This window comes from Actinokineospora xionganensis (assembly GCF_014323725.1).
In the GTDB taxonomy this organism is placed as follows: Bacteria; Actinomycetota; Actinomycetes; order Mycobacteriales; family Pseudonocardiaceae; genus Actinokineospora; species Actinokineospora xionganensis.
This window is the reverse complement of sequence record NZ_JABVED010000015.1, coordinates 1-183,909: the sequence shown is the minus strand read 5'-3', so window position 1 is coordinate 183,909 and position 183,909 is coordinate 1. Positions and strand designations below refer to the sequence as shown.

The following is a 183,909-nucleotide window of genomic DNA, read 5'->3' as shown; positions in this document are numbered from 1 at the left end:
ACTCGTTGTTTTGAACGTTGGACTCGCGACCGTGCCGGGAAGACGGGTTAGCGGACTATGCGTTCGAGTAGGGGGCGGACGCGGGTGGGGACTGGGGTGGACAGGGCTATCGAGGTCGAGGTGCGTTGCACCCACTCGACGTTGACCACCCGGTCGATGACGCGCTGCAGGTCGGCGTTGTCCCTGGCCACCATCCGCACCAGCAGGTCGCCCTGACCGGTGGTGGCGTGCACCTCGCACACCTCGTGGATCGCCCGCAGCCGTTCCGCCACCTCGATCCGCCTGCCCTGCGCGATCTCCAGCACCGCGAACGCGGTCAGCCCGTAGCCCATGGCCGCCAGGTCCAGTTCCGGCGGAAACCCGCCGAGCACGCCGCGCCGCTCCAGGCGGTCCATCCGCGCCTGCACCGTGCCCCGCGCGACGCCGAGCCTGCGCGAGCATTCGAGCACGCCCAGCCGCGGTTCGTCGGTCAACAGCAAGAGCAATCTGGCGTCAAGGACGTCCAGCACATCCCCGTGATCATCCGACACCCCAGTCACCTCCTGGTCACAGTGCCCACTTTGCCAGCTTAGCCCCTTCTTTCACTGCGCAGATTGCACTGTGAACAAAGGGACTGTTGCGCAGGATGTCTTGTCGAATGATGCTCAGGAATACCGCACTGAAGAAGACGCAGGAGGACGCGATGACTGGGACCCTCGGCCGCAGCGAACTGGGCATGGACGAGGTGAGCTACGACCAGCTCCGCCAGCTCGTCGGCCTCGTCGACTATGACGAGAGCCGGGACCCGTTCCCAGTGAACGCGATGGACGCCGTCGTGTTCGTCGTCGGCAACGCCACGCAGACCGCGCTGTTCTATCAGGCCGCGTTCGGCATGGAGCTTGTCGCCTACTCGGGCCCGGAGACCGGCAACACCGACCACAAGTCGTTCGTGCTGAAGTCCGGCTCGGCCCGCTTCGTCATCAAGGGCGGTGTGCGCCCCGGCAGCCCGCTGCTCGACCACCACCGCGAGCACGGCGACGGCGTCGTCGACCTCGCCCTGGCCGTGCCGGACGTCGACAAGTGCGTCGAGCACGCCCGGGCCGAGGGCGCGATCATCCTCGAAGAGCCCAACGACGTCACCGACGAGCACGGCACCATCCGCACCGCCGCCATCGCCACCTACGGCCGGACCCGCCACACCCTGGTGGACCGGTCCCGCTACACCGGGCCCTACCTGCCCGGCTACGTCGCGAAGACGGGCTCCTACCAGAAGCCCGCGGACGCGCCGAAGCGGCTGTTCCAGGCCATCGACCACTGTGTCGGCAACGTCGAACTCGGCAAGATGGACTACTGGGTCGACTGGTACAACCGCGTCATGGGCTTCGTGAACATGGCGGAGTTCGTCGGCGACGACATCGCCACGGAGTACTCGGCGCTGATGAGCAAGGTCGTCTCCAACGGCAACCACCGGGTGAAGTTCCCGCTCAACGAGCCGGCGATCGCGAAGAAGAAGTCGCAGATCGACGAGTACCTGGAATTCTACGGCGGCCCCGGCTGCCAGCACATCGCGCTGGCCACCAACGACATCATCGCCACGGTCACCGCGATGCGGGCCGCGGGCGTCGAGTTTCTCGACATCCCGGACTCCTACTACGAGGACCCCGAGCTGCGCGCCCGCATCGGCGCGGTCCGGGTCCCGATCGAGCTGCTCAAGGAGAACGCGATCCTGGTCGACCGCGACGAGGATGGCTACCTCCTGCAGATCTTCACCAAGCCGATCGGCGACCGGCCGACGGTCTTCTACGAGATGATCGAGCGGCACGGTTCGCTCGGCTTCGGCAAGGGCAACTTCAAGGCCCTGTTCGAGGCCATCGAGCGCGAGCAGGAGCGCCGGGGCAACCTGTAGATCCGCTGAGCTGACTGTGGCCCCCGGACCGACAACGGCGTCGGACGGGGGCCACACTCAGCTGCTCCTCAGGTATCACCCGCTTGGGGCAGGTACCCTCGGGGCGCGGAGTATGAGTGGGGAGACAGCGCTATGGCCTTCGGAACCCGGCTGACGGGTGTCGCGTCGCTCGCGGCCGCCATGGGCGCCGCCGCGGCACTGGCCGGGGTGGCCGTGTTCACGGTGAGCACCGCGGCCTGCGCTGAGCCCGGCCACTTCGTCTCCACGGGCGACCAGGTCGAACTCGTCGGCGGCTGCCTCAACCCCGCCGACCTCCCCGCGGCCCCCGCGCCCGCCCCCGAGAACACTCCGGCCACCGAGGTCGACCCCTTCCGTCAAGCTCCTTAACGCTNCCGCGGCCCCCGCGCCCGCCCCCGAGAACACTCCGGCCACCGAGGTCGACCCCTTCCGTCAAGCTCCTTAACGCTTCGCGAGTCCAACGTTCAAAACAATGAGTCCAACGTTCAGGAACCCCTGAACGTTGGACTCATTGTTTTGAACGTTGGACTCGCGAGGGGTTAGAGGGCGGAGACCAGGTCTTGGATTAGGTCGGCGCTGTCCTCGATGCCTACGGAGAGGCGGACGAGGTCGGCGGGGACCTGCAAGGGGGAGCCTGCGGTGCTGGCGTGGGTCATCCGGCCCGGGTGCTCGATCAGCGACTCGATGCCGCCGAGGGACTCGCCGAGGGTGAACAGCTTGGTGCGCGAGACCAGGTCCAGCGCGGCCTGTTCGCCCGCCGCCACCGAGAACGAGATCATCCCGCCGAAGCGGCGCATCTGCTTCGCGGCGATCTCGTGGCCCGGGTGGTCGCTCAGGCCCGGGTAGTAGACCTTGCTGATCTTGTCGCTGCGCAGCAGCGTCTCCACGATCCGCTCGGCGTTGTCGCTGTGCCGCTCCATCCGCAGCGCCAGCGTCTTCGCCCCGCGCAGGGTCAGCCACGAGTCGAACGGGCCGGGGACCGCGCCCGCGGCGTTGCGCAGGAATGCGAACTGGTCGTTGAGGTCGGAGTCCGAGGTGACCAGGGCGCCGCCGACGACGTCGGAGTGGCCGCCGAGGTACTTGGTCGTCGAGTGCAGGACCACGTCGGCGCCCAGGCTCAGCGGGGCCTGCAGGTACGGGGTGGCGAAGGTGTTGTCGATGACCAGCTTCGCGCCGCCCTCGGTGGCGATCGCGGCCAGCGCGGCGATGTCGGCGATGCCGAGCAGCGGGTTGGTCGGGGTCTCCGACCAGATGACCTTCGTGGTCGGCCGCAGCGCCGCCCGGGTCGCGTCCAGGTCGGACAGGTCGACCGCGGTGTACTCCACGCCCCACAGGGTCATGACCTTGTCGATCAGCCGGAACGTGCCGCCGTAGGCGTCGTTGCCGAGGATCACGTGGTCCCCGGGCCGCGTCATGCTGCGCAGCGCGACGTCGGAGGCGGCCATGCCGGAGGCGAACGCGAGCGCGTGCGTCCCGCCTTCCAGGGCGGCCAGCGCCACCTCCAGGGCGGTGCGCGTCGGGTTCGCCGTGCGCGAGTACTCGTAGCCTTCCCGCAGACCGCCGACGCCGTCCTGGGCGAAGGTCGAGGTCTGGTAGATGGGCACGATCACCGCGCCGGTGCGCGGGTCGGGGTCCTGCCCCGCGTGGATAGCGCGGGTTTCGAAGCCCCAGCGGGCAGAGTCGTCAGCCATGGGTCCAGGCTACGACCCCTCACCGCCCGCGGCGCGGCCCACCACCCCGGACCCAGCGCGACGTCGACGGCAGCAGCGTGAGCAGCACCGCCACGGGAGCCGATATCAGCGAGAAGGCGAGCAGGCCCGGGTCGAGCAGTTCGAAGCTGAACAGCACCCCGAGGTACAGGTCGAGCGGCACCTCGATGATCAGCGGTTCGAGCAGCACCGACGCCACACCCCAGGGCGCGCCGATGATCGCCAGCACCGGCCCGGCGTCCTTGCGGGCGAAGATGAGGCCCGCGCCGACGACCAGGAACAGCCCGGCCAGGAACCGGCCGACCAGAATGCCCAGCACGTTGACCGGGATGTCGCGGAACCCGATCTCGGCGAACGTCGAGGTGACATGGACGGTCTCCAGCAACAACGCGCCCGCGGTGGCCAGGGCGCACGCGCCCGCCAGCACCGCCGTCACCGGCGTGGCGGGCCGCTCAGGCGGATATCCCATGGCGGGTTCGCTCGAATATCCCTGCGGGTAGTCCATCGCCTTGGGCTGCCGTCCGGCCTCGCCGTTCACCATCCTGGGTGGTGTCCGCCCGGGAGATACCCGGCGGGAGCCGGTGGCGTGACACGGACCCACTGCCGCGTCGCGGGCATGAGCGCGAACACCAGCGCGGACGCGGCCTCGACCAACGCCACGACGACCAGGATCGACCGCAGGTGGCCGAAGTTGAAGATCGAGTCGAAGAAGCGTCCGAAGTCGAGCCGCAGGATGAGGGGCTCCGCCAACACCGCGCTGAGGGCGCCGACCGCCCCGATCACGGCGAGCACCGGTCCGGAACTCTTGCGCGCGATGGTAAGGACGCCGCCGAGGACGAGGAACAGGCCCGCGAGCAGCTGCCAGCCCAGGATGACGTAGAGCTCGGCGGGCAGATGACCGAAGCCCAAGTCGCCGAACATGATCAGGGCGTCCACGACCAGGTACAGCAGGATGTTCCCGCTGACGAGAGCGCTGATCGCGGCACCCACCGCCACGCCGGGCGGAGTGGCTCGCTGCGGCGGATACCCGGGTGCTTGCGGATATCCCGGCGGATAGGTCATGCGCACTCCCCAACGGTCGGTTGGGGCGAGACCTTATCGGAAACGGCGATGAGCCTGGCCGAAAACGGCCGGCCCCGTGCCCTGAAGGTCTGGATCAGCCACGGCGCTCGACCCGGATGTCCGCGTTCGACGCGGAGACACAGTCGGTCAGCGCCTTTAGCATCCATTTAGCGACGACTCGCCGCGAGTGCATAACCTGGTCCCTCAAGATCATTCGACTGGGGAGAGCATGCGTAAATTCGTTGTGGGAATGATAGTGGCGCTCGGCGCGATCACCGGCGGCGCCGGTGTGGCGACCGCCGCCCCGGCAGGGGCGCTGACCTGGCAGTACGAGGGCAGCTACGACGACTACTCGTCCTGTGTGCTCATCGGCAAGAACGGCGTCCGGCTCGGGACGTGGTGGAACTACGAGTGCCGTCTCGTGGACCAGGACTGGCCTCGCCCTGATTTCTGGATTCTGCTCGTCGACCGCTGACCTGACTGGTTTCACGCGCAGCAAAACGGCGGTGGTTTCGAGTGAATCGAAACCACCGCCGTTGCTAGTTCACCACTGCTGTGGGGGCTGCTGCTGTCCACCGGGAGGCGGCTGCTGGCCGTACCCCTGCTGCTGCGGCGGCGGACCGCCGAAGCCACCGGGCTGCTGGTGCGGCGGCGGGAATCCGGGCGGCGGAGTCTGCGGCGGCTGGCCGTAGCCACCCGGCTGCTGCTGCCCGAAACCCTGCTGCGGCTGCTGGCCAAAGCCCTGCTGCGGCTGACCAAAGCCCTGCGGCTGCCCGAAACCCTGCTGCGGCTGGCCGAATCCGCCCTGCGGCGGACCGCCGAAGCCGCCCGTCGGACCACCCAGCGGCGCGCTGCCGTAGAGGTAGCCCTTGGTCTGCGGGAAGAACGCCAACGCACCCGCGCCCGCGATCGCGAGACCGAAGAGCAGGAGCGTGACGACCCGACCCGGCATGGCGCCCTCGATAGCGAAGATGATCGAGGTGAGGACCAGCAGGCCACCACCGCCGAGCACCACGAAGTGCGCGATGTTGAGGTTCTTCTTGAGGAACAGCAGCGCCGCACCACCGATGGCGGCGAGCGAGCCCGCCAAGAACATGATCATGTAGAGGTACAGGCGGAACGGGATCGCGTCCCCGACCGAGGCTTCACAGCGCTCGCGCAACTCGGGGCCGAGCCCGTCACAAGCGGAGGACACGGCGCCGAAGTCGGACCAGAGCGTGATCGTGATGATCGCGCCGATGAGACCGAACACCGCGACGACGCCGAGCACGATCATCGAGATCATCGCCGTGTTGGCACCCGGACCGCCGAAGTTCGGCTGGCCGCCGAGTCCGCCCTGCTGGGCGAATCCGGGCGGCGGGTAGCCGCCGGGCTGGAAGCCCTGCTGCTGCCCCGGGAACCCACCGTGCTGCTGCTGCGGCGGCGGGAAGCCTTGCGGCTGCCCGAACTGGCCCGGCTGACCGGGCTGTCCGAAGCCTCCGGGAGGCGACTGCTGGGCGCCGGGCTGGGCGTAGGGCGGAGACTGCGGGACGGAACCGGGCGGCACCATCTGGGTCGCCTCGGCCTGGTTGGGGTTGCCCGACGGGCCACCCTGCCCGGGCCGCACGACCTGTGTGCGGTCGCTGCTGTCGTCTTCGCCGCCCGCGCTGGGGAGCGGCTGGCCAGGACGGATGGCCTGGGTCCGCTCGACACCGTCGGCACCGGTGTTGTCACCTGGTGGCGCCGAGTACTGTTCGGCGGGCTCCGGCGGGGGCGGAAAGCCCTGCCCGGGCTGCTGTGCCTGGCCTTGATCCGGGCCTGGCTGCCCAGGCCACTGCTGGCCCTGCCAAGGCTCGTTCGGCGGCTGGGGAGCACTCATCGGGTTTCCCACCCCTTTTGACCTGGAATGTCAGATTGCATCGCCGGTAACGCTATCGGATACGCCGGGCATGCGTCGGTTACGTCCACAATCGGCTAACGGCCAGCCAGGAATCCGAGCAGGTCCTGCCTGGTCACGACGCCCGCGGGCTTGCCGTCGACGAGCACCAGCGCGCCGTCGGCCGAGGACAGCGCGCCCATCGCGGCGCTGACCTGCTCGCCCGCGCCGATGGTCGGCAGCGGCGGGGACATGTGCTGCTCGACCCGGTCGGCCAGCGCGGCCTTGCCTGCGAACAGGGCGTCGAGCAGGTCGCGCTCATTGACCGCGCCCACGACCTCCGCGGCCATGACCGGCGGCTCCGCGTTGACCACGGGCATCTGGCTGACGCCGAACTCGCGCAGCACGGCCACCGCGTCGGCCACGGTCTCGCCCGGGTGGGCGTGGATGAACTCGGGAACCGAGTGGCCAGACGCGCTCTTGCGGCGGAGCACGTCGCCGACGGTGGCGCCGGAGTGCTCGGGCGGCAGGAAGCCGTACTGCGCCATCCACGAGTCGTTGAAGACCTTGGACAGGTAGCCGCGGCCGCCGTCGGGAAGCAGGACGACGACCACGTCGTCCGGGCCGAGGCGGGCGGCCAGGCGCAGCGCGGCCGCGGCGGCCATGCCGCACGAGCCGCCGACCAGCAGGCCTTCCTCGCGGGCGAGCCTGCGGGTGATGTTGAAGGACTCCGCGTCGGACACGGCGATGATCTCGTCGGCCACGTCGCGGTCGTACGCGGTCGGCCAGAAGTCCTCACCGACGCCCTCGACGAGGTACGGCCTGCCGGTGCCGCCGGAGTACACCGAGCCCTCGGGGTCCGCGCCGATGACCTGGACCCGGCCGTCGCTGACCTCCTTGAGGTAGCGGCCGGTGCCGGAGATGGTGCCGCCGGTGCCGACGCCCGCGACGAAGTGAGTGATCTTGCCCTCGGTCTGCGTCCACAGCTCGGGGCCGGTCGAGTAGTAGTGGCTGAGCGGGTTCTCCGGGTTGGAGTACTGGTCGGGCTTCCAGGCGCCGTCGATCTCGCGGACCAGCCGGTCGGAGACGTTGTAGTAGGAGTCCGGGTGCTCGGGGGCGACGGCCGTGGGACAGACCACGACCTCAGCGCCGTAGGCCTTGAGGACGTTTCGCTTGTCCTCGCTGACCTTGTCCGGGCAGACGAACACGCACTTGTAGCCGCGGCGCTGGGCGACCAGGGCCAGGCCGATGCCGGTGTTGCCGGAGGTGGGCTCGACGATGGTGCCGCCGGGCTTGAGCGCGCCGGACTTCTCGGCCGCGTCGATCATCCGCACCGCGATGCGGTCTTTGACGCTGCCGCCCGGGTTGAAGTACTCGACCTTGGCCAACACCGTGGGAGCCAGGCCCTCGGCCAGCGAGTTCAGCTTGACCAGCGGCGTGTCGCCGACGAGGTCGATGATGTGGTCGACGTACTGCACCGGAGCTCCTTTGTGGGGTCTCACTCAAACTACGTATGCCAGCCTATCCGCCCGCGTGCATGTGTCCGCGAGGTTGCGGTGTCCTCTTGCGTAAGGAACCACCCGGTTATGCGATACGTCTCTTAAGGACCGGGAGGAGGCAGCGATGGTGGGACTTCGGGCTTTGCGCCTGGCCGCGATGACGGCCGGGTCGGTCGGCGGGTTGTCCGGCGTGGCGTACACGTTGCTCAACACCCAGTCACGGCAGGCCAGGACGATCATCGGTGTTCCGCGCGACCTGCCGTTCAACGCCGACGGCGTCTACCACCCGGACGGCACCGGCCCGGTGGCGCTGTCGTCCACCGTGGTCCTCAGGTTCGCGATGTTCGGCGACTCCAGCGCGGCGGGTCTCGGGGCGGAGTCACCCGAGCGGCTGCCGGGCGTGGTGCTGGCCAAGGCGCTCGCCGAGGAGTCCGGCAGGCCTGTGCGCCTCGTCACCCATGCGGTGAGCGGGTCGCGGACCACCGGGCTCATCCCGCAGATCGACGCCGCGCTGGTCGACCCGCCGGACGTCGCGGTGGTGATGATCGGCGGCAACGACGTCACCGCCCGGATGCGGATCGGAACGTCGGCCGCGCTGCTCGCCGAGCAGGTGCGCAGGCTGACCGACGCGGGCACGGGGGTCGTCGTGGGCACCTGCCCCGACCTCGGCACCATCCGGCCGATCCCGCAGCCGCTGCGCACGCTGGCGCAGCACTGGAGCCGGGCACTGGCCCGCGCGCAGACCCGTGAGCTCAACCGCACCGAGGCGACGTCGGTGCCGATGGCGGCGATCCTGGGGCCGTGGTTCCGCGACCGGCCCGACGAGTTCTTCAGCCCGGACCGCTTCCACCCCAACGGCGACGGCTACGCGCTCGCCGCCGACGTGATGCTCGCCCCGCTGTGCGCGGCGGGCGGTGTGTGGAAAAGTTCGCGATAAGCGGCTGAGCGCGGGCGCTCCGCCTCGCGCATCGGCCTGCGACACCGCGGTTACCCAGGAGTAACCTCCGGTGTGGAACCGGCTATCGCGAAGGAGTCCCGCCATGCCAGAGGCAGTCATCGTCTCAGCGGTCCGATCCCCGATCGGGCGCGCCGGAAAAGGGTCGCTCGTCGACATCCGCCCGGACGACCTCACCGCGCAGATGGTGCGCGCCGCCCTGGACAAGGTGCCCGCGCTCGACCCGACCGAGATCGACGACCTGATGCTCGGCTGCGGTCTGCCCGGCGGCGAGCAGGGCAACAACCTGGGCCGCATCGTCTCGGTCCTGCTCGGCTACGACCATCTGCCCGGCTGCACCGTCACCCGCTACTGCGCCTCGTCGCTGCAGACCACGCGGATGGCGCTGCACGCCATCAAGGCGGGCGAGGGCGACGTGTTCATCTCCGCCGGCGTCGAGACCGTGTCGCGGTTCGCCAAGGGCAGCTCCGACTCGTGGCCCGACACCCGCAACCCGATCTTCGACGAGGCCGTCGAGCGCACCAAGACGACCGCTGAGAACGGCGCCGGCGAGTGGCACGACCCGCGCCAGGACGGCATCGTCCCGGACGCGTACATCGCGATGGGCCAGACCGCGGAGAACCTCGCCCTGCTCAAGGGCGTCACCCGCGAGGACATGGACCACTTCGGCGTGCGGTCGCAGAACCTGGCCGAGAAGGCGATCAAGGAGGGCTTCTGGGCCCGCGAGATCACCCCGGTCACCCTGCCCGACGGCCGCGTGGTCGACACCGACGACGGCCCCCGCCCGGGCATCACCTACGAGAAGACCGCGACCCTCAAGCCGGTCTTCCGCCCCGACGGCCGGGTCACCGCGGGCAACTGCTGCCCGCTCAACGACGGCGCCGCCGCCCTGGTGATCATGTCCGACACCAAGGCGAAGCAGCTGGGCCTGACCCCGCTCGCGCGGATCGTGTCCACCGGCGTGTCCGGCCTGTCGCCGGAGATCATGGGCCTGGGCCCGGTCGAGGCCTCCAAGCGAGCGCTGGCGCTGGCGGGTCTGACGGTGAACGACATCGACCTGTTCGAGATCAACGAGGCGTTCGCCGCGCAGGTCCTGCCCTCGGCCCGCGACCTCGGCATCCCCGAGGACAAGCTGAACGTCAACGGTGGCGCCATCGCGATCGGCCACCCGTTCGGCATGACCGGCGCCCGCATCGCCACCACGCTGATCAACTCCCTGCAGTGGCACGACAAGCAGTTCGGCCTGGAGACGATGTGCGTAGGCGGTGGCCAGGGCATGGCCATGGTCTTGGAGCGCCTGAGCTAAGACACGAAAAGGGGCGCCCCGGCTTTTGGCCGGGGCGCCCCTTTCGTCTGTCTGGATCAGTCGCTTGAGTTGAGCATGTACAACAGGCGCAGGATCTCCAGGTACAGCCAGACCAGCGTGGTCATCAGGCCGAACGCGACGTACCAGGCCCACTTCGACGGGGTGCCGCTGCGGATCATCTGGTCCGCCATGTCGAAGTCGAGCAGGAAGTTGAACGCCGCGATACCGATGAACAGCAGGCTGATGCCGATGCCCAGCGGACCCGCGTCGCGGATGCCGAGGTTGATGCCCATGAACCCGAGAAGCAGGTTGATCAGCATCAGACCGGCGGCGGCACAGGTGGCGCCGATGATCCACTTGGTGAGCTTCGGAGTGACCTTGACCGCACCGGTCTTGTAGACGACCAGCATCGTGATGAACACCAGCGCTGTGCCCAGGATCGCTTGGAGCGCGATGCCCTCGACGAAAGTCTCGAACACACCGGTGATCGCGCCGAGGAACACGCCCTCAGCGGCCGAGTAGGCCAGGATCAGCGCCGGATTCGGGGTCTTCTTGAAGATGACGACCAGCGAAAGGATAAGACCGACGATCAGACCGCCGATCATCGGCGGCCACGGGCTGATCGCACCGCCGAGAACAGCGATGGCGGTGATGATGCCGGTGGCCATCGCGACCGCGATGGTCGTCGCGGTCTTGGTGACGACGTCGTCGACCGTCATCGGGCGGTCGCCGGTGGTCGGCGGCGCCTGGTAGCCGCCGTACGGGGGCTGCTGGCCCGGGTAGCCCTGGGCCTGTGGCTGGAAGCCCGCTTGCGGCCCGTACCCGCCCACGGGCAGGTTACGGAACGCGGGGTTGCTCGTAGAACGCACCTTGATCCTCCTGGGCCTGAATGGCGCCTTCACGGGGTTCAACGATCGACCTGGCCGACCGGTTCCCGGCTGGGTAAAACCTACTTTACCCACCGGCGCCTGCTCGGGGACCTGAACCCGCACGCCCGTGGCGACCTCCGCCGCGGGCGGGCCCAGGGTAACCACGCCGCCACCCGGTCGTGGGCGGAAACCACTTCTGAGGGAGCCGAGTCGGCCGAATCGAGACTCTCCGGTGATCAAGCGTCCATTTAAGATCGCCCTGAGGGCGGATTGCGTCTCCCGCGTGCAGCAACCAGGCTGCGTGTCGCTCAAGAAAAAAGGCAGCCCGGAAAATTACCGTGGGGCAACCGCATTTGTGCGTGCGCGTCTTCAGGTACGGGAGGAACAAGCCGCCGCGAGCCCTTGGGGAGTCCGATGAAAACGCGTGGACGCTGGGAAGTCGCCGGGCTCGGCATCGCCCTGATGATCACTTTTGTGATCTTGGTGGTGATCGGGACCGCTCGACCCCAGGGCTCGGCGAAGACGCTGAACGGCACTCCAGTGCCGCAGACCAGCCCGTCGGAGGCCGCGCCGCCGCAGTGGCAGCGCAAACTCAAGCCGGGTGAGAAGCCGCCGCAATTCGTCATCTTCTCGTTCGACGGCGCCGGGTCGCATGACCATTGGCAGAAGATGATGAAGATCGCCGACGGCGTCGACGCGCATTTCTCCGGATTCCTCTCCGGCATTTACCTGCTCAACGACGGGCGCCGCACCGAATACACCGGCCCCGGACACAAGCCGGGCAAGGCATCGATCGGATTCGGCGGCAGCGAGCAGGACGTCAAGACGCTTATCGGCGACCTCAACGAGGCCGTCGACCGGGGCCACGAGATCGGCACGCACTACAACGGGCACTTCTGCCGCGGCGCCGAGCCCAGCGGCGGCCGGTGGAGCGCCGCGCAGTGGAATGACGAACTCGCCCAGTTCTTCAAGTTCGTCGACGACGCCCGCGCCAAGGGCCTCAAGGTCGACCCGGACACGATCAACGGCGGCCGCACCCCGTGCCTGGAGGGCAAGTTCGACGAACTCATGCCGACCCTCGCCGCCCTCGGTATGACGTACGACTCCAGCCAGGTCAGCGACGGCCTCGCGTGGCCGAGGATGCAGGACGGTGTCTGGGAGTTCGCGATGCCGACGGTGAAGGTGCCGGGCGTCGGGTACCGCAAGACGATCCTCATGGACTACAACCTCTGGTACATCCTCAACCGCGCGAAGGACGAGCCCGCGCGCGCCGCGGAGTTCAGCAAGATCGCTTTCGACACGTACATGGGCGCCTACGAAGCCGCCTACGACGGCAACCGCGCGCCGCTTGTCGTCGGCAACCACTTCAACTCGTGGTCGGGCGGCGGGTTCATGACCGCGGTCGAGCAGTTCATGGGCGAGGTGTGCGCGAAGCCGGAGACGGTCTGCGCGACGTACACCGAGGTCATCGACTGGATGAAGCTGCAGGACCCGGCCGTGCTCGACAAGTACCGGGCGATGCCGAACGCGCAGATCGCCGAGCCGAACTGAGCCCGCGGGCACACGAAACGGTGATGGGAAAGTCCCCGACTTGCCAGGGATAATGAAAACCGATATCACTTGGTAGGTATCCCCCATGCCTGGAGACCTCCCGTGAAGATCGCGTTCGTCGGCAAGGGCGGCAGCGGCAAGACCACGCTCGCCTCGCTGTTCCTGCGCCACCTCGCCGCCGAGCGGCCAGCACCCGCGGTGCTCGCGCTCGACGCCGACATCAACCAGCACCTCGCCGCCGCGCTGGGCGCCACCGACGAGCAGGCCAGGGCCATCCCGACCCTCGGCGAACACCTGGCGCAGATCAAGGACTACCTGCGCGGCGACAACCCGCGCATCCTCTCCGCCGAGGACATGGTCAAGACGACCCCGCCGGGCCGCGGCTCGCGGCTGGTGCGCGTCGAGGAGGACAACCCGCTCTACCGCGACTACGTCCGCGAGGTCGAGGGCATCCGCGTCGGCGTCGCGGGCCCGTTCGACGCCGACGACCTGGGAGTCGCCTGCTACCACTCGAAGGTCGGCGCGGTCGAGTTGCTGCTCAACCACATGGTCGACGGCGCCGACGAGTACGCGGTGGTCGACATGACCGCGGGCGCCGACTCGTTCGCCTCCGGCCTGTTCACCCGGTTCGACGTCACCTTCCTGGTGTGCGAGCCGACCGTGCGCAGCGTGGGCGTGTACCGCCAGTACCTCGGCTACGCGCGCGACTTCGGCGTGAAGGTCGCCGTGGTCGGCAACAAGGTCTCCGACGCCGACGACCTCGCCTTCCTGCGCGAGCAGGTCGGCGCGGACCTGCTCACCTGGGTCGGCCGCTCCGCGCACGTGCGCGCGGCCGAGCGCGGCGAGGTCCGTCCGATCGACGCCCTGGAGCCGGAGAACCGCGCCGCGCTGCGGGCGATGCGCGAACTCGTCGACGGCGTCGAGAAGGACTGGCCGACCTACCAGCGCCAGGCCGTCGAGTTCCACGTGCGCAACGCGCGCGCCTGGGGCGACTCCCGCTCGGGCCGTGATCTCGCCGACCAGGTCGACCCCGAGTTCGTCCCCGGACCGGTCGCACTCTTCGCCTGAGTCCTCAGCACTGAGTCCGTTCCCACAGTGGGCCCGCCGTATCGCAGGCGGGCCCACTGTCGTTTGCATCCACGACGGACAGTGACATGCTCGGAGCCGAGGACCACGGAGAGGACGATCATGGCGACCTATCTGGTGACCGGCGCGACGGGGCTCATCGGCAGGCACTTCGTGCGCGAACTGCTCACCCGCGACGACGTCGATCAGGTTTGGTTGTTGGTCCGTGAACAATCCCGGGAGCGGCTGGAGCGCGCGTCGCGGACATGGACCGCGGCCGACCGCGTTCGCACGGTCGTGGGCGACGTGTCCCAACCCCGCCTCGGGATCACCGACAGTGACATCCCCGCGCTCACCGGCGTCGACCACGTCGTACACCTCGCGGCCCTCTACGACGTGACCGCGGACGACGAGACCAGCGTGATCGCCAACGTCGACGGCACCCGGCACGTGATCGAACTGGCGGCCGAGCTGAACGCGGGCTGCCTGCACCATGTCTCCTCCGTGGCGGTCGCGGGCGACTACCGCGGGCGCTTCACCGAGGACATGTTCGACGCGGGCCAGCGGCTGGTCACCGCCTACCACCGGACGAAGTTCGAGTCCGAGCGCCTGGTGCGCACGCAGACCCTGGTGCCGTGGCGGGTGTACCGGCCGGCGATCGTGGTGGGCGACTCGACCACCGGCGAGATGGACAAGATCGACGGCCCGTACTACTTCTTCTCCGCACTGTCCCGGTTGGACTCCGTGCCGCATGTGCCGGTGGTGCTCCCCGACATCGGCGACACCAACATCGTCCCGGTCGACTACGTGGCGAAAGCCATGGCGTACCTGGTGAACCAGGCCGGCCTCGACGGCCGCACGTTCCACCTGGTCTCCCCGCAACCGCAGTCGGTGAAGGAGGTCTACAACGCCTTCGCCAAGGCCGCGGGCGCTCCGCAGGCGGCGGCCACGCTCAACCGGCGGCTCAGCACCCCCCTGCTGGGGTTGGTCAAGTTCGCCGAGAACGTGCCCGGCGTGTCCCTCGCCCGCGACGCGGTCCTCGACCGGCTGGGCATCCCGCCGGTGCTGCTCACGACACTGACCTTCGAACCGCGCTTCGAGGCCAAGAAGACCCGGGCCGCGCTCGCGGGCAGCGGCATCGAGGTGCCGAAGCTGGCCACGTACGCCGACGTGTTGTGGCGCTACTGGCGTGAGCACCTGGACCCGTTGCGCGCCCGGCGCGAAGGCCACGGCGGCAGGCTCGACGGACGCCGCGTGGTGATCACCGGCGCGTCGTCGGGCATCGGCCGGGCGACCGCGCTGAAGGTCGCGGCAGCGGGCGGGGTGCCGCTGCTGGTGGCCCGGCGCGAGGCGGAACTGGAGGAGGTCCGCGCGGAGATCGCGGCCGCGGGCGGGCATTCCCACGTCTACCCGTGCGACCTCACCGACGACGAGTCGGTCGCGAAGACAGTGTCGCGGATGCTGGCCGAGCAGCCGGGCGTGGACATGCTGGTGAACAACGCGGGCCGCTCGATCCGCCGCGCGGTGCGGTTGTCTTATGACCGCATCCACGACTACGAGCGCGCCATGGCCATCAACTACTTCGGTGCGGTGCGGTTGATCCTGGCCCTGCTGCCGCACATGACCGAGCGGCGCTACGGGCACATCGTGAACGTGTCGTCGATCGGCGTGCAGGGCATCGCGCCCCGGTTCTCGGCGTACGTGGCGTCGAAGGCGGCGCTGGACTACTTCAGCAAGATCGTCGCCACGGAGACGCACGGCGCGGGCATCACCTTCACCACCGTGCACATGCCGCTGGTGCGCACGCCGATGATCCGCCCGACGAAGATCTACGACGCGTTCCCCACGAAGTCGCCGGAACAGGCCGCGGACATGGTGATGGACGCGCTGCTCAACCGGCCCAAGCACATCGGGACACCCGCCGGGTTCATGATTCAGACCGCTTACGCGATCGCGCCCGGGTTCGTCGATGCGGTGGCGTACCAGGGTTACCGCATCTTTCCGGACTCCGCGGCGGCGGGCGGGTCCGGTGGGATCAAGATCGGCAAGGGCGAGCGGAACCTGACCGCGGCCGCGACGGCGCTGGCGCGGCTCACCAAGGGGTTCCACTGGTGATCACCATTCGATCTTCCGGTGTGGACCGCTGTTCGGACACGGTTGGGTGAGGATTCATCCCATCGCGTGGCCGTCGTGTTGCCGTTTGGGTGAGCAACGGTACCGTCGCGGGTATGGCTTCTCTCCAGGATGGTGACCCCGCCGGCTTCACCGTGGCGCGGCATGGCTTCGACCGGAACCAGGTCAAGCAGTTCGTGGAGAAGTCGGAATCGGAGTCGCTGCGGCTCGCCGCCGAGCGCGACGACGCCCGGGCGAAGGCCGCCGACCTCGCCGCCCAGCTCGAGGCCGCGCGTCGCGACATCGCCGCGCTGACCGAGCGCCTCGACAAGATCGGCACCGCCGCCGCGGCCGCTTCGGCCCCGAACGCGACCGAGCGGTCGGCCCGCGCGCTGCACCTGGCGAAGACGCAGGCCTCGGAGATCACCACCCGGGCGCAGGCCGCCGCCGACACCGCGTGGTCCGCCGCCGAGGAGGCGTCCTCCGCGCTGCAGGAGCGCTACCGCAACCTGCTCGCCGACCTGGACCGCCAGCACGCCGAGATCCACGCCGAACACGAGTCGATCATGGCCAAGGCGCGCGCCAAGGTCGAGGCGATGACCACGGCCGCCCAGGCGCGCACCCAGGAGATCGACGAGCAGACCGAACGCGAACGCCAGCGCGTCGAGCAGCAGTTCGAGCAGGAGATGTCCACCAAGCGCGAAGAGCTCCGCCGCGAGCTCGAGGCCGCCCGCAAGGCCAGCACGGACGAAGCCCGCAAGCGCGTCCAGGACGCCACCGACGAGGCCGCCAAGCGCATCGCCACGGCGACCAGCCAGGTGGAGCGCCTCACCGCCCTGCGCGACCAGGTCGCGGGCAAGCTGCGCGGCACCCACGACCTGCTGACGCAGAGCTCGAAGCTGCTGGAGCCACTGGAGGCGGAGGTCGAGCTGATACCGGACACCCCGCCCAGCGCGGCCACCACGCACCCGATGCAGCGCCCGACCCCGGTCCAGCGCAACCACTCCCCCGCCCGCTGACCCCGGCCGGCACCCGCACCTCCTGACTCCGCACGTCGCACAACGAAGCTGAGCGACGAGCAACAAGATGGCATCCGGGGGTGGGCAGGCGGACGACAACTGAGCGGTCTCAAGGCAAACGGCCAACAAGGACTGCCGATAAAGGGCGGGCCACAAGGACGAGGGATTGTTCTCTTGTCCCCGCACCTCCCTTGCCGCTCGTCCTGGCCGTCTTCACTTGCGGCCAGAGGGGCTCCGCCTTGTACCCCCGCAAAGGATCCGGGAAATGCCGTCATCTCGGCGAAATCCCGGTTGAACCCGACGGACCCATGTGGACATACGGCGGCGACCTCCACGTGACCTCCACCGCAGGCCTCGAAGTCTGAGATTGCGTCGACGACACCGGAATCGGACTGTTGGGAACATTCCGTCCTATCGCACAATGTCGTCGACGGACGGCCGGAGACATGTGAACGAAGCGGCCCGAGCAGTCGATCTTCGTAACGTCACCCCCGGTGTCGAGTCGGCTTTTTTGTTATGACTCACAAATTCATGCGCGGCCGACTGTCGCATTTCTGCGCACGACCCTCCCGTTGTCGAAACCGTTATGTACCAAGCGTTTCGATGACTGAGAACACCTTGCGCTTCGGGCCGGGTAACGAGATTCTGGCAGCCCCCTCAAGAAATCCTCATCTTGCGCAATACCACTCTGGAGCCATCCGTGCGTCGTACTCGTATGCTCGCTTTCGCCTGCGGCCTGGCAGGCACCGCCACGCTGGCCGCCGCGCTCGCCGCCCCCGCGGCGTTCGCCGCGGAGAGCCAGACCGGCAGCGCCTTCGCGGTCTCCGTCAACGCCAAGCTGCTCAACTCGCTCGCCGTCAACGTCGGCCCGCTGCCGAAGGCCACTTACCCGGCCGGGCAGGACAAGTCGGTCGTCAAGATCGATGGCAACAAGATCCTTCCCGGCGCCGGGCACGCCAAACTGCTCAACGCGGCGTCCGAGCTCAAGGCCGGTGTCCTCACCAGCTCCGCGAGCATCGCCGATGTCGACATCCTCGGCCTGGTCAAGGCCAAGCTCGTCACCTCCACCTGTGTCTCCGACGGCAAGACCGTCACCGGCGACTCGAAGCTCGTCGACGTGTGGGTGCACGGCCAGAAGATCGACGTGGCGCTGACCGGCAAGATCTCGGTGACCGACGCGATCACCGTCCACATCAACGAGAAAGTCGCCGCCGGCAACACCCTCACCGTGAACGCGCTGCGGGTCAGCGTCGGCGGCGATGTCGCGGGCATCAAGCTTGGCGACGTCGCTCAGGCCGAGGTGATCCTGTCGCAGGCCAAGTGCACCGGTCCCGGCACGGTCGTGACCGAGCCCGGCACCGGCGGCCCCGGCACCGAGCCCAGCACGCCGCCGTCGTCCACCCCGGGCGGCAGCAGCACCGCGACGCCGAACCCGACCTCCTCGTCGGCCGCGTGGCCGCCCGCCTCCACCACGCCCACCTCGGCCTCGGCCGTCCCGGGCGACGGCAACGGTGTCACGCCGGTCGCCAACACCGACAACCTCGCGCAGACCGGCGTGAACGCCGTGATCCCGCTGGCGATCGGCGGATTCGTCCTCGTCGCCGGTGGCGCGGGCGCCGTGTGGATGGTCCGCCGCAAGCGCGGCATGCAGGTCTGATAGACCGCTGAACACGAGGGGCCCCAGGCGCGAACGCCTGGGGCCCCTCGTGTCGCGCGATCAGGCGGCGGCGTCCACCGCGGCCGCGCGGCAGGTCTCCAGGATGAGTTGGGCGACCCGGTGGGGGTCATCGCTCATCGGTACATGGCCGCAGCCCACCAACGACACGTGCTGCGCCGCGGGCAGCAGTTCGGCGGCGCGCTTGGCCTGGCGTGGCCACAGGACGCGGTCACGCGATCCCCACGCCACCGTGACCGGGACGGCGGGCGGGGGCGAGTTGAAGACGTAGTCCGAGGCACCGCTGTTGATCACCGCGTCGAAGCCCTCACACGCCACCATCGCGGCCATGTCGGCGAGCATCACCTCCGCGGTGATCGCCGACGGACGGCCGAACAGGATGCTGCCGCCGAGGATGCGCACGGCCTTGCGCTGGAACAGCTTGTCCCGCAGCGATTGCGGCGCGCGGCCGGAGGCACGCAGCGCGCTGAGGACGCGGACGGCCCATGCCCGGTCCCGCGGTGTCCAGAAGCCCGCGGGGGCGAACGCGGTCACCGAGCGGGCGAGGCCGCGGGAGGCGATCTCCAGCGACAGCATGCCGCCGAGGGAGTTGCCCGCCAGGTGCGGCTTGGGCACGCCGAGGTCATTGAACACCTCGGTGAGCATGTCGATGGCGCCGTCGACGTTGTAGAACACGCCCGACGGCAGCGGGGATGCCCCGAAGCCGGGCAGGTCGAGCGCGATCACGTCGTGCCGCTCGGCGAGCCGGTCGAGGACGGGTTCCCAAGCCTGCCAACGATGTCCGATGCCGTGCAGGAGGACCACCGGGTCGCCTTGGCCGCGCCGCTCGTAACTGACCTCGATCTTCGGAGCCATCACGCTTCCTCTCACACGTCCAGGACGAGGCGGTCGCCCGCCGCCCGGGAGACACACACCAGCATCGAGCCGTCGGCCACCGCACCGCCGTGGTGCTCGACCTCGCCGTCGATCACGCGGACCCGACATGTTCCACAAAAGCCTTGCCTGCACGAATAAGCCGCCCCCGGCCGGACGCGGCGCAGCGCCTCCAGCGCGGACTCGTCGGCGGCGACCGGCACCACCGGACCCTCCGCGCCGAGTTGCAGCTCGAACGGCTTCCCGCCGACGACGGGCGGCGGGGAGAACCGCTCGAAGTGCAACGGGCCAGTCCACTCGCGACGGACGGCGTCGATCATCGACGTCGGGCCGCAGCAGTACAGCGACGCCCCGCTCGGCGCGTCGGCGAGCAGCTCGGCGATGTCGGGAACACCATCGTCGGGCACCACGCGCACCCGGTCCGTCGTGGGGAGTGCGGAAAGCTCGTCCAGGAACGGCATCGATTCCAGTGTCCGTCCGGTGTAGACCAGCCGCCAGTCGACGCCGCGGCGCGCGCACATGCGCACCATGGGCAGGATCGGCGTGATCCCGATGCCACCCGCGACGAACAGGTACGGACCGCGGTCGACGAACGGGAAGGCGTTGCGCGGCCCGCGAACCGTGAGCGTGCTGCCTTCGGCGACCGCGTGCATCTCCGCCGATCCGGCGCCCACGAGCCGGACCGCGATCCGGTACACCGTCGGGTCGGCGGGGTCGCCGCACAGCGAGTACTGCCTGCGGGTGCCCGACGGCAGCGTCACGTCGAGATGGCTGCCCGGCCGCCAGCGCGGCAACAGGTTGCCGGTCGGATCGGTGAGCCACAGCGACACCACGCCGTCGGCTTCGGCCACTACCGACCGCACGACCAGCGTCAGGTCACGGTCGACCGGCCGGACGTCGGGCTGGCGGCGCGCGCTGCGCTCACTGAGCCGCTGGTACCCGGCGACCACCGGCGCGAGCGCGCTGAACAGGCGGTCGGCTCGGGGACGGCCGTAGAGATCGGGAGGCGGCTGCATCAGCTGGCCGCCTTCGCCGCCGGGGACTGTGCCAGGTATGCGACGGCCTGGTCGGTCGATCCCTCATCGCGCGGGTGGTAGCCGCGCGGCAGGTAGCGCCAGATCGCGGGCAGCAGTTCGCTCAGGCGGGGCAACAGGCCGATACGGGCGGCACGGAAGTAGTCGCGCCAGCGGGCGCGGCCCGGCTTGAGCGGGTCGTTGGCCATGAGCCAGCGCGCCGAGCGCACGAACAGCCAGCCCAGCACCGGTGCGACGACGATCATCGTGCGGATGCGGCGCAGGTAGCGGCCGTCGAGGTGCATGTACAGGTCGAAGGCGACGGCGCGGTGCTCGACTTCCTCGGCGCCATGCCAGCGCAGCAGGTCGAGCATGGTCGGGTCGGCGCCCGCCTTGTCCAGCGGCGCGGAGTTCAGGATCCACTGGCCCAGTACGGCGGTGAAGTGCTCGATCGCGGCGATCACGGAAAGCCGCTCCAGCAGCCACTGGTGTTTGGCCGCACCGGTCAGGTCGCGGTCGCCCAGCAGTTTGCGGAACAGCCACTCGATCTGGGCGACGAACGGTGTCGGATCGAGGCCTTGGGCGGCGAGGTGGTCCGCCGCGCCCTGGTGGGCCTCGGCGTGCATGGCCTCCTGGCCGATGAAGCCGGTGACCTGCTCGCGCAGCTCGTCGTCGGTGATCAGCGGCAGCGCCTCGCGGAACACCTCGACGAACCAGCGCTCGCCCTCGGGCAGCACGATGTGCAGGGTGTTGATGGTGTGGCTGGTCAGCGGTTCGCCTGGCACCCAGTGCAGCGGGACCGACGCCCAGTCGAAGCGCACGTTCCTGGGGTGCAGGACCAGGTTCTCGTCCATCAGCGCGTCACATCCCATCGGGCGGCGGCCCGCATGAGGCCGGGGGTGAACCGGGAGCCGAACCGGGCGATCTTGGCTTCGGGGGTCACCGGGACCACCGCGGCGCCGCGGCGGACGGCGTCGACGATGTCGTCGGCGACCTTCTCGGGGCCGAACCCGCGGCGGGCGTAGGCCTTGGTGGCCTTCTGCCGCAGCCGCTGCTGCTCGATGTCGTCGGCGCCGGTGAACTTGGTCGTGTTGGTGATGTCCGTCGCCACGATGCCGGGACAGATCGCGCTGACTCCGATGCCGTTGTCGGCCAGTTCGGCGCGCACGCAGTCGGAAAGCATCAGCACGGCGGCCTTGCTCGTCGCGTACGCGGACATGGTGCGGCTGGGCGTGTAGGCGGCGGCCGACGCGAGGTTGACGATGTGCCCGCCCTCTCCGTGTTCGGCCATCATCGCGCCGAAAATCTGGCAGCCGTGGACCACGCCGAGCAGGTTGACGTCGAGGACTCGCCGCCAGTCTGCGGTGGTGGTGTCGAGGAACGCCCCGGCCATTCCGATGCCCGCGTTGTTGACCACGATGTCGGGCACGCCGTGCTCGGCGGCCACGTCGTCGGCGAAGCGGCGCATCGCGTCCTCGTCGGCTACGTCGACCTGGTACGGGTACGCGGCGGGGCCGATCGACGCGGCGGTCTGGCGGGCGGCGTCGAGGTCGAGGTCGGCGACGACCACTTCGGCGCCGAGGTGGGCGAACGCCCGGGCGGTGGCCTGCCCGATGCCGCGGCCCGCGCCGGTGACCACGACGAGCTGGTTGGTGAACTCCTGGTCGGCCGAGCCGCCCTTGGCCCGCTGCAGGCTCCGGGTCATCGGCAGGCCCTGAACGTGGTCGACGAACTCCTCGACCATCCGGGCGACCGCCTCGGGATGCGACACCGGCGCCCAGTGCCCGGCGACGAGCTCACGACGCCACAGCTTGTCGATCCACTGCTCGACGCCCTGGGCCAGTCCCGCCGACACGTAGTTGTCGCGGGTGGGGATGATGATCTGCACCGGCATGTCGGCGGTGCGCCTGCGCGGCGAGCGGAGCCGGTTGAAGATGTTGAGCCGGTAGAGCTGGACCCCGCGGGCCGCGTCGGCGCCGATGGTCGGGACCGGGTGGCCAGGCACGTGCCGGATGCCTTCGACCTTCTCCAGCAGCTTGGCCCAGTTCGGTCCGATGACCGTGCGCCACATGAGCTCGGGCAGCACCGGGATCTGGTGCAGGTACACGTACCAGGAGTGGGTCAGCTGGGCGGCGAGCTCACGCAGGTGCGCGGGCGTGGGCTTGCGCAGGCGCTGCCGGATCCAGTGCCCGACGTGGTCCATGCTCGGCCCGGAGATCGAGGTGTAGGACTTGATCCGGTGCGACACGGCATGGTCGGTCACCGGCTCCCAGCACTGGATGGAGCCCCAGTCGTGGGCGACGAGGTGCACCGGCTCGCGGGGGCTGACCGCGTCGGCGACGGCGATGACGTCGTCGGAGAGCAGCTCGGCGCGGTAGCCGGAGCGGTCGCGCGGGGCGGTCGAGTCACCCGCGCCGCGCACGTCGTAGCGCACGACGTGGAAGTTCTCGGCCAGCAGGTCGGCGACGCCGTCCCAGAGCCGGTGGGTGTCGGGGAAGCCGTGGACCAGCAGGATCGTCGGATCCGTGGGATCGCCCTGCTCGAAGACGGCCAGGTCGACCTCACCGGTGCGGACGGTTCGACGACGGACCACGAGCTGCGAGGCTTCCTCCGGGAACCGGAGCGGAACGCTGGTCATGGGCGACTCCCGGCGTCTTCACCGCCTAAGGCAACGCCTCAAGCCGGTTTCTGGGACATTAAGTAACAATGACGAACGTTACAACCGCCATTGGTAGCTTGCAAGAGCAAGCAGCCCCTTACTCCCCGCGTTCGGTCCGTACCCGTTCCGCCATCGCGATCAATCGATCCCCCATGACCTGCGGAATCATCCGTCTAGCAGACCGATCGACGGCCGCGGACAGGGCCGACATGACCAGTGGATGCAGGCGGGAAATGACGTCGGCGAAGTGCGGCAGCTCGTCGCCACTGGGCAGCCAGTCGTCGCCCTTGGGGTCGAGAACGTACTTCCGCACGAGTCCGACGAGCATCGCCGTGACCCGGTCGGTCTCCTGCTGCAGCTCCGCGGCCAGTGTCAGCGCCTCGGACAGCGGGACGTCCAGTTTGACCAGCTCATGACCGGCGTCGAGGAGCTTGGGACTCGGGGCGACGAAGTGCGCTCCGCGCCGTTCGAGCACACCCAGGTCGAGCGCGCGGCGGATGTTCGCCGGAGTCAACTGGGTGCCGAACATCCGCACCAGCTCGTTCATCGGGATCACTGCGGGCTGCTCCTGCGACCACGCCGCGCCCGTCGCCTGCTCGAGTCCGAGCACGTCAGCCAGGCTGTGCCCGGACTGCCAGGCGTCGAGCATCTCCTTGATCTGGGCGAACGCGTAGCCGCGGTCGAGCATGTTGAGGATCAGCCGGAGCCGGGAGAGGTGGGCGTCGCCATAGATCGCCGTGCGCCCCCGCCGGATCGGCGGTGCCAGCAGCTCCCGGTCCTGGTAGACGCGCACGTTGCGAACCGAGGTGCCTGCCGCCCTCGCCAGGTCATCGATCCGATACTCGGCCACACGAAGAGCTTAGTCGCCCGATGATCGATCCACTGTGGACGTGTCGGGTGTCCGCCAAACGGTCGATCTTGTTCGAAAAGGACCAACAGCTCAGGACGGCTGAAGATCCACGCCAGTGACGCGCACAGTCCATAAACGACAGTCACCCGACGCCCATAGTGGTCGCCGGGTGACTGAACGTACTTGGTGCCCCCGACCGGATTCGAACCGGCACTACACCCCTTTTAAGGGGGCTGCCTCTGCCTGTTGGGCTACGGGGGCAGCCGCAGCCTAAGGCGCGATAACACAGCTCGGGAACGGTTTCTCTGAGTTCCGCCCGGCTGGCCCAGTCTCTTTGGGCCGTTTGCCGGTCAGCCGCGGGAAACCCTTGCGAACTCGGCCTTCGGATCGTTGATTTGACCCATCGAGATGACCTCGCGCCGGAAGAGTCCGCCAGTTAACCAGTCCAAAGTGATCCGGACTTTCCGGTTGAACGTCGGCATCGCCTTGACGTGGTAGAGCCGGTGCATCGCCCAGGCGACGAAACCCTTGGCCTTGATGTTGAACACGTCGCCGACGCCCTTGTGCAGGCCGAGGCTGGCGACCGAGCCGATGTTCTTGTGGAAGTACTCCTTCGGCTCACCGCCGCGCAGCGCCTTGATGATGTTCTTGGCCAGCAGACGGGCCTGGCGGACCGCGTGCTGGGCGTTCGGCGGGCAGATCGCGGTCGGGTCTTCCTGGGTGCGCGACAGGTCCGGGATGGCGGCGTTGTCGCCCGCCGTCCAGGCGTCGGCCAGCCCCTCGACGCGCATCGCGGCCGTGGCGCGGAGCCTGCCCTGCTTGGTCAGCGGCAGGTCGGAGGAGGCCAGGACCGGGTTCGACTTGACGCCCGCGGTCCACACGATGGTGTCGCTCTCGAACTCGGTGCCGTCCGACAGCACGACCCGGCCGCCCTCGAAGGACTTGGCCAGCGTCGAGAGGTAGACCTCGATGCCGCGCTTCTCCAGCTGCATGACGGTGTAGACGCCGAGGCTCTCACGAACCTCCGGCAGCACCCGGCCCGACGCCTCGACCAGCACGAACCGCAGGTCGTCCGGCTCGATGTTGCGGTAGTACTGGGTGGCGAAGCGGGCCATGTCCTCGAGTTCGCCGAGCGCCTCGATGCCCGCGAAGCCGCCGCCGACGAAGGTGAAGGTCAGCAGGCGCTTGCGCAGCTCGGGGTCGAGCGTGCTGTCGGCCTCGTCGAGCTTGGTCATGACGTGGTTGCGCAGGTAGATGGCCTCACCGATGGTCTTGAACGAGATGCCGTGCTCCACCAGGCCCGGGATCGGCAGCAGCCGGGCCACCGAGCCCAGCGCGACGACGAGGACGTCGTAGCCGAGTTCCTCGATGTGGCCGTCGGCGGCCTCGATCGTCACGGCCTTGCGGGCGTGCTCGATCTTGGTGGCGCGGGCGGTGATGACGTGGCAGCGCTTGAGTGCGCGGCGCAGCGGCACGACGACGTGGCGCGGCTCGATAGCGCCGGCCGCCGCCTCGGGGAGGAACGGCTGGTAGGTCATGTGCGGCTGCGGGTCGATCACCGTCACGGACGCCTCACCGGAACGGAGCCGCCGCTGCAGCCCCAGCGCGGTGTACAACCCGACATATCCGCCACCCAGGATGAGGATTCGGGTCGGCTCCGATTTTCCGTTCGCCATGGCTCAATAGTCGCACTGGAATCCGTCCTGCGCGCGCCGCCCCCGCGGTGATGTGACCGGGGTCGCTAGGCCATTTCCGCAGGGTGTGACTCATCTCGCGATGGCGGACGGGACCGGTCCAGAACAATCACGGCGAGTGCCATGCCCGCAATCGAGAGTAATGCGGCGACTTCCAAGATCGGCGGAGTCCGACCCGCGGGAACAATCATCGCAATGAGAACGATCATCGTTACGGATAGCTGGGTGACGGCGAAACGGCGTAACGGCGAACGGAATGCCGCCGGCGCAATCCGCGCGCCCTTCGGAAGCACCGCGGTGATCGCGCAGCACAGGTGGAGCAGGTGCACGAGCGGGATCAGGACCAGCACCCCGAGACCGAACGCGCCCGTGCCCGAGCTGGTCAGCACCGCCGCGGCGAGGCCGATCAGCAGCAGCGGCGCGGGCGAGGCCGGGACGAGTACACAAGCGACGCTCAGCAGACCCGCCACCGCGACGGTGAAGGTCCCGGCGCCGTGCAGGGCGAGGTCCACACCGATGGCGAGACAGACCAGCGCGGTGACCGTGCGGAGCCTGCTCGCGGGGACGCCGCCGTCGATGATCACCGCCGCCGCCTGACCCGACGCAGCGTGGCGGCCACGGCACCGCACGGCACCACGGCGACACCGCGCGCCTTCAGCGCGGCGAGCCGGGCCCGGTGCTCGCCGACCAGCACCTGGCGCACGACCTCGCCCCAAGGCGACTCCGGGTCGGCGACCAGCCGCGGAGGAAGCATGTCGACGGCGATCACCAGCTCCCCGCGCCGCGCCGCGAGCGCAACGCAGTCGGCGATGGCGTCGTCCAGAAACGGCGACAGGACGAGCACGACGGCCCCCGAGGGCATTTGCCGGGCCCGTAACACCGGTTTGGGCGCCCAGCCCGCCGCACGCGAGCACGCGACGAGCTGGTGGCGGATGCGCAGCAGCTGGCGATGGCCCGCTGCGGGCGCGATGCCGAGCTGCGGCCTGCCCAGGTCGATCAGGCCGACCCGGTCGCCCTGGCGCAGGTAGCCCGCGGCGAGCGCGGTGACCGCCCGGACGGAGGCGTCGAGGGTGCCGCCCGCGCGCACCGCGTTGTCCTCGCTGTCGGACCAGCGGGCAAGTTCCGGCACCACGTCCACCCGGGAGTCGATGGCGAGCATCAGCTCCGCGTCGGCCTCGGCGTGCCGCTCCCGCACGTGCAGCGTCCCCGGGCCGAGCACGTCACCGGTCGCCGCGCCCGCGCGCAGCGTGACCCGCCAGTCGACCCGGCGGACCCGGTCGCCGGGCTGGAACGGGCGCACGGCGCGCAGTTCGGTGCCGTCGCCCGGCCTGGCCGACCGGTGTGCGCCGACGAGCCCGGCGACGCGCGGCGGCAGCGGACCCGGCGGCAGCGGGACGACCGGGGGCAGCACGGTGCGCCTGCTCTCCCGGCCGGTGACCGGGCCGGAGATCAGCAGCGCGTCACGGCCAGCGACCAGGTGGTCCGGTCGCAGGTCGACGCCCTCACCCCAGGCGTTCCAACGCAGTCGGACGCGAACGGACCCGGCCGAGCCGGGCACGAGGTGGACCGGCCCGATGCCCTCGCCGTCAGGGAGCGGCAACCGCACGGCGAGGAACTCCACGGCGGGATCGGCGGGAAAGGCGATGGTCTGCAGGCCGTCGTCGCCCGCCTCGACCGTCCTCGGCAGTCTGGCGACCGTCGGGACCGGAACCGCCCCCACCGGAACCGTCAGCGCCAGGACCGTGCTGACCAGCAGCGGCGCGCCGAGGAAGACCAGCTCGACCCGGTGCAGGACGACCCCGCAGGCGACCAGGCCCAGCCCGCCGACCGTGCCGCGCACCAGCGCGTCGGTGCCGCGCCAGCCCCGACTGCCCGCGGCCCGCCTAGCCCGCGACCAGCCGAGCACCCGCTCACTCACCGGGTGCTCGCCGGACCGGGGACGGCGCCGAGCAGTTCGGTCACGACGGCGATCCCGGTGACCCCGCTGCTCCAGGTCTCGGGCCGCAGCGTGAGCCGGTGCGCGAGTGCGGCGACGGCGCAGTCCTTGACGTCCTCGGGCACCACGTAGTCGCGGCCGTCGATCACCGCCAACGCGCGGGCAACCAGCAGCAGCGCCTGTGACCCCCGCGGCGAGGCGCCCACCTCGACGGCGGAATGCGCGCGGGTCGCGCGGGCGAGGTCGACGCAGTAGCCGATGACGTCGTCGTCCACGTCGACCCGCTCGACCCCGGCCTGCACGTCGAGCAGCGTGGCGGCGTCGATCACCTGCGCGGTCTCGATGTCCTCGGTGCGCCGGTTCAGCCTGCGGCGCAACACTTCCACCTCCTCCTCCGGCGGCGGGTAGCCGACGTCGAGACGGAGCAGGAACCGGTCGAGCTGGGCCTCGGGCAGCGGATAGGTGCCTTCGTACTCGATGGGGTTCGCGGTGGCGATCACGTGGAACGGCCGGGTCAGCGGGAAAGTGCGGCCCTCGACGGTGACCTGGCGTTCCTGCATGGCTTCCAGGAGGGCGGACTGGGTCTTGGGCGGGGTCCGGTTGATCTCGTCGGCGAGGAGCAGGCCGGTGAACACCGGGCCGGCGCGGAAGGCGAACTCGCGCTCGGCGGGGTCGAAGAGGAAGGACCCGGTGACGTCGGCGGGCTGCAGGTCCGGGGTGCACTGCAGACGGGCGAAGTCGAGGCCGAGCGCGCGGGCGAGACCGCGGGCGAGCAGCGTCTTGCCCAGCCCCGGAACGTCCTCGATCAGGACGTGTCCGCCTGCGAGCACGGCGGCGAGGGCGAGCCGGACCGTGCGCTCGCGGCCGACGACGACCTCGGCCAGGGCGGCCGTGACAGCGGCGGCAACGGACTCCACAGTGGACTGTTTCACGGCTTCTCCAGTCGGGCGAGCAACTCGGCGGCCCGGTGCGGGGGCGGCAGTTCGGCGTGCGGGGAGGAGATCAGCTCCGCCAGGTCGGGGCCGAGGAAGTCCGCGGCCTCGGTGCCGGACAGCCCGCGCTCCCGCACCGCGGCCTCCGCCAGGGCCCGCAGCCTTGGCTGGACCCGGGAGACGAACCGGACCTGGTCGACGGCGGCTTCCGCGAGCCTGCCCGCCAGGTTCGCCGCCTGCAGGTCGGTGGCCGAGCCCGCCGGATCGGGCACCGCCCTCCACAGTGGATCGAGCGGGCCCGCGTAGCGGGTGGCCAGCAAGGTGACGGCCCCGCCCGCGACGCCCAGACAGGCGGACCAGAAGAGGGGGATGTTGCCGGGCCAGACCCCCAGGGCGGAGACGAGAACGGTCACGAGGACGGCGAGAGACCAACTCCGGACGGGACTCACGACCGCACCTCAGTCTCACTCGGCGGCCGATTCCCGCCCACCACCCGCCCGCACACGATCTTCCGCGAAGCCACGAACCCACAGCGGGACTCACGACCGCATCCACGCCGACGCGCACGACTCATGAGCGCACCCCGCTCTCGATCCGCCGCAGCGCCTCGGAAGCGGCGGCGGCGTCGGCCTCGGTGACCAGTCCGGGCGGGCCGAACCGCGCCCGGTGGTACAGCCGACGCAGATCGATGACCGCGGTCGCGTCGAGGTCCTGCTCGGCGACCACCCGGGCGGTGAACTCAGTCGGCGTCTCGTGCGCCGCGCGGCGACGTGCGGCGGCGTTCTCCAACACCAGCCAGGCCGCCACGATCGCGTCGGCGGGCGGCCCACCGGCCCGCCTGCTCAGCTCGACCCGGGCCGCGCGGGCGGCTTCCACCAGGTCGGACGGAGTTCCACCCGAGGGCAGTTCCGCCCGCCGCGGCTCGTCCGGTTCGAACCGGGCGAACCGGGCGCGGCGACGTCGCAGGCCTGCCAGCATGGCCAGCGCGCCCGCGACGAAGACCAGCAGCATCACGGCCGCGAGCAGCAGGAACACACCCGCGGTGATCCCGCCGAGCAGGTCGAGGAGGAAGTTGCGCTCCCCCGGTTCCGTCCGCGGCGCCACAGCGCTGTCGGGTGGCTCGATCACCGTCCCCAACGGCGCACCGCGCGGAACCGCCGACTCCCCGCGCGCGGCGGCGACCGCGAGCAGAAGCATCGCGGCCACCACCAGCAAGACCGGGAGGCGGTCCCTCATGAACCGAGCATGCCGCACGCGGACTATGGGCGCGATCACATTCGGGTAATGCTGACCTCCACCTCCAGCACGCGCACCCGGATGTCACGCCCGGGCAGCAGTTTGCACAGGACGTAGGGATGCCAAAGGATCAGGAGAAGAACGATAAGCGCCGTCGACACAGGACTTCCTCAGCCCGCCTGGGAACACCGACCCCCCGCGCGGCGGGATAGCGCACCAGCGAGAGTACCGGTGTCGATCACTCGGGCGTACCGACATTCGAGTGCCCGTCAAGCCACGCCTCGACCGCGGCCAAGTCCCCCATGGTCAGCCCGACGCGAGGATCGATTCGCCACAACTCGGTCGGCACCCCCACCCGCCTGCCGAGGAACTCGTCCCGCACGGCGGGGTAGAGATCGAAGTCGTCGTCCAGCCACACCAGCGGCCTACCCGCCGCGAACCGCTCCACGGCGGGGAACTTCCACCGCCCACCGGCGTCGTCGAGTTCGACCACGCGGAGCACGGGAAGCCCGATGACCGGCCCGATGACGGTGTTGGCCCGATGCCCCCACGTCGTCGCCCAGGCGAGCTGCGCACCAGTGCGCTCGGCCAGCCCCAGCAAAGCCGGACCAAGCGCCGGGTTGAGCCAGAGCCGAAGCACCTTGCGCTTATTCCACCGCGACAACCGGATCTGATGCTCGACGAACCCGGCCCGCGTCTCCGCGGTCCCGGCGAACGGATTCAGCGGCCCGTCGACGTCAAGCAGGATCAGCGGTCTCGCACCCGTGATCACGACACCAGTTCGACGCGACAGAACGTTGTGGCAGTGCGCGCGAGGCGACCGTCGGAGGTCACCAAGGTGAGACCACGCGCCTCGGCGAGCGCGACATAGGCGGCGTCATAACCGCTGACGCCTGCCCGGAGCTGCCACATCCGCGGCAGAAGGTCGTCGAGCGGCACGGTGTCGATGCCGAGCTGCGGAAGCCGCTCGACGACCCGGAGGCCTTGTGCCTCAGTGATTTTGCGCCCCAACGTGAGTCCTCGGATCACCGAGAAGACCTCGGCCTTCCAGTGCTCGGGCGCGGACCATTCGGTATCCCGGGCCAGCACCGCCCGCGCCTTGCGACCGCGGTCGTCCGCGTACACCAACATGTTCGCCAAGACGGAGGCGTCCACCACGATCACGCGGCGCCGCCGGTCTTACGCACATCGGAACCCGGCCTGTCGTCGCGGTCTGCCCGTGCACGCTCCACGAGGTCCGCGGCATCGGGCGCGTCCTCGCCCGCACCGCCGTCCGTCGCGAGGTCGCGTTCGATCTCGGCGAGGAGCTGCCGGTTGCGACTGAAGTCCGCCTGCCGCTTGAGCATGCTCAACAGGAAAGACTGCAGCGACTGCCCGCGTTCCCGCGCGTCCTGAGCCAAGGCGTTCTTCACGTCGTCTGGAACATCTCGAATCGTCAGCACCGCCATGCCTGCATTTTGCAGTCACAACGCCTCTGATGTCAATGCACGCCCTTTGCCTCGGCCAGGACGGCCTCCACCATCGCCGGTGTCAGCCTGCCGGTGAACGTGTTCTGCTGGCTCACGTGGTAGCAGCCGAACAGCTGCAAGTCCGGACCTCCGTCCAGCGCCGCCAGCGAGTACCGCGCGCCGTGCCCGAACACCGGTCGAGGCACCGGCACCATCCAGTACCGGCTCAGCACCGGCAGCACCGCCTGCCAACCGAACGCGCCCAGCACCACCACGGCGCGCAGGGTCGGCCGCAGCAAAACCAGCTCCTGCTCCAGCCACGGCCTGCAGTTATCCCGCTCCTGCGGGGTCGGCTTGTTGGCGGGCGGCGCGCACTTCACCGGAGCCGTGATGCGAACCCCGAACAGTTCCAGCCCGTCGCCGATATGGGTGGAGGTGGGCTGCGACGCCAACCCCACCGCGTGCATGGCGGCGTACAGGACGTCGCCGGAGCGGTCGCCGGTGAACATTCGGCCCGTTCGGTTCGCGCCATGGGCGGCGGGGGCCAGGCCGACGATGGCGATCGACGCGTCCGGGGGGCCGAAGCCGGGAACCGGGCGGCCCCAATACTCCTGGTCGCGGAAGGCGGCTCGTTTGACGTGGGCGACCTCCTCGCGCCACGCGACCAGGCGGGGGCAGGCGCGGCAGCCGGTGACGGCGCGGTCGAGTTCCTCCAGAGTCACCGGATACCCCCAAGTGAATAACCGGTAAGCCGTAGGGTCGGCCCATGGCATCCCAGGACGCACCCGTCGACAGGCCGGACCCGGAGCCCGTCGACGATCTGGTCACGACGTCGCACACGCTGACAGTACGCAAGCGCGAGCTGGCCTACACCGCCACGACCGGCAGACTGGTGCTGCGCCAGGAGGTGATGACCGACGGAACCTTCGACGGCCACCTCCCCAAGGCCGAGGTCTTCGTGACCGCCTACACCCTCGACGGCGCCGACCCGGCCACCCGCCCGGTCACCTTCGCCTTCAACGGCGGCCCCGGCTCGTCGAGCATCTGGCTGCACCTGGGTGTGCTCGGCCCGCGGCGGGTCGTCGCGGGCGACGCGGGCGCGCTGGCCGCGCCGCCGTATGGGCTGGTCGACAACCCGGAAACCCTGTTGGCGCACAGCGATCTCGTCTTCATCGACCCCGTGTCCACCGGCTACTCGCGCGCGATCAAGGGCGAGAAGCCGGGCGACCACCACGGCTTCCAGGGCGACCTGGAGTCCGTCGGCGAGGTCATCCGGCTCTGGACGACCCGCAACGGCCGGTGGACTTCGCCGAAGTTCCTCGCGGGCGAGTCCTACGGCACCACCCGCGCGGGCGGCCTCGCGCACCACCTGCACACCCGCCACGGCATGTACCTCAACGGCCTGATCCTGATCTCGTCGGTGCTCGACTTCTCCACCCTGATCTTCGCCGAGGGCAACGACCTTCCTTACCCGCTCTACCTGCCGACCTACGCCGCCATCGCGCACCACCACGGCCTACATGGCGACCGCGCCCTGGACGAGGTGCTCGCCGAGGCCGAGGAGTTCGCCTCCCGCGACTACCCCTGGGCGCTCAGCCAAGGCTCCCGTCTGTCCACTGAGGACCGCGCGACCATCGTGGCGACGGTGGCCCGGCTGTCGGGGCTGTCCGAGGAGTACGTCGACCGCGTCGACCTGCGCATCGAGCACACCCGCTTCTTCGCCGAACTCCTGCGCCACCGCAAGCAGACCGTCGGCAGGCTCGACGGCCGCTTCACCGGCTGGGACGGCGACTACGGCCGCGAGAAGCTCAGCGAGGACCCGTCGATGTCGGCGATCATGGGCGCCTACACCGCGGGCATCAACCACTACCTGCACGCCGAATTGGGCTACCACAAGGACTTGCCGTACGAGGTGCTGAGCCTGCCGGTCAACCGCGACTGGTCGTTCAAGGAGTTCGAGAACGCCCACGTCACCGTCACCGACAAACTCTCCGCGGTGATGCGCGCCAACCCACACCTCAAACTCCACGTCGCCTCCGGCTACACCGACGGCGCCACACCGTATTTCGCGACCGACCACACGCTGGCGCACTTGGCCCTGCCCGACGAACTGCGCGACAACATCGAAGTCGTCTACTACCCGGCCGGACACATGATGTACATCCACGAACCATCCAGGCTTGAGCAGTCGAAAGACCTGGCGAAGTTCGTGAAGCGGGCCTCGAATCGCTAGTTGGCGGGTCGCCTGCGTCAGCGACCCGCGCGGCGCAGCAGGGCGCGGGCCGCGTCGCCACTGAGGGCGGATCGCCAGAGGGCGGCGGTGATTCGTTCGTACAGGGCGACGTCGTGCGGGTCGGTGATGGTGACCTCGGTGTGGTTGACGTCCACGACCACCTGGTCGTCGAACATGCTGTAGCCGTGCTCGGTGATCGTCGGCAACTCGGCGTTCAGCGGGATGATTCCCAACCGGACCCGGCGCAGGCAGAGCAGCGCGGTGAGGCGGGCGGACTGCGCGCGCCTGATCCGCGGCGGGCACGGCGGATAGCGCAGCGCGGACTCGCCGAGGAGGATCTCGACCGTCTTCGCCGGGTCGTAGAGGACGGCTTGGCGGCGGATCCGGTCGGTGAGGACCGACTCCGGGTCGGCCCACCCGCCGTCGGTCAGACCCGCCAGGTGCCGCGAGTAGTCCGCGGCCCGGGCGAGGACGGGGACCAGCGAGAAGTCGACCACCACGATCCGGGCGGCCGCACGCTCCAGATCGGCGTTGTGCCGCTGCCACTGCGGCCGGGATTCGTCGGCCAGGCGTTCGCGGACCGCCGCCGAGCGGCCCGGGCGGACCGGGGCGGCGCAGAATCGATCGCGCCAGGATCGGCGGACCCGGGGCGGCGGGGTGGCCTCGTGCTGTCCGGTCATCACGCCACCTCATTCGGGCCGCCCGATGATGCAGGTGATCCCATTTAGCGCGCTTGATCAAGCAAGCGCAACTCAGACGCAGGCGAAGGCGTCCCGGATGCTCGCCAGGCTCGCGCCGCGGGAGAGCAGATGGCGCAGGAGAATGCGGGCCTTCAGCGGGTCGAGGAACCCGGCCGGGATCAGGCCCCGCCCCAGCAGGTCGGACTCCGACCCGGGGAACGCGTAGGTCTCGGTGAGCACCGGGCCCGAGCCCGTGCGGGACGCGAGCACGACCGGGATCCGCGCGGCCACCAGGCCAAGCCGGTCGACGACCCCGCTGGGCACATGCCCCACCCCGAACGCCGCGACCACCAGCCCGTCCGCCCGGTCAGCGACGGCGTCGAGCACCGTGCCGTCGTCGCCGAGGGTCATGGTCACGAGGGCGACGGTCGGCTGCCCCGCCGGACCGTCCACCTGGGCCGGTAGCCACCGGACCGGGCGGTTCAGGATCCGGGCGTCGCCCTCGACCACGTAGCCGAGCGCGCCGCCGTTGGGCGACTGGAAAGTGCCGCCGCTGGTCGAGTGCGTCTTGCGGACCCGACAGGCGGCATGGATCTCGTCGGCGAACACGACCAGCGCGCCGAGGTCGCGGGCCGGTGGACTGGCCGCCGTCCGGATCGCGGCGAGCAGGTTCGCGGGACCGTCCGCGCCCGCCAGGGTCGGGTTGCGCATCGCCCCGGTGACCACGACCGGCTCCGCCCGGGTGTGCACGAGGTCGAGGAAGTACGCCGTCTCCTCGATCGTGTCGGTGCCCTGGCTGATCACCACCCCGTCCGCGCCACCGTCGAGCCGCCGCTCGACCTCGGCGGCGAGCGCGTCGAGGTCGTCGAACGACAGGGACGCGCCCGGAACCCGCCGGAAGTCCTCCACCTCGACGTCGATCCCGGACTCCGCGAGCCCCGGCACCGCCGCGACGAGTTGCTCGACCGAGAGCGTGGGCACCACCCCGCCGCCCGAGTCCGCCGTCATGGCGATGGTGCCGCCCAGGCCGAATACGACCACCTTCGGCGCGTGGTTTGAGTCAGGCACGATAGCCCTTCCTCAGCATCGCGCGTGCCTCGTCGCCTTCGAGCGCTATCCGCCACAGATCTGCGGTGATCCGTTCGTAGAGTTCGACATCATCGACATCGGTGATCCTGAGCTCCGTGTGATTGATCTCGACGGTGACCTCATCGTCGAGGATGGCATAGCCGTGCATGGTGATGGTCGGAAGCTCGGTATCCAGCGGAACGATGCCAAGACGGACATGCCGAAGGTCGAGGAGCCCGAGCAGTCGATCCACCTGGGCGCGCATGATCGGCGCCGGGCAGATCGGATATCGCAGGGCTGATTCGCCGACGAGGATCTCGACGGTCTTTGTCGAGTCGTAGAGCACGGCTTGCCGTCGAATCCGCTCAGCCACCGCCGCTTCGGTATCACTCGGTGTCTCGTGCAAGCGGGCTGCCATTACGAACAGGTGGCGGGCGTAGTCGGCAGCTTGCGCGAGACCCGGGACAACGAAGAACTCGACCGACACCAGACGAGTCGCCTCTTGTTCCGCCTCAGCCTCACGGCGCTGGCGGTCGGCGTGGCCCTCGCGAAGTTGTCGGCGCCAGCGGTCCCGGGCAAGCCTGATCTCACGCAGCTCGTCGCGCACCGAGTCGGCCTCGGACTCGGACACTTTCACGGCGCGAAGCCATTCGGCGACATCCGCGTCCGAAGGAAGAGTCCGACCGTTCTCGATCCGGCTCACCTTCGACGCCTGCCAGCCGATGTGTTCGGCGAAGTCCTTGCCAGTGCCGAAACCCGAGCTTGATCGGAACTGTCGAAGGCGGTCAGCGAATTCGAGCTGCCGCTTCTCAGCACTCACCATGCGCTGGATCGTAGAGGTGGTGGCTGGTGGCGACCGCCCAGGCGCGATCACGATAGGTCCGATAGAGCGCGAGAGTGTCCGAGTCGTCAGCGACATCAATCGCCACCATCTCGCCGAGCCTGTCGAATCGCAGGACCGCGACGCGCTGGTCGTCAATGAGATAGAAGTCGTCAGCCGGCATCTCCAGCCGCCTGCAGTCCGATTCACTCAGCCACCGCACGTCCTCGCCGATACGAACGTTCCTGGCCGTAGTCGTATAGATCCACCGTTGGTATTCGGTGGGCGGCTCGTGCACCATGCGAACCCGCTCGAACGCGATATCCGCGGCCCGCAAGCCCCTGATGTACGCCTCCCAGGCTTGGTCCGCTTGGGACTCCGGGAGGGTGCGACCATCCCGCCACGCCCGTAACTCGGATTCGTCCACGGCGTAGCGTCGCTGACACTCCCAACGCCAACACGAGCGACGGACCGCGGCGAACAGCTGTCCCAGCTCACCTGGCGCGAGGTGTTGTCCAGTCACACGCCACTCTTCGGCGCGAAGTTCAACAGTGCCACCGGGGTCTCTACGGCGGTCTCATGATCTGGCATGCCTCTCGCCCTGAGAGTCGCCAGGGCTTCCGGGTCAGTGACCTTGGTTCCCTGGACGACGTAGGTCCCTCGGTCCGTGGCGTAGAGCTCCGGACAGCCGCCGTTCTTGGAGGTCGACCCCAGATGGGACGGTTTCACGGCCACTCCTTCGTGCAATCTGCAGAATTCGCGCTTTCGACGCTACCAACATCCTGCTGGTAGCGACCATAGCCACCTCTGACATTAGATCGAACGGGTGATCGGTAGTGAGATTCTATGGATTCTACGTCAGGCTCGTGTCGAGGAGGTGCCCATGCGTCCATACCAATGGCAGGGGGCAGCCGGAGAACTTCACGCCATCCCCAACGCGGGCGACGCCCTGCTTCCGCCACTCCCTGGAGCGACGTACCAGACGGTGTGCGGGCTTACCGTAGAGCTGCCCACAGAAGACTTTCGCCGTGATGTTCGCCGTGGGATGTGCCGCGCATGCAACTCCGGATGGATCGCGCAGGAGAGTGCGACTCGTGCCTCGTCCGGCAGGAGTCGCAGATGATCACGACTCCCGAACAGGCCGACTTGGCCGCCAATCTGGTCGCGCCGGCGCGCAAGATGGACCCCATTCCGGCACGCCTGCGTCATCATGCGAGTGGACTCGTGGTCGGTTGGGCATCAGCCGACCAAGCCGACGCGTTGGCTGAGGTGCTCGAAGAGACAGCACGTCAGGTGCGCCTACATCGGCCAACGCCTGTTCTGCATGCCCGATAAGACAACGATGGCCCCCTCCAACCGGAGGGGGCCATCGTCGGTCAAACGGTTACTTCAGGAACTTCGCGCCCTTGGTGACGGCGGTGTACGCGTCGACACCACCATGGCCGTAGAAGTTGTTGTACGCCGCGTCGCCCTCGCAGGTGGCGTTGAACTCGGCGGACCGGCCGACCAGCGTGTAGTCCACCGTCCGCGGGGACGGGCACGCGATGTCGTGTGCCGTGCCCTCGAGGACGCGCTGGGTCTTCGCCGGATCCAGGTTCACCCCACCCGCCGAGTACTTGCCGTACTGCGCCACGATCAGCGCCGCCACACCGGAAGCGTGCGGCGAGGCCATCGAGGTGCCCTGCAGGAACTGGTAGTAGCCACAGGAACCGTCCGGCCTGCACGCCTTCTGCACGCCGAGCGCCTCGCCGTCGGGAGTGAGGTTGCCGTCCGCGTCGATCGCGCCCTCGGTGAGGGCGACGTTCTTCGGGTAGGCCGACAGGATCAGGTTCCCGTTGGTCCGGTACGTCGGAGTCCCGAGCCCGTCGCGGAAGTAGCCGCCGGGGGCGGAGACCGAGATGCGCTCGAAGCCGTAGTTCGAGTAGTCAGCCTTCGCCTGCGACGGACCGAACGAGCTGACACCGACCGCGTGCGGGCCCTCGACCGGCAGCGAGAAGCAGTCCGCGTTGTCGATCACGCGGTCGTGCTCGTTGCCCGCCGGGAAGTTCGGGCTCGACGAGTCGGGCAGCGGCTTGCCCAGGTCCTGGTGCTGGTTGCCCAGCGACACGACCTGGGTGACGCCCTTGCGGTAGGCGTAGTTCATCGCGCGCGTGATCGAGATGATCGCGATGCGCTGCTGCACCTGCTCTTCGGTGCTGTCGGCCGCGTTGCTCTTGCAGTTGTAGAGCCACGGGTCGACGTAGAACGACATGTTGACCACGTCGAGGCCGACGTCGCCGGAGTAGGTCATCGCGTCGACGACCGGCTGCAGGAAGAAGTAGCCGGAGTCCTGTCCACCGCGGATGTTCACAATGGACACACCAGGCGCGACACCGGAGATGCCGTGGCCGTCGGCCGCGGCGGCGATGGTGCCGGCCACGTGCGTGCCGTGGCCGCCGTTGTCGACGTCCGCCGGGTCCACACAGCCCGCGTACTCACAGGGGCCGTCGACTTCCTGGCCGAGGTCGTCGACCGGGATGTCGCGGGTGAAGTTGCGCGACAGCTGACGGTCGAAGTTCGGCGCGATGTCCGGGTGGCTGCCGTCGACACCGGTGTCCAGGACACCGACCTTGACGCGCTTGTCCCCGGCCTGGACCTCGCGGGCCAGGTCGGAGCGGACCGACTTCAGACCCCAGAGCTGGGAGTCGAGCGGGTCCATGCCCGCCGTGACCGCGCCCTGCGCGCCCTTGCCGCCCGCCGCCCGGTTCTCCTTCTCGATGTCCTTCGCCTTGTCCTTGGGCGCCCTGGCGTCCGGGGACTGGCCGATGGACCTCGATCGGGCCACCGCGGCGACCGACTTCTCAGCCGAGAGCCGCTGGGTGAAACCGTTCTCCGGCGCGGTCGCCGTCAGCAACCCGACAGTGCGGTTACTGGCGACCACGGTGCCGCCTGCCTTGCGCACGGCGGCCTCAAGGGCCTCCGTAGCGGTGCCGTCGGCGGCGAGAACGTTGAACTCGACGGACTTGCCGGACAGTTCCTGACCCGCGGTCGCCGATGGTGTGGCGACCCAGGCGAGGGACACGACCAGCGGGGCCGCGAGCGCTGCCACCAGCGTCTTGCGTCGCTTCACGCGTACTCCTGTTCGACTCTCTCCAGTGTTCCCGGACATCAGGGCACAACCGACTTCTCTTCAGCGAAGTGACAGGCGCTGGGATGCGCCGCCACCCTGGTGATCAGCGCGGGCTCCTCTTCGGCGCAGATGTCCTGCGCCTTCCAGCAGCGCGTGCGGAAGCGGCAGCCCGACGGCGGGTCGACCGGGCTGGGGACGTCACCCTCGAGCCGGATGATCTGGCGCTGGCCCCGCAGTTCCGGGTCCGGCACCGGCACCGCGGAGAGCAGCGCCTGGGTGTAGGGGTGCGTCGGGTGCTCGTAGATCTCCTGCTCGGTGCCGATCTCGACGACCTTGCCCAGGTACATCACCGCGACCCGGTCCGACAGGTGGCGGACCACCGACAGGTCGTGCGCGATGAAGACGTAGGACAACCCGAACTCGGACTGCAGGTCGCCCAGCAGGTTCATGACCTGCGCCTGGATCGAGACGTCCAAAGCGGACACCGGCTCGTCGCAGACGATCACCTTGGGGCGCAACGCGAGCGCGCGGGCGATGCCGATGCGCTGGCGCTGGCCGCCGGAGAACTGGTGCGGGTAGCGGTTGATGTGCTCGGGGTTGAGCCCGACCACGTCGAGCAGCTCGCGCACCTTCTTCGCCCGCGAACCCTTCGGCGCCACCTCGGGGTGGATCTCGAACGGCTCGCCGATGATGTCGCCGACCGTCATCCGCGGGTTGAGCGACGTGTACGGGTCCTGCAGCACGATCTGGATGTCCCGGCGCAGCTTGCGCAGCTCCGGGCCCTTCATCGCGAACATGTCCCGGCCCTCGAACTTCGCGCTGCCGCCGGTGGGCGGCTCCAGGCGCATCAGCACCTGGGCGAGGGTCGACTTGCCGCAGCCGGACTCGCCGACCACGCCGAGGGTCTCGCCGCGCCGCAGGTCGAAGGACACGCCGTCGACCGCGCGGACGTGGCCGACCGTGCGCTTGAACAGCACGCCCACCTTGACCGGGAAGTGCTTGACGAGGTCGCGCACCTCAAGGATGTTGTCGGTCACTCGGAGATCAGCTCCTCAGCGAAGTGGCAGGCGCTCATCCGGCCGGGCATCAGGCGGTGCTGCGGCGGGACGTCGGTCTTGCAGACGTCCTGGACCATCGGGCAGCGGGGATGGAAGGGGCAGCCCGTCGGGATCTTGAGCAGACTCGGCGGCAGGCCCTTGATCGTCATCAGCTCTTGGCCCCGCTGGTCGAGCCGCGGCAGGGATTCGAGCAGACCCTTGGTGTAGGGGTGCCCCGGCTTGCGGTACAGCGACAGCGCGTCGGACTGCTCCACGATCCGGCCCGCGTACATGACCGCGATCCGGTCCGCGACCTCGGCGACGACGCCGAGGTCGTGGGTGATCAGGATCATGCCCATGTTCCGCTCGACCTGGAGTTCCTTGAGCAGGTCCATGATCTGGGCCTGCACGGTGACGTCCAGGGCGGTGGTCGGCTCGTCGGCGATGAGCATCTCCGGGTCGAGCGCCAGCGACATCGCGATCATCGCGCGCTGCCGCATACCGCCGGAGAACTCGTGCGGGTACTGCCGCACGCGTCGCTTGGCGCCGGGGATCTTCACCAGGTCGAGCAGTTCGATGGCGCGGGCACGAGCGTCCTTTCGGGACATACCCTTGCGCAGTCGCAGCTGCTCCTCGATCTGGAAGCCCACGGTGAAAACCGGGTTGAGCGCGGAAAGGGCGTCCTGGAAGATCATGGCGATGCCCGAACCACGCACCTCCCGCCGCCGCTTGTCGCTGGCCTTGAGCAGTTCCTCGCCGTGGAACTTGATCGAGCCGCCCATGATGTGGCCGGGCGGCATGTCGAGGATGCCCATGATGGTCTGGGCGGTGACGCTCTTGCCCGAACCGGACTCGCCGAGGACCGCGAGGGTTTCCCCGGCCTCGACGTGGTAGCTGACGCCGTTGAGCACCTTGGAGACGCCGTCACGGGTGCGGAACTCGACGAAGAGGTCCTTCACCTCGAGCAGCGGCGCGCCGGGAACCGGCTCGGCCCCTTCGGAGTCCATAATGGACTGTTCAGTGTTAGCGGACATTCCGCCTTACCTCATCTTCGGGTCCAGCGCTTCGCGCACGGCGTCGCCGAGCATCACGAAGGCCAGCACGGTGGTGGTCAAGAACGCCGCCGGGAACAGAAGCGTGTGCGGTGCGACCCGGATGATGTCGCGCGAGTCCGCGATCATCACGCCCCAGGACACGACCGGCGCCCGCAGGCCGAGGCCCAGGAACGACAGTGTCGCCTCCGCGCCGATGAAGGCGCCGAGGGCGATGGTCGCGTACACGAGGACGGGGGCCGCGGCGTTGGGCAGCATGTGCCGCAGGATGATCCGCGACGAGTTCGCGCCAAGTGCCCGCGCGGCCCGCACGTAGTCCTGCTGCTTCGCCGTGATCGCCGCGGACCGCATGATCCGCATGCAGACCGGCCATGACAGCAGCGAGATCGACACCACGACCAGGAACATGATCTGGGCGATGTTCGAGCTTCCGGTGGCGCCGAAGCTCGAGAGGATCACGATCGCGCCGAGCACGAACGGCAGGCCGAAGAACACGTCGGCGACCCGGGACATGAGCCCGTCGAGCCAGCCGCCGTAGTAGCCGGCCAGCAGGCCGAGCGTGCCGCCGATGAGGACGGTCAGGATCGTCGCGCACAGACCGACGATGATCGACGCGCGAGCGCCGTAGATCGTCCGCGCGAAGATGTCGGCGCCCTGGTTGTCGTAGCCGAACCACGCGTCCGACGACGGACCGTTGCGACTTCTGCCGAGGTCGGCGTAGGTCGGGTCCACCGAGGTGAACAGCCCGGGGAACGCCGCCATCACGAGGATGACCAGGATCAACGAGCCGGAGATGATGAACAGCGGACGCCTGCGCAGATCGTGCCAGGCGTCCGAGGCGAGACTGCGGGGCTTGTTGGCGCCCGCGCTCTCGACGTGCTCGGCGGCGGTGACGGAGTCGGACGCCGTGCTCGTGACCGCGGCTCCGGTCGCCGCGTTGCTCGGGTCAGTCATAGCGAATCCTTGGGTCTAGGACTGCGTAGAGCATGTCAACGATCAGGTTGGACAGCAGGTAGACCATCACCAGCAGGGTGACCACCCCGGTGACGATGACGCCTTCCTTGCTCAGGATTCCCCGGTACACGAGGTTTCCGATGCCCTTGATGTTGAAGATGCCCTCGGTGATGATCGCGCCGCCCATGAGGGAACCGAGGTCGGTGCCGAGGAACGTGATCACGGGGATCGCGGAGTTGCGCAGAAGGTGCACACCGACGACTCGGCTCTGCGGCAGGCCCTTGGCCACTGCCGTTCGCACGTAGTCGGAGCGCCTGTTCTCCGCGATCGAACTGCGCGTCAGCCGCGTGACGTAGGCCATCGACAGGCTTCCCAGCACGAAGCCTGGAACGATGAGCTGACCCCACGGGGCGGGTGATTCGGAAACCGTCGTCTTGATCCAGCCGAGCTCGAAGCCGAGCACGATCTGGAGCACGAAGCCGGTCACGAAGACGGGGAGGGAGATAAGGAACAGGGTGGTGACGAGCACCAGGTTGTCGAGGAAGCCTCGGCCGCGAAGGCCGGTCAGGATCCCCGCCGAGATTCCGATCACCGCTTCGATCGCCAGCGCGACGAGCGCGAGGCGGATCGTGTTCGGGTAGGCGGTGGCGATGCGATCGCCGACCGAGATACCGCTGAACGTGATGCCGAAGTCACCCTGGAGCAGGTTCATCATGTACTTGCCGTACTGGACGACAACCGGGTCGCCGAGGTTGAACTTCGCCGTCATGGCGGCGACGAAGGCCTCGGGACACGGGCGGTCGCCGCACTTCCCGGCGAACGGATCGCCGGGCAGGCTCCAGACCAGCCAGTAGATCAAGAAGGTCGTCCCGATGAAGACCGGGATCAGTTGTAGTAGCCGACGCAGGACATAACGCCCCATGGGTTTGTCTCCTAACCTGACTCCGGGCTGGGGTGCGGGATCACCGCACCCCAGCCCGGAGTGAACTACTGGCTACTTCTTGACCGTCACCGTGGTGAGGTCCAGTTCACGCAGCGAGCTCAGGCGGACATTGTCGATCTTCTCCGACCAGGCGTACTGCGCGGTCTGGTTCCACAGCGGGATGACCGGCATGTCTTCGGCCAGCACGCGCTCGGCCTCCTGGTAGAGCTTGTTGGCCTCTTCCACGCTGGGCGCGGCGTCGGCCTTGACCAGCAGGTCGTCGACCTTCTTGCTCGAGTATCCAGAGTCGTTCGCGGACGCGTCGGTCCGGTAGATCTGGTTGAGGAAGTTTTCGATCGACGGGTAGTCGGCGATCCAGCCCGCGCGGAAGATGCTCTTCATCGCCTTGGCGTTGATCTGCTGACGGGTCTCAGCGAACGTCGGGATCGGGGAGTAGGTGCACTCGATGCCCAGCGCGTTCTTGATGCTGTTGCACGTCGCGGTCATCCACTCCTTGTGCCCACCGTCAGCGTTGGTGACCAGGTCGATCGAGCCCGTGAAGCCGGACTTGGCCAGGTATTCCTTGGCCTTCTCCGGGTTGAACGTGCAGAGCTCGCCACACTGGCCCTTGGCGTAGCCGGGGACCGCCGGGTTGACCCAGCCATCGGCCGGAAGGCGGGTGCCTTCGAAGATCTTGTCGACGATCTCCTGGCGGTTGATGGCCAGCGAGATGGCCTTGCGCAGGTCCGGGCTCGCGTACTTCGGGTCGTACAGGGGGAACGTCAGGGTCTGGTTGCCCATGTACGGCGTCGAACCGTTGCGGTCCGGCATGTCCGTCTTGTACTTGCCGCCGGCGAGGCCCGAAGACGGGACGGTGTCGAGGAAGTCGAGCTCACCGGACACGGTCGCGGTGTAGGCGGCCTCGTTGGACTCGAAGATCTTGAAGACGAGGTCCTTGAACTTGGCCTTGCCCGCGCCCTGGTACTCGTCGTAGCGAGTCAGGGTGATGTCGGCGTTCGGCGTCCGCGAGACGAACTTGAACGGGCCGTTGCCGACCGGCTTGGCCTCGAACGCCTTCGGGTCGGCGAAGAACGAGTCCGGCATCGGGTAGAACGGGTTGTAGCCGAGCTTCAGCGGGAAGACCGAGAACGGCGCGCTGAGGGTGATCTCGAAGGTCGTGTCGTCAATGACCTTGAGACCCTTCATCTCCTTCGTGGTGGGCGTCGGCGCCGTCTGCGGGCCAGTGCCATCCGGGTCGGAGGTGTGGACGTCCTTGTAGCCGTCGACCTGCTCGAAGAAGCTGGCGCCCTGGGTGCCGTTGGGGCTGTAAGCGGTCCAGTTCCAGGCGTCGACGTAGTTCTTCGCCTTGACGTCGGTGCCGTCGTGGAACTTCCAGCCGGGCTTCAACGTGACCTTGTAGACCTTGGAGTCCGTGGTCTCGATCTTGTCGGCGTGCGCGTTCTTCGACTCGCCCGTGACCGCGTCGTACTCGGTCAGACCGGTCCAGAGAGCGCGGACGACCTTGCTGCCGCCGCTCTCGTTCGTGTTGCCGGGGACCAGCGGGTTCTCAGGCTCGGTCGCGAACGCGGACAGCTTGCCGTCCGGGTTGCTGTTGCCACCGGCTCCAGTGTCGCCGCCGCCTCCGTTGTCACTGCCGCCGCCGCAACCCGCGATCGTGAGCGCGAGTGCAAGGGGCATCACCGACGCTGCTATCCAGCGTGGTTTGCGCATGGGTCTCCTCCCAAGCTCGGGTCCGACGTGCTTTCGGGCTGTGCGCCATCGGGCTCCGTCGTCACGAAGCGGTACCGCCCGCTCCGAAAGTGAGTGGAAGTTAACCCGAGGGGCGAATCGACCGGCGTTCGAGGGCGTCACAAACGAGTCACAATCGAACCATGTTCATCCATTTGGGGGATATCTGGATCCGGAAGTGACCGGTAGCCGAACATTTCCATTGTCCAATCACTGCCAGGTCATCGTTGAGACGCGGGTCACCTCGTCACTCAGGGTCAGGCGGTTCAATGATCGACAAGGCGATCCCATCCAGGATGTCGTGTTCACTGGCCAGTAATTTTGTGATACCCGTCTCAGAAAATAGCCGCTCAGCGATACTTTGCACGATCAAAGCGCCGCCCCCGATCACATCCACCCGACCGGGGTGCAGGACGGGCATCGCGGCCCGCTCGTCGTGACCCACCGTGAGCAATCGGCGCGCCGTGTCACGAATGCCGGAAGCGGTCAGTTGGGACAGGTGGATTTCGTCCGAGTCGTACGCCGGCAGATTTAGGACAAGCGCGGAGAGTGTCGTGACCGTGCCCGCGACGCCGACCCACGTCCGCGCTTGGCCCACCGGGACCGCCTCGAAGGCGTCGGCCAACACGTCGTCGGCGATCTTGCGGGCTTCGGCGATCTGCGGCTCGGTGGGCGGGTCGTCGGGCAGGGCGCGCTCGGTGAGCCGCACGCAGCCGATGTCGACGGATTTGGCGGCCTGGATGGTCGCCTTCACCCCGTCCCAGCTTCCGACGACGAATTCGGTCGAGCCGCCGCCGATGTCGGTCACCAGGAAGGGACCGTCCTCGGGCGCGAGGTCGCCGACGGCGCCGATGAAGGACAGGCGGGCCTCCTCGTCCCCGGTGATCACCTCGGCCTCCACGCCGAGGACCTCGCGGGTCATCGTGAAGAACTCGTCGCGATTGGCCGCGTCGCGGGTGGCGGAGGTGGCGACCATGCGGACCCGCTCGGCCCCCTTGCGGCGCATGATCGCGACGTAGTCGGTCAGCGCGGCCCGGGTGCGCTCGATGGCCTCGGGCGCCAACCTGCCGGTGGCGTCCACCCCCTGCCCCAGCCGCACGATCCGCATTTCCCGGTGAACGTCGCGCAACCAGACGGACCCGTCACCGCGGTGCGTCAGATCGGCGACGAGCAGGCGGATGGAGTTCGTTCCACAGTCGATCGCGGCAACCCTCGTCATGCTCGGAAGCCTAGACACCCCAAGGTGTCGCAGACCGCTTGTGTGGGACGGGTTTCACCACATCGCGCACGCGCAACCCGGCCGCTCCACGCCGGACCTCGGCGGCCGGTTGGTCTATTCGGACAGTGGGCAGGCCCGACCGATTACCGCCGGCAGCTCGGGCAGGCGCCGCTGCGGCATCCGCGATCACCCGCGACGGCCACCTATTCGGCAATCCGCCCGGGGCCACGACCAGCCACTCGCCCCACAAAGGCCACGCCGACCCACCGACCCTTGACCGGCTCTTCGCACCTCACGCCGGAACGCCTGACGCTGGAACACCCCGCACCTCACGCCCGAGCGCCTCATGCCGGGAAACATCGCCACGGAGCACGGCAAAACCCCCACCCACCCTGGGGGGACGTCCCTTGGCCAGTCTATCGGCGGAGGGTGACGGAACCCAGATTGTGGGTGGGGGCTGTGGATAAGCCGTGCCCTTGTGGATAAAGGTCAGGGAGTGGGGCTCGTGGGGATCGCCGAGCCCGCTTCACCGCTGGGGGTCGTCGTCGTGGTCGGCGGCGGGGTGGTCGTGGGAGTGGCGCACGGGTCCGTGGGCTCCTCCCCGGCCGGGGGTGTCGTCGGCGGCGGGGTCGTCGACGGCGGGGTCGTCGGCGTCGCCGTGGGCTCGCACGGCGGGGTGGTCGTGGGCGGCGGGGTCGTCGTGCTCGGCGGCGTGGACGACGGCGGCGGGGTCGTCGTGGTCGGCTTGGGCGAGGAGGACGGCGACGACGACGGGGCCGACGTGGTCGTCGGCTGCGTGGTCGCGGGCGGCGGGGTGCCCGGCGCCGTGGTCGACGACGGCGGGGTGATCACGCCACCGGCTGGCGGGTTCGGACCCGGCGCGGGCGCGCCGAGGTGCTCGATCTCGTTGACCGGGGTCGTCGGCACCGGGGTGACGCCCTTGGCGTACGCGACGGCCCACTCCATCACGGTGCGCACGTAGCTGTCGGAGTGGTTGTAGCGCCAGATCGCCGCGGCCCGGTTGCGCGGGTCGGCCATGTTCATGCCGCCGGAGCACAGGTACTTCGCCGAGCCGACCGTGGCGTCGTAGATGTTGTTCGGGTTGGTCTCGCCGTCACCGTTTCCGTCGGAGGCGTAGCCCTTCCAGGTCGACGGGATGAACTGCATCGGCCCGACCGCGCGGTCCCAACGGTTGTCGCCGTCGTAGCGGCCGCCGTCGGTGTCGCTGATCGCGGCGAAGCCGCCGCCGTTGAGGACCGGGCCGAGGATCGGGGACGCGGTGTTGCCGTGCGCGTCGACCCGGCCGCCGCGGGCGTGGTTGGACTCGATGCGGCCGATGCTGGCCAGCAGAGACCACTCCATGTTGCAGCCCGGAGTCGTGGTGTTGATCGTCTGCGTCGCGCGCATGTACGCGTCGAGCATGGTGCCCGGGATACCAAGCGGCCCGCTCGGGAGCGGGCCGTGGCCGAACGCGAGGACACCGGGGTCCCCAGCGGCGGCGAGCACCTCCGAGCCGAGTTCGCCGTTCTCCGGGCGCGAGCCGTCGGCGCTGACCTCGGACGGGTCCGTGAGACCCACCAGGCCGCCGCCCGCACTGCTGGCGAGCGCCACGTCGGTGACGTCCTCACCCGAGATGTACACCGGTTCACCGGCCGCGACCGCGGGAACGATCATCAACGCCCCCGCCGCGGCGACCGCACTGCGTCGCTTGCCAGTGCGCTTACCCCTGCCGGAGTCTCCGGACTTCGTCGCACTCACTGAAAATCAGCCCCTCGCTTGTCTGGCCGCCGGCGTGTAACCGACCTGGGTGACGCTCCTCCGGCTGTCTACCCTGCCTCATTCATCGCCATGAGTCACCGTCCTCGTAACATCTCGCGACAAATAGGGCCGGAAGTCTGTACACAACTGCACTTCTGGGTACCTGTTGTTAACCGGCGACACAATGTGTCACTGGTCCGTGACGGAATGGCCGGTCCTTCAGGTTGCACGACAACGCGGATTACTCTCAAGTAATGAGCGCGCCGCAGCCCTTCGACGCAACCCACAAGGTCACCAACCAAGCCCCTCCTCTGCACGGTTTCGACCCCCTGGCCTGCGATCCGGCACTGGTCGGGGCGTTGCGGGCGTTCGGATCGGACGACGTCGTCGGGTCACTGTCGGCGCTGGCCGTCGAAGCGGGCTCCGAGGTCGCCCGCGAGCACGGCAGGCTCGCCAACGAGAACCCGCCGACCCTGCGCACCCACGACCGCTACGGCAACCGGGTCGACGAGGTCGAGTTCCACCCGTCGTGGCACTGGCTGATGAGCCGCGCCGTGGCCCACGGGCTACACGGCGCCCCGTGGGCGGGCGGCGGCCACGCGCACCTGCGGCGGGCCGCGGCGTTCATGGTGTGGTCGCAGGTCGAGGCGGGCCACGGCTGCCCGATCTCGATGACCTACGCGGCCGTGCCCGCGCTGCGGCACAGCCCTGAGGTGGCCGCGCGGTTCGAGCCGGGACTCGTCTCACCGGTCTACGACCCGGGCCTGCGGGAGCCGAGCGCCAAGGCGGGGCTCCTCGCCGGGATGTCGATGACCGAGAAACAGGGTGGTTCCGACGTCCGGGCGAACACGACCGTCGCCACCCCGCTCGCGGACGGGACCTACACCCTGGTCGGGCACAAGTGGTTCACGTCCGCGCCGATGAACGACCTGTTCCTCACCCTCGCCCAGGCCCCCGGCGGGCTCACCTGCTTCGTGCTTCCCCGAGTGCTGCCCGACGGCACGCGCAACGCGCTGCGGCTGCAGCGGCTCAAGGACAAGCTCGGCAACAAGTCGAACGCCTCCTCGGAGATCGAGTACGCGAACGCGGTCGGCTGGCGGCTCGGCGAGGAGGGCCGCGGGGTCCGCACGATCATCGAGATGGTCACCATGACCCGGCTGGACTGCGTGCTCGGGTCGTCGGCGGGCATCCGGATCGCCCTGTCGGAGGCGGCTCACCACGTGGCCCACCGCTCGGCATTCGGCGCCGTGCTGCGCGAGCAGCCCGCCATGGCGGCGGTGATCGCCGACCTGGCGCTGGAGTCCGAGGCGGCGACCGTACTCGCGCTGCGCCTGGCCTCCGAAGTGGACAGTGGCGGCGAGCTGCTGCGACTCGCGCTGCCAGCGGCGAAGTTCTTCGTCTGCAAGCGCGCGCCGATGGTCGTGGCGGAAGCGCTGGAATGTCTGGGCGGCAATGGTTACGTCGAGGAATCCGGTATGCCACGGCTCTACCGGGAGGCACCGCTGATGTCCATCTGGGAGGGCTCGGGGAATGTCACCGCGCTCGACGTGCTGCGGGCGATGTCGCGTGAGCCGTCCAGTGTGGACGCCCTGTTCGAGGAACTCGCCACGACCATGGGCGCCGATTCCCGGTTGGACGCGGCGGTCTCAAACCTGGAATCGGAGATCGAGGTGGCCACACCCGCGCGGGCCCGACGCGTCGCCGAGCTGATCACGCTGTGCCTGCAGGGAAGTCTCCTGGTCCGGCACGCCCCCGAGGTCGCCGACGCCTTCCTGGCCTCGCGCCTCGGCGAGCGCAGCGGAGTGCTCGGGGTGCTGCCCGCCGAGGTCGACACCGCCGCTCTGGTCGACCGGGTCACGCCCGGCCTGGCGGTGCCGTCCGCTTAGGCCGGGGCGGCGCAGTCGCCGGTCGGGTAGGTCTCCGACAGCAGGGCCAGGGCCTCGTCGCCGAACGGGTTGACGCCGGGCCCCTTGGCCAAGGCGTGGGCGACGTGCACGTGCAAGCACTTGACCCGGGTGGGCATGCCGCCCGCGCTGACGTCGGTGCCCAGCGACTCGATGGCGTCACGTTCGGCCAGGTAGTCGTTGTGCGCGGCAAGGTACTGCGCGGCCAGCGCCTCGTCCTCGGCGAGCCGGTCGGTCATCTCCTTCATGAGACCGGTGGTCTCCAGGGTGGAGATCTGCGACGCGAGCTTGTTGCAGGTCAAGTAGTACAGCGTGGGGAACGGCGTGCCGTCCTCCAGCCGCGGGCTAGTCTGGATCACCGACGGGTGACCGCTGGGACAGCGGGCCGCGACAGCCCGGGTGCCGCGCGGCACCCGACCGAGCTGCTGGGCGACCATGGCGATGTCGGCCTCGGTGACGGGCTCGAGGGTCACTGGCCCGCTCCGTGCACCGAGTCCCACAGCGCCTGGTACCAGGCCTGCTGCGAGATCGGGTGGGTCGGCTTCTGACCCGCGCCGGGGCCACCCGCCTCGGCGGGCAACTCGACCATGTAGGGCGTCTCCCCTGGCATCACGTACCGCAATCTCCTCTTGGCTTCGGCCTGGATCTGCGCCGGATCGGCCAGCTGCGCCCTGCGCCGCTCCAGTTCCTCGACCTCGGCCCGTAACTCGGCCTGCCGCCGCTCCTGTATCTGCACGTCGGACCGCTGCGACAGGTAGGTCCGCAACGGCACCGCCACGCTCAGGGCCAGCGCGCCGACGACGGTCGCGATCACCGCGGCGCGGCGCGTCGTGGACAGCCCGAGCGGGCCGAGCCGCGTGGCGCGCTTGGCGGGTTGCCGCTTGGGCGGCTCCTTCACGGGAGCCGCCGCGGCCGGGCGCGTGCGGCGGACACTCTCGGGTCGGCGCGCGGCGGATGCCCCGCCGCGCCTGCCGCCCCGATCGCCTCCGCGCCCGGCCATCGGACTCAGGACTCCGGCGTGAAGCGCGGGAACGCGAGGTCACCCGCGTACCGCGCGGCGTCGCCGAGGGTCTCCTCGATGCGCAGCAGCTGGTTGTACTTCGCGGTGCGCTCACCGCGGGCGGGCGCGCCGGTCTTGATCTGGCCCACACCGGTCGCGACGGCGAGGTCGGCGATCGTGGTGTCCTCGGTCTCGCCGGAGCGGTGGCTCATCATGCTGCGGTAGCCGTAGGACGTGGCCAGGGTGACCGCGTCGAGCGTCTCCGACAGGGTGCCGATCTGGTTGACCTTCACCAGCAGCGCGTTCGCGGCGCGGCGGGCGATGCCCTCCTCGAGCCGGTCGGGGTTGGTGACGAACAGGTCGTCGCCGACGATCTGCACGCGCTCGCCGATCTCGGCGGTCAGGCGCACCCAGCCGTCCCAGTCGTCCTCGGACAGCGGGTCCTCGATGGAGACCATCGGGTAGTCGTTGATCAGCTGCGTGTAGTACGCGATGAGCTGCTCGGCGCTCTTCTTGGCGCCCTCGAAGCTGTACGCGCCGTCGGAGTAGAACTCCGTGGCGGCGACGTCGAGCGCGAGCGCGATGTCGCGGCCCGGGCGGTAGCCCGCCTTCTCGATGGCGACCAGGATCAGGTCGAGCGCCTCGCGGTTGTTGCCCAGGCTCGGGGCGAAGCCGCCCTCGTCGCCGAGGCCGGTGCCCAGGCCCTTGGCCTTCAGCACGGACTTGAGCGAGTGGTAGACCTCGGTGCCCCAGCGCAGACCCTCGCGGAAGCTCTCCGCGCCGATCGGCGCGATCATGAACTCCTGGATGTCCACGTCGGTGTCGGCGTGCGCGCCGCCGTTGAGGATGTTGAGCATCGGCACCGGAAGCACGTGCGCGTTCGGGCCGCCGAGGTAGCGGAACAGCTCCAGGCCGCTGGACTCGGCCGCCGCCTTCGCCACGGCCAGGGAGACGCCGAGGATGGCGTTGGCGCCCAGGCGCGACTTGTCCGGCGTGCCGTCGAGGTCGACCAGCTTCTGGTCGACGATGCGCTGGTCGACCGCGTCGATACCTGCCAGCTCGGGACCGATCTCGTCGAGGACCGCGGTGACGGCCTTCTCCACGCCCTTGCCGCCGTAGCGCTTCGGGTCGCCGTCGCGAAGCTCGACGGCCTCGTGCTCGCCCGTCGACGCCCCGGACGGGACCGCCGCTCGCGCCAGGGTCCCGTCGTCCAGCGCGACCTCCACCTCAATGGTGGGATTGCCGCGCGAGTCCAGGATCTCGCGTGCGCCGACCTGCTCGATGACCGCCACGTGGTGCTCCTCACAAAGCGTGCTACGTACTCCGAGACGAGCCTAGCGGGGCGGGTGGGCGGCTTGCCGAAGGCACGTCGGGCGGGCGCTGATCAACCCCCGTACGGAGGTCGAGGAACATCAATCTCCCCCGTATTGTGAGCGGATTATGAGCGAGGACGGCAGCGGTACCTTCGAGGCGTTTCGGCGGGCGGAGTCCCTGGTCGCGCACCACAGACCCCTGGACGCCCTCGCCGCGCTGGGCCCGGTCCTGGAGGCCGCGCCGGACACGCCGAGCGTGCAGTCGCTGGCGGGCCGGGCGTATCTGAACTCGGCGCAGTTCCGGCGCGCCGAGGCGGCGTTCCGCCGGGTCCTGGAACTCGATCCCACTGATCACTACGCGATGTTCGCGCTCGGTCGCACACTGCAACGGCAGAGCCGGTTCGCCGAGGCGCTGACCCAACTGCGGCTCGCGGTGGCGATGAACCCGCTGCCGGAGTACCAGGAGGCGCTGGGCGAGGTGAACGCGCGGATCGCGTTGCAGCGCGACCGCTAGGGCCCAGGTCCTAGCCGAGTTCGGCGACCTTGCGGGCGTAGGCGTCGGCGCCGCTGTAGACGTCGCGGCCGTACTCCAGCGACTTGTTGTAGGTGAACACGGCCTTCCACCAGCCTTCGCCGGTGGCGAGGTCGCCGCCGCTCGCGCACAGGTAGCGGGCCGCGGTGAGCGCGGCGTCGTCGACGTTCTGCGGGTTGGGCGGGGCGCCGTCGCCGTTGGCGCGCTGCGCCCACCTGCCCCAGGTGGTCGGGAGGAACTGCATCGAGCCGACCGCGCGGTCCCACTCGCGGTCCCCGTCGAGCGCGCCGCCATCGGTGTCGCGGATGGCCTGCACACCGGGCGACCCGTCGAGCGGCACGCCGATGATCGGTTTGGTGAGGTTGCCCTCGTCGGTGACGCGGGTGCCGCGGAAATGGCCGTGGTGGGACTCGACGCGGCCGATGCCCGCGAGCGTCGCCCACGTGAGGTTGCAGCCGGGGTTGTCGGCGCGGGTGGCGAGATCGGCGTTGACGTAGGCGATCAGGGTGCGGACCGGGATGTCGGTCGCCGGGCCGACCCGCTCCGCCCACAGGCGCACGTCCGAGCCGCTCGGCAGGGACCTGGCCTGCGGAAGCGCGGTGCCGGGCACGACATTCAGGTCGGGCACGCGGAACCGTTCCACGGTCTCGCGTTCGGCGGGTTGGTCGGCCTTGACGACCAGCGTCGCCGCTCCGGCGACCGTCGCCAGGAGGACCGCGGCGACCAGCAGCCGGGCGACCAGCCCGCGCCTGCCGGGTCGCGAAGGACTCGGGGGCAGCGGTGCCGGCGGCACGGGAGTGGAGGTCGGCGTCACCCGACCAGGTTACGTTGCCGCAAGCGCCGCATTGTCCGAAACGAGCCGATCACGGCTCCTTGACGGCCTTGACAGCGAACATCAGCGGGATGCGTGGAGCGCTGTCCGGCAGCCGGTGCCACACCCCTGCGGTGCTGGTCATCGCCGTCCAGCGGGACCATGGGATCTCCTCGGACTCGCGCAGCAGGGTGATCCGCAGCCTGGCGCGGACGAGGGCGGTGACGATCTCGCCGAGGCCGTGGCGCCACTCGTAGTACGCCAGGTCGTCGGGCAGGCCGGGACCGTCGGTGTAGGTGCGTGACCCGTCCATCCGGAGGTGGCCGCGGCCCGCGAGGTAGTCGTGGCGCAGCAGCAGGTCCTCGCTCCCGTCGGCGGCCGGGATCGGCCCGAGCGCGTCGAGCAGCGGGTGGAACTCGACGAGGTAGAACTGGCCCCCGGGGCGCAGCAGGGCGCTGACCTGCGCGGCCCACGCGGTGAGGTCGGGCAGGTAGCAGAGCGCGCCCTTGCCGGTGTAGACGAGGTCGAACCTGTTGCGCCCCAACGCCTCGGCCGCCGCGTAGACGTCCGACCGGACGTACTGTGCGGCCAGCCCGGCCGCCTCGGCGATCCGTCGGGCGGCGGCAACCGACTCGCCACTGATGTCGAGCCCCACCACCCGCGCGCCGCGGCGGGCGAACGCGAGGGTCTCCGCGCCGATGTGGCACTGCAGGTGGGCCACATCCTTGCCCTCGACGTCGCCGAGGTCGGACCACTCGTAGTCGGCGAACCAGTCGCCGGGGTCGCGGGTGGCCACGCTGTAGAAGTCGCTGGCCACGTGGATCGGAGTGCGCGCGTCCCAGTTGGCCTCGTTCGCCCGGATCATTCGCTCGGTGTCGCCGTCGAATCCCATGGTGTCCATGGTGCCGGTCCGGCGGGTGCTCGTCGGCCGCTCGCCGCGACTTGTCCGTTTCGGGATAACGGCTGCCGCGATGAGGCAGAATCGGCGCTCGTGAGCGAAGTGGCCGCGGCCGACCCCGACCTGGTGCTCGCCCGCGCCGGGGACGACGAGGCCTTCGGCCGCCTTGTGCGCCCGCTGCGCCGGGAACTGCACGCCCACTGCTACCGCATGCTCGGCTCCACCCACGACGCCGACGACGCTCTGCAGGACGCGTTGTTGCGCGCCTGGCGCGGTCTCGCGGGCTTCGAGGGCCGCGCGTCGCTGCGCTCCTGGCTGTACACCGTGGCGACCCGGACGTGCCTGGACGCCGTCGGCACGCGCGGCAGACGGGCCATGCCCGTCGACCTCGGCCCGTCGAGCACCCGCGCGGTGGCGGAGACAGCCCCGCTGACCGACGTCGCGTGGCTAGGCCCATACCCGGACGGCGACTTCGGCCCGAACGCGCCGGGCGCCCGCTACGAGCAGCGCGAAGCCGTCGAACTCGCCTTCGTCGCCGCCCTGCAACACCTCCCGGGCAACCAGCGCGCGGCACTGCTGCTCTTCGAGGTCCTCGGCTTCTCCGCGGCGGAGATCGCCGCCACGATGAACACGTCGACCGCGTCGGTGAACTCGGCTTTGGCCCGGGCACGCAAGATCGTCGCGGAGAAGGTCCCCGCCCGCACCCAGCAGCAGACCCTGCGCAAACTCGACGACACCCACCTGCGCGAAATCGTCTCCGACTACGCCACCGCCCTGGAACGCGGCGACGCCGCCGCACTCGTCGCCCTGCTGACCGAGGACGTCACCTGGTCGATGCCGCCGCTGCCGCACTGGTACGAGGGCTTGGCCGCCGTCGCCGACTTCGCCACCCAGGTCCCCATGGGCACCTGCGGAAGCTGGCGACACGTCACCATCGCCGCCAACGGCCAACCCGCCGTGGCTTCCTACCTGTGCGCCACCGGCGTGGGCGACCACACCGCGTGGTCGATCAACGTCCTCACCTTCCGCGACAACCGAATCGCCGAGATCACCTCCTTCATCGGCGCGGAACACTTCCCCGCCTTCGACCTGCCCGCTTCCCTGCCCTGACCCGGAAGCATCGGTGCGTTCCCAGCCCACGACGGCTCGGTGGGCGCACCGTCGCGCGCCAGCCAGCCCAGGCACCGCCGACGCCCGCCAGTGTTCGGGCAACTCCCGAACACTGAGCATGCGCACGACATGCTCAACGGATCCGCCCGCCCCGAGCCGAGCCGGCGGGAGCTGGCGGCGGCCCGACGGCGCGGCACCTGGTGCTGAGCCATGGCGCACCCATGCGGTGTTGAGCCATAGCGCAGCCGTGCGATGTCCAGCCATGCTCGCCCAGCGTTTCGCCGTACCTGTCGAGCATCTCTCGCACCCGGTCGCGGGCCTCGTCCAGCGCGTAGGACGCGTCCTCTGTGCGCCCCTCGCCCAGTTCCCCCTGGGCCTCCCTCAGGATTTCCAAGATCGTGGACAGCGTGTCGCGGTCAGTCCAGTGCGGGCAGGTCGGGTGGCGTGGCTGCCGGGTTCGCGGATAAGCCCTCCAACGCCAGGCGGATGGCGGTGTCGAGTTGGGGGTCGCGGACCGCGGCGTGGTCTTGGGGGGTGACCACGACCTCGACGTCCGGGGCGACGCCGTGGTTCTCGACGCCCCAGCCGGGGCCGCGCATCCAGGTGGCGTAGCGGGGCTGGGTGATCAGGGTGCCGTCGACGAGGTGGTACCTGTTGTCGATCCCGATGACGCCGCCCCACGTCCTGGTGCCGACCACCGGGCCGATGCCGAGGGCTTGGATGGCGGCGTTGACGATGTCGCCGTCGGAGCCGGAGAACTCGTCGGCGACGGCGACGATCGGGCCGCGCGGGGCGTCGAGGGGGTAGGTCTCGTCGTAGTAGCCGTCGCGGGCGCGGGACCAGCCGACGATCTTGCGGCTGAGCTTCTCGATGACCAGCTGCGACAGGTGCCCGCCGCGGTTCTCCCGGAGGTCGACGACCACCGCGTCGCGGCGCATCTCCAGGCGAAGGTCGCGGTGGAGTTGGGCCCAGCCGCTGGCGACCATGTCGGGAACGTGCAGGTAGCCGACCTTCCCGCCGGTCGCGGCGTGGACGTGGTCGCGCCTGCCCGCGACCCAGGCCTGGTAGCGCAGCGGCATGTCGTCAAGCAGGGGGACAACCACGACCCGCCGGTTCTCGCCGCCGCCCTTGGGGGCGATCGTCAGCTCGACCGGATTGCCCGCGGTCCCGACCAGCAGCGGCGCGGGGCCCTGGGCGGGCTGGACCGGCCTGCCGTCGACCTCGACGATCGCGTCGCCGACGCGCGCGGCCACGCCCGGAGCACGCAGCGGTGAGCGGGCGCGCGGATCGGAGCTCTCACCCGGCACGATCCTCTTGATCCGCCAGCGACCGTCATCGTCGCAAGCAAAATCCGCGCCGAGGAGGCCAAGCCTGCGCTTGTTGTCGGTGCCGGTGCCAGGCGGGAAGAGGTAGGCGTGGGACGTGCCCAGTTCGCCCTGCACCTCCCACAGCAGGTCGACCAGTTCGTCGTGGGAGCCAAGGGTTTCCACGAGCGGGCGGTACCGGTCGAGCACGCCCGGCCAGTCGACGCCGCCCATGTCCGCGCGCCAGAAGTGGTCGCGCATGAGCCTGCCCGCCTCGTCGAACGACTGGCGCCACTCGGCGGCCGGGTCGATCTCGACGCGGATCCGGCTCAGGTCGACGGTGATGTTGTCCTCGGAGCCGTCGTCGGAATCCGGCCTGCGGTCGGCGGGCAGGACCCGCAGTGTCGTGCCGTCGCGGACGACGACGCGGTGCCCGTCGCCGCTGGTCCAGAACTCGTCGAGACCGTCGACGAGCGTGTCGGCCTTGAGCTTGGCCAGGTCGAACCGCTCCAGCGCGGCCCGCGGCGCGTCTTCGCCGAGGTCGTCGAGGTCGTCGCCCAACGAGCCGACAAGGGGATCGCACAGCCAGAGCACGCCACCCTTCGCCGCGCGCAACTGCGAATAGCGCGCCGCGGCGACCGGGAAGGCGACTACCCGGTCGGCGATGCCTTCGATGTCGACGCCCGTGCGCGGCACGTCGCCGTCGGACTTGTCGCCGTCGGACTTGTCCTTGTCGTCGGCGTCGCCGAACGGCCTGCCCTCGCGCAGCGGCGCGAACGGCGACGGCGTGGTGGCGGCGAGCGGCACCAGGTAGGGCCTGCTGCCGTTGGCGAAGGACAGGTCGAACACGTGCACGTCGTAGATCGGGTCGAAGCTGCGGGTGGACAGGAACGCGATGTGCTTGCCGTCCTGGGTGAACGCCGGATCGGAATCGACGAACCGCAGCGGCGTGACATCCACAATGGACAGATCGGTGGTGTTGACCATTCTGATGTGCCGCAACGGGTCCGGGCCGGGATGCGACCACGCGAGCCAACCCGAGTCGGGCGAGAAGGTCAGCCCGGTCGGGTCCATCTCCTGGGCCTTGACCACCTCGCGGATCTCGGCGCTGTCCGCGTCGACGAGCAGCAGCCTGCCGTCGTGCGTCACGACGCCGACGCGCCTGCCGTCCGGCGAGGCCGCCAGTTCCAGCACGCGCCCGAGCTCTCCCGCACCCACCCGGCGCGGGCTGACCCCTGCCGCGCGCCCCTCGACCGGGGCGAACTCCAGGGCGTCCTCGCCCTGCGCGTCGGTCACCCACACAACCTGGCCGCTGTCGCCGAGGACCTGCGGCAACCGTGCCCGCACACCAGGTTCCACCGACAGCACCCGCGCGGGTCCGTCGCGGTGGGTGAGCCAGTGCACGGTCCCGCGCACCTCGACCGCGCTGGCCCGGCCCGTGGAATCCGGCCCGACGTCGCCGAGGAAGCGCGCGGGTGAAAGCCGGTAGGGCTGGCGGGATCCCCGCGAGCCGCCGAGCCGGACGTCGAGTTCGCGGGGTTCGGCGTCGAGGCTGTCGAGCAGCCAGAGTGATCCCGCGCTGTGGTAGATCACCCGCGTGCCGTCGGTACTGGGGTTGCGGGCGTAGAACTTGTGGTCGCTGTGCGCGCGGAGGTCGCCGCCGTCCGGGTCGCACGAGTAGATGTTCCCGATGCCCTCGTGGTCGGACAGGAACGCGACGCGGCCGCCGACCCACATCGGCGACACGATATGTCCGTCCACTTCGGACAGAATACGCCGGAACTCGCCTCGGCCCTCGCGATCGAGCCACACCTTGCCCGCCGTGCCGCCGCGATAACGCTTCCACCACGCGGGTTCGACCGAGATCACCGAACCGACAAGCACACCGTCCGGCCCGATCGACAGGGCGTCCAGCGGGCCGTACGGGAGCACCCGGCTCGGCCCGCCCGACAGCGGGACCGCGTGCGCCCAGCGGTGCCGGATGGACGACCGCCCGGTCGTGGTGTTCGCGATGACCTCACCCTCGGGTGTCCACCCGAGCACGGAGGTGTTGACGTCGCCCCAGTACGTCAGCCGGTCGCTCGGCCCGCCGTCGACCGGCGCGGCGTGCACCTCCGGCTCGACGTCACGGGTGCTCGCCCAGGCCAGAGTGCTTCCGTCAGGCGAGAATCGCGGGTTTCGCACGGGCACCTTGTCGGCGGACACCCGCCAGGCGCGGCCGCCGTCGACCGGGGCCAGCCACACATCATCCTCGGCGACGAAGGTGATCAGGTCCTGGTGTAGATGGGGAAATCGGAGGTAGGCGTCGGTCACTCCCCCAAGTTACTGAGAACCGCCGACATCCGCCCGAAGTTGTCCACAGGTGGTCAGTGCGGCCAGTGCTTTCGCCAGATTTCGTGGGTCATCTCGGGCTCGCCGCTCGCCTTGGCGGAGCGCTCCGCCTCGCGGACCTGACTCGCGAAACGGCGAGCCACGGCGCGCAGTTCGGCCTCCGGGTCCTGCCCGGCGAGCTTCGCCAGCGCGGCGAGGTCGAACAGGCGGGAGCCGACGTCTGTGTGCTTGGGCAGCAGGTCGCCGGGCAGTGCCGCGCGAGCCGTGCGCTGCGCCAGCTTGGCCGCGAGGGCGAGCGCGGGCTGGCCCATCGCCACCCCGTCCACACTGGACTCGCGGCGCTTCTCCTGCTGCTTGAGCTCTTCCCAGCGGGTTTCCTGAGTCGCCGCGTCGCGGACCGCGGGGTCACCGCCCGCGAACACGTGCGGATGCCTGCCGACGAGCTTCGCGACCAGCTCGGCCGCTACGTCGTCGATGGTGAACGGGTCCTCGCCGTCCTCCTCGGCCACGCGCGAGTGGAAGAGAACCTGGAGCAGGACGTCGCCCAGTTCCTCGCGCAGGGCCGGACGGTCGCCTTCCTCGATCGCCTCGAGCAGCTCGAAGCACTCCTCGACGAGGTACTGCCGCAGCGAGTCGTGCGTCTGCTCGGCGTCCCAGGGGCAACCCCCGGGCGAGCGCAGCCGGTCCATGACCTGGGCGGCGGCCACGAGGCCCGCACCCGCTGTGACGTGCACCGGCGAGCCGGCCGCGACCAACTCGGCGACCGCGTCCAACGACGACGTCAGCACCACGACCTCGCCCGCCTCTGCGGCGACATCAGCGGGCATCGGCGCATCGCCCAGAGCCGGGTCGACCTCACCCGCGACGTACACCTTCACCGCCGCGCGAAGCAGTGGCACCGCCTCCGCCGGAATCGTGTTCCCGCGAACCAGCACCACCGCGACGGTCATTGACCGGCGTTCTTGATCGGGATGACGACGCCCTTGGTCTCGCCCTCGCTCGGCGCGATCTCCATGCCCGCGAGGTCCCACACGCCGTAGCGCGGGCTGATCTCCACGCCCACCCGCTGGGAGGTGTCCTGCAGCATGCGTGGGCCGAGGGTCGTGGCCAGCCGGGCGTCGGCGGGCTTGTCGTCGGGGCCCGGGGTGGCGTTGGTCTCGCGCTTGCGGATCACGGCGACCACCCAGCCCGCGTTCTGCGGGTTGGGCTGGAAGGCGATCACGCTGTTGAGCGGGGCGCCGAACAGGACGCTTCCCGCGATGTCCGGTGCGAGCGACGGCGTGATGGTCTCGCCGCGGGCCGCCTGCAGACCGCCCGCCATGTCGGCGTCGATGATCTTGCCCGCCTCGTCGAGGCCCACCGCGAGCTGGTTGGCCTTGGCGATGGCCTTCTCGCGCAGCGAGCCCGGCTTGTCGTCCGGGCCGCCCGGGGCGACGAGGGTGAAGTCGAACGTGACCGACAGCCCTGGAGCCTGCTTGCGGCCGATCTCGGCCAGCGCGAGGTAGTCCCGGGCGATCTCGGTGGGCTCGAAGGCCCGGTTGACCGCCTGGTCGACGATCTGCTCCGGCGAGGCGGACCCGTCGGTCGGCAGCGGCTGCAGCGAGCTGGTCAGCTGACCGGCCAGCTCGGTGACCGTGGCCTCGTTGATCGCCAGGGTCTCCTTGGCGGTGTGCGCCGCGATGAGCTCGTGCAGGACCAACTGGCGCAGCACGGCCCGCGAGAGCAGGTCGAGCTTGCGCTGGTCGGCGAGCTGCTGGACGGCGGGCTCGGCCTGTCGGGCCTTGTCCACCAGCTCCTGCACCCGGTCGACCCCGATGGTCTTGCCATTGACTATGGCGGCGGCGTTGGCCTGGCCCGGCCCCGTCGAACAGGCGCTGAGCAGCAGCCCGAACACGGCGAGCAGGACGACGAGCGGGCGTCGACGACGAATGACGGTGGTCACAGTGCCGTAGCCTCTCACAGCGCTCGCCGCGGCTTCACTATCGGGTTACGGCTGGGCGAGGTCAGGAGACCACCGCCGGCGTCTGCGCGAGGGACTCCAGGAACTTCGCGCACCAGTCGAGCAGGTCACGGTCCCGCAGCACCGGAGCGCCCATCCGACCTCCCGCCGCGCCCTCCGTGGGCCGCGGGATGGTGATCGTGTCGGTGACCGCCTTGTGCACGGCCTTCGGGTAGAGCCGCTTGAGCCGCACCATCTGAGAGTCACGCAGCGGCATCGGCGCGAAGCGGATGTTGCTCCCCTGCGCGATCACCTCGGTGACCCCGTGCGCACGGCAGGTCTGCCGGAACGCGGCGACCGCGAGCAGGTTCACCACCGGGGTGGGCGGCTCGCCGTAGCGGTCGACCAGTTCCTCGCGGACCGCGTCGAGACCGGCGACGTCCGGGGCCGCGGCGAGCTTGCGGTAGGCCTCCAGGCGCAGCCGCTCGCCGGGGACGTAGTCGTGCGGGATGTGCGCGTCGACCGGGAGATCGATGCGGACGTCGGCAAGCTCCTCCTCGTCCTCCGCACCGGGAGCGCCCGCGTGCTTGCGGAACGCCTCGACGGCCTCGCCGACCAGACGCACGTAGAGGTCGAAGCCGACGCCCGCGATGTGACCTGACTGCTCGGCGCCGAGGATGTTGCCCGCGCCGCGGATCTCCAGGTCCTTCATCGCCACTGCCATGCCCGCGCCGAGTTCGGTGTTCTGCGCGATGGTCGCGAGCCGGTCGTGCGCGTGCTCGGTGAGCGGGGACTCGGGCGGGTAGAGGAAGTAGGCGTAGCCGCGTTCCCGGCCGCGGCCGACCCGGCCACGCAGCTGGTGCAGCTGGGCCAGGCCGAGCATGTCGCCGCGCTCGACGATCAGCGTGTTGGCGTTGGAGATGTCCAGGCCGGTCTCGACGATCGTGGTGCAGACGAGCACGTCGTACTCGCGTTCCCAGAAGCCCTGGATGAGGTGCTCGAGCTTGTCCTCGTTCATCTGGCCGTGCCCGGTGACGATCCGCGCCTCCGGGACCAGTTCACGCAGCCTGCGCGCGGCCTTCTCGATCGACGACACGCGGTTGTGCACGTAGAAGACCTGGCCGTCGCGCAGCAGTTCACGGCGGATGGCGGCGGCGACCTGCTTGTCGTCGTACGCGCCGACGTAGGTGAGGATCGGGTGCCGGTCTTCTGGCGGGGTCAGGATCGTCGACATCTCGCGGATGCCCGCCAACGACATCTCCAGCGTTCGCGGGATCGGCGTGGCGGACATGGTCAGCACGTCGACGTGCGTGCGCAGGGCCTTGATGTGCTCCTTGTGCTCGACGCCGAAGCGCTGCTCCTCGTCGACGATCACCAGGCCCAAATCCTTGTACCGCAAGCCTGTCTGCAGTAGACGGTGAGTACCGATGACGATGTCGACCGACCCGTCGGCGAGCCCCTGGATGGTCTCCTCGGACTCCTGGCCGTGGGTGAACCGCGACAATCCCTTGACCGTCACCGGGAACGAGTGCATCCGGCCGGCGAAGGTGTTGAGGTGCTGCTGGGCGAGCAGCGTCGTGGGCACCAGCACGGCGACCTGCTTGCCGTCCTGCACGGCCTTGAACGCCGCGCGGACCGCGATCTCGGTCTTGCCGTAGCCGACGTCGCCGCAGATGACCCGGTCCATCGGGACGCCGCGCATCATGTCGGCCTTGACCTCGTCGATCGCGGCGAGCTGGTCCATCGTCTCGGTGAACGGGAAGGCGTCCTCGAGTTCACGCTGCCACGGGGTGTCCGGGCCGAAGGCGTGGCCGGGGGCGGCCTGCCGGGCGGCGTAGAGCTGGACGAGCTGTGCGGCGATCTGCTTGACCGCCTTCTTGGCCTTCGCCTTGGTGTTCTTCCAGTCCGACCCGCCGAGCTTGTTCAGCGTGGGCATCTCGCCGCCGACATAGCGGGAGATCTCGTCGAGCTGGTCGGTCGGCACGAACAGCCGGTCGCCGGGTTGGCCGCGCTTGGAGCTGCCGTATTCGAGCACCAGGTATTCGCGGGTCGCGCCCGCGACCGTGCGCTGCACCATCTCGATGTAGCGCCCGATGCCGTGCTGCTCGTGGACCACGAAGTCGCCGGTCCGCAGGGCCAGCGGGTCGACCGCGTTGCGCCGCCGCGACGGCATCTTGGTCGACATGTCCTTGGTGGAGGTGCCATGCCTGCCGCCGGTCAGGTCGGACTCGGTCAGCACGACCAAGTCGCCCGCGATGAAGCCGTCCTCGATGGCGCCGCGGACCACGGTGACGATGCCTGGGGCGGGCGGCTCGGTCAGCTCGCCCTCGATCAGTTTCGCCGGGACGTCGGCTTCCGCGAGCTGTTCGACAGCGCGCTTCGCGGTACCGAGACCGGGGACGACGAGGACGCCGGTGCCGCCCGCGGCGGTGTGCGCGCGCAGGTCGGCGAAGGCGCGGGCGATCTCGCCGCGATAGGCCTCGACCGGCCGGAACGCGACCTGGATCGCGTCGCCGCCGGTGAGCTGGGACAGCGTCCACCACGGGTGGTCGCCGTCGCGGGCGTGCGCGGCCACGTCGCCGAGGTCTCGATAAGCGGAAGCGCCGAGGTCGATGGGTGCCTTGCCGCCGGTGGCCGCGGCCATCCACGACGCCTCTAGGAACTCCTGGCCGGTGCGCACCAGGTCGTGCGCGCGCGTGCGGATCTTCTCCGGGTCATTGAGCAGGACGTGGGTGCCCGCGGGGACCACGTCGGTGAGCATCTGCATCTCGCCCTGGCACAGCGCCGGGATCAACGCCTCCATGCCCTCGGACGGGATGCCGTTGGCGAGCTTGTCGAGCATCTCGTGCAGGTGCGCGTCGGCCTGGTGGAGCTCGGCCAAGGCGGCGGCGCGCTCGCGGACACCCTTGGTGAGCAACAGTTCCCGGCACGGCGGCGCGGTGATCTCCGTGAGCTCGCCGGGCAGGGACCGCTGGTCGGCCACCGCGAACGAGCGGATCTCGGAGACCTCGTCGCCCCAGAACTCCACCCGGACCGGGTGCTCCGCCGTCGGCGGGAACAGGTCGACGATGCCGCCGCGCACCGCGAACTCGCCGCGCTTCTCGACCATGTCCACGCGCAGGTACGCGAGGTCGGAGAGCCGGACCAGGACCGCTTCGAAGTCCTGCTCCTCCCCGACCTTCAGCCGCACGGGGGCGAGTTCGCCCAAGCCGGGCGCCATCGGCTGGATCAGGCTGCGGACGGTGGCGACGACGACCTTGATCGGGCCGCCCTCCTCGGGGTGCGCGAGCCTGCGCAGCACCGCGAGCCTGCGCCCGACGGTATCGGCGCGGGGCGAGAGGCGCTCGTGGGGCAGCGTCTCCCATGACGGGAAGTCGGCGACGACGTCGTGGCCGATCAGATCGCCCAGGACGGCCACCAGGTCGTCTGCCTCGCGGCCGGTGGCGGTGACGGCCAGGACGGGCCGGTCGGCGCCCTCGGCGAGCGCGGCCACGACCAGGGGGCGGGCGGCGACGGGACCGGCGAGGTCGAGCGTCGGGGCGCCCGCGGCTTCGACGATGTCGGCCGCGACGGGCAGCAGGGATTCGAGAAGGGGGTGGAGCGGGGCCTTCGACACGAGTGTCCTTCGCCGGTGGGAGACGCGAAACAGACCCCTGCCCGGGACCTTGGAGCACAAGCGGAGCCTCGGAGGGGTTCTCGCCACCACCCTACGGCGTAGCACCGACAGTCCGCTCGCGGATAACGTCGGGCGCGTGCTGGATCAATGGGACGCGCTGCTGGGTCGGCTCGGTGTAGCCGGGCACGACATCGGTCGGGAACTGCTCGCGCGATGGGGTGAGCCGCACCGCAGGTATCACGACCTCGCGCACCTGCGGGCGGTGCTCGGGCACGTGGACGAGTTGGCCGAACACGCCGCCGACCCGGACCTTGTCCGCCTCGCGGCTTGGTACCACGACGCCGTCTACAAGGGCACTGGAACGGATGAGGAAGACAGCGCCCAGTTGGCGTCGGCGGAGCTGACCGGGCTGGGCTTGGACGCGGCGGCGGTCGCCGAGGTCGCGCGGCTGGTCCGGCTGACCGCGGGTCACGTGACCGACCCCGGGGACACCAACGGCGAAGTGCTCTGCGACGCCGACCTGGCAATCCTGGCCTCCCCGGCGTACTCGGACTACGCCGCGGCCGTCCGCGCCGAATACGCGCACGTCCCGGATGACGCGTTCCGCGCCGGCCGCGCCGCCGTCTTGCGCCACCTGCTCGACCTACCCGCGCTCTACCGCACCCCGCAAGCGCTTGCGCACTGGGAGACGAGTGCCAGGACGAACCTGGCCACCGAGCTCGTGACCCTCCAAGTCTGAACTCACTGTCCCGAACGTAGAACTCACTGTCCCAAACGTAGAACTCATCGTCTCCAGCGTTGAACTCATTGTCCTGAACAGGCGACTCGCGGGTGTCCACCAACGGGCGCGAGTCGCCCGTTCAGGACAGTGAGTTCAACGTTCAGGACAGTGAGTTCAACGTTCAGGACAGTGAGTTCGGCTCTCGCGGGGTCAGAACTTCGGGGTGCGCTTGTCCAGGAAGGCGCGGACACCCTCGGCGTAGTCGGCGCTCTCCGCTGATCCCGCGTAGAGGGCGTGCACGGCTTCGTCCTCTTCGAACCGGCCTGCGGTGATCCGACCGATGATCTCCTTGGCGCCGCGGATGGTCACCTGGGAGCGGGCGGCCATGGTGTGGGCCAGCTCGGTGGCGCGCTTGATGACGTCGCCGGGCGCGTGCAGCTCGTTGACCAGCCCGATGCGCAGGGCGGTGGCGGCGTCGATGATGTCGGCGCTGAAGAGGATCTGCTTGGCCCACGCGGGGCCGACCGCGTCGACCAGCTGCTTGGTCGACGGGAGCATGTAGACGATGCCGAGCTTGGCCGGGGTGATGCCGAACTGGGCGTTGTCCGCGGCGACGCGCAGGTCGCAGGCCAGGGCGATCTCGCAGCCCCCGCCGATGCAGAACCCGTTGATCGCCGCGATCGTCGGCTTGGCCAGCCCGGTCAACGCGTCGGTGGCGGTGTGGATGCCTTCGGCGTAGCGGCGGGCGCCCGCGGCGTCGGCACGCAGTTCGGCGAACTCGCTGATGTCGGCGCCCGCGGAGAAGTGCTCGCCGCCGGTCAGCAGCAGCACGCGCACGGAGTCGTCGGCGGCCACCTCGGCGACCAGCTTGGGGATGCCCGCCCACATGTCGAAACTGAGCGCGTTGCGCTTCGCGGGACGGTCTATGACCAGCGTCGCGACGGAATCGACGATGTCCAGCCTCAGGTACTCGCTCACCGTCCAACCCTAACCGCCGGTAGGTGCCGCGCCACCGAGATGCCGGTCACCGGGATATCGCCAGGATGTTCCGGCGTTCACACTGGGGAGGAATCGGGAGCGGGAGAGCGACTGGTCCGCGCGGGTGCCGGCCGGCAGGGTCTCCTGTTTTGGGTGCGGTTTCGCTGGTCGCGGGCGGTCGCCTACGGTGTGAAGTCTTATCGGGTCACCCCATGACCGGGTGGGGCGTTGGCATGTGGCGTTCGCCGCTCCATCTGCACCCATCGCCGCGCCGGACACGGGTGCGATGATCGGAGTGGATCGCGGTGTCACGGTCTCGGCGGCGCTGTCCACCGGGGAGCTCTTGTCAGTGCCCGCCTTGCGCGGAACTGAGAAGGCCCGACTTTTGCGGCTGCAGCCCTGCAACGCGGATGTGAACGCGGCGCTGAATATTCGATTCGCGGCAGGGCATGCCGTGACCGCACGGGGAGGCCCGCCGTTGGGCGAGACTGCGAACCGTGAACTTCAACGCGACCTCCTCCTCTTGGGGTAGTCGCTGTTGGAATACCCTGTTATCAGGTGGGGAGGATGCCAACACACGGCGGTCAGACGCGTCGAGGCGCATCCTGATCAGCATGCGTACTGCTGTGTTGCTCGCCGCCACCTTCGTCGCCGGATGCACGTCTTCCGCAGGCACCGGCGAGATCCCCGAGTCGTCCCCGCCGCCCAGCGCCGTCACCCCTGGCCTGCGGGTGGAGACGGTGGCGAGCGGCCTGACCCACGGGTGGGACATCGGGTTCCTGCCGGACGGCAAGGTGCTGGTCACACAGCGGACGGGCGACATGGCGCTGCTGTCGTCAGCCGCCCCCGGAGCGACGGTCACCACGCTGAAGGCGGACACTTCCACGGTCGCCGTCCGCGGTGAAGGCGGGCTCATGGGGCTGGTGGTGCACCCGGACTTCGCGACGAGCCGGGAGTTCACGACTTGTCAGACGCACCAGGAGAACGGCGAACCCAGGGACATCCGCCTGGTCACCTGGCGGCTGACCGAGGACGAGAAGGTCGCCACCCGGGTTCGTGAACTGGTCACCGGTCTTCCCCTCGCGGCGAGTGGCCGACACTCCGGCTGCCGCCCGACCCTCGCCGCCGACGGGGCGCTGCTCGTGGGCACTGGCGACACGGCGCGGGGCAACGTCTCGCAGGACATGTCATCGCTCGGCGGGAAGGTGCTGCGGGTCGACCTGAAGACCGGGGAACCGTTGCCGGACAACCCGATCCCCGGATCGCGGGTGTACACCTTCGGCCACCGCAACGTCCAGGGCGTCGCACTGCGCGAGGGCGGACAGGTCGTGGTCGCCGAACACGGCCCGGACAAGAACGACGAGCTGAACGTGCTGAGGGCGGGCGCGAACTATGGCTGGGACCCGTCGCAGGGCGGCACCGTCAGCGGTTACGACGAGTCCGTCCCGATGACCGACCTGAAGCGGTTCCCGGACGCGGTCCCCGCGATCTGGCAGTCCGGCGAGACCACGGAAGCCATCTGCGCGGCCACTTTCCTCCGCGGATCCCAGTGGGGCACCCTCGACGGAGCGTTGGTGGTGACCGCCCTGAAAGGCGCGAAGCTGATGTTGTTCACCCTGGACCCGGCGGGCAAGGTCACCTCGGTATCGATCCCCCCGGAATTCAACGACGCCTTCGGCAGGATCCGCGCCGCCCGCACCGGGCCGGACGGCGCCCTGTACGTCACCACTTCAAACGGCGACAACGACAAACTCCTGCGAGTGGTTCCGTCCTAGGGATCCCGCCAGCGGCCACTAGCCCCGTTCGCGCAGGGTGGGCTTTCCCTCCAAGTGGGACAGTCCGTTCCACGCCAGGTTCACCAGGTGCGCGGCGACCTCGTTCTTCTTCGGCTTGCGCACCTCCAGCCACCACTGCCCGGTCAGCGCGACCATGCCGACCAGCGCCTGGGCGTACAGCGCCGCGAGCTTCGGTTCGTAGCCGGTCTTGCTGAATTGGATGCCCAGGATGTGCTCGACCTGGCTGGCGATGTCGTTCAGCAAACTCGAGAAGGTGCCGGTCGACGACGCGACCGGGGAGTCGCGGACCAGGATGCGGAAGCCGTCCGTCGAGCCCTCGATGTAGTTGAGCAGGGCACCGGCGGCTCGTTCCAACAACAGCCGCGGGTGGGCGTCTTCGGAGAGGGCTTCGGTCATGCCGTCCATCAGGGAGTGCATCTCGCGGTCCACCACTACCGCGTAGATGCCTTCCTTACCGCCGAAGTGTTCGTAGACCACCGGCTTGCTGACGTTGGCCCGGTGGGCGATCTCCTCGATGGAGGTGCCGTCGAAGCCCTTCTCCGCGAAGAGCGCCCGTGCGACGTCGAGGAGCTGCTGTCTGCGCTCCTTGCCCGTCATGCGGACGCGGGCCACCGCGGGTTCCGGGTCGGTCTTGGATTGACGCCTAGCCACCGCACCCACAGTAGAGGCCCCGGCCTGAGCGCGAGGTGAGATGGGATTACTTGGCGGCGATCTTCGCCAGGCGCGCCTCGGTGGGCCAGCGGACGTCGGTCGCCCAGCCGAGCTTCTCGAAGATCCAGATCAGCCTCGCCGACGTGTCGATCTGGCCCCGCTGGACACCGTGGCGGGCGCAGGTCGGGTCCGCGTGGTGCAGGTTGTGCCAGGACTCGCCGAAGCTGAGGATGGCCAGGGGCCAGAAGTTGGACGCCTTGTCCCGGCTGGTGAACGGGCGGTCGCCGATCATGTGGCAGATCGAGTTCGTCGACCACGTGACGTGGTGCAGGATCGCGATCCGCACCAGGCCCGCCCAGAAGAACGCGGTCAGCGCGCCAGACCAGGACCAGGTGATCAACCCGCCCAGCACCGCGGGCATGACCAAGGTCAGGCCGGTGAACAGCACGAAGAGCCGGTTGACCGCCACGATGTCCTTGTCGGCCATGAGGTCGGGCGCGAAGCGCTCCTTGTTGGTGACGTCGTGGTCGAAGATCCAGCCCATGTGCGCGTGCCAGAAGCCTCGGGCCAGGGCCATCGGTGACGTGCCGAACAGCCACGGGGAGTGCGGGTCGCCCTCGCGGTCGGAGAAGGCGTGGTGGCGCCGGTGGTCGGCGACCCAGGTGATCGGCGGGCTCTGCACGGCCATGCTGCCCATGACCGCGAGGGTGATCTTCAGTGGCCGGTTCGCCTTGAAGGAGCCGTGGGTGAACAGGCGGTGGTAACCGACAGTCACGCCCAGACCCGAAAGGTAGAAGAAGAAAACCGCGAGGATGAGGTCCACCCACCCCAGCCCCCAGCCCCACGCGAGGGGCACCGCCGCGATCAGCGCGGCGAAGGGCACGAGGATGAAGATGTACACCGCGATCCGGGTCGCGAGGTTGCGCCTGCCCTCGATGATGGGCTTGGGACCGCCGCCGACTTTCGGGTCCGCCGTGGTCGTCATGGGTGTTCGCTCCTTCCGCCGCCCGCAGGTGAGGCACCCCTCGCCTACGGAGCCGTAACTTACGTCAGCGTAAGGACGGGCTACCCGGAGAAGCCAGTGCCGAGACCTCCAATTTCGACGCATGACCTGTTGTCGACACCGATGATGTTGATCCGACAAGAAACGCTCAGCATCCGTTCGGTCACTGGTTATAAGACTTGTGACGGTGCTAACACCCGATCGGACGCGACCGGGGACCAATCCAGCGGGTACTGCTGCCTGCCAGCGGACACCCGTGCCACGATGTCCCCATCGAGCGGCGGGCCCGCTCGCGATCCGCCGTGGTGTAAAGGCAGCACCTTGGATTTTGGTTCCAATGGTTCAGGTTCGAATCCTGGCGGCGGAGCAGTGGCGACAGTGGTGAAGCAAGCGATAGGTGGACGTATTACCGGACCTCGAAAAGGGGTGCACCAGCCTTCGTGGACGACGAGCAGCGGGTCGAGCCGGATCTGCCCGCGTTGGAGGAGCGCTCCGACGCCTGGCTGGTCGGTCGCGCTCGCGAGTTGCTCGCCATCATCCAGACCACCTCGGTCCCCGAACGGCTGAAGTACACCGACGAGGTCGACCGACTCCTCGCCGAGGCCCAGCACCGCGGCGAGCCGCGGATGGTCGCCCAACTCCTGCGTTCCGCGGTCGCGGTGCGTGTGGTCAACAACGAGTTGGCCGACTCCGCCGAGCCCCTCCTCGACGAACTGCTCGCGCACACGCGTAGACACGGACTCCTCGTCCTGCAGGCCGACGCGCACGCGCTGCGCGGACGCAGGCTGCTGCTGGCGGGGGCCGAGGACGCCGCGCTGACCGAGGCCGCCGTGGCCCTGGCCATGCTCGACGAGGACATCACCCCGGACGTCATGCTCGGTGGCCGCACCTGGGACATGATCATGGCGTCCACCCTGATGGACATCGGCACCGTGCTCACCCAGCTCGGCGTCTACGAGGTCGCCGACCAGGTCATGACCCGGGCGCACAAGTGCATCCGCGCGAGTGCCGGGCCGCACCTGATCGCCGTGCACCTGATGAACCGGGCTCGCCTGCTGCTGGGCTGGGGCCTGCGGCTGGAGCGCATCGGCGAGGACGAGCGCGCCGCCGAGCGGTTCGCCACGGCCGCCGCCATCGCCGTGGCCATCGAGGCGCCGTTCCGCGAGTCTCTGTTCCCGCGCGACCCGAGCCGCTCGGCCGCCGACCAGGACCCGATCGTCGGCGCCGCGCTCGCGCTGGCGCAGCCGTCGGCCGCGCACATCGGCAGGCTCCGGCACCTGCTCGACTCCGGCAGCTACCCGCGCGAACTGGTGATCGTGGCGATCGCGTTGGCCCGCTGCCTGGAGCACGAGGGCCGCGAGGAAGAGGCCGTCGCGGTGCTCGCCGACGCGCGGTCCCGGATGTACCAGGAGGCCGCCGAGCCGACCCTGCGACTGTGCCTGATCCGTGAGTACGCGCGCCTGTCCGGTCCCGAGGGCGGCGAGCGGACCACGGGCGCGCTGGAGCACTACGCGACCGAGTTGGAAGCTCAGCTCTGGGACATGCGTGAGTCGCGGATCGCCACCCTCAACACCCGTCGCGAGCACGAGCGGCTCTCCCGGATGCACGGCGCGATCGCCCGCCAGGCACTGCAGGACCCGCTTACCGGCCTGCCGAACCGGCGCGCTCTTGATGAGCGTCTAGAGACGCTGTCGACCTCCCCCAACAACCACCCGCTGGCGATCGCGCTGGTCGACTTGGACGGCTTCAAGGGCGTCAACGACCGGATGTCGCACGCCGAGGGCGACGACGTCCTGCGGGTTGTCGCGAGCACTTTGCGGGACGCGCTTCGCGGGAGCGACATGGTCGCCCGCTACGGCGGCGACGAGTTCATCGTCCTGCTCCCCGGCGCCCCGCTCTACGCCGCGGAGGCCGCGCTGCGCCGCGCGGTCAACGCCGTGGCGAACCTGCCGAATGATTTGTCCCACGGTGTGACGCTGTCGATCGGCGTCGTGTCCCTGCGTCCGCAGGAGACCGCCGTGCGGGCGCTGGCGAGGGCCGACGCGGCCATGTACCAGGCAAAGCGTGGCGGCGGCAACGACATCGTGGCGATCACCGCGGGCGAGGGCGAGCCGGAGCGGCCCCGGCCAGAACTGGTCGCCCCTGTGGATGACCGTTCGTGGGTCGTCCCGGAGACCACGTAGGATCGACTCCCGGCCGGAGTCGATCCGTTTACCAGCCGGAGCCGACCCGCGCCTGTCGTTTAGCCAAACGAGGGAGAGCGATGTCCGCGACCACCCCGGACCGAGCGCGTCTCGGTCAGGTCAGCACAGTGATCCTGGCCGCGGGCGAGGGAACCCGGATGCGCTCGGCGACACCGAAGGTGCTGCACCGGATCGCGGGCCGCCCGCTGGTCGAGCACGCCGTGCGAGCCGCCGCGGGCCTCAAGCCGGAGCACTTGGTCGTGGTCCTCGGCCACGGCCGCGACGCCGTCGGCGCGCACCTGGAGTCGCTCGGCAAGGACCTCGGTCGCGAGGTCACCGTCGCCGTCCAGGAGACCCAGGACGGCACCGGCCACGCCGTCTCCTGCGGACTGGCCCCGCTGCCCGCGAAGCTGACCGGCACGGTCCTGGTCACCTACGGCGACGTGCCGCTGCTCGACACCGCCACCCTCACCGCCCTGCTCGACGAGCACGCGGCGCGCGGCAACGCGGTCACCGTCCTCACCGCGAACATCCCGGATCCGACCGGCTACGGCCGGATCGTGCGCGCGGGCGACGAGTCGGTGAGCGGGATCGTGGAGCACAAGGACGCGAGCGCCGAACAGCTCAAGATCACCGAGGTCAACTCCGGGGTCTACGCGTTCGACGCCGAGGTCCTCGTCGACGGCCTGTCCCGACTCTCGACCGACAACGCCCAGGGCGAGCTCTACCTGACCGATGTGCTCGGGATCGCCCGCGGCGACGGCCGCCGGGTCGGCGCGCTGGTGTGCGACGACCCGTGGCTGGTCGAGGGCGTCAACGACCGGGTCCAGCTCGCCCGTCTGGGCGCCGAGCTGAACCGCCGCGTGGTCGAGAACTGGATGCGCGCGGGCGTGACGGTCACCGACCCGGCCACCACCTGGATCGAGTCGGGTGTCGAGCTGGCCCGCGATGTCGTGCTCGAGCCGAACACCCAGCTCAAGGGCGTCACCGCGGTCGGCGAGGGCGCCACGGTCGGCCCCGACACCACGCTCACCGACGTCGTCATCGGCGCGGGCGCGAGCGTCGTGCGCACGCATGGCAGCAGCTCCGAGATCGGGGACGGCGCGAGCGTCGGCCCGTTCGCCTACCTGCGCCCCGGGACCAAGCTCGGCGCCAAGGGCAAGATCGGCACCTTCGTCGAGGTCAAGAACTCCGATATCGGCGCGGGGTCAAAGGTCCCGCATCTGTCCTATGTGGGCGATGCCACGATCGGCGAGCACAGCAACATCGGGGCCGCCAGCGTATTCGTCAACTACGACGGCGTGGCCAAGCACCGCTCCGTCGTCGGGTCCCACGTGCGCACGGGGTCGGACAACATGTTCGTCGCCCCGGTGACGGTGGGCGACGGCGCCTACACCGGCGCGGGCACCGTGATCCGGCGCAACGTGCCGCCCGGCGCGCTGGCCGTCTCCGGCGGACCGCAGCGCAACTTCGACGACTGGGTGGTCAATCGCCGCCCGGGCACCGCGGCCGCTGAGGCCGCGGAACGGGCGAAGGCCCGCATGCAAGACGAGCAGAACAGCGAGGGTCGTTCATGAGCATCACATCCGGGGTCCCGAAGAAGAACCTCATGCTGTTCTCCGGCCGAGCCCACCCCGAGCTCGCCGAAGAGGTGGCCAAGCACCTCAACACGACGATCACCCCGCAGTCGGCCTACGACTTCGCCAACGGCGAGATCTTCGTCCGGTTCGAGGAGTCGGTCCGCGGCTGCGACGCCTTCGTGATGCAGAGCGCCTGCGCGCCGATCAACCAGTGGATCATGGAACAGCTGATCATGGTCGACGCCCTCAAGCGGGCGAGCGCCAAGCGCATCACCGTGATCATGCCGTTCTACCCGTACGCCCGGCAGGACAAGAAGCACAAGGGCCGCGAGCCGATCTCCGCGCGCCTGATCGCCGACCTGTTCAAGACCGCGGGCGCCGACCGGATCATGACGGTCGACCTGCACACCGCGCAGATCCAGGGCTTCTTCGACGGACCGGTAGACCACCTCTTCGGGCAGACTCTCCTTTCGCGCTACATCAAGGAGAACTACCCGGCGTCGAACATCACCGTGGTCTCGCCGGACGCCGGCCGCACCAAGCTGGCCGAGAAGTGGGCCGACGACTTGGGCGGCACGCCGATCGCGTTCATCCACAAGACCCGCGACCCGCTGCGGCCCAACGAGGTCGTGGCGAACCGCGTGGTCGGTGAGGTCGAGGGCAGGCTGTGCGTGGTGATCGACGACATGGTCGACACCGGCGGCACGATCGCCAAGGCGGTCAGCCAGCTCCTCGACGAGGGCGCGGCCGACGTCGTCATCGCCGCCACCCACGGCGTGCTGTCGGGCCCGGCCCGCGAGCGCCTGTCCGAGTGCGGGGCGAAGGAGATCATCTTCACCAACACGCTGCCGATACCGGACGAGAAGCGCTACCCGCAGATGACCGTGCTGTCCATCGCCCCGCTGCTCGCGCGGGCCATCCAGCAGGTCTTCGAGGACGGCTCGGTCACGTCCCTGTTCGACGGCGACGCCTGACCCGCGTGCGGGCGGGCTACGGCCCGCCCGCACGACAGGCGGTTTCGACCTCCGGCGGTTAAGTTACGCCCCGTGACGGATCCTCAGCTCTCCGCGATCCTCGCCTTCCTCGGCGGGACGGTCCTGGCGTTCCTGCTGACGCTGCCTTACGTCGCGTGGAGCTACCGCAGGCGCGGCGAGTTCGGTCTCGGACACGCGGTCCTCGCCTTCGGTCTGCTGGTCTACGCGCTCGCCTTGTGGACCTACACGCTGCTGCCCGTCCCGGACACCACGCCCGCCTGGTGCGCCGAGAACGCCGTCAGCCACCCGCAGCTGCGACCGTTGCAGTTCCTCCGCGACATCCGCGCCGACCAGGTCGGCAGAGGTATCCGCGCCACCCTGCACAACCCGGCCGTGCAGCAGTTCGTCTTCAACGTCGCCCTGTTCGTCCCGCTGGGCATGTTCGGCAGGCAGCTGTTCCGGCGCGGCCCGGTCGCCGTGATCGGCATCGCCGCCGTCGTGTCGCTCTTCATCGAGTTCACCCAGCTGACCGCCGTCTGGGGCCTCTTCGGATGCCCGTACCGGCTCTTCGACGTCGACGACCTCTTCGCGAACACCGCGGGCGGAGCGATCGGCTACCTTCTCGCCCCGGTGTTGCGGGTCGTGCCCGGCAGGCGGGTCAGGCAGGCCCCGGACGTGCCGCGTCCGGTCACTACCCGCCGCAGACTCTTCGGGATGCTGCTCGACCTGCTCGCGGTCGTCACCCTCGGCGGGCTGCTGCAGGTCGCCACCGTGGTGTCCCTGGAGCTGCTGGAGCGCCCGACGCCGCCCTCCTGGGTGCTCGGCACAGCGGTGCCCGTCGCGATCGTGCTGCTGCTGGTCCCACTGCTCGGCGACGGCGCCACCCTCGGGCAGCGGGCGGTGCTGCTGCGACCGGTCGGACCGGACGGCGGGAAGCCCTCCGTGGGCCGCATGCTGGTGCGCTTCCTGGTCGGCTCGGGCGGGTACTTCATCCTCTCCGCGACCGCCTGGAGCGGCCTGGGCACGCTGCTGCTGCTCGTCAACGGGGTCATGGCGTGGCGGCCGCGGGACCACCGCGGGCTCTCCGGGGTGATCGCCGGGCTGCGGGTGGTCGACACCCGGGCAGGCGCCGAAACCGGCGCGAAAGTGGACCACCAGGACGCCACCCTGGAGAGCGGCCGATAGGCGGTTTTGGCCCCCGGTTCGCCAGGTGTCCACGTCGTGCGTAAACTATCCGGGTTGCCTCGGCGAGGCGGGCTTTCGCGCCTGGCGTGATCGACGTGGCGGTTTCCAACCGTACGTGTATTCACGCTCTCCGCACCCGCTGCCGCAGGCTGCCGCCCCGACTGAGAAGTCGCGCCCCCGCCGCATGATCAGCAAGGAGAGCACCACCGTGTCCGAGGTACGTCTGGCTGCCGAGCAGCGCACGGAATTCGGCAAAGGCGCAGCGCGCCGCACCCGCCGCGCCGGCAAGATCCCCGCCGTGCTCTATGGACACGGTTCCGACCCCAAGCACCTGGCGCTGCCCGCGCTGGAGTTCGCCCGCGTCGTGCGTGAGCACGGCAGCAACGCGGTGCTGACCCTCAACATCGGCAACGGCATCGAGCTGGCGCTGACCAAGACCGTCACCACGCACCCGCTCAAGAACTACATCGAGCACGTCGACCTGCTGCTCGTGAAGAGCGGCGAGAAGGTCACCGTCGACGTCCCGCTGACGCTGACCGGCGACGCCGAGATCGGCTCGCTGCTGACCCACGACCTGTCGACTCTGCAGATCGAGGTCGAGGCCCTGCACATCCCCGATGGCATCGAGTTCTCCATCGCGGGCGCGAAGATCGGCACCCAGATCCAGGCCGGTCAGATCCCGCTGCCCGCGGGCGCGACCCTGGTCACCGACCCGGAGGCGCTCGTCGTCGCGGTGAACGCCGCTCCGACCGCCGAGCAGATGGACTCCGAGGGTGGCGAGACCCCGGCGGCCGAGTCCACCGAGGGCGAGAACGGCTCCGAGGGCTGAGTCCCCGCATCACCTTCCGATGCCCCGGCCCAGTCGTTCGCTGGTCCGGGGCATCGGTGATTTACAGGAGCTGAGATGACCGACGCACCGATGATCGTCGTGGGGTTGGGCAACCCAGGTCCGCAGTACGCGGGCAACCGACACAACATCGGGTTCCTCGTCGCCGACGAGCTGGCGGCGCGGGTGGGCGGCAAGTTCAAGGCACACAAATCCGGCGCCGACGTGCTGGAGGGGCGGCTCGCGGGCACCCGCGTGGTGCTCGCCAAGCCACGGTCGTACATGAACCTCTCCGGTGGCGCGGTCGTCGGCACGGCGAAGTTCTACAAGGCGCCACAAGAGAACCTGATCGTCATCCACGACGAGCTCGACCTGCCCTTCGGGACGGTCCGACTCAAGCTCGGCGGTGGCGAGAACGGCCACAATGGACTTCGGTCGATCACCAAGTCCTTGGGCAGCAAGGAATACCACCGGGTGCGCTTCGGCATCGGCAGACCACCCGGTCGGATGGACCCCGCGGACTACGTCCTACGCGACTTCGCCGCGGCGGAACGCAAAGAGCTGGCGTTCGAGATCGACCGCTGCGCCGACGCGGTGGAGTCCTTGGTCGCCCAGGGGCTCGAAGCCGCGCAGAACGCCTTTCACGCATCCTGACTGGAGCCGAAGATGTCGCTGACCCCTGAGGCCGTGCGGGCCGTCACCTTCGACAAGGCCCCCTTCGGCAAGCGTGGCTACCACGAAGACCAGGTCGACGACTTCCTCGACCTCGTCGAAGCCGCCCTGGCAGGCAAGGGAACGCTCAGCTCGGCCGAGGTCCGCCGCGTGGTGTTCGATGCCGCTCCGTTGGTGAAGCGCGGGTACAACGAAGACCAGGTCGACGCGTTCCTGGACATGGTCGCCACCGAGATGGACGAGCGCGAGGACCCGCAGGTCCACAACACCGAGGAAATCCCCCCGGTCGCCTCCCGGCCCGCCCAGGCCACGCCCGCCGCCCGCCCGGCAGGCCCAGGCCAGAGTTCGGCACCCATGCGACCCATGCCCGCCGTGCGGCACGCGCCGGGCCAGACGTCAGCGCCGGGCAGGCCGCAGGTCCCCGCGCATCCCCCCGCACAGCACGAGGCGGTGGACGAGCGCGTGACGGATGGTCAGACCATCTTCCTGCCGCTGCCACCCGCACCGCCCGGCATTCGCGGCTACCGACCCGGAGAGGTCGAACGGCTGGCCCGAGCCCTCGCCCACGCCGCCACCAAATACGACGGCAGGCCCACCTCGGCGGAGATCGCGCAGACCCGGCTGAACCTGACCTTCTTCGCGGGCCACGGCTACGACCCAGCCGCCGTCGACGCCCTGATCGCCGCCTGGACCAAGGAACTCCGCCACCGCGAGTCCTGACCGCCCGCGGTCAACAACCCGCCAGAAGATTTTTTGACGGCGGTGTCCAAATCGTGCCGACCTCTTCGTTGCATGGTTGAGAGACTGGCGCGGCCGGTCGAACAGCACGTGAGGAGAGCATCATGACCGCCACCTACACCTTCGACGTCTTTTCCAGCCTCGACGGCTACGCCTCGTACAACAGCGACGGCGACTGGGGCGGCTACTGGGGCAAGCAAGGCCCGGAATTCCTCGACCGCCGCTTCTCCCTCTACGGCGAGGAGCAGCGACTGGTCCTCGGGGCCAACACCTTTCGGCAGTTCGTACAGGTGCTCGGTCCGAGCACCACCGAGTCCGCGGTGACCGACCCGGTGAACACCCGGATGAGGAACCTGCCGACGACGGTGGTGTCGAGGACTCTCGAGGCGCCTTTGGACTGGCCGGACGCCACCCTCGTGCACGGTGACGCCGTCGACGTCGTCGCCCGGCTCAAGGAGGAGTCCGACGTGCCGCTGCGCTCGCACGGCAGCCTGTCGATGAACCGGGCGCTGATGGCCGCAGGCCTGGTCGACCGCGTCCAGTTGACGATCTTCCCGGTGATCACCGGACAGACCGGGGTGGAACCGGTCTTCCATGGCGCGGCCGACTTCGACCTCGAGCTGATCGAAAGCCGGACGCTCGACGGCCGCACCCAGGAACTCATCTACCGCCCCACCCCGCATGGGTGAGCGCGGACGTGCCGCGTCAGGACCGCGGGGTGGCGGCCGGTTGTTCGCAGGCGACGGCGCGGCGGAGTTTGCCTGAGGGGTTTGGGCAAGGTGCCGGGGAGGCGTTGATCGATTCGAAGACCCGCGCGCCATCCTTCTAGCGCAGCCGCGTCTCCTCCACGCCGCAGGCGGCTTGGACTGCACAACCGCGAACCGTTCGTGCCTACTGCCCGCGTCGACACGGACCGCCACCAAGTTGCCCGGGCGGGCACCCCTCGCCCGGGCACGCAAGGCCAAGTGAAGTCAGGACTGGAGCGTCGCGGCCAACTGTTCGCCCGCCGCGGCGCGGCGGAGTTTGCCCGAAGGGGTCTTCGGCAGCGTGCCGGGCGGCAGCACCGCGACCGCCGCAGGGCGGGCGTTGACCGATTCGAAGACCCGTGCGCCGACCTCCTTGCGCAGCCGCTTCTCCTGCTCCACATCCCCCGCGTGCTTGGACTCCACGACCACCGCGAACCGTTCACGCCTGCTGCCCGCGTCGATGCGGACCGCCACGGCGTTGCCGGCGCGGACGCCCTCGACCGAGGCCGCGGCGCGTTCGATGTCTGTCGGGTAGATGTTGCGGCCCGCCAGGATGATGACGTCCTTGCGCCTGCCGCAGATGACGATCTGTCCGTCCACCATGTACCCGAGGTCGCCGGTGTCGAGCCAGCCGTCGGCGTCCTGGGTCGCGAGTGGACCGTCGACCGTCAGATACCCGGGAGTGACGGCCTCGCCGCGCAGACGGATCTCGCCGACCTCGCGGTCGCCGAGGACCTTGCCGTCGTCATCGACTATGGACGCCTCGATGCCGCGCAGGGGCTTGCCGAGGATGGCGAACGAGCGCGCGTCGGGACCTGGTTGCACTGGCACCGCACGGTTGTTGGCTTCCAGCTGCTCCGCGTCGATGTAGTCAAGGGTCAGTCCACTCAGCAGCGGCGCGAAGGAGACCGCCAGGGTCGCCTCGGCCATGCCGTACGCCGGGAACACGCACTCGGGACGCAGGCCGAACCGGGCGCCCGAGTCGGTGAACGCCAGCACCGCCTTCTCGTCGATCGGCTCCGCCCCGTTGAGCGCGAGCCGAAGCGACGACAGGTCGTACTTGCCCGCTTCGTCCACACCGGACAGTCGGCGGCCGAGCAGGGCGTAGGCGAAGTTGGGGGCGGCGGTGATGGTGCCGCGGTAGCGCGAGATCAGGTCGGCCCACAGCAGCGGGCCGGTCAGGAAGTCGACCGGGGTGACCTTGACCAGTTCCAGGCCAACCGTCATCGGCACGGTCAGGAAGCCGACCATCCCCATGTCGTGGAACAGCGGCAGCCACGACACCATGATGTCGTTGTCGATGTCGAGTTCCGACGCCTCGGCCATCGAGGTCAGGTTCGCGAACAGGTTGCCGTGGGTGATGCGCACGGCCTTCGGCTCCGCGGTCGAGCCGCTGGTCAGCTGCAGCAGTGCCGGGGCGTCCTCGTCGACCTCGACGACCCCGGACAGCGGTTCGCCGTCGAGGTCCTCCAGTCGCAGGTAGCCGATGCCGTGCTGCTCGAGCACCGGCGCCACCGCGTCGAACGGCGAGCCCAGCAGGACCAGCTCGGAGCCGATCATCGCCAGCACCCGCACGGTGTCCTCGGCCCACTCGGCGAGGTCGGTTCGCGGCGTGGGCTGGTGCAGCATGGTCACGCTGCCGCCCGCGAGCCACACGGCCTGCACGGCGGGCGCGATGGTCACCGGCTCCGCCGCGAGCACCGCGACGGCGCCGTGCTTGGCCAGGCCTGCCGCGACGAGCCCGCCCGCCATCCGCCGGGCCCGTTCATGCACCTCGCCCCAGGTGTGCCGAACGGGTGCCTTCGGCTCACCGGTGGTGATCCCGCGGAGGTCGCCGCGGGTCGTCGCGGTGGTCACGAGCATGTCAACGAACCGACTCATGCCTGCAACATTAGTGGCCCTACTCGGCGGTTTCAGCGACCTCCAGCCACCGGAGTTCGACCTCTTCTTTGTCCGCGACGACCTTGCGCAGCTCAGCGTCGAGTTCCAGCAGCTTCGCGGGCTCGGTGGCGGCCTCGGCCAGCGCCGCGTGGAGTTTCTTCTCCTTGGTGGTCAGCGTCTGCATCTGGCGTTCGAGCTTCGCCAGCTCCTTCTGCGCCGCCCGCCGCTCGGTCGCACTCGACTTCACCGCGGGGCCGCCGCCGGTCTTGACGGGCACCGCGGCGGCGATGGCGGCGGTGCGGATCCGCAGGTACTCCTCGATGCCGCCGATCAGCGGGGTGATCTTGCCGTCGCCGAACAGGGCTACGACCGAGTCGCAGACACGTTCGACCAGGTACCGGTCGTGGGAGACCACCACCATGGTGCCCGGCCAGGAGTCGAGCAGGTCTTCGAGCTGCTGCAGGGTATCGATGTCCAGGTCGTTCGTCGGCTCGTCGAGGAGCAGCACGTTCGGCTCGGCCATCAGCAGCCGGGCGAGCTGCAGCCTGCGCCGCTCGCCGCCGGACAGGTCGCCGACCGGTGTCCACTGCTTGTTCGCCGGGAATCCGAAGCGCTCCGCCAACTGCGAGGCCGACAGGTCCTGCTTGCCGAGGGTCACCCGGCGGGCGACCTCCTCGATCGCCTCCAGCACCCGCTGCTGGGGCGGCAGTTCACGCAGTTCCTGGGTCAGGTGCGCGAGCCGCACGGTCTGCCCCTGGACGCGCTTGCCGGTCGACGGTTCCGAATCGCCCGCGAGCAGCCGCAGCAGCGTCGTCTTGCCCGAGCCGTTGACCCCGACCAGCCCGACCCGGTCGCCCGGGCCGATGCGGTAGGTCTCGTGGTCGAGGATCGGCTTGTCCCCCGCCGAGATGGACACGTCCTCCAGCTCAAGCACCGTGCGGCCGAGCCTGCGCTTGGCGAAAGCCAGCAGCTCGACGCTGTCGCGCGGCGGCGGGACGTCGGAGATCAGCGCCTCCGCGGCCTCGATCCGGTAGCGCGGCTTCGACGTGCGCGCTGGCGCGCCGCGGCGCAGCCACGCCAGCTCCTTGCGGGCGAGGTTGCGGCGCTTCTCCTCGATGGTGTCGGCGAGCCTGCCGCGCTCGGCGCGGGCGTAGATCCAGTCCGCGTAGCCGCCCTCGTACTGCTCGACCTTGCCGTTGACGACTTCCCACGTGCGCGTGCAGACCGTGTCGAGGAACCAGCGATCGTGGGTGACGACCACGAGCGCGGTGCCCCGGCTGATCAGGTGGTCGGCGAGCCAGCGCACACCCTCGACGTCCAGGTGGTTGGTGGGCTCGTCAAGGATGACCAGGTCCAGCTCCTGCACCAGGGTCGCGGCCAGCGCGACCCTGCGCCGTTCGCCACCGGACATGGTGTCGACCGGGCTGTCGAAGCCCAGCGTGGTGATCTCCAGGCCTTCGAGGATCGAGCGGGCGCGCGGGTCGGCCGCCCACTGGTGTTCCTCGGTGATGCCCAGCGGTTCGAGGACCGCGTGCCGCACGGTCGAGTCCTTCGGCAGCTCGGTGCGCTGGGTGACCACGGCCATCCGCAGGTCACGGACCCGGCTGACCCGGCCGGAGTCGGCTGGTTCGATCCCGGCCAGCACCTCGAGCAGCGTGGTCTTGCCGCCGCCGTTGAGCCCGACGACGCCGATCCGGTCACCTTGGCCGACGCCCAGGGACACCTCGTCGAGCAGGGGGCGGACGCCGAAGCTCTTGCTGACGTTCTCCAGGTTGACCAGGTTGGCCATCTACCTGCACTTTCGCCGGGATTGGATGATGCTCGCGATAGGCAAAGCTACCAACCGGCCGGGTGCGGCCACCGGTCCGCCCAGTCGCCCCGACAATCGCGCAACGGTCTGAGCACTCTCCGTGCATTTGGTTTGAAAAGCCCCCTATGCCCCTATATTGACGTGCAGTCCGACCGACTGGGAGGTGAAATGTCCGTAGCTCGCCGCGGCATCCGGATCACCGCCGCCATCGCGGTAATGATCTTGGCCGTTGCCGGGTGTTCCAAAGAACGCCCGAGTGACGACGCCACGCAATCCGCCGACCTCGGCAAGCAGATCGTCATTCGCTCGGATGGGAGCCCGACGCTCGCGAACCTGTGGGTCGACAGCGTCAAGCCCGTCAAGTGCACCGAACCGGGGAGCCTGGAGCCGAACAACGGCCACTATCTCGCCGCGACGATCGTGCTGCAGACGACGCAGGAATACCAGCCCGACTGGGGCTGGTGGATGAGCGCGACGGATTTCGCCACCGAGGACAACGAAGGCAACCTCACCGGCCGGGGCATCTTCACTTCTTGTCTGCCGCAGCACCGGTATCTGCCGGACGATTTCTACCTGGCCGATTCCGGCTACTACGGAGTCGTGTTGATCGACTCCAGCAGTGAGCACGGAGTTCTCACCTACAAGCCGCACAACATGCCCGACGACGTCAAGGGCTGGCGCTGGCAATACTAGTGTTCTAGGCGTGGACCTGGGGAGGAATCGGACGGGGCGTCTCGTCCCCGCCGATCACCCGGGCGCCCGGCACCGGCCCGTGCGCGACACGGACGGTCCGGCACACGCCCGCACCGGCCAGCTCGGCCGCCACGCGCAGCGCCGACTCGCCGTCTGAGCACAGGAACGCGCAGGTCGGGCCCGATCCGGACACCGTGCCCGCCAGTGCTCCCGCACTGACCCCGGCGCGCAGCGTGCGGCGCAGGCCGGGACGCAGCGACACCGAGGCGGCCTGCAGGTCGTTGCCGAGCAGCAGCGCCAGCTGCCGCGGGTCGCCGGTGGCCAGGGCCTCCAGGACCGGCTCGACCGCGCCGATGCGCGGCGGGTCGCCCTCGTCGCGCAGGCGGTCGAGTTCGGTGAACACCTTCGGCGTGGACAGGCCGCGCCGGTCGAAGGCCAGCACCCAGTGGTAGGTATGCCTGGACAACACCGGCACCAGCTTCTCGCCGCGCCCGGTGCCCAGGGCCGTGCCGCCGTAGAGCGTGAACGGGACGTCGCTGCCCAGCTTGGCGCAGATGCCCGCCAGCTCGTCGCGGGTGATGTCGAGCCGCCACAGCGACGCCAGGCCGACCAGGGTCGCCGCGGCGTCCGCGCTGCCGCCTGCCATGCCGCCGGAGACCGGGATGCCCTTGTTGATGACGACCCGGATCTTCGGCTCGTCCGGGTCGCGCCCGACGTGCCTGGCCAACTCCTGCACCGCCCGCCATGCGAGGTTGCTCGCGCCCGTGGGCACCGCGTCGGCGCCCTCGCCGTGCACCTCGACCCCGGGCTCGTCGGCGATCGCGACCGTGACCTCGTCGGTCAGCGACAACGCCTGGAAGATCGTGGTCAGGTCGTGATAGCCGTCCGGACGAAGGTCGCCGACGGCAAGGTGGAGGTTCACCTTGGACGGCACACGGACGGTCACCGGTGGCGGAACGACAGCGAGCACCCGACAAGCCTACGGCCACGCTCGCGCGTCCCATGTTCCGGACATCGGGATCACCCAGGGCTTGGATCCGGCACGCCGTCGCTGTTGACGAACCTCGGCGTCAGGTCCACTCGTGCCCAAGGAGCGCCCGCTCGGCGTGCCAGGGCGCGTAGGCGCCGGACTGGGCACCCCGCTGACGAGACGCAAATCACACCTATACGCCCCGGGTCCGAGTCTCGTGGACCCGGCTGCCGGGCGATCTCGGGCGTGATCAGCAGTGGCCGGAAAGGTCGCCACCGCTGATCATCGGGCTCACGCGACCTGCAGGTGCGGGGTGGCCGTGGGCTGGTGCACCAGGGCGCCGCGCTCGGCGATCCAGGCCAGCGCCGCGTCCGCCCGCGCACCGTTGACGCCGATGAGGAACCGGGCGACCGGGGTCTCGCCGACCCGGGTCAGGCCGCCGCCGACCACGGAGATGGCCGAGTCGAAGCGAGCGCCCGCCTCGGGCAGCAGGGCGCCGACCGCGGCGAAGCCGACGAGGATGACTTCCGCGACCCGGTCGTGCCTGCCCGCGGCGGGCACGGTGTCGATCTCGGGGAGCAGCGTCTGCGCGACCTGGCTGTTCGGGTCCTGGATGAGCGAGAGCAGCTGGCCGCGCTCCTGGACGTGGCCGCCCGAGAGCAGGGCGACGTCGTCGGCGATGCGGCGGACGACCCCGGCGTCGCTGGTGGTGATGAGGACGGTGGAGCCCAGCTCGGCACGGGCACGGTCGAGCACGGCCAGGACGCCCGCGGTCGCGTCGGCGTCGAGTCCCTTGGTGGGGTCGTCGGCCAGCAGCAGACCCGGGTCGCCGACCAGGGCGCGGGCGACGGACACCCGGGCACGCTGACCGGGGGTGAGGGCGTCGGGGTAGGTCGCGGCCCTGTCGGTGAGGCCGATCAGGTCGAGCAGCTTGCCGACCCGGTCGCGGCGCTGCGGGCCGTCGATCCCGGCCTGCTCCAGCGGGATCGCGATGTTGCCCGCGGCGGTGCGCTGCGGCAGCAGGTCGCCGTGCTGGACCACACCGATGCGCCTGCGCGCGGCTCGGAGTCTGCGGGGATCAAGGGCAGCGGTGTTGTAGCCCTCGACGCGGATGACGCCGCTGTCCGGGCGTTCCTGCAGGGAGACCAGGCGCGCGAGGGTGGACTTGCCGGAACCCTGCGGGCCGACCACGCCGGTGATCGTGCCCGCGGGGACCTCGAGGGTGACGTTCTCGAGGGCGAGCACCGGGCCGGTGTCGCCGTGGAAGGACTTGGTGAGGTTTTCGACGGTGATCATGGTTCTTCTTCTCCAACGCGGCGTGACCCACCGTGCCGGAACGTCCATAAGGGACAATTCGGGCAGGTGAAGTCGAGGGTGACTGACGAAGTACGAGCGGGGTTGCTAGTTAGCTAGCTACGTACATTCGTCGACATGCGGTCACGGTGCGCCGGCATTGGTCGATGACTCGCCTGCTGGTCAGGATTCCCATCTTGCCTAGTTCCTCCATCGCTCCTGGCGGTAGCACCTGCCCAACGATGGGTGGTTGCTGCGGCGTCGCAGAGCCAGATCTCTCAGCCGCTCGGGATGGAATGCACCACGAGTACACCCGATCACGGGTCCGCTGCGCAAGCCGCCAATAGCAGTAGAGGGGCAAAGTCACATTTTGGAGGTAATACAGCGTTTAGCGCTGCGCGGCGATCCGGACGAAGTCGTCCACGGTGAGCTGTTCGCCGCGCAAACCGGGGTCGACACCGGCGGCCACGAGGATCTCTTCGGCCCGGGCCGCCGAGCCCGCCCAGCCGGACAGCGCCGCCCGCAACGTCTTCCGCCGCTGCGCGAAGGCGGCGTCGACGACAGCGAAGACGGTCTTGCGGTCGGCCTCGGGGGTCTCGCGGCGGGTCATGAGGACGAGCGCGGAGTCGACGTTCGGCACCGGCCAGAAGACCGAGCGCGGCACGGTGGCGACCCTTTTCGCCTCGGAGTACCAGGCGACCTTGACGCTCGGGACGCCGTAGACCTTGCTGCCCGGCCCGGCGGCCATCCGGTCGGCCACCTCGGCTTGGACCATGACCAGCACCGTTTTCAGAGACGGCAGCTCGGCGAGGAGGTGCAGGACGACAGGGACCGCGACGTTGTAGGGCAGGTTCGCCACCAGCGCCGTCGGCGCGGCGGGCAGCTGATCAGCTCGGACCCGCATGGCGTCGGCTTCGAGGACGTGCAGCCGGTCTTTGAGCTCCGGGGCGCGGTCGGCGACCGTCGTGGGGAGTTGCTTCGCCAGGACGGGATCGATCTCGACGGCGAGGAGCGCCTTGCAGGCGGGTAGGAGGGCCAGAGTGAGGGAGCCGAGGCCCGGACCCACTTCGAGCACGATGTCGTCATCGGCGAGTTTGGCGACGGTGACGATGCGCCGGACAGTGTTGGGGTCGTGCACGAAGTTCTGGCCAAGCTTCTTGGTCGGGCGGACGTCGAGCTGTTCGGCGAGCTTTCGCACGTCCGCGGGGCCAAGGAGAGTCACCCACTGAGCGTACGCAATGCCGCGATTCGGGTTATCCACAGGCATGATCCACATCGCCCGCGATGCCGCCCCTCGCCGAAAGACTGGCTCAGGGCAGGCCACCAGGGCGAATGGGGTCTACGCGTGCACTTTCCGTGTCAAGTGTGATCACAGTCACAAAACAAGAACGGCCGCCCGGTTTGGGCGGCCGTTCTCGGTGGTACGTGGTTAGCGGGGCAGTCCGAGCTTGCTGGCGCAGTGCGGCCAAGCGCTGTAGCCGCCTCGGGCATCGCGGAGCTTGGTGGCGATGGCGATCTGCTGCTCACGCGTGGCCTGGTGGGGGTACGCGGCGTACTGGCTGCCGCCGTAGGCGTCCCAGGTGCTCTTGTTGAACTGCAGGCCGCCGTAGTAGCCGTTGCCCGTGTTGATCGCCCAGTTGCCGGTGGACTCACAGTGCGCGAGCCGGTCCCAGACCTGACCGTCGGGGATGACGGGGACCGGGGGCTTCTTGGTGCCGACCTTCACGATCTTCGGCTTCGGCGCGATGGTTTCCTTCGCGCCGATTTCCTCGCGCTTGACTTCCTTGCCGTTTTTCTGCGTGATGCGGTAGGTCGCGATGCGCTCGCCGGGGGCGCCCGGGTCGACGATCGTTTCCTTGCCCTTGTCCATCTCCGGGTCGTCGATCTTCTGCACCGGCGGCGCGACGGGCTCGGTCAGGTTGACCACCGTCACGCCGGTGCGGCTGATCCGAACCTCGGCGCCCGAGGTGATCTTCAGGTCGCCACCGGGGGTGATCGCGTCCTCGGGTCCGAGCGTCAGCTTCAGCTCGTCGAGGAGTTCCTGCACGGTGACGGCGTTCGTCGTGATCGGCGCGGGGGCGTTGCCGCCGTCGAAGAGCGTGATCGCCTTCGCGGTCTTGATCTCGACGGCCATGCCTTCCAGCGGCACGTGCGCGTCGTTGCCCGCGGAGATCCACGCACCCGCGACGGGAGCGTTGGCCTGCTTGAGGGCCTCGCCAAGCGTGGTGGCGCGGACCCAGGCGTCGCGCTTCTCACCGTCGACGGTGAGGTGCAGCTGACGGCCGCGCTGCAGGACGATCTTGCCGTCGTCGCCGATCTCGGCGGTCGGGGACGGGCTCAGCGAGTCGTGCTCGCCGATGTTGATGCCTTCCTCTTCCAGCACTTCACCGACGGTGTCGGCGTAGGTGTTGATCTGGCGGGCCTGGCCGTCGACATCGACGGTGACGGAGTTGTTCATCGCGATGGCCGCGGCGCCGCCGCCGACCAGGCTCACGAGTACCGCGGCGATGGTGGCCTTGAGGAACGAGGCCTTCCACCGTCTGACCGCCGTGATGAGCCCGGGAGCGGGCTCGTCCTCGACAGTGAGCGGTCGCGGGCCGGAGGACACCTCGTCGGGAATGACCGGCAGGACGGTGGTTTCGGCGTTGACGAGCCTGATCAGCTCTTCGACGTCGACACCGGCGTGCGCCATGATCTCGTCGGCCTGCGGGCCGAGCGCGTAGCGGACGTCGTGGTCTGTGATGTTCAGAGACGGCGAGTAGCCCGTGTCGTAGTCCTCGGACGGGAACTCCGAACGCCACGCCGTGAAGTCCCCGTCGTGGTTGTCCGTGCCGACGGTGACCGGCGTGAACCAGTCGGTGTCGGCGAAGCCGTCGGTCTGTTTACCGCTCACAGGATCCATTCCTCCAGGAGGCGGGAGCCGCGTTCCCCACGTTGCAAAGCTCCGGATTGATCCGAGACAGGGAGCTGCCTCAGGTCGTTCGGTCACGGGACAGTAACGAGCGCCAGTGGGTTGCGCAAACACATCCAGCAATGTCGTGAGTCCCGTCACATCACAGTCGGCGCAATCGTTCCCCCATTCAGCGCAATTGCTCACCGCCTGGAAGGTCCGACGTCACATCGAGCAACCGAAACACGCGATTTGCGGTAGTAGACACAGAATTTGCGAGATCGACCACATCCATGCCGCGCAGCTCCGCGAGGTCGCGCACGGTGTACGCGACGCAGTACGGCTCGTTCGGGCGACCCCGAAACGGGTGAGGCGTGAGGAAAGGCGCGTCCGTCTCCACCAGGAGTTGTTCCAGCGGCACGAAAGCGGCCGCCTCGCGCAGCGCCTTCGCGTTGCGGAACGTGACCGGTCCCGCGAAGGACAATACGAAACCTTGATCGACGCAGCGACGCGCAAAGCCGAGATCACCCGAAAAACAGTGGAAGACCACCGATTCGGGTGGACCTTCTTCAGCCAGCACACGGAGGATGTCCTCGTGCGCGTCGCGGTCGTGGATCATCAGCGGCTTGCCGACCCGTTTGGCCAGGTCGATGTGCCAGCGGAACGCCTCTTCCTGCGCGTCCCGCGGCGAGTAGTCCCAGTAGTAGTCCAGACCGGTCTCACCGACCGCGACAACCCTGGGCCGCCGCGCCAAGTCCTCGATGACCGCTTTGTCCGAATCACCGAAAGTCGCCGTGCGCGTGGGGTGCACGGCCACGGCGGCGAAGACGCGCGCGTCCCATGTGGACGCCTCGGCCGCCCAGATCGCGGAGTCCAGATCGTCCGCGACGGTGATCACCCGGTCGACACCGACCGAGGAAGCCCGGTCGAGCACCTCGGTCACCGACGCCAAGTCCTTGGCACCACAGGCATCGAGATGCGTATGGGCGTCGACCACCGGCGCCGGAAGAGCCTCCGGCACCGGTGGTCGTTCGCCCTTGCGTGGTGTCACTTGACGATCGGCGCCCAGTCCGGGCCGGTTTCGCCGAGTTCGGCGTCGAGCTTGGCGAACAGCGGCGACGGCTTGTCCAGCGGACGGCCCACCTCGATGTCCACCGATTCCCATTTGGCCTGGTCGTTGGCGTAGTCACCGGTCAGGACCGGGTACTGCAGACTCGGGTCGTCGAGGTCGGCGACCTCACGGATCTCCGGCTGCGAGGACCAGACACCCTGGCCGCCCAGCGCCTCGTGGATCTTCTGCGCGGAGTGCGGCAGAAACGGCGTGAGCAGCGTGTTCGCGTCGGAGACGACCTGCAGCGCCGTGTGCAGGATCGTGTCCCGGCGCTGCGGGTCGTCCTTGCGCTTCCAGGGCTCCTCATCGGACAGATACTTGTTCGCCGCGCCGACCACCCGCATGGCCTCGTTGGCCGCGGCCTTGAAGCGCGAGCGCCGCAGGTTCTCGCCGACAGTGTCGAACGCGTTGCGCGCCAACGCCTTCAGCTCCGCGTCGGCGGCCGTGGGCGCGGTCGGGGTCGGGATGGCGCCGACGTTCTTGTGCGCCATCGAGATCGACCGGTTGACCAGGTTGCCCCACTCGTTGGCCAGTTCGAAGTTGGTCCGGCGGATGAACTCGTCCCAGGTGAAGTCCGTGTCCTGGTTCTCCGGGCCCGCGACCGAGATGAAGTACCGCAGCGTGTCGGGACCGAACTGCTTGAGGAAGTCCCGGACATAGATCACGGTGCCGCGCGAGGTGGAGAACTTCGAGCCGCTCATGGTGAGGAACTCGCTGGAGACGACCTCGGTCGGCAGGCTGAGCTTGCCGAACGCGCCGGGCTGGCCGCCCTTGTCGCCCTCGCCGTTCTGCCCGAGCAGCAGTGACGGCCAGATCAGCGAGTGGAAGACGATGTTGTCCTTGCCCATGAAGTAGTAGGCCTGGGCCGGGTCGGTCCAGAACTCCTTCCAGGCGTCGGCGTCGCCACTGCGGCGAGCCCATTCCACGCTGGCCGACAAGTAGCCGATCACCGCGTCGAACCACACGTAGAACTTCTTCATCGGCTGGTCGCGCCACCCGTCGAGCGGGACCGGAACACCCCAGTCGATGTCGCGGGTGATCGCGCGGGGACGCATGTCGCCGAGCAGGTTCTCGCTGAACCTGAGCACGTTGGGCCGCCACCCGGTGCGGGTGGACAGCCACGAACCCAGCGCGCCGGCGAAGGACGGCAGGTCGAGGAACAGGTGCTCGGTCTCGACGAACTTCGGCACCTCGCCGTTGATCTTCGAGCGGGGGTTCTTCAGGTCGATCGGGTCGAGCTGGTTGCCGCAGTTGTCGCACTGGTCGCCGCGCGCACCGTCGTAGCCGCAGATCGGGCAGGTGCCCTCGATGTAGCGGTCGGGCAGAGTGCGGCCGGTGGACGGGCTGATCGCGCCCATCTGCGTCTTGGCCTGCACGTAGCCGTTGCGGTGCAGCGCCAGGAACAGCTCTTGGACGACCTTGTAGTGGTTGCCCGTGGTGGTGCGGGTGAACAGGTCGTAGGACAGCCCGAGACCCTGGAGGTCCTCGGCGATCACGCGGTTGTACTTGTCGGCGAGTTGGCGGGTGGTCAGGCCTTCTTTGTCGGCCTGCACCGAGATCGGGGTGCCGTGTTCGTCCGTTCCGCTGACCATGAGCACCCGGTGACCGGACATTCGCATGTAGCGGGAGAAGACGTCCGAAGGGACACCGAATCCGGAGACGTGACCGATATGGCGGGGGCCGTTGGCGTAGGGCCAGGCCACCGCGGTCAACACGGGGGCGCTCATGACCGGTTAGCGTACGGACGTCGGTCCGGGACGGTGCACGGAGGCCAGGACAGGGCTAGGTCAGCGTCGTGCGCATCAGGTACACGTTGTACGGCGACCACCGTGACATCGCGTAATAAAGAACCGGCCCCTTGGCCGACTCCGGGTGCAGGAATCCGCCGTAGAGGCCGGGGTACCGCTCGCCGTCCGCGACGACCTGGCCGTCGGTCCACGGGCCGGTCAACTCCTCGGCGGTCCGCAGCACGATGGCCGCCTTCGACTCGTCGAGGTGCAGCGCGAGCCAGCAGCCGAAGTGGTCGCTGTAGAGCACCGACAGCTCGGCGACCGGGCCGGTGAAGACGGGCTTGGCCGCGAACGGGTCCTTCGGGTGCCAGGTCTCGCCGCTCCAGTACTCGTAGGCCGCGGGCTCCAGGATGTCCTTTGTGGACACCCTGGCGAGGTGCGTGTCGCCCCAGCGGCCGTTCGGGGTGCCCAGGAGATAGAGGTGCTCGCCCTGCCGGGCGAAGGCGCCCATCTGAAACGGGTGGTCGTGCTCGGCGCGGTTGATCCAGCGGGAGCGCCAGGGCTTGTCCCACGTGCGGCCGCCGTCGCGGGAGAAGGCGATACCCGCGTAGTTGGTCACCCACTTGCCCTGCGGTCCCCAGTTCCGCACGGACATGTAGTGCAGGTAGTGCACGCCATCGATCTCGATGCCCGCGCACGGGATCACGGTCTCCTCGACGCTCTCGGCGTCGCGGTCGATGATCTGGCGGGCCATGCCGTCGTCCTGGGCGACCACGGACTCGATCTTGAGCCCGTGGTCGAGGTCGCGCTCGGCGACGATGGCGAGCACGTTGCAGCGCCAGTCGGTGTCGTCGTCGGTCCCCGCGCCGTCGCCCCGCCAGCCCGGGCCGTAGGTGTCGCCGAAGACGACGAAGGTCCGGCCCGCGCTGTCGTCCCACATGATGCCCAGGTCGGTGGCGTGGATGCCGTAGCGCTCGGCGGTCAGGTTGGTCGACTCGTGGCCGGTGATCTGGGAGACCAGCGTCGTCTCGCCCACCTCGATCATTTGGCGACCGCCGCGTCGTAGAGGGACTTCTTGCTCACCCCGTGCTCGGCGGCGACCTCGGCGGCCGCGTCCTTGAGCCGGGCCCCCGCGGCGGCCAACTCGCGGACCTGCTCGACGAGGGTCGCCAGTTCGGGGGTCTCGACCGGCTCGGCGCCGGAGAGGACCACGGTGATCTCGCCGCGCACGCCGTCCTCGGCCCACTTCGCGAGTTCGCCGAGCCCGCCGCGGCGGACCTCTTCGTAGGTCTTGGTCAGCTCCCGGCACACGGCGGCGCGCCGGTCGGCGCCGAGCACCTCGGCGGCGTCGGCCAGCAGGCTCGCGATGCGGTGCGGTGATTCGAAGAACACAGCGGTGCGCGGCTCGGTCGCCAGCGCGGAGAGCCACTTGCGCCGCTCCCCCGGCTTGCGCGGGGCGAACCCCTCGAAGCAGAACCGGTCGCAGGGCAGCCCGGAGAGGGCGAGCGCGGTCGTGACCGCGGACGGGCCGGGCAGGCAGGTGATCGGCAGGTCGGCCTCGACGCAGGCCGCGACCAGGCGGTACCCGGGGTCGGACACACTGGGCATCCCGGCGTCGGTGACGAGGAGAACGGACTTGCCCTCCTGGATCGCCTCCACGAGACCGGCGATCCGGCTGGTCTCAACGGCGTCGTAGAAGCTGACCATCCGGCCCGTGGGGGTGACCCCGAGGGCGCTGATCAGGTTCCGGGTGCGGCGGGTGTCCTCGGCGGCGATGACGTCGGCGTTGGTGAACGCCTCGACCAGCCTTGGGGACGCGTCACGGGAGTCACCCAGGGGGGTCGCGGCGAGAACGAGCATCGTCGAAGCCTACTGGCGCAGGCCCGCCACCACGGATCCAAGCTCGCGCGCACGCCAGTCGGCGAAGTACATGGCGGGCTCGAACGATAGGTCGGCCCGTTCCGTGCGAATCCGCTTCTCGGCACTCGTCAAGATCCCGCGGTAGTGATCTTCGGGGATCAGCAGGCCACCGTGAATTCCAGGACATCGAACTTCAGCGGCCCCCACGACCCGCGGGTCACCCGCACGAAGTCCGACCAGGCCAACGTGATCGTCGCCCTGTCCCGACGGATGACGACACCGTCATCACGCACCTCCAGTGCGCGCGCCCGGAGTCGGAAGACCTCGATGGCCCAGAACATGACGCCGAACACCGGCAAGCTGATCCGGACCCCGCTCCTCTCAAGGTCGCCCATCAGGAACGAGGACAAGAGTTAGCCAAGGACGCAGGCGAACGGCACCGCGCTGCCCCGCAGGAGCACATAGGTCCATCTAGGCCGGTAAGTCACCGGCGCACAATAGCCACCCGTCCACCCCGCTCTGCGTGAGTGAGTTCGAGTGATCTCGGCTGTCCCGACGCGGGGATAACACTTCGCGCCCTACCATCTCCCCTCGTGAGCCTCCTCGTAGCCGAAGACGAGGCCGACCGGGTCGGTCCGGACCCGGCGCCTCGGCAAGCCGACGCCACCGAGTCGGTACGCGACCGGCTGCTGGGCAAGCCGATGCCGACCGACCGGCTGCGCGGCTGGATCGTCACCGCCGTCCTCGGGCTGATCGGCGGCTTCGTCCGGTTCCAGAACCTCGGCAACCCCACCGACAACGGCACGCCCGTCTTCGACGAGAAGCACTACGTGCCGCAGGCGTGGCAGATGCTGCGCAACGGGTGGTTCGAGGACAACCCCGGCTACCGGCTGACCGTCCACCCGCCGCTGGGCAAGACGCTCATCGCGTTCGGCGAGTCGCTCTTCGGCTACAACGGGTGGGGCTGGCGGTTCACCGCGGCGCTCGCCGGGGCGCTGATGATCGTGCTGATCATCCGGGTCGCCCGGCGGCTGACCAGGTCGACGCTGCTCGGCGCGATCGCGGGAATCCTGCTGATCTGCGACGGCGTGTCCCACCTGCAGTCGCGGATGGGGATGCTCGACATCTTCCTGGCGTTCTTCATCCTCGCCGCGTTCGCCGCGCTGCTGGTCGACCGCGACCAGGTCCGGTCACGGCTCGCGGTGGCGGTGGCGGAGGGCTGGGTCGGAGACTCGGCGTACGGGCCCCGGCTCGGGGTCCGCTGGTTCCGGCTGCTGAGCGGCGTCCTGCTCGGCCTTGCCTGCGGCGTCAAGTGGTCCGGCCTGTACTTCATCGCCGCGTTCGGGCTGCTCACGGTCCTGTTCGACGTGACGGCCCGGCGCGCCGCGGGGGTTCGCCACCCGTGGATCGGCACCGCGCTGCGTGATCTCCTGCCCGCGCTGTGGGCCTTCATCGGTGTCGCCGCGATCGCCTACCTGTCGACGTGGTGGGGCTGGTTCGGCAGCGAGACCGGGATCGACCGGCACCTCGAGCCGACCGACGACAGCGGGCCGTGGGGCGTCATCAAGAGCGCGTTCGGGTCGCTGTTCCAGTACCACGAGCACGTCCTGAAGTTCCACAGCGAGTTGGTGACGGACCCGGACAAGCAGCATCCGTGGGAGTCGAAGCCGTGGACGTGGCCGATGGGCCTGCGGCCGATGCTCTATTACTACGAGGGCTCCACGCTGGGCTGCGGTGAGGCGAAGTGTGTCGCCGCGACGATGCTGATCGGCACGCCCGCGATGTGGTGGCTCGCGTTGCCGATGCTGTCGTGGGGGTTGTGGCGGATGGTGGCGCGGCTCGACTGGCGCTACGCCGCGGTCATCACCGCCTACCTGGCGGGCCTGTTGCCGTGGTTCATCAACCTCGACCGGCAGATGTACTTCTTCTACGTCACGCCGATGGCGGCGTTCCTGGTGCTCGGGCTGGTGCTGCCGCTCGGCCACATCCTGGGCCGGGCCCGGGATGGGGCCGAGCGACGGGGCACCGGTCTGCTGGTCGTCGCGCTGTACGTGGGAATGGTCGTGGCGAACTTCGTCTGGCTCTGGCCGATCCTCAACGGTGACTCGATCACCGAGGCCCGATGGCAAGCCGAACTCTGGCTGCCGTCCTGGCGGTAGGGCGCTCACGCGGCTCGGGCCGCGCGGTGCGGAGGTCGGCGGCGACCCGGACGAGGTCGCGGTCTTCGATGTCGGACCGTCCGGCCAGGCGCGGGCGGGGTTCGGGCTGGCGGTGGTGGTTGCGGTCCAGTCCGTAGACCAGAAGGGCTGCGAGGGCGATGAGTACGAGTTCCATGGCACTAAGTTTGCGCTGCACTCTTTTCTGCCACCAGTGGCAGAACTGACCTTGTGCGACAAAATCCTGCCAGTTAGTCTTTCGGCATGCTGAAGAGTGTGGCGGCAGTGCTTATCGACGGCTTCGCGCCGTTCGAGTTCGGCGTGATCTGCGAGGTGTTCGGAGTCGACCGAACCGACGACGGCGTGCCGCCCATCGAGTTCCGGGTCTGCGGGGAAGTCGCGGACAAGCCGATCCCGGCGAGCGTCGGCGTGTCGATGGTCCCCACCCTGGACCTGTGCGCCCTTGCGGGCGCCGACCTGATCGCCCTGCCCGCGTGCCAGATCCGCGACACCTACCCGCCCGCAGTGCTCGAGGCCCTCCGGGCGGCCCACGCGGGCGGCTCGATGATCCTGTCGGTCTGCAGCGGCGCCTTCCTGCTCGGCGCCACCGGCCTGCTCGACCAGCGCCGATGCACCACACACTGGCGGCACGCGAACCTGCTCGCCGAGCGCTTTCCGTTGGCGAAGGTCGACCCCGACGTCCTCTTCGTCGACGACGGCGACATCATCACCAGCGCCGGGACAGCCGCGGGAATCGACGCCTGTCTGCACCTGGTCCGCCGCGAGATGGGCTCGGCGGTGGCCACCGCGATCGCCCGCCGCATGGTCGTGGCGCCACAGCGCGACGGCGGTCAGCGGCAGTACGTGGAACTGCCGGTGCCCGAGTGCACCGGCGACAGCCTGACGCCGATCCTGACCTGGATGGTGGAAAACCTGGCCGAGGACCACTCGGTGGCCGCGCTCGCGGACCGCGCACGGATGTCGGAGCGCACCTTCGCCCGCCGCTTCGTCGCCGAGACCGGGACGACGCCGCTGAAGTGGCTGTCGATGCAACGCGTGCTGCACGCTCGGACGCTGTTGGAGGAGACTTCGGCGTCGGTGGACGACGTGGCGCACCGGTGCGGCTTCGCGACGGGGGCGCTGTTGCGGCACCATTTTCAGAAGATCGTCGGGGTGTCACCGAAGGACTATCGGCGAAACTTCGCCACACCCCGCTGAGCATCCTGAGCTGAGCGGGTGGCTCGTTCATCGGCCGGTTTGACCGCGCTGGTGCCTATTTGGGTGATTCGGGGTTGTCCGGGGATGGCAACCAGCACAGCTTGACTTGGCAGGCCGTTCGGTGGCAGGCCGTCCGGTTCCGCTCGTGAATTCCGGGGTCGTCCGGGATGGCCGCCAGCGCAGATCTCGGCAGGGCCATTTGGTTCTACGCCCTGCGATTCGGGCCGAATGGCCCCTGGTCGCTATCCGGGCATGTGGCGGGTTCGGTCCACCTTGTCGATGTCGTCGCGGCGGACTATTTGGGTTACCGGGCCGGTCTCCGTGTGGCCTTCCCGTGCCATCCAGTCGCTGAGTTCGCGGGCGACCGCGCGCAGGGTGGGGCGGCGGGCCGGTTCGTTGTCCAGCGAGGCGAGCAGCAGCCTGCGGTGGGCGCTCTGCTGCGGTGTTTGGGTGACCGGTTCGCCCTTCGCAGCGGCCATCAGTGCCGCCATGGCGTTCTCGCGGGTGCCGCGCGGCGGCTTTCCGGTCAGCGCGAAGCTCACGGTGGCCGCCAGCTGCCAGGCGTCCGAGGCGGGCGTGGCGTTGGCGCCCGCGGCGGTTTCCGAGGCGAGGAAGTCGGGGGTTCCGACCATCATGCCGGTGGCGGTGAGGGTGGAGTCGCCCTGCGAGCGCGCGATGCCGAAGTCGATCAGGTGGGCGTTGCCGTCCGGGTCGATGATCACATTCGACGGCTTGACGTCGCGGTGCAGGACGCCCTTGGCGTGGGCGGCGGACAAGGCGCCCGCCATCGTGATCCACAGTCGGGCTACGGCCAGGTCGTCGAGTGGGCCGCCGGTGGCGACGCGGTCGGCGAGGGGCTGGCCCTCGATGTACTCCATGACCAGGCCGAGGCCCTCGGGCTCGGAGACGATGTCGTAGACCCGCACACAGTTCGGGTGGTGGACCGCCGCGAGCGCCCGCGCTTCGCGCAGCATGCGTTCTTCGGTCTCGGCGTCGGGGGCGTGCGCCATCTTCACCGCGACCGTGCGGTCGAGCTGGGTGTCGACGGCCAGCCACACCGTGCCGAATCCGCCCTGGCCCAGGGCCCGGACCTTGCGGAAGCGGCTGCCGGACGGCTTGACCGGTGGCGGGGGCGGGGCGGCCGAGCGCGGCGCGAACGGCAGCGGGCCGGGGTCGGCGGCCAGCCGGGCCATCGCGCCGAGGCCTTCGGGGTTGGGGTCGTGCAGCGTCGGGTTGAGCGCGGGCGGCACGTACGGCGCGGGCGCCTGCACGGGCTTCACAGGAACCTGCGGCGGATAGCCCGCAACGTTGGCGGGGGGCTGGTACGGAGGCAGCGGCGCGGGCGGCACGTAAGGCGGCAGGGCCTTGCTGGGCTGGTTGTTCTGCGGCTGCGGAGGCGGGGGCTGCGGGTGCGCGCCCATGCCGGAGGGCTGTTGCGGAGGCGGCGGCGCGGACTCCGGCTTCTGGTGACTGCGCTCGATCGTCGACCAGTTCGGCGGGCCGATGACGTAGACCGGGATCAGGCCGAGCACAGAGATCGGCAGGAAGCCCAGCCACAGGTGGGAGGCGGTGTTGGCCTCGACGGGGACGCTCAGCGCGATCATCAGCGCGAACGGGACCCAGACCAGCCTGCTCACCCACCGGGGGCCGCGGCGGGTCGCGGCGCGGGCCTGCAGGATCACGAACAGCAGGCAGATCGCGGGGACCACTACGAGGAAGACCAGCCGCAGCAGGAAGACCGGGGTGCTCTCGAACTTGTGGAAGATGACCTCGTAGACGTTGGCCCCGCCGCCGAGGTACAGGTCCTGCGCGCCGACCCAGCAGAAGGAGTTGTCCATGGTGCCTGATCCGGCGAGTGAGATCGCCGGATCCTTGGTGAACACACCCCGGAAGACACCGCTGACGCCGTTGAACAGCAGCCACGGCATGAGGAACGCGAAGAACGCTCCGATGGCGCCGAACACCCCGTAGGTGACCGCGTTGTAGAGGTTGCCGGTGACCTTGCGGACCAGCGCGACGGTCACCGAGCCGATGACCGGCAGCAGCGCGATCAGTGCTCCGGCCGTGCTCGTCGCCCAGACCCAGTCACCCGGGCACAGCCCCGGCCCGAACAGGCTGTGCGCGAACGACAGCAGGGAAGCCGCGAGGTCCAGCACTTCGAGTACAGCTCCTCTCAAGACGGCGCCGGGGTGCGCCGGAAACAGCGTATGCCGATCGGCGGCCCGGGCGGGCCGTTCATCCACAGGGACGCCGAACAAGCCGTCAAGGTTGTCCACAGCTCACGAAGTGAGGCAGACGCATCAGGTGTTCGGTGGCAAGGTATCGGTGAGGCACCGAGTCCGAATCGTGGGCGGGGATCATGCGCAGACAGGCACTCGCTTCGGCGAGCGTCGCGTCGGTGGGCTACGACGCGAACACGAAGACCCTCGAGGTCGAGTTCCGCAACGGCAACGTCTACCAGTACCTGGGCGTCGCCAAGCGGCTGTACTGGGAGTTGATGTCCGCGTCGAGCGTCGGGGCGTTCCTCAACCGCGAGATCCGCGACAGCCACGAGTTCCTGCGGGTGCGCTAGTGGACCTGCGAGAGACGGCGGGCCGTGATGCAGTGTTGGTCTTCCAGAAGGGTGGACGCAGATGGCTCTCACCGTCGATGTCGCCGTGGTCGGTCTCGGCCCCGGCGGCGAGTCCGTGGCCACACGGCTGGCCGAGGCAGGCCTGTCGGTCGTGGCGATCGAGGCCAGGCTCGTCGGTGGCGAGTGCCCGTACTACGCCTGCGTGCCGACGAAGATGATGATCCGCGCGGCCGACGCCCTCGCCGAGGCGCGCCGGGTCGCGGACCTGGGTGGGTCCGCCGACGTCCGCCCGGACTGGGCGCCGGTCGCCAAGCGCATCCGTGACGAGGCCACGGACGACTGGGACGACACCGTGGCGGTCGAGCGTCTCACCAAGGCGGGAGCGAGGTTCCTGCGCGGCCGCGCGCGGGTCACCGGCCCCGGCGAACTCGTCGTGTCCACCCCGTCGGGCGAGGAGCGGGTCACCGCGCGCAAGGGGATCGTGCTCAACCCGGGCACCGAGCCCGCACTCCCACCCGTGCCGGGTCTGGCCGACACCCCGCACTGGACCAACCGCGAAGCCGTCGCCGTCGAAGAGGTCCCCGAGTCGCTGATCGTGCTGGGCGGCGGCCCGGTGGGTTGCGAGTTCGCCCAGGTCTTCGCCCGATTCGGCGCGAATGTCACGGTGGTCGAGGCGCAGGACCGGCTGCTGGGCCTCGACGAGCCCGAAGCAGGCGCGCTGATCGCCGAGCGGTTCGCCGCCGAGGGGATCACCGTGCGGACCAGCGCGAAGATCACCTCCGCGCGTCACGACGGCGAGCAGTTCACCCTCGACTTCGACGGCGGCGACCCGCTGTCCGCCCGCGGGCTCCTCGTCGCCGCGGGCCGCCGCACCGACCTGGGCGCGCTGGGCGTGGCGGCGGTCGGGCTCGACGACTCGGCCAAGGGCATCAAGGTCGACAAGCACATGCGGGCGGCCGACGGCGTGTGGGCGATCGGCGACGTGGTCGGCGAGGGCGCGTTCACGCACATGTCCATGTACCAGGCGGGCATCGCGGTCGCCGACATCCTCGGCGAGGACTCCCCCGGTGCGGAGTATCGAGCGGTGCCGCGGGTGACGTTCACCGACCCCGAGGTCGGCTCGGTCGGCCTGACCGAGGCCGCCGCCCGCGAGGCGGGCCTCAACGTGCGGACCGGGACGGCCAAGGTCGAGTCGTCGTCGCGCGGCTGGATCCACAAGGTCGGCAACGAAGGCCTGGTCAAGCTGGTCGCCGACGCCGATCGCGGCGTCCTCGTGGGCGCGACCTCGGCGGGCCCGGCAGGCGGCGAGGTCCTCGGGCTGCTGACCCTGGCGGTACACGCGGAGGTCGAAATCGGCGTGCTGCGCCGGATGATCTTCGCCTACCCGACCTTCCACCGGGCCGTCGAAGACGCGTTGAAAGATCTCTAATCGGCAACGGGACGAACACGAACACGCTCAGACGCATACCGGTGTAGTGGCCTCCCCCGTTTGGGTGTAGAAATGCCCAGTCGTCGGGGCAGTGGTCACTCTGGGAGTTCACACATGCGCAGGTTTGTCGCGTCGCTTACGTTTACGGCCGTCACTGCGGCCTCTCTGCTGGCCTTCACTGGCACCGCCGGCGCCCAGGAAGGCCCGCCCCCCGCCGGCGACACCCGCGCCGAGTACTTCGAGAAGAACATCACCTACAAGTCCTGCTCGGACCTGTGGGAAGGCAGCAAGTTCATCATCGGTGAAGAGAACCCGGGCGACAACAAGATGTCCATCGACATCACCGAAGAGGACGTGCCCGAGGGCATCGAGCTCGTCGGCGTGGTCGTCAAGGGCGGCGACGGGTACAACAAGTACTCGGCGGACAAGCTCGGCGAGATGCCGTGGCTGAAGCTGCACTCGCCGTACAACAAGGGCGGGAACATCGCCGCGATCAGCCACTGGTTCGCCTGTGGCGTCGAGACCGACACCGAGCCGACCGAACCCACTGAGCCGACCGAGCCCACTGAGCCCACTGAGCCGACCGAGCCCACGACGGAGCCGACGGACCCGAGCAGCACGACGAACGCTCCGGCCACGACCACCCCGAAGCCCGCAGGCGCCGTGTCGCCGTCCGACGGCAGCGAGCTACCCGACACCGGTGCGAACGTCGGCTGGATGATCTTCCTCGGCGCCGCGCTGCTGCTCAGCGGTGGCCTGTTGCTGGGTGTGCCGCGCATCCGCAACGCGGTCCTGCGTCGTAACTGATCCACTTAGACCGAAGGCCCGGGCGACACTGTCGCCCGGGCCTTCGTCGTAGGGTCCCCCCATGCTCGCCGACGCCGTCCCGTTCCTGGCCTGCCCGCTGTGCGGTGACGCCCTGGCCATCGAGTCCGGGACTTTGCGGTGCGTGCGGTCGCACAGCTTCGACATCGCCCGCCAGGGCTACGTGAGCCTGCTGCGCGGCACCTCCACCTTCACCGGGGACACCCCCGAGATGGTCGACGCGCGCGCGGCCTTCCTCGGCGCGGGCCACTACGCCCCGATCGTCGAGGCGATCACCGACGCGGCCCGGCCCGGCCTAGGCTGCGTCGTGGACGTGGGCGCGGGCACCGGCTACTACCTCGCCGCCGTCCTCGACCGGTTCGGCAGCCGCGTGGGGCTCGCCCTGGACGCTTCCAAACCGGCACTGCGCAGGGCTGCCCGCGCCCACCCCCTGATCGGCGCGGTCGGCTGCGACGCCTGGCAGCCGCTGCCGGTCCAGCCCGCGTCCGCGGGCCTCGTCCTCAATGTCTTCGCCCCGCGCAATCCCGTTGAGCTGCGGCGGATCCTGCGGCCAGAGGGCACCTTGGTGGTAGTCGCCCCGACCTCGCGACACCTCGCCGAATTGGTGTCCACTTTGGACCTTCTGGCAGTCGATGAGGACAAGCAGAGCCGGATCGACGAACGCCTGGCGCCGCACTTCGACCTCGCCGAGCAGACCGACCGTGAGTTCTCGATGACGCTGTCGCACCACGATGTCACCACGCTGGTGGGTATGGGGCCCAACGCTTTCCACACCGTCGCCGCCGAGTTCCGCGAGCGGGTCGCCGCACTGACCGATCCGCTCACGGTGACCGGATCGGTCACCGTGAGCACCTACCGACCCTCAGGCGGCTGAGGCCACCGGCGCCCGCCCGGTCAGGGCGAGCAGCCGATCCTGCGCCGACGCGTCCTCCGCGACGGGCAGTCGCGCGGCGAACGCGCCACCGGGACCCCACAACTCCTCGGGGAACCGGCTGACGACCTTCACCGCCGCCTCGGCGAGGTCCTCGTCGTACCGCAGGTCGATCCCGGCCGCCGACGCGATGTCCCACGCGTGCACGAGGACGTCGGCGAAGTGCACCGACTGCGCCACCGCACCGGTGCGCTCCACGCCGAGTAGTTCGAACGAGGCCTCCTGCGCCTCGTCGCTCGCGAAGGCCGCGAGGAAGGCCTCAGCGGTCTTCCGGAAGTTCGCCCGCGGGTCCGCGGCAGGCGAGACCTCCGCGGGCGGGGCCTGTCCCGTGAGCTTGGCCAGCATGCCGTGGTTGTTGCCCACCATGTGCTCGATGACGCCGCGGACCGTCCACTCCGAGCAGGGCGACGCGAGGTCGAGTTGCTCGTCGGTCAGCCGGTCGATGATCCCGCCGGTGACCTCGACGGCCCGCCGGTCCAGTGCCCTGATGTCCATGACCCCTCCAGAAATAAGTACGAACGATCGGTCAGATAGTTCCACATGATCGTCGGGTCGTCTAGATTGCTCGCATGGACGGTCGGCTGGCTCGGGGCGCGGAGACGCGACGCCTCACGCTGCGCCGGGCCGCGGAGATCGCGTCCGTGGAAGGGCTTGACGGGTTGACGATCGGCAGGCTGGCAGGCGAGTTGGAGCTGAGCAAGAGTGGGATCTTCGCCCATTTCGGCTCGAAGGAGGAGCTGCAGCTGGCGACGCTCGCCTACGCCGAGGAGGTGTTCGTCGAGCGGGTGATCCGCCCGGCGCGGGCCGCCGAGCCTGGGTTGCCGAGGTTGCGGGCGCTGGTCGACAGCTGGATCACGTATTCGCGGACCCGGATCTTCCCTGGTGGTTGCTTTTTCGCCGCGGCTTCGGCTGAGTTCGATGCCCGCGAGGGCCGGGTGCATGACGCGGTTGTGGGTGCTTTCCGCGGTTGGATGGCGCTGCTCGTGGGCATGGTCGAGGAGGCGGTCGAGCGGGGCCAGTTGCCCGCGGGCACCGACGCGGCACAGCTGGCGTTCGAGATCGACGCGCTCGCCCGCGCGTCCAACGCGGTGTCGGTCCTCACTGGCGACGATGAGGCATACCGCAGGGCAGACGCGGGTATTCGCGCGAAGTTGGGGTAGGGAATGTTCCATGGGCGTGGTTCGTTGAACCGCAGACAGCACGCCCTTACCTAGGAGGTCCTGTGGCGACGGTCGAATTGACCACCGAGAACTTCGATGAGGTCGTGGGCGGTGGTGGCACCGTCCTAGTGGACTTCTGGGCGGCTTGGTGTGGCCCGTGCCGCCAGTTCGGCCCGATTTTCGAGAAGGCGTCCGAGCAGCACGCCGATGTGGTCTTCGCCAAGGTCGACACGGAGGCCCAGCAGCAGCTGGCGCAGGCGTTCGGCATTTCGTCCATCCCGACGGTGATGGCCGTCCGCGAGGGCGTCGTCCTGTACTCCCAGCCCGGCGCTCTTCCCGCGCCCGCCCTGGAGGACTTGATCACCCAGCTGAAGGCTGTGGACATGGCCGAGGTCCACGCCGAGGTGGCCAAGCAGAACGCGGGCCAGCCTGCCGAATAACCCACCACGCAGCCGATGCCCCGCGACCCACTCGCGGGGCATCGCTGTGCTCGGGACGCCTCTACTTGATGTTCACAACGATCGAGGAGTTCGAGACTCCGACTCTGACCTGACGGCGCCGTCTCGAGTACATCTCGCATCCACGAGTTCTCGGGGACCACGGTAGGACAGTGAGCATCACCGGAGATGCCTCCTTCCGTAGCGCGGAGAGCGGGATCAACTGGTCGACCAAGTGCAGCACCTCGAAGCCGTCGCCAAGATCGCACCCATCCGGCGAGAGAAAGGCCGCCCGTCGGCCGCACGGCCGAAATCGCCATTCGGCGTTGTCAGACCTGGCAACCCCTGAGTGATCTCGAGAGCGGTGGCGATCAGCGCGGGCGGTGATGGGCGGCAAGCAGGCCATGCGCGTACGAGCCCGTCGTCTTCGCGACCTCGCGCAGCGCGCGCGGGTCTTCGATCGTTACGTTTTCCTCGCGCGCGCTCCGGCGCGCGGCTGAGTGGTGGTTCTTGATCGCGGGAGGTGCTGGACTGGGCTGGTTGGGGGTGGTGCCCGGCTCAGGTGAGCGGCAATGTCACGGTGAAGGTGGAGCCGGTGTCCGGGGTGGACGCCGCGGCGATGGTGCCGTTGTGGGCGGCTACCAGGGCGGCGGCGATGGACAGGCCGAGCCCGGTGCCGCCGTGGTCTCGGGAACGGGAGGCTGAGGCCCGGTAGAAGCGGTCGAAGACTTGGTCGATCTGTTCGGGGCTCATGCCGGGGCCGGCGTCGGTCACGGTGATCACGGCGGTGGTGGCCGTTGCGCTGAGGCCCACGCGGATTGGTCCGGCGGAATGCTGGATGGCGTTGGTCAGCAGGTTCGCCAGCACTTGGCGCAGGCGGGCCTCGTCCCCGGGGACCACCGCGCCGGGTGCGGCCAGGTGCAGGGTCACGTCCCGGTCCGGGGCGGCGGCGCGGGCGTCCTGGACGGCGTCCACGGCAAGGACGGTGAGGTCGACGGCGCCGCGGTTCAGGGGACGTTGCTGGTCGAGGTTGGCCAGCAGGAGCATGTCCTCGACCAACTGGGTCATGCGGGTGGCTTCGGCCTCGATGCGGGCCAGGGATCGCTCCGGGGTGCCGCCGCCCTGGCGGTACAGCTCGGCGTAGCCGCGGATGGAGGTCAGTGGGGAACGCAGTTCGTGGCTGGCGTCGGCCACGAACCGGCGCAGGCGTGCCTCCGATTCCTGGCGGGCGCGGAAGGCGGACTCGATCGTGGTCAGCATGGTGTTGAGGGCTGTCGCGAGGTGGCCGACCTCGCTGTGGGCGTCGACGACCGGGACCCGGCGGGAGAGGTCGCCCGCCGCGATCTGCTCGGCGGTGTGCTCGACCTGCTCCAGCGGGCGGAAGCTGCGTCGCACCAGGAAGTAGCCGAGGCCGATCAGCGCGACCAGGGCGATGCCGCCGGTCACGAGGATGGTCGACCTGGACTGCGCGACCGTGCTTTGGACGTCGGCCATGCTGGTGGCGGCGACCAGGTAGTAGCCGTTGCTGGAGCGGTGCACCAGCACCCGCCATGCCCCCTCGGTGAACGGCTGCCCCTCCACCGCGTCCGCGAGCGGCGGCAGCTCCAATTCCGTACCGGTGGAGGTGCGCAGGGCGGATCCGATCAGGCTGCCGTCCGGGGCGTGGACCTGGATCACGAAGTCGCTGGGCAGCAACTGCTGCGACGGCGGGGCGCCTCGGGGGAACCGGCCGTCGTCGAGGGCGCGCAGGGCGCCGGCCGCCGCACGGGTGATCCGGGTGTCCACCTGGGACACCAGGTAGCTCTCCATGGCGCGCGGGGCGGCGACCGCGGCGACGGCATAGGCAAGGATGAGCAATAGCACCAGCACGGCGAGGAGTTGGAAGCGCAGCGGGAGCCTGGTCATCCCGGCTGCTCACGCAACACGTAGCCGAGGCCGCGCACGGTGTGGATCAGCCGGGGATCGACGTAGTCGACCTTGCGCCGCAGGTAGGAGATGTACGACTCGACCACGCCGTCACTGCCGGTGAACGCGTAGTTCCAGACCTGGTCGAGGATCTGCTGCTTCGACACCACCCGGTTCGCGTTGCGCATCAGGTAGTGCAGCAGCTTGAACTCGGTCGGCGATAGCTGCACTGGTGTGCCCGCGCGGTGCACCAGGTGCGCGTCGGTGTCGAGCTCCAGGTCGGCGTAGCGGAGGATGTCGCGGTCCGAGCCGGGGGCGGAGCCGGCGCGGCGCAGCACGGCGTGCACCCGGGCCACGACCTCCTCCAGGCTGAACGGCTTGGTCACGTAGTCGTCGCCGCCGAGGGTCAGGCCGGTGACCTTGTCGGCGGTCGCGTCGCGCGCGGTCAGGAACAGCACTGGCACGCGCCGAGCACCCCCGCGCAGGCGCCGGACCACCTCGAACCCGTCGATGTCGGGCAGCATCACGTCCAGCAGCACCAACTCCGGGTCGTCTCTCTCCGCCGCGCGCAGCGCGTCACCACCGGAGCCGGCGGTGGTCACGTCGAACCCCGCGTACCGCAGGCTCGCGGCCAGCAGTTCGCGGATCGACTCCTCGTCGTCGACGACGAGCAGGCGGGTCCGGGTCAAGGCTGTTTGGTCACGGTCGTCGCGCTCATGGAGCCATCTTGACCCCGAGTGATCTGGAGCTGCACGGTGGCACCCTCGACCAGGTCCGCCACGGCACCCGGCTGGGCGAGGTTGACCTTCGTCTCGTCAGTCATGGCCACGGTGACCTCCTGCCCATCGGCGCCCTTGAGCACAAGGTTCTGCCCATCGACGCGCACGACCGTGCCGGTCAGGCCGGGCCCGCCACCACGCCCGCCGGGCATTCCCTGGCCGCCCTGGCCTCCCTGCCCGTTCTGCCCGCCCGGGGGGCCGCCCTGACCGCCCCCGCCACCGAAGCCGGGCCTGCCCTGGGCGGCGGGCGCCGGAGTCTCCGCGGTCGCCGAGTGGACCAGGATGCCCCCGGTGAACGCGACCCCGGCCAAGGCGAGCGCGGCCAGGATCAGCGTGACCTTGTTCGGGCCACCACGGCCCTTGAGGTCGTGCTCCAGCTCGGCGCTGGGGACCGGGTCGGCGAGCAGGTCGGGCTTGTCGGACATGTGGTTCTCCTTAGTCATGGCGCAGTGCTTCGATCGGCCGCAAGCGTGCGGCCCGATGGGCCGGGTAACCGCCGAACACCAGGCCGACCAGTGCGGACACCCCGAAGGCGAGCGCGACGGACGGCCAGGACACGACGGGGGTGATGCCGGAGATCTGCAACCCGCTGGCGGCCAGCCCGGCGGCGACGCCGAGGCCGCCGCCGAGCAGACCCAGGAGGGTGGCTTCGGTGAGGAACTGGCCGAGAATCGCCCCGCTCGGCGCGCCGAGCGCTTTGCGCACGCCGATCTCGCGAATCCGCTCGGTGACCGTGACCAGCATGATGTTGGTGATCCCGATCCCGCCGACGAGCAGCGAGATCGCGGCGACCGCGGCCAGCAGGACGGTGAAGGTCTCGGTCGCCTCGGATCGGGCGGCGAGGACCTGCGTCGGGTTGGACACTCGGAAGTCCGCCCGCGCCGGGTTCGCGATGCCATGTCGATTGGACAGGATCGTGGTGATCTCGGCCTGCGCCTGCGCCATGACGTCGGCGCTGCGCGCGGTGACCAGGATCTGACTGAGCCCGCCGTACCCGGTGAGCATGTTCTGCACCGTCGACAACGGCGCGACGGCCATGTCGTCCGGGTCGCCGAACCCGGTGCCACCTTTGGCTTCGAGCACCCCCACCACAGTGAACGGGAGCCCGTTGACCAGCACCTGTCCGCCGACGGCGTCCTGCGTGCTGAACAGGTTCGACGCGGTCGTGGCGCCGAGGACGACGACCTTGCGGGCCTCGGCGAGGTCGGTTGAGGTGAACGAGCTCCCCGACGCGATCGTGCTGTTGGTGGCCTCCAGGTAGGCAGGCTCGGCGCCGATGAACTGCCGGACGCTCGCGGTGGTGTCGGACTGGGTGACGCTCACGTTCCCGGAGGTCACCACCGGCGTCGCTGTGGCGACGTCGGGCGCGCCGAGCGGGTCCACCAGGGCGCGGGCGTCGGCGACGGTCAGCGGCTTGCCCGCGTCGCGACCGCCTTGGGCGGACACCGTGAGCAAGTTGGTGCCCAGCGCCGAGATGCTGTTCGCGACCGCGGCCGACGCGCCGGTGCCCACGGCGACCAGCACGATCACCGCGCCGACGCCGATCATGATGCCCAGGGTGGTGAGCCCGGAGCGGAGCTTGTTCGCGGCGAGCCCGCGCAGCGCGAACCGGAACGTCTCGATCATGCGAGCACCCCGGCGACGATGCGGCCGTCGTGGACGCGGACGGTGCGATGCGCGTGCGCGGCGACGTCGGCCTCGTGGGTGATCATCACGATGGTGCGGCCCGCCGTGTTGAGGCGGTCGAACACGGCCAGGACGTCGGCGGAGTTGCGGCTGTCGAGGTTGCCGGTCGGCTCGTCGGCGAGCACCAGCGTCGGCGCGGTGACCAGCGCCCTGGCGATCGCCACCCGCTGCTGCTCGCCGCCGGAGAGCTGCGTCGGGGTGTGGTCGGCGCGGTGGCCGATGCCGACGAGGTCGAGTGCCGCCCGTGCCCGTTCCCGGCGGTGCTTGCGGGCCATCCCGGCGTAGACCAACGGGAGTTCCACATTGGACAGAGCAGTCGTGCGCGGGATCAGGTTGAACGACTGGAAGACGAAGCCGATCTTGCGGTTGCGCAGCAGCGAGAGCTCGGACTCGGTGAACGTCGACACCTCGATGCCGTCGAGCCGGTAGCTGCCCTCGCTGGGCGCGTCGAGGCACCCGAGGATGTTGAGCAGCGTCGACTTGCCGGAGCCGGACGCGCCCACGATAGCCACGTACTCGCCCTTCTGGACGGTCATGTCGACCCCGCGCAGCGCGTGCACCCTGGTCGAGCCGGTGCCGTACACCTTGTGCAACCCGGTGATCTCGATGGCGGTCACCGGCCACCGCCGCCCTGACCGGTACCCGCGCCACCCGGGACAGCCGCGCCGGGTCCCACCCCACCGCCCGGTCCTCCACCGCCGCCGAACGGCGATGTGCCCCCGGTACCGCCTCGGGTGCCGGTGGAGACCGCGCCGGGGATGACGACCTGGTCGCCCACCGACACGCCCGAGGTGACCTCCACGGTCGAGTCACCCCTCACGCCGATCGTCACGGCGCGGCGAGTCTCGACGCCGTCGACCAGGAGCGTCACCGTGCTGGCGCCCCCGGTGGTCTGCACGGCCACGCTGGACAGGACGACCACGTCGTCCACCTGCGAGACGGTGACCGACACGCTCGCGGTCTGCCCGGCACGGGCCCCGTCCGGCAGCGTCGGCACGGTCAGGGTCGCGCCGAAGGTGACGACGTTGTTGCTGGAACTGGGGACCGGATCGATCGCGGCGACGGTCCCGGCGACAAGGGAGCCGGGGATGGCGTTGACGGTGATCGTCGCCGCCTGGCCGACCTTCACCTTCGCCACGTCCACCTCGGCGAGCGACGTGCGCACCAGCAGCGTGGTGAGGTCGGAGATCTGGATGAACGCCGAGGAACCCGAGGAACTCGACCCGGTCGACGATCCAGCCGCAGACCCGGTCGATGATCCGCCGGAACCCGCGGTACCGCCGACGGACCCGTTGACCGCGACCACGGTCCCGGCCGCCGGTGCGGTCAGCGTGGTCGCGGTGAGCTTCTTCTGCGCCGCGGCCAGCGCCGACTTCTTCTGCTTGAGCGCGGCCTCCTGCTGCTTCACCGAGGCGCGGGCCTGTGTGGCGTCGGCACCCTGCGCGACGGTGTCGCTGAGCTTGGTCTGGGCGCTGGTGAGGTTGTACTGGGCGGCGTCGCGCTCGTCTTCGGCGATGTCGACCGAGGCCGCGACCTCAGCGGCGTCGAGCTTGGCCAACGCCTGACCGGCGGTCACGGTGTCCCCAACCTTGACCAGGATCTCGGCAACCGTGCCCGCGGTCGTGAAGTCGGCCGTCACGCTTGAGGCGCTTTCCAAGGTGCCGGAGGCGGACACGGTCTGGACCACCGAGCCAGTACCCGCCGTGACGGTCCTGAGCGTGGCCGAGGCGGACTCCGTACCGCCGCGCAGCCAGAAGTACGCCGTCACCCCCGCTGCCAGCAACACGACCACGAGCGCGACGTTGATCAGCCGGAACGGCCGCTTTCTCACCATGACGAGCAGTCAACGCGACGGAGCTGGGAACCACCTGCATCCAAGCCGGCAGTTCCCTGGGAGACCGACGGCAGGTCGACACGAACCATTGTTCCGTGACATGCCGGCCGCCGCGCTCAGGATCCCGGGAACATCATGGCCCGATTGTCGACCACTAGCTCGGGCGCAGCGATCGTTCCAACGCACTCTGATGCCGCACAGAGCGTGCGTGACTGCGGATGCACAGCGACGCGGCCTCCACGTGATGGGAGCCGGTTCGGTTGCCGACACGCTAGCGATGACGAACCGCTGGTGCCGTGCGGGACGAACGGTACGCGCTCCGTCCCGCCATCACCCCTGAGGTGAACATCCGCCTGCCGATGTGGGGTGGACGCACTCTTGCCAGCGACAAGCCCGACCGCTGGGGTGCGGTCGGGCTTGTCGTGGTTCGAACGGATTCAGATTCCAATCATGAGCCGCAGGTCAGAGACCTGAGTGGACCTGAGGTCAATTCATCCGAATCAGGAGGTTCTCGTCCGCGGGGCGGAGAACATAGTCCGGCCTGTCCGCCACCGCACGTGACGGGCGTACTCAGATCGGCAGCACCTTTGGTTGATCGGATTGCGGTATGACGACTGTTCGGCGGCGCCATACGACTAGCAGTAGGCCCATCGACAGTGTGACCGCGGGAGCGGTGAGCAGGGCGCCGAAGAATGCTTCGCCCGTCGTGAACGGCGCGTCGTAGGCGAGCCAGAGCAGCAGCATCGCGGGAACGCTTGCAACGAACGCGAGCGTGTGTACGCGCCACTCCTCGGCGGCGACGTCTTTTCCGGCCTTGCGGGCAGCGGCGGCGTTCGTGGCTGCCGCGGCCAGGCCGGCGAGCATCGTGCACATGCCTGCGATGGTGATCCGGTCGGTGCCGTCGAAGGTCTCTGTGTACCGCAGGACAAGCAACGGCAGGGTGGCCAGCGCCGCGATCCCGACCGCGCGGTCGAGGTTTCGCCCCGGCAGCGGGCGGACCGTCGGGCTGCGCCGATCGCGTCCGGCCATGGCACGGGAGGCGAGGATAGCGCCCAGCGGCGCCAGGGTGGCGAGGGTCGCGCCACCTGCCAGGTTGGTCTCCACCTGGGTCGTGCCGGACCAGAGCACGCCGAGCAGCACGTACTCGATCCGCAGCAGGGGCGCGGTGAGCAGAAGTGCGAACGCGTAGGCCATCAGGGACCGGTGCATGGCGATCTGGCGTCGCAGGGCGGTCGCGAAGCCGCCGATCACGCCGATGAGGGTGCCGAGCGCGAGCGCCCAGAGTTGGAGATAGAACGCAGGGCCGTCAAAGGTGTGCTCTGGCCCCACGGCCAGCAGGTAGCCGAATGCTCCGAGCATCCCCACGAGTGCGAGGGTGACGCCGACCCGGCCCAGGACACGATGCCTGCGCAGGTTGCGGCGAAAGCGGGCCGAGAACTGTGCCGCGAAGATGAGGATGGCGATGCCGCCCGCGGTCGTGTGAAACAGCAGCAAGACCCGGTTCTCGGCGTATGCGTCGGCTTGCTCGTGGTGGATCGAGCCCGCACCGAGCGCCTGCTCGTCACCGACCGCGCCGGCGAACACGCGGTCCCACAACCCGGGAGCGCTGGGGTTGAACAAGCGCCAGGTGTACTCGATCGCCATCGGCGCATAGATCACGCAGACCGCCGCGACGGCGGCCCACGCGACCCAACTCCAGCGCTTGTCGCGCACGACACCCTCCTCGGGATAACGTATGTTATGAGCAGTGTGAGGGGAGGTGAAGGCTTTGTCGAGTGACGTGGGTGATCTCACGCGGGACCCGATGCGTAGGCGCCTCACCGCGGCCGCCGCCGGTTTGGTCGCCCGCCACGGGGTGGAGGCGCTGACCGCGCGGCGGGTGGCGACCACGGCCGGGACGTCGACGATGGCGGTCTACACACACTTCGGATCAATGGAGACATTGGTCCGTTCGGTCGTCGAAGAGGGCTTCGATCGCCTCGAGCGCCGGTTCGTGGCCGAGGGTAGGCACCCGGACCCGGTGACTCACGTCGCCGGGCTCACCGCTGGGTATGTGGAGCACGCCCGCGAGAACCCGGAACTCTTCGCCGTCATGTTCGGCACGGTGCCCATGGGCAAGTACCGATCGGTGTCGTCCGAGGAACTCGCGGCCGGACGTCGCGGCACCCTCGACCGGGCGGGCGCGGCTCTTCAGCGTTGCGTCGAGACGAAGCGCATCCGCCCGACTCCCGGCTCCGCGCTCTCCTTTCGCTGGTGGACGCTGGTACACGGGTACGTCATGCTCGAAGGTGCGGGCTATGTCGCCCAAGACCGTGGCGTCGATCGTGTTCTGGTCCCGCTGCTGGTCGACTTCTTCGTCGGTGAGGGTGATGACGAAAGGCGCGCCGAAGCATCCATCTCGGTGATTTTCGGGCACGCTCGCAGCCCCGTCGGAGCAGGCGATCAAGCGAACGCGACGCCGGATGCCCGACTCCCGCAGTAGCGGGCGGTCACACAACGGCCCCGCCTGCAGAGGCATTGGTAGCGGTTCGCACACCGACACAGCGGCGATAATGAATCCACTGGTCAACATGGCTGTGTACCTGACATCAATTCATCCGAACCATGCCGTCACCCCTGAGGTGAACGTCCGCCTGCCGACGTGGGGAGTAATGCGCTTTCACCAAGAACGGACACCAGCAGGGCGCCAGTGAGCAGCGGCGACAACCCGATCGTCAAGCAACCGACCGCGGTGATCGCGTGGGAGATGCACGCTCAGGCGGGGGTGCGCCGACCTTTGGACGAGATGCCGTCACGAATCGCCGACAGCTTGCTGGGCCACTTCGAGGTGCGTCTCAAGCCCGGCGCCGATATCCCTGAATAGCGACGCGCTCTCATGCGTTTGATCGGACCGCATACGGGTGGCTATAGCAACAAGCCCGACCGCTGGAATGGTCACCGATCGCACCGTGGGCGACATGCCTATTGGTTACACACCCGATGCGCGCAGCGCGAGCCACACTGATCCGGCAGAGCTGGAATGGTCACCGATCGCACCGTGGGCGACATGCCTATTGGTTACACACCCGATGCGCGCAGCGCGAGCCACACTGATCCGGCAGAGCTGGAATGGTCACCGATCGCACCGTGGGCGACATGCCTATTGGTTACACACCCGATGCGCGCAGCGCGAGCCACACTGATCCGGCAGAGCTGGAATGGTCACCGATCGCACCGTGGGCGACATGCCTATTGGTTACACACCCGATGCGCGCAGCGCGAGCCACACTGATCCGGCAGAGCTGGAATGGTCACCGATCGCACCGTGGGCGACATGCCTATTGGTTACACACCCGATGCGCGCAGCGCGAGCCACACTGATCCGGCAGAGCTGGAATGGTCACCGATCGCACCGTGGGCGACATGCCTATTGGTTACACACCCGATGCGCGCAGCGCGAGCCACACTGATCCGGCAGAGCTGGAATGGTCACCGATCGCACCGTGGGCGACATGCCTATTGGTTACACACCCGATGCGCGCAGCGCGAGCCACACTGATCCGGCAGAGCTGGAATGGTCACCGATCGCACCGTGGGCGACATGCCTATTGGTTACACACCCGATGCGCGCAGCGCGAGCCACACTGATCCGGCAGAGCTGGAATGGTCACCGATCGCACCGTGGGGGTCTGGGGGGTCGCCCCCCAGATACGATGCGGAACGCAAAACGGCTCATGCTCTCTAAGAGCATGAGCCGCCTATGCGTGGAGCTGCGGGGAATCGAACCCCGGACCTTCTCGATGCGAACGAGACGCGCTACCAACTGCGCTACAGCCCCGAACTTGGTGCGCGGAGAGCGTATCAGGATGTGCGCACCGGGGTTTCTGGGGGGTCTTACTCTCCGACTGCTCGGCGGTAGGGCAGGTGTGCGGGGTCGCCGAGTTCGTCGAACCAGGGGTCTTCGTCGTCGATGTCGACGACGACCGCGCTGGGGTGCGCCATGCGCGTGGGGGCGTAGTCGCGGGTGGGGCGGGCGTCTTCGTCTTCGTAGGTGTCGTATTCGTCCGCGTAGGGCCGGGCGTGGGAGCGGCGGGCGGCGGACATGCGGGCGTAGCGCCGTTGACGGATTTCTTCTTCGATCCGGACTTGGCGGCGCAGGTAGGTGAGGTAGCCGACGAGGGCGAGGTCGGTCGCCCCGTGCACCCACCAGAGGGTCGCGTTGAGGGTGGCGGCGAGGGCGACGGTGATGACGGCGACGGCGATCATCAGCAGGACGACGCGTTGGCGGAACCCGTATTTGGCGCGGGCGGCGCGGGCGGCGGCGTCGGGGTCGTAGCCGCCGCGGCCGGGGCGGTAGCGGCGGACTTCGGGTTCGGGGTCGTCTTCGATTTCGGCGTCGTCGAGCTCGTCGAGCTCGGGGTCCACCTCGTCGACGTCGCTCATCGCGAAGTCCTCCCGGGTGTCCTCGGCCTCCTCGTGGAGGTCGTGCAGGTCGTCTTCTTCGTCGTGGTCGTGGGCGCTGCCGCTGCGCACGACTCGTGCCGCGAGCGCGGAGTCCGCTGTTCTGGCGATTTCCTGGCGCTTGCGCACGACCATCGGGACGAGGACGACGAGCCATGCCACTACGAGTGCGACCACGATCAAAGAGCTCGGCATGTCCCGGCACCTCCCCCGAACTTTGCGACGCACGCGTCCCTGCATTCGCCACGTTAGTCACAACAGTCACACGCTTGGCGGAGGCGCGCCGACCACGTTCACCCATTCGGCTAGTTCGTATGTGGACCTTCCACCGTAACGGTCTTGATCAAACTAATTCGCCGTGAACTTCGCACGTCGTTATGACAAAACCGCACCGCCGTCGTCGATCAGGCGCGCTACCAGGCTTTTTGGTATGTCCTCTGTGGTCAGTGCGAAGCAGAGATGATCACGCCAGTCGCCCGCGACGTCGAGGTAGCGGCGGAAGAGGCCCTCTTCGCGGAAGCCCAGCTTGGTCAGCACGCGCAGGCTCGCGGCGTTCTCCGGGCGCACCGTGGCCTCGATTCGGTGCAGCCCGGCCGAGTTGAAGCAGTGATCGACAACGAGGGCCACGGAAGCGGTCGCCACACCCCCGCCGGTGACCTCGCTGTCGACCCAGTAGCCCACCCAGGCCGAGCACAGCGAACCCCGGATCACGTTGCCCACGGTGATCTGGCCCGCGAACTCGCCGTCGACCGTGATCACGAACGGCAGCGACATCCCGCGCCGCCCGAGGGCGCGCAGCGTGGACCACTGGGCGGGCCACGCGATGCCCGCGTTGCGCTCCGCCCACGTCCCGGGGACCGACGGCTCCCAGTTCTCCAGATGCCGTTGGTCGCGTTTGCGGATCCGGCTCCACGCGGCGGCGTCCCACAGCCTCGGCGGCCGCACCTCCACCACACCCGCGGCCACGGTCAGCGGCCCGAGTCGGGCGGGCCAGCCGGGGTGGCGGCCCACGGGGGCGCTAGCCACGCTGGGCGAGGAAGCTGACCTGCACCTGCTCGCCGACGGGGATCTCGGTCGTCTCTTCGTCCACGAGTACCAGGCAGTTCGCCTCGGCCAGCGACGCCAACAGGTGCGACCCGGACAGCCCGAGCGGCTGGACCAGGTACTCGCCGTTGGACTCGTCGCGCAGCAGCTGCCCGCGCAGGAAGCCGCGGCGGTCCTTTGTCGACGTGATCGGCGAGAGCAGCCGGGCGGTGACCACCCGACGGTGTGGGTTGCGCTTGCCTTGGGCGGCCCGGATAAGCGGGCGGACCATGACCTCGAACACCACGAGCGCGCTCATCGGGTTGCCCGGGAGCAGGAACGTCGGTACGGCGTCGGGTCCGAGCCTGCCGAAGCCCTGCACCGAACCGGGGTGCATCGCGACCCGGGTCATGTCGACCTCGCCGAGGTCCTGGATCGCCGAACGGACCTCCTCGGCCAGTTCGCCACCCACGCCGCCCGCGATGACCACGATCTCCGACAGCAGCAGCCTGCTCTCGACGACCTCACGCAGCCGCTTCGGATCGCTCTCCAGGATCCCGACCCGGTTGACCTCCGCCCCGGCGTCGCGGGCCGCGGCGGAGAGGGCGTAGGAGTTGACGTCGTAGACCTGTCCCTGTCCGGGCGTGCGGTCTATGTCCACCAGTTCGTCGCCGACGGAGATGATCGATACCCGCGGCCTCGGGTAGACGAGCACCTTGGAGCGGCCGACGGCGGCGAGCAAGCCGACCTGGGCCGAGCCGATCACCGCGCCGCGGCGGACCGCGACGTCGCCGGTCTGCACGTCCTCACCGGTGCGCCGGACATAGCCCGCCGACGGCACCGGCTGGTGCACGGTGACCTTGGCGTGGTGACCGTCGGTGAACCCGGTGGGCAGCACGGCGTCGGCCAGCGTCGGCAGCGGCGCGCCGGTGGCGATGCGCACGGCCTGCCCCGGCTGGAGCCTGCGCGGCTGCCGCGAGCCCGCGGCGATCTCGCCGACGACCGGCAGTTGCACCGGCTCCTCGCCCGCGGCCTGGGTGTCGACACTGCGCACGGCGTAGCCGTCCACCGCCGCCTGGTCGAAACCCGGCAGCGCGCGCTCGGCAACGACCTCCTCGGCGCAGAGCAGGCCCTGCGCCTCGGAGATGGCGACCCGCACGGGGGCGGGCCGGACCGCGGCCGCCAGCGCCCTGGCGAGTTGCTCGTCGACTGACCTCATCCGGTTACCTTGTCACCAATCGCGTCCTGGACCCGGCATCTACACGCCGCCAACCCGTTCCCGCAGCCATTCCCGCAGGTCGGGCCCATACTCCGGGTGCTCGAGGGCAAAGTCCACGGCGGCACGCAGGAAACCGCCAGGATTCCCGAGGTCGTGCCTTCCGCCGCGGTGCACGACGACGTGGACCGGGTGGCCCTCGGCGATGAGCAGGGCGATGGCGTCGGTCAGCTGCAGTTCCCCGCCCGCGCCGGGGGTGATCCGCTTGAGCGCGTCGAAGATCGCGCGGTCGAGCAGGTAGCGGCCTGCCGCGGCGAAGGTCGAGGGCGCCTCGGCGGCGGGCGGCTTCTCCACCATCCCGTGCACCTGCTTGACGTCGGCCGGATCGAAGCCGACATCGGTGCTCTGTGAAATCTCAGCCACGTCGAAGACGCCGTAAGCGGAGATCTGCTCGCGCGGGATGTCGAACGCGCACAGCACCGAGCCGCCGAACTTCGCGCGCACGGCGGCCATACGGGTCAGCACGCCGCTCGGCAGGACCAGGTCGTCGGGGAGCAGGACGGCGACGGCCTCGTCGTCGCCGCGCAGGTTGCCTTCGGCGCAGCCGACGGCGTGGCCCAGACCGAGGGCCTGCTCCTGGATCGCGGTCTCGACCTGCAGCAGCCCGGGGGCGCGGCGGACCTTCGCGAGGAGTTCGGTCTTGCCGCGCGCCTCGAGCGTGCGCTCCAACTCGGGCTGTGGGCGGAAGTAGTCGGCCACCGCGTCCTTGCCGGGCGAGGTGACGATGATCAGGCGCGTGGCGCCCGCCTCCGCGGCTTCCGCGGCGACGTATTCGATGCCCGGCGTGTCCACCACCGGGAGCAATTCCTTGGGGACGGCTTTGGTCGTGGGCAGGAAACGGGTGCCAAGGCCTGCTGCGGGGACGATGGCGGTGGTGAATGCGGTCGACGCGCTCATGGACACGCAGCCTAACCTCGTGGTGTGGCTTCGCCTGGGAGTGATCTCGAAGAGGCACGCGAGTGGACCAAGGATCAGTGGCGCTCGACGTTGCTCAGCAGACGCCGACGCCTGCCCGCGAGCGCTCGCTTCGCCGAGGCGGTTTCCCTCACTAGGCTTTTGACCAGCGCAAAGGTTGTGCGCCGCGGTCAGACGCTGTGCGCGTACGTGCCGATCGGCTCGGAGCCCGGCTCCGTGCAGATGCTCGACGAGGTGGCCGCGCACGGGGTACGGGTGCTGCTGCCGATCGTCGCGGGCCAGGGACCGCTGGACTGGGCCTGGTACGCGGGGCAGGAGTCGCTGCGGCCGGGTCCGTGGGGGCTGTTGGAGCCGATCGGCGAACGGCTGGGCGCCGCCGCGCTGCGGATCGCCGACATGGTCCTGGTGCCCGCGCTGGGTGTGGACCGCGCGGGCGTGCGGCTGGGCCGTGGCGCGGGGTACTACGACCGGAGCCTGGTCATCGCCGCGCCGGGCACACCGCTGGTGGCGGTGGTGCGCGACGACGAGACGGTCGACCGGCTGCCGCGGGAGCCGCACGACGTGCTGATGACCGCCGCGCTGACCCCCGGACGGGGCCTCATCCAACTGCCGTGACTGTGAGATCCGGCGGAGATGTTTGCGCTCCGCACGCGTGGTGTCGCAGAATTGGTGTTAGCACTCCGGCTGGCCGAGTGCCAGGTTTCGAGAGGGAGCCATCGTGCCCACGTACCAGTACGCCTGCACGGCGTGCGAGCACCGCTTCGACGCGGTGCAGTCGTTCACCGACGCCGCTCTTTCCGAGTGCCCGGAATGCGCCGGCCGCCTGCGCAAGCTGTACGGCTCGGTCGGCGTGGTGTTCAAGGGCAGCGGCTTCTACCGCACCGACAGCCGCTCGGGGTCGAGCGCGACCGCGCCCGCGGCCACTGCCGCCGCGACCCCGGCGAAGTCCGAGTCGAGCGCGACCACCTCGGCCTCGACCTCCTCGACCTCCTCGACTTCGTCGAGCACTGCGTCCACTACCACGGCGAAGGCTTCCTGAGCCGCTTCACGCCGTAGTCGTCCACAACGCCCGGGCGGGCATCCACAGCCCGGGCGCACCGGGTTCCCGGCGCCGCCCGGACTCCCTAGCGTCGAGATGGTCAGCCATCTCGATCTCCGGGAGCCCGTCGTGCCGCGTTTCGCCACCCGTTCACTCACCCTCCGGCGGTCTGTCGCCGTTCTCCTCGTCCTGCTCGCGGCCGTCCTGTGGCTGCGCCCGGTCACCGACCGCACAGCCCCCATGCTCGTCGCCTCCCGCGCGTTGGCGCCGGGTGTGGACCTGTCGGCATCGGACGTGCGGGTCGTGCGCGCGCCGCCCGAGGTCGTCCCGCTCGCCGCGTTCACCGAGCCAGCGGCCATCGCGGGCCGGGTGTTGGCGGGGGCGGCGGGCGAGGGTGAGCCGATAACGGAGGCACGGCTCGTCGGGCCCTCCGCGGTGGGACCGGGGTTCGCCGCGGTTCCGGTGCGGTTATCGGATCCCTCGGTCGCCGAACTGGTGCGGCCCGGGTCGCGTGTGGACATCGTCTCCACGGACAAGCGGGGCGGCGAAGCGGTGGTCTTGGCACGCGACGCGACCGTGGTGACGGTGCGGCGTGACGATCAGGTGAACGGTGGGCGTCGCGGCAGTCTGCTGCTTATCGCCCTTGCGAGGGATTCCGCGGCCAGGGTGGCGTCCAGCTCACTGGAACGTCCGGTAACCGTTACCCTCCGATAGTTCCTTCCCCCGTACGGCGTATTCGCCGTTCGTCCTGATTGGAGTGCCAAGGTGCTGAAGGGCTTCAAAGACTTCCTGATGCGCGGGAACGTCATCGACTTGGCGGTCGCCGTCATCATCGGTGCGGCGTTCACCACGATCGTGACCGCGTTCACCACCGGACTCGTCAAGCCGCTCATCAACGCCGTCGGCGGTTCCGACGCCGCTCAGGGCCTCGGGTTCAGGATCCTCGGAGAAAACCCGTCGACGTTCATGGACGTCGGCAGTGTCCTCAACGCGGTCATCAACTTCGTCATCGTGGCCGCGGTCGTGTACTTCGCGATCGTGCTGCCGGTGAAGCACCTGCAGGAGCGCCGCAAGCGCGGCGTGGAGCCGGGGCCGTCCGAGCCGACCGATGTCGAACTGCTCACCGAGATCCGCGACCTGCTCCGCCAGCAGCAGATCCGCTAGTTCCCGCGCGTCGGGGATGATGGACGCATGAGCGAGCAGCCGACCGAGGACGAACGCAGGCGCAGGCGCGATCTCGACGCCATCTTCGGGGACGTGCTGCCCGAGACCACCTCGGACGAGCGCGACCCGCCGAGGAGCGACGACGACCGCGAAGAGTGGTACCGAGTCAACCGCCCCCCGCACCACGGGGGCTAGCCCGCGAGTCCCACGTCGCCGACAGCGAGTTCCGGTTTCGCGACAGCGAGTCCCCTGTTCGGGTCTTCCGAATCGGGGACTCGCTGTCGTTCGTGCGGGGGTTGTCAGTTGCCGTCGAGGCCGGAGAGTTCGCCGATCACGTAGGGCACCAGGGACGACAGGGTTGCCATGCCGTCTCGGACCGCGCTGCGTGAGCCGGCGAGGTTGACCACCAGGGTGCTGCCCGAGACGCCCACCAAGCCACGCGAGATGCCGGCGTCGACCGCGCCCGCGGCCAGGCCGGACGAACGCAGTGCCTCGGCGATGCCGGGGATCGGGCGGTCGAGCACGCCCTGCGTGGCGTCCGGGGTGACGTCGCGGGGCGAGACCCCGGTGCCGCCGACGGTCACCACGAGGTCGGCGCCGCCGATCACCGCGGTGTTGAGCGCGTTGCGGATCGCGACTGTCTCGCCTTCGACGGGGACGATGCCGTCGACGATGAAGCCCGCTTCCTCGAGCAACTCGGTCACCAGCGGTCCGACCGTGTCCTCATGTTCCTTGTGCGCCACCCGATCGTCGACGATGACGACGAGGGCCCTGCCGAGCCGTTGCGCGCTGCGTTCCATGTCCACCAACCTAGCCGCCCCGACCGATCCCGGCCCCCGAAGGTGACCGTTTCTTGCCGACCTCTCAGGTGTGCCCGGCCGCGAGCGGCAGCCGGACCTCGAAGCGGCATCCGGGGCCGTGGTTGCGGGCGGCGATGCGGCCGTGGTGCGCCTCCACCAAGCCCTTGGCGATGGCCAGGCCGAGTCCCCCACCCCCGTGCTCGTCCGGGCGCGGTGTGCGGGCGCTGGTGCCGCGGAAGGCGACATCGAAGACGCGGTTGAGTTCGGTCTCCGGGATGCCGCCGCAGGAGTCGTCCACCGACAGGACCGCGTCGCCGCCGTCGACCCCGACCTGGACCGCGACCGTGCCGTCCGGGGGCGTGTGCCGGATGGCGTTGGATACGAGGTTGTAGACGATGCGGGCGAGTTCCGGGTCGCTGCCGAGCACCACCGGCCACACCTGGGCGTTGGTCCGCACCCGGACGCGCTTGCGATCGGCGACGGGTGTCTGCGCGGACAGGGCGTCGCTGATGACTTCCCGCAGCGGGACCGCGGACATGGTGAGCCGCAGGGCGCCCGCGGTGATGCGGGACAGCTCGAACAGGTCGTCGACCATGGTGGAGAGCCGGCGGGTCTCGCTGCCGATGCGGTGGGCGTAGCCCGAGACCTCCTCGGGCGAGGTGACCACGCCGTCGGCGAGGGCCTCGGCCATGGCGCGGATTCCCGCTAGGGGCGTGCGAAGGTCGTGGCTGATCCAGGCGACCAGTTCGCGGCGCGAGGCTTCGGCGGCGCGCTCGCGCTCGCGGGCCTCGTGCTCCCAGACACTGCGCCGGGCGATGCGCCTGCCCAGCAGGACCGCCAGGGGGACGGTGACCAGGGTGACCAGCAGACAGATCAGCAGCATCGTGGTCAAGGTCGTGGTGAACATGAACCCGCTGATGCCGAGCACCCCGACGACGACGGCCGCCACCGGCACCAGCACGAGAACGGTCATCGCCGAGGACAGCGAACCGTTGCGCAGCGCCCGAAGCAGCAGCGCGCCGAGCAGGACGACCGGCAGCACGGTCAGCAGCGCGAAGGGCAGGATGTGCCAGAGGTGCAGGAGCAGTTCCCTGAGGGACTCCCCGGATTCGACCATCAGCGCTCCCCGTCGTAGCGGTAGCCGACGCCCCACACGGTGACGATGCGGGTCGGCTTCGCCGGGGTCCGCTCGATCTTCTCCCGCAGCCGTCGCACATGGACGGTGACGGTGGACTGGTCGCCGAAGTTCCAGCCCCAGACCCGGTCCAGCAGCTGCTCGCGGGTGAAGGCCTCCCCCTGGTGGCTCATCAGGAACTCGAGCAGGTCGAACTCGCGCGTGGTCAGCGCCAGCTCGGCACCGTCCACTGTGGCTTTGCGGGCGGCCGCGTCCAGCTTGAGATCACCGTCGACAAGGTCCTTGGCCCGGGGCGGCGCGGCGGCCCTGGCCCGGCGCAGCACCGAGGTCACCCGTAGCGCGAGTTCCTTGGGGCTGAAGGGTTTCGTCACATAGTCGTCGGCGCCGAGCTGCAACCCGGCGATGCGGTTCTCCTCCTCGCCGAGAGCGGTCAGCATGACCACGGGGACGGCGCTGTGCTCACGCAGCCGCCTGCACACCTCCAAGCCGTCGATGCCGGGCAGCATGAGGTCGAGCACGACAAGATCGGGCTCGTTCTCCGCGATCCAGCGCAGGGCGTCCTCGCCGTTGTCGGCGAGCGCAACGTCGTGCCCGTCGCGCTCGAGGTAGCGCCGCACCACGTCGGACACGGTGAGATCGTCGTCGACGACCAGCACCCGGCCGGTCGGTTCCATCGGGGTTCCGCCTCTCACCAGGGAGTTCACGGTCCATCGTGAACCAGACGGACCATGAGAGCAGGGATCCGCCCCGGATCGTCAGCGGACCGTAAGACTCGGGCGTCGGTCAGCGCTGTTCGGCTCGTCGCGAGCGTGGGGAGTCGAACGTGCGACAGGAGCCGCAGGCGGGCGGGCGAGGGTTGCTATCCGTCCGCGTGCGACTCCTGTGCATTGGCTCCTGTCGGAGCCCCAGTCCGGCCTGGGGGCAATCAGACCGGAGTGTCCTATTCGGTTTCCACTGGCTGTCCCGCAAGCGTCGCCTCGACTGTACGCTCACCGTCGCCGATTACCAGCTTGACTTTGTCCCCCGGCGCATGAGAGCGGACCGCCGCGACGAGTGCGTCCGAGGTGTCGATTCGGCGGTCGTCGAGCCTGGTGATGACGTCACCGGCCTTGATGCCTGCCTTCTCCCCCGCGCCGCCGGGGACGACCTGGGAGACCAGGGCGCCGCCGCCGTTGTTGTCGCGGACGCTGACGCCCAGCACGGTCTGGGTGGCTTTGCCGGTCTTCACGATCTCGTCGGCGGTGCGGCGGGCCTGGTCGATCGGGATGGCGAAGCCGATGCCGACCGAGCCGCCCGCGCCCGAGCCTGAGCGCGGGCTGTAGATGGCCGAGTTGATGCCGACGACCTGGCCGCGCATGTTGACCAGCGGGCCACCGGAGTTGCCCGGGTTGATCGCAGCGTCGGTCTGGATGGCATCCATGACCGTGGCCTGGCTGCCGTCCTCGCCGCCCGCACGGGTGGGCCGGTTCAGCGAGCTGACGATGCCCGAGGTGACCGTGCCGGACAGCTCGAACGGTGAGCCGATCGCGACCACGCTCTGGCCGACCCGCAGGTCGTCGGAACTGCCGAGTTCGACCACCGCCAACCCTGAGATCCGCTCCGCGCGGACGACGGCCAGGTCGGACGACGGGTCGCGGCCGACGATGGACGCCTTGGCGGTGCGCCCGTCCTGGAACACCGCGACGATCTGCCCGTCGTCGGCGGCGGCCTCCACGACGTGGTTGTTGGTGACGATCAGGCCGTCCTGGCTGATGACGAAACCGGACCCCTCCCCCGCGGAGGACCGGCCACGCACCTGCAACTGCACGACGCTGGGCAGCACCTTCTGCGCGACCGCCTCGACCGAGCCGTCGGGCGCGGGCGTCGACGCCTGCTTCGCGGGTTTCGGCGCGTCCAGGGCGCTCGACGAGCTCACCGGCGAGCGCGAGTCGGCGACCAGATACCCGCCGGCGGCACCCGCGGCGCCGCCGACGATGAGCGCGAGCACGGTCATGCCCGCGACCAGTCCCCCGGTCTTGCGGCGCGGGGGCTCGGCCGCGGCGATCCGCTGCGGCGGCGAGGTCGGAGTTTGGGGCGGGGCGTAGGGATTGGCCACCGGCTGCCCCGCATAGCTGTGGTGACCTGTGAACGCGGTGCCGTAGAGGACCTGGTCCCGGCCGGAGCAGCCCGGCTGGTCCGGTCCTGCGGCAGAGTGACCCGGCACGTCCGAGTGCGCGCTCGCCGGACCGGCCGACCACAAGTCCGCCTGCGAAGAGGCGGGCGCCCGGTCATCGGACTGCGCGGCGGCCGCCGAACTATCGGGCTGGGCGCCGGGGTAGGTGGCGGCCGAACCACCGGACTGAGCGGCGGGTGCCGGGCTGTCGGACTGCGCGGCGGCCGCCGAACCGTCGGGCTGGACGCCGGGATAGGCGGCGAGTTGCTCGAAAGTCGGCTCGGCATCGGCGGAGCTCGCGGAGCCACTCGGGGCTGTGTAGCCCTCGGACGGACGGCCCAGGTAGTCCTCGCGGGTGTACCCCACGGTGGTCGAGTGGCCGGGGCCCTGCTCCCCGGCCACTCGGCCACCGGTTTCCGACTCGGCGAGGCCCTGCACCTCGCGTGAGCCGTAGTTGTGCTGGTCGGTCATGCCCTCGGCGTTGTTCGCCCCTGGGTGCGCGGGGCCCTGCACCCCGCGCACCCTGGGGTCGAACGCCTGATGGTCCGGGCCCTGCACCCTTTCCACCGGGTTCCCCGACTCCCGTGCGGCTTGCGCCGACCACGGGCTGACCTGAAGTCCCGGTTCCCCGGGCGTGTCCTCGGGCCTGTCGTCCGTCATGTCACCTACCTTGCGCCAGTCTACTGAGAAGCGCCTGAGACCGTCCTGTGCGAAGGCCGTGAACTCGACAACCTCACAGCGAGGTCTTCCGGGGTCACATCGTTGATCCAGACCGCCATTGCGGACTCCGAACCGGCAAGATACTTCACCCGGTCGGCCGTTCGCAGTATCGAGAACACCTGCAAATGGAGCCATGCCAGGTCGCGGCCGGTGTTGACCGGCGCCTGGTGCCAGGCCGCGATGTAGGGAAGCTCACGTTCGTACAGGCCGTCCAACATGCCGAGCACCCGCCGGTAGACCTCGGCGAAGTCGTCGCGTTCGGCGTCGGTGAGCGCGGGCAGGTCGGGGACCTGGCGGTGCGGGACGAGGTGCACCTCGACCGGCCAGCGCGCCGCGGCGGGCACGAAGGCGGTCCAGTGGGCCGAGTCGACGAGCACCCGGGTGCCCTCGGCGCGCTCGGCGGCGAGGACGTCGCCCATCACCGGGCGGCCGTGTTCGGCCTGGTAGGCGGCGGCGACCTCGAGCATCCGGGCGGTGCGCGGGGTGACGAACGGGTAGCCGTAGACCTGCCCGTGCGGGTGGCTGAGCGTCACACCGATCTCGTCGCCGCGGTTCTCGAACGGGAACACTTGCTCGACGCCGGGGAGGTTGCTCAGCGCGGCGGTGCGGTCGGCCCAGACGTCGACGACGGTGCGGATCCGGCTGACCGGCAGCGCGCCGAAGGACACCGAGTGGTCGTCGGTGAAGCAGACCACCTCGCAGCGGCCCACCCCCGGCGCCGCGGGCACGAGACCCGTCGCGGTGGCGGCCGTCGCGTGCTGCGCGAACGACGGGAAGCGGTTCTCGAAGACCACCACGTCGTAGCCCGGTTCCGGGATCTCGGTCGGCCTGCCGTCAGTGGACGGACACAGTGGACACAGGCCCGCGGGCGGCTTGTACGTGCGGGTCTGGCGGTGCGCGGCGAGGGCGACCCACTCGCCGGTGAGCGGATCGCGGCGGATCTGCGAGGTGTTCTCGGCGGGCGCGAGGTCGCGCGGGTCCACAGCAGTGCGCGCAGGCGCGTCGGTGGAATCGTCGAAATAGAGGATCTGCCTGCCGTCGGCGAGCTTGCCTTCGGTCCGCCTCACTGGTCGGCCTCGGCCACGGCGGTCACGGACGCGATCACCAACTCGCCGACGCGCTCTTCCAGCACTGCACGCGCGTCGTCGGGGATGCCTTCGTCGGTGACCAGGACGTCGGCCTCTTCCAGGTCGGCGATGGTGGAGATGCCCACGACACCCCATTTGGTGTGGTCGGCGAGGACGACCAGCCGCCCGCCTGCCTCGACCAGCGCGCGGTCGGTCTCGCACTCGTCGAGGTTGGGCGTGGTGTAGCCGGCGCTGTCGGACATGCCGTGGACCCCGAGGAAGACCATGTCCAGGTGCAGCGACCGCAGCGACTGCACGGCGACCGGGCCGACCAGCGCGTCCGACGGGGTGCGCACGCCCCCGGTGAGCACGACCGTGCGGTCGGTGCGGCCCGCGTGGCGCAGGACGTCGGCGACCCGGATCGAGTTGGTGACCACCGTCAGGTCCGGGACGTCGGCCAGAAACCGGGCGAATGTCCAGGTGGTGGTGCCCGCTGACAGTCCGATCGCGGTGCCGGGCCGGATGAGGCCCGCGGCGCGGGCCGAGACCGCCTCCTTCTCGGGCAGCGCCCGCACCGACTTCGCCTCGAATCCGGGCTCGTCGGTGCTGCGGCCGATCACCGAGGTGGCGCCGCCGTGCACCTTCTCCAAGAGCCCGCGCTTCGCCAGGACGTCGAGGTCGCGGCGGACCGTCATGTCGGACACACCAAGTCTTGTGACCAGCGCGTGGACCTGGACGGCGCCGGTGCGGCGAATCTCGTCCAGGATCACTTCTTGGCGCTGACGTGCGAGCACAACAGAATTCTACAAGGTCGAACGCGGGAATTTGTTAGGGCTCACCCCGGGCTGCCCGGAAGGCGCATCGCCATCAGCGCGCCGCCGTCGGCCGAGCGACTGGCGTACACCGATCCGCCGTGTCGTTCGGCCGCCTGTTTCACGATCGCCAGGCCCAGACCGGAGCCGGGCAGGGTCCGCGCTTCCTCCGAGCGGTAGAAGCGGTCGAACACGTGCGGCAGGTCGGCGTCGCTGATGCCGGGGCCCGCGTCGGCGACCTGGAGGAAGGCGTAGCCGTCGCCCATGGGCTGCAGCTCGACCCGGACGGTCTCCCCCGGCGGGCTGAACTTCACCGCGTTGTCCAGCAGGTTGAGCACCGCGCGCTCCAGGGAGGCGGCATGCCCGACCAGGTGCCACGGGTGCAGCCGGACGTCGAAGTGGATGTCGCCGCCCGCGCGCCTGCGGGCCCGGTCGAGTGCCTGCTCGATGACCTCGGCCAACTCGACATGTTCCTGCACGGCGGGCGCGGCGTCCTCGCGGGCCAGCTCGACCAGGTCGCCGATGAGCTGGGTCAGTTCGTCGAGCTGGGCGCGCAGGTCGTCGTGGATCTCCCGGCGGTCGCGCTGCGACAGCGAGGGCGCGCCCGGCTGTTCGGAGGCGAGCATGAGTTCGAGGTTGGTGCGCAGCGAGGTCAGCGGGGTGCGCAGCTCGTGGCCCGCGTCCGCGACGAGTCTTCGCTGGCGCTCCTGGGACTCGGCCACGGCGCCGAGCATGGTGTTGAAGCTCTGGGTGAGCCGGGACAGCTCGTCGTCGCCGGTCACCGGAATCGGACGCAGATCACCCGTGTGAGTGACTCTTTCGGCCGCGGCGGTGAGCCGCTGGACTGGTCGGAGGCTGCCTCGGGCCACGGCGGTGCCCGCGATCGCGGCGACGATGATCCCGGAGCCGCCGATCACGATCAGCACGACGGAGAGCTTGGCGAGGGTGCTCTTGGTGGATTCCAGCGGCTGCGCGAGGACGAGCGCGGCACCCCTGGCGAAGAACGGGTACTTCATCGCCAGCACCCGGGTGTCGGTCGCCTCGTCGGTCCGGAAGGACGTCTGCTTCTCTCCCGCCGCCACGAGAAGCTCGTCGGGTCCGATCGGCGGCCGCACGACCGGACGGTTGAACGCGGACCTGCCGGACGCGTCGATCACGTCGAACTTGATATCGGTCAGCTCCAGGAAGAAGCTCGGAATCTCGGTCTTCCCGGCGTCGACCTCCTGGGTGTTGTTCACCAGCGCTTGCGCGCGCTCCGTCAGGTTCTCGTCGATCTGCTGGTAGAGGCCGCGGTAGACGGTGATGTAGGCGCCAAGTGAAACCAGGGCGACCGCGCCGCCGACGCACATGGCGGCGAGAAGGGCGATGCGGGTGCGCAGCGAGACGCGCTGATGGACCTCCCTGGTCTGCGGTGCGCCCACGGGGGCGGACGTCATCAGGGCGGAGTCTCCCGCAGCACGTAGCCGATCCCGCGAACCGTGTGGATCAGCCGGGACTCGCCGTCGGCCTCGGTCTTGCGGCGCAGGTAGCCGACGTAGACCTCCAGCGCGTTGCCGGAAGTCGGGAAGTCGTAGCCCCAGACCTCTTCGAGGATGCGGCCCCGGGTGAGGACCTGCTTGGGGTGCGACAGCAGCAGCTCCAGGAGGGCGAACTCGGTGCGGGTGAGGCTGATCGGCCGCTCGCCCCGGCGCACCTCCCTGGTCATCGGGTCCATCTCCAGGTCGGCGAAGCGCAGCGGGGCTGCCTCCGGGGCGCCTGGCTGCTCGGGCGTGGCCCGCCGCAGCAGGGCGCGCAGCCGGGCCAGCAGTTCCTCCAGCGCGAACGGCTTGGGGAGGTAGTCGTCGGCGCCGGCGTCCAGGCCCGCCACCCGGTCGGACACCAGGTCGCGCGCGGTCAGCACGAGGATCGGCAGGTCGTCGCCGACGCCGCGCAGCCGCCTGCAGACCTCCAGGCCGTCGAGCCTGGGCATCATGACGTCGAGGACCATGGCGTCGGGGCGGGTGCCCGCGCCGTCGGTGCCGAGCACCGTCTCTAGGGCCTGCCTGCCGTCGCTGGCGAGGTCAACCTGGTAGCCGTTGAACTGCAGCGACCGCCGTAGTGACTCGCGCACGGCCCGATCGTCGTCGACTACGAGGATGCGCATGTGGTCAGTGTTCCCTGCCCTGCTGAGATGCGCCTGAGAGCTCGCCGGGGCGTGTCCTAAGTGAGTCCGTGTGCGACTGGGGCGTTCCAGCGCCGCCAGAGGGCGACCAGGCGGATGACGACCACGAGCGTGGCGCCGACCGCCGTGACCAGCACCGACGGCAGGCCGAGCCGGGCGCCTGCGACGACGACCACGGCGCCCGCGAGCGCGGCGACCGCGTAGATCTCCCGGCGCAGGACCAGCGGGATCTCGCGGAGCAGCAGATCGCGCATGGCGCCGCCGCCGATGCCGGAGGTCATCCCGATCAGGCACGCGGTGTACGCCGGGACGCCCGCGGCGAGCGCGGTCGCGGTGCCCGAGACGGTGAACAGGCCGAGGCCGACCGCGTCGAGGAGCAGCACCCCTTTGCGCAGCCGGGCGACCTGCGGGTGGAAGAGGAAGACGCCCAGCGCTGTGGCTACGGGCACGGCCAGGTACGGCCAGTTCCGCAGGGTCGTCGGCGGGGTGATGCCGAGGAGCACGTCACGGATGATGCCGCCGCCCAGGGCGGTGGTGAGGCCCAGGACGACGACCCCGAACAGGTCGAGCCTGGCCCGCACGGCGGCCAGCGCGCCCGAGGCGGCGAACACCGCGAGGCCGACGAGTTCCAATACGACGATCACCACGAAGGTGCAGGTTACGCGCCTGTGCGGACGAATGGCGCAACACGTCGGCGACAGTTCCGGAATTGAATTTCGTGCACCGAAAATCAAACAAGTCAGCGCTTAAAACCAGCCCTTGTCGGGCGCGTCACAGCGCCAATACATTTCGCCGCACAATGACGTTTCGCCGGCTTTCCGCTGAGGGGTGAGCAGTACGCGGAAAGAGATTCATGACCCTGTTGGGGCGGCCGTGATCGCTGTTGCCTGCGTGGGGCTGAGCGCAGGCGTGGCGAGCGCGGAAGTGATGACCGTGACCGCCGAACGCACGTGCGGGCTCACGCCGATGCCGATCGTGCTGCCGATTTCGGTGACTCTGACATCCGATGTCAAGCCGACCGAGTACCTCTATCCGCCGCCGGACCAGACCCGGATCGAGGGGCACGTCGAGTTCCCCACCGCCGAGTTGATCGCGATGGGCGCGACCACGGTCAGCGGCGCCCTCGACGCCGACCTCGTCAACTCAGAAGGTATCGGCGATCCGGAGTTGGCGCGGTGCCGCGGTGACGGCGTCCAGCATCGGTGCGACGCCTTGCAGCAAGCCGGCGCGACGCAGGGTGGCGGTGGTCGCCGTACCCGCGAACCACGGGCCCAGCGCCCGGGCGTGCATCCGGACCTCGCCCGCGCCACCAGGTTCTAGGCGCATGCCCGCCGAGTCGTGGACCAGGCGGCGCCTGCCCGCGTTCCACGGCGCGTGTTCGTCGGTGATCTCCAGGTCGACGGTGAAGTCCGGCAGGTAGTCCGGCCAGCCTCGCGCTTCGACGGCGGCGGCGAGGTCGACCACGCGCAGCATGAACGGCTCGACCAGCCGGGGCAGGTCGCGCCGCATTCCGATCAGCAGGTCGTGCACGACCGGGTCCACCAGCCGCAGCGACACCTGCTCGACCATTCCCACCCAGCTCGACAGCTTGCCGAGCAGGCTCAGTGCGGCCTCGGCGTCCCGGGCGACGAGGTCCCAGACCGTCAGGTCGTTGGCACTCGGGCGACTCGCGGCGACATAGCCGCGCGGTCCGTCATCGCCGGACACGACGTCGACGATGTCGAGTTCGAAGATCCGGGATACCTCGAACGCGGGTTCCGAGCGGTCCAGCATTCCATCCACTGTGGACGCGACGTCGAGATAGAGCCGGTGCAGCGCCGCCAGGACCGAGATCGGGATCTCGACCCGCTCGGCCGACCCGACCTGTTCCCAGTCGCGGCCGCGATAGAGCGGCGGCGTGGCGGCGAACAGGATCGACAGCGGCTGCCCGGTCTCCCGCATCCCGGCGAGCGCGGCGTCGAGCAGGGCCCCGGCCACGCCTCGGCCCGCGCGTGCGGGTCGACGGCGACGGTGGCGATGCCGCCGGTCGGGACCGCGCGCCCGCCGAAGAACTGGCGGTAGGCCCAGATCCGCAGCGTCCCGCAGGTCTCGCCGTCGACGTCGGCGACCAACCCGCGCCAGGCCGCGGACTCCGCGGCCCAGGCGTCGTCGCGCGGGGTGCCGAAAGCCAGCTTGCGCAGCCGGTGCACCGCCTCGGCGTCCTCGGACGCGTACGGCCGGATCGTCACCACGTGAAGAAGCCCTGGCCCGACTTGCGGCCGAGTTCGCCGCGGGCGACCTTGTCCCGCAGCAGTTGCGGCGGGGTGAACCGGTCGCCGAGTTCGCGGGCGAGGTGCTCGGCGATGGACAGCCGGACGTCAAGGCCGACGAGGTCGGTCAGCCGCAGCGGGCCCATGGGCCAGCCGTAGCCCAACCGCATGCCGGTGTCGATGTCCTCCGGCGACGCCACGCCCTCCTCGACCATCCGGATCGCCTCCAGACCGACGCCGACACCGAGGCGTGAGGTGGCGAAACCGGGCGAGTCGCGGACCTCGATCACGGTCTTGCCCAGGGCTTCGGCCCAGCCGCGCACCTTGGCGACGACCTCGGCCGACAGCCCCGCGTGATGGACCAGTTCGACGAGGGTCTGGACCGGGACCGGGTTGAAGAAGTGCATGCCGATGACCCGGTCGCCGGGCAGGCCCGCGGCGAGTTCGGTGATCGACAGCGACGAGGTGTTGGACGCGAGCACCGCGTCCGGGCAGGTGTCGGCGATCTCGCCGAGCACCGAGCGCTTGAGGTCGAGCTTCTCCGGCACCGCCTCGACGGCGAGCGCGGTGTCGGCGGGCAGGTCGCCCAGCTTGTCCACAGTGGACAATCCGGTCAGCAGCGCGTCGGCGGTCGTGGTCAGCTTGCCGCGTTCCTCGGCCTTGCGCAGCGAGGCCTCGACAGCCTTCGCGCCCGCGGCGGCCCGGTCGGCGTCGGCCTCGGCCAGCACCACCCGGCTGCCCGCGGCGAGGAAGACGTGGGCGATGCCCGCGCCCATCGTGCCGCCGCCGATCACCGCGACGGTCGCCGGAATGGTGCTCACTGGTTCTCCTTGATCTCGGCCGCGAACATCGCGACCAGGTCCATGCCGCCGATCTCGGTCAGGTTGGCGCCGCCCGCCTGCCATTCCGGTGATGCGAACGCCGCCTTCATGGCCGCCTCGGACTCGAAGTACAGCTCCGCGATGAGGTAGGGCTCGGCGTCGCCCAGGAACCCCGGCACGAAGGTGCGCGTGACGTGCGCGATCTCCTGTCGCAGCAGGCCAGGGGTCTTGTCCATGAGCGGCAGGTGCGAGCCGAAGTACTTCTCGTCGAAGTCCTCGGCGTCGGCCGGGCGCTTGTACAGAGCGATGTACTTGATCACTGTGACACTCCAGGTCGAGTAGGCCATCCGCACTGTATCGAGTAGGCGTCCGCACTGTGTTGGGTCTCTCCGGGCACCATAGGCACGTGCGGATCATCCTGCTGCGGCACGCCGAGAGTCTCGGCAACATCGACGAACTGGCCTACTGCCGAATCCCCGACCACGCCCTGCCCCTCACCCCACGCGGCGAGGAGCAGGCGCGGGCGGAGGGCGAACGGCTGCGCGGGCTCCTTACCGACGGCCCGGTCGCCGCCTACGTGAGCCCGTACACGCGCACGACCCGGACATTTGAACTACTCGGTCTCGGGCCGATCGTGGAGCGGATGGTGCCCGAGCCGCGGCTGCGCGAGCAGGACTGGGGCAACCTGCAGGACCCGGTCGAGCAGGAGATCCAAAAGCAGAAGCGGCACGAGTTCGGCCACTTCTTCTACCGACTGGCCCATGGCGAGTCCGGCGCCGACGTCGACGACCGGGTCGCGAGCTTCCTCAACGAGCTCGAGCAGCGGGTCGAGGCGGACCCCACCCACCCCGACACCGCCCTCGTCGTCACCCACGGCCTCACGATGCGCCTGCTGTGCCGCCGGATGTTCTCCTGGACCATCGACCTGTTCGAGTCGCTGTCCAACCCGGAGCACTGCGCGCACCGGATTTTGACTTATGACCGCGGCACGTGGTCCCTGGATCGACCGTTCGCCCAGTGGCGTGACTCCCCCGACAAGACCACGCAGGTCTAGAGCAGGCCGCGCTGGTAGGCCTTGACCAGCTTGCGCGGGACCATGAGCTTGCGGCCATCCAACGCGGTCACCGGCACCAGGTCCGCGACGGCGGCCTTCCACTGCGAGCGGCGGGAACGGGTGTTGGACCGCGACATCTTCCGCTTGGGCACAGCCATCAGCGAACCCGCTTCCCGTAGCGGCGGTTGAACTTCTCGACCCGGCCCGCGGTGTCCATGACCCGCTGGTTGCCGGTCCAGAACGGGTGCGAGTCCGACGTCACGTCCACCACGATCAGCGGGTAGGTGTTGCCGTCCTCCCACTGCACCGTGTTGACAGAGGTGGCCGTCGAGCGGGTCAGGAACGCCTTGCCCGTCGACTGGTCCTGGAACACCACGGGGTGGTATTCGGGGTGGATCCCCGGTTTCATGATTCTTCCTTTCGGGTGGTCGGCACGCCGAGATCGACGGCCTCGCTGTCCTCGCACGGGTCCTCGTGCCACTCGCCGAACGGGTCGGCGTAGCCCGGCCAGGCGCCTTCATCGGCGAGTTCGGCGTCGGTGAGCAGCGCTGTCGTCAACGCCGCGGTGATGTCGTGCGGATCGGCCTGGTGGGCGATCACCACGATTTCCTGGAGCCGGTCGCCGAAGCGGGGGTGCCACTGCAGTGCGGCCTTCGCCTGGCGTTCCGGGTCCGCCCTGGACCAGGCGTCGTCGTCGACGGTCGCGAGCCACGCGCCCGCGTGGCCGACCCGGAGGCCGCCGCCCGCCGACTCCAGCCACATCGCGACGTCGGGCTGGCTCGCCACCCACATCCGGCCGCGGGCACGGATGACGCCGTCGAGCAGGACGTCGATCGCCTCGTGCAGCCGCTCCGGATGGAACGGGCGCGGGTCGCGGAAGACGGCGACGCTCACGCCGCAGTCGGACTCCAGCGGCGGCTGCCCGCGCAACAGCGGTCCGTGGGCGTCGTCGGCCACGCCGCGCCGGGCGTTGTCCGGGATCGCCGCGAGCAACTTGGCGGGGTCGACCTGGCCTAGGTCGAACCGGGGCGCCAAGGGCGCGAGGCGCTCGAGCACCGCGCCGACCCGGGCCACGTTCCACGGCTCCCCCGCGGTGCCCGCGGTGACGATGGCGTCGGCGAACTCGACCTGGCCGACGGCGACTTGGGCCAGCGTGCGGTCGTCGTCGATGGCGCCGATGCCGCAGTCGGCGAGCGGCACGTCGCCGGAGCAGTCACCCAGCCAGGAGCGCGGGTCGATGACCCCGACGACGGCCTCGATGTCGACGAGGTCACTGATCGTCTGGTTGCCGACAAGGACGTTCCCCAATGCCCAGCACACCGGTTCGGGCTCGACCATCGGGTCGAGATGCAGCACGACGCGGTCGATTCGCGGGTCGACGGACAGTGCGCGCAGCAGTGGGAGCAAGTCTTCGCGCAGGGTGCAGGACACGCAGCCGTGGGCGAGTTCGAGCACCGTTGTGGTGTCGGCCCGGCCGAACCTCAAGCGCCTGCGCACGGTTCCCTCGGCGATCCGGCGCAGGTCGTGGTGCACGACCGCGGTGCCGGGCAGACCGGTCAGGAAGCGGGCCGACAGCATCGCCGTCGACTCCCGGTGCAGGCCGGAGACGAGGACCAGGCGGGTGCGCCGGTCGTTCGACACATGGACTCCTATCGACAACGATTTCCATCTTGACGATGCCGACGCTACCCTGGCGAGCGTCATAATGAAAACGGATCCCATTTCAAGGAGGCGCTGTGTCCGCTCACTGCCAGGTCACGGGCCGCAAGCCCGGGTTCGGCAAGCAGGTGTCGCACTCCCACCGGCGGACCTCGCGCCGCTGGGACCCGAACATCCAGCAGCGCCGTTTCTGGCTGCCGTCGGAGAACCGGTGGGTGCGCCTGCGGGTGTCGGTCAAGGGCATCAAGACCATCGACAAGCAGGGCGTGGAGGCCGTCGTGGCCCGTCTGCGCAAGGAAGGACAGCGGATCTGATGGCCCGCAACGAGATTCGCCCGATCATCAAGCTCCGCTCCACCGCGGGCACCGGGTTCACCTACGTGACCCGCAAGAATCGGCGCAACGACCCGGACCGCTTGGTGCTGATGAAGTTCGACCCCGTGGTGCGCCGCCACGTCGAGTTCAAAGAGGACCGCTGATGGCCAAGAAGTCGAAGATCGCCAAGAACGAGCAGCGCAAGCTGGTCGTCGCCCGCAACGCCGAGCGTCGCGCCGAGCTCAAGGAAGCGTTCCGCTCCCCGAAGTCGACCGACGCCGAGCGCGAGACCGCCCGAATCGGACTGCAGAAGCTGCCGCGCGACGCCAGCCCGACCCGCGTGCGCAACCGCGACGCCGTCGACGGCAGGCCACGCGGGTTCCTCCGCGCGTTCGGCCTGTCCCGCGTGCGGATGCGCGAGATGGCCCACCGCGGCGAGCTTCCCGGCGTCAACAAGTCGAGTTGGTAGGAGCCATGGCCAAGCCAGAACGCCGGTTGCCCGGCAAGAAGAAGCCCAATCCGCTGAAGACCGCCGGTGTGTCCACAGTAGACTGGAAAGATGTGATGCTGCTGCGCAAGTTCATCTCCGACCGGGGCAAGATCAGGTCCCGGCGGGTGAGCGGATTGACGCCGCAACAGCAGAAGCAGGTCGCCACCGCCATCAAGAACGCGCGCGAGATGGCGCTGCTGCCCTACCCGGGTCCCAGCAAGTCCTGATACTCCGAACGGGTCATGCCCGAGCGGCCTTGTAGCCTGCCCCCTACTGTGTCGCAGACCACGATCGCGTCGCTCGGGCGGCCGTTCGGTGAGGACATCCGGGGACCGCGTGGGGCAGGACGGCGTCGAGGCGGACGCGACCGAGGCGCTGAGCGCCGACCGCGAAGTACGGCTGCTGCTGGACGCGGGCCGCAACGACGAGGCCAACTCCTTGTTCGACCAGATCGTCGCCAAGGTGCCCCCCGGTCTCGCCCCCTGGACCAGGGCCGCCCTGCTGACCCGGCGGGCGGTCGCGGCGTGGCGGCTGCGACGCATCCCGCTGGCGCTGGAGCTGGCCGCGGAGGGCTGGAGCGAGATCGACACCGAGCACCCGACCGGGTCCTCGGCCGCCGACACCCTGGGCAGGCTCGGGTATCTCCTCGAAGGCATCGGGCACCGGCGGGCGTCGCTGGAGATCAGCCGGATCGCCGTCGACGTCGCCCGCGGCGGCGACGACGTGGAGGTCCTGGCGCACTGCCTGCAAGGCCTGGCGGGAACGTTGAACTTCCGCGCCTGCGAGCTGCCGCCGGACGAGGCGGAAGCGGTGTTCCGCGAAGCCATCCCGTTGTTCGAGGAAGGTTTGGCGCTGGTCAGCACGGGCCGGGTCCACCTCGCACTGCTCGCGGCGTACGGCGCGTCCCTGGCGGGCATCGGCGAATTGGAGCGCGCCGAGAGCACGGCGGACTCCGCCCTGCTGCAGGCCGAGATGATCGGCAGCCGGTGGGTGAACTCCGTAGGGCACTGGGTCATCTCCACGGTCCGCCGCAAGCAGGGCAAACTCACCGACGCAACCCACCACGCCCGCATCGCCGTCGACGACGCCGAGTGGATCAACGACGTTTCGTTGGTGCAGCGGTATTCGCAGGATCTCGCCGACATCTGCCGGGCCAACGGCGACCCGGTCGGCGAGGCCGAAGCCCTGCGGCGCAACATCTCCGCCCGGCAGACCGCACTGGAGACAGTGCAGGAGGGGTTGGGCCAGGCGCTGGAGCAGCGCAGGCTGGCCGTGCGCGCGCGACACCAGGCGATGGCGGCGCAGGAGGCCGCGGAGCGCGACCCGCTCACCGGGCTGAGCAACCGGTTCGGCCTGGAACGCACCGCGCCCGAGGTGCTCGAACGCGCCGGGATGAACGGGCGGGTGCCGTGGCTGGTGCTGATCGACGTCGACTGGTTCAAGGGAGTCAACGACGCCGCCGGGCACGCCGCCGGGGACGCGGCGCTGCGCGAGATCGCCCAACTGCTGCGCGCCGAATGCCGCGTCGGCGACGTGGTCGCGCGGTGGGCGGGCGACGAGTTCGTCGTGCTGCTCACCGAGGCGGCCCTCGACCACTCGACCGGACGGACGTCGCCGGTCGGTGTCGCGGTGGCCGAACGGATCCGCATGTCCGTCGACCTGCACGACTGGACCGCGGTGCTCGGCACCACGCGGCGGCCCACGGTGAGCATCGGGGTCGCCTCTGGCGCGGACACCCTGGAAAAGCTGTTCGCCAATGCCGACGTGGCGCTCTACCGGGCGAAGCGGCGGGGCCGCAACCGGGTCGAAGTGCACACCCGCGAGGACTGGCTCTAGCCGATGAGCCCGCCGCGGTAGGCCACAAGCGCGGCCTGCACCCGGTTCGCCGCGCCGATCTTGCCGAGCACGGAGGACACGTAGCCCTTCACCGTGGCCTCGGACAGATGCAGCGTGTTGCCGATCTCGGCGTTCGACATGCCCTGGCCGATGAGGGCGACGACCTCGAGTTCGCGGCCCGACAGCGACGACAGCAGCTTGCGCGCGGGCTCGGCGGCCTTCTGTCCGTCGGCCATCGCCGCGATGACCCGGGCGGCGACGTTCGGGTCGAGCACGGCACCGCCGCGGGCGAGGTCGCGCACGGCGTTGACGAGCTGCGTGGGCTCGGTGTCCTTGAGGAGGAAACCGTTGGCGCCCAGCCGGAGCGCCTTCTGCACGTACTCGTCGACGTCGAAGGTCGTGAGCATGGCCACCGCGGGCGGATCGGCCAGCTCCATCACGCGCTTGAGCGCGACGATGCCGTCGGTGGTCCGCATGCGGATGTCGAGGAGGACGACGTGCGGCCGGTGCAGCCGGACCAGGTCGGCGACGTGGGCGCCGTCGTCGCACTCGGCCACTATCTCGATATCGCCCGCGCTGGTAAGGATCGAGCGCAGGCCGGACCGGACGAGATCCTCGTCATCAGCCAACAGGACCTTGATCACAAACGCCTCCCCGAGTCGGCATTGTGAGACTCTACTGGGTGACGTCGGATGGATCGAGCAAAAATGAATAAGTTTCACATCTTGAGCGCGTCGCGCAGTCGGACTTTACCGCCGCTGCGCATCACCGCGTTGCGGTAGACACGGCCGGACAGCCACACGAGCGCCGGGATCAGGGCAACGACCAGCGTGACCGACAGCGCGGCCTGCCACACCGGCACCCCACCCATGGCCAGGCGCATCGGCATCAGCGTCGGTGCGAACAACGGCACCAGCGACAGCGTCTCCACCAGCTTGTTGCCGGGGTCGCCGGGCAGGATCGAGATGCCGAGGACGTAGCCCAGGATGACGAACATCAGCGGCGGTGTGATCACCCCGCCCACGTCCTCCTGGCGCGACACCAGCGCGCCGAGCGCGGCGAAGACCAGCGAGTAGGCGAAGAAACCGAGCAGGAACCAGACCACCAGCCACACGACGGTGCCGACAGCTGAGCCGACGGAGATCGTCAGCACGCCGAGGCCGAGCCCGGCGACCACCCCGACACCGCCGATCACCAGCATCTGGATCAGGCCCACCAGACCGATGCCGAGGACCTTGCCCGCCATCAGCTGCCACGGCTGGATCGTCGCGAGCAGCAGTTCGACGACCCGGCTGGACTTCTCCTCCACCACACCCTGGGCCACGGACTGGCCGTTGACCAGCAGGGACATGTAGATCAGCACCCCGGCGATCATGCCGAGGACCAGTTGCTGGCCGTTGTAGTCGAACGGCGGCTCCAGTGGTCGCACCTCGGCCTTGGCGTCCGCGACGGCGTCGGCCACCTGGGCCGGGTCGCCGCCGAGGTCGACGATCTGCTGGTTGAGCGCCAACTGCCCGGCCAGCACGTTCAGCGTGGCGCGCAGCTTCTCGTCGATGTCCTTCTTCACGACCACGACGACATTCGACCCGTCGCCGACAAGCAGCGCGTCGAGCGTCCCCTCGTCGACCTGGCGTCGACCGGCGGGCTCATCGTGGATCTCCCGGGTCTCGATGGTCTGGCCGATGCTCTCGGCGGTCGCCTTGAGCGGTGCGGACAGCGACGTGCTGCCCCCGGTGAGCCCGACCGTCGAGTCCGAGCCGCCGCCCGCGAGCTTCATGACCAGCGCGAAACCCACCAGCAGAACGAGGGTCGCCACCGTGGTGATGATGAACGCCTTGGAGCGCAAGCGGGTGCGCACCTCGCGCCCCGCCACCAATCCGACTGCCGACCACGCGTTCACGCCGCCACCCCGTCCGCCGCCACGACGTTGCGGAACAACTCGGTCAGCGACGGCCGCCGCCTGCTGAACTCCGTCACCGCCCCGGTCGCCAGGGCCGCGCGCAGCACCACCTGGTCGTCGGCGCCGTCGCCGAGCGCCAGGATTGTCCGGGACCCCACGTGTTCCTTCACCGCCACTCCGCTGAGGTTGTCCGCCCACCCGGGCGGCGCCGAGGGCGCCTCCACTACCAACTCCATGGCCCCGGTGGAGCGCAACGCGTCCACGGTGTCGCAGGCGACCATCTGTCCACTCCGGACGATGCCGACCCGGTCGCACAAGCGCTCGACGAGGTCGAGCTGGTGGCTGGAGAAGACAACGGGAACCCCGGCCTTGGCCTTGTCGCGCAACACGCCGCTCATGACGTCCACCGCCACCGGGTCCAGCCCGGAGAAGGGCTCGTCCAGCACAAGGATCCCCGGGTCGTGAACCAACGCGGCGGCAAGCTGCACTCGCTGCTGGTTGCCCAGGCTCAACTTCTGCACCTCGTCACCGACCCGCCCGGCCACCCCGAGCCGCTCGGTCCACTCGACGACAGCCCGCTGCGCGGCCGCGGGGGTGAGCCCATGGAGGCGGGCGAGGTAGACGAGTTGCTCACCGACCCTCATCTTCGGATAGAGCCCTCGCTCCTCCGGCATATAACCGATCCGCCGCCGAGTCTCCAGGGTGACGGGCACCCCGTCCCACCGAACCTCCCCGGAATCCGCCGCCAACACCCCCAGGGCAATCCGCATGGCCGTCGTCTTCCCGGCGCCGTTGCTTCCCACGAACCCGAACAACTCCCCGGCCCGCACATCGAACGCCAACTCCCGCAGCGCGACGACGTCGCCGAAACTCTTGGAGATCCGATCGATCTCCAGCCGCCCATCACCCACCGGTCCCCCCTCGGTCCACCCCATCCTGTCGTCCAGGTTAGGGACGCGCACCCTGTTTCGCCCCCAGTGGAGGACCCGGAGGCCTGCGCGGACCCACCCGGTATGGTGTTCGCGCAGGCCCTCGTAGCTCAGGGGATAGAGCATCGGTTTCCTAAACCGTGCGTCGCAGGTTCGAATCCTGCCGGGGGCACCACCTTTCGCCGGGTGAAATCAGGTCCCTGACCAGCAGCAATGCGGTCAGGGGCCTGATCTTTGTCCAGGGTCAGTGCGGGTGCGGCCCTTCGACGGGCAGCAGCGCGCCGGCGGACCAACGCGCCGATCTTGTGGGCCACGGGGTGACGTTGGTCTGGTCCACGATCCAGTCGTCGATGTAGTGGTGGACGGCCGCGCCGGAAGTCCGATTTGGATCGGGCGTTGCCTAACGAACTGGGGCATGAGTGATCCAATGCCTACTGGAACCCGCTCGGCCCATGCGGATCGCGAGGACGCGCTCTTGGTCGGGCTTCGTGGCCCAGCCGCAGCGATACATCATCCGGAGGAACGAAGGCTTGATCCACGTCATGCGCTCGCGCTTGAACGGCGGGACGACCGTGCCCGCCGCGAGTGCCGCGTCCGCGATCGCCGGGGAGTACGCCTGGTAGACGGTGATCGTGTCCGCGACGGACTTCGCGCGGATTTGGCGCATTCCACCTGGTGATCGTCACCTCCCAGGACGGCGGAACAACCGGGCTTGACCGCCCCGGCCCGCTAAACGGCAAAAGGGAAAGTTAATTACTCCCTATGGATGCATCCCGCGACTGGATAACGTGCCGGACACACATCCATGGACCGTGGCGGCGGCGGGCTCCCGGGAGTCGAGTCCCCTGCCGGATCTGGTCTCGGCTCGCCCGGTCCGCTCGCCGCGCGTGGCGGTCCCGAGGCGAGGGACATGTGATGCGCGCGAATTCCAGAATGTTCTCGATGGTCGGGGCGGTCGCGTTGGGAGCGGCCTGTTTAGTGCTCGCGCCCACGGCGTCGGCGGACAAGCCGGGGCGGGAGCTGTTCACGGAGAACACAGCGGCGTCGACGGCCGCCCTGCAGTCGCGGCCGGGAACCGCGGGCGTGTGGACGAAACGCGCGGACGCTGGGGCGGTTGATTCGAAGACCGACGCCATCGAGCTGGATCTGGGGAATCAGCGGGTCACCGCCCGCCGCGACCGGGTTCGGACTACCGCGCTGGGCAGCACGGTGTGGGAGGGCTCGATCCGAGACTGGCAGCGGCCGGCAGGCGGGGTGCGGTCCGACGAACGGGAGTCGGTCGTCCTGGTGCGTCGCGGCGATGGGGTGACCGGGTCGGTCCGGGCCGATGGACGGCTGTACCGAATCCAGCCGATCGCAGGCGGGCAGCACGCGGTGACGGAGATCGACGAGTCGCGCATGCCGCCAGACCATCCCAGGACGCCGGGTGGTCCACCGACAGTGCCGATGGCCGACACCGCGGCCACTGAGGCGAACACGGTGATCCGGGTGCAGGTGGTCGGCACCAGCGACGCCGCGACCGGCTTCGGCGGGGACTTGCGGGCACTGGCCGAGCTGGCGGTAGCGGAGACGAACCGGGGCTATGAGAACTCGGGCGTCGAGATCACGTTGGAGCTGTCCGGCTACGAGACGCTGCAGCACAAGGAACAGGAGATGACCGCCGACTTGGCCCGGTTCCGGGAACCCTCGGACGGCATCCTCGACAGCATCCACGCCAGCCGCGACAAGCAGCAGGCCGATCTGAATGTGTTGCTGGTCAACGACAAGTCGGGTTGTGGCCTCGCATCGAGCATCGGCGCCGACGCCACGACAGCCTTCGCGGCGGTCTACCACGGCTGCGCGACCGGCTATTACACCTTCGCGCACGAGCTGGGGCATCTGCAGTCCGCACGGCACGACCCGGAGACCGATTCGTCCACCACGCCGTTCGCCCACGGCCATGGATTCCGCAACGGGAACGCGTGGCGCACGATCATGGCCTACGACTGTCCCACCAGCTGCTCGCGGCTGAACTACTGGTCGAACCCCGGGAAGAACTATGAGGGCGTGGCCATGGGCACCGCCGACAAGAGCGACAACGCCCGGGTCCTGAACGAAACCAAGGCGACCATCGCCGCGTTCCGCTGAACCACTTCCTGGGTGGGCGCCCCGGCGCCCACCCAGGAGTTGTCCACAGGCGGGTCGGGACCCGGTGCTTTTCGCGGCGGATCGTGATCCACTGGTGGTGCGGCGGAATCGGGGGTGATCGGTGGCGAGTGGGCGCGACATCGGGGAGGCGTTGACCGGATTCCTTGCGGCTGAAGGAAAGTTGCCCGCCGGGCGGATTGTGAGCCATGCGGTGGTGGTGTTTCGGACGGTGGAGATCGACCGGACCGGGCGGGCGCTCGCGCGCCGGGGACGGTGCTATCCGTTGGGAGAACTGGATCCCACGATGGAAAGGGGAATGTTGGACGACGCATTGGCGGACGCCCGGAAGGAACGGGACACCTCACGATAGGCGGCGGCCCGAGTGAGCGGGATCGGCGCTCAATCCTCGGCGCGATCATGGAGCCGCCCACTTGCCTGGCGCCCCCGCGGGCATTCACAGCGGCAGACGGGTATGCCGTGGATGTGCGGGCGAGGGGCGAGACCCCGGGCGACTTCGGCTGAGGCGATCGCAAACGGACCACTGACCGCGCGACGAGCGGATCAGCGACAATAGCGCAGGTAGCTATGTACGTGGCACACCCGAAAGCGTTTGCGCGCCCGGGAGCGAGAGTCGGGTTCGCGCACGCACCACTCGCAGCCGAAGTGGCGCTGTCCGGAGGCTTGCCGGACTGGGAGGGGGTGAGCCGGCCCGGGGTCAGCCGGACGAGGTTGGGGCGACTCGACGGGGAGCGGGTACCGGCTGAGCGGACTCGGCCGGACAACCTCGACCGGACCAGGTACTGGACTGAGCGGACCCAGCCGGACAACCTCGACCGCACCGGTACCGGATTGGGCGGGTTCGACCGCAGCCGGTTCGCCGACGCGCGTTTGACGGGCCCGAGGTCAGGCCGGGCGGATTCGACCACAGCCGGTTCGCCGACGCGGGTTCGACAGGCCCGAGATCGGGCTGGGCAGGCTCAGTCGGAATCAGATTCGGGCCGCGCGGACGGCTCGGCGGATGGGGACTCGACCGGGGCAGTGGCGTCCCACCTGGTCCGCTCGGGGCCGCTCAACGTCGTGTCTTCGCGGAAAGGCTCGGCAGGGGTGTCGTGGACGATGGTGCGGAGGAGGTCGATCACCGCTCGGCGTTGGGGTTCGGTCAGTTGGGCCAGGAGGGCGCGGGCCTCGGCGAACGAGGTGGCGGGGCGGCCTGCCCGGGACGGTTCGAACGCGGACGGGTCCAGGCCCGCCAGTTCCAGTGCCCTGGCCGGGTCCGCGTCGACGGCCATGGCGGCGGCGATGACGGTGGTGGCTTTGGGGCGCACCGGGTTGCCGTCCGCCCGTTGGCCGCTTTCGAGTTGTTGCCAGGCGGTGCGGGACAGGCTCGCGCGGGCGGCGGCGGCTTTCTGGGTGAGCTTCCGGGCGATCCTCGCCTCGTTGAGGAAAGGGCCGAGGGGCCATGAACCGTACTCGTCCCCGCCTGCCATGTGGGCGATGATCTCGCATGTCCGAGCACCCAAGGCGAACAAAACACCGAAGTTGTTTTGTTGCCTATAGTTGCAATAAAGTAGGCCTAGGTCTTAGGGCACTATGACAGACCTCTGGCCCGCCACCACACCGGTCAAGGCATTGCGACGGGCCAGAGTTCCGAACCGGAGGCGGCAGGTTGCTGATATCAGCAGCAACCTGCCGCCTCCCCCTTTACGCGATTCGCGGCACCCGGCCGATCCGAATGGCCTCGCGGCCAAGGATCAGGGCGATCGTCGTGCACACAGCGGGGAACAGCCCCGCCAGCACCAACATGACGGCTGCGGGCACGGTGATCAGGAACGCCGCCCGCAGCGTGGGCCCCCATCCCTCACTCACGATCTGACGGACCCACCCCACCAAGACGCCGTCGGACTGACCGATCGGCTCGGCGGTGGCCGCCAGGGAAAGCAATTCATCCAGGGAGACAAGCTCATCGCCGGAATCCGGCATCACCCGATGCGACTCGGGCCCCCGTGGTTCAGCGCCACAGAATGGTTGTGTCGTCACGCAGTCCGCTCTCCTTGCTGGTCAGACGATTGATGGACAGGACAAATCGAATGTCCTGTCCATCAATCTTCCCGACCGCGCGGAGGCGGGATGTTCGTTATCGGCATTTCGTCGGCGAGCGGTGAATTTCGATCTTCGAACGGCGACCGGTATTCGTGCCCGCCGCTCACCTCGGCGCATTCACCCGGTCGGGACGCAACCGGGCTGTATCCGGCTGATCAGAGTCCTGCGGCGAGCCTGGTGCCCTGGTCGATCGCCCGCTTGGCGTCCAGTTCCGCGGCCACGTCGGCGCCGCCGATGAGGTGCACGGACTGGCCCGCCGCACGAAGAGCCTCGGCCAGGTCGCGGTGGGATTCCTGGCCCGCGCAGATCACAACGTTGTCCACGGCGAGCGTGCGCGGCTTCGAGCGGTCCTTGCCGAAAGTGATGTGCAGGCCCTCGTCGTCGATGCGCTCGTAGTTGACGCCGCGGATCTGTTCGACGCGCTTGGCCTTCAGTGCGGCGCGATGGACCCAGCCGGTGGTCTTGCCGAGCCCGGCGCCGATGCGGCCTTCCTTGCGCTGCAGCAGAAACACCTGACGCGGGGACGGGTCAGGCTTCGGCTTGGCCAACGCGCCCTCGTCGTCGACCCCCCACTCGGCCTGCCAGGCGGGCAGGTCGAGGGTCGGGGACTCGCTGTGCGTGAGGAACTCGCTCACGTCGACGCCGATGCCGCCCGCGCCGATGATCGCGACCTTCTCGCCCACCGGCTTGCCGTGACGGACTACGTCTACATAGGACAAAACTTTCCGGTGGTCGATACCCGGAATGGCGGGCATCCGCGGCGTGACCCCGGTGGCGAGCACGACCTCGTCGTAGCCGCCATCGATCAGCTCCTGGGCGGTCACCATCTTGCCCAGGTGCACCTTGACGCCGGTGACCTCGAGTTGCCTTGTGTAGTACCGAATCGTCTCGGTGAACTCTTCCTTGCCGGGAATGCGGCTGGCGATGTCGAACTGGCCGCCGATCGCCGGGCGCGCCTCGAACAGGTCGACGTCATGGCCCCGCTGCCCCGCCGTGACCGCCGCTGAGAGCCCCGCCGGGCCCGCGCCGACGACAGCGACCCGCTTGGCGCGGCGAGTCGGCAGGAGCACCAGTTCGGTCTCCCTCGCGGCGCGCGGGTTGACCATGCAGGACGCCTTCTGGTTCTTGAAGACATGGTCCAGGCACGCCTGGTTGCACGCGATGCACGTGTTGATCTCGTCGGCGCGATCCTGCTCGGCCTTGCGCACCCAGTCGGGGTCGGCGAGCATCGGCCGCGCCATCGACACCAGGTCGGCGTCGCCGCGGGCCAGGATCTCCTCGGCCACCTGCGGCATGTTGATCCGGTTCGTCGCCACCACGGGGATCGATACGTGCGGCTTGAACCGGGCCGTCACGGAGGTGAAGGCCGCGCGCGGCACGGAGGTCACGATGGTCGGCACCCGGGCCTCGTGCCAGCCGATGCCGGTGTTGATGATCGTGGCGCCCGCGGCCTCGACTTCCTTGCCCAGCGCGACGATCTCGTCCCAGGTCTGGCCATCCTCGACGAACTCGGCCATCGACAGCCGGTACACGATGATGAACTCGGCGCCGACGGCCTGCCTGGTGCGGCGGACGATCTCGACCGCGAGCCTGCGCCGGTTCTCCGGCGTCCCGCCCCACTGGTCGGTGCGCTTGTTCGTGCGGGGGGCCAGGAACTGGTTGATGAAGTAGCCCTCGGAGCCCATGATCTCGACACCGTCATAGCCCGCTTCTTTTGCCAGAACGGCACAGTTGACGAAGTCACGGATCTGCGCGCGCACTCCCCGGTCCGACAGGGCGCGCGGCCGGAACGGGTTGATCGGGGCCTTGATGGCCGACGCGGAGGCGCTGAACGGGTGGTAGGCGTAGCGGCCCGCGTGCAGGATCTGGAGCGCGATCTTGCCGCCCTCGTCGTGCACCGCCTTGGTGATCTGCCGATGCCTGCGTACCTCGGCGTCCGTCGTGAGCTTGGAGGCGAACGGCTTGAGCCAGCCCGTACGGTTGGGCGCGTAGCCGCCGGTGATGATGAGGCCGACACCGCCGCGGGCGCGCTCGGCGAGGTACGCGGCCAGCTTCGGGACGTCGGCGGCGCGGTCCTCAAGCCCGGTGTGCATCGAGCCCATGACGACCCGGTTGCGCAGCGTGGTGAACCCGAGGTCCACAGTGGACAGCAGGGTGGGATACTCGGTCATCGCGTCTCGCCTCTTTCCGCGTCACGGCGCAGGGCCGTCAGAACCTCGTCGCACCACGCGACGAATCCCCGCTCGGCGCCGATTCCGCCGCGCAGGACCAAAAACTGGTGCAGGGCGGGCCCGGTCAGCGCGTCCCGGTCGGGGAAATCACGCCGCTCCATGGCCTCGTAGAGGGCGAGCCGCTCGGCGTGCTGGGCGCGGTGGCGCGCGACCTCGGCGGCGACCGCGTCCGGGTCGCCGTGCGCCGCACGGAGTTTGATCGCGAGTTCGTCGCGCAACTCCGTCGGCTGAGCGGGCTCGGCCAGCCAGCGGGAGATCTCGGCCGCGCCCTCGGCGCTGACCGTGTAGACCTTCTTGTCCGGCTTGCCGTCCTGCGCAACGTGCTCGACGTGCACCCAGCCCGCGTCGTCCATGCGCTTGAGGACGCGGTAGATCTGCTGGTGGGTGGCGCGCCAGAAGAACCCGATGGACTTGTCGAACCGCCGGGTGAGCTCATAGCCGGAACCGGGCCGCTCGCTGAGCGAGACCAGGATCGCGTGCTCCAACGCCATGCGTCGGAGAGTACCTATGCAACGAGTTGCATTGCAACGAGACGCATATCTCTAGAAGTCGGTCGCCACCTGGATGAGTGCCTGCTGGAGGCGTTCCAGGTCCTTCGCTCCGAGCAGGTCCAGCAGCCTCGCCTCGACGTCCTCGACCGCGTCGAACGCCGCCCGCAGCGCCTCGTGGCCCTTGTCGGTGAAGACGATGAGCTTGGCCCGCCGGTCGGACGGATCGGGGACGCGCAGCAGGTAGCCCCAGCTTTCGAGGCCGTCGACCAACTCGCCCATGGCCTGCGGGGTCATCCGCGCCTTCTCGGCGAGCCGGGTCAGCCGGATGCCGTCGTGCTCCATGTTGATGAAGACCGCCGCGTGGGCCGGGCGCGCGCGCTCATCGCCGCGGGGGGCGCGGGCGTCGATGCCTTCCGCGAGTCGGAGGTAGGCCTGGTAAAGCAGGGCCGCGGTGTTCCGCTCCGGACCGCGCGGTGGCGGCGACTTCGCCGGACCGTTGCTTTCCACCGACCCTCCTCGTACTGTTCAGGAAGCTTGATATTCAGGTGACCTTAGCTTATCGGAGGCCGGTGTGGAGACCGAACAGGTGTGGTCCGAGATCGAGGCGGCCCGGCTCCGACTCGCCGACTTCCTCGACACACTCTCCCCAGAGGACTGGGAACACCCGTCGCTGTGCTCGGGGTGGCGGGTGCGCGATGTCGCAGCGCACCTCACGCTGGCTCCGCAGACGTCGATCGGCCGGTCGATGGTGGACTTCGCGAAGGCCCGCGGCAACTTCAACCGACTCGTCCTTCAGACGGCGATTCGGCAGGCGGACCTGCCGACCGGCGAGATCGTCGGCCTGCTTCGGTCGCTCGCGGGATCGCGGCGGACGCCGCCGGGGACTGGGCCGCTCACGACGATTCTGGATGTGCTGACCCACACCCAGGACATTTCACAGCCACTCGGCCGGGAGATCGAGGTCCCGGCCGCGGCGGCGCGGGTGGCGGCGGAGCGGGCCTGGTCGATGGGGTGGCCGTTCCACGCCCGGAAGCGACTGGGTGGGTTCCGGTTGGTGGGGACGGACACCGGGTGGACCGCGGGAGCGGGACCGGTGGTGGAGGGACCGACGTCGGCGATGCTGCAGTTGCTGACCGGGCGATCGGAGGCTTTGGAGCGCTTGAGCGGGGACGGGGCGGCGGACCTGGCGCGGAAGGTCTTCGGCCGGACTGAGAACTCGCCGTCGTGAAACGAGATCTCACTGTCGGGAACGTTGGACTCACTGTCGGGAACGTTGGACTCGCGGGGGTGGGGTGGGTTAGAGGTGGGGGGCTAGGTGGGTGGCCAGGGCGGTGGCCAGGGCGACGGGGACAGCGTTGCCTATTTGGCGGGCTATCTCGATTTTGGAGCCGCACCACTCGAAGGTGTCCGGGAAGGTTTGCAGGCGGGCGGCTTCGAGGTGGGTGATGGGGCGGTGCCACTGGGGGTGCAGGTACTGGCCTTTCTCCGGCTTGTAGAACTCCGTCCGGATGGTCAGCGAGGGGGCGTCCCAGCGCATGCGGCCCATGACGTCGGTGGTTCCGGTCTTCTTCTCCCGCCAGCACCGTGGGAGCAGGTGGTCCGGGAGGTCGAAGCGGCCGCCGCCCGGTGGGATCGCGCGGTAGCGCTCCAGGGACAGATCAGTGGGGTTGCGGCCCAAGTGCAGTTCGGTGCTCTTGAAACGCCCGGGAACCCGCTGTCCGAAGAATTCCACCGTCGAACTCGGCAGGGAAGTCGAAGCCGGTGTCTCCGGGAGGCCCGACAACACAGTGCGCACTCCCTGCCACTCCCCCGTCGGAACCGGGAGCGGGATCGGGCCGACGCGCGAGCCGATGACGAAGGCCCGCTTGCGCCGCTGCGGCACCCCGAAATCCGCGGCCAGCAGGACCCCCGGGGTCAACGTGTACTCCGACAGCAGCCCGCCCGGTGCGGCCTCCTCCCGCAGCAGGGCGAACTCCGGGGACGCCAGGAACCGGTCGACGTTCTCGATCACGAACGCCCGCGGCCGGGCGGCGCGCACGAAGCGGAGGTATTCCTTCCACAGCTTGTTGCGCGGGTCCTCCACATCACGCGCACCCAGGTTGGAGAAGCCCTGGCAGGGAGGGCCGCCAATGATCACATCCGCCCGGGGGATGCCGGTGACCGTCGCGATGTCGGCCCAGCGGACGTGGTCCTCGCCGAAGTTGGCCGCGTACGTCGCAGCGGCGTGCAGGTTGTGCTCGACCGCCAGGATCGGGGTGAACCCGGCCGCGACGAAGCCGGAAGTCATGCCGCCACAGCCGGCGAACAGGTCGATCATGGTGTGCGGCACAGTGTCAATTAGATCAGCCCACGCCTGCCCAGCCCCTCGACCACGGCCTCTGACACGCGGAGAGCGGCGACCAGCGGGTCTTCGTGTTCCCACACCCGCACGGGCACCCAGCCCGCCGCCACGAGGAGTTCGTCGGTCGCGCGGTCGCGGGTGCGGTTGGTCTCGATCTTGGTGCGCCAGAAGTCCGCGTTGCGCTGTGGCCACGTCGCATGCGTCGGGCAGCCGTGCCAGAAGCAGCCGTCGACGAACACCGCGACCCGCGCGCGGGTGAACACCACGTCGGCCTCCCGGCGCACGCCGGGGAGCGGACGGCGGTGGACGCGGTAGCGCAGGCCCAGCGCGTGCAGGGCCCGGCGCAGGGCCAGCTCCGTCTGGGTGTCGCGGGCCCGCTGCCTGCTCATCCGCGCGCTGGTCGCGGGCGTGGTGTCCATCAGCAGCAGGTGGCGCTGCGCCGTTCCATCAACACGGTGTCGCGCCACGCGCCGTCGAGGCGGGCGATACGGTCACGCACGCCGACAACCCGGAAGCCCGCCGAGCGGTGCAGCGAGATGCTCCCCTTGTTCTCCGGGAAGATCGCCGCCTGTACCGTCCACAGCCCGTCCTCGTCGGCGGCGCGCACCTGCCGGTCGATCAGCGCCTTGCCGATTCCCCGCCCCCGCGCGGATTCGGCCACATACACGGAATTCTCCGCGACCCCGGCGTACGCGGCCCGGCTCGACACCGGCGCCAGCGCCGCCCAGCCGACCGCCTCGCCGTCGAGTTCAGCCATCCAGCGGTGTTCCTTGAGCCATTTCCGGTCGAGGGACTCGCGGGTGGGGACCTTTGTCTCGAAAGTGGCCATCCCGGTCGCTATCCCCTCGCCGAAGATGCGCCGTACGACCGGCCAATCATCGTCGTGCATCACGCGAACGGTGACATCGTCCGGAATGCCCATCGGCCCATTCGGCGCGGCCAGAGCGCCCATGACGACCTCGGCCGCGTGCGGCAATCCGACACAGCACGCGTCGTTGACGGAGACGAAAGTCTGGGTGCCCTCGCGGCGCAGGAGCACGAAGCCGACATCGGCCAGCTTGCGGATGTGGTGTGAGCACGTCGGCTGACTGATGCCTACGTCGACGGCTAGTGCGCCGACCGTGACGGGCGCCGGACTGGCGGCGACCGCGTGCAGCACCTTCACCCGCGTCGGATCGGCGAGGCATGCGAACCAGTGCGCGAAAGTCTCCGCGCTCGTGTCATCGAGTCCGGCCATGCACACATCATAGACGACCGTCAATGGTTGGCGGGATCATTAAGTTCCGTACCCCTACGGATACCGCCCCTGATTGTTCCTCACCTGGCGTCACTCGAAAGTGGCGAGAAGCGAACCGCCGTCATCCCTGCCCTGAGACGAGCGTTCGCCAGATCCGAAAGGAACAATCGTGAAACCAACAGCACGGTCCTGGGGCGTAATGGCCTTGGCCGCCGCCGCGGTGCTGGTCCCGCTGGGGAGCTCGATCGCGAACGCGGCCGAGTCGAAAGCGGACAAGAAGGCCTGGGCCTCGACGTTCGAAGGCAGTACCGTCGGCAACCCCGCTCCGGGTTCGGACGCGGGCGCGATGTTCATCGGCGGAACGGACGCCACGGTCAGCGAGTACGCGCCGATCATCGCGGGCATCCGAGCCGGCGGTGTGCGGCCGGAGGGCCAGACCTGCACCGGCGAGCTCGTGGCGCCACGCAAGATCCTCATCGCCGCGCACTGCGCGGACGCGTCAGGCGAGAAGAGCTTCGTCTACGGCCTGAACGACCTCAAGGAGTACAAGGGCGGCGCGGGCACCGGCTTCCAGTACGCCAAGGCCGTCACCTACAAGAAGCACCCGAAGTACGTCAACTTCGACCAGGGCTACGACGTCGCGGTGGTCACCCTGGACCGTGACATCAACCCCCTGAACGGAACCTTCGCCAAGTTCGCCACCTCGGCGGACAAGGACGTGAACCTGGTCGGCCGCAAGGGTCTCGGCTTCGGCTACGGCAAGAAGGACGTCAACGACGACCTCAAGGACGTCACGCTCGACAAGGCTGAGCTGCCGATCGTCCAGGGCGGCGTCAACAACGAGTGCAGCGGCAGTGGCAGCGTCGGCAACTTCAACAACGCCACCATGATCTGCGCGGGCACCGCCACCGGCCGTCCCGTGACCGTGCTGCCCGGCGACAGCGGCGGTCCGCTGCTGGTCGACGGCAAGATCTACGGCCTCGCGTCCTGGGGCAAGAGCACCTGGGACTGGTGGAACGTCTACGCCCGTCTCAACAACGAGATGGGTGACTGGGTCGCGACCGAGGTCGGCCCCGTCACGCCCGCCGAGCCCACGGTCTCGGTCACCCCGTCGACCGTGTCGGTCAAGGCGGGCTCCTACGCCTCCGCGACGGTCGGCACGACCGCGGGCAGCGCGGGCGCCGAGAGCCTGACGCTCTCCGCGAGCGGCCTCCCGTCCGGCGTCCAGGCTGTCTTCCAGCCCACTGACGTCACCGCGGGCAACAACGCCAAGGTCACCTTCGACGCCGCGGCGAGCGCGCCCAACGGCACCTACACCGTGACCGTCACCGGCACGAACGGCTCGGGCAAGGGGTACTCGTCGACGGTCTCGCTGACCGTCACCGACGGCGGCACCCCGACCGGCGACTTCAAGGTCACGGTCGACCCGTCCAGCGTCACGATCAAGCCGGGCGAGGGAACCGCGGTCGGACTGTCGACCGTGGTGGGCTCCAACGGCCCCGAAGAGGTCAGCCTGACCGCGAAGGGCGCGCCTTCCGGCGTGACCGTCTCGTTCTCCCCCTCGACCCTGCAGACCGGGGACGGTTCGAAGGTCATCGTCGAGACCACGACGTCGGCCGCTCCGGGCACCTACCCGATCGATCTGAACGCCACCAACGCGGGCGGCAAGACCGCGACGGCCACCCTCTCGGTGACCATCGCCGGCGACACCACCGGTGACCACAAGGTCGCGCTCAGCTCGCCGAGCCTCACCCTCAACGCGGGTGCGGGCGCTTCACTCGGCCTGACCACCACCGCGGGCAGCGGCGGCGCCGAGGAACTCACCTTGTCCGCGTCCGGCCAGCCCGCGGGCACGACCGTGACGTTCCAGCCCGCCAAGATCCCGGCGGGCGACGGCGCCAAGGTTGTCGTCGAGACCTCGACCACGACCCCGGCAGGCACCTACGCCATCGCCATCACCGCGACGAACGCGGCGGGCAAGGGCGCTTCGGCGGAACTGTCGCTGACCGTCAACGGCAACCAGCAGACGGACTTCAAGCTCAGCGCCTCGCCGAGCTCGGTGATCGTCAAGCAGGGTGCGAACACCACCAGCACCATCAGCACGACCGCCGGTTCCAACGGCGCGGAGACGATCAACCTGACCGCCTCCGGCCAGCCCAGTGGCGTGACCGCGTCGTTCTCGCCGTCCTCGGTGCAGACCGGCTCGTCCTCGACGCTGACCCTCTCGGCATCAAGCAGCGCGGCGGTGGGCACCTACACGGTGACCGTCACCGGCACCAACTCGGCGGGCAAGACCGCGACGACCGCGGTGTCGCTCAAGGTCGAGAGCACCACGACCCCGGGTGGCGTGACAGTGACCCTGTCCCCGTCCTCGGGTTCGCAGAACCAGGGTGGCCTCAACGAGTTCTACGCCTCCGCACTCGGCGGCACGGGCAACCTGACGTTCACCGCCTCCGGTGTCCCCGCCGGCACCCAGGTGTACTTCAACCCGGCCACCGTGGCACAGGGTGGGCGCAGCCTGATCTGGGTCTTCACCAGCTTCCAGACCCCGACCGGAACGCACCCGATCACCATCACGGCGCGGTCGGCGGACGGCAAGACCGGCTCGGCGACCTACTCCCTGACGGTCACTTCGTTCAGCTACACCGGGAACAGCGCCGGCAGGCTCTGAACTCGGTAATCTCCACCTGATCGAAAACGGCAGGTCCGGGGCTTCCCGGGCCTGCCGTTTTCCGTTCCCGGAAGGCGAATACACGTTATGCACACCCTGCCAGCACCCCACCGCGATCCGGTGGCCATGTCCGGCGTCCGGGAGTCGTTCCCGGTCGCCCTGACCCGTGCGATAGACCGCAGCGGCATGAGTCTCGAACAGCTGCAGCGGCGGCTGAGCGTGCACGAGGTCAAGGTGAGCCTGTCGACGCTGAGCTACTGGCGCCGCGGCCGAACCCGGCCGGAGCGCCCGGAGTCGCTGCGCGCGGTCACCATCATCGAGGAAGTTCTCGGGCTACCGCCCGGGTACCTGATCTCCCTGCTGGGACCGCGAAAGCCGCGTGGCCGGTGGGCGTCGCGGTCCTCGGCGAAGTCGCACGAGGCCCTGTGGGACGGCGCGAGCGCCCTGAACCCGCTGCTGGCCGAGCTCGACGACCCCGGTCCCGGCGAGCTGACGTTCCTGAGCGTGCGCGAACAGCATTTCCTCGACCGCGAGGGCCGCGACGACCGCACTGTCGTGCACGCGGTCATCCGGTCCGAAGTGGACTGGCGGCGCACCTGCGTGGTCCTGCACCGCGCGGAGCCGACCGATCTCGCCCTGCCGACAGTCACCGCGCTCAGCGGCTGCGCGCTGGGCCAGACCCGCACCCACGAGCCCGGTCGGTTCCTGCTTTCGGAGATCCTGCTCGACCGCGTGCTGCGCATCGGCGACACCGCGGCGTTCTCCTACGAGGTGCGGTGGCACGGTTCGGCCGCCTCGACCAGGTTCGTCCGGGCGATGCGCCAGTGCGCCCGGGAATACCTGCTGGAAGTGGTGTTCCACCCGGAGGCCGTGCCCACGTCGTGCCGCCAGTTCCGGCGCGAGTCGAGCAGGCTGCCGGAGACCGACCACGGGGAGCTGCACTTGGGCGCGTACAACAGCGCGCACCTGCTGACCCATGACGAGAAGTCCGCGATCGTCGGCATCCGCTGGAGTTGGTGACGGCACGCCGACGGGAGGTGTCCGGTGTGGACACCTCCCGCGGGCGGTCTTTCAGTTGTGCGCCAACGACTGGAAGGTCTAGAAGGTCAGCGTCCAGGCGTCGATGTTGCCGGTGTCGTACCGGTAGACGTCGGTGACCCGAAGCTTCCACTCACCGTTCTTGGCGGTCTCGGCGCCGGTGTTGACGGTGAAGGTCTGGTGGACCCCCGTCGAGGAGCTGGCGCCACCGGCCTGCTTGAGGTTGAAGACCTTGCCGGTCGGGCCGACCAGGTCGATCACCAGGTCACCGGTGTAGGTGTGGTTGATGTCCACCTTCACCGAGGTGGCCGCGGTGCCCGCGCCGGAGCAGCCGGTCACGGTCACCGACGAGGTGATCGCGGTGTTGTTGTCCGGGATCGCCACGTCGTTGGTGTTGGTCGCCGCGGAGCACGGCGGGTCGACCGGGCCGTTCATGAAGCCCGTGTAGAGCAGCACATTCGGCGACCCGGTGTTGATGCCGCTGAGCTTGCCGGTGGAGCCGTTGTTGACCAGCGCGTCGCGCACCTGGGCCGGGGTGGCCGAGGTGTTCTGGCCGAGGTAGAGGGCCGCGGCGCCCGCGACGTGCGGGGAGGCCATCGAGGTGCCGGTCATCGTGGCGGTGCCGGTGTTGCTCGAGTGCGACGCCGAGACGATGCTGGTTCCGGGAGCCCAGATGTCCAGGCAGGAGCCGTAGTTGCTCTGGCCGGTCCCGGTGTAGCGGGCGTCCTGCTGGTTGCTGTTGCCGACGGTGACGGCGGCGGGCAGCTTCTGCGGGCTGTAGTAGCAGGCGTCGTCGTTGGAGTTGCCCGCCGCCTGAACCCACTGGATGCCGCTGTCGATGACGGCCTTCGCGCCGTCGTCCCAGCTCTGCTGGGTGCAGCGGGACCGGCAGCCGATGCTGAAGTTCACCACGGCGGGCTTGATGCCGTTGGTCTTGACCCAGTTCATGCCGCCGAGGATCGCGTCGCTGGTGCCGCTGCCCGCGCAGTCGAGGACGCGCACCGCGTGGACGGTCGCCTTCTTCGCCAGGCCGTAGGTGGTGCCCGCCGCGGAGCCCGCGACGTGCGTGCCGTGGCCGTTGCAGTCCTGCGGGGTGGAGTCGTTGTCGACGAGGTCACGGCCCGCGCCGACGCGGCCGGTGAAGTCCTGGTGCGCGGAGTTGAGGCCGGAGTCGACGATGTAGACGTGCACACCCTGACCCGGGTTGGCCGGGTAGTCGAACGTCTGGTTCAGCGGCAGGTCGCGCTGGTCGACCCGGTCGAGTCCCCACGGCGCGTTCGGCTGGGTGTCGGTGACGGTGGCGTACACCGCCTGCTCGACGTACTTGACCATCGGGTTCTTGGCCAGCGCGAGTGCCTGGCTTTCCTTCATGGACACGGAGAAGCCACGTAGGATGGAGTCGTAGGTGTACTTGACCTCGCCGCCGTGCTTGCCCGCCAGGTCGTTCGCCTTGGCCGAGACGGAGGCACGGCTGACACTGTCGTCCTTGAACACCACGATGTAGCGGTCCGGGACGGTGCCGGGCGCGTTGGCGTTCTGGATCGCGGCCGCGGAGGTCGGGGCGGCGAACGCGGGCACCGCGAGCGCCACGAGACCCACGGCGGCGGAACCCACGAGCAGGGCTTTCAGTGGGGTCTTCAGTTTTCTCATTGCTTGGCTGTCCTTACTCTGCAGGGTTCGAGCGCGGTGTGACACCGCGACAGCGACAAGTCGCCGAGCCGGTCCCGTGCTAGGGCGGGACCGACGCGGCCTCGCAACAGGCCCCTTTGTTCACTCCACCGAGTGGAAGTCGCCACTCGGAGGCGTGGCTGCCGGGCAGGGTGAACAACTGACAGCCACTGCCGATCACCTTCAGCCGGACGCGCCCTGCGAACAATCCGGGTATCAGTAGGTATACCTACCCGTCTTTCACCGAGGTCGAGCTCGATCTCCTGCCACGGAACGCCGACTAAGATCGCTTTGCCGGTTGCGCGGCGGCAAGTGAGTTCCGGATCACCCTCGTTCGGCTTAGGCTCCGAAGAACGTCGGGTTGACACCGATCCTGAACACCGGCATGGGAGGGTGTGGATGGTCCCGAAGCGGCAGCCGACGGCGAGCCTTGTGCGCACCACGTCGCCGGTGCTCGTCGGTCGCGGCCACGAGCTCGACGCGCTCCGCGAGACGGTGACGCGCCAGCCCGCCGTGGTCATGATCGAAGGCGAGGCGGGGGTCGGAAAGAGCAGGCTCGTCCATGAGCTGCTCCGCCCGGGCCGCCTCGGCCCGCTGCGCATCCTCATCGGCAACTGCCAGCCGCTGCGCGAGCCCTTTCCCTACGGGGCCGTCCTGGAGGCGCTGGGCGGCTGCGCGGACCGGCTGGCGAGCCGTCCCCCGCTGAGCCGGGTGGCGGGCGTCCTGGCCCCCATGCTGCCTGAGCTGGCCGATTACCTGCCCGAGGCGCCCGCGCCGTCCGGCGACCCGCGGGCCGACCGGCACCGGGTGTTCCGCGCGGTGCGCGAGCTGCTCGCCGCGGTCGGCCCGACCCTGATGATCATCGAGGACCTGCACTGGGCCGACGACGGCTCGCGGCAGCTGCTGCGGTTCCTGATGGCCGACCCGCCGCCGAACCTGACCGTCCTGGTCACCTACCGCCGCGAGGACGTGCCCGGCGGGATGCCGCTGGGCACCGCCTACCGGCCGCCCACCGGCATCACCAGCATGCTGGTCCACCTGGCCCCGCTCGACGCCGAGGGCGTGCGCTCGCTGGCCGCGGCGATCCTCGACGAGGAGACGGTCTCCGCCGACTTCGCCGCGAAGCTGCACGAGCGCACCGCGGGCATCCCGTTCGTGGTCGAGGAGACGCTGCGGGCGCTGCGCACGACGGCGGGCGCGGTGCACGCCGACGGCGCCGCCGCGCGCAGGCTGCTGGACAACGTCGAGGTCCCGGTGCTGCTGCGCGACGCGATCGCCGAGCGGCTCAACGAGCTGCCGACCGCGGCCAACCGGCTGGTCCAGGCCGCCGCGGTGCTCGGCGTGCCCGCCACCGCGGAGCTGCTCGGCTCCGTCGCCGGGATCCCCGAGCAGCGGGTCCGCGCCGCGCTGGGCCACGCGCTGGCCGGACACGTCCTGCACGAGACCGACAACGCGCACTACACGTTCCGCCACGCCCTGGCCCAGCAGGCGGTCTACGACACGCTCAGCGGCCCGGACCGCCAACAGCTGCACCTGCGGGCCATCGACGCGCTCGACCTGGTCAGCCCCCGTCCGCTGGTCCAGCTCGCCGAGCACAGCCAGCGCGCGGGCAGGCTCGCCGACTGGCTGCGCTACGGCGAGGCCGCCGCCGACCGGGCCGCCGACGTCGGCGACGCCGCCACCGCCACAACGCTGCTGCAGCGGGTGCTGGCCGAGCCGTCGCTGTCCTCGGCCGACGTCGACCGGCTGGCGGTGAAGCTGGGGCAGGTCGCGCACACCGGGCTCGACCAGATCAACCCGACGGCCACGATGCGCAGGCTGCTCGGCGACCGCAGGCTCTCGATGTCGGCCCGCGGCGAGGTCCGGCTGTTCCTGGGGCTGCTGCTGATCCGGCAGGCGGGCGGGGTGGCGTCGGCCCGCTCGGAGATCGAACTCGCGCTCGGCGACCTCCGCGAGCGTCCCGCGCTGGCCGCGAAGGCCACCTCCGTGCTCGCGCAGCCGTTCACCGGCGACACCCCGTTCACGGAGATCGAGCCGTGGCTGCGCCGCACCGACGAGCTGATCGATTCCTGTGAGGACGAGGAACAGCGGATCATGCTGCTGGCCAACAACCTCGGGTCCCGGCTGCACACCGGCGACCCGACGGCCTTCGGCAGGCTGTCCCAGCTTCCGCAGACCGCGTACACCGCCGCCACCCAGCGCCAGTTGGCCAGGGCGTACTGCAACTTCGCCGACGCCTGCGTGACGGTCGGTCATTTCCAGCAGGGCGCCGACGCGCTGGACACCGGCACGCGGCTGGCCGACGACTGCGGCGCGCCGTTCGTGGCGAGCACCGCGCGGGCCACCAGGGCCCGCCTCGACTGGTTCCTCGGCACGTGGAGCGGGCTGGCCGAGCGGGCGAGCAAGCTGCTCGAGGAGTACCACGACCTGCTGCCGGTGGCCAGCGAGCTGAGCCTGGTGCTCGGGTCGCTCGCCTGCGCGCGCGGCGAGTGGTCCGAGGCGATGGGCTACTTCACCAACAGCGGGGCCTACGCGCCGCAGGAGGCGATCTCCCAGATCGCGATCGGCGGCTGCGCGGGACTGGCCAGGGCGTGGCTGGCCCAGGACGACATCACCAAGGCCTGCGCGGACATCGACCGCGGTCTGGCGCTGTTGCGCCACAAGCAGGTGTGGACCTGGGCGGGCGAGATCCTGCCGGTGGCGGTCAGCGCGTACGTACGCGCGGGCAGGCTCGACGACGCCCGCGCCATCGTCGACCAGACCGAGGCGGGGATCCTCGACCGGGACGCGCCGATGAGCGCGGCCGCGGTCGACAGCGGCCGCGGCGAACTCGCGGAAGCGGCAGGCGACCTGGAAACCGCGGTGGAATTCCACCGAAGCGCGCGCGGCGCCTACGAGAAGATGAACGCCCCCTACTACGCCGCGATGGCCGCCGAGCACGAGGCGCTGTGCCTGCTGCCTTCCGACGGCGCGGGCGCGGCCGCCGCACTGTCCACTTTGATCGATACGTTCGACGCCCTCGGCGCCACCCGCGACGCGGCGAGATGCCGACACCTGCTGCGCGGCATCGGCGGGGTGAAGCCGTCCAGACGCGGGCGGCGCGGGTACGGCAACGAGCTTTCCCCGCGTGAGCAGGAAGTCGCGCGACTCCTCGCCGGCGGCCACACCAACCGCGAGATCGCCGACGTGCTGTTCCTCTCGCCCCGAACCGTCGAGCAGCACGCGGCGAGGGTGCTGCGCAAGCTCGGCGTCACCTCGCGCAGCGAACTGCACGCCGAGGACTTCGCCTGAGCCGACGGTGGCTCCCCCGCGGACTGCGGGAGAGCCACCGTGGATCACTGCGTCAGCCTTGGAGCGCCGTCGTTATCCGACGAAGTCCAGCTTCCACGAGTTGATGTAACCGGAGTCCCACGAGTAGGCGTCGCGGACGCGCAGCTTGTACTCGCCCGTCATGCCCTCACCGGACAGGTTGACCGTGTAGGTCTCGATCACGTTGTCCGCCGAGTCGCTCGCGCTGGCGGGCTTGAGGGCGTACACGGTGCCGTCCGGCGCGACCAGGTCGATGACCAGGTCACCACGGTAGGTGTGGACGATGTTCACCGAGACCTTCGAGGTGGCCGACGGCGCGTTGGTCGCGTTGGCCGTCACCGAGGAGGTCACGGCGACGTTGTTGTCGGTGATCTGGACGTCGTTGTCGTTGGTCCAACTGGTGCCGCCACCGCCGCCGCCGGAGACGCACTTGGTGGCGTCCGGCAGACCGGCCCCGTAGTACTTGGGGTCGGTGTAGGTGCCGGAGCACTCCTTCATCTTCTTCTCGATGTCCTTGCCCTTGAGTGCGGGGAAGGCGCTCTTGACGAGGGCGGCGATTCCCGCGGCGTGCGGGGACGCCATCGAGGTGCCGGTCATCTGCTGGAAGCCGCCACTGGCCGAGGTCGAGTTGACGTTCACGGCGGCCGCGGTGACATCCAGCGTGCCGTTGGTGTCGTAGTTCGACATGTTGTACCGCGAGCCCTGCTGGTCGATGCCGCCGACGACGGTCGAGCCCTCGGCCTCCTGCGGCATCAGCGGGCACCCGGTGTTGATGTTGCGGCTCTTGGGCTGCGAGTCGTTGGGGCTCACCGAGGTGGATCCCTTGGCCGAGTAGTCCTTGTTCTCGTTGCCCGCGGCGACCAGGTTGACGATGCCCGCGCCGCTGGCGTGGTTCACCGCACGGCGCACGGCGACCTCGATGGCCTTGAGGTCACCGTCGTTCTCGTTGGCGCACAGGCCGTACCACGGGTCGGTCCAGTAGCTGTTGTTCGTGACCTGCACACCGACCTCGACGGCGTACATGAAGGCGCACACCGTGTTCTCCGGGAAGAACAGCTCGCCGGAGGGTTCGGCCACGCGGATCGACGAGATCTTCGCGCCGGGAGCGACACCCACGATGCCGCCGTTGCCCTTGGCCGCCGCGATGGAGCCCGCCACGTGCGTGCCGTGGCCGCTGGAGCCGACGCTGCGCCAGGCGCCCGTGCGGTTGTCGACCTTGCCGTAGGCGCAGGACGCGGACTTGGCCGCGTCGAAGTTCGGGGCCAGGTCCTTGTGCTGGTCGTTGACGCCGGTGTCGAGCACCGCGACGGTCACGCCGGTGCCGTCGGCGGTCGCCCAAGCCTGGTCGGCCTTGAGCTGCTTGATGTCCCAGCCCACGGCCTCGGTGCCCAGGTTCTGCCCCGCGCTGTTGCTCGGGATCGGCGGGTTGTCCGCGTTGGTCGGGACGTCGGAGGTCCGGGTCGCGCCGACGTACTGCACGCCGGTCACCGCGCGCACCTTCGACTTGAAGTCGGCGGCCGTCGTGTGGGCGACGATGACGCCGATGGCGTCCCAGGAGTTCCACACGGTGCCGCCGCTGTTGGTGACGGCGGTCTTGCCCGCGGCGACGTTGGCCGGGTCGGTGATCACGAAGTAGGCGCGCGTGCCGGTGGGGATGGTGCTCGGCGCGGCGGCCGCGGTCGAGCCCGCCGGGGCAGCGGGGGCCGCGAACGCGAGGCCGGGTGTCACCACCAGACCGAAGCTGATGGACGCGGCCATGATGGTGCGCCGCAGCCGGGTATTTGAGCGCAGGAACACGGATTCCTCCGAAGAACTCAGGGGGCGTCCACGCCGGACGGCGCGGTACAGGGAAGCCCCAGACGCACTGACGATGATGCGCATTCCGGTGCACTGAATCCATGCCCCGACGCACATTTCAGAGAAGTTACCCCGACCGGAGTAGAAATGTCGAATACGCCGACCCGGGGGTATTTCCACTATTAAATTCGCCGCTAGCAATAGATGCGAGGCGGGAAGGCCGCCCCCTGCTGGAAACGGCCCTCCCGCCTCGGGTCGCGACGGCGCCAGAACCAAAGACCCTCGCATCCGGGCTGTTCAGCGCGTGTCCGTTGCCGATCGGACACTTTCGCCACGATAAGGATGCCGGACGAGTGAGGGATCATCCGGCGAGGCTTGAGTAAATCCGATTCGAATGCCAGCGGAGAGAGAGACGAGGGCGTGGACGCCTCTCTCTCCGCTCATTGACAGCATCGCCTGACAACTGCGATACCGACATCACATTCGCCATCCGTGCCGCCGGATGGGGATTGCCGCCAGCAGGGTCGGCGGCCATCCGCGACAACGATGCGACCATTCGGCACCTGGAACAACCCAGGGATCACTACGTAGCCCTACCTATCTTTTGCGGGGACGCCTTGACCTCGTGCGCGCTGGAGGTCGCATGGTGGTCACCATGACGACAGCGATCATGTTCTCGGCGTTCGGCGACCCCGAGGTCCTCACCAGGCACCTGCTCGACGATGCGGTCGCGGGCCCGGGCGAGGTACGGGCCCGAGTGCGGGCGGCCGGGGTGAATCCGGTGGACGCGCGGGTGCGCCGCGGGAGTTCACCGCCGTGGTCGAAGCACAGTTCGCGTCACCTCAGGGGACCGTGACGAAAACCGACCACGGCCAAGGCCCAATCGCACCATGACAGGGACGGTGACCAAGCCTTTGAATTCCGGGGAAGCGGGCTAGTGACGCAGCCGGCCACCCAGTGGGGCGCCCGGGTGATCGGCACCGCGAGCGAGCGAAACCACGAGTACCCGCGTTCGCTGGGAGCGGTCCCGGTGCGCTATGGCGACGGGCCGGCCGACCGGATCCGCGCGCTCGCGCCGGACGCGGTGGACGCGGTGCTCGACGCTGTGGGCGGCGAGGCCCCGGATGTCCCTCGAACTGGTCGCCGACCGGACTTGGATCGGGACCATCGCCGACCACGCGCGTGGGCGCGCCCTCGGTGTCCCGGAGATGCGGCGGGAGCGCTCGATTACCACCTTGGCGCTGCTCGCCGATCTGCACGCCACTGGTGCGATCACCTTGCCGGTCAAGACATACCCACTGGTGGAGGTGATCGCCGCGCACCGCGAACTGGACGCGGGCCACGTCCGCGGCGAGCTCGCCCTCGTCGTCGACCCTGGTGCGGAGAATTAGAACCGGTTACGTTTCTTGTCTGGCTCGACGAGGACAAGGAGCCCCATGGCACGCTCGCTGACCGACCAGGTCGTGGTGATCACCGGTGGCGCCCGCGGCATCGGCGCGGCCACCGCGGCCGCGCTGGTCCGCGCGGGCGCGCGCGTCGTCGTCGCCGACCTCGACGCCGACCTGGCCAAGCAGACCGCCGCCACCCTCACCCGCGAGTCGCCCCTCCCGGCAGGTGAGTTCGACATTCGCGCCACCGCCTACGGACTGGACGTGACCGACCGGGCCGCGTTCACCGCGCTGCTCGACCAAGTCGAAGCGGAGATCGGGCCGATCGACGTGCTGGTCAACAACGCCGGGATCATGCCGATCGCGCTGATCGAGGACGAACCCGACCGGACCACCGCCGCACAGCTCGCGGTGAACCTGCACGCGGTCATCCACGGCAGCCGCGAGGCGGTGCGCCGGATGAAGCGGCGCGGGTCGGGTCACGTGGTCAACGTGGCGTCGGCGGCGGGCCGGATCCCGGTTCCCGCGGGCGCGACCTACTGCGCGACCAAGTTCGGTGTCATCGGCTTCTCCGAGGCGCTGCGGCTGGAACTGCGGGACACGGGTGTCGACGTCTCGTGTGTCATGCCCGCGATCGTCCGGACCGAGCTGGCGGCGGGCCTCAAGGACAGCAAGGGCGTGAAGCCGGTGACCGCCGAGCAGGTCGCCGAGGCGATCGTCGGCGCGCTGCGCTCCCCGCGATTCGACGTCTACGTGCCCAAATCGGTCGGCCCGGCGGTGCGCGTGGGCGCGCTGCTGCCCCGGCGGGTCGGCGAATGGCTCAGCCGCGGGCTCGGCGGTGAGCGCCTGTTCCTCGACGCGCTCGACTCCGCCGACCGACGCGACTACGAGGCCCGTGCCGCCGACAGCGCCCCGGGCGCGGAGGAGACCCGAGGATGACCCCACCCGCCACCATCACCGACGACCTGATCACCCGGCTGTCCCGACACGTCGCCGCCTCCGGCCCGGAGACCATCTCCAACGTCGAGGTCTTCACCGGCGCGACCCTCGCCACGCTGCCGTGTTCGAGCGTCCGCGATGTCGCCGACGCCGTGCACGCCGCGCGGGTGCCGCAGGCACACTGGGCGGAGCTCGACGTGCGCGAGCGGATGGGCGTGTTCGAGCGGTTCCACAAGCTGGTCCTCGACGAACGCGAGACCATCGCCGACCTCATCCAGGCCGAGACGGGCAAGGCGCGCCGCTACGCGTTCGAGGACCTGATCGAGCCCGCGATCACCACCAGCCACTACCTGAAGGCCGCGCCGCGCCTGCTGCGGGCCCGCGCGCGCAAGGGCATGATGCCGCTGGCGATCAAGGCCACCGAGCTGCGCCAGCCCAAGGGTGTCGTCGGGATCATCTCGCCGTGGAACTTCCCATTCGCCCTGGGCATGTCCGACTCGATCCCGGCGCTGATGGCGGGCAACGCGGTGGTTCTCAAGCCGGACAGCCAGACCGCGCTGAGCCCGCTCTACGGGGTCGACCTGCTCTACCGGGCGGGCCTGCCGGAGGGACTGATCACCGTCGTGCTCGGAGAGGGGCCGACGGTCGGCGGCGCGCTGGTCGACAACGCCGACTACGTGGGCTTCACCGGCTCGACCCGCACCGGCGCCGAGGTCGGCGCCCGGGCCGCGGCCCGGCTCATCGGCTGCTCGCTGGAACTCGGCGGCAAGAACCCGATGATCGTGCTCCCCGACGCGAACGTCGCCGCCGCTGTCGACGGCGCGGTGACCAGCGCCTTCGCCAACACCGGCCAGCTCTGCATGCACATCGAGCGGATCTACGTGCACGAGTCGGTCCACGACTCCTTCCTCGCGAAGTTCGTCGACGCGACCCGCGCCCTCAAGCTCGGCGCCCGCTACGACTACAAGTGCGACGTCGGCTCGCTGATCTCCACCAGGCAGCGCAAGGCCGTGGCCGAACACGTCGACGACGCCCGGGCCAAGGGCGCGACCGTGCATGTCGGCGGCGTGCCCAGGGAGGACCTCGGACCGGCGTTCTACGAGCCGACCGTGCTCACCGGCGTCACCCCGGACATGGCGTGCTTCGCCGAGGAGACCTTCGGGCCAGTCGTGTCGATCTACCCCTTCCGCGACGAGGAGGACGCGATCGCCCTGGCGAACGACACCAGCTACGGGCTCAACGCCAGCGTCTACGGCCGCGACCTCGACCGCGCCCGCCGGGTCGCGCACCGGCTGCGGGCCGGGACGGTCAACGTGAACGACGGCCACGCGGCGGCTTACTCCAGCATGGACGCGCCGATGGGCGGAATGGGCTCATCCGGGTTGGGCCGAAGGCACGGGGTCGAAGGGCTGCTCAAATACACCGAGGCACAGAATGTCGCGGTTCAGCGGGTCCGGGTCATCCCGCCGCCGAAAGCCATCCCCTACGGCCGCTACACGGGGATCATGGCGCGTTCCCTGCGGCTGATGCGGCGGATCGGCCTGCGCTGACCCACGTGAAGTGAAGGGTCTGTGAATAAACCGGTAACGACGGCAGCCACTCGTAGCCTTGTGATGGGCATGACACCCGGTCAGTATTCGAATGTCATAGCCACGCGGGCATGAGTCATGAGGGCACCCCCAGGGTTTGATCCTGTCCGCGCGGCGAAGTTTCTACCCCTCCAGTGTCGGAAATTCCGGCACTCCTTGCAGGAGGCACGCGTGAATCGCAAACGCCTGTCCGTCATGGTCGGGGCGCTCGCCGCCTTTGCCGTGATCATTTCCATGAGCGGCAACCCTGCCAGCGGCGAGAACGCCGCCGCCGCCCAGGAAGCCCGTGCATCGGCCGAGTACCACGTCATCGGAGTCAAGACTTCCCAGCAGCGCAGCGCGATCGCGGCGACCGGCGCGGCCATCAACGGCACCGAAGACAGCCGCTTGATGATCACCGCCACCCCCGCCGAGGTCCGCAAGATCCGGTCCCAGGGCTTCACCGTCGAGTCCGAAGCCGCACCCGCGCTCACCCAGGGAACCCAGGGCGCGCAGGGAATCAACGACTTCCCGAGCTCGGACGCCAACTACCACAACTACGCCGAGATGACCACGGTCATCAACAACGCCGTCGCCAACTACCCCGGCATCATCACCAAGCAGGTCATCGGCAAGTCCTACGAGAACCGCGACATCTACGCGCTGAAGATCTCGGACAACCCGTCGGTGGACGAGAACGAGCCCGAGGTTCTCTTCACCCACCACCAGCACGCCCGTGAGCACCTGACGGTCGAGATGGCGATCTACCTGATCAAGACCTTCACCGAGACCTACGCGACCGACGCCAAGGTCAAGTCCATGGTCGACACCCGCGAGATCTGGATCCTGCCCGACGTCAACCCCGACGGCGGCGAGTTCGACATCTCCACCGGCTCCTACAAGAGCTGGCGCAAGAACCGGCAGCCGAACTCCGGCTCGTCCTACGTCGGCACCGACATGAACCGCAACTGGAACTACAAGTGGGGCTGCTGCGGCGGTTCCTCGGGCAGCACCAGTTCCGAGACCTACCGCGGCACCGCGCCGGAATCGGCGAAGGAAGTCAAGGTCCTCTCGGACTTCGTGCGCAGCCGGGTCGTCGGTGGCAAGCAGCAGATCAGCACCGCGATCGACTTCCACACCTACAGCGAGCTGGTGCTCTGGCCGTTCGGCTACACCACCGCCGACACCGCCGAGGGCCTGAACGCCGAAGAGCAGAAGGTCTTCTCGACGATGGGCCGCGCCATGGCGCAGACCAACGGCTACACCCCGGAGCAGTCCTCGGACCTCTACATCACCGACGGGTCGATCGACGACTACCTGTGGGGCGTGCACAAGATCTGGGGCTACACCTTCGAGATGTTCCCGGCGTCCGCCTCCGGCGGCGGCTTCTACCCCGGTGACGAGATCATCGCCCGCGAGACCTCGCGCAACAAGGCGGCCGTGCTCTACCTGCTTGAGTACTCGGACTGCCCGAAGCGCTCGATCGGCCTGACCTGCGACGGCACCACGCCGCCGCCCGGCACGGTCTTCGAGAACACCAACAACGTCAACATCCCCGACATGGGCGCGGCTGTCACCAGTGACATTGTCGTGACCGGTCAGACGGGCAACGCCCCGGCGACGCTGAAGGTCGACGTCGACATCAAGCACACCTGGCGCGGTGACCTGGTCATCGACCTGGTGGCTCCGGACGGTTCCCTGTACCGGTTGAAGAACTCCTCGGGCAACGACTCGGCCGACAACGTGATCGCCAGCTACACGGTGAACGCGTCGACCGAGGTCGCGAACGGCACCTGGAAGCTCAAGGTCCAGGACGTCGCCCGCTACGACACCGGCTACATCGACAGCTGGAAGCTCACCTTCTGAGCTGATCGCTGAAACACAGTTCACACCAGGTGCTCCGGGTCGACCCGCAACTCGGCCCGGAGCACCTCCTTATGCGGCCACCAGTCCCAGGTGGTTCGGCAAGTCACACAACCGCGCGACCGTCCACGCCCTGCGTTCCACTGTGGACGGTCACGGAAGGAACACTGTGCGAATCTCGAAAATGAAGAAGGCGGGCCTCCTGGCAGCCGGCCTCACCGCCGTCCTGGCCGCAGTGGGGGGACAGGCGCTCGCCGCGCCGCCGCCCTCGCAGCCCGGTGACGTCAGCCCCATGGTCGTCGGCGGCACCCTGGCCGCCAAGGGCGACTTCCCCTGGCTGGTCCACCTCTCGATGGGCTGCGGCGGCGCGATGTACTCCGAGCAGCTCGTGCTGACCGCGGCGCACTGCGTCGACGACCGCGGCACCAACGGCACCGGTCCCGACACCACCATCGGTGTCACCTACGGCGTCGTCGACCGCCAGGACCCCGCGGCGATCAAGCGCACCTCGAGCTACGTGCACTCCGCGGTGGGCTACACCAACGTGGAGGCGGGCAAGGACTGGGCGCTGGTCAAGCTCAGCAGCCCGATCACCGGCGCGGCGCTGCTGCCGATCGCCACCACCACGGCCAACAACAACGGCACGTTCGACATCATGGGCTGGGGTGGTACCTCCGAGGGTGGCAACTCGATGAACCGCTACGCCAGCAAGGCGAAGGTGCCGTTCGTCGACGACACCACTTGCAGCGGCTCCTCGTCCTACCCGAACCTGGTGAAGTCCGACTCGATCTGCGCGGGCTACCCCGAGGGCGGTATCGACACGTGCCAGGGCGACTCCGGCGGCCCGATGGCCCGCCGCGACGCCAACAACAACTGGGTCCAGGTCGGCATCGTCTCCTGGGGCCACGGCTGCGCCCGGCCCAACAAGTACGGCATCTACACCGAGGTCAGCACCTTCGCCGCGGACATCCAGGCGGCGGCCACCAAGCTCGGCGGCGGCGACACCACGCCCCCGCCCACGGGCGGCGTCTTCGAGAACACCAACAACGTCAACATCCCGGACGCGGGCACCGCGATCACCAGCTCGATCACGGTCTCGGGTGTCAGCGGCAACGCACCGGCCACGCTGAAGGTCGGCGTGGACATCAAGCACACCTGGCGCGGCGACCTGGTCATCGACCTGGTGGCGCCGGATGGCTCGACCTACCGGATGAAGAGCTCTTCGTCGAACGACTCCGCGGACAACGTGATCACCCCCTACACGGTGAACGCGTCCACGGAGGTGGCGAACGGCGTCTGGAAGCTCAAGGTCCAGGACGTCGCCCGCTACGACACCGGCTACATCGACAGCTGGAAGCTCGCCTTTCCGGCCTCCCCGTAATTCGAACATTTGGTCACCTACCGCGTGATGGTGCGGTCGGGTGGGCACCGTGATCGGCTTTCGTCACGGTCCCCTCAGGTCCTGTCGCATGTCGCCAGGTTTGTCTGAAAAACGCCCGGGGCAGGGTTTATCCCCTGCCCCGGGCGCCACGAACGGATCGCGGCAGCCAGCCGCGGTTTGGCACCACAACTCGCACTGTGGTTCGTGAAAGGACGCAAAGATGATCGAGCGCAACTGGTTGAGGAAGTTACGCAGGGCCTCGATGGTGGTCGTGGGAGCCGCCGTCCTCGTGGGCATGTCGACCGGCCAGGCCGTCGGGGCCCAGCCACCGTCGGATGATGTCTCCCCGCAGGTCGTCGGCGGAAGCCCTGCGGCGCAAGGCGAATTTCCCTGGATGGTCCGGCTCTCGATGGGCTGCGGCGGCGCGATGTACTCCGACTCGCTCGTCCTCACAGCCGCCCACTGCGTCAGCGGCACGGGCAACAACACGAGCATCACCGCCACCTACGGCGTGGTCGACCTGCAGAGCACCAGTGCCATCAAGCGCACGTCCTCCTACGTCTACAAGAACCCCGGCTACTCGACCTCCGCTGGCGGCGACTGGGCGCTGATCAAGCTGTCCAGCCCGATCACCGGCGCGGCGAAGCTGCCGATCGCGATGACCAACGCCTACGACAACGGCACGTTCACCGTGATGGGCTGGGGCGCCGCGTCCGAAGGCGGCAGCCAGCAGCGGTACCTGCTCAAGGCCGACGTACCGTTCGTCAACGACACCTCCTGCAAGTCCTCGTACCCGTCGCTCAAGCCCGCCGTCGAGATCTGCGCCGGCTACACCCAGGGCGGCGTCGACACCTGCCAGGGCGACTCCGGTGGCCCGATGGTCCGCCGCGACGCCAACAACGCCTGGATCCAGGTCGGCATCGTCTCCTGGGGCAACGGCTGCGCCCGCCCGAACTACCCGGGCGTGTACGCCGAAGTCAGCGCTCTTTCCGCGGCCATCAAAGCGAAGGCCGACGAACTCGGCGGTGGAACCACGCCCCCGCCCACCGGCAAGGTCTTCGAGAACACCAACAACGTCAACATCCCCGACGCGGGCAGCGCGGTGACCAGCTCGATCACCGTCTCCGGCGTCACGGGCAACGCGCCGTCCACTCTTCAGGTCGGCGTCGACATCAAGCACACCTGGCGCGGCGACCTGGTGATCGACCTGATCGCCCCGGACGGCTCCGCATACCGCATGAAGAACTCCAGCAGCAGCGACTCGGCCGACAACGTGATCACCACCTACACGGTGAACGCGTCCACGGAGGTGGCGAACGGCACCTGGAAGCTCCAGGTCCGCGACGTCTACAGCTACGACACGGGTTACATCGATAGTTGGAAGCTGACCTTCTAGGTCAAGGTGATGCCCGACCAGGCCCCCCGGTCCTGGTCGGGCATCGCCAACTCAGTCGATCTCCACCGAGAGATCCCGCAGCGACCTCAAGAAGTCGCCCGCGTCGAAGGCGGAACCAGCCGAGACAACCCCGGGCGCGAACTGTCCACTAAGGACACGCTCGGCGGCCTCGACCACCAGCGGCGCCGAGATCGCATAGATGTCCTGGCCGCGAGCAACCGCGCGACGCCGCTCATCCCCCTGCCGCACAACCACTTCGACCATGAACGTCTGGTCTGAGCGCCCGCGGTCGTCGACGGCCGACGGAGCCGGGGTCTCAGCGTCGAACAGGTCCGCGAGGGGCGAGACGGTCATGTACGTGTGGATCTCCAAGGCCTTGAGGTGCGTGGGAATGGTGACGCTGTCCGCCATGGTGAACTCGGCTTGGACGGCCCGCGTCCCCACCGGATCGGGAAACGCCCACTCCGTCAAAGGCGCACTGTCAGCACGAAGCTCGAGCCGCTGGTTCTTGTAGACCAGCCGCCCGCCGTCGCGTCGCCCCTTCGACACCCGACCTGAGGCGCGAGTACCCTCGGTCGGCTTCCAGCTGCTCAACGCGTAAGCGAGGTGGATCTCGTCGGCAACGGCCATGTCGCCCATCGCGGCGGTGGCCAGCAGGTCACCCAACCCGCCATAGAAAGCCATCGCAGGCACAACCGTGACCCCGGCCGCGCGAGCCCGATCGTCGTACTTGAACGTGTCCGCGACAGCTTCGACCTCGGCGGCGACATCCAGGTACGGGATGCCCGCGCGAATCGCCGCCTCGATGACCGGCCCAGCTGTGGCGGCGAACGGCCCGGCGGCGTTGATGACCGCCGAGGCCCCCGCCAAGACCGCGTCCAGCGCGGCCGGGTCGTCCACCGACGCGGGCCGCACCTCCTCCCCCGGGAACGCGGCCGCCAGCTTGGCGGCGTCGCGGCCCGAGAGGATCGGCGAAATCCCGCGGTCCCGCAGTTCGGCGACGATGAACCGGCCGGTGTGCCCGTATGCGCCGTAGACGGCGACTGCTCGCTGTGATGTCACCTGTTCAGCATCGCCGGCTGGAAGATCGCCGACGAGTGGCAGGAACGCCACGATGCGTACACTTTCGGACATGACCTCCGTGGCGCTGGCGATACCCGACGGAACGTCCCTGTTCGAGTTCGCCGCACCGCACGAGGTCTTCGGTGTGGACCGGCGCAACCTCGCCGACCCCTGGTACGACTTCCGCGTCTGCGGCACGGACCCCGCACGGCTGCGCGGTTGGTTCCCCGACAACGCCATCCGCGGCCTCGACGGCCTCGCCGACGCCGACACAGTGATCGTCCCAGCCAGCCGTGACATCGATGACGAGCCCACTCGCGACCTGGTCGACGCGGTCCGCGCGGCCCACGACCGGGGCGCCCGAGTGGTGTCCATCTGCACCGGGGCGTTCGTCCTCGCCGCCGCGGGCCTGCTCGACGGGCGGCGGGCCACCACGCACTGGCTGCACGCCGACGTCCTGGCGCGCCGCTATCCGCGCGTTCAGGTCGACCCGAGCGTGCTCTACATCGACGACGGCTCCATCCTCACGTCCGCGGGCAAGGCCGCCGGGATGGACCTGTGCCTGCACCTCGTGCGGACCGACCACGGCGCGGCGGTCGCCAACCGGCTGGCCCGCGTCCTGGTCGTGGCCCCGCACCGCCCTGGCGGGCAGGCCCAGTTCATCACCGCGCCGATGCCGGAGCGGCGTGAGCACGTCCTCGCCGACCTGCTCGCCTGGGTGGTCGGGCGGCTCGAACAGCCGCTCACGGTGGAGGACCTGGCCCGGCAGGCGAATGTGAGCTCACGCACGCTCGCGCGCCAGTTCGCCGCCGTCACCGGCACGACGCCGCTGCGCTGGCTGCACGCCCAGCGGATCCAGCGGGCGCGGGAACTGCTCGAGACGACCGACGACAGCGTCGACCTGATCGCCGCGAACACCGGCATGGGCACGGCGACGACGATGCGCAGGCACTTCCACGCGACGGTCGGCGTCCCGCCGGATATGTACCGGCGGACCTTCCGCACCGGGCTCACCGAGCGTGCGTAGTGGGATCGCTACACACTGTTGGTAAATGGACAGCAGGTACCGATTTGTCATCGTCCTCTAGCCGAGCGAGGGCTATACAGGCAAGATACCGACAAAGTTACCGATAGGTAGCGGGCGAGGTCAGTGCCGGTGACTTCGACCTGCCTGCGGTTCTGTGCCCGGAGGAGTAGCTAATGCGCGAGTTCGCCGTCCCTGCCGTCGCTAAGCGAGATGAGGCCGGCGGCCTCGCCGACTTGGTCTACACCAACGCGAAGGAAGACCCGAACTACGTAGCGTTCCGCCGCCGCTCGGCCGCGGGCGACTGGACCGACGTCACCGCCACCGCGTTCCTCGGCGAGGTCGTCGACGTGGCCAAGGGCCTCATCGCCTCGGGGGTCGGCGCGGGCGACCGCGTCGCCATCCTGGCCGCGACCCGCTACGAGTGGACGCTGCTCGACTTCGCCATCTGGGCCGCGGGCGCGGTCCCGGTGCCGATCTACGTGACGTCGTCGGCCGAGCAGATCCAGTGGATCATGTCCGACTCGGGCGCGGTCGCCGCGATCGTGGAGAACGCCGAGCACCAGTCGAGGGTCGACGCGATCCGTGACGCCCTGCCCGCGCTCAAGAACGTGTGGCAGATCGAGGACGGCGCGATCGACAAGATCGTCGCCGCGGGCTCCGACGTGGACACCGCCGCCGTGGAGGAGCGCCGCTCGGGCGTGAAGTCCGAGGACGTCGCCACGATCATCTACACCTCGGGCACCACCGGCCAGCCCAAGGGCTGCGTGCTGACCCACGACAACTTCTTCGCCGAGTGCGCCGCGGCCACCGACGTGCTGGGCCCGCTGTTCCGCGGCCTGGGCAGCACCGAGGACGCCCAGACACTGCTGTTCCTGCCGATCGCGCACGTGTTCGGCAGGATGGTCCAGGTCGGCTGCGTCTACGCCCGGGCGACCATGGGCCACGGCCCCGACGTCAAGAAGCTGCTCGACGACCTGGCGAGCTTCAACCCGACCTTCATCCTGTCGGTGCCGTACGTGCTGGAGAAGGTCTACAACGGCTCCCGGCAGAAGGCGCACGCGGCGGGCAAGGGCAAGATCTTCGACGCCGCCGCGGCCACCGCGATCGCCTACAGCGAGGCCGAGGGCAAGGCCGGCCTCGGTCTGAAGATCAAGCACGCGGTCTTCGACAAGTTGGTCTACAGCAAGCTGCGGGCGGCCCTGGGCGGCAAGGCCAAGTACGCGATCTCCGGTGGCGCGGCGCTCGGCCTGCGGCTCACCCACTTCTACCGCGGTGTCGGCCTGACCGTCCTGGAGGGCTACGGCCTCACCGAGACGACCGCGGCCTCCACGGTCAACGCGCCGACGAACTTCAAGGCGGGCACCGTCGGGCAGCCGATCCCGGGCGTCGCGGTCAAGATCGCCGAGGACGGCGAGGTCCTGATCAAGGGCGGCGTGGTCTTCAAGGGCTACTGGAACAACGACGCGGCCACCGCCGAGGTCATCGACGCCGACGGCTGGTTCGCCTCCGGCGACCTCGGCTCGCTCGACGACGAGGGCTTCCTGTCGATCACCGGCCGGAAGAAGGAGATCCTGGTGACCAGCGGCGGCAAGAACGTCGCGCCCGCGGTCATCGAGGACCGGATCGCCTCGCACCCGCTGGTCGCGCAGGCCATGGTCGTCGGCGACGGGCAGAAGTACATCGCCGCGCTGATCACCGTCGACCCGGACTACTTCACCTACTGGAAGACCACGGTCGACAAGCCCGCCGGGGCCACACTGGCCGACCTGGTCGACGACGCCGACCTGGTCGCCGAGATCCAGAAGGCCGTGGACGAGGGCAACGCGGCGGTGTCGAAGGCGGAGTCGGTGCGCAAGTTCCGCATCCTGGCCACCGAGTTCAGCCCGGAGACCGGCCACCTCACCCCGTCGCTCAAGCTCAAGCGCCGCGTGATCATGAAGGACTTCGGCGCCGAGGTCGACAGCCTCTATTCATAGGCATTTGCTCGGGTCAGGCTCCGAGGATCCACACGTACCCGAGAGGCTGCAATGGGACGGCATTCGTCGGCCAAGAGGACGAAGGCGACCCGGTCACCAGTGGCGCTGCTGGCCGGGTTGCTCGTCCTCGCCATCGGTGGGTGGTTCGCGTTCGGCTACATCTCCGACCGGCTCGGCGGCCCCGAGTGCGCCGAGACGGTGTCCTTGCAGGTCACGGCCGCCCCGGACGTGTCGGGCATCGTCGACCAAGCGGGCAAACGGGCCGCTGAGGCCGACCCGGAGGCCTGCTTCCGGGTCGTGGTGAGCAGCCGTGACTCGGCGGCCACCGCGCAGTCGCTGGCGCTGTCGGACGGCTCCGAGCTGCCCGACGCGTGGATCCCGGAGTCGACCCTGTGGCTGCAGCGCGCGCAGGACAAGGGCGCGTGGAACACGCCGGTGACCGGCACGTCCGTGGCGTCGTCGCCGGTCGTGCTGGCCCTGACGGACGTCACCGCGTCGACCCTGGGCTGGCCGGGCAAGCAGCCGACCTGGTCGGAGGTGCTCGGGCAGACCGATATCTCGGTGGGCATGCCCGATCCGTCGCGCGACCCGGTCGGCGTGTCCACGCTCCATGGCGTGCGCGCGTTGACCGGCACGGCGGAGGACAAGGGCGCCGCGCTCACCGCGCTGCTGCGCAGGCTCTCGGTGAACACCCTCCCGCAGGCTTCGGACCTGTTCCTGCGGCTGCCCGGCGGGACCAGCGCCGCCGAGCCGCTCGGGGCGTTCCCGACCTCGGAGAACGCGCTGCTGCGGCACAACGTGAAGTCGACGGACAGCCAGCTCGTCGCGTCCTACGCCGACCCGGCCGTGCCGTCGCTGGACTTCCCGTACACGGTGCTGCCGAAGGCGAGCGAGGCAAAGCGCGAGCTGGCGCAGAAGCTCCTCGACAAGCTGCTGGACCCCGCCGCGGTGACGTCGTTCGCCGACGCGGGATTCCGCGCCCCGGACGGCAAGGCGCTGCGGGACCGCTCCCAGGACAAGCGCACGACCGCGGCGCCGATCGACCACGTGCCGCTGCCCGCGTCCGCCGAGATCGACCAGCTGCTCAACCAGTGGGCCGGGGTGAACCTGAACTCCCGGATGCAGGTCCTGCTCGACGTGTCCGGCTCCATGGCCGAACCGGTGCCCGGCACCGGACTCGATCGGATGGCCGTCACCCTGCGCGCGGCGGAACTCGGGATCGGCCTGTTCCGGCCGACGACCAGGTTCGGCATCTGGCTGTTCTCCACCAACCTCGACGGCGACAAGGACTACAAGGAGCTGCTCCCGGTCGAGACGGTGACCGATCACAAGGCGAGCGGCGCGATCGCGAAGCTGCGCGACGTCAAGTCCATCCAGGGCGGCGCGACCGGGCTCTACGACAGCGTCCTCGCCGCGTACCAGTCGGGCCGGGCGAACTGGGAGCCCGGGCGGATCAACGTGGTGGTCGTCCTGACCGACGGCAAGAACGAGGACCCCGACGGCATCACCCGCGACCAGCTGCTCGCCGAACTGGCCAAGCTGCAGGACCCGCGCCGCCCCCTCGTGGTCGTGGGCATCGGCATCGGCCCCGACATCGATGTCGCCGAACTCGACGCGATCTCCAAGGCCACCGGCGGCCAGGCCTTCACCACCCCGGACCCCACCAAGATCGGCGACATCTTCTACGCGGCGCTGAGCAAGCTCCTGTGCCAGCCACCGACCTGCAAGCCCGGCTCCTGACTCGCGAGTCCAACGCTCAGAACAACGAGTCCAACGTTCGGAACGGGCATCGGCGGTCGCGAACGTTGGACTCGTCGTTCCGAACGTTGGACTCGCGGGCTGCAAACCGGGATCGTGACCTCGCGGTGTTTGCTCTGCGAGGTCCGTTCGGGTGAACTAGGCGCGGGTCGGGGGGCTTGAATTGAGGGGGCGCTCGCCTTGACCACGCTCGAACACCGGACCGGCAGGCACAAGAACGTGCGTGCGCGGTCCCTGACCATCCCGTTGCCGTCGCGGCTCGGGCTCGCGGCGATGGTCATCGCGGGGGTGCCGTTCGGGATCCACCTGTGGTTCCTCTCCGGCGGGTTCTTCGTGCACGACGACTTCCTGATGACTTATCTGGCGGCCAAGGGCAGCCCCCTCGACGTCGGTTACCTGTTCCAGAACTACAACGGCCACATCGCCCCCGGCCTGTTCCTCATCGCCTGGGTCGTCACCGCGGTGGCGCCGTTGAACTTCGCCGTCGCGATGGCTCCGCTGGTGCTGATCCATGTGGCCGCGCTCGTGGTGTTCTGGCGACTGCTCGTGCGCTGCTTCGGCCCGCGCTCGGCGCTGCTGCTGCCGTTCGGCGCGGTCGCGGCCTCCCCGGTGATCCTCGCCTCCACCATGTGGTGGGCCTACGCCATGCAGCTGCTTCCGTTGCTGCTGGCCATGTTCTCCGCGCTGTACTGCCACGTCGGCTACCTGCGCGCCGGGCGCCGCCGCGACGCCATCCTCACGCTCGTGTGGACGGTCGTGGGCATGGCGTTCTTCGAGAAGGCCGCGCTGTTCGTCGGCCTGCTCTTCGGCGTCACGGTTCTACTCGGCCCCGGGATCGCCCGGGCCTGGCTCGCGCACCGCAAGCTGTGGCTCGTCCACCTGGGGCTGCTGGCGGTCTACGCCGTCGTCTACTTCGGACTCGCGTCAGCGCCTCTGCACGAGACCGAGATCAGCGGCGCGCAGGTCGTCGAGCTGACCCGGCTGATGGTGGTCGACACCCTGTTCACCCCGACGCTCGGCTTCCCGGTGGCGGGCTCGGTGTTCGAGGGCTCGCCCGCGCTGGCCGAGCCGGTGGCCGCGCTGAAGCTCCTCGGCGGACTGGCCGCGCTCGCCCTCGTGGTCGGCGGACTGGTCGTCGGCCGGGGTCGCGCGGCCTGGGCGTGGACCCTGCTGGCCGGCTACCTCGCGGTCGACGTCGTCCTGGTGGCCCTGGCCCGGATGCCGCTGATCGGCCCACTGATCGGCCTGGACATCCGCTACATCGCCGACGCCGTCCCGGTCCTCGTGCTGTGCGCGGCGTTCGCCTACCTGCCGCCCCTGGGCGCGGACGGCACCCGACCCGCCCGGATCCCCGGCCGCTCCCTGCGCGTCGGGCTGGTCGCGTTGACCGCTGTGCTGCTGGCCGGGGCCACGGTGAGCACCGTGCGGCTCTCCCCCAACCTGCAGTTCCCGGCTTCCCGCGCCTACGTCGAGACCGCGGGGGCGGCGCTTCGGCAGCGGCCGGACATGGTCGTCTACGACGCGTCCGTGCCGAGCAACGTGATGATCTACTGGTTCGGCGACCAGGGCCGGGCGTCGCGGGTGGTCGGTCTGCTCCCCGACGCGCCCAGGTTCGACGAGCCGACCCCGACCATCTTCATGCTCGACGGCGAGGGCAGGCCGCGGGAGGTCAAGGGCGTCGTCAACGCCGTCTACGGTAAGCCGGGCCCGGTGCCCGAGTGCGGCTACCCGGTCACCGACCAGACGACCCTCGTGCCCCTGTCCGGTCCGGTGAAGGGCAAACGGCTGATCCGACTGGAGTACTTCACCTCCGCCGCCGGACCCGTGACGATCAACGCGGGCGCCGCGTCATTCACCCTCCCACTACACGAGGGTGTGCATTTGCTGCAATTGGTCACCGAGACCGAATTCGACCGGATCGATCTCCGCCGGGCACCTGGGGCGACCACCGCCTGCCTGGTCGGAGTGGTCATCGGGGAGCCACTTGTATAGTCCCGTTGTTCTGGCGAACAATGCGCCTTGTTCCCGTCGACAATCAAATTCGACCGCCCGATCACAATTGCGCCAAATGGCACATTCGCTTCATTGCGAATGAAATAGCGGGTATCTTCCGACGAAAGCGTCGGAGGAGGATCGAGGATGGGGCGACACTCGCCGGGCGGTGGCCGTGCGGCGACGCAACGGTCGTCGGTCGTGGCGCTGAGCCTCCTCTTCGTCGCCGCCCTGGTGGGCTGGCTCAGTTTCGACTTCCTCCGGGACACCCTCGGCGCCTCGGACTGCGAGCGGGTCACCTCCCTGACCGTCGCCGCGTCGCCGGACATCGCGCCCGTCATCACCCAGGTCGGCCGCGACATCCTCGAAGCGGGCGAGGACTGCTACGACGTGCGCGTCACCAGCCGGGAGTCCTCGGGGGTCGCCGAGTCGCTCGCGGTGTCCGACGGCTCCGAGCCGCCCGACGTGTGGATCCCCGAGTCCGCGCTCTGGCTGCGCCGCGCGCAGTCCAACGGCGCGTGGCAGACCCCGATCGAAGGCACGCGGATCGCGTCCTCACCGGTGGTCATCGCCCTCACTGACGACCTGGCGGGCCAGTTCGGCTGGCCCGCGACCCGCCCGACCTGGTCCGATGTGATGGCCGACAACAAGGTCCTGGAGTCACTCGGCTTCCCCGACCCGGCCCGCGACCCCATCGGCGCGTCGACCCTGTTCCTGCTCGCGGAGCCCAAAAGCAACGCCGCCACTGAGACAACAGGCGCGACCACGACATCACTGCTGCGCAAGCTCTCCGCCAACACCGTGGCCCAGTCCTCGGACCTGTTCGCCCGGCTGCCCGGCACCACCAGCCCGCATCCGCCGCTCTCGGCGTTCCCGAGTTCGGAGACCGCGGTGCTGCGGCACAACGTCAAGCAGAGCTCGACCAAGCTCGTCGCCGCGTACGCCGACCCCGCCCCGCCGTCGCTGGACTACCCGTATGTCGTGCTGCCCGGCACGACGGGCGAGAAACGCACGGTGGCGGAACGGTTCCTGTCCAGGATGCTCGCCCCATCCGCGCGCGAACTCCTCGGCGCGGCGGGCTTCCGCGGCCCGGCGGGGGACGTCCTGCGCGACCGGTCGCAGGACAAGCGCGTCACCGCCGAAGCGGCCGCGCCGGTCCCGCTGCCCGCCCCCGACGAGGTCGACCGGGTGCTCAACGAGTGGGCCGGGGTGAACCTCAGCGCCCGCATCCAGGTCCTGCTCGACGTGTCCGGGTCGATGGCCGAACAGGTGCCCGGCACCGGGCGGACCCGGATGGCGGTCACCCTGGACGCGGCCGAACTGGGCATCCGGCTGTTCAAGGGCACCACCAAGATCGGCCTCTGGGTCTTCTCCACCAACCTCGACGGCGACAAGGACTACCGGGAGCTGCTTCCGGTCCGCCCGGTCAGCGACCACCTCGCGGCGAACGCCATCCCGACCGTGCGGAGCATCGAGAACCAGACCAAGGGCGCGACTGGGCTCTACGACAGCACGCTCGCCGCCTACAAGGCCGCCCGGCAGAACTGGGAGCCCGGGCGGATCAACCTGGTCGTCGTCATGACCGACGGCAAGAACGAGGACCGCGACGGCATCAGCCGCGAGCAGCTGCTCACCGAACTCGCCGCCCTGGCCGACCCCAAGCGCCCGATCGCGGTCATCGGCATCGGCATCGGCCCCGACATCGACGTCGGCGAGTTGCAGGCCATCAGCGCCGCGACCGACGGCCAGGCCTTCTCCACCCCGGACCCCTCCAAGATCGCGGAGATCTTCTACGCCGCGCTGAGCAAGCTCCTGTGCCAACCGCCCGCGTGCAAGCCCACGCCCGGAAGCTGAGGGACGGACATTTGAGTTTCGAGGAAGTCAGACGCGACTGGACCGAGTTGGGCGCGCGGGACTCGCTGTGGGCGGTGCACGTCGCCAACGACAAGCGCGGCGGCCGCTGGGAGGTCGACGACTTCCTGGAACTGGGCAGACGCGACGTCGCCCGGGCCCGCGACTGGCTGCACCAGTTGGGCCTGCCGACCAAGTGGTCGCGGGTGCTCGACTTCGGCTGCGGCGCGGGCAGGCTCTCGCAGGCGCTGGCCGAGTACGCCGACGAGGTGGTCGGCGTGGATGTGTCGGTGCCGATGCTGGAGACCGCCCGCGCGCTCGACCGCTCCGACGGCAAGTGCCAGTTCGTCCTCAACGAGGTGCCCGACCTGCACGTGTTCACCAGCAACAGCTTCGACCTGGTGTACTCGGAGCTGGTTCTGCAACACCTGCCCGCCAAGGTCATCGCCGACTACCTGGGCGAGTTCGTCCGGGTCCTGCGGCCCGGCGCCGTGGCCGTCCTGCAGTGCACGAGCCGTCCGCTGTGGACACTCAAGGGCACGATCTGGCGGCTGGCGCCGTACCGGATGGTGCGGCTCGGCCAGAAGCTCGTGCTGCGCTACCCCGCGCCGATGCGGATGACCGCGCTGCCGCCCGCCAAGGTCGCGGCCGTGGTGTCCATGCACGGCGCCGAGATCGTCGCGGCGATCACCACCGATGAGCCGGAGACGCACTGGCAGTCAAGCCGCTACGTGATCCGCAAGCTGGGGCGGCACGACTGAGCACTGAGCAGGCGGTTCGGCCTAACATCCCTCCGATGGCAAGCACGCGGGAACCGACCCAGGGTCGGCCGGCGCGGATCCGCGCGTGGCTGGCCGGTCTGCCGCGCAGCCTCACCGCCTGGGTGATGGCGGGTCTGATGCTGCTGTCGTTCCTGCAGCGGCCCGGCCGGACCACGTTCGACACCAAGCTCGACCTCGCCGTCGACCCCATCGCGTTCCTCGGCCGCGCGCTGCACCTGTGGAACCCGGCCGCGACCGGCGGCGAGTTGCAGAACCAGGCCTACGGCTACCTGTTCCCGATGGGCCCGTTCTTCGCGCTGGGTCAAGCCGTCGGGCTGCCACCGTGGGTCGTGCAGCGGCTGTGGTGTGGTCTGCTGTTGTGCCTGGCCTTCGGCGGTGTCCTGGCCGTGGCCCGGTCGCTGCGCATCGGCACCGAGCCCGCGCGGTACCTCGGCGGACTGGCCTACGCGCTGGCGCCGCGGATGCTCACCGAGATCGGTCCGCTGTCGGCGGAGATGCTCGCCGCGGTCATGCTGCCGTGGGTGCTGCTGCCGCTGATCCGCGTGGAGCGCATCGGCTCGCCCCGGCGCGCGGCCGGGCTCTCGGCGCTGGCGATCGTCTGCATGGGCGGGGTCAACGGCGCGGTCGTGGTCCTCGCCCTGGTGCTGCCCGGCCTGTGGCTGCTCACCCGGCAGTGGACGCGCGAGCACGTGCGGCTGGTGCTGTGGTGGTTCGGCTGCGTCCTCCTGGCGGTCCTGTGGTGGTTCCTGCCGCTGGCCCTGCTCGGCGAGTACAGCCTCCCGTTCGTCGACTACGTCGAGTCGGCGACGAACACGACCACGCCGACCTCGCTGTTCCAGGTGCTGCGCGGGACGAACCAGTGGGTGGCCTACGTCGTGCAGGGCACGCCGTGGTGGCCGTCGGGGTTCATGCTGATCGACAACCCGATCCTGATGCTGGCCACGGGTGTGGTCGCGGCGATCGGGCTGCTCGGGCTGGTGCGGTCGCGGCTACCGGAGCGGCTGTTCCTCACCCTCGGCGTCGTCGCCGGTGTCACCTTCCTGACCATCGGCTACGTCGGCACCCTCGACAGCCCGTTCTCCGAGTCGGTCCGGGCCCTGCTCGACGGGCCGCTCGCGCCGCTGCGCAACGTGCACAAGTTCGAGCCGGGCCTTCGGCTGCCGCTGGTGCTCGGCTTCATGCACGCGATCTCCGGGCGGCTGCCCGGCCTGGCCCGCAAGGCCTCCGGGCTGTGGGCGACGCGCGCCCGGCTCGCCGTGGGGTTCCTGCTGGTGCTGATCACCGCGGCCCCCGCGTGGCTGTTCACCCTGCGGCCGGGGCCCGGCTGGGACGAGGTGCCGGATTACTGGCGCACGGCGATGACCTGGCTCGCCGACGAGGACAAGGACGCGCGGACGCTGCTGATCCCCGGCACCGGGTTCGGCGAGTACACGTGGGGCCGGACGATCGACGAGCCCGCGCAGTCGCTGGCGCGCTCGCCGTGGGCGCTGCGCAGCCAGATCCCACTGGGCTCCGAGGGCAACACCCGCCTGATGGACGCCGTGGAGGACGCGCTGGCCGACGGCCGCGGGGCACCCGGCCTGGCCGACTTCCTGGCCCGCTCCGGGCACCGGTTCCTGCTGCTGCGCAACGACATCGACCGGTCCGCCACCGGCGCGCCACCGCTGTCGATGCTGCGTTCGGCGCTGCGCGGGTCACCGGGGATCGAGAAGGTCGCCGGGTTCGGCCCGGAGGTTCGCGCGGGCACGAGCGGCATCGACGAGCACGCGCCCGCGGCGCGGGCGATCGAGGTCTACGAGGTCATGCGGACCGTGCCACTCGCGGTGGCCATGCCCAGCGACCAGGTCGCCACGGTCAGCGGCGGGCCCGAGTCGCTGCTGCCGCTGCTCGACTCCGGACAGCTCGACCCGACCCGGCCGACCGTCATGGCGGGCGACGGCGGCGCGCCGGACGCACGGGACTGGCTGGTCACCGATGGTCTGCGCTACCGCGAGCGCAACGTCGGCCGGGTGCGCGACAACCTGAGCCAGACCATGACCGAGGGCGAGAAGGCCCGCCAGGTGCGGCCGGCGATCGATGTGGTGCCGTTCGAGGGCATCGAGCACCGGACGCTGGCCACCTACCGCGGGATCCGCGGGGTCACGGCGTCCTCGGCGGCCAGCTTCGCCGACGCGGTCCGCGGCTCCGACCCGTCGTCGATGCCGTTCGCCGCGATCGACGGCGACCCGTACACCGCCTGGCAGTCCTCCAGCCTGCGCGGCCCCGCGGGCCAGTGGCTGGAGGTGGAGCTCGACACCCCGCGCATGGTCGACCGGATCGCGCTGCGCGTGGTCGACGACTCCCGCCTGGGCTGGCCGGTCACCAGCGTGCAGATCACCACCGACAAGGGCTCGGTGATCCGCGAGGTCGAACGCGGGCAGGACTCGCAGCTGTTCACCGTGGCCCCGGGCCTCACCAGCACCGTGCGCGTCACCATCCTGGGTGTCGCGGCGGGCCGGACCACCGGCAACGCGGGCATCGCCGAGATCACCATCCCCGGCGTCGAGGCCCAGCGCGCCCTGCGCGTCCCGGCCGACGTGGCGCCGAAGCCCGACCAGCGCACGGCTTTCGCCTTCACCCGGGGCGCGCTGCCCAGCTACTCGTGCGTGCGCGAGGAGGACAAGACCCGCTGCGATCCCGGCCTGACCCGCTTCGGTGAGGAGCCGGACGGCGTGCACCGCCTGTTCCGCACGTCCACCGACGCCACCTACACCGTCTCCGGCCGGGTCCTGCCCGCCGCGGGCGCCCGCGCCCCGATCCGGGTCCCCGGCCTCGAAGTGTCGGCGTCCACCCAACTCGCGGGCGACCCTGCGGCGGGCCCGCTGGCCGCGGTCGACGACGACCCGGCGACGACCTGGATCGCCGACTACACGGATCTGCATCCGGTCCTGCGGCTGAAGTGGGACAGGGAAACCGCCATCAGCGGCCTGAGCCTGGCCACCCTGCCCGAGTCCGGCGCCATCCCACCGTCCGAAGTGGAGATCCAGACCACCGCCGGAACGGTGCGGCTGCCGGTGTTCACCGACGGCACCGTGGACTACCACGGCACGACGGACCGGATGGAAATCAAGATCACCCGACACGACGACGGGCAGGCCAAGCCCGCAGGCATCAGCACCGTCACCCTTGCGGGCGTCGACCTGCCGAGAATCGGCGCCGACACGCCTTTCACCGTCCCCTGCGGTTCTGGCCCCAGCCTGCGGATCGACCAGTTCGATTACGCCACAACGGTTTCCGGCACCCTTGACGACCTGAACAACCACCGGGCCCTGCCCTTGGGCACGTGCGCGGACCTCGCGGGCGGCGTCGAACTGCGCGCGGACGAGCACGAGGTGCGCACCGACCGGTCGGACAGCTTCGTCGTCCAGGACCTGTGGCTGACCCCGGTGGACCTGCCGTCACCGCCGCCCAGCGCGCGGGCGGTGGAGATCAAGTCGTGGGAGGCCGCGTCCCGCTCGCTGACCGTGGCGGCGGGCCCGAAGTCCGTGCTCGCGGTGCCGGAGAACGCGAACGACGGCTGGGAAGCCACAGTGGACGGACAGCCACTCCCCCGGACCAGGGTCGACGGCTGGCAGCAGGCGTGGGTCCTGCCGGAGGGCGGACCCGTGACGGTCGACCTGACCTTCGCCCCCGACACGTCGTACCGCCTGCGGCTGCTGATCGGCCTGGTCGCCGTGCTGGGCTTGATCGCCCTGGTCCTGCTCCCGGCGCGACGTCGCACGGACCTGTCCTCGGCACCCGCGGGCGAACGCTGGGTGCCGGTCGCGTTGATCGCCCTGCTGGCGACCATGGGCGGGATGCTCGCGGTGGTCCTGCTGATCGCCTGCCTGCTCCTGCGAAGCCTGTTCCCCAACTACCGCCGCGCGATCTCGATGGCGCTGGCGGCGGCCGGGATGACGGTCGCCACGGTCACGGCGGTCCTCGGCAGACTCATGGATCACGGCCAGGAATGGGCCTACGGCGCGACAGCCCAGGGCGCCATCCTCGTGGCCATCGCCGCGGTGGTGGCGGCCAGAATCCCCTACTTCGACAAGGATCCAGCCGCCCAGCCCGAACCGGCCTGAATCAAGCCACCGCGACCGAGAGGCGGCGGGAGCGCGACTCCACCACAGCTCCGG

Annotated in this window: 169 protein-coding genes, 4 tRNA genes, 2 pseudogenes and 1 riboswitch; of the genes and pseudogenes, 70 read left to right on the top strand and 105 right to left on the bottom strand. The window is 69.5% G+C overall.

Annotated elements, in window-relative coordinates:
- Positions 1-47 precede the first annotated feature (47 nt).
- Complete coding sequence (locus GPZ80_RS24595; RefSeq protein ID WP_312880549.1) at positions 48-530, bottom strand: Lrp/AsnC family transcriptional regulator; 483 nt, start codon at positions 528-530, stop codon at positions 48-50.
- A gap of 152 nt (positions 531-682) precedes the next feature.
- Here GPZ80_RS24595 and hppD point away from each other — a divergent pair, with 152 nt between their 5' ends.
- Both hppD and GPZ80_RS24585 read left to right on the top strand, forming a co-directional pair.
- Positions 683-1,885: a 4-hydroxyphenylpyruvate dioxygenase gene (hppD, locus tag GPZ80_RS24590; RefSeq protein WP_187223442.1), complete on the top strand. Its 1,203-nt coding sequence runs from the start codon at positions 683-685 to the stop codon at positions 1,883-1,885.
- 132 nt (positions 1,886-2,017) lie between these two features.
- Complete coding sequence (locus GPZ80_RS24585) at positions 2,018-2,272, top strand: hypothetical protein (protein WP_187223441.1); 255 nt, start codon at positions 2,018-2,020, stop codon at positions 2,270-2,272.
- 170 nt (positions 2,273-2,442) lie between these two features.
- Here the strand turns inward: GPZ80_RS24585 and GPZ80_RS24580 are convergent, their stop codons facing one another.
- From GPZ80_RS24580 to GPZ80_RS24570, 3 genes are read right to left on the bottom strand one after another with little or no spacing between them, the layout of a single operon-like run.
- Positions 2,443-3,594 (bottom strand): cystathionine gamma-synthase, encoded by a 1,152-nt coding sequence (locus tag GPZ80_RS24580; protein WP_187223440.1) that lies wholly within the window; start codon positions 3,592-3,594, stop codon positions 2,443-2,445.
- A gap of 19 nt (positions 3,595-3,613) precedes the next feature.
- Positions 3,614-4,153: a hypothetical protein gene (locus tag GPZ80_RS24575; protein WP_187223439.1), complete on the bottom strand. Its 540-nt coding sequence runs from the start codon at positions 4,151-4,153 to the stop codon at positions 3,614-3,616.
- The gene (locus GPZ80_RS24570; protein WP_187223438.1) at positions 4,147-4,674 is read right to left on the bottom strand and encodes a hypothetical protein; all 528 of its coding nucleotides are present in this window, start codon (positions 4,672-4,674) and stop codon (positions 4,147-4,149) included. The genes GPZ80_RS24575 and GPZ80_RS24570 overlap by 7 nt, the downstream gene beginning before the upstream one ends.
- Before the next feature lie 229 nt (positions 4,675-4,903).
- Between GPZ80_RS24570 and GPZ80_RS24565 the strand changes: the two genes are divergently transcribed.
- Positions 4,904-5,149, top strand: coding sequence for a hypothetical protein (locus GPZ80_RS24565; RefSeq protein WP_187223437.1), 246 nt, complete (start codon positions 4,904-4,906; stop codon positions 5,147-5,149).
- Positions 5,150-5,218: 69 nt separating this feature from the next.
- Here GPZ80_RS24565 and GPZ80_RS24560 read toward each other — a convergent pair whose 3' ends face one another.
- Both GPZ80_RS24560 and GPZ80_RS24555 read right to left on the bottom strand, forming a co-directional pair.
- The gene (locus tag GPZ80_RS24560) at positions 5,219-6,532 is read right to left on the bottom strand and encodes a hypothetical protein (protein ID WP_187223436.1); all 1,314 of its coding nucleotides are present in this window, start codon (positions 6,530-6,532) and stop codon (positions 5,219-5,221) included.
- A 95-nt stretch (positions 6,533-6,627) separates the two neighbouring features.
- Positions 6,628-8,007 (bottom strand): cystathionine beta-synthase, encoded by a 1,380-nt coding sequence (locus tag GPZ80_RS24555; protein WP_187223435.1) that lies wholly within the window; start codon positions 8,005-8,007, stop codon positions 6,628-6,630.
- Between the two features lie 145 nt (positions 8,008-8,152).
- Between GPZ80_RS24555 and GPZ80_RS24550 the strand changes: the two genes are divergently transcribed.
- The gene (locus GPZ80_RS24550) at positions 8,153-8,965 is read left to right on the top strand and encodes an SGNH/GDSL hydrolase family protein (protein WP_246477419.1); all 813 of its coding nucleotides are present in this window, start codon (positions 8,153-8,155) and stop codon (positions 8,963-8,965) included.
- A 103-nt stretch (positions 8,966-9,068) separates the two neighbouring features.
- On the top strand, positions 9,069-10,289 hold the full coding sequence (locus GPZ80_RS24545; protein WP_187223434.1) for an acetyl-CoA C-acetyltransferase: 1,221 nt from the start codon (positions 9,069-9,071) through the stop codon (positions 10,287-10,289).
- Between the two features lie 56 nt (positions 10,290-10,345).
- On the opposite strand, the gene GPZ80_RS24540 is transcribed toward GPZ80_RS24545, so the two are convergent.
- Positions 10,346-11,158: a Bax inhibitor-1/YccA family protein gene (locus tag GPZ80_RS24540; RefSeq protein ID WP_187223433.1), complete on the bottom strand. Its 813-nt coding sequence runs from the start codon at positions 11,156-11,158 to the stop codon at positions 10,346-10,348.
- A gap of 414 nt (positions 11,159-11,572) precedes the next feature.
- Here GPZ80_RS24540 and GPZ80_RS24535 point away from each other — a divergent pair, with 414 nt between their 5' ends.
- The 5 genes from GPZ80_RS24535 (at position 11,573) to GPZ80_RS24515 (ending at position 18,562) form a co-directional block, all read left to right on the top strand.
- On the top strand, positions 11,573-12,709 hold the full coding sequence (locus GPZ80_RS24535) for a polysaccharide deacetylase family protein (RefSeq protein WP_187223432.1): 1,137 nt from the start codon (positions 11,573-11,575) through the stop codon (positions 12,707-12,709).
- 102 nt (positions 12,710-12,811) lie between these two features.
- A complete protein-coding gene (locus GPZ80_RS24530) occupies positions 12,812-13,777 on the top strand; it encodes an ATP-binding protein (RefSeq protein WP_187223431.1) in 966 nt (321 codons plus the stop codon).
- Positions 13,778-13,897: 120 nt separating this feature from the next.
- The gene (locus GPZ80_RS24525; protein ID WP_187223430.1) at positions 13,898-15,889 is read left to right on the top strand and encodes an SDR family oxidoreductase; all 1,992 of its coding nucleotides are present in this window, start codon (positions 13,898-13,900) and stop codon (positions 15,887-15,889) included.
- A 113-nt stretch (positions 15,890-16,002) separates the two neighbouring features.
- Positions 16,003-16,905 carry a coiled-coil domain-containing protein gene (locus GPZ80_RS24520; RefSeq protein WP_187223429.1) on the top strand — a complete coding sequence of 301 codons (903 nt, stop codon included), beginning with the start codon at positions 16,003-16,005 and terminating at the stop codon, positions 16,903-16,905.
- 700 nt (positions 16,906-17,605) lie between these two features.
- Complete coding sequence (locus tag GPZ80_RS24515) at positions 17,606-18,562, top strand: LPXTG cell wall anchor domain-containing protein (protein WP_187223428.1); 957 nt, start codon at positions 17,606-17,608, stop codon at positions 18,560-18,562.
- 60 nt (positions 18,563-18,622) lie between these two features.
- Here the strand turns inward: GPZ80_RS24515 and GPZ80_RS24510 are convergent, their stop codons facing one another.
- The 16 genes from GPZ80_RS24510 to GPZ80_RS24435 all read right to left on the bottom strand — a co-directional run bounded on the left by GPZ80_RS24510 (position 18,623) and on the right by GPZ80_RS24435 (position 31,994).
- Positions 18,623-19,435 (bottom strand): alpha/beta fold hydrolase, encoded by an 813-nt coding sequence (locus tag GPZ80_RS24510; RefSeq protein ID WP_222719785.1) that lies wholly within the window; start codon positions 19,433-19,435, stop codon positions 18,623-18,625.
- 11 nt (positions 19,436-19,446) lie between these two features.
- Positions 19,447-20,469, bottom strand: a complete 1,023-nt coding sequence (locus GPZ80_RS24505) for a PDR/VanB family oxidoreductase (protein ID WP_187223427.1) — start codon at positions 20,467-20,469, stop codon at positions 19,447-19,449.
- Positions 20,469-21,320: a metal-dependent hydrolase gene (locus GPZ80_RS24500; RefSeq protein ID WP_246477418.1), complete on the bottom strand. Its 852-nt coding sequence runs from the start codon at positions 21,318-21,320 to the stop codon at positions 20,469-20,471. Before GPZ80_RS24500 ends, GPZ80_RS24505 begins: the two co-directional genes overlap by 1 nt.
- Positions 21,320-23,104, bottom strand: a complete 1,785-nt coding sequence (locus GPZ80_RS24495; protein WP_187223425.1) for an SDR family oxidoreductase — start codon at positions 23,102-23,104, stop codon at positions 21,320-21,322. Before GPZ80_RS24495 ends, GPZ80_RS24500 begins: the two co-directional genes overlap by 1 nt.
- Positions 23,105-23,222: 118 nt before the next feature.
- A complete protein-coding gene (locus tag GPZ80_RS24490; RefSeq protein WP_187223424.1) occupies positions 23,223-23,975 on the bottom strand; it encodes a MerR family transcriptional regulator in 753 nt (250 codons plus the stop codon).
- A gap of 184 nt (positions 23,976-24,159) precedes the next feature.
- A tRNA-Leu gene (locus tag GPZ80_RS24485) sits at positions 24,160-24,236 on the bottom strand.
- Between the two features lie 89 nt (positions 24,237-24,325).
- Positions 24,326-25,651, bottom strand: coding sequence for an NAD(P)/FAD-dependent oxidoreductase (locus tag GPZ80_RS24480; RefSeq protein WP_187223423.1), 1,326 nt, complete (start codon positions 25,649-25,651; stop codon positions 24,326-24,328).
- A gap of 65 nt (positions 25,652-25,716) precedes the next feature.
- A complete protein-coding gene (locus tag GPZ80_RS24475; protein WP_187223422.1) occupies positions 25,717-26,253 on the bottom strand; it encodes a hypothetical protein in 537 nt (178 codons plus the stop codon).
- On the bottom strand, positions 26,250-27,587 hold the full coding sequence (locus tag GPZ80_RS24470; RefSeq protein WP_187223421.1) for a DUF58 domain-containing protein: 1,338 nt from the start codon (positions 27,585-27,587) through the stop codon (positions 26,250-26,252). The genes GPZ80_RS24475 and GPZ80_RS24470 overlap by 4 nt, the downstream gene beginning before the upstream one ends.
- On the bottom strand, positions 27,584-28,537 hold the full coding sequence (locus tag GPZ80_RS24465; protein WP_187223420.1) for an AAA family ATPase: 954 nt from the start codon (positions 28,535-28,537) through the stop codon (positions 27,584-27,586). Before GPZ80_RS24465 ends, GPZ80_RS24470 begins: the two co-directional genes overlap by 4 nt.
- Complete coding sequence (locus GPZ80_RS24460; RefSeq protein ID WP_187223419.1) at positions 28,534-28,986, bottom strand: hypothetical protein; 453 nt, start codon at positions 28,984-28,986, stop codon at positions 28,534-28,536. Before GPZ80_RS24460 ends, GPZ80_RS24465 begins: the two co-directional genes overlap by 4 nt.
- A gap of 121 nt (positions 28,987-29,107) precedes the next feature.
- Positions 29,108-29,773 carry a DUF4129 domain-containing protein gene (locus GPZ80_RS24455; protein WP_187223418.1) on the bottom strand — a complete coding sequence of 222 codons (666 nt, stop codon included), beginning with the start codon at positions 29,771-29,773 and terminating at the stop codon, positions 29,108-29,110.
- Positions 29,774-30,011: 238 nt separating this feature from the next.
- Entirely contained in the window at positions 30,012-30,545 is a 534-nt protein-coding gene (locus GPZ80_RS24450; protein ID WP_187223417.1) for an HAD domain-containing protein, read from the bottom strand.
- Positions 30,542-30,937 carry a type II toxin-antitoxin system VapC family toxin gene (locus GPZ80_RS24445; protein WP_187223416.1) on the bottom strand — a complete coding sequence of 132 codons (396 nt, stop codon included), beginning with the start codon at positions 30,935-30,937 and terminating at the stop codon, positions 30,542-30,544. The genes GPZ80_RS24450 and GPZ80_RS24445 overlap by 4 nt, the downstream gene beginning before the upstream one ends.
- Entirely contained in the window at positions 30,934-31,221 is a 288-nt protein-coding gene (locus GPZ80_RS24440; protein ID WP_187223415.1) for a FitA-like ribbon-helix-helix domain-containing protein, read from the bottom strand. Before GPZ80_RS24440 ends, GPZ80_RS24445 begins: the two co-directional genes overlap by 4 nt.
- Positions 31,222-31,253: 32 nt before the next feature.
- Positions 31,254-31,994, bottom strand: coding sequence for a uracil-DNA glycosylase (locus tag GPZ80_RS24435; RefSeq protein WP_187223414.1), 741 nt, complete (start codon positions 31,992-31,994; stop codon positions 31,254-31,256).
- Here GPZ80_RS24435 and GPZ80_RS24430 point away from each other — a divergent pair.
- Positions 31,988-33,454 (top strand): S10 family peptidase, encoded by a 1,467-nt coding sequence (locus tag GPZ80_RS24430; protein ID WP_187223413.1) that lies wholly within the window; start codon positions 31,988-31,990, stop codon positions 33,452-33,454. The genes GPZ80_RS24435 and GPZ80_RS24430 overlap by 7 nt on opposite strands.
- Positions 33,455-33,471: 17 nt before the next feature.
- Here the strand turns inward: GPZ80_RS24430 and GPZ80_RS24425 are convergent, their stop codons facing one another.
- The 4 genes from GPZ80_RS24425 to GPZ80_RS24410 form a co-directional block, all read right to left on the bottom strand.
- Positions 33,472-34,134: a DUF5753 domain-containing protein gene (locus GPZ80_RS24425; RefSeq protein ID WP_187223412.1), complete on the bottom strand. Its 663-nt coding sequence runs from the start codon at positions 34,132-34,134 to the stop codon at positions 33,472-33,474.
- A gap of 72 nt (positions 34,135-34,206) precedes the next feature.
- Complete coding sequence (locus GPZ80_RS33805) at positions 34,207-35,202, bottom strand: asparaginase (protein ID WP_312880545.1); 996 nt, start codon at positions 35,200-35,202, stop codon at positions 34,207-34,209.
- Complete coding sequence (locus GPZ80_RS24415) at positions 35,195-36,025, bottom strand: helix-turn-helix domain-containing protein (RefSeq protein WP_187223411.1); 831 nt, start codon at positions 36,023-36,025, stop codon at positions 35,195-35,197. Before GPZ80_RS24415 ends, GPZ80_RS33805 begins: the two co-directional genes overlap by 8 nt.
- Entirely contained in the window at positions 36,012-36,545 is a 534-nt protein-coding gene (locus GPZ80_RS24410) for a DUF6879 family protein (protein WP_376771712.1), read from the bottom strand. Before GPZ80_RS24410 ends, GPZ80_RS24415 begins: the two co-directional genes overlap by 14 nt.
- Before the next feature lie 360 nt (positions 36,546-36,905).
- On the opposite strand from GPZ80_RS24410, the gene GPZ80_RS34090 reads away from it, so the two are divergent.
- Together GPZ80_RS34090 and GPZ80_RS24400 are read left to right on the top strand one after the other, a co-directional pair.
- On the top strand, positions 36,906-37,145 hold the full coding sequence (locus GPZ80_RS34090; protein ID WP_187223409.1) for an HC3 family zinc finger protein: 240 nt from the start codon (positions 36,906-36,908) through the stop codon (positions 37,143-37,145).
- Positions 37,142-37,357, top strand: a complete 216-nt coding sequence (locus tag GPZ80_RS24400; protein WP_187223408.1) for a hypothetical protein — start codon at positions 37,142-37,144, stop codon at positions 37,355-37,357. Before GPZ80_RS34090 ends, GPZ80_RS24400 begins: the two co-directional genes overlap by 4 nt.
- 49 nt (positions 37,358-37,406) lie before the next feature.
- On the opposite strand, the gene GPZ80_RS24395 is transcribed toward GPZ80_RS24400, so the two are convergent.
- The 8 genes from GPZ80_RS24395 to GPZ80_RS24360 all read right to left on the bottom strand — a co-directional run bounded on the left by GPZ80_RS24395 (position 37,407) and on the right by GPZ80_RS24360 (position 47,738).
- Complete coding sequence (locus tag GPZ80_RS24395; RefSeq protein WP_187223407.1) at positions 37,407-39,170, bottom strand: S8 family peptidase; 1,764 nt, start codon at positions 39,168-39,170, stop codon at positions 37,407-37,409.
- The gene (locus tag GPZ80_RS24390) at positions 39,170-40,168 is read right to left on the bottom strand and encodes an ABC transporter ATP-binding protein (RefSeq protein WP_187223406.1); all 999 of its coding nucleotides are present in this window, start codon (positions 40,166-40,168) and stop codon (positions 39,170-39,172) included. Before GPZ80_RS24390 ends, GPZ80_RS24395 begins: the two co-directional genes overlap by 1 nt.
- On the bottom strand, positions 40,165-41,175 hold the full coding sequence (locus tag GPZ80_RS24385; RefSeq protein ID WP_246477442.1) for an ABC transporter ATP-binding protein: 1,011 nt from the start codon (positions 41,173-41,175) through the stop codon (positions 40,165-40,167). The genes GPZ80_RS24390 and GPZ80_RS24385 overlap by 4 nt, the downstream gene beginning before the upstream one ends.
- A gap of 33 nt (positions 41,176-41,208) precedes the next feature.
- Positions 41,209-42,174: an ABC transporter permease gene (locus GPZ80_RS24380; RefSeq protein WP_187223404.1), complete on the bottom strand. Its 966-nt coding sequence runs from the start codon at positions 42,172-42,174 to the stop codon at positions 41,209-41,211.
- Positions 42,167-43,096, bottom strand: coding sequence for an ABC transporter permease (locus tag GPZ80_RS24375; protein WP_187223403.1), 930 nt, complete (start codon positions 43,094-43,096; stop codon positions 42,167-42,169). The genes GPZ80_RS24380 and GPZ80_RS24375 overlap by 8 nt, the downstream gene beginning before the upstream one ends.
- 72 nt (positions 43,097-43,168) lie before the next feature.
- Positions 43,169-44,794 (bottom strand): peptide ABC transporter substrate-binding protein, encoded by a 1,626-nt coding sequence (locus GPZ80_RS24370; protein ID WP_246477417.1) that lies wholly within the window; start codon positions 44,792-44,794, stop codon positions 43,169-43,171.
- Positions 44,795-45,092: 298 nt separating this feature from the next.
- Complete coding sequence (locus GPZ80_RS24365; protein ID WP_187223401.1) at positions 45,093-46,064, bottom strand: Ppx/GppA phosphatase family protein; 972 nt, start codon at positions 46,062-46,064, stop codon at positions 45,093-45,095.
- Between the two features lie 489 nt (positions 46,065-46,553).
- Positions 46,554-47,738 carry a lytic transglycosylase domain-containing protein gene (locus GPZ80_RS24360; protein WP_187223400.1) on the bottom strand — a complete coding sequence of 395 codons (1,185 nt, stop codon included), beginning with the start codon at positions 47,736-47,738 and terminating at the stop codon, positions 46,554-46,556.
- A 338-nt stretch (positions 47,739-48,076) separates the two neighbouring features.
- On the opposite strand from GPZ80_RS24360, the gene GPZ80_RS24355 reads away from it, so the two are divergent.
- Entirely contained in the window at positions 48,077-49,708 is a 1,632-nt protein-coding gene (locus tag GPZ80_RS24355; RefSeq protein ID WP_187223399.1) for an acyl-CoA dehydrogenase family protein, read from the top strand.
- Here GPZ80_RS24355 and GPZ80_RS24350 read toward each other — a convergent pair.
- The 3 genes from GPZ80_RS24350 to eno are packed head-to-tail and all read right to left on the bottom strand — an operon-like array spanning position 49,705 to position 52,018.
- Positions 49,705-50,163: a DUF501 domain-containing protein gene (locus GPZ80_RS24350; RefSeq protein ID WP_187223455.1), complete on the bottom strand. Its 459-nt coding sequence runs from the start codon at positions 50,161-50,163 to the stop codon at positions 49,705-49,707. The genes GPZ80_RS24355 and GPZ80_RS24350 overlap by 4 nt on opposite strands.
- A gap of 32 nt (positions 50,164-50,195) precedes the next feature.
- Positions 50,196-50,726, bottom strand: a complete 531-nt coding sequence (locus GPZ80_RS24345) for an FtsB family cell division protein (protein ID WP_187223398.1) — start codon at positions 50,724-50,726, stop codon at positions 50,196-50,198.
- 5 nt (positions 50,727-50,731) lie between these two features.
- The gene (eno, locus tag GPZ80_RS24340) at positions 50,732-52,018 is read right to left on the bottom strand and encodes a phosphopyruvate hydratase (protein WP_187223397.1); all 1,287 of its coding nucleotides are present in this window, start codon (positions 52,016-52,018) and stop codon (positions 50,732-50,734) included.
- Positions 52,019-52,166: 148 nt separating this feature from the next.
- Between eno and GPZ80_RS24335 the strand changes: the two genes are divergently transcribed.
- Entirely contained in the window at positions 52,167-52,553 is a 387-nt protein-coding gene (locus GPZ80_RS24335) for a tetratricopeptide repeat protein (protein ID WP_187223396.1), read from the top strand.
- A 10-nt stretch (positions 52,554-52,563) separates the two neighbouring features.
- Here GPZ80_RS24335 and GPZ80_RS24330 read toward each other — a convergent pair whose 3' ends face one another.
- Together GPZ80_RS24330 and GPZ80_RS24325 are read right to left on the bottom strand one after the other, a co-directional pair.
- The gene (locus GPZ80_RS24330; RefSeq protein WP_312880543.1) at positions 52,564-53,385 is read right to left on the bottom strand and encodes a lytic transglycosylase domain-containing protein; all 822 of its coding nucleotides are present in this window, start codon (positions 53,383-53,385) and stop codon (positions 52,564-52,566) included.
- Positions 53,386-53,434: 49 nt separating this feature from the next.
- Positions 53,435-54,274 (bottom strand): class I SAM-dependent methyltransferase, encoded by an 840-nt coding sequence (locus tag GPZ80_RS24325; RefSeq protein WP_187223395.1) that lies wholly within the window; start codon positions 54,272-54,274, stop codon positions 53,435-53,437.
- 99 nt (positions 54,275-54,373) lie between these two features.
- Between GPZ80_RS24325 and GPZ80_RS24320 the strand changes: the two genes are divergently transcribed.
- On the top strand, positions 54,374-55,390 hold the full coding sequence (locus tag GPZ80_RS24320; RefSeq protein ID WP_187223394.1) for a sigma-70 family RNA polymerase sigma factor: 1,017 nt from the start codon (positions 54,374-54,376) through the stop codon (positions 55,388-55,390).
- Positions 55,391-55,523: 133 nt separating this feature from the next.
- On the opposite strand, the gene GPZ80_RS34255 is transcribed toward GPZ80_RS24320, so the two are convergent.
- From GPZ80_RS34255 to mfd, 5 genes are all read right to left on the bottom strand, one after another.
- Positions 55,524-55,796, bottom strand: a complete 273-nt coding sequence (locus GPZ80_RS34255; protein WP_512699355.1) for a hypothetical protein — start codon at positions 55,794-55,796, stop codon at positions 55,524-55,526.
- A gap of 10 nt (positions 55,797-55,806) precedes the next feature.
- Complete coding sequence (locus GPZ80_RS24315) at positions 55,807-59,007, bottom strand: S41 family peptidase (RefSeq protein WP_187223393.1); 3,201 nt, start codon at positions 59,005-59,007, stop codon at positions 55,807-55,809.
- 53 nt (positions 59,008-59,060) lie between these two features.
- The gene (locus GPZ80_RS24310; protein WP_187223392.1) at positions 59,061-59,975 is read right to left on the bottom strand and encodes a nucleoside triphosphate pyrophosphohydrolase; all 915 of its coding nucleotides are present in this window, start codon (positions 59,973-59,975) and stop codon (positions 59,061-59,063) included.
- Positions 59,972-60,967: a SurA N-terminal domain-containing protein gene (locus GPZ80_RS24305; protein ID WP_187223391.1), complete on the bottom strand. Its 996-nt coding sequence runs from the start codon at positions 60,965-60,967 to the stop codon at positions 59,972-59,974. Before GPZ80_RS24305 ends, GPZ80_RS24310 begins: the two co-directional genes overlap by 4 nt.
- Positions 60,968-61,028: 61 nt before the next feature.
- Complete coding sequence (gene mfd, locus GPZ80_RS24300) at positions 61,029-64,580, bottom strand: transcription-repair coupling factor (protein WP_187223390.1); 3,552 nt, start codon at positions 64,578-64,580, stop codon at positions 61,029-61,031.
- A 136-nt stretch (positions 64,581-64,716) separates the two neighbouring features.
- On the opposite strand from mfd, the gene GPZ80_RS24295 reads away from it, so the two are divergent.
- Positions 64,717-65,319, top strand: coding sequence for an HD domain-containing protein (locus GPZ80_RS24295; RefSeq protein ID WP_312880542.1), 603 nt, complete (start codon positions 64,717-64,719; stop codon positions 65,317-65,319).
- 192 nt (positions 65,320-65,511) lie between these two features.
- Here GPZ80_RS24295 and GPZ80_RS24290 read toward each other — a convergent pair whose 3' ends face one another.
- Positions 65,512-66,279, bottom strand: a complete 768-nt coding sequence (locus GPZ80_RS24290) for an enoyl-CoA hydratase/isomerase family protein (RefSeq protein ID WP_187223389.1) — start codon at positions 66,277-66,279, stop codon at positions 65,512-65,514.
- Positions 66,280-66,893: 614 nt separating this feature from the next.
- Between GPZ80_RS24290 and GPZ80_RS24285 the strand changes: the two genes are divergently transcribed.
- Positions 66,894-68,054, top strand: coding sequence for a PQQ-dependent sugar dehydrogenase (locus tag GPZ80_RS24285; RefSeq protein WP_187223388.1), 1,161 nt, complete (start codon positions 66,894-66,896; stop codon positions 68,052-68,054).
- A gap of 18 nt (positions 68,055-68,072) precedes the next feature.
- On the opposite strand, the gene GPZ80_RS24280 is transcribed toward GPZ80_RS24285, so the two are convergent.
- Both GPZ80_RS24280 and GPZ80_RS24275 read right to left on the bottom strand, forming a co-directional pair.
- Entirely contained in the window at positions 68,073-68,672 is a 600-nt protein-coding gene (locus GPZ80_RS24280) for a TetR/AcrR family transcriptional regulator (RefSeq protein WP_187223452.1), read from the bottom strand.
- 100 nt (positions 68,673-68,772) lie between these two features.
- Positions 68,773-69,711: an acyl-CoA desaturase gene (locus tag GPZ80_RS24275; protein WP_187223387.1), complete on the bottom strand. Its 939-nt coding sequence runs from the start codon at positions 69,709-69,711 to the stop codon at positions 68,773-68,775.
- Between the two features lie 314 nt (positions 69,712-70,025).
- Between GPZ80_RS24275 and GPZ80_RS24270 the strand changes: the two genes are divergently transcribed.
- The 9 genes from GPZ80_RS24270 to GPZ80_RS24230 all read left to right on the top strand — a co-directional run bounded on the left by GPZ80_RS24270 (position 70,026) and on the right by GPZ80_RS24230 (position 78,576).
- Positions 70,026-70,096: transfer RNA gene (locus GPZ80_RS24270), tRNA-Gln, on the top strand.
- Between the two features lie 73 nt (positions 70,097-70,169).
- Positions 70,170-71,912 (top strand): GGDEF domain-containing protein, encoded by a 1,743-nt coding sequence (locus GPZ80_RS24265; protein WP_187223386.1) that lies wholly within the window; start codon positions 70,170-70,172, stop codon positions 71,910-71,912.
- Between the two features lie 80 nt (positions 71,913-71,992).
- A complete protein-coding gene (gene glmU / locus GPZ80_RS24260; protein ID WP_187223385.1) occupies positions 71,993-73,489 on the top strand; it encodes a bifunctional UDP-N-acetylglucosamine diphosphorylase/glucosamine-1-phosphate N-acetyltransferase GlmU in 1,497 nt (498 codons plus the stop codon).
- A complete protein-coding gene (locus GPZ80_RS24255) occupies positions 73,486-74,466 on the top strand; it encodes a ribose-phosphate diphosphokinase (RefSeq protein WP_187223384.1) in 981 nt (326 codons plus the stop codon). Before glmU ends, GPZ80_RS24255 begins: the two co-directional genes overlap by 4 nt.
- A 72-nt stretch (positions 74,467-74,538) precedes the next feature.
- The gene (locus GPZ80_RS24250) at positions 74,539-75,651 is read left to right on the top strand and encodes a VanZ family protein (protein ID WP_187223383.1); all 1,113 of its coding nucleotides are present in this window, start codon (positions 74,539-74,541) and stop codon (positions 75,649-75,651) included.
- A gap of 208 nt (positions 75,652-75,859) precedes the next feature.
- Positions 75,860-76,480, top strand: a complete 621-nt coding sequence (locus GPZ80_RS24245) for a 50S ribosomal protein L25/general stress protein Ctc (RefSeq protein WP_187223382.1) — start codon at positions 75,860-75,862, stop codon at positions 76,478-76,480.
- A 75-nt stretch (positions 76,481-76,555) separates the two neighbouring features.
- Positions 76,556-77,131 (top strand): aminoacyl-tRNA hydrolase, encoded by a 576-nt coding sequence (pth, locus tag GPZ80_RS24240; protein WP_246477416.1) that lies wholly within the window; start codon positions 76,556-76,558, stop codon positions 77,129-77,131.
- A gap of 12 nt (positions 77,132-77,143) precedes the next feature.
- A complete protein-coding gene (locus GPZ80_RS32935; RefSeq protein ID WP_187223381.1) occupies positions 77,144-77,869 on the top strand; it encodes a DivIVA domain-containing protein in 726 nt (241 codons plus the stop codon).
- Between the two features lie 122 nt (positions 77,870-77,991).
- Complete coding sequence (locus GPZ80_RS24230; RefSeq protein ID WP_187223380.1) at positions 77,992-78,576, top strand: dihydrofolate reductase family protein; 585 nt, start codon at positions 77,992-77,994, stop codon at positions 78,574-78,576.
- Positions 78,577-78,858: 282 nt separating this feature from the next.
- Here the strand turns inward: GPZ80_RS24230 and GPZ80_RS24225 are convergent, their stop codons facing one another.
- Positions 78,859-80,514: a fatty acyl-AMP ligase gene (locus tag GPZ80_RS24225; RefSeq protein WP_187223379.1), complete on the bottom strand. Its 1,656-nt coding sequence runs from the start codon at positions 80,512-80,514 to the stop codon at positions 78,859-78,861.
- 19 nt (positions 80,515-80,533) lie between these two features.
- Positions 80,534-82,303: an ABC-F family ATP-binding cassette domain-containing protein gene (locus GPZ80_RS24220; protein ID WP_187223378.1), complete on the bottom strand. Its 1,770-nt coding sequence runs from the start codon at positions 82,301-82,303 to the stop codon at positions 80,534-80,536.
- Positions 82,304-82,465: 162 nt separating this feature from the next.
- Between GPZ80_RS24220 and GPZ80_RS24215 the strand changes: the two genes are divergently transcribed.
- Complete coding sequence (locus GPZ80_RS24215; RefSeq protein ID WP_187223377.1) at positions 82,466-83,017, top strand: hypothetical protein; 552 nt, start codon at positions 82,466-82,468, stop codon at positions 83,015-83,017.
- 4 nt (positions 83,018-83,021) lie between these two features.
- Here the strand turns inward: GPZ80_RS24215 and GPZ80_RS24210 are convergent, their stop codons facing one another.
- The 10 genes from GPZ80_RS24210 to GPZ80_RS24170 form a co-directional block, all read right to left on the bottom strand.
- Positions 83,022-83,987, bottom strand: coding sequence for a 4-(cytidine 5'-diphospho)-2-C-methyl-D-erythritol kinase (locus GPZ80_RS24210; protein WP_187223376.1), 966 nt, complete (start codon positions 83,985-83,987; stop codon positions 83,022-83,024).
- Between the two features lie 291 nt (positions 83,988-84,278).
- Positions 84,279-85,283, bottom strand: coding sequence for a methionine ABC transporter ATP-binding protein (locus GPZ80_RS24205; RefSeq protein ID WP_187223375.1), 1,005 nt, complete (start codon positions 85,281-85,283; stop codon positions 84,279-84,281).
- A gap of 204 nt (positions 85,284-85,487) precedes the next feature.
- Positions 85,488-85,578: riboswitch (SAM riboswitch) on the bottom strand.
- A 90-nt stretch (positions 85,579-85,668) separates the two neighbouring features.
- Positions 85,669-86,547 carry a 16S rRNA (adenine(1518)-N(6)/adenine(1519)-N(6))-dimethyltransferase RsmA gene (gene rsmA, locus GPZ80_RS24200; protein ID WP_187223374.1) on the bottom strand — a complete coding sequence of 293 codons (879 nt, stop codon included), beginning with the start codon at positions 86,545-86,547 and terminating at the stop codon, positions 85,669-85,671.
- A gap of 162 nt (positions 86,548-86,709) precedes the next feature.
- Complete coding sequence (locus tag GPZ80_RS24195; RefSeq protein ID WP_312880540.1) at positions 86,710-88,173, bottom strand: resuscitation-promoting factor; 1,464 nt, start codon at positions 88,171-88,173, stop codon at positions 86,710-86,712.
- Between the two features lie 187 nt (positions 88,174-88,360).
- Positions 88,361-89,221, bottom strand: a complete 861-nt coding sequence (locus tag GPZ80_RS24190; RefSeq protein WP_187223372.1) for a TatD family hydrolase — start codon at positions 89,219-89,221, stop codon at positions 88,361-88,363.
- Positions 89,218-91,008 carry a methionine--tRNA ligase gene (gene metG / locus GPZ80_RS24185; protein WP_187223371.1) on the bottom strand — a complete coding sequence of 597 codons (1,791 nt, stop codon included), beginning with the start codon at positions 91,006-91,008 and terminating at the stop codon, positions 89,218-89,220. The genes GPZ80_RS24190 and metG overlap by 4 nt, the downstream gene beginning before the upstream one ends.
- Positions 91,009-91,063: 55 nt before the next feature.
- A complete protein-coding gene (locus GPZ80_RS24180; protein WP_187223370.1) occupies positions 91,064-92,056 on the bottom strand; it encodes a glycoside hydrolase family 183 protein in 993 nt (330 codons plus the stop codon).
- Positions 92,053-92,871 carry a 16S rRNA (cytidine(1402)-2'-O)-methyltransferase gene (rsmI, locus tag GPZ80_RS24175; RefSeq protein ID WP_187223369.1) on the bottom strand — a complete coding sequence of 273 codons (819 nt, stop codon included), beginning with the start codon at positions 92,869-92,871 and terminating at the stop codon, positions 92,053-92,055. The genes GPZ80_RS24180 and rsmI overlap by 4 nt, the downstream gene beginning before the upstream one ends.
- A 9-nt stretch (positions 92,872-92,880) precedes the next feature.
- A complete protein-coding gene (locus GPZ80_RS33475; RefSeq protein ID WP_281401424.1) occupies positions 92,881-93,003 on the bottom strand; it encodes a hypothetical protein in 123 nt (40 codons plus the stop codon).
- Between the two features lie 26 nt (positions 93,004-93,029).
- Positions 93,030-93,266: a hypothetical protein gene (locus tag GPZ80_RS24170; RefSeq protein ID WP_187223368.1), complete on the bottom strand. Its 237-nt coding sequence runs from the start codon at positions 93,264-93,266 to the stop codon at positions 93,030-93,032.
- Positions 93,267-93,464: 198 nt separating this feature from the next.
- Between GPZ80_RS24170 and GPZ80_RS24165 the strand changes: the two genes are divergently transcribed.
- On the top strand, positions 93,465-95,030 hold the full coding sequence (locus GPZ80_RS24165; protein WP_187223367.1) for a dolichyl-phosphate-mannose--protein mannosyltransferase: 1,566 nt from the start codon (positions 93,465-93,467) through the stop codon (positions 95,028-95,030).
- Positions 95,031-95,291: 261 nt separating this feature from the next.
- Positions 95,292-96,245: a helix-turn-helix domain-containing protein gene (locus tag GPZ80_RS24160; protein WP_187223366.1), complete on the top strand. Its 954-nt coding sequence runs from the start codon at positions 95,292-95,294 to the stop codon at positions 96,243-96,245.
- 242 nt (positions 96,246-96,487) lie between these two features.
- Here the strand turns inward: GPZ80_RS24160 and GPZ80_RS24155 are convergent, their stop codons facing one another.
- Complete coding sequence (locus GPZ80_RS24155) at positions 96,488-98,401, bottom strand: serine/threonine-protein kinase (protein WP_187223365.1); 1,914 nt, start codon at positions 98,399-98,401, stop codon at positions 96,488-96,490.
- Positions 98,402-98,604: 203 nt separating this feature from the next.
- On the opposite strand from GPZ80_RS24155, the gene GPZ80_RS24150 reads away from it, so the two are divergent.
- From GPZ80_RS24150 to GPZ80_RS24135, 4 genes are all read left to right on the top strand, one after another.
- Positions 98,605-98,817: a KTSC domain-containing protein gene (locus tag GPZ80_RS24150; protein WP_187223364.1), complete on the top strand. Its 213-nt coding sequence runs from the start codon at positions 98,605-98,607 to the stop codon at positions 98,815-98,817.
- 61 nt (positions 98,818-98,878) lie between these two features.
- The gene (locus GPZ80_RS24145) at positions 98,879-100,246 is read left to right on the top strand and encodes a dihydrolipoyl dehydrogenase family protein (RefSeq protein ID WP_187223363.1); all 1,368 of its coding nucleotides are present in this window, start codon (positions 98,879-98,881) and stop codon (positions 100,244-100,246) included.
- A gap of 114 nt (positions 100,247-100,360) precedes the next feature.
- Positions 100,361-101,053 (top strand): LPXTG cell wall anchor domain-containing protein, encoded by a 693-nt coding sequence (locus tag GPZ80_RS24140; RefSeq protein ID WP_187223362.1) that lies wholly within the window; start codon positions 100,361-100,363, stop codon positions 101,051-101,053.
- Between the two features lie 61 nt (positions 101,054-101,114).
- On the top strand, positions 101,115-101,945 hold the full coding sequence (locus GPZ80_RS24135) for a putative RNA methyltransferase (protein ID WP_187223361.1): 831 nt from the start codon (positions 101,115-101,117) through the stop codon (positions 101,943-101,945).
- Here GPZ80_RS24135 and GPZ80_RS24130 read toward each other — a convergent pair.
- Positions 101,934-102,497: a TIGR03086 family metal-binding protein gene (locus tag GPZ80_RS24130; RefSeq protein WP_187223360.1), complete on the bottom strand. Its 564-nt coding sequence runs from the start codon at positions 102,495-102,497 to the stop codon at positions 101,934-101,936. The genes GPZ80_RS24135 and GPZ80_RS24130 overlap by 12 nt on opposite strands.
- Positions 102,498-102,571: 74 nt before the next feature.
- Between GPZ80_RS24130 and GPZ80_RS24125 the strand changes: the two genes are divergently transcribed.
- Both GPZ80_RS24125 and trxA read left to right on the top strand, forming a co-directional pair.
- The gene (locus GPZ80_RS24125) at positions 102,572-103,162 is read left to right on the top strand and encodes a TetR family transcriptional regulator C-terminal domain-containing protein (protein WP_187223359.1); all 591 of its coding nucleotides are present in this window, start codon (positions 102,572-102,574) and stop codon (positions 103,160-103,162) included.
- A gap of 62 nt (positions 103,163-103,224) precedes the next feature.
- Positions 103,225-103,602: a thioredoxin gene (gene trxA / locus GPZ80_RS24120; protein WP_187223358.1), complete on the top strand. Its 378-nt coding sequence runs from the start codon at positions 103,225-103,227 to the stop codon at positions 103,600-103,602.
- A 555-nt stretch (positions 103,603-104,157) separates the two neighbouring features.
- Here the strand turns inward: trxA and GPZ80_RS24115 are convergent.
- The 7 genes from GPZ80_RS24115 to GPZ80_RS24085 all read right to left on the bottom strand — a co-directional run bounded on the left by GPZ80_RS24115 (position 104,158) and on the right by GPZ80_RS24085 (position 111,516).
- A complete protein-coding gene (locus GPZ80_RS24115; protein ID WP_187223357.1) occupies positions 104,158-105,504 on the bottom strand; it encodes a sensor histidine kinase in 1,347 nt (448 codons plus the stop codon).
- Positions 105,501-106,193 (bottom strand): response regulator transcription factor, encoded by a 693-nt coding sequence (locus GPZ80_RS24110; RefSeq protein ID WP_187223356.1) that lies wholly within the window; start codon positions 106,191-106,193, stop codon positions 105,501-105,503. Before GPZ80_RS24110 ends, GPZ80_RS24115 begins: the two co-directional genes overlap by 4 nt.
- Positions 106,190-106,708, bottom strand: coding sequence for a hypothetical protein (locus tag GPZ80_RS24105; protein ID WP_187223355.1), 519 nt, complete (start codon positions 106,706-106,708; stop codon positions 106,190-106,192). Before GPZ80_RS24105 ends, GPZ80_RS24110 begins: the two co-directional genes overlap by 4 nt.
- A 10-nt stretch (positions 106,709-106,718) precedes the next feature.
- On the bottom strand, positions 106,719-107,909 hold the full coding sequence (locus tag GPZ80_RS24100) for an ABC transporter permease (RefSeq protein ID WP_187223354.1): 1,191 nt from the start codon (positions 107,907-107,909) through the stop codon (positions 106,719-106,721).
- Complete coding sequence (locus tag GPZ80_RS24095; protein WP_312880539.1) at positions 107,906-108,586, bottom strand: ABC transporter ATP-binding protein; 681 nt, start codon at positions 108,584-108,586, stop codon at positions 107,906-107,908. Before GPZ80_RS24095 ends, GPZ80_RS24100 begins: the two co-directional genes overlap by 4 nt.
- A complete protein-coding gene (locus GPZ80_RS24090; protein ID WP_187223353.1) occupies positions 108,583-109,803 on the bottom strand; it encodes an efflux RND transporter periplasmic adaptor subunit in 1,221 nt (406 codons plus the stop codon). The genes GPZ80_RS24095 and GPZ80_RS24090 overlap by 4 nt, the downstream gene beginning before the upstream one ends.
- Positions 109,804-110,373: 570 nt before the next feature.
- Positions 110,374-111,516 (bottom strand): DUF2306 domain-containing protein, encoded by a 1,143-nt coding sequence (locus GPZ80_RS24085; RefSeq protein WP_187223352.1) that lies wholly within the window; start codon positions 111,514-111,516, stop codon positions 110,374-110,376.
- A gap of 91 nt (positions 111,517-111,607) precedes the next feature.
- On the opposite strand from GPZ80_RS24085, the gene GPZ80_RS24080 reads away from it, so the two are divergent.
- Positions 111,608-112,285 carry a TetR/AcrR family transcriptional regulator gene (locus tag GPZ80_RS24080; RefSeq protein ID WP_187223351.1) on the top strand — a complete coding sequence of 226 codons (678 nt, stop codon included), beginning with the start codon at positions 111,608-111,610 and terminating at the stop codon, positions 112,283-112,285.
- 207 nt (positions 112,286-112,492) lie between these two features.
- Positions 112,493-112,666, top strand: coding sequence for a hypothetical protein (locus GPZ80_RS24075; RefSeq protein WP_187223350.1), 174 nt, complete (start codon positions 112,493-112,495; stop codon positions 112,664-112,666).
- Positions 112,667-113,547: 881 nt separating this feature from the next.
- On the opposite strand, the gene GPZ80_RS24070 is transcribed toward GPZ80_RS24075, so the two are convergent.
- The 5 genes from GPZ80_RS24070 to GPZ80_RS24050 form a co-directional block, all read right to left on the bottom strand.
- Positions 113,548-113,620, bottom strand: a tRNA-Ala gene (locus tag GPZ80_RS24070).
- 56 nt (positions 113,621-113,676) lie between these two features.
- Positions 113,677-114,438, bottom strand: coding sequence for a divisome protein SepX/GlpR (sepX, locus tag GPZ80_RS24065; protein ID WP_187223349.1), 762 nt, complete (start codon positions 114,436-114,438; stop codon positions 113,677-113,679).
- Positions 114,439-114,618: 180 nt separating this feature from the next.
- On the bottom strand, positions 114,619-115,269 hold the full coding sequence (locus tag GPZ80_RS24060; protein WP_187223348.1) for a GNAT family N-acetyltransferase: 651 nt from the start codon (positions 115,267-115,269) through the stop codon (positions 114,619-114,621).
- Positions 115,262-116,485, bottom strand: coding sequence for a molybdotransferase-like divisome protein Glp (glp, locus tag GPZ80_RS24055; protein ID WP_187223347.1), 1,224 nt, complete (start codon positions 116,483-116,485; stop codon positions 115,262-115,264). Before glp ends, GPZ80_RS24060 begins: the two co-directional genes overlap by 8 nt.
- A 39-nt stretch (positions 116,486-116,524) precedes the next feature.
- Positions 116,525-117,439, bottom strand: coding sequence for a UTP--glucose-1-phosphate uridylyltransferase (locus tag GPZ80_RS24050; protein ID WP_187223346.1), 915 nt, complete (start codon positions 117,437-117,439; stop codon positions 116,525-116,527).
- Between the two features lie 24 nt (positions 117,440-117,463).
- Here GPZ80_RS24050 and GPZ80_RS24045 point away from each other — a divergent pair, with 24 nt between their 5' ends.
- From GPZ80_RS24045 to GPZ80_RS24025, 5 genes are all read left to right on the top strand, one after another.
- Positions 117,464-118,072, top strand: coding sequence for a 5-formyltetrahydrofolate cyclo-ligase (locus GPZ80_RS24045; RefSeq protein WP_187223345.1), 609 nt, complete (start codon positions 117,464-117,466; stop codon positions 118,070-118,072).
- A gap of 103 nt (positions 118,073-118,175) precedes the next feature.
- Entirely contained in the window at positions 118,176-118,496 is a 321-nt protein-coding gene (locus GPZ80_RS24040; protein WP_187223344.1) for an FmdB family zinc ribbon protein, read from the top strand.
- A 129-nt stretch (positions 118,497-118,625) separates the two neighbouring features.
- Positions 118,626-119,210, top strand: coding sequence for an SAF domain-containing protein (locus tag GPZ80_RS24035; RefSeq protein ID WP_187223343.1), 585 nt, complete (start codon positions 118,626-118,628; stop codon positions 119,208-119,210).
- Positions 119,211-119,261: 51 nt separating this feature from the next.
- The gene (gene mscL, locus GPZ80_RS24030) at positions 119,262-119,660 is read left to right on the top strand and encodes a large-conductance mechanosensitive channel protein MscL (protein WP_187223342.1); all 399 of its coding nucleotides are present in this window, start codon (positions 119,262-119,264) and stop codon (positions 119,658-119,660) included.
- Between the two features lie 27 nt (positions 119,661-119,687).
- Entirely contained in the window at positions 119,688-119,855 is a 168-nt protein-coding gene (locus tag GPZ80_RS24025) for a hypothetical protein (protein ID WP_187223341.1), read from the top strand.
- A gap of 104 nt (positions 119,856-119,959) precedes the next feature.
- On the opposite strand, the gene GPZ80_RS24020 is transcribed toward GPZ80_RS24025, so the two are convergent.
- The 13 genes and pseudogenes from GPZ80_RS24020 to GPZ80_RS23965 all read right to left on the bottom strand — a co-directional run bounded on the left by GPZ80_RS24020 (position 119,960) and on the right by GPZ80_RS23965 (position 131,897).
- Positions 119,960-120,460: a MogA/MoaB family molybdenum cofactor biosynthesis protein gene (locus GPZ80_RS24020; RefSeq protein ID WP_187223340.1), complete on the bottom strand. Its 501-nt coding sequence runs from the start codon at positions 120,458-120,460 to the stop codon at positions 119,960-119,962.
- 64 nt (positions 120,461-120,524) lie between these two features.
- Complete coding sequence (locus tag GPZ80_RS24015; protein ID WP_187223339.1) at positions 120,525-121,577, bottom strand: sensor histidine kinase; 1,053 nt, start codon at positions 121,575-121,577, stop codon at positions 120,525-120,527.
- Entirely contained in the window at positions 121,577-122,269 is a 693-nt protein-coding gene (locus GPZ80_RS24010) for a response regulator transcription factor (protein WP_187223338.1), read from the bottom strand. Before GPZ80_RS24010 ends, GPZ80_RS24015 begins: the two co-directional genes overlap by 1 nt.
- 266 nt (positions 122,270-122,535) lie before the next feature.
- Positions 122,536-124,407: a trypsin-like peptidase domain-containing protein gene (locus tag GPZ80_RS24005; protein WP_376771711.1), complete on the bottom strand. Its 1,872-nt coding sequence runs from the start codon at positions 124,405-124,407 to the stop codon at positions 122,536-122,538.
- A 20-nt stretch (positions 124,408-124,427) separates the two neighbouring features.
- Positions 124,428-125,534: a galactose-1-phosphate uridylyltransferase gene (galT, locus tag GPZ80_RS24000; protein WP_187223337.1), complete on the bottom strand. Its 1,107-nt coding sequence runs from the start codon at positions 125,532-125,534 to the stop codon at positions 124,428-124,430.
- The gene (locus GPZ80_RS23995; protein ID WP_187223336.1) at positions 125,531-126,328 is read right to left on the bottom strand and encodes a DeoR/GlpR family DNA-binding transcription regulator; all 798 of its coding nucleotides are present in this window, start codon (positions 126,326-126,328) and stop codon (positions 125,531-125,533) included. The genes galT and GPZ80_RS23995 overlap by 4 nt, the downstream gene beginning before the upstream one ends.
- A gap of 41 nt (positions 126,329-126,369) precedes the next feature.
- Complete coding sequence (locus GPZ80_RS23990; protein ID WP_187223335.1) at positions 126,370-127,782, bottom strand: sensor histidine kinase; 1,413 nt, start codon at positions 127,780-127,782, stop codon at positions 126,370-126,372.
- Positions 127,782-128,489: a response regulator transcription factor gene (locus GPZ80_RS23985; RefSeq protein ID WP_187223334.1), complete on the bottom strand. Its 708-nt coding sequence runs from the start codon at positions 128,487-128,489 to the stop codon at positions 127,782-127,784. Before GPZ80_RS23985 ends, GPZ80_RS23990 begins: the two co-directional genes overlap by 1 nt.
- A 56-nt stretch (positions 128,490-128,545) precedes the next feature.
- Positions 128,546-129,154 (bottom strand): trimeric intracellular cation channel family protein, encoded by a 609-nt coding sequence (locus tag GPZ80_RS23980; protein WP_187223333.1) that lies wholly within the window; start codon positions 129,152-129,154, stop codon positions 128,546-128,548.
- Between the two features lie 496 nt (positions 129,155-129,650).
- Complete coding sequence (locus GPZ80_RS32930) at positions 129,651-129,980, bottom strand: sterol carrier protein domain-containing protein (protein WP_246477430.1); 330 nt, start codon at positions 129,978-129,980, stop codon at positions 129,651-129,653.
- Between the two features lie 48 nt (positions 129,981-130,028).
- Positions 130,029-130,696, bottom strand: a pseudogene (locus GPZ80_RS32925) (GNAT family N-acetyltransferase); the annotation flags it as partial.
- A 35-nt stretch (positions 130,697-130,731) separates the two neighbouring features.
- Entirely contained in the window at positions 130,732-131,577 is an 846-nt protein-coding gene (locus GPZ80_RS23970) for a 3-hydroxyacyl-CoA dehydrogenase family protein (RefSeq protein ID WP_312880538.1), read from the bottom strand.
- Complete coding sequence (locus tag GPZ80_RS23965) at positions 131,574-131,897, bottom strand: EthD family reductase (protein ID WP_187223331.1); 324 nt, start codon at positions 131,895-131,897, stop codon at positions 131,574-131,576. The genes GPZ80_RS23970 and GPZ80_RS23965 overlap by 4 nt, the downstream gene beginning before the upstream one ends.
- Before the next feature lie 86 nt (positions 131,898-131,983).
- On the opposite strand from GPZ80_RS23965, the gene GPZ80_RS23960 reads away from it, so the two are divergent.
- The gene (locus tag GPZ80_RS23960) at positions 131,984-132,631 is read left to right on the top strand and encodes a histidine phosphatase family protein (protein WP_187223330.1); all 648 of its coding nucleotides are present in this window, start codon (positions 131,984-131,986) and stop codon (positions 132,629-132,631) included.
- Here GPZ80_RS23960 and rpmF read toward each other — a convergent pair.
- Genes rpmF through mrf form a run of 3 tightly spaced genes read right to left on the bottom strand, consistent with a single transcriptional unit; the run spans position 132,628 to position 134,272 of the window.
- Positions 132,628-132,789 carry a 50S ribosomal protein L32 gene (gene rpmF, locus GPZ80_RS23955; protein ID WP_187223329.1) on the bottom strand — a complete coding sequence of 54 codons (162 nt, stop codon included), beginning with the start codon at positions 132,787-132,789 and terminating at the stop codon, positions 132,628-132,630. The two genes, GPZ80_RS23960 and rpmF, sit on opposite strands and share 4 nt — an antisense overlap.
- Positions 132,789-133,040 (bottom strand): type B 50S ribosomal protein L31, encoded by a 252-nt coding sequence (locus GPZ80_RS23950; RefSeq protein WP_187223328.1) that lies wholly within the window; start codon positions 133,038-133,040, stop codon positions 132,789-132,791. The genes rpmF and GPZ80_RS23950 overlap by 1 nt, the downstream gene beginning before the upstream one ends.
- On the bottom strand, positions 133,037-134,272 hold the full coding sequence (mrf, locus tag GPZ80_RS23945) for a ribosome hibernation factor-recruiting GTPase MRF (RefSeq protein WP_187223327.1): 1,236 nt from the start codon (positions 134,270-134,272) through the stop codon (positions 133,037-133,039). Before mrf ends, GPZ80_RS23950 begins: the two co-directional genes overlap by 4 nt.
- Before the next feature lie 95 nt (positions 134,273-134,367).
- Here mrf and rpmB point away from each other — a divergent pair, with 95 nt between their 5' ends.
- The 5 genes from rpmB to GPZ80_RS23920 all read left to right on the top strand — a co-directional run bounded on the left by rpmB (position 134,368) and on the right by GPZ80_RS23920 (position 136,930).
- On the top strand, positions 134,368-134,604 hold the full coding sequence (gene rpmB / locus GPZ80_RS23940; RefSeq protein WP_187223326.1) for a 50S ribosomal protein L28: 237 nt from the start codon (positions 134,368-134,370) through the stop codon (positions 134,602-134,604).
- The gene (rpmG, locus tag GPZ80_RS23935; RefSeq protein WP_091378940.1) at positions 134,604-134,768 is read left to right on the top strand and encodes a 50S ribosomal protein L33; all 165 of its coding nucleotides are present in this window, start codon (positions 134,604-134,606) and stop codon (positions 134,766-134,768) included. The genes rpmB and rpmG overlap by 1 nt, the downstream gene beginning before the upstream one ends.
- Positions 134,768-135,073, top strand: a complete 306-nt coding sequence (gene rpsN / locus GPZ80_RS23930; RefSeq protein ID WP_187223325.1) for a 30S ribosomal protein S14 — start codon at positions 134,768-134,770, stop codon at positions 135,071-135,073. The genes rpmG and rpsN overlap by 1 nt, the downstream gene beginning before the upstream one ends.
- A 5-nt stretch (positions 135,074-135,078) precedes the next feature.
- Positions 135,079-135,321 carry a 30S ribosomal protein S18 gene (rpsR, locus tag GPZ80_RS23925; protein ID WP_187223324.1) on the top strand — a complete coding sequence of 81 codons (243 nt, stop codon included), beginning with the start codon at positions 135,079-135,081 and terminating at the stop codon, positions 135,319-135,321.
- Positions 135,322-135,430: 109 nt separating this feature from the next.
- Positions 135,431-136,930, top strand: coding sequence for a GGDEF domain-containing protein (locus tag GPZ80_RS23920; RefSeq protein WP_187223448.1), 1,500 nt, complete (start codon positions 135,431-135,433; stop codon positions 136,928-136,930).
- On the opposite strand, the gene GPZ80_RS23915 is transcribed toward GPZ80_RS23920, so the two are convergent.
- From GPZ80_RS23915 to GPZ80_RS23905, 3 genes are all read right to left on the bottom strand, one after another.
- The gene (locus GPZ80_RS23915; RefSeq protein ID WP_187223323.1) at positions 136,927-137,574 is read right to left on the bottom strand and encodes a response regulator transcription factor; all 648 of its coding nucleotides are present in this window, start codon (positions 137,572-137,574) and stop codon (positions 136,927-136,929) included. The two genes, GPZ80_RS23920 and GPZ80_RS23915, sit on opposite strands and share 4 nt — an antisense overlap.
- A gap of 74 nt (positions 137,575-137,648) precedes the next feature.
- Positions 137,649-138,830, bottom strand: a complete 1,182-nt coding sequence (locus GPZ80_RS23910) for an ABC transporter permease (protein WP_187223322.1) — start codon at positions 138,828-138,830, stop codon at positions 137,649-137,651.
- On the bottom strand, positions 138,827-139,741 hold the full coding sequence (locus tag GPZ80_RS23905) for an ABC transporter ATP-binding protein (protein WP_187223321.1): 915 nt from the start codon (positions 139,739-139,741) through the stop codon (positions 138,827-138,829). Before GPZ80_RS23905 ends, GPZ80_RS23910 begins: the two co-directional genes overlap by 4 nt.
- A gap of 117 nt (positions 139,742-139,858) precedes the next feature.
- On the opposite strand from GPZ80_RS23905, the gene GPZ80_RS23900 reads away from it, so the two are divergent.
- A tRNA-Arg gene (locus GPZ80_RS23900) sits at positions 139,859-139,934 on the top strand.
- A 225-nt stretch (positions 139,935-140,159) separates the two neighbouring features.
- Here GPZ80_RS23900 and GPZ80_RS23895 read toward each other — a convergent pair.
- On the bottom strand, positions 140,160-140,426 hold the full coding sequence (locus tag GPZ80_RS23895; protein WP_222719781.1) for a DUF4291 family protein: 267 nt from the start codon (positions 140,424-140,426) through the stop codon (positions 140,160-140,162).
- 275 nt (positions 140,427-140,701) lie between these two features.
- On the opposite strand from GPZ80_RS23895, the gene GPZ80_RS23890 reads away from it, so the two are divergent.
- Positions 140,702-141,886, top strand: a complete 1,185-nt coding sequence (locus GPZ80_RS23890) for a M12 family metallo-peptidase (RefSeq protein ID WP_222719780.1) — start codon at positions 140,702-140,704, stop codon at positions 141,884-141,886.
- A 977-nt stretch (positions 141,887-142,863) separates the two neighbouring features.
- On the opposite strand, the gene GPZ80_RS23885 is transcribed toward GPZ80_RS23890, so the two are convergent.
- The 5 genes from GPZ80_RS23885 to GPZ80_RS32180 all read right to left on the bottom strand — a co-directional run bounded on the left by GPZ80_RS23885 (position 142,864) and on the right by GPZ80_RS32180 (position 147,215).
- Positions 142,864-143,373 (bottom strand): helix-turn-helix domain-containing protein, encoded by a 510-nt coding sequence (locus tag GPZ80_RS23885; protein WP_187223319.1) that lies wholly within the window; start codon positions 143,371-143,373, stop codon positions 142,864-142,866.
- A 214-nt stretch (positions 143,374-143,587) separates the two neighbouring features.
- Entirely contained in the window at positions 143,588-143,866 is a 279-nt protein-coding gene (locus GPZ80_RS23880; protein ID WP_187223318.1) for a hypothetical protein, read from the bottom strand.
- A 275-nt stretch (positions 143,867-144,141) separates the two neighbouring features.
- A complete protein-coding gene (locus GPZ80_RS23875) occupies positions 144,142-146,157 on the bottom strand; it encodes an NADPH-dependent 2,4-dienoyl-CoA reductase (protein WP_187223317.1) in 2,016 nt (671 codons plus the stop codon).
- Positions 146,154-146,708 carry a PadR family transcriptional regulator gene (locus tag GPZ80_RS23870; RefSeq protein WP_187223316.1) on the bottom strand — a complete coding sequence of 185 codons (555 nt, stop codon included), beginning with the start codon at positions 146,706-146,708 and terminating at the stop codon, positions 146,154-146,156. The genes GPZ80_RS23875 and GPZ80_RS23870 overlap by 4 nt, the downstream gene beginning before the upstream one ends.
- Positions 146,709-146,759: 51 nt before the next feature.
- Complete coding sequence (locus GPZ80_RS32180; protein WP_091378990.1) at positions 146,760-147,215, bottom strand: MarR family winged helix-turn-helix transcriptional regulator; 456 nt, start codon at positions 147,213-147,215, stop codon at positions 146,760-146,762.
- A gap of 64 nt (positions 147,216-147,279) precedes the next feature.
- Between GPZ80_RS32180 and GPZ80_RS23860 the strand changes: the two genes are divergently transcribed.
- Positions 147,280-147,936, top strand: a complete 657-nt coding sequence (locus GPZ80_RS23860; protein ID WP_187223315.1) for a maleylpyruvate isomerase family mycothiol-dependent enzyme — start codon at positions 147,280-147,282, stop codon at positions 147,934-147,936.
- 69 nt (positions 147,937-148,005) lie between these two features.
- On the opposite strand, the gene GPZ80_RS23855 is transcribed toward GPZ80_RS23860, so the two are convergent.
- From GPZ80_RS23855 to GPZ80_RS23845, 3 genes are read right to left on the bottom strand one after another with little or no spacing between them, the layout of a single operon-like run.
- Entirely contained in the window at positions 148,006-149,037 is a 1,032-nt protein-coding gene (locus GPZ80_RS23855) for a DNA cytosine methyltransferase (protein ID WP_312880536.1), read from the bottom strand.
- An 8-nt stretch (positions 149,038-149,045) separates the two neighbouring features.
- Positions 149,046-149,468, bottom strand: a complete 423-nt coding sequence (locus GPZ80_RS23850) for a very short patch repair endonuclease (protein ID WP_187223314.1) — start codon at positions 149,466-149,468, stop codon at positions 149,046-149,048.
- Positions 149,468-150,286 carry a helix-turn-helix domain-containing GNAT family N-acetyltransferase gene (locus GPZ80_RS23845; RefSeq protein ID WP_187223313.1) on the bottom strand — a complete coding sequence of 273 codons (819 nt, stop codon included), beginning with the start codon at positions 150,284-150,286 and terminating at the stop codon, positions 149,468-149,470. Before GPZ80_RS23845 ends, GPZ80_RS23850 begins: the two co-directional genes overlap by 1 nt.
- A gap of 169 nt (positions 150,287-150,455) precedes the next feature.
- On the opposite strand from GPZ80_RS23845, the gene GPZ80_RS23840 reads away from it, so the two are divergent.
- Both GPZ80_RS23840 and GPZ80_RS23835 read left to right on the top strand, forming a co-directional pair.
- A complete protein-coding gene (locus GPZ80_RS23840; RefSeq protein ID WP_312880535.1) occupies positions 150,456-152,957 on the top strand; it encodes a trypsin-like serine protease in 2,502 nt (833 codons plus the stop codon).
- A gap of 87 nt (positions 152,958-153,044) precedes the next feature.
- Entirely contained in the window at positions 153,045-153,977 is a 933-nt protein-coding gene (locus tag GPZ80_RS23835; RefSeq protein WP_187223312.1) for a helix-turn-helix domain-containing protein, read from the top strand.
- A 78-nt stretch (positions 153,978-154,055) separates the two neighbouring features.
- Here GPZ80_RS23835 and GPZ80_RS23830 read toward each other — a convergent pair whose 3' ends face one another.
- A complete protein-coding gene (locus GPZ80_RS23830) occupies positions 154,056-155,645 on the bottom strand; it encodes a S8 family peptidase (RefSeq protein WP_187223311.1) in 1,590 nt (529 codons plus the stop codon).
- 417 nt (positions 155,646-156,062) lie between these two features.
- Here GPZ80_RS23830 and GPZ80_RS23825 point away from each other — a divergent pair, with 417 nt between their 5' ends.
- Positions 156,063-158,954 (top strand): ATP-binding protein, encoded by a 2,892-nt coding sequence (locus GPZ80_RS23825; RefSeq protein WP_222719779.1) that lies wholly within the window; start codon positions 156,063-156,065, stop codon positions 158,952-158,954.
- Positions 158,955-159,026: 72 nt separating this feature from the next.
- On the opposite strand, the gene GPZ80_RS23820 is transcribed toward GPZ80_RS23825, so the two are convergent.
- A complete protein-coding gene (locus tag GPZ80_RS23820) occupies positions 159,027-160,769 on the bottom strand; it encodes a S8 family peptidase (RefSeq protein WP_222719778.1) in 1,743 nt (580 codons plus the stop codon).
- 655 nt (positions 160,770-161,424) lie between these two features.
- On the opposite strand from GPZ80_RS23820, the gene GPZ80_RS23815 reads away from it, so the two are divergent.
- The 8 genes and pseudogenes from GPZ80_RS23815 (at position 161,425) to GPZ80_RS33800 (ending at position 169,304) form a co-directional block, all read left to right on the top strand.
- Positions 161,425-161,625: a hypothetical protein gene (locus GPZ80_RS23815; RefSeq protein WP_187223309.1), complete on the top strand. Its 201-nt coding sequence runs from the start codon at positions 161,425-161,427 to the stop codon at positions 161,623-161,625.
- Between the two features lie 268 nt (positions 161,626-161,893).
- Entirely contained in the window at positions 161,894-162,160 is a 267-nt protein-coding gene (locus GPZ80_RS23810; RefSeq protein ID WP_187223308.1) for a zinc-binding dehydrogenase, read from the top strand.
- Between the two features lie 45 nt (positions 162,161-162,205).
- Positions 162,206-163,096 carry an SDR family oxidoreductase gene (locus GPZ80_RS23805; RefSeq protein ID WP_187223307.1) on the top strand — a complete coding sequence of 297 codons (891 nt, stop codon included), beginning with the start codon at positions 162,206-162,208 and terminating at the stop codon, positions 163,094-163,096.
- A complete protein-coding gene (locus tag GPZ80_RS23800) occupies positions 163,093-164,646 on the top strand; it encodes a succinic semialdehyde dehydrogenase (protein ID WP_187223306.1) in 1,554 nt (517 codons plus the stop codon). Before GPZ80_RS23805 ends, GPZ80_RS23800 begins: the two co-directional genes overlap by 4 nt.
- 210 nt (positions 164,647-164,856) lie before the next feature.
- Positions 164,857-166,530 (top strand): M14 family metallopeptidase, encoded by a 1,674-nt coding sequence (locus GPZ80_RS23795; RefSeq protein WP_312880534.1) that lies wholly within the window; start codon positions 164,857-164,859, stop codon positions 166,528-166,530.
- Positions 166,531-166,696: 166 nt separating this feature from the next.
- Entirely contained in the window at positions 166,697-167,908 is a 1,212-nt protein-coding gene (locus GPZ80_RS23790) for a trypsin-like serine protease (protein WP_312880533.1), read from the top strand.
- Between the two features lie 220 nt (positions 167,909-168,128).
- Positions 168,129-168,920 (top strand): annotated as a pseudogene (locus GPZ80_RS23785) (S1 family peptidase); the annotation flags it as partial.
- Positions 168,921-169,010: 90 nt separating this feature from the next.
- Entirely contained in the window at positions 169,011-169,304 is a 294-nt protein-coding gene (locus GPZ80_RS33800) for a proprotein convertase P-domain-containing protein (protein ID WP_312880550.1), read from the top strand.
- Positions 169,305-169,355: 51 nt separating this feature from the next.
- Here GPZ80_RS33800 and GPZ80_RS23780 read toward each other — a convergent pair whose 3' ends face one another.
- Complete coding sequence (locus tag GPZ80_RS23780; protein ID WP_187223304.1) at positions 169,356-170,366, bottom strand: saccharopine dehydrogenase family protein; 1,011 nt, start codon at positions 170,364-170,366, stop codon at positions 169,356-169,358.
- A 70-nt stretch (positions 170,367-170,436) separates the two neighbouring features.
- On the opposite strand from GPZ80_RS23780, the gene GPZ80_RS23775 reads away from it, so the two are divergent.
- The 7 genes from GPZ80_RS23775 to GPZ80_RS23745 all read left to right on the top strand — a co-directional run bounded on the left by GPZ80_RS23775 (position 170,437) and on the right by GPZ80_RS23745 (position 183,855).
- A complete protein-coding gene (locus tag GPZ80_RS23775) occupies positions 170,437-171,393 on the top strand; it encodes a helix-turn-helix domain-containing protein (protein WP_187223303.1) in 957 nt (318 codons plus the stop codon).
- Between the two features lie 173 nt (positions 171,394-171,566).
- A complete protein-coding gene (locus GPZ80_RS23770; RefSeq protein WP_187223302.1) occupies positions 171,567-173,369 on the top strand; it encodes an AMP-dependent synthetase/ligase in 1,803 nt (600 codons plus the stop codon).
- A gap of 51 nt (positions 173,370-173,420) precedes the next feature.
- Complete coding sequence (locus GPZ80_RS23765) at positions 173,421-175,109, top strand: substrate-binding and VWA domain-containing protein (protein ID WP_187223301.1); 1,689 nt, start codon at positions 173,421-173,423, stop codon at positions 175,107-175,109.
- Positions 175,110-175,307: 198 nt separating this feature from the next.
- Positions 175,308-177,119: a glycosyltransferase family protein gene (locus GPZ80_RS23760; protein WP_187223300.1), complete on the top strand. Its 1,812-nt coding sequence runs from the start codon at positions 175,308-175,310 to the stop codon at positions 177,117-177,119.
- A 147-nt stretch (positions 177,120-177,266) separates the two neighbouring features.
- Complete coding sequence (locus GPZ80_RS23755; protein ID WP_187223299.1) at positions 177,267-178,973, top strand: substrate-binding and VWA domain-containing protein; 1,707 nt, start codon at positions 177,267-177,269, stop codon at positions 178,971-178,973.
- Positions 178,974-178,984: 11 nt separating this feature from the next.
- Positions 178,985-179,731, top strand: coding sequence for a class I SAM-dependent methyltransferase (locus GPZ80_RS23750; protein WP_222719775.1), 747 nt, complete (start codon positions 178,985-178,987; stop codon positions 179,729-179,731).
- A 35-nt stretch (positions 179,732-179,766) separates the two neighbouring features.
- Positions 179,767-183,855, top strand: a complete 4,089-nt coding sequence (locus tag GPZ80_RS23745) for an alpha-(1->3)-arabinofuranosyltransferase (RefSeq protein WP_187223298.1) — start codon at positions 179,767-179,769, stop codon at positions 183,853-183,855.
- Positions 183,856-183,909: the final 54 nt, after the last annotated feature.

What these genes read in the sequence shown, in the direction of transcription:
- GPZ80_RS23885 (WP_187223319.1), bottom strand. Translation starts at nt 143,373, where the DNA reads ATGGCAGGCGGGGACGAGTACGGTTCATGGCCCCTCGGCCCTTTCCTC.
- metG (WP_187223371.1), bottom strand. Translation starts at nt 91,008, where the DNA reads ATGAGCGCCCCCGTGTTGACCGCGGTGGCCTGGCCCTACGCCAACGGC.
- GPZ80_RS24280 (WP_187223452.1), bottom strand. Translation starts at nt 68,672, where the DNA reads ATGACGGGCAAGGAGCGCAGACAGCAGCTCCTCGACGTCGCACGGGCG.
- GPZ80_RS24205 (WP_187223375.1), bottom strand. Translation starts at nt 85,283, where the DNA reads ATGATCACCGTCGAAAACCTCACCAAGTCCTTCCACGGCGACACCGGC.
- GPZ80_RS24050 (WP_187223346.1), bottom strand. Translation starts at nt 117,439, where the DNA reads ATGAGCGCGTCGACCGCATTCACCACCGCCATCGTCCCCGCAGCAGGC.
- GPZ80_RS24370 (WP_246477417.1), bottom strand. Translation starts at nt 44,794, where the DNA reads ATGCCCCTTGCACTCGCGCTCACGATCGCGGGTTGCGGCGGCGGCAGT.
- GPZ80_RS24180 (WP_187223370.1), bottom strand. Translation starts at nt 92,056, where the DNA reads ATGATCGAGGTGGGCGAGACGACGCTGGTCTCCCAGATCACCGGCCAC.
- GPZ80_RS24080 (WP_187223351.1), top strand. Translation starts at nt 111,608, where the DNA reads ATGCGTAGGCGCCTCACCGCGGCCGCCGCCGGTTTGGTCGCCCGCCAC.
- GPZ80_RS23800 (WP_187223306.1), top strand. Translation starts at nt 163,093, where the DNA reads ATGACCCCACCCGCCACCATCACCGACGACCTGATCACCCGGCTGTCC.
- GPZ80_RS23830 (WP_187223311.1), bottom strand. Translation starts at nt 155,645, where the DNA reads ATGAGAAAACTGAAGACCCCACTGAAAGCCCTGCTCGTGGGTTCCGCC.
- GPZ80_RS24500 (WP_246477418.1), bottom strand. Translation starts at nt 21,320, where the DNA reads ATGGACGAGAACCTGGTCCTGCACCCCAGGAACGTGCGCTTCGACTGG.
- GPZ80_RS24560 (WP_187223436.1), bottom strand. Translation starts at nt 6,532, where the DNA reads ATGAGTGCTCCCCAGCCGCCGAACGAGCCTTGGCAGGGCCAGCAGTGG.
- GPZ80_RS24570 (WP_187223438.1), bottom strand. Translation starts at nt 4,674, where the DNA reads ATGACCTATCCGCCGGGATATCCGCAAGCACCCGGGTATCCGCCGCAG.
- hppD (WP_187223442.1), top strand. Translation starts at nt 683, where the DNA reads ATGACTGGGACCCTCGGCCGCAGCGAACTGGGCATGGACGAGGTGAGC.
- GPZ80_RS23875 (WP_187223317.1), bottom strand. Translation starts at nt 146,157, where the DNA reads ATGACCGAGTATCCCACCCTGCTGTCCACTGTGGACCTCGGGTTCACC.
- GPZ80_RS24135 (WP_187223361.1), top strand. Translation starts at nt 101,115, where the DNA reads ATGCTCGCCGACGCCGTCCCGTTCCTGGCCTGCCCGCTGTGCGGTGAC.
- GPZ80_RS24285 (WP_187223388.1), top strand. Translation starts at nt 66,894, where the DNA reads ATGCGTACTGCTGTGTTGCTCGCCGCCACCTTCGTCGCCGGATGCACG.
- glp (WP_187223347.1), bottom strand. Translation starts at nt 116,485, where the DNA reads ATGAGGTCAGTCGACGAGCAACTCGCCAGGGCGCTGGCGGCCGCGGTC.
- GPZ80_RS24360 (WP_187223400.1), bottom strand. Translation starts at nt 47,738, where the DNA reads ATGATCGTTCCCGCGGTCGCGGCCGGTGAACCGGTGTACATCTCGGGT.
- GPZ80_RS23810 (WP_187223308.1), top strand. Translation starts at nt 161,894, where the DNA reads ATGTCCCTCGAACTGGTCGCCGACCGGACTTGGATCGGGACCATCGCC.
- pth (WP_246477416.1), top strand. Translation starts at nt 76,556, where the DNA reads ATGACCGACGCACCGATGATCGTCGTGGGGTTGGGCAACCCAGGTCCG.
- GPZ80_RS24375 (WP_187223403.1), bottom strand. Translation starts at nt 43,096, where the DNA reads ATGGGGCGTTATGTCCTGCGTCGGCTACTACAACTGATCCCGGTCTTC.
- GPZ80_RS24325 (WP_187223395.1), bottom strand. Translation starts at nt 54,274, where the DNA reads ATGGGATTCGACGGCGACACCGAGCGAATGATCCGGGCGAACGAGGCC.
- GPZ80_RS24525 (WP_187223430.1), top strand. Translation starts at nt 13,898, where the DNA reads ATGGCGACCTATCTGGTGACCGGCGCGACGGGGCTCATCGGCAGGCAC.
- GPZ80_RS23985 (WP_187223334.1), bottom strand. Translation starts at nt 128,489, where the DNA reads ATGCGCATCCTCGTAGTCGACGACGATCGGGCCGTGCGCGAGTCACTA.
- GPZ80_RS24145 (WP_187223363.1), top strand. Translation starts at nt 98,879, where the DNA reads ATGGCTCTCACCGTCGATGTCGCCGTGGTCGGTCTCGGCCCCGGCGGC.
- GPZ80_RS24355 (WP_187223399.1), top strand. Translation starts at nt 48,077, where the DNA reads ATGAGCGCGCCGCAGCCCTTCGACGCAACCCACAAGGTCACCAACCAA.
- GPZ80_RS23850 (WP_187223314.1), bottom strand. Translation starts at nt 149,468, where the DNA reads ATGGACACCACGCCCGCGACCAGCGCGCGGATGAGCAGGCAGCGGGCC.
- GPZ80_RS24495 (WP_187223425.1), bottom strand. Translation starts at nt 23,104, where the DNA reads ATGACCAGCGTTCCGCTCCGGTTCCCGGAGGAAGCCTCGCAGCTCGTG.
- GPZ80_RS24010 (WP_187223338.1), bottom strand. Translation starts at nt 122,269, where the DNA reads ATGGAACCGACCGGCCGGGTGCTGGTCGTCGACGACGATCTCACCGTG.
- GPZ80_RS24520 (WP_187223429.1), top strand. Translation starts at nt 16,003, where the DNA reads ATGGCTTCTCTCCAGGATGGTGACCCCGCCGGCTTCACCGTGGCGCGG.
- GPZ80_RS23950 (WP_187223328.1), bottom strand. Translation starts at nt 133,040, where the DNA reads ATGAAACCGGGGATCCACCCCGAATACCACCCCGTGGTGTTCCAGGAC.
- GPZ80_RS24585 (WP_187223441.1), top strand. Translation starts at nt 2,018, where the DNA reads ATGGCCTTCGGAACCCGGCTGACGGGTGTCGCGTCGCTCGCGGCCGCC.
- GPZ80_RS24140 (WP_187223362.1), top strand. Translation starts at nt 100,361, where the DNA reads ATGCGCAGGTTTGTCGCGTCGCTTACGTTTACGGCCGTCACTGCGGCC.
- GPZ80_RS23825 (WP_222719779.1), top strand. Translation starts at nt 156,063, where the DNA reads ATGGTCCCGAAGCGGCAGCCGACGGCGAGCCTTGTGCGCACCACGTCG.
- GPZ80_RS24220 (WP_187223378.1), bottom strand. Translation starts at nt 82,303, where the DNA reads ATGGCCAACCTGGTCAACCTGGAGAACGTCAGCAAGAGCTTCGGCGTC.
- GPZ80_RS24130 (WP_187223360.1), bottom strand. Translation starts at nt 102,497, where the DNA reads ATGGACATCAGGGCACTGGACCGGCGGGCCGTCGAGGTCACCGGCGGG.
- GPZ80_RS24230 (WP_187223380.1), top strand. Translation starts at nt 77,992, where the DNA reads ATGACCGCCACCTACACCTTCGACGTCTTTTCCAGCCTCGACGGCTAC.
- GPZ80_RS24225 (WP_187223379.1), bottom strand. Translation starts at nt 80,514, where the DNA reads ATGAGTCGGTTCGTTGACATGCTCGTGACCACCGCGACGACCCGCGGC.
- GPZ80_RS24545 (WP_187223434.1), top strand. Translation starts at nt 9,069, where the DNA reads ATGCCAGAGGCAGTCATCGTCTCAGCGGTCCGATCCCCGATCGGGCGC.
- GPZ80_RS24565 (WP_187223437.1), top strand. Translation starts at nt 4,904, where the DNA reads ATGCGTAAATTCGTTGTGGGAATGATAGTGGCGCTCGGCGCGATCACC.
- glmU (WP_187223385.1), top strand. Translation starts at nt 71,993, where the DNA reads ATGTCCGCGACCACCCCGGACCGAGCGCGTCTCGGTCAGGTCAGCACA.
- rsmA (WP_187223374.1), bottom strand. Translation starts at nt 86,547, where the DNA reads ATGCCTGTGGATAACCCGAATCGCGGCATTGCGTACGCTCAGTGGGTG.
- GPZ80_RS23805 (WP_187223307.1), top strand. Translation starts at nt 162,206, where the DNA reads ATGGCACGCTCGCTGACCGACCAGGTCGTGGTGATCACCGGTGGCGCC.
- GPZ80_RS24385 (WP_246477442.1), bottom strand. Translation starts at nt 41,175, where the DNA reads ATGGACTCCGAAGGGGCCGAGCCGGTTCCCGGCGCGCCGCTGCTCGAG.
- GPZ80_RS24580 (WP_187223440.1), bottom strand. Translation starts at nt 3,594, where the DNA reads ATGGCTGACGACTCTGCCCGCTGGGGCTTCGAAACCCGCGCTATCCAC.
- GPZ80_RS24535 (WP_187223432.1), top strand. Translation starts at nt 11,573, where the DNA reads ATGAAAACGCGTGGACGCTGGGAAGTCGCCGGGCTCGGCATCGCCCTG.
- GPZ80_RS23765 (WP_187223301.1), top strand. Translation starts at nt 173,421, where the DNA reads ATGGGACGGCATTCGTCGGCCAAGAGGACGAAGGCGACCCGGTCACCA.
- GPZ80_RS24415 (WP_187223411.1), bottom strand. Translation starts at nt 36,025, where the DNA reads ATGGTGAGTGCTGAGAAGCGGCAGCTCGAATTCGCTGACCGCCTTCGA.
- GPZ80_RS23770 (WP_187223302.1), top strand. Translation starts at nt 171,567, where the DNA reads ATGCGCGAGTTCGCCGTCCCTGCCGTCGCTAAGCGAGATGAGGCCGGC.
- GPZ80_RS23815 (WP_187223309.1), top strand. Translation starts at nt 161,425, where the DNA reads ATGACGACAGCGATCATGTTCTCGGCGTTCGGCGACCCCGAGGTCCTC.
- GPZ80_RS24025 (WP_187223341.1), top strand. Translation starts at nt 119,688, where the DNA reads ATGAGCGAGCAGCCGACCGAGGACGAACGCAGGCGCAGGCGCGATCTC.
- GPZ80_RS23880 (WP_187223318.1), bottom strand. Translation starts at nt 143,866, where the DNA reads ATGCCGGATTCCGGCGATGAGCTTGTCTCCCTGGATGAATTGCTTTCC.
- GPZ80_RS24455 (WP_187223418.1), bottom strand. Translation starts at nt 29,773, where the DNA reads ATGAGGGACCGCCTCCCGGTCTTGCTGGTGGTGGCCGCGATGCTTCTG.
- GPZ80_RS23890 (WP_222719780.1), top strand. Translation starts at nt 140,702, where the DNA reads ATGGTCGGGGCGGTCGCGTTGGGAGCGGCCTGTTTAGTGCTCGCGCCC.
- GPZ80_RS23755 (WP_187223299.1), top strand. Translation starts at nt 177,267, where the DNA reads ATGGGGCGACACTCGCCGGGCGGTGGCCGTGCGGCGACGCAACGGTCG.
- rpsR (WP_187223324.1), top strand. Translation starts at nt 135,079, where the DNA reads ATGGCCAAGCCAGAACGCCGGTTGCCCGGCAAGAAGAAGCCCAATCCG.
- GPZ80_RS24125 (WP_187223359.1), top strand. Translation starts at nt 102,572, where the DNA reads ATGGACGGTCGGCTGGCTCGGGGCGCGGAGACGCGACGCCTCACGCTG.
- GPZ80_RS24400 (WP_187223408.1), top strand. Translation starts at nt 37,142, where the DNA reads ATGATCACGACTCCCGAACAGGCCGACTTGGCCGCCAATCTGGTCGCG.
- sepX (WP_187223349.1), bottom strand. Translation starts at nt 114,438, where the DNA reads ATGCCGAGCTCTTTGATCGTGGTCGCACTCGTAGTGGCATGGCTCGTC.
- GPZ80_RS23775 (WP_187223303.1), top strand. Translation starts at nt 170,437, where the DNA reads ATGACCTCCGTGGCGCTGGCGATACCCGACGGAACGTCCCTGTTCGAG.
- GPZ80_RS32935 (WP_187223381.1), top strand. Translation starts at nt 77,144, where the DNA reads ATGTCGCTGACCCCTGAGGCCGTGCGGGCCGTCACCTTCGACAAGGCC.
- GPZ80_RS24480 (WP_187223423.1), bottom strand. Translation starts at nt 25,651, where the DNA reads ATGGCGAACGGAAAATCGGAGCCGACCCGAATCCTCATCCTGGGTGGC.
- GPZ80_RS34090 (WP_187223409.1), top strand. Translation starts at nt 36,906, where the DNA reads ATGCGTCCATACCAATGGCAGGGGGCAGCCGGAGAACTTCACGCCATC.
- GPZ80_RS24510 (WP_222719785.1), bottom strand. Translation starts at nt 19,435, where the DNA reads ATGGCTCCGAAGATCGAGGTCAGTTACGAGCGGCGCGGCCAAGGCGAC.
- GPZ80_RS24160 (WP_187223366.1), top strand. Translation starts at nt 95,292, where the DNA reads ATGCTGAAGAGTGTGGCGGCAGTGCTTATCGACGGCTTCGCGCCGTTC.
- GPZ80_RS24100 (WP_187223354.1), bottom strand. Translation starts at nt 107,909, where the DNA reads ATGATCGAGACGTTCCGGTTCGCGCTGCGCGGGCTCGCCGCGAACAAG.
- GPZ80_RS24345 (WP_187223398.1), bottom strand. Translation starts at nt 50,726, where the DNA reads ATGGCCGGGCGCGGAGGCGATCGGGGCGGCAGGCGCGGCGGGGCATCC.
- GPZ80_RS24425 (WP_187223412.1), bottom strand. Translation starts at nt 34,134, where the DNA reads ATGACCGGACAGCACGAGGCCACCCCGCCGCCCCGGGTCCGCCGATCC.
- rsmI (WP_187223369.1), bottom strand. Translation starts at nt 92,871, where the DNA reads ATGCTCGTTCTCGCCGCGACCCCCCTGGGTGACTCCCGTGACGCGTCC.
- GPZ80_RS24310 (WP_187223392.1), bottom strand. Translation starts at nt 59,975, where the DNA reads ATGACCGTCGCGGTGGTGCTGGTTCGCGGGAACACGATTCCGGCGGAG.
- GPZ80_RS24575 (WP_187223439.1), bottom strand. Translation starts at nt 4,153, where the DNA reads ATGGTGAACGGCGAGGCCGGACGGCAGCCCAAGGCGATGGACTACCCG.
- GPZ80_RS24430 (WP_187223413.1), top strand. Translation starts at nt 31,988, where the DNA reads ATGGCATCCCAGGACGCACCCGTCGACAGGCCGGACCCGGAGCCCGTC.
- GPZ80_RS24020 (WP_187223340.1), bottom strand. Translation starts at nt 120,460, where the DNA reads ATGGAACGCAGCGCGCAACGGCTCGGCAGGGCCCTCGTCGTCATCGTC.
- GPZ80_RS23835 (WP_187223312.1), top strand. Translation starts at nt 153,045, where the DNA reads ATGCACACCCTGCCAGCACCCCACCGCGATCCGGTGGCCATGTCCGGC.
- GPZ80_RS24550 (WP_246477419.1), top strand. Translation starts at nt 8,153, where the DNA reads ATGGTGGGACTTCGGGCTTTGCGCCTGGCCGCGATGACGGCCGGGTCG.
- GPZ80_RS23990 (WP_187223335.1), bottom strand. Translation starts at nt 127,782, where the DNA reads ATGACGTCCGCCCCCGTGGGCGCACCGCAGACCAGGGAGGTCCATCAG.
- GPZ80_RS24150 (WP_187223364.1), top strand. Translation starts at nt 98,605, where the DNA reads ATGCGCAGACAGGCACTCGCTTCGGCGAGCGTCGCGTCGGTGGGCTAC.
- rpmF (WP_187223329.1), bottom strand. Translation starts at nt 132,789, where the DNA reads ATGGCTGTGCCCAAGCGGAAGATGTCGCGGTCCAACACCCGTTCCCGC.
- GPZ80_RS24275 (WP_187223387.1), bottom strand. Translation starts at nt 69,711, where the DNA reads ATGACGACCACGGCGGACCCGAAAGTCGGCGGCGGTCCCAAGCCCATC.
- GPZ80_RS24105 (WP_187223355.1), bottom strand. Translation starts at nt 106,708, where the DNA reads ATGTCCGACAAGCCCGACCTGCTCGCCGACCCGGTCCCCAGCGCCGAG.
- GPZ80_RS24365 (WP_187223401.1), bottom strand. Translation starts at nt 46,064, where the DNA reads ATGACGAGGGTTGCCGCGATCGACTGTGGAACGAACTCCATCCGCCTG.
- GPZ80_RS24005 (WP_376771711.1), bottom strand. Translation starts at nt 124,407, where the DNA reads ATGACGGACGACAGGCCCGAGGACACGCCCGGGGAACCGGGACTTCAG.
- GPZ80_RS24015 (WP_187223339.1), bottom strand. Translation starts at nt 121,577, where the DNA reads ATGGTCGAATCCGGGGAGTCCCTCAGGGAACTGCTCCTGCACCTCTGG.
- GPZ80_RS24170 (WP_187223368.1), bottom strand. Translation starts at nt 93,266, where the DNA reads ATGGGCGACCTTGAGAGGAGCGGGGTCCGGATCAGCTTGCCGGTGTTC.
- GPZ80_RS32930 (WP_246477430.1), bottom strand. Translation starts at nt 129,980, where the DNA reads ATGCTGCGCGTGGTCGACCTCGCCGCCGCCGTCGAAGCGCGAGGCTGG.
- GPZ80_RS23745 (WP_187223298.1), top strand. Translation starts at nt 179,767, where the DNA reads ATGGCAAGCACGCGGGAACCGACCCAGGGTCGGCCGGCGCGGATCCGC.
- GPZ80_RS24440 (WP_187223415.1), bottom strand. Translation starts at nt 31,221, where the DNA reads ATGGCGGTGCTGACGATTCGAGATGTTCCAGACGACGTGAAGAACGCC.
- GPZ80_RS23870 (WP_187223316.1), bottom strand. Translation starts at nt 146,708, where the DNA reads ATGGCGTTGGAGCACGCGATCCTGGTCTCGCTCAGCGAGCGGCCCGGT.
- GPZ80_RS23895 (WP_222719781.1), bottom strand. Translation starts at nt 140,426, where the DNA reads ATGCGCCAAATCCGCGCGAAGTCCGTCGCGGACACGATCACCGTCTAC.
- GPZ80_RS24395 (WP_187223407.1), bottom strand. Translation starts at nt 39,170, where the DNA reads ATGTCCGGGAACACTGGAGAGAGTCGAACAGGAGTACGCGTGAAGCGA.
- GPZ80_RS24380 (WP_187223404.1), bottom strand. Translation starts at nt 42,174, where the DNA reads ATGACTGACCCGAGCAACGCGGCGACCGGAGCCGCGGTCACGAGCACG.
- GPZ80_RS24350 (WP_187223455.1), bottom strand. Translation starts at nt 50,163, where the DNA reads ATGGTCGCCCAGCAGCTCGGTCGGGTGCCGCGCGGCACCCGGGCTGTC.
- GPZ80_RS24115 (WP_187223357.1), bottom strand. Translation starts at nt 105,504, where the DNA reads ATGACCAGGCTCCCGCTGCGCTTCCAACTCCTCGCCGTGCTGGTGCTA.
- GPZ80_RS24505 (WP_187223427.1), bottom strand. Translation starts at nt 20,469, where the DNA reads ATGCAGCCGCCTCCCGATCTCTACGGCCGTCCCCGAGCCGACCGCCTG.
- GPZ80_RS24335 (WP_187223396.1), top strand. Translation starts at nt 52,167, where the DNA reads ATGAGCGAGGACGGCAGCGGTACCTTCGAGGCGTTTCGGCGGGCGGAG.
- GPZ80_RS24090 (WP_187223353.1), bottom strand. Translation starts at nt 109,803, where the DNA reads ATGGTGAGAAAGCGGCCGTTCCGGCTGATCAACGTCGCGCTCGTGGTC.
- rpsN (WP_187223325.1), top strand. Translation starts at nt 134,768, where the DNA reads ATGGCCAAGAAGTCGAAGATCGCCAAGAACGAGCAGCGCAAGCTGGTC.
- GPZ80_RS24435 (WP_187223414.1), bottom strand. Translation starts at nt 31,994, where the DNA reads ATGCCATGGGCCGACCCTACGGCTTACCGGTTATTCACTTGGGGGTAT.
- GPZ80_RS24255 (WP_187223384.1), top strand. Translation starts at nt 73,486, where the DNA reads ATGAGCATCACATCCGGGGTCCCGAAGAAGAACCTCATGCTGTTCTCC.
- rpmG (WP_091378940.1), top strand. Translation starts at nt 134,604, where the DNA reads ATGGCCCGCAACGAGATTCGCCCGATCATCAAGCTCCGCTCCACCGCG.
- GPZ80_RS23845 (WP_187223313.1), bottom strand. Translation starts at nt 150,286, where the DNA reads ATGGCCGGACTCGATGACACGAGCGCGGAGACTTTCGCGCACTGGTTC.